The organism is Novosphingobium sp. BL-S-21 (assembly GCF_055521655.1).
The window spans coordinates 2372757-2597262 of the sequence record NZ_CM145496.1 but is presented as its reverse complement, the minus strand read 5'-3'; the positions used below and the strand labels follow the sequence as shown (position 1 = coordinate 2597262).

At 66.9% G+C, this 224506-nt stretch carries 218 protein-coding genes and 4 tRNA genes (2 of these 222 only partly in view); 106 read left to right on the top strand and 116 right to left on the bottom strand.

Annotation, left to right across the window (positions count from 1 at the left end; genetic code table 11):
* A protein-coding gene (locus ACZ1J6_RS20840) for an HAD-IIB family hydrolase (protein WP_132268405.1) crosses the window boundary here: on the bottom strand, positions 1–81 show its 5' end (the start). Its footprint begins 672 nt before the window's first position; the window shows 81 of its 753 coding nt (coding positions 1–81); the start codon lies at positions 79–81; its stop codon lies beyond the left edge, outside the window.
* A 62-nt stretch (positions 82–143) separates the two neighbouring features.
* On the opposite strand from ACZ1J6_RS20840, the gene otsB reads away from it, so the two are divergent.
* The 4 genes from otsB (at position 144) to ACZ1J6_RS20820 (ending at position 5075) form a co-directional block, all read left to right on the top strand.
* Complete coding sequence (gene otsB / locus ACZ1J6_RS20835) at positions 144–1274, top strand: trehalose-phosphatase (protein ID WP_465127964.1); 1131 nt, start codon at positions 144–146, stop codon at positions 1272–1274.
* Positions 1271–3085: a glycoside hydrolase family 15 protein gene (locus ACZ1J6_RS20830; protein WP_132268401.1), complete on the top strand. Its 1815-nt coding sequence runs from the start codon at positions 1271–1273 to the stop codon at positions 3083–3085. The genes otsB and ACZ1J6_RS20830 overlap by 4 nt, the downstream gene beginning before the upstream one ends.
* Before the next feature lie 101 nt (positions 3086–3186).
* A complete protein-coding gene (gene otsA, locus ACZ1J6_RS20825) occupies positions 3187–4605 on the top strand; it encodes an alpha,alpha-trehalose-phosphate synthase (UDP-forming) (RefSeq protein WP_132268399.1) in 1419 nt (472 codons plus the stop codon).
* Between the two features lie 215 nt (positions 4606–4820).
* Positions 4821–5075 carry a hypothetical protein gene (locus tag ACZ1J6_RS20820; protein WP_465127963.1) on the top strand — a complete coding sequence of 85 codons (255 nt, stop codon included), beginning with the start codon at positions 4821–4823 and terminating at the stop codon, positions 5073–5075.
* A gap of 91 nt (positions 5076–5166) precedes the next feature.
* On the opposite strand, the gene ACZ1J6_RS20815 is transcribed toward ACZ1J6_RS20820, so the two are convergent.
* The 7 genes from ACZ1J6_RS20815 to ACZ1J6_RS20785 form a co-directional block, all read right to left on the bottom strand.
* Positions 5167–6012, bottom strand: a complete 846-nt coding sequence (locus tag ACZ1J6_RS20815; protein WP_465127962.1) for a hypothetical protein — start codon at positions 6010–6012, stop codon at positions 5167–5169.
* A 224-nt stretch (positions 6013–6236) separates the two neighbouring features.
* Positions 6237–7607 (bottom strand): UDP-glucose dehydrogenase family protein, encoded by a 1371-nt coding sequence (locus ACZ1J6_RS20810; RefSeq protein WP_132268398.1) that lies wholly within the window; start codon positions 7605–7607, stop codon positions 6237–6239.
* A 193-nt stretch (positions 7608–7800) separates the two neighbouring features.
* Entirely contained in the window at positions 7801–8973 is a 1173-nt protein-coding gene (locus tag ACZ1J6_RS20805) for a hypothetical protein (RefSeq protein WP_132268396.1), read from the bottom strand.
* A 6-nt stretch (positions 8974–8979) separates the two neighbouring features.
* Positions 8980–11208, bottom strand: coding sequence for a GumC family protein (locus ACZ1J6_RS20800; protein ID WP_166675218.1), 2229 nt, complete (start codon positions 11206–11208; stop codon positions 8980–8982).
* A 64-nt stretch (positions 11209–11272) separates the two neighbouring features.
* Positions 11273–12706, bottom strand: a complete 1434-nt coding sequence (locus ACZ1J6_RS20795) for an O-antigen ligase family protein (RefSeq protein WP_465127961.1) — start codon at positions 12704–12706, stop codon at positions 11273–11275.
* A 743-nt stretch (positions 12707–13449) separates the two neighbouring features.
* A complete protein-coding gene (locus ACZ1J6_RS20790; protein ID WP_134093961.1) occupies positions 13450–14637 on the bottom strand; it encodes a glycosyltransferase in 1188 nt (395 codons plus the stop codon).
* A 60-nt stretch (positions 14638–14697) separates the two neighbouring features.
* Positions 14698–15864 (bottom strand): nucleotide sugar dehydrogenase, encoded by a 1167-nt coding sequence (locus ACZ1J6_RS20785; protein ID WP_465127960.1) that lies wholly within the window; start codon positions 15862–15864, stop codon positions 14698–14700.
* 744 nt (positions 15865–16608) lie between these two features.
* Between ACZ1J6_RS20785 and ACZ1J6_RS20780 the strand changes: the two genes are divergently transcribed.
* Entirely contained in the window at positions 16609–17652 is a 1044-nt protein-coding gene (locus tag ACZ1J6_RS20780; RefSeq protein WP_132268384.1) for an SDR family NAD(P)-dependent oxidoreductase, read from the top strand.
* Between the two features lie 96 nt (positions 17653–17748).
* On the opposite strand, the gene ACZ1J6_RS20775 is transcribed toward ACZ1J6_RS20780, so the two are convergent.
* The 9 genes from ACZ1J6_RS20775 to ACZ1J6_RS20735 form a co-directional block, all read right to left on the bottom strand.
* The gene (locus ACZ1J6_RS20775) at positions 17749–18786 is read right to left on the bottom strand and encodes an acyltransferase family protein (protein ID WP_465127959.1); all 1038 of its coding nucleotides are present in this window, start codon (positions 18784–18786) and stop codon (positions 17749–17751) included.
* Between the two features lie 18 nt (positions 18787–18804).
* Entirely contained in the window at positions 18805–20196 is a 1392-nt protein-coding gene (locus tag ACZ1J6_RS20770; RefSeq protein WP_465127958.1) for an O-antigen ligase family protein, read from the bottom strand.
* Positions 20193–21632, bottom strand: coding sequence for a lipopolysaccharide biosynthesis protein (locus ACZ1J6_RS20765; RefSeq protein ID WP_465127957.1), 1440 nt, complete (start codon positions 21630–21632; stop codon positions 20193–20195). The genes ACZ1J6_RS20770 and ACZ1J6_RS20765 overlap by 4 nt, the downstream gene beginning before the upstream one ends.
* 11 nt (positions 21633–21643) lie before the next feature.
* The gene (locus tag ACZ1J6_RS20760) at positions 21644–22114 is read right to left on the bottom strand and encodes a serine O-acetyltransferase (protein ID WP_132268377.1); all 471 of its coding nucleotides are present in this window, start codon (positions 22112–22114) and stop codon (positions 21644–21646) included.
* Complete coding sequence (locus ACZ1J6_RS20755; RefSeq protein WP_465127956.1) at positions 22111–22686, bottom strand: serine O-acetyltransferase; 576 nt, start codon at positions 22684–22686, stop codon at positions 22111–22113. Before ACZ1J6_RS20755 ends, ACZ1J6_RS20760 begins: the two co-directional genes overlap by 4 nt.
* A gap of 7 nt (positions 22687–22693) precedes the next feature.
* A complete protein-coding gene (locus tag ACZ1J6_RS20750; protein WP_465127955.1) occupies positions 22694–23941 on the bottom strand; it encodes a glycosyltransferase family 4 protein in 1248 nt (415 codons plus the stop codon).
* Positions 23942–23988: 47 nt separating this feature from the next.
* Positions 23989–25404, bottom strand: a complete 1416-nt coding sequence (locus ACZ1J6_RS20745; protein WP_465127954.1) for a hypothetical protein — start codon at positions 25402–25404, stop codon at positions 23989–23991.
* Positions 25401–26477 (bottom strand): glycosyltransferase family 4 protein, encoded by a 1077-nt coding sequence (locus ACZ1J6_RS20740; protein WP_465127953.1) that lies wholly within the window; start codon positions 26475–26477, stop codon positions 25401–25403. The genes ACZ1J6_RS20745 and ACZ1J6_RS20740 overlap by 4 nt, the downstream gene beginning before the upstream one ends.
* 351 nt (positions 26478–26828) lie before the next feature.
* On the bottom strand, positions 26829–27461 hold the full coding sequence (locus tag ACZ1J6_RS20735; RefSeq protein ID WP_132268367.1) for a polysaccharide biosynthesis/export family protein: 633 nt from the start codon (positions 27459–27461) through the stop codon (positions 26829–26831).
* Between the two features lie 633 nt (positions 27462–28094).
* On the opposite strand from ACZ1J6_RS20735, the gene galE reads away from it, so the two are divergent.
* Positions 28095–29099, top strand: a complete 1005-nt coding sequence (gene galE, locus ACZ1J6_RS20730) for a UDP-glucose 4-epimerase GalE (RefSeq protein ID WP_132268365.1) — start codon at positions 28095–28097, stop codon at positions 29097–29099.
* 133 nt (positions 29100–29232) lie between these two features.
* On the opposite strand, the gene ACZ1J6_RS20725 is transcribed toward galE, so the two are convergent.
* The 3 genes from ACZ1J6_RS20725 to ACZ1J6_RS20715 form a co-directional block, all read right to left on the bottom strand.
* Positions 29233–32409, bottom strand: a complete 3177-nt coding sequence (locus ACZ1J6_RS20725) for an autotransporter domain-containing protein (RefSeq protein ID WP_465127952.1) — start codon at positions 32407–32409, stop codon at positions 29233–29235.
* Between the two features lie 158 nt (positions 32410–32567).
* Positions 32568–33542 (bottom strand): intradiol ring-cleavage dioxygenase, encoded by a 975-nt coding sequence (locus tag ACZ1J6_RS20720; RefSeq protein WP_314464096.1) that lies wholly within the window; start codon positions 33540–33542, stop codon positions 32568–32570.
* Between the two features lie 154 nt (positions 33543–33696).
* A complete protein-coding gene (locus ACZ1J6_RS20715; RefSeq protein WP_243840969.1) occupies positions 33697–34512 on the bottom strand; it encodes a response regulator in 816 nt (271 codons plus the stop codon).
* A gap of 710 nt (positions 34513–35222) precedes the next feature.
* Between ACZ1J6_RS20715 and ACZ1J6_RS20710 the strand changes: the two genes are divergently transcribed.
* Together ACZ1J6_RS20710 and ACZ1J6_RS20705 are read left to right on the top strand one after the other, a co-directional pair.
* Positions 35223–37394, top strand: a complete 2172-nt coding sequence (locus ACZ1J6_RS20710) for an ATP-binding protein (RefSeq protein ID WP_465127951.1) — start codon at positions 35223–35225, stop codon at positions 37392–37394.
* The gene (locus ACZ1J6_RS20705) at positions 37394–38383 is read left to right on the top strand and encodes an autotransporter domain-containing protein (RefSeq protein WP_465127950.1); all 990 of its coding nucleotides are present in this window, start codon (positions 37394–37396) and stop codon (positions 38381–38383) included. The genes ACZ1J6_RS20710 and ACZ1J6_RS20705 overlap by 1 nt, the downstream gene beginning before the upstream one ends.
* Before the next feature lie 20 nt (positions 38384–38403).
* Here ACZ1J6_RS20705 and ACZ1J6_RS20700 read toward each other — a convergent pair whose 3' ends face one another.
* The 3 genes from ACZ1J6_RS20700 to ACZ1J6_RS20690 form a co-directional block, all read right to left on the bottom strand.
* Positions 38404–40650: an FdhF/YdeP family oxidoreductase gene (locus tag ACZ1J6_RS20700; protein WP_465127949.1), complete on the bottom strand. Its 2247-nt coding sequence runs from the start codon at positions 40648–40650 to the stop codon at positions 38404–38406.
* 151 nt (positions 40651–40801) lie between these two features.
* Positions 40802–42298 carry a lipopolysaccharide biosynthesis protein gene (locus ACZ1J6_RS20695; RefSeq protein WP_465127948.1) on the bottom strand — a complete coding sequence of 499 codons (1497 nt, stop codon included), beginning with the start codon at positions 42296–42298 and terminating at the stop codon, positions 40802–40804.
* 420 nt (positions 42299–42718) lie between these two features.
* Positions 42719–42805 (bottom strand) — tRNA-Leu (locus ACZ1J6_RS20690).
* A gap of 257 nt (positions 42806–43062) precedes the next feature.
* Between ACZ1J6_RS20690 and ACZ1J6_RS20685 the strand changes: the two genes are divergently transcribed.
* Positions 43063–44007: a complex I NDUFA9 subunit family protein gene (locus tag ACZ1J6_RS20685; RefSeq protein WP_132268353.1), complete on the top strand. Its 945-nt coding sequence runs from the start codon at positions 43063–43065 to the stop codon at positions 44005–44007.
* 94 nt (positions 44008–44101) lie between these two features.
* Here ACZ1J6_RS20685 and ACZ1J6_RS20680 read toward each other — a convergent pair whose 3' ends face one another.
* The 5 genes from ACZ1J6_RS20680 to tsaD all read right to left on the bottom strand — a co-directional run bounded on the left by ACZ1J6_RS20680 (position 44102) and on the right by tsaD (position 49297).
* Positions 44102–44719 carry a hypothetical protein gene (locus ACZ1J6_RS20680; protein ID WP_134094164.1) on the bottom strand — a complete coding sequence of 206 codons (618 nt, stop codon included), beginning with the start codon at positions 44717–44719 and terminating at the stop codon, positions 44102–44104.
* A gap of 201 nt (positions 44720–44920) precedes the next feature.
* Positions 44921–45643 (bottom strand): OmpA family protein, encoded by a 723-nt coding sequence (locus tag ACZ1J6_RS20675; protein WP_132268351.1) that lies wholly within the window; start codon positions 45641–45643, stop codon positions 44921–44923.
* A gap of 86 nt (positions 45644–45729) precedes the next feature.
* Complete coding sequence (locus ACZ1J6_RS20670; protein WP_243654366.1) at positions 45730–47253, bottom strand: lipopolysaccharide biosynthesis protein; 1524 nt, start codon at positions 47251–47253, stop codon at positions 45730–45732.
* Positions 47250–48266 (bottom strand): NAD(P)H-dependent glycerol-3-phosphate dehydrogenase, encoded by a 1017-nt coding sequence (locus ACZ1J6_RS20665; RefSeq protein ID WP_465127947.1) that lies wholly within the window; start codon positions 48264–48266, stop codon positions 47250–47252. The genes ACZ1J6_RS20670 and ACZ1J6_RS20665 overlap by 4 nt, the downstream gene beginning before the upstream one ends.
* Positions 48263–49297, bottom strand: a complete 1035-nt coding sequence (gene tsaD, locus ACZ1J6_RS20660) for a tRNA (adenosine(37)-N6)-threonylcarbamoyltransferase complex transferase subunit TsaD (RefSeq protein WP_465127946.1) — start codon at positions 49295–49297, stop codon at positions 48263–48265. The genes ACZ1J6_RS20665 and tsaD overlap by 4 nt, the downstream gene beginning before the upstream one ends.
* A gap of 126 nt (positions 49298–49423) precedes the next feature.
* On the opposite strand from tsaD, the gene hemC reads away from it, so the two are divergent.
* Genes hemC through ACZ1J6_RS20645 form a run of 3 tightly spaced genes read left to right on the top strand, consistent with a single transcriptional unit; the run spans position 49424 to position 51987 of the window.
* On the top strand, positions 49424–50302 hold the full coding sequence (gene hemC / locus ACZ1J6_RS20655) for a hydroxymethylbilane synthase (RefSeq protein ID WP_465128288.1): 879 nt from the start codon (positions 49424–49426) through the stop codon (positions 50300–50302).
* A gap of 7 nt (positions 50303–50309) precedes the next feature.
* Positions 50310–51017 carry a uroporphyrinogen-III synthase gene (locus ACZ1J6_RS20650; protein WP_465127945.1) on the top strand — a complete coding sequence of 236 codons (708 nt, stop codon included), beginning with the start codon at positions 50310–50312 and terminating at the stop codon, positions 51015–51017.
* A gap of 19 nt (positions 51018–51036) precedes the next feature.
* Entirely contained in the window at positions 51037–51987 is a 951-nt protein-coding gene (locus ACZ1J6_RS20645; protein WP_132268343.1) for a hypothetical protein, read from the top strand.
* A gap of 183 nt (positions 51988–52170) precedes the next feature.
* Here ACZ1J6_RS20645 and ACZ1J6_RS20640 read toward each other — a convergent pair whose 3' ends face one another.
* Together ACZ1J6_RS20640 and ACZ1J6_RS20635 are read right to left on the bottom strand one after the other, a co-directional pair.
* On the bottom strand, positions 52171–53415 hold the full coding sequence (locus ACZ1J6_RS20640) for an FAD-dependent monooxygenase (RefSeq protein WP_132268341.1): 1245 nt from the start codon (positions 53413–53415) through the stop codon (positions 52171–52173).
* A complete protein-coding gene (locus tag ACZ1J6_RS20635) occupies positions 53412–55115 on the bottom strand; it encodes an alkaline phosphatase family protein (RefSeq protein ID WP_465127944.1) in 1704 nt (567 codons plus the stop codon). The genes ACZ1J6_RS20640 and ACZ1J6_RS20635 overlap by 4 nt, the downstream gene beginning before the upstream one ends.
* Positions 55116–55212: 97 nt before the next feature.
* On the opposite strand from ACZ1J6_RS20635, the gene ACZ1J6_RS20630 reads away from it, so the two are divergent.
* Positions 55213–57303: a protein-disulfide reductase DsbD family protein gene (locus ACZ1J6_RS20630; RefSeq protein ID WP_465127943.1), complete on the top strand. Its 2091-nt coding sequence runs from the start codon at positions 55213–55215 to the stop codon at positions 57301–57303.
* A 21-nt stretch (positions 57304–57324) separates the two neighbouring features.
* Here ACZ1J6_RS20630 and ACZ1J6_RS20625 read toward each other — a convergent pair whose 3' ends face one another.
* The 11 genes from ACZ1J6_RS20625 to ACZ1J6_RS20575 form a co-directional block, all read right to left on the bottom strand.
* Complete coding sequence (locus ACZ1J6_RS20625) at positions 57325–57480, bottom strand: hypothetical protein (RefSeq protein ID WP_166675212.1); 156 nt, start codon at positions 57478–57480, stop codon at positions 57325–57327.
* 129 nt (positions 57481–57609) lie between these two features.
* Entirely contained in the window at positions 57610–59586 is a 1977-nt protein-coding gene (locus tag ACZ1J6_RS20620; RefSeq protein ID WP_465127942.1) for an MGH1-like glycoside hydrolase domain-containing protein, read from the bottom strand.
* A 279-nt stretch (positions 59587–59865) separates the two neighbouring features.
* Complete coding sequence (locus tag ACZ1J6_RS20615) at positions 59866–62694, bottom strand: TonB-dependent receptor (RefSeq protein ID WP_465127941.1); 2829 nt, start codon at positions 62692–62694, stop codon at positions 59866–59868.
* Between the two features lie 193 nt (positions 62695–62887).
* The gene (locus tag ACZ1J6_RS20610; protein ID WP_465127940.1) at positions 62888–64318 is read right to left on the bottom strand and encodes a glycoside hydrolase family 43 protein; all 1431 of its coding nucleotides are present in this window, start codon (positions 64316–64318) and stop codon (positions 62888–62890) included.
* Between the two features lie 102 nt (positions 64319–64420).
* Positions 64421–65446: an arabinan endo-1,5-alpha-L-arabinosidase gene (locus tag ACZ1J6_RS20605; RefSeq protein ID WP_465127939.1), complete on the bottom strand. Its 1026-nt coding sequence runs from the start codon at positions 65444–65446 to the stop codon at positions 64421–64423.
* A gap of 20 nt (positions 65447–65466) precedes the next feature.
* Entirely contained in the window at positions 65467–66099 is a 633-nt protein-coding gene (locus ACZ1J6_RS20600; RefSeq protein WP_442044904.1) for a 2-dehydro-3-deoxy-6-phosphogalactonate aldolase, read from the bottom strand.
* On the bottom strand, positions 66096–67007 hold the full coding sequence (locus ACZ1J6_RS20595; RefSeq protein WP_465127938.1) for a 2-dehydro-3-deoxygalactonokinase: 912 nt from the start codon (positions 67005–67007) through the stop codon (positions 66096–66098). The genes ACZ1J6_RS20600 and ACZ1J6_RS20595 overlap by 4 nt, the downstream gene beginning before the upstream one ends.
* Positions 67004–68569, bottom strand: coding sequence for an alpha-N-arabinofuranosidase (locus ACZ1J6_RS20590; RefSeq protein WP_465127937.1), 1566 nt, complete (start codon positions 68567–68569; stop codon positions 67004–67006). Before ACZ1J6_RS20590 ends, ACZ1J6_RS20595 begins: the two co-directional genes overlap by 4 nt.
* 23 nt (positions 68570–68592) lie before the next feature.
* A complete protein-coding gene (locus ACZ1J6_RS20585; RefSeq protein WP_134093933.1) occupies positions 68593–69519 on the bottom strand; it encodes a Gfo/Idh/MocA family protein in 927 nt (308 codons plus the stop codon).
* 3 nt (positions 69520–69522) lie between these two features.
* Positions 69523–70527 carry an AraD1 family protein gene (gene araD1 / locus ACZ1J6_RS20580; protein WP_465127936.1) on the bottom strand — a complete coding sequence of 335 codons (1005 nt, stop codon included), beginning with the start codon at positions 70525–70527 and terminating at the stop codon, positions 69523–69525.
* Between the two features lie 64 nt (positions 70528–70591).
* Positions 70592–72121: an aldehyde dehydrogenase (NADP(+)) gene (locus ACZ1J6_RS20575; RefSeq protein ID WP_465127935.1), complete on the bottom strand. Its 1530-nt coding sequence runs from the start codon at positions 72119–72121 to the stop codon at positions 70592–70594.
* Between the two features lie 130 nt (positions 72122–72251).
* On the opposite strand from ACZ1J6_RS20575, the gene ACZ1J6_RS20570 reads away from it, so the two are divergent.
* Positions 72252–72992 carry a FadR/GntR family transcriptional regulator gene (locus ACZ1J6_RS20570; protein WP_132268316.1) on the top strand — a complete coding sequence of 247 codons (741 nt, stop codon included), beginning with the start codon at positions 72252–72254 and terminating at the stop codon, positions 72990–72992.
* Positions 72993–73107: 115 nt separating this feature from the next.
* On the opposite strand, the gene ACZ1J6_RS20565 is transcribed toward ACZ1J6_RS20570, so the two are convergent.
* Positions 73108–74424, bottom strand: coding sequence for a sugar MFS transporter (locus ACZ1J6_RS20565; protein WP_132268314.1), 1317 nt, complete (start codon positions 74422–74424; stop codon positions 73108–73110).
* Between the two features lie 191 nt (positions 74425–74615).
* On the opposite strand from ACZ1J6_RS20565, the gene ACZ1J6_RS20560 reads away from it, so the two are divergent.
* The 3 genes from ACZ1J6_RS20560 (at position 74616) to ACZ1J6_RS20550 (ending at position 78529) form a co-directional block, all read left to right on the top strand.
* On the top strand, positions 74616–75740 hold the full coding sequence (locus ACZ1J6_RS20560; protein WP_431568538.1) for an aldose epimerase family protein: 1125 nt from the start codon (positions 74616–74618) through the stop codon (positions 75738–75740).
* Positions 75741–75762: 22 nt separating this feature from the next.
* Positions 75763–77562: an IlvD/Edd family dehydratase gene (locus ACZ1J6_RS20555; protein ID WP_132268310.1), complete on the top strand. Its 1800-nt coding sequence runs from the start codon at positions 75763–75765 to the stop codon at positions 77560–77562.
* A 112-nt stretch (positions 77563–77674) separates the two neighbouring features.
* Positions 77675–78529 (top strand): SMP-30/gluconolactonase/LRE family protein, encoded by an 855-nt coding sequence (locus ACZ1J6_RS20550; protein WP_465127934.1) that lies wholly within the window; start codon positions 77675–77677, stop codon positions 78527–78529.
* 228 nt (positions 78530–78757) lie between these two features.
* Here the strand turns inward: ACZ1J6_RS20550 and ACZ1J6_RS20545 are convergent, their stop codons facing one another.
* From ACZ1J6_RS20545 to ACZ1J6_RS20510, 8 genes are all read right to left on the bottom strand, one after another.
* Positions 78758–79516, bottom strand: coding sequence for a sigma-70 family RNA polymerase sigma factor (locus tag ACZ1J6_RS20545; protein ID WP_314464145.1), 759 nt, complete (start codon positions 79514–79516; stop codon positions 78758–78760).
* Positions 79513–81606: a flagellar biosynthesis protein FlhA gene (locus ACZ1J6_RS20540; protein WP_465128287.1), complete on the bottom strand. Its 2094-nt coding sequence runs from the start codon at positions 81604–81606 to the stop codon at positions 79513–79515. The genes ACZ1J6_RS20545 and ACZ1J6_RS20540 overlap by 4 nt, the downstream gene beginning before the upstream one ends.
* Positions 81607–81641: 35 nt before the next feature.
* Positions 81642–82568 (bottom strand): lysozyme family protein, encoded by a 927-nt coding sequence (locus tag ACZ1J6_RS20535; protein WP_243654364.1) that lies wholly within the window; start codon positions 82566–82568, stop codon positions 81642–81644.
* A 98-nt stretch (positions 82569–82666) separates the two neighbouring features.
* On the bottom strand, positions 82667–83092 hold the full coding sequence (locus ACZ1J6_RS20530; protein ID WP_465127933.1) for a flagellar protein FlgN: 426 nt from the start codon (positions 83090–83092) through the stop codon (positions 82667–82669).
* A gap of 8 nt (positions 83093–83100) precedes the next feature.
* Positions 83101–83400 (bottom strand): flagellar biosynthesis anti-sigma factor FlgM, encoded by a 300-nt coding sequence (locus ACZ1J6_RS20525; RefSeq protein WP_132268304.1) that lies wholly within the window; start codon positions 83398–83400, stop codon positions 83101–83103.
* Positions 83401–83511: 111 nt separating this feature from the next.
* Positions 83512–84078 (bottom strand): flagella basal body P-ring formation protein FlgA, encoded by a 567-nt coding sequence (locus ACZ1J6_RS20520; RefSeq protein WP_465127932.1) that lies wholly within the window; start codon positions 84076–84078, stop codon positions 83512–83514.
* On the bottom strand, positions 84075–84584 hold the full coding sequence (locus ACZ1J6_RS20515) for a hypothetical protein (protein ID WP_465127931.1): 510 nt from the start codon (positions 84582–84584) through the stop codon (positions 84075–84077). Before ACZ1J6_RS20515 ends, ACZ1J6_RS20520 begins: the two co-directional genes overlap by 4 nt.
* Positions 84581–85249: a MotA/TolQ/ExbB proton channel family protein gene (locus ACZ1J6_RS20510; RefSeq protein ID WP_132268301.1), complete on the bottom strand. Its 669-nt coding sequence runs from the start codon at positions 85247–85249 to the stop codon at positions 84581–84583. Before ACZ1J6_RS20510 ends, ACZ1J6_RS20515 begins: the two co-directional genes overlap by 4 nt.
* Positions 85250–85462: 213 nt before the next feature.
* Here ACZ1J6_RS20510 and flgB point away from each other — a divergent pair, with 213 nt between their 5' ends.
* The 13 genes from flgB (at position 85463) to ACZ1J6_RS20445 (ending at position 95316) form a co-directional block, all read left to right on the top strand.
* Positions 85463–85825 (top strand): flagellar basal body rod protein FlgB, encoded by a 363-nt coding sequence (flgB, locus tag ACZ1J6_RS20505; RefSeq protein ID WP_132268299.1) that lies wholly within the window; start codon positions 85463–85465, stop codon positions 85823–85825.
* 2 nt (positions 85826–85827) lie between these two features.
* On the top strand, positions 85828–86241 hold the full coding sequence (gene flgC / locus ACZ1J6_RS20500; protein WP_132268297.1) for a flagellar basal body rod protein FlgC: 414 nt from the start codon (positions 85828–85830) through the stop codon (positions 86239–86241).
* Entirely contained in the window at positions 86238–86615 is a 378-nt protein-coding gene (locus ACZ1J6_RS20495) for a flagellar hook assembly protein FlgD (protein WP_465127930.1), read from the top strand. The genes flgC and ACZ1J6_RS20495 overlap by 4 nt, the downstream gene beginning before the upstream one ends.
* A 22-nt stretch (positions 86616–86637) precedes the next feature.
* Entirely contained in the window at positions 86638–87450 is an 813-nt protein-coding gene (locus ACZ1J6_RS20490; protein ID WP_134093924.1) for a flagellar hook-basal body complex protein, read from the top strand.
* Positions 87451–87461: 11 nt separating this feature from the next.
* Entirely contained in the window at positions 87462–88220 is a 759-nt protein-coding gene (locus ACZ1J6_RS20485; RefSeq protein ID WP_465127929.1) for a flagellar basal body rod protein FlgF, read from the top strand.
* Between the two features lie 13 nt (positions 88221–88233).
* Positions 88234–89022, top strand: a complete 789-nt coding sequence (flgG, locus tag ACZ1J6_RS20480; RefSeq protein ID WP_132268291.1) for a flagellar basal-body rod protein FlgG — start codon at positions 88234–88236, stop codon at positions 89020–89022.
* 5 nt (positions 89023–89027) lie between these two features.
* Complete coding sequence (locus ACZ1J6_RS20475) at positions 89028–89699, top strand: flagellar basal body L-ring protein FlgH (protein WP_132268289.1); 672 nt, start codon at positions 89028–89030, stop codon at positions 89697–89699.
* Complete coding sequence (locus ACZ1J6_RS20470; RefSeq protein ID WP_134093921.1) at positions 89699–90853, top strand: flagellar basal body P-ring protein FlgI; 1155 nt, start codon at positions 89699–89701, stop codon at positions 90851–90853. Before ACZ1J6_RS20475 ends, ACZ1J6_RS20470 begins: the two co-directional genes overlap by 1 nt.
* Positions 90850–91269: a rod-binding protein gene (locus tag ACZ1J6_RS20465; RefSeq protein ID WP_465127928.1), complete on the top strand. Its 420-nt coding sequence runs from the start codon at positions 90850–90852 to the stop codon at positions 91267–91269. Before ACZ1J6_RS20470 ends, ACZ1J6_RS20465 begins: the two co-directional genes overlap by 4 nt.
* A gap of 3 nt (positions 91270–91272) precedes the next feature.
* Entirely contained in the window at positions 91273–92610 is a 1338-nt protein-coding gene (gene flgK / locus ACZ1J6_RS20460; RefSeq protein ID WP_465127927.1) for a flagellar hook-associated protein FlgK, read from the top strand.
* Positions 92611–92617: 7 nt separating this feature from the next.
* The gene (locus ACZ1J6_RS20455; protein WP_132268281.1) at positions 92618–93541 is read left to right on the top strand and encodes a flagellin N-terminal helical domain-containing protein; all 924 of its coding nucleotides are present in this window, start codon (positions 92618–92620) and stop codon (positions 93539–93541) included.
* Between the two features lie 79 nt (positions 93542–93620).
* Positions 93621–94484 carry a flagellar motor stator protein MotA gene (gene motA / locus ACZ1J6_RS20450; protein WP_134093918.1) on the top strand — a complete coding sequence of 288 codons (864 nt, stop codon included), beginning with the start codon at positions 93621–93623 and terminating at the stop codon, positions 94482–94484.
* 52 nt (positions 94485–94536) lie between these two features.
* Positions 94537–95316 (top strand): flagellar motor protein MotB, encoded by a 780-nt coding sequence (locus ACZ1J6_RS20445; protein ID WP_132268739.1) that lies wholly within the window; start codon positions 94537–94539, stop codon positions 95314–95316.
* A gap of 159 nt (positions 95317–95475) precedes the next feature.
* Here the strand turns inward: ACZ1J6_RS20445 and ACZ1J6_RS20440 are convergent, their stop codons facing one another.
* Positions 95476–95850, bottom strand: coding sequence for a hypothetical protein (locus tag ACZ1J6_RS20440; RefSeq protein WP_134093917.1), 375 nt, complete (start codon positions 95848–95850; stop codon positions 95476–95478).
* A 198-nt stretch (positions 95851–96048) separates the two neighbouring features.
* On the opposite strand from ACZ1J6_RS20440, the gene ahpC reads away from it, so the two are divergent.
* A complete protein-coding gene (gene ahpC, locus ACZ1J6_RS20435; protein WP_132268275.1) occupies positions 96049–96615 on the top strand; it encodes an alkyl hydroperoxide reductase subunit C in 567 nt (188 codons plus the stop codon).
* Positions 96616–96762: 147 nt separating this feature from the next.
* The gene (gene ahpF / locus ACZ1J6_RS20430; protein ID WP_465127926.1) at positions 96763–98361 is read left to right on the top strand and encodes an alkyl hydroperoxide reductase subunit F; all 1599 of its coding nucleotides are present in this window, start codon (positions 96763–96765) and stop codon (positions 98359–98361) included.
* A 129-nt stretch (positions 98362–98490) separates the two neighbouring features.
* On the opposite strand, the gene ACZ1J6_RS20425 is transcribed toward ahpF, so the two are convergent.
* The gene (locus ACZ1J6_RS20425; RefSeq protein WP_314464183.1) at positions 98491–99180 is read right to left on the bottom strand and encodes a DUF2490 domain-containing protein; all 690 of its coding nucleotides are present in this window, start codon (positions 99178–99180) and stop codon (positions 98491–98493) included.
* Positions 99181–99352: 172 nt separating this feature from the next.
* Positions 99353–100177, bottom strand: coding sequence for a flagellin N-terminal helical domain-containing protein (locus ACZ1J6_RS20420; protein WP_132268270.1), 825 nt, complete (start codon positions 100175–100177; stop codon positions 99353–99355).
* A 259-nt stretch (positions 100178–100436) separates the two neighbouring features.
* Here ACZ1J6_RS20420 and ACZ1J6_RS20415 point away from each other — a divergent pair, with 259 nt between their 5' ends.
* The 19 genes from ACZ1J6_RS20415 to ACZ1J6_RS20325 all read left to right on the top strand — a co-directional run bounded on the left by ACZ1J6_RS20415 (position 100437) and on the right by ACZ1J6_RS20325 (position 116803).
* Positions 100437–101765: a sigma-54 interaction domain-containing protein gene (locus ACZ1J6_RS20415; protein WP_465127925.1), complete on the top strand. Its 1329-nt coding sequence runs from the start codon at positions 100437–100439 to the stop codon at positions 101763–101765.
* On the top strand, positions 101762–102160 hold the full coding sequence (fliE, locus tag ACZ1J6_RS20410) for a flagellar hook-basal body complex protein FliE (protein WP_465127924.1): 399 nt from the start codon (positions 101762–101764) through the stop codon (positions 102158–102160). Before ACZ1J6_RS20415 ends, fliE begins: the two co-directional genes overlap by 4 nt.
* A gap of 6 nt (positions 102161–102166) precedes the next feature.
* Complete coding sequence (gene fliF, locus ACZ1J6_RS20405) at positions 102167–103948, top strand: flagellar basal-body MS-ring/collar protein FliF (protein WP_465127923.1); 1782 nt, start codon at positions 102167–102169, stop codon at positions 103946–103948.
* The gene (gene fliG, locus ACZ1J6_RS20400; RefSeq protein WP_465127922.1) at positions 103948–104955 is read left to right on the top strand and encodes a flagellar motor switch protein FliG; all 1008 of its coding nucleotides are present in this window, start codon (positions 103948–103950) and stop codon (positions 104953–104955) included. The genes fliF and fliG overlap by 1 nt, the downstream gene beginning before the upstream one ends.
* Positions 104948–105577 (top strand): FliH/SctL family protein, encoded by a 630-nt coding sequence (locus ACZ1J6_RS20395; RefSeq protein WP_465127921.1) that lies wholly within the window; start codon positions 104948–104950, stop codon positions 105575–105577. Before fliG ends, ACZ1J6_RS20395 begins: the two co-directional genes overlap by 8 nt.
* Before the next feature lie 16 nt (positions 105578–105593).
* The gene (locus tag ACZ1J6_RS20390; protein ID WP_465127920.1) at positions 105594–106919 is read left to right on the top strand and encodes a FliI/YscN family ATPase; all 1326 of its coding nucleotides are present in this window, start codon (positions 105594–105596) and stop codon (positions 106917–106919) included.
* 2 nt (positions 106920–106921) lie between these two features.
* A complete protein-coding gene (locus ACZ1J6_RS20385; protein WP_465127919.1) occupies positions 106922–107347 on the top strand; it encodes a hypothetical protein in 426 nt (141 codons plus the stop codon).
* Between the two features lie 48 nt (positions 107348–107395).
* The gene (locus tag ACZ1J6_RS20380; RefSeq protein WP_465127918.1) at positions 107396–108889 is read left to right on the top strand and encodes a hypothetical protein; all 1494 of its coding nucleotides are present in this window, start codon (positions 107396–107398) and stop codon (positions 108887–108889) included.
* Positions 108890–108916: 27 nt separating this feature from the next.
* On the top strand, positions 108917–109522 hold the full coding sequence (locus ACZ1J6_RS20375; RefSeq protein ID WP_132268255.1) for a flagellar basal body-associated FliL family protein: 606 nt from the start codon (positions 108917–108919) through the stop codon (positions 109520–109522).
* Between the two features lie 25 nt (positions 109523–109547).
* A complete protein-coding gene (locus ACZ1J6_RS20370) occupies positions 109548–110480 on the top strand; it encodes a FliM/FliN family flagellar motor switch protein (protein WP_465127917.1) in 933 nt (310 codons plus the stop codon).
* A gap of 43 nt (positions 110481–110523) precedes the next feature.
* Positions 110524–110844 (top strand): flagellar motor switch protein FliN, encoded by a 321-nt coding sequence (gene fliN / locus ACZ1J6_RS20365; protein WP_132268252.1) that lies wholly within the window; start codon positions 110524–110526, stop codon positions 110842–110844.
* Complete coding sequence (locus ACZ1J6_RS20360; RefSeq protein WP_132268250.1) at positions 110844–111140, top strand: FliO/MopB family protein; 297 nt, start codon at positions 110844–110846, stop codon at positions 111138–111140. The genes fliN and ACZ1J6_RS20360 overlap by 1 nt, the downstream gene beginning before the upstream one ends.
* Positions 111137–111922, top strand: a complete 786-nt coding sequence (gene fliP / locus ACZ1J6_RS20355) for a flagellar type III secretion system pore protein FliP (protein ID WP_442044932.1) — start codon at positions 111137–111139, stop codon at positions 111920–111922. Before ACZ1J6_RS20360 ends, fliP begins: the two co-directional genes overlap by 4 nt.
* Positions 111923–111925: 3 nt before the next feature.
* Positions 111926–112216, top strand: a complete 291-nt coding sequence (locus ACZ1J6_RS20350) for a flagellar biosynthetic protein FliQ (protein WP_132268246.1) — start codon at positions 111926–111928, stop codon at positions 112214–112216.
* Positions 112213–113013, top strand: coding sequence for a flagellar biosynthetic protein FliR (gene fliR / locus ACZ1J6_RS20345; protein WP_465127916.1), 801 nt, complete (start codon positions 112213–112215; stop codon positions 113011–113013). The genes ACZ1J6_RS20350 and fliR overlap by 4 nt, the downstream gene beginning before the upstream one ends.
* Positions 113010–114146, top strand: a complete 1137-nt coding sequence (locus ACZ1J6_RS20340; protein ID WP_465127915.1) for an EscU/YscU/HrcU family type III secretion system export apparatus switch protein — start codon at positions 113010–113012, stop codon at positions 114144–114146. The genes fliR and ACZ1J6_RS20340 overlap by 4 nt, the downstream gene beginning before the upstream one ends.
* Positions 114147–114201: 55 nt before the next feature.
* Positions 114202–115656, top strand: a complete 1455-nt coding sequence (fliD, locus tag ACZ1J6_RS20335) for a flagellar filament capping protein FliD (protein WP_465127914.1) — start codon at positions 114202–114204, stop codon at positions 115654–115656.
* A 1-nt stretch (position 115657) separates the two neighbouring features.
* The gene (locus ACZ1J6_RS20330) at positions 115658–116032 is read left to right on the top strand and encodes a flagellar export chaperone FliS (protein WP_132268239.1); all 375 of its coding nucleotides are present in this window, start codon (positions 115658–115660) and stop codon (positions 116030–116032) included.
* Positions 116033–116200: 168 nt separating this feature from the next.
* Entirely contained in the window at positions 116201–116803 is a 603-nt protein-coding gene (locus ACZ1J6_RS20325; protein WP_132268237.1) for a response regulator transcription factor, read from the top strand.
* Positions 116804–117076: 273 nt separating this feature from the next.
* Here the strand turns inward: ACZ1J6_RS20325 and ACZ1J6_RS20320 are convergent, their stop codons facing one another.
* Both ACZ1J6_RS20320 and ACZ1J6_RS20315 read right to left on the bottom strand, forming a co-directional pair.
* A complete protein-coding gene (locus ACZ1J6_RS20320) occupies positions 117077–117568 on the bottom strand; it encodes a hypothetical protein (protein ID WP_132268236.1) in 492 nt (163 codons plus the stop codon).
* A 209-nt stretch (positions 117569–117777) separates the two neighbouring features.
* Positions 117778–118497, bottom strand: a complete 720-nt coding sequence (locus ACZ1J6_RS20315; RefSeq protein ID WP_314464213.1) for an alpha/beta hydrolase — start codon at positions 118495–118497, stop codon at positions 117778–117780.
* Between the two features lie 203 nt (positions 118498–118700).
* Here ACZ1J6_RS20315 and ACZ1J6_RS20310 point away from each other — a divergent pair, with 203 nt between their 5' ends.
* Positions 118701–119435 carry a class I SAM-dependent methyltransferase gene (locus tag ACZ1J6_RS20310; RefSeq protein WP_465127913.1) on the top strand — a complete coding sequence of 245 codons (735 nt, stop codon included), beginning with the start codon at positions 118701–118703 and terminating at the stop codon, positions 119433–119435.
* A gap of 65 nt (positions 119436–119500) precedes the next feature.
* Positions 119501–120358: a DUF3617 domain-containing protein gene (locus ACZ1J6_RS20305; protein WP_465127912.1), complete on the top strand. Its 858-nt coding sequence runs from the start codon at positions 119501–119503 to the stop codon at positions 120356–120358.
* 6 nt (positions 120359–120364) lie between these two features.
* Here the strand turns inward: ACZ1J6_RS20305 and ACZ1J6_RS20300 are convergent, their stop codons facing one another.
* The 4 genes from ACZ1J6_RS20300 to ACZ1J6_RS20285 form a co-directional block, all read right to left on the bottom strand.
* The gene (locus ACZ1J6_RS20300; RefSeq protein ID WP_465127911.1) at positions 120365–121522 is read right to left on the bottom strand and encodes an aminotransferase class I/II-fold pyridoxal phosphate-dependent enzyme; all 1158 of its coding nucleotides are present in this window, start codon (positions 121520–121522) and stop codon (positions 120365–120367) included.
* 453 nt (positions 121523–121975) lie between these two features.
* On the bottom strand, positions 121976–122779 hold the full coding sequence (locus tag ACZ1J6_RS20295; protein WP_465127910.1) for an SDR family NAD(P)-dependent oxidoreductase: 804 nt from the start codon (positions 122777–122779) through the stop codon (positions 121976–121978).
* A gap of 12 nt (positions 122780–122791) precedes the next feature.
* Positions 122792–123544 (bottom strand): SDR family oxidoreductase, encoded by a 753-nt coding sequence (locus ACZ1J6_RS20290; protein ID WP_465127909.1) that lies wholly within the window; start codon positions 123542–123544, stop codon positions 122792–122794.
* A gap of 195 nt (positions 123545–123739) precedes the next feature.
* A complete protein-coding gene (locus tag ACZ1J6_RS20285) occupies positions 123740–124849 on the bottom strand; it encodes a helix-turn-helix transcriptional regulator (protein ID WP_465127908.1) in 1110 nt (369 codons plus the stop codon).
* 125 nt (positions 124850–124974) lie between these two features.
* On the opposite strand from ACZ1J6_RS20285, the gene ACZ1J6_RS20280 reads away from it, so the two are divergent.
* The 5 genes from ACZ1J6_RS20280 to ACZ1J6_RS20260 all read left to right on the top strand — a co-directional run bounded on the left by ACZ1J6_RS20280 (position 124975) and on the right by ACZ1J6_RS20260 (position 129504).
* Complete coding sequence (locus ACZ1J6_RS20280) at positions 124975–126093, top strand: LLM class flavin-dependent oxidoreductase (RefSeq protein WP_465127907.1); 1119 nt, start codon at positions 124975–124977, stop codon at positions 126091–126093.
* Between the two features lies 1 nt (position 126094).
* The gene (locus ACZ1J6_RS20275; protein ID WP_465127906.1) at positions 126095–127258 is read left to right on the top strand and encodes a sulfotransferase family protein; all 1164 of its coding nucleotides are present in this window, start codon (positions 126095–126097) and stop codon (positions 127256–127258) included.
* Positions 127258–128067 carry a sugar phosphate isomerase/epimerase family protein gene (locus ACZ1J6_RS20270; RefSeq protein ID WP_465127905.1) on the top strand — a complete coding sequence of 270 codons (810 nt, stop codon included), beginning with the start codon at positions 127258–127260 and terminating at the stop codon, positions 128065–128067. Before ACZ1J6_RS20275 ends, ACZ1J6_RS20270 begins: the two co-directional genes overlap by 1 nt.
* 4 nt (positions 128068–128071) lie before the next feature.
* Complete coding sequence (locus ACZ1J6_RS20265) at positions 128072–129307, top strand: DUF1214 domain-containing protein (protein WP_465127904.1); 1236 nt, start codon at positions 128072–128074, stop codon at positions 129305–129307.
* Positions 129308–129428: 121 nt separating this feature from the next.
* Positions 129429–129504, top strand: a tRNA-Thr gene (locus tag ACZ1J6_RS20260).
* A gap of 22 nt (positions 129505–129526) precedes the next feature.
* On the opposite strand, the gene ACZ1J6_RS20255 is transcribed toward ACZ1J6_RS20260, so the two are convergent.
* The 3 genes from ACZ1J6_RS20255 to ACZ1J6_RS20245 all read right to left on the bottom strand — a co-directional run bounded on the left by ACZ1J6_RS20255 (position 129527) and on the right by ACZ1J6_RS20245 (position 133248).
* Entirely contained in the window at positions 129527–130114 is a 588-nt protein-coding gene (locus ACZ1J6_RS20255; RefSeq protein WP_465127903.1) for a glutathione S-transferase, read from the bottom strand.
* Positions 130115–130151: 37 nt separating this feature from the next.
* Positions 130152–131198 carry an oxygen-dependent tRNA uridine(34) hydroxylase TrhO gene (gene trhO, locus ACZ1J6_RS20250; RefSeq protein ID WP_465127902.1) on the bottom strand — a complete coding sequence of 349 codons (1047 nt, stop codon included), beginning with the start codon at positions 131196–131198 and terminating at the stop codon, positions 130152–130154.
* 133 nt (positions 131199–131331) lie between these two features.
* Positions 131332–133248 carry a ribonucleoside-diphosphate reductase subunit alpha gene (locus ACZ1J6_RS20245; protein WP_243654389.1) on the bottom strand — a complete coding sequence of 639 codons (1917 nt, stop codon included), beginning with the start codon at positions 133246–133248 and terminating at the stop codon, positions 131332–131334.
* 1071 nt (positions 133249–134319) lie between these two features.
* Between ACZ1J6_RS20245 and ACZ1J6_RS20240 the strand changes: the two genes are divergently transcribed.
* From ACZ1J6_RS20240 to ACZ1J6_RS20230, 3 genes are all read left to right on the top strand, one after another.
* The gene (locus ACZ1J6_RS20240; RefSeq protein WP_132268210.1) at positions 134320–134565 is read left to right on the top strand and encodes a GlsB/YeaQ/YmgE family stress response membrane protein; all 246 of its coding nucleotides are present in this window, start codon (positions 134320–134322) and stop codon (positions 134563–134565) included.
* Positions 134566–134644: 79 nt separating this feature from the next.
* Complete coding sequence (locus ACZ1J6_RS20235) at positions 134645–134851, top strand: DUF4169 family protein (RefSeq protein ID WP_314464225.1); 207 nt, start codon at positions 134645–134647, stop codon at positions 134849–134851.
* On the top strand, positions 134851–135057 hold the full coding sequence (locus ACZ1J6_RS20230) for a hypothetical protein (protein ID WP_465127901.1): 207 nt from the start codon (positions 134851–134853) through the stop codon (positions 135055–135057). The genes ACZ1J6_RS20235 and ACZ1J6_RS20230 overlap by 1 nt, the downstream gene beginning before the upstream one ends.
* Before the next feature lie 97 nt (positions 135058–135154).
* Here the strand turns inward: ACZ1J6_RS20230 and ACZ1J6_RS20225 are convergent, their stop codons facing one another.
* A complete protein-coding gene (locus ACZ1J6_RS20225) occupies positions 135155–135667 on the bottom strand; it encodes a hypothetical protein (protein ID WP_243654361.1) in 513 nt (170 codons plus the stop codon).
* A 260-nt stretch (positions 135668–135927) separates the two neighbouring features.
* Here ACZ1J6_RS20225 and ACZ1J6_RS20220 point away from each other — a divergent pair, with 260 nt between their 5' ends.
* Positions 135928–136959, top strand: a complete 1032-nt coding sequence (locus ACZ1J6_RS20220; RefSeq protein ID WP_134093874.1) for an MBL fold metallo-hydrolase — start codon at positions 135928–135930, stop codon at positions 136957–136959.
* 39 nt (positions 136960–136998) lie between these two features.
* On the opposite strand, the gene ACZ1J6_RS20215 is transcribed toward ACZ1J6_RS20220, so the two are convergent.
* Positions 136999–138078: a L,D-transpeptidase family protein gene (locus ACZ1J6_RS20215; RefSeq protein ID WP_465127900.1), complete on the bottom strand. Its 1080-nt coding sequence runs from the start codon at positions 138076–138078 to the stop codon at positions 136999–137001.
* A 193-nt stretch (positions 138079–138271) separates the two neighbouring features.
* Between ACZ1J6_RS20215 and ACZ1J6_RS20210 the strand changes: the two genes are divergently transcribed.
* Genes ACZ1J6_RS20210 through ACZ1J6_RS20190 form a run of 5 tightly spaced genes read left to right on the top strand, consistent with a single transcriptional unit; the run spans position 138272 to position 142712 of the window.
* Entirely contained in the window at positions 138272–139435 is a 1164-nt protein-coding gene (locus ACZ1J6_RS20210; RefSeq protein WP_134093872.1) for an aminotransferase class I/II-fold pyridoxal phosphate-dependent enzyme, read from the top strand.
* Complete coding sequence (locus tag ACZ1J6_RS20205; protein WP_465127899.1) at positions 139432–140052, top strand: alpha/beta fold hydrolase; 621 nt, start codon at positions 139432–139434, stop codon at positions 140050–140052. The genes ACZ1J6_RS20210 and ACZ1J6_RS20205 overlap by 4 nt, the downstream gene beginning before the upstream one ends.
* On the top strand, positions 140049–140789 hold the full coding sequence (locus ACZ1J6_RS20200) for a methyltransferase domain-containing protein (RefSeq protein WP_465127898.1): 741 nt from the start codon (positions 140049–140051) through the stop codon (positions 140787–140789). The genes ACZ1J6_RS20205 and ACZ1J6_RS20200 overlap by 4 nt, the downstream gene beginning before the upstream one ends.
* 7 nt (positions 140790–140796) lie before the next feature.
* Positions 140797–141462, top strand: coding sequence for a dethiobiotin synthase (bioD, locus tag ACZ1J6_RS20195; RefSeq protein ID WP_465127897.1), 666 nt, complete (start codon positions 140797–140799; stop codon positions 141460–141462).
* Positions 141459–142712, top strand: a complete 1254-nt coding sequence (locus ACZ1J6_RS20190; RefSeq protein ID WP_465127896.1) for an adenosylmethionine--8-amino-7-oxononanoate transaminase — start codon at positions 141459–141461, stop codon at positions 142710–142712. Before bioD ends, ACZ1J6_RS20190 begins: the two co-directional genes overlap by 4 nt.
* A gap of 76 nt (positions 142713–142788) precedes the next feature.
* On the opposite strand, the gene ACZ1J6_RS20185 is transcribed toward ACZ1J6_RS20190, so the two are convergent.
* The 3 genes from ACZ1J6_RS20185 to ACZ1J6_RS20175 form a co-directional block, all read right to left on the bottom strand.
* The gene (locus tag ACZ1J6_RS20185) at positions 142789–145008 is read right to left on the bottom strand and encodes a tetratricopeptide repeat protein (RefSeq protein ID WP_465127895.1); all 2220 of its coding nucleotides are present in this window, start codon (positions 145006–145008) and stop codon (positions 142789–142791) included.
* 141 nt (positions 145009–145149) lie between these two features.
* A tRNA-Gly gene (locus ACZ1J6_RS20180) sits at positions 145150–145224 on the bottom strand.
* A gap of 46 nt (positions 145225–145270) precedes the next feature.
* Positions 145271–145345: transfer RNA gene (locus ACZ1J6_RS20175), tRNA-Gly, on the bottom strand.
* A gap of 213 nt (positions 145346–145558) precedes the next feature.
* Between ACZ1J6_RS20175 and ACZ1J6_RS20170 the strand changes: the two genes are divergently transcribed.
* Together ACZ1J6_RS20170 and ACZ1J6_RS20165 are read left to right on the top strand one after the other, a co-directional pair.
* Entirely contained in the window at positions 145559–146461 is a 903-nt protein-coding gene (locus ACZ1J6_RS20170) for a tetratricopeptide repeat protein (protein WP_465128286.1), read from the top strand.
* Positions 146462–146463: 2 nt separating this feature from the next.
* Positions 146464–147072 carry an LON peptidase substrate-binding domain-containing protein gene (locus tag ACZ1J6_RS20165; protein ID WP_132268192.1) on the top strand — a complete coding sequence of 203 codons (609 nt, stop codon included), beginning with the start codon at positions 146464–146466 and terminating at the stop codon, positions 147070–147072.
* A 70-nt stretch (positions 147073–147142) separates the two neighbouring features.
* On the opposite strand, the gene ACZ1J6_RS20160 is transcribed toward ACZ1J6_RS20165, so the two are convergent.
* The 8 genes from ACZ1J6_RS20160 to ACZ1J6_RS20125 all read right to left on the bottom strand — a co-directional run bounded on the left by ACZ1J6_RS20160 (position 147143) and on the right by ACZ1J6_RS20125 (position 152766).
* Positions 147143–147514: a hypothetical protein gene (locus ACZ1J6_RS20160; RefSeq protein ID WP_465127894.1), complete on the bottom strand. Its 372-nt coding sequence runs from the start codon at positions 147512–147514 to the stop codon at positions 147143–147145.
* 68 nt (positions 147515–147582) lie between these two features.
* Positions 147583–148218: a MarC family protein gene (locus ACZ1J6_RS20155; RefSeq protein ID WP_132268188.1), complete on the bottom strand. Its 636-nt coding sequence runs from the start codon at positions 148216–148218 to the stop codon at positions 147583–147585.
* A gap of 14 nt (positions 148219–148232) precedes the next feature.
* A complete protein-coding gene (locus ACZ1J6_RS20150) occupies positions 148233–148955 on the bottom strand; it encodes a hypothetical protein (protein WP_465127893.1) in 723 nt (240 codons plus the stop codon).
* Positions 148952–149863: a bifunctional methylenetetrahydrofolate dehydrogenase/methenyltetrahydrofolate cyclohydrolase FolD gene (gene folD / locus ACZ1J6_RS20145; protein WP_465127892.1), complete on the bottom strand. Its 912-nt coding sequence runs from the start codon at positions 149861–149863 to the stop codon at positions 148952–148954. The genes ACZ1J6_RS20150 and folD overlap by 4 nt, the downstream gene beginning before the upstream one ends.
* Before the next feature lies 1 nt (position 149864).
* On the bottom strand, positions 149865–150149 hold the full coding sequence (locus ACZ1J6_RS20140; RefSeq protein WP_132268184.1) for a YggT family protein: 285 nt from the start codon (positions 150147–150149) through the stop codon (positions 149865–149867).
* 186 nt (positions 150150–150335) lie between these two features.
* Positions 150336–150887 (bottom strand): hypothetical protein, encoded by a 552-nt coding sequence (locus tag ACZ1J6_RS20135; RefSeq protein WP_132268182.1) that lies wholly within the window; start codon positions 150885–150887, stop codon positions 150336–150338.
* A gap of 111 nt (positions 150888–150998) precedes the next feature.
* On the bottom strand, positions 150999–151898 hold the full coding sequence (gene argB / locus ACZ1J6_RS20130) for an acetylglutamate kinase (RefSeq protein WP_132268181.1): 900 nt from the start codon (positions 151896–151898) through the stop codon (positions 150999–151001).
* Positions 151899–152088: 190 nt separating this feature from the next.
* Positions 152089–152766, bottom strand: a complete 678-nt coding sequence (locus ACZ1J6_RS20125) for a queuosine precursor transporter (protein WP_132268179.1) — start codon at positions 152764–152766, stop codon at positions 152089–152091.
* 103 nt (positions 152767–152869) lie between these two features.
* On the opposite strand from ACZ1J6_RS20125, the gene ACZ1J6_RS20120 reads away from it, so the two are divergent.
* From ACZ1J6_RS20120 to ACZ1J6_RS20100, 5 genes are all read left to right on the top strand, one after another.
* On the top strand, positions 152870–154210 hold the full coding sequence (locus ACZ1J6_RS20120; RefSeq protein WP_132268177.1) for a NupC/NupG family nucleoside CNT transporter: 1341 nt from the start codon (positions 152870–152872) through the stop codon (positions 154208–154210).
* Between the two features lie 234 nt (positions 154211–154444).
* The gene (tldD, locus tag ACZ1J6_RS20115) at positions 154445–155863 is read left to right on the top strand and encodes a metalloprotease TldD (RefSeq protein ID WP_132268175.1); all 1419 of its coding nucleotides are present in this window, start codon (positions 154445–154447) and stop codon (positions 155861–155863) included.
* A gap of 121 nt (positions 155864–155984) precedes the next feature.
* Positions 155985–156401, top strand: coding sequence for a hypothetical protein (locus ACZ1J6_RS20110; RefSeq protein WP_431568491.1), 417 nt, complete (start codon positions 155985–155987; stop codon positions 156399–156401).
* Positions 156402–156476: 75 nt separating this feature from the next.
* Entirely contained in the window at positions 156477–156878 is a 402-nt protein-coding gene (locus tag ACZ1J6_RS20105) for a DoxX family protein (protein ID WP_465128285.1), read from the top strand.
* A 50-nt stretch (positions 156879–156928) separates the two neighbouring features.
* Positions 156929–157420: a methylated-DNA--[protein]-cysteine S-methyltransferase gene (locus ACZ1J6_RS20100; protein WP_465127891.1), complete on the top strand. Its 492-nt coding sequence runs from the start codon at positions 156929–156931 to the stop codon at positions 157418–157420.
* A gap of 61 nt (positions 157421–157481) precedes the next feature.
* Here ACZ1J6_RS20100 and guaA read toward each other — a convergent pair whose 3' ends face one another.
* Complete coding sequence (gene guaA, locus ACZ1J6_RS20095; RefSeq protein ID WP_465127890.1) at positions 157482–159062, bottom strand: glutamine-hydrolyzing GMP synthase; 1581 nt, start codon at positions 159060–159062, stop codon at positions 157482–157484.
* Between the two features lie 187 nt (positions 159063–159249).
* Here guaA and ACZ1J6_RS20090 point away from each other — a divergent pair, with 187 nt between their 5' ends.
* From ACZ1J6_RS20090 to ACZ1J6_RS20080, 3 genes are all read left to right on the top strand, one after another.
* Entirely contained in the window at positions 159250–159372 is a 123-nt protein-coding gene (locus ACZ1J6_RS20090) for a hypothetical protein (protein WP_465127889.1), read from the top strand.
* Between the two features lie 223 nt (positions 159373–159595).
* The gene (gyrB, locus tag ACZ1J6_RS20085) at positions 159596–162163 is read left to right on the top strand and encodes a DNA topoisomerase (ATP-hydrolyzing) subunit B (RefSeq protein WP_314468205.1); all 2568 of its coding nucleotides are present in this window, start codon (positions 159596–159598) and stop codon (positions 162161–162163) included.
* A gap of 130 nt (positions 162164–162293) precedes the next feature.
* The gene (locus ACZ1J6_RS20080) at positions 162294–162890 is read left to right on the top strand and encodes a lysozyme (protein WP_465127888.1); all 597 of its coding nucleotides are present in this window, start codon (positions 162294–162296) and stop codon (positions 162888–162890) included.
* Positions 162891–162955: 65 nt separating this feature from the next.
* Here the strand turns inward: ACZ1J6_RS20080 and ACZ1J6_RS20075 are convergent, their stop codons facing one another.
* Together ACZ1J6_RS20075 and ACZ1J6_RS20070 are read right to left on the bottom strand one after the other, a co-directional pair.
* Complete coding sequence (locus ACZ1J6_RS20075) at positions 162956–163795, bottom strand: arginyltransferase (protein ID WP_465127887.1); 840 nt, start codon at positions 163793–163795, stop codon at positions 162956–162958.
* Positions 163796–164250: 455 nt separating this feature from the next.
* Entirely contained in the window at positions 164251–165504 is a 1254-nt protein-coding gene (locus ACZ1J6_RS20070) for a threonine ammonia-lyase (protein ID WP_132268162.1), read from the bottom strand.
* Here ACZ1J6_RS20070 and ACZ1J6_RS20065 point away from each other — a divergent pair.
* From ACZ1J6_RS20065 to ACZ1J6_RS20055, 3 genes are read left to right on the top strand one after another with little or no spacing between them, the layout of a single operon-like run.
* Positions 165503–165718, top strand: a complete 216-nt coding sequence (locus ACZ1J6_RS20065) for a hypothetical protein (RefSeq protein WP_465127886.1) — start codon at positions 165503–165505, stop codon at positions 165716–165718. The two genes, ACZ1J6_RS20070 and ACZ1J6_RS20065, sit on opposite strands and share 2 nt — an antisense overlap.
* Positions 165715–166611, top strand: coding sequence for an NAD(P)-dependent oxidoreductase (locus tag ACZ1J6_RS20060; protein WP_132268160.1), 897 nt, complete (start codon positions 165715–165717; stop codon positions 166609–166611). The genes ACZ1J6_RS20065 and ACZ1J6_RS20060 overlap by 4 nt, the downstream gene beginning before the upstream one ends.
* Before the next feature lie 26 nt (positions 166612–166637).
* Positions 166638–168329: an amidohydrolase gene (locus ACZ1J6_RS20055; protein WP_465128284.1), complete on the top strand. Its 1692-nt coding sequence runs from the start codon at positions 166638–166640 to the stop codon at positions 168327–168329.
* Positions 168330–168514: 185 nt separating this feature from the next.
* Here ACZ1J6_RS20055 and tatC read toward each other — a convergent pair whose 3' ends face one another.
* The 8 genes from tatC to argS form a co-directional block, all read right to left on the bottom strand.
* The gene (tatC, locus tag ACZ1J6_RS20050; protein WP_465127885.1) at positions 168515–169336 is read right to left on the bottom strand and encodes a twin-arginine translocase subunit TatC; all 822 of its coding nucleotides are present in this window, start codon (positions 169334–169336) and stop codon (positions 168515–168517) included.
* Positions 169337–169348: 12 nt separating this feature from the next.
* The gene (gene tatB / locus ACZ1J6_RS20045; protein WP_465127884.1) at positions 169349–169810 is read right to left on the bottom strand and encodes a Sec-independent protein translocase protein TatB; all 462 of its coding nucleotides are present in this window, start codon (positions 169808–169810) and stop codon (positions 169349–169351) included.
* A 24-nt stretch (positions 169811–169834) separates the two neighbouring features.
* Entirely contained in the window at positions 169835–170086 is a 252-nt protein-coding gene (locus tag ACZ1J6_RS20040; protein ID WP_132268154.1) for a twin-arginine translocase TatA/TatE family subunit, read from the bottom strand.
* Between the two features lie 107 nt (positions 170087–170193).
* Positions 170194–170844, bottom strand: coding sequence for an SMC-Scp complex subunit ScpB (scpB, locus tag ACZ1J6_RS20035; protein ID WP_465127883.1), 651 nt, complete (start codon positions 170842–170844; stop codon positions 170194–170196).
* Entirely contained in the window at positions 170844–171656 is an 813-nt protein-coding gene (locus tag ACZ1J6_RS20030; RefSeq protein WP_465127882.1) for a segregation and condensation protein A, read from the bottom strand. The genes scpB and ACZ1J6_RS20030 overlap by 1 nt, the downstream gene beginning before the upstream one ends.
* A gap of 2 nt (positions 171657–171658) precedes the next feature.
* Positions 171659–172669, bottom strand: coding sequence for a beta-N-acetylhexosaminidase (gene nagZ, locus ACZ1J6_RS20025; RefSeq protein ID WP_465127881.1), 1011 nt, complete (start codon positions 172667–172669; stop codon positions 171659–171661).
* Positions 172670–172875: 206 nt separating this feature from the next.
* The gene (locus ACZ1J6_RS20020; protein ID WP_465127880.1) at positions 172876–173775 is read right to left on the bottom strand and encodes an SPOR domain-containing protein; all 900 of its coding nucleotides are present in this window, start codon (positions 173773–173775) and stop codon (positions 172876–172878) included.
* A 3-nt stretch (positions 173776–173778) separates the two neighbouring features.
* Positions 173779–175539: an arginine--tRNA ligase gene (gene argS, locus ACZ1J6_RS20015; protein WP_465127879.1), complete on the bottom strand. Its 1761-nt coding sequence runs from the start codon at positions 175537–175539 to the stop codon at positions 173779–173781.
* A gap of 140 nt (positions 175540–175679) precedes the next feature.
* Here argS and miaB point away from each other — a divergent pair, with 140 nt between their 5' ends.
* Both miaB and ACZ1J6_RS20005 read left to right on the top strand, forming a co-directional pair.
* The gene (gene miaB / locus ACZ1J6_RS20010) at positions 175680–177029 is read left to right on the top strand and encodes a tRNA (N6-isopentenyl adenosine(37)-C2)-methylthiotransferase MiaB (protein ID WP_132268144.1); all 1350 of its coding nucleotides are present in this window, start codon (positions 175680–175682) and stop codon (positions 177027–177029) included.
* Positions 177026–177745 (top strand): alpha/beta fold hydrolase, encoded by a 720-nt coding sequence (locus tag ACZ1J6_RS20005; protein WP_465127878.1) that lies wholly within the window; start codon positions 177026–177028, stop codon positions 177743–177745. The genes miaB and ACZ1J6_RS20005 overlap by 4 nt, the downstream gene beginning before the upstream one ends.
* A 31-nt stretch (positions 177746–177776) precedes the next feature.
* Here ACZ1J6_RS20005 and ACZ1J6_RS20000 read toward each other — a convergent pair whose 3' ends face one another.
* Complete coding sequence (locus ACZ1J6_RS20000; protein WP_431568500.1) at positions 177777–178367, bottom strand: hypothetical protein; 591 nt, start codon at positions 178365–178367, stop codon at positions 177777–177779.
* A 148-nt stretch (positions 178368–178515) separates the two neighbouring features.
* Positions 178516–179007, bottom strand: coding sequence for an RcnB family protein (locus ACZ1J6_RS19995; protein ID WP_134093849.1), 492 nt, complete (start codon positions 179005–179007; stop codon positions 178516–178518).
* 268 nt (positions 179008–179275) lie between these two features.
* On the opposite strand from ACZ1J6_RS19995, the gene ACZ1J6_RS19990 reads away from it, so the two are divergent.
* The 6 genes from ACZ1J6_RS19990 to ACZ1J6_RS19965 all read left to right on the top strand — a co-directional run bounded on the left by ACZ1J6_RS19990 (position 179276) and on the right by ACZ1J6_RS19965 (position 183859).
* The gene (locus ACZ1J6_RS19990; protein ID WP_243654359.1) at positions 179276–180349 is read left to right on the top strand and encodes a PhoH family protein; all 1074 of its coding nucleotides are present in this window, start codon (positions 179276–179278) and stop codon (positions 180347–180349) included.
* Positions 180350–180389: 40 nt separating this feature from the next.
* Positions 180390–180569, top strand: coding sequence for a hypothetical protein (locus ACZ1J6_RS19985; protein ID WP_465127877.1), 180 nt, complete (start codon positions 180390–180392; stop codon positions 180567–180569).
* 9 nt (positions 180570–180578) lie between these two features.
* A complete protein-coding gene (gene ybeY, locus ACZ1J6_RS19980) occupies positions 180579–181070 on the top strand; it encodes an rRNA maturation RNase YbeY (protein WP_132268137.1) in 492 nt (163 codons plus the stop codon).
* 22 nt (positions 181071–181092) lie between these two features.
* Entirely contained in the window at positions 181093–182016 is a 924-nt protein-coding gene (locus ACZ1J6_RS19975; protein ID WP_132268135.1) for a hemolysin family protein, read from the top strand.
* A gap of 56 nt (positions 182017–182072) precedes the next feature.
* Positions 182073–182957 carry a LysR substrate-binding domain-containing protein gene (locus tag ACZ1J6_RS19970; RefSeq protein WP_132268133.1) on the top strand — a complete coding sequence of 295 codons (885 nt, stop codon included), beginning with the start codon at positions 182073–182075 and terminating at the stop codon, positions 182955–182957.
* A gap of 131 nt (positions 182958–183088) precedes the next feature.
* The gene (locus tag ACZ1J6_RS19965; RefSeq protein WP_465127876.1) at positions 183089–183859 is read left to right on the top strand and encodes a DUF2059 domain-containing protein; all 771 of its coding nucleotides are present in this window, start codon (positions 183089–183091) and stop codon (positions 183857–183859) included.
* A gap of 134 nt (positions 183860–183993) precedes the next feature.
* Here the strand turns inward: ACZ1J6_RS19965 and ACZ1J6_RS19960 are convergent, their stop codons facing one another.
* Positions 183994–184464, bottom strand: coding sequence for a peptidylprolyl isomerase (locus ACZ1J6_RS19960; protein ID WP_132268130.1), 471 nt, complete (start codon positions 184462–184464; stop codon positions 183994–183996).
* Between the two features lie 269 nt (positions 184465–184733).
* Between ACZ1J6_RS19960 and mgtE the strand changes: the two genes are divergently transcribed.
* The 3 genes from mgtE to ACZ1J6_RS19945 are packed head-to-tail and all read left to right on the top strand — an operon-like array spanning position 184734 to position 186841.
* The gene (gene mgtE / locus ACZ1J6_RS19955; protein ID WP_132268128.1) at positions 184734–186170 is read left to right on the top strand and encodes a magnesium transporter; all 1437 of its coding nucleotides are present in this window, start codon (positions 184734–184736) and stop codon (positions 186168–186170) included.
* A gap of 24 nt (positions 186171–186194) precedes the next feature.
* Complete coding sequence (locus ACZ1J6_RS19950) at positions 186195–186596, top strand: DUF1489 family protein (RefSeq protein ID WP_132268127.1); 402 nt, start codon at positions 186195–186197, stop codon at positions 186594–186596.
* On the top strand, positions 186593–186841 hold the full coding sequence (locus ACZ1J6_RS19945) for a helix-hairpin-helix domain-containing protein (RefSeq protein ID WP_465127875.1): 249 nt from the start codon (positions 186593–186595) through the stop codon (positions 186839–186841). The genes ACZ1J6_RS19950 and ACZ1J6_RS19945 overlap by 4 nt, the downstream gene beginning before the upstream one ends.
* A gap of 35 nt (positions 186842–186876) precedes the next feature.
* Here ACZ1J6_RS19945 and nudC read toward each other — a convergent pair whose 3' ends face one another.
* From nudC to ACZ1J6_RS19930, 3 genes are read right to left on the bottom strand one after another with little or no spacing between them, the layout of a single operon-like run.
* Positions 186877–187791: an NAD(+) diphosphatase gene (gene nudC, locus ACZ1J6_RS19940; RefSeq protein ID WP_465127874.1), complete on the bottom strand. Its 915-nt coding sequence runs from the start codon at positions 187789–187791 to the stop codon at positions 186877–186879.
* Entirely contained in the window at positions 187788–189113 is a 1326-nt protein-coding gene (locus ACZ1J6_RS19935) for a serine hydrolase domain-containing protein (RefSeq protein ID WP_465127873.1), read from the bottom strand. The genes nudC and ACZ1J6_RS19935 overlap by 4 nt, the downstream gene beginning before the upstream one ends.
* On the bottom strand, positions 189110–190156 hold the full coding sequence (locus ACZ1J6_RS19930; RefSeq protein WP_465127872.1) for an A/G-specific adenine glycosylase: 1047 nt from the start codon (positions 190154–190156) through the stop codon (positions 189110–189112). The genes ACZ1J6_RS19935 and ACZ1J6_RS19930 overlap by 4 nt, the downstream gene beginning before the upstream one ends.
* Positions 190157–190185: 29 nt before the next feature.
* Here ACZ1J6_RS19930 and ACZ1J6_RS19925 point away from each other — a divergent pair, with 29 nt between their 5' ends.
* From ACZ1J6_RS19925 to ACZ1J6_RS19905, 5 genes are all read left to right on the top strand, one after another.
* Positions 190186–190818 (top strand): DUF721 domain-containing protein, encoded by a 633-nt coding sequence (locus ACZ1J6_RS19925; protein ID WP_465127871.1) that lies wholly within the window; start codon positions 190186–190188, stop codon positions 190816–190818.
* Positions 190818–191567 carry a thioredoxin domain-containing protein gene (locus tag ACZ1J6_RS19920; RefSeq protein ID WP_132268118.1) on the top strand — a complete coding sequence of 250 codons (750 nt, stop codon included), beginning with the start codon at positions 190818–190820 and terminating at the stop codon, positions 191565–191567. The genes ACZ1J6_RS19925 and ACZ1J6_RS19920 overlap by 1 nt, the downstream gene beginning before the upstream one ends.
* Positions 191568–191682: 115 nt before the next feature.
* Positions 191683–192453 carry a thioredoxin domain-containing protein gene (locus ACZ1J6_RS19915; RefSeq protein ID WP_132268117.1) on the top strand — a complete coding sequence of 257 codons (771 nt, stop codon included), beginning with the start codon at positions 191683–191685 and terminating at the stop codon, positions 192451–192453.
* Between the two features lie 33 nt (positions 192454–192486).
* Positions 192487–195924 (top strand): chromosome segregation protein SMC, encoded by a 3438-nt coding sequence (gene smc / locus ACZ1J6_RS19910; protein WP_465127870.1) that lies wholly within the window; start codon positions 192487–192489, stop codon positions 195922–195924.
* A 13-nt stretch (positions 195925–195937) separates the two neighbouring features.
* Positions 195938–196471: a hypothetical protein gene (locus ACZ1J6_RS19905; protein ID WP_465127869.1), complete on the top strand. Its 534-nt coding sequence runs from the start codon at positions 195938–195940 to the stop codon at positions 196469–196471.
* Here ACZ1J6_RS19905 and soxR read toward each other — a convergent pair.
* Entirely contained in the window at positions 196464–196919 is a 456-nt protein-coding gene (gene soxR / locus ACZ1J6_RS19900) for a redox-sensitive transcriptional activator SoxR (protein ID WP_132268112.1), read from the bottom strand. The genes ACZ1J6_RS19905 and soxR overlap by 8 nt on opposite strands.
* Positions 196920–197020: 101 nt before the next feature.
* On the opposite strand from soxR, the gene ACZ1J6_RS19895 reads away from it, so the two are divergent.
* A complete protein-coding gene (locus ACZ1J6_RS19895; RefSeq protein WP_132268111.1) occupies positions 197021–197392 on the top strand; it encodes a VOC family protein in 372 nt (123 codons plus the stop codon).
* Here the strand turns inward: ACZ1J6_RS19895 and ACZ1J6_RS19890 are convergent.
* Both ACZ1J6_RS19890 and ubiA read right to left on the bottom strand, forming a co-directional pair.
* Positions 197379–197999 carry an SOS response-associated peptidase gene (locus ACZ1J6_RS19890; protein ID WP_465127868.1) on the bottom strand — a complete coding sequence of 207 codons (621 nt, stop codon included), beginning with the start codon at positions 197997–197999 and terminating at the stop codon, positions 197379–197381. The two genes, ACZ1J6_RS19895 and ACZ1J6_RS19890, sit on opposite strands and share 14 nt — an antisense overlap.
* Before the next feature lie 15 nt (positions 198000–198014).
* Complete coding sequence (gene ubiA / locus ACZ1J6_RS19885; protein WP_465127867.1) at positions 198015–198929, bottom strand: 4-hydroxybenzoate octaprenyltransferase; 915 nt, start codon at positions 198927–198929, stop codon at positions 198015–198017.
* Positions 198930–199070: 141 nt separating this feature from the next.
* Between ubiA and ACZ1J6_RS19880 the strand changes: the two genes are divergently transcribed.
* Both ACZ1J6_RS19880 and ACZ1J6_RS19875 read left to right on the top strand, forming a co-directional pair.
* Positions 199071–199823 carry a 16S rRNA (uracil(1498)-N(3))-methyltransferase gene (locus tag ACZ1J6_RS19880; RefSeq protein ID WP_465127866.1) on the top strand — a complete coding sequence of 251 codons (753 nt, stop codon included), beginning with the start codon at positions 199071–199073 and terminating at the stop codon, positions 199821–199823.
* A gap of 102 nt (positions 199824–199925) precedes the next feature.
* On the top strand, positions 199926–201299 hold the full coding sequence (locus ACZ1J6_RS19875; protein ID WP_132268104.1) for a glutamate--cysteine ligase: 1374 nt from the start codon (positions 199926–199928) through the stop codon (positions 201297–201299).
* Between the two features lie 116 nt (positions 201300–201415).
* Here the strand turns inward: ACZ1J6_RS19875 and ACZ1J6_RS19870 are convergent, their stop codons facing one another.
* From ACZ1J6_RS19870 to ACZ1J6_RS19850, 5 genes are all read right to left on the bottom strand, one after another.
* Entirely contained in the window at positions 201416–202768 is a 1353-nt protein-coding gene (locus ACZ1J6_RS19870; protein WP_465127865.1) for a methyltransferase family protein, read from the bottom strand.
* Positions 202769–202858: 90 nt separating this feature from the next.
* Positions 202859–204223 (bottom strand): outer membrane protein assembly factor BamB family protein, encoded by a 1365-nt coding sequence (locus ACZ1J6_RS19865; protein WP_134093834.1) that lies wholly within the window; start codon positions 204221–204223, stop codon positions 202859–202861.
* Between the two features lie 2 nt (positions 204224–204225).
* Positions 204226–205029 carry a tetratricopeptide repeat protein gene (locus ACZ1J6_RS19860; RefSeq protein ID WP_132268100.1) on the bottom strand — a complete coding sequence of 268 codons (804 nt, stop codon included), beginning with the start codon at positions 205027–205029 and terminating at the stop codon, positions 204226–204228.
* A gap of 126 nt (positions 205030–205155) precedes the next feature.
* On the bottom strand, positions 205156–206283 hold the full coding sequence (locus ACZ1J6_RS19855) for a glycosyltransferase family 4 protein (RefSeq protein ID WP_442046414.1): 1128 nt from the start codon (positions 206281–206283) through the stop codon (positions 205156–205158).
* A gap of 20 nt (positions 206284–206303) precedes the next feature.
* On the bottom strand, positions 206304–207188 hold the full coding sequence (locus ACZ1J6_RS19850) for an alpha/beta hydrolase (RefSeq protein ID WP_314468262.1): 885 nt from the start codon (positions 207186–207188) through the stop codon (positions 206304–206306).
* Positions 207189–207255: 67 nt separating this feature from the next.
* Here ACZ1J6_RS19850 and ACZ1J6_RS19845 point away from each other — a divergent pair, with 67 nt between their 5' ends.
* Both ACZ1J6_RS19845 and ACZ1J6_RS19840 read left to right on the top strand, forming a co-directional pair.
* Positions 207256–208671, top strand: a complete 1416-nt coding sequence (locus ACZ1J6_RS19845) for a protein adenylyltransferase SelO family protein (protein WP_465127864.1) — start codon at positions 207256–207258, stop codon at positions 208669–208671.
* A 184-nt stretch (positions 208672–208855) separates the two neighbouring features.
* The gene (locus ACZ1J6_RS19840; protein WP_465127863.1) at positions 208856–210259 is read left to right on the top strand and encodes a succinylglutamate-semialdehyde dehydrogenase; all 1404 of its coding nucleotides are present in this window, start codon (positions 208856–208858) and stop codon (positions 210257–210259) included.
* A gap of 41 nt (positions 210260–210300) precedes the next feature.
* Here the strand turns inward: ACZ1J6_RS19840 and ACZ1J6_RS19835 are convergent, their stop codons facing one another.
* Complete coding sequence (locus tag ACZ1J6_RS19835) at positions 210301–211044, bottom strand: hypothetical protein (RefSeq protein ID WP_465127862.1); 744 nt, start codon at positions 211042–211044, stop codon at positions 210301–210303.
* Between the two features lie 352 nt (positions 211045–211396).
* Positions 211397–211807, bottom strand: coding sequence for a glycine zipper 2TM domain-containing protein (locus ACZ1J6_RS19830; protein WP_132268093.1), 411 nt, complete (start codon positions 211805–211807; stop codon positions 211397–211399).
* Positions 211808–212014: 207 nt separating this feature from the next.
* Between ACZ1J6_RS19830 and rarD the strand changes: the two genes are divergently transcribed.
* The gene (gene rarD, locus ACZ1J6_RS19825; RefSeq protein ID WP_132268092.1) at positions 212015–212911 is read left to right on the top strand and encodes an EamA family transporter RarD; all 897 of its coding nucleotides are present in this window, start codon (positions 212015–212017) and stop codon (positions 212909–212911) included.
* A gap of 16 nt (positions 212912–212927) precedes the next feature.
* Here the strand turns inward: rarD and ACZ1J6_RS19820 are convergent, their stop codons facing one another.
* On the bottom strand, positions 212928–213641 hold the full coding sequence (locus ACZ1J6_RS19820; RefSeq protein WP_243654354.1) for an HPP family protein: 714 nt from the start codon (positions 213639–213641) through the stop codon (positions 212928–212930).
* A 202-nt stretch (positions 213642–213843) separates the two neighbouring features.
* Here ACZ1J6_RS19820 and ACZ1J6_RS19815 point away from each other — a divergent pair, with 202 nt between their 5' ends.
* Entirely contained in the window at positions 213844–214185 is a 342-nt protein-coding gene (locus tag ACZ1J6_RS19815; RefSeq protein WP_442046418.1) for a hypothetical protein, read from the top strand.
* Between the two features lie 119 nt (positions 214186–214304).
* Here the strand turns inward: ACZ1J6_RS19815 and ACZ1J6_RS19810 are convergent, their stop codons facing one another.
* Together ACZ1J6_RS19810 and ACZ1J6_RS19805 are read right to left on the bottom strand one after the other, a co-directional pair.
* On the bottom strand, positions 214305–214883 hold the full coding sequence (locus tag ACZ1J6_RS19810) for a nitroreductase family protein (RefSeq protein WP_132268088.1): 579 nt from the start codon (positions 214881–214883) through the stop codon (positions 214305–214307).
* Positions 214884–214920: 37 nt separating this feature from the next.
* On the bottom strand, positions 214921–215619 hold the full coding sequence (locus ACZ1J6_RS19805) for a pirin family protein (protein WP_465127861.1): 699 nt from the start codon (positions 215617–215619) through the stop codon (positions 214921–214923).
* A 132-nt stretch (positions 215620–215751) separates the two neighbouring features.
* Here ACZ1J6_RS19805 and ACZ1J6_RS19800 point away from each other — a divergent pair, with 132 nt between their 5' ends.
* Both ACZ1J6_RS19800 and ygfZ read left to right on the top strand, forming a co-directional pair.
* Complete coding sequence (locus ACZ1J6_RS19800) at positions 215752–216657, top strand: LysR family transcriptional regulator (RefSeq protein WP_465127860.1); 906 nt, start codon at positions 215752–215754, stop codon at positions 216655–216657.
* A 90-nt stretch (positions 216658–216747) separates the two neighbouring features.
* The gene (ygfZ, locus tag ACZ1J6_RS19795) at positions 216748–217494 is read left to right on the top strand and encodes a CAF17-like 4Fe-4S cluster assembly/insertion protein YgfZ (protein WP_465127859.1); all 747 of its coding nucleotides are present in this window, start codon (positions 216748–216750) and stop codon (positions 217492–217494) included.
* 36 nt (positions 217495–217530) lie between these two features.
* On the opposite strand, the gene ACZ1J6_RS19790 is transcribed toward ygfZ, so the two are convergent.
* The 4 genes from ACZ1J6_RS19790 to rplU form a co-directional block, all read right to left on the bottom strand.
* Positions 217531–218088, bottom strand: coding sequence for a GNAT family N-acetyltransferase (locus ACZ1J6_RS19790; protein WP_465127858.1), 558 nt, complete (start codon positions 218086–218088; stop codon positions 217531–217533).
* A 203-nt stretch (positions 218089–218291) separates the two neighbouring features.
* The gene (locus ACZ1J6_RS19785; protein WP_465127857.1) at positions 218292–218879 is read right to left on the bottom strand and encodes a GNAT family N-acetyltransferase; all 588 of its coding nucleotides are present in this window, start codon (positions 218877–218879) and stop codon (positions 218292–218294) included.
* Between the two features lie 262 nt (positions 218880–219141).
* Complete coding sequence (rpmA, locus tag ACZ1J6_RS19780; protein WP_021233962.1) at positions 219142–219411, bottom strand: 50S ribosomal protein L27; 270 nt, start codon at positions 219409–219411, stop codon at positions 219142–219144.
* A gap of 24 nt (positions 219412–219435) precedes the next feature.
* Positions 219436–219732 carry a 50S ribosomal protein L21 gene (rplU, locus tag ACZ1J6_RS19775; protein ID WP_132268078.1) on the bottom strand — a complete coding sequence of 99 codons (297 nt, stop codon included), beginning with the start codon at positions 219730–219732 and terminating at the stop codon, positions 219436–219438.
* 363 nt (positions 219733–220095) lie between these two features.
* On the opposite strand from rplU, the gene ACZ1J6_RS19770 reads away from it, so the two are divergent.
* On the top strand, positions 220096–220626 hold the full coding sequence (locus tag ACZ1J6_RS19770) for a hypothetical protein (RefSeq protein WP_465127856.1): 531 nt from the start codon (positions 220096–220098) through the stop codon (positions 220624–220626).
* 126 nt (positions 220627–220752) lie between these two features.
* Here ACZ1J6_RS19770 and ACZ1J6_RS19765 read toward each other — a convergent pair whose 3' ends face one another.
* From ACZ1J6_RS19765 to ACZ1J6_RS19735, 7 genes are all read right to left on the bottom strand, one after another.
* Positions 220753–221187 (bottom strand): hypothetical protein, encoded by a 435-nt coding sequence (locus tag ACZ1J6_RS19765; protein WP_465127855.1) that lies wholly within the window; start codon positions 221185–221187, stop codon positions 220753–220755.
* A gap of 118 nt (positions 221188–221305) precedes the next feature.
* Positions 221306–221752, bottom strand: a complete 447-nt coding sequence (locus tag ACZ1J6_RS19760) for a molybdenum cofactor biosynthesis protein MoaE (protein WP_465127854.1) — start codon at positions 221750–221752, stop codon at positions 221306–221308.
* Between the two features lies 1 nt (position 221753).
* A complete protein-coding gene (locus ACZ1J6_RS19755) occupies positions 221754–221990 on the bottom strand; it encodes a MoaD/ThiS family protein (protein WP_314468288.1) in 237 nt (78 codons plus the stop codon).
* A gap of 1 nt (position 221991) precedes the next feature.
* Positions 221992–222996: a GTP 3',8-cyclase MoaA gene (gene moaA, locus ACZ1J6_RS19750; RefSeq protein ID WP_465127853.1), complete on the bottom strand. Its 1005-nt coding sequence runs from the start codon at positions 222994–222996 to the stop codon at positions 221992–221994.
* A gap of 36 nt (positions 222997–223032) precedes the next feature.
* Positions 223033–223353: a Rossmann fold domain-containing protein gene (locus ACZ1J6_RS19745; protein ID WP_134093822.1), complete on the bottom strand. Its 321-nt coding sequence runs from the start codon at positions 223351–223353 to the stop codon at positions 223033–223035.
* A gap of 3 nt (positions 223354–223356) precedes the next feature.
* Positions 223357–223728, bottom strand: coding sequence for a dihydroneopterin aldolase (locus tag ACZ1J6_RS19740; RefSeq protein ID WP_134094150.1), 372 nt, complete (start codon positions 223726–223728; stop codon positions 223357–223359).
* A 26-nt stretch (positions 223729–223754) separates the two neighbouring features.
* A protein-coding gene (locus tag ACZ1J6_RS19735; RefSeq protein ID WP_431568534.1) for a class I SAM-dependent methyltransferase crosses the window boundary here: on the bottom strand, positions 223755–224506 show its 3' portion. The gene runs 151 nt beyond the window's last position; only the last 752 of its 903 coding nucleotides appear in the window; its start codon lies beyond the right edge, outside the window; the stop codon is at positions 223755–223757.

The following is a 224506-nucleotide window of genomic DNA, read 5'->3' as shown; positions in this document are numbered from 1 at the left end:
GAGCTGCGCCATCTCTTCGGTCAGCGGCTGCTTGCTCAGCGCCAGGGTTCCGTCGAGATCGAATGCGATGATCTGCTTCATTCCATGCCTTTTCGCATTTGCGTGTGGGAGCGCCCTGCCATCAACGGCGGGAGAAGGAAATCGTGTTCCTGCGCCAATACGATGACAATTTCTGCGACTTGTGCGGAAAATTCCATGAACCGCAGCCTCTTGGCGCCAAAATGCACCTGATTTCGCCCGTCATTAGGACGCGCTCTCGGGCCGGTTTGGAACCCTGGAGACGACCGTTCGTTGCACTGCGACATTCGGCCGATCCGGCGCAAGTTTCGCCGCAAGAGGGGTGGCCATCCTCCTTCGAAGGTGCAAGACTGAACGTAATGACCGATCCACGCGAAAGTCCATCGCTGGCGGAACATGGCGCAATTCCGCGCGATCTGCCGCCTCCTCCTCCTCTGACGCCCGGATTTCGCCCGGAATTCGACACGGAAGCCTTCGACACGGAAGCCAAGGTCGTCCCCGCTCTCCTGGACGCGGATGAACCGATTGCGCTGTTCCTCGACTTCGACGGCACGCTCGTCGAGATTGCCGACCATCCTGACGGGGTGATCGTCCCCCCCGACCTGCCGGAACGGATCGCGCGCCTGTCGCAGCGCCTGGACGGACGCTTCGCGATCGTGACCGGGCGTTCCCTCGATGCGCTGGAAGCCATGCTCGGGCCGCTCGACGTGGCGGTCGCCGGATCGCATGGCGGCGAGTTTCGGGCCGCGGGCACCCGCGATGTCGTCCCGCTCGCCCAGCCCCTGCCCCCCGTGGTCGCGCAGCGCCTTTCGGACTTTGCCCGGGCCAACGGCGACCTGCTGGTGGAGCCGAAGCCGTTCAGCATCGCCGTCCATTACCGCCGCCGGCCCGAAGCCATGCCCGCCCTGCTCGCCTGCGCGGCCGAGACCGGTGAGGCGTTCGGCCTGAAACTGAAGCACGGCAAGCAGGTGATCGAACTGTCGATGCCCGGTTCCGACAAGGGCAGCGCGGTCGCTCGTTTCATGCAAATGGCGCCGTTCGCCGGTGCCAGGCCGCTCTTCGCAGGCGATGACGTGACCGACGAAGACGCTTTCGCGGCCGTGACCCGGCTCGGCGGCGCGGGAATTCTTGTCGGGCCGATGCGCCGGACTCTCGCCCGCTGGCGGTTGGACGGTGTACCCGCCGTGCACGACTGGCTCGCGGGCGCCACGCCAGACCACGCTTCACATTCGAATAGGGAGAACAGCCCGGCATGAGCTCGCTCGAACTCTGGCCCATCGGCAATTGCCAGGTCTCCGGCCTGATCGACACCAGCGGCGCGCTCGTCTGGGGCTGCGTTCCCCGGGTCGATGGAGACCCCACGTTCTGCGCCTTGCTCCGCGGCGCGGAAGGGCAGGACGCCGGCACCTGGCGCTTCGAACTGGAAAACCAGGTCTCGGTCACCCAGCGCTATTCGCGCAACACACCGATCCTGATCACCCGGCTCGAAGACGCGGGCGGCGGGGTGGTGGAAGTCATCGACTTCTGCCCTCGGTTCGAACGCTCGAGCCGGACCTACCGCCCTGTCGCCTATGCGCGCATCGTTCGCCCGGTCAGCGGATCGCCGCGCATCCGCACGGTGCTGACGCCGATGAGCGGTTACGGCGCGCAGCTCGCGCCCGTCACGCGCGGCTCCAACCACATCCGCTACCTGGTGGAGCGCAACACCCTGCGGCTCACCACCAATGCCCCGGTGGGCTACGTCTTGGACGAGCGTTACTACCGGCTCGAAACCACCCAGCACTTCTTCCTCGGCCCCGACGAGCCCTTCACCGGCGATATCGAGCACGAACTGGAATCGATGCTCCGCCACACCGGCGACTACTGGCGGCTCTGGGTGCGCGGGCTGGCCACCCCGCTGGACTGGCAGGACGCGGTGATCCGCGCCGCGATCACGCTCAAGCTCTGCCAGCATGAGGAGACCGGCGCGATCGTCGCCGCGCTCACCACCTCGATTCCCGAAGCGCCGGGCAGCCAGCGCAACTGGGACTACCGCTATTGCTGGATCCGCGACGCCTATTACACGGTCCAGGCCCTCAACCACCTGGGCGCGCTGGACGTGCTGGAGAAATACCTCTCCTACTTGCGCAACATCATCGACGATGCCGAGGGCGGCGCGATCCAGCCGCTCTATGCGGTGAGCGGCGGACGCGAGATCATCGAATGGGAAGCGCCGGACCTGGCAGGCTACCGCGGCATGGGTCCGGTGCGCATCGGCAATGCGGCATATTACCAGGTCCAGAACGACTGCTACGGGCAGATCGTCCTGCCCGCGATCCAGGCGTTTTCCGATCAGCGCCTGCTGCGCATCGCCACGCACGAGGATTTCGCCAGCCTGGAACAAGTGGGCGAAATGGCCTGGAAGACTCACGACCAGCCCGACGCCGGACTTTGGGAACTGCGCACCCGCACGGCCGTGCATACTTATAGCAGCGTCATGAGCTGGGCCGCCTGCGACCGCCTGGCCAATGCCGCCGAGTTCCTGGAGCTGCACGACCGCGCCGCGATCTGGCGCGAGCGTGCGGCCACCGTGCGCAAGAACATCGACGAACATGCCTGGCACGCGGTTGAGGGCGCCGACTTCGACGATGGCGGTGCCGGGGGCCACTATGCCGCCAGCTTCGGCGGATCCCAGCTCGACGCCAGCCTGCTGCAGATGGTCGAGCTGCGCTACGTCGATGCCGACGATCCGCGGTTCCAGGCCACGCTCCAGGCGGTGCAGAAGGCCCTGCGCCGCGGCGAACACATGCTGCGCTATGATAGCGAGGACGACTTCGGCCTGCCCGAAACCGCCTTCAACATCTGCACCTTCTGGCTGATCGAGGCGCTGCACCGCAGCGGCCAGGACGAAGAGGCGCGCCGCCTGTTCGAGGCCATGCTCAACCACCGCACCCGCTCCGGCCTGCTTTCCGAGGACATGGATTTCGAGACCGGCGAGCTGTGGGGGAACTTTCCGCAGACCTATTCGCTAGTAGGTATCATCAATTGTGCCGGGCAACTGTCCCGGTCTTGGCGGGACTGGCGCTGAGTCCGTTTCGAGATTTGCCTCAGGCGAATTTCGCGGAATGCTCGCCGGTCCCGCAAAACGCGTCCGCTCTGTGCTCGCGGACGCGTCACAGGGGAATGTAAATGGGTAGACTGATCGTCATCTCGAACCGGGTCTCGGTTCCCAAGGCGGCTGGGGCCGCCGGGGCGCAGGGAGGGCTCGCGGTGGCGCTCAACTCCGCACTTCGCGAACATGGCGGCATATGGTTCGGCTGGTCCGGGCAGGAGACCGAGGACTTCACCGGCCACCTCGACATGCAGCGCAACGACGGCATCACCACCGCCACGATCGACCTCGAACCGCAGGATATCGAGGAATACTACAACGGTTATGCCAATCGCACGCTCTGGCCCTTGTTCCACTACCGCATCGACCTGACCGAATACGACCGCAATTTCGGCGAAGGCTATGAACGGGTGAATGCCCGCTTCGCCGATTCGGTGCTGCCGCTGATCGAGAACGAGGACCTGGTCTGGGTCCACGACTATCACTTGCTCCCGCTCGGCTCGCAGCTGCGCGAAAAGGGCGTGAAGAACCGCATGGGCCTGTTCCTCCACACGCCCTGGCCGCCCACGCGCCTGCTGGTTTCGCTGCCGTTCCACGAACGCCTCGTGGCCTCGATGCTGGAATACGATGTGATCGGTTTCCAGAACACCGAATGGCTGGAAAGCTTCCTGCACTATGTGCAGAAGGAAATGGGCCTGAAGGTCAATCTCGACAATTCCGTCGAGTACCAGGGCCGCAAGATCATCGCCCGCGCCTTCCCGATCGGCATCGACTTCGCGGAATTCACCGAATCCGCCGCCGGTCCGGGGGCCAAGGAAGCGCATGACCGGCTGAAGTCCAGCGTGCGCGGCCGCAAGATCCTGATCGGCGTCGACCGACTCGACTATTCGAAGGGCCTTGGCGAGCGCTTCGAGGCTTTCGGCCGGTTCCTGGCCGACAATCCCGACGATGCGGGCAAGGCCGTGCTGCTCCAGATCGCGCCCCCCTCGCGCGGGGACGTCGCCAGCTATCAGCAGATCCGCGAGGACCTGGAGCGCAAGACCGGGCACATCAACGGCGCTTATGCCGATGTCGCCTTCGTGCCGATCCGCTACGTCAACCGCGGCTATCCGCGCGACCAGCTCGCCGGGTTCTACCGCGCGGCGGACATCGGCCTCGTCACGCCTCTGCGCGACGGGATGAACCTCGTCGCCAAGGAATATATCGCGGCGCAGGATCCCGAGAACCCCGGCGTGCTGATCCTTTCGCAGTTCGCGGGCGCCGCGCATCAGCTGAAGGACGCACTCCAGGTCAATCCCCATTCGATCGAGCACGTTGCGGAAACAATTCGCAAGGCGCTCGACATGCCGCTGGCCGAACGCCGCAAACGCCACGCCAAGCTGCTCGCTTCCGTGCGCGACAATGACGTCCAGCGCTGGCGCGAGGACTTCGTGAAAGCGCTGGAAGGCAAGCCCCCACAGCGGACCAGTACGACCAGGCAGGACGAAGTGGCCTGACGTTTCAGTTCGACCCGGAAGAACGGTCATCCATCATGAAATCGCCTGTCATTTGCGAAACGTAACTCGCCTGCCACCAATCTGACCTCTAAACTCGCTAGAAAGGGAAATGCGGAGGCGACTCCGCAAGGTCACGCGGCAAAGCCGCGGGCTGCAGGATGACCAGAAAGGGATCCGGGAAACCGGACCCAAGAAGAACAGGCACTAGAATGAATATGAATACGACTCTCTATGGCGAGTGCGTCAGCGCTGGCGGTTCCACCGCGGTGCGCATTTCCGATCTCGCCAGCCTTGGCTGCGCCGTGGAGACCGATGCCCCGGCCGCCAGCATCGAGGGCGATCTCACGCTCTGGATCGGCGCCATAGGCCCGTTCGCGGCCACGGCCACGCGGCGCGATTCACGCAGCCTTTCCGTCCGCTTCGCCGAGCCGCTGGATCGGCAGATCGTGCAGCACTTCGCCCTGATCTGATGGGGCGGACGAGACGCCCGCAAGACTGAAAGCCGCCAGGATCGGCGCGGTTCATCGCCGCGCCAAACCCTCCCGGAATTACCGCAGGGCTTCAGAAGCGGCGGTGATCGCTGCCATCCACCAGATCGCAGATACCGCTGAAAGCATAAGGCGCAGTGCCCTGCACGCTGATCCGGCCGCTGCGGCGGTCGATGGTGACCTGCGGCTTGTTCAGCCCGTTGAGCCGATACCTGGCGCGGATCATGTCCGGCCCCTGCTCCACATCGTAGAGGTCCCACCAGCCGTCCTGCCCCCGGCTGTTGATCGGCGGGACCAGCTTCTTCCGCAGGCGGATGCGCCCACCGCCGGACCAGAGCTGCACCATCAGCGATGCGTCGAACTGCTGCCCCGTCATCTCCGTGCGATTGCCGTAGTCGTATCGCTCGGTGCGGCTGTTCCACGTCCAGCCGTAGCTCGTGGCCATGCCGGGACGGGTGCCGTCCCCGAAGCAGACCAGCCCGAAGTCCACGTTCTGGCCCTCCACCTGATAGCGGTCGCGGTCCTGGACGTAGCTGGGCGACTGGCGCTGCGATGAAGGGGCGGCGGCGTTGTAGCCGATATCGGGGTGATAGGCCGAGCGGTCGCGGTCAATCCCGCTGCCGGCGCTGCGTCCGCAGTCCGGCGCCGGGGTGGCGACGATCGAATCGTAACGCCCCTCCTTCGTCGCGACCGAGAGGCACTGCGACCGGGAAGCGCTCCACCAGTAAGTGTAGCTGCGGTCGTCGCTTTTCTCGGCCTTGACGCGTTCGTAGCCGCGGGCGCGCAGCTCTGTTTCGCCGCCCGCGGCGCGGGCACCGACGAGGTCGGCCAGGCCTTGCGGCGCCTGCGCCCCGGCCGCTTGTGCCGAAAGGGCAAGAACCAGCGCCAGCATGGGCATGGATATCCTGACGTGCGACATCGGACAGGCTCCCCTTCGAACGACGACAGATTCCGCATGGTGCAAGGCATCACGACGCCTTGAAGAACATGGTCCATGGCCCGCCCCGGAGGCTGTCCAATGGCAAGGGATGTGTTCTGCCGAAAGAATGCCGGCCCGGATGACAGACATCGGGGCCGAACCTGGCCCGGACCCGAGACTGGCTCGGATCCGGGTTCGGCCGGTGGCAACTCAGGCGAAACGCATCAGGCCGGCACGGGGCTGGGTGCCTGTTCCCCGTCGTTCCGGATCTTTTCCTTGGGACGCGTGCCGCGTCCTACCGAGAGGTAAGTGAAGCCCGCTTCCTGGACATGCTCGGGCTTGTAGACATTGCGCAAGTCGACCAGCACCGGCGCCTTGGCGATGGCCTTGATGCGGACAAGGTCGAGCGCGCGGAACGCGTCCCATTCGGTCACCAGGACGACAGCGTCGGCGCCTTCGATCGCGGCGTAGGGATCTTCCTTCATCTCCACTTCGGGCATCAGCGGGCGGGCCTGCTCCATGCCTTCGGGATCGTAGGCGGCCACCGTCACCCCGGCATCGGCCAGCGTCTGGGCAATGGCGATCGACGGCGAATCGCGCATGTCGTCGGTATTGGGCTTGAAGGTCAGGCCGAGCATGGCCACGCGCTTGCCGCGCGCTTCGTCCACGCCGCCCAGGGCATCCACCACCTTGCGTCCCATGGCGCGCTTGCGGGCATCGTTGACCTTGACCACCGCCTCGACGATGCGGACCGGGCTGTCGTAGTCCTCCGCCGTCTTGAGCAGGGCCAGGGTATCCTTGGGGAAGCAGGAGCCGCCATAGCCGGGTCCGGCGTGGAGGAACTTGCCGCCGATGCGGTTGTCGAGGCCGATGCCCCGCGCCACGTCTTGCACGTTGCCGCCCACTTTCTCGCAAAGATCGGCCATCTCGTTGATGAAAGTGATCTTCACGGCCAGGAAGGCGTTGGCGGCATATTTGGTCAGTTCCGACGAGCGGCGACTGACGAACAGGATCGGCGATTCGTTGAGGAACAGCGGGCGGTAGACCTCGCGCATGACATCGCGGCCGAAATCGTCCTCGGCGCCGATGACGATGCGGTCGGGCCGCTTGAAGTCGCCGATGGCAGCGCCTTCGCGCAGGAATTCGGGGTTGGAGACCACGGCAACGCGGTGCGGCGGATTGCATGCGCGGATGATGCGTTCCACTTCGTCGCCAGTGCCCACCGGCACGGTCGACTTGGTGACGATCACGGCATCGCCGGAAAGGTGCTCGCCCACTTCCTGCGCCACGGCGTAGACGTAGGAGAGGTCGGCATGGCCGTCACCGCGCCGCGAAGGCGTGCCCACGGCGATGAAGATCGCCTGCGCGCCGGCAATGCCTTCGGCCAGGTCGGTGGTGAACGAAAGGCGCTTGGCGGCCACATTGGATTCCACCAGCTCGGCAAGGCCCGGCTCGTAGATCGGCATCATGCCGTGGAGCAGCCGCTGGATCTTGGTCTCGTCCTTGTCGATGCAGACCACTTCATGGCCGAAATCGGCAAAACAGGCACCCGAGACAAGGCCGACGTAGCCCGAACCTACCATCGCAATCTTCATGGCGCTTCCATTTCCTTATGAACTTTGGGGAAGTTATCCTTGTCCCCCGCCCGGTCGGCAAGTCAGCCATTCGGGCAGGTACTTAACCGAATTCTCTCTCGACTTGGCGGTTTCGCCCCATCAGGGTCGTTCCTTTCCGAAGCGGAAAACCGGGCAAGACGCCGAGCCGGGACCATCACATCGAAAAGGCGCTCTAGGCCGGGTCGATCTCCAGCCTGCCGATCTCGCCTTCGCCCCGGCCGGAGAGGATCACGAGTTCCTGGCTCGCGCAGAACGTGTCCGGAATGAAGAAATCGGTAGAGCCTGAGGTCATTTCCGCATCGCCGAGACGCCGCGCCGTGCCATCCTCGGCATAGCAGACGATCTGGAGGACGATGGGCCGGAAGCCCGCTTCCGCATGAGCAGCCCCGTCCATCCGGGCGCGGTAGTTGCCCGGTGCCAGCAGCGCATTGCGCTTGGCGATCACGCTGCGCAGCGGCTCGCGGTTGCGGTAATGCAAAACGGTGCCCGCCTTGCTGCCGGTGAAGCTGCGATCCAGCCCGGATTCCTCGGGATATTGCCAGTCGAACGGTCCGATCGGCGCGCCGTCTCCCAGGTCTTCGCGGAAGGCGAAATCGGCGGCCCGTGTGAAGTGTCCATTCGCGCAGAGGTTCTGCCACAGGATAGACGCCGCTTCGGCGCGGCCGGAGCGGACCAGCATCAGCGTGCGCGGGGAAAGCGCGGCGCAGTCCACCCTGGCGCCCTTGCGGGCCATGGTGGAGGCCACCGTTTTCAGCGCCTCGGGCCTGATCGCGGTACCGGCCCAGGGCAGGAAGGCGTTGGCCCAGTACTTCTCCTGGCCCACTTGCGCGGCGAAGGCATCCACCCCCTGAGGGCGCGAAAGCAGGTCGGCGGTCATGTCCTTGAGGCGATCGTCGTTGAGCCCGATCCGCCAGAGCGCCACGGTGCGCTGGGCGGCGATGCTCCATTCCTCGGCCTGGAGCGCCAGCATCACCAGCGTCTCCTGCGTGAAGCGGTCGCGCCAGCCCCGATCGCCCGCCAGGACCACCGAACGCAGCGCGGCGTCCTGCTCACCCTTTTGAAGCTGCCCGTAAGCGAGCAGCGCCAGCCCTTCCGAAGGAACCGGACGGCGGCGCACGAAGGCTTGCGACAGTGCCACACCCCTTGCCGCATCGCCGCTGTCGTAAGCCTCGTGAGCCAGCGATTCCAGCGAGGAAGACTGGAGCGAGGCCGGCACGAAGCGGGCTACAAGCTGGGCCACGGCGAAATTGCGCCGCCCTTCCCGGTCCATCTCCACGCCCACCGCCACGATGGCGGCCAGGGCCAGGATGGCGATCCACGCCGTGCGACCGATCAGCGAGGTCATCCCGCGTCAGTCCTTTTCGCCGTAGCTGTAGTAGCTTGCGGCATAGTAGTTGTAGTCCTCTCCGCCCACCTTGGGGTCGAAGCGGTTGAGCACCACGCCCAGCATGTTGGCCTTGATCAGGGCCAGGCGGCGCAGCGCGGATTTCACCGCGCCGCGATGGAAACTGGAGGCATCGACCATGAACAGCACGCCGTCCGCATGGTTGGCCAGCAGCGCCGCATCGGAAAGGCCCAGCAGCGGCGGGGAGTCGATCACCACCACATCGAACTTGCGGCGCGCTTCCTCCATGAAGTGCGGCAGCCCCTCGCCCGAGAGGATCAGCGCGGGATCCGGCGGCGCGGGCAGTGCCGACATGTAGCTGAGGCTGGCCACCTCAGTGGGCTGCAGGGCCGCATCGAAGGTCTTTTCGCCGGTCAGCACGTCGGTCAGGCCTGTTGCCTTCCGGTCGCTCATGAAGTTGTGCAGCGTCGGGCGCCGCAAGTCGGCGTCCACCAGCAGCACCCGCTTGCCGAGCACGGCGATGTCGTGCGCCACCGCGCGGGCAGTCGTGGACTTGCCCTCGGATTCGCGCGAACTGGTGACCATGAGCACTTCCGGCAGGCCGGTCGCGGTGGAATAGCGCAAGTTGGTGACCAGCGAGCGATAGGCCTCGCTCACCCGCGAGCGGCGGTCGTCGAAGTGGCTGGCGACATCGCCCCCCTTTTCCAGCGGGATCAGGCCCAGCAGCGGCATGCCCAGCTTGCGCTCGACATCCTCGGGCGAGCGGATCGCATCGTCGAAGATCTCGCGCAGCAGCACCGCACCGGCGGCCAGCACCAGGCCCAGCACCAGCGAGGCAACGATATTGACCAGCAGACGCGGCGAGTAGGGCTTGGCGGGCACTTCCGCGCCGTCGACCAGCGTCAGGTTGTTGGACGAGGCCCCGGCCGTGGCGTTGAGCTGATTGTAGCGCGAGAGCAGGGTGTCGTAGAGCGTCTTGTTGGTATCGGCGATGCGCTTCAGCACGGCCAGCTGAACGCCGCGGTCCTGCTCCTTGAGCGCTTCGCCGCGCAGCGATTCGACCTGGCCCGAGAACGACTTCTCGCGCTCCTGCGACGACTTGTATTCGAGATAGGCCGACTTCTTGATGGAATCCGAGATGGCGCCGATGCGGCTCTCGTATTCGGCGATTTCCGCCTGCTTCGACTTCACCGTGGTGAAATCGTCGAGGTGGCGGGTGCGTTCCTCGGCAAGGTCCGCCTCGACCTTGGCCTTCTCGGCCAGGAGCGTGGAGACGGCCGGATTGGCGTTGACTTCGGGAATAGCCAGCGGCGCGGCCTTGGCCAGCGTCAGCCAGCGATCCTGCGCAGCGATGCGGTCCGCCGTGGCCTTGGCCGCCGCATCGTTGAGCTGGACCAGCGTGTTGTTGGTGACGGAAAGCACCGATTCCTGGTTGCCGTCCTGCCCCTGGCTGGTCACGCGGATCAGGCCCGCAGCGCTGGCATACTGGTTGAGATCGCGCTCGGACTGAGTGACCTTGGCGCGCGCCTCGTCCAGCTGGTCGGCCAGGAAACGCCGGGCGTAGGAGGAACTGTCGTACTTCTGGTTGAGATTCCGCTCCATGTAGCGCTCGCCATAGAGCTGCGCCAGCTTGGCGGAATAACCGGGGCTGCGGCTGCTGACGCTGATGCTGACGATGCGGCTGTCGGGCGGCAGCGTCACGGTCAGGCTGCCGAGCAGCGAATCGATGGCGCTTTCCTTGCGAAGCTGGTCCAGCTTCTTGGTCCCGCCCGATTTCAGCACGTCTTCCTGCGTCGGCATGTCGGTGCCCATCGCTTCGTAGAAGGCGGGATCACGATCGAGCCGGCCGCTTTCGACCACGCTTTCGGCCAGCGAGCGGCTCTGGATGATGCCGAGCTGGGTCTGCAGGAAGCGCTCGGCGTCCTGGACGTTGGTGACCTTCTGAAGCTCGCTGCCCTCGATGATCTGGTCGGCCTGGTCCTCGATCAGCACGCGCACGCCTGCGCTGTAGCGCGGCGCGATCAGCAGCGTGACGATCACGCCCAGCACCAGCGTTGCCGCCACGATGGCCGCGATCAGCGCGATGTTGCGGCGGACCATCCCCATGATGGTCTTGAGCAGCGCGGTCAGGTCCGGCCCGGATTCCTCGCCGTAAAGCTCGCCATGGGAAGCCCCTTGGGGAAATCCGTGAGAGGGGCCTTCGAGACCGACCCGATCGAGAAAAGCATCGTTCAAGATATGTCCCGCCATCCTATTGTTTCCACGCGAGCGGTTATTGACCCGAAGTTCGTTCATAGGTTCAGGAAACCCGTTCTGATGAGGCGAAGGCGGTCAAGCCGTCCTCCTGCCCGGACCGGCCCCCACGCCCGCCTGTGCCCCTGCTTCCGGACCTGCCGGCCGGCCGGCTTCTGGCGCCCTTGTTACCCCCCTGTTCAGGCGCGCCGCGGCGACTTTCGGCCTCGTCCCGCTCCGCGCCGATCAGCAGCGCGGCCATCAGCGCGAAAAGGCAGAGCAGGGTCTGGCTGCGCAGCGGGTAGTCGGTGATCGACTGAAGCGCGACCAGCGCGAACGTGCCCACGCCTGCCAGCCCGATGCCGCCACGGCGCAGCGCCGCCACGCCGAGCCGTCCGAGCACGAAGGCCCAGCCCAGCACCAGCGCAATGCCCACCAGGCCGGATTCCAGCGTGGCCTCCAGGAAGTCGTCATGCGCACGCTGGGCGCGGCCATAGCTGAGGTTTTCCAGGGCCTCGTCGGCCTGGAACACATCGTCGAAGGAGCCGATCCCGCTGCCGACCGGCCAGTAACGGCGCGATGCAGCCACGGTGTCCTTCCAGATCAGCGGGCGCTGCTCGTCCTCCACCGCGTCGAAGCGTCCGAACGCGCTCTGCACGCGCTGGTTGTTCGCCAGGAGGCTGGCTGCGCCTGCCAGGACCAGCACCACGGCGCCCACGGCGATCGCGGTTCGGCGGGTCAGGGTCGGCCGGCGCCAGCGCACCCAGCGCCAGGCGGCCAGCGCGGCGGGCACCAGCAGAAGCAGCATGCTCGTGCGCGAACGGGTGAGCACGACGCCCACGATCAGCAGCACCGCGGTCGCCATGCCGCCCAGCGTCCAGATCGCGCGGATCTGCCGCAGCGGGAACACCGCCACCAGCGCCACCAATGCGATGTCGAGCATGAGCCCGCCGGTGTTGCGGTTGGCGAAAGTGCCCTGGAGATCGGGCGAGCCGATGGTCTCGGCGTAGAAGACGAGGTGGCGATTGCCGGTCGCCAGTTGCTGGGCGCCGAGCAGCACGACGATCAGCCCGCAAGCGACCACCAGCATGAGCAACTGGCGCTTGTCTTCGCGCCCCAGCTGCCAGGCGACGACGAGGATCGCGAGCGCCGGCAAGAGCGCGAAGAAGGCGATGGCCGTGCGATTGGGGTCGAGCGAGAACGGCATCCAGACATCGCTGCCGCCGGTGAGGTCGAGCGATTGCCCCACGAATTCCCGGCCCGGCAGCGCCTGCCAGATCGCGGGCGGCAGCGGCACCAGCTGAAGCAGCGGCAGAAGCAGCGTCAGCGCCACCAGCACGACGAGCCCGCGCGGAGCAGTGCGGAAGAAAGCGGCCACGGCCGGACCGTTGATGGCCAGGATCGCCAGGCCTGCAAGCTGGACGACCAGGTTGGCCAGGCCCGCGCCGGACCCGCCGCCGCCGAACAGCAGTCCGACAAGAACGAGGATTCCGGCCTGCACCGTGCGGCTTCCCGGACGGGCTTTCGGCACGAAGACCGTGCGTTTCTCAGCTAACGACCCAGACAGAGCTTCTTCCTTATGATTGCAGATCGGGATGCGAAAATGTCTGCTTTCGCAAGTCTCGCCCAATCGAAAGGGCTTCCATGGAGCATTCCGTCGGCATCGGTCTGCGACCCGGCTGACGTTACTATCAACAACTCGACTGGTAAGAATTACAATGACAGAACTTATACTGAGATATTTCAGAAGAACCGCATCACATGCAGTCCTGAAAGAGCCCGTTCCTTAACTGCAGCTCCCAGGCGAAGTAGCGGCCAGCAATCGGCTGGCGATGGCGAAGGGCTGCACGTCTCTCTGCGTCATGAGTCCTCCTGGAACTGCGCTATACAGGTCAATCGTCTTCTTCGACCATACCGCGCTGCACAATGGAGGGCAAATTGCGAACCGGGAATTTGCCCTCGATCCGGCCCCTCTCGTCGCACTTTCAAGCCTTTCCATCGCAGTAGCCGGAAAGACGCCGGATCGCGTCGACAGTAAAACCGATTGCAGCCCCTCGCTCCCTGTCGATCCGGTGGATTCGCAATGCGCTATCCAACCTCTCGCCGACGCTTTTCAGCGCCTTAACGCCGACCGCCTGCGCAGATGCGAAAAACCGGGAGCCGCCACGAAGACCGCTCCCGGTTCAAATTTGCGCGCGTCCGGGATCTGTCGACTGGTAGCGAAGACAGATCCCGTAAAGTCGATCAGCTAATGAGACTATTGACGCAGTCCGAATACTGCTGGCGGAACCGTTCCTCACCGAAGCTGGCGGCATTGGCGATACAATCCTCGGCGCGGATATCGCCCTCGCCCTCGACGAACATGTCGATTGCGCCGACCAGGCTTTCCACCGTCTGATCCTCGAACCACACGCCCGTCGCCCCGCTGCTGCCCAGGGGCCGCACGGTCTCGGCCGTGCCGCCCTTGCCCAGGCACACGACCGGGGTTCCGCAGGCCTGTGCCTCGACCGGAACGATCCCGAAATCCTCCAGCGCCGCAAAGACCAAGGCCCGCGCCGTCTGGAATTCGGCGATCAACTGCTCGAATGGGACGTGCCCCAGGATCTCGATATTGGAGCCGGCAATCTGGCGGATCTTCTTCATGTCCGGCCCGTCGCCGATCACTCTCAGGCGCAGGTCCGGGCGGCGATTGAAGGCCTCCACGATCATCTCGACGCGCTTGTAGGGCACCAGACGCGAAGCAGTGACGAAATGATCGCCGCGCGATGCCGTACCGGGCACGAAGTTGCCGGTATTGACGGGCGGATAGATCACTTGCGCCTCGCGGCGGTAGATCTTCCAGATGCGCCGGGCAATGAACTGCGAATTTGCCAGGTAATGGTCCACGCTCTGCGCGGTGCGCATGTCCCAGAGCCGGAAGCGATGCATCATCTCGCGCGCAACCGCCCGTTTCAGCCCGCCGAGCGTGCCGCCGACCGTGGCGATATACTCATGAGTAAGATCCCAGGCATAACGGGCAGGACTGTGGACGTAACTGACGTGCAACTGACCCGGGCCGGTTATCACGCCCTTGGCCAGGGCCGCGGAGGAACTGAGCACGACATCGTGCTCGGTCAGGTCGAACGCCTCGATCGCGCGGGTCGATTGCAGCAGGAGGAAGCGGTAATACTGCTCCACCAGCGGCAGATCGTTAAGACCGGACGTCTGTATCCTGTGATCGGCGCCGAAGAACTCCCGCGTGACTTCCTCGGGAAGGAAGTTGAACAGCGTGAAGATGTCGCTGCCCGGCGTGCAGTGCGCCATTTGCTGAAGCACGCGCTCCGCCCCGGCAATCAGGGGAATCCAGTCATGGACGAGCGCGATACGCTCGCCGCGGATCAGCGCCGGGCTCCCTGTCAGGGGTGCTTCGGCGACAGGAACACTATGTTTCATGGGCGTAAGTGGTCCTTCGAGGATGGGGCGGGACGCCGCCGGGCGAAGCCCGGCCTTGCGCTAGTCGGACCCGAACAGATCGCGCGAGAAGACCTTGTCCCTCACGTCGTCGAGTTCGGGCAGTATCCGGTTGGTGACGATCACGTCGGCGCGCCGCTTGAACGTCTCCAGATCGGCTTCGACCGGGGTGTTGAAGAAGCTGTCATCGGGATAGCTCGGCTCGTAGAGCACCGTCTCGATGCCCTTGGCCTTGATGCGCTTCATGATCCCCTGGATCGAGCTTTGGCGGAAATTGTCGGAACCGGCTTTCATGACCAGGCGGTAGAAACCCACCACCCTGGGCCTGCGCGACAGGACCATGTCGGAAATGAAGTCCTTGCGCGTCCGATTCGCCTCCACGATCGCACCGATGATGGTCTGCGGGACATCGTGGTAATTGGCCAGCAACTGCTTCGTGTCCTTCGGCAGGCAGTATCCGCCATAGCCGAACGAAGGGTTGTTGTAGTGCGAGCCGATGCGCGGATCGAGGCCGATGCCTTCGATGATCTGGCGCGCCTCCAGCCCGCGCGAAAGCGCATAGCTGTCCAGCTCGTTGAAATAGGCCACACGCATCGCGAGGTAGGTATTCGCAAATAGCTTGATGGCTTCGGCTTCGGACGGATCCGTAAACAGGACCGGTACATCCTTCTTGATCGCGCCTTCCAGCAGCAGTTCCGCAAAGACTTTTGCCCGCTCCGACTGCTCCCCCACCACGATTCGACTGGGATGGAGATTGTCGTGAAGCGCCCTGCCCTCGCGCAGGAACTCGGGGCTGAAGATCAGGTTGCGCGTGCCCATCGCCTCGGAAGTCGCGGCGGTGAAGCCCACGGGGATGGTGGACTTGATCACCATGACCGCATCGGGCGCATGGTCCATGACCTCGCGGATGACGGCTTCGACCAGGCTGGTGTCGAAGCGGTTGGTCACTTCGTCATAATTGGTGGGCGCGGCGATGATCACGTAGTCGGCGCCGCGATAGGCTTCCGCGGCATCCAGCGTGGCGCGCAGATTCAGGTCATCGCGGCGGAGGAAAGCCTCGCACTCGGCATCGACGATCGGCGAGCGACCGGCATTGATCATGTCCACCTTGGCGGCCACGACATCCTTGGCCACGACTTCGTGGTTCTGCGCCAGCAACAGCGCATTCGACAGACCGACATAGCCAACGCCTGCAACAGCGATCTTCATTTCTGCTCCTCTGACCGCCCCGGACGGGGCAGGTTCGACAAGTGCGCCCCGGCCGCTTGAACCGGGGCTTCCGATGCGGGGAAATATCGGAAACTTCCAGCAGGTCAAACTGCTACCGATGGGCACGAGTGCTCTGCCGAGGATCGCGAGCCTGTTCAAGCGCCTGCGCAGAATATGGGATAATCGGGTGCAGTAACGCGACGGAATCCATTCTTGTCCGCAAATTGACGATGAAAGACATCGAACCGCCATGCTGCGGCGCAGCTAAAAGAAGCCCGACGAGGCATGTCGCACGCACCGTCAGGCACTGTTCCGGGTCTCGACAAGCGAATCGATTCGCGGCGATGACGGCGCCCTAGCCTTGCCACCGGGCTTGTTCATCTTGCAGTCATCTTGTTGAATAAGAATAATAGTTTCAGCACGATTTACCAATTTCCGGTACCGATGCGGGACATGCGGCCCCCAGTGCAGGGGCAACCTCGGCTTCTGAATGGCGCACCGAATGCGCGCTTTGCCGCGCTGCAAAATCGATTGTCGTTCCGCGCCCACCTCCTGCAATCGAATTTGTAGGATGGGATCGCCGGACGCGCCTCGTTGCCCAAATCCGCTCGACTGAGAACAACCGCTCGTAAAACTGTCGGCCACCCGTTCCCTCAGTCGGACGCCTGCCCTTTCGGGCGACTTGCCAAGTGCGTCTCGGGCCTCCAGAAAGTACGGACATCTCCACAAAATCTGGACTTTAGCATGACTGATGACGTCGTCGGCAAGGCTGCCCCCCGTACGGCTTTGATTACGGGTGCCGCGGGTTTTATTGGGTACTACCTTTGCCGCAGACTGCTGGATGACGGTTTCCGGGTGATCGGCCTGGACAGCCTGAACGATTATTACGAAGTCGCGCTGAAGGAGCGGCGGGTGGCGATGCTCAGCCAGTCCGAGCATTTCCACTTCATCAAGGGCAAGCTCGAAGACCCCGAGCGGCTGATGCAGATCTTCGCCGATGAACGGCCCGAGATCGTGGTCAATCTCGCGGCCCAGGCGGGCGTGCGCTATTCGATCGACAATCCGCGCGCCTATGTGGAAGCGAACCTGATCGGCGTGTTCGAGATGCTGGAAGCCGCGCGGGCCTATCCGCCGCAGCACATGCTGATGGCATCGACCTCCTCGGTCTACGGCGCCAATACCGAGATGCCTTATGCGGAGACTCACAAGGTCGATACGCAGATGTCGTTCTACGCGGCGACGAAGAAGGCCAATGAAGCGATGGCGCATTCCTATGCGCATCTCTACGATCTGCCGATAACGATGTTCCGCTTCTTCACGGTCTACGGGCCGTGGGGCCGCCCGGACATGGCGCTGTTCAAGTTCACCAAGAACATCCTCGCCGGCAAGCCGATCGACGTCTACAACCATGGCGACATGAAGCGGGACTTCACGTATGTCGAAGATCTCGTCCAGGGCATCCGTCTCCTCATCGACAGCGCGCCGGTACGCCCGGAAAGCGCCGAGGACATCGCCGGGCACGATAGTCTTTCGCCGGTCGCGCCCTGGCGTGCCGTGAACATCGGCAATTCGGATTCGGTGCAGCTCATGGACTTCGTGCGCGCCATCGAAACGGCAACGGGCGTGAAGGCCGAGATCAACATGATGCCGATGCAGCCGGGCGACGTGCCCGCAACCTGGGCCGACGCCTCGCTGCTGCAGGAACTGACGGGCTACCGCCCCACCACTTCGGTTACCGAAGGCGTGGCGAAGTTCGTGGATTGGTACCGGGACTATTACCAGGTCTGAGCGGCCGATCCTTGCAGGAAACGGGGGGGCTGCGTCACTGACGCGGCCCCTTTTTTCATGGCCGCCTTTGCCGGGACCGGGCCTGCTCGTCCGGTATCAGGCCCCGCTGCCAACGGAAGGGCCATCGGCGAACTCGGGCCGGGCAGACGCTTGGACGAAAGGTTCTTCCCGGCCCCGGCGTTTTCGCAGCGGCTCGAAGCCCAGCACGCCGGCAAGGCCGCAGCGGCGCGAAAGGTCGAACAGGACCAGCGGCAGCAGCACGCCCGCCGCCGTCGATACCAGCACGACCACGGCGACATTGCCGAGCCCCAGCCGCGTCAGCACCACGCGCATGCCGGCAGCGAAGATGATGTGCGTGAGGTAGATCGGCATGGTCCGCTCGCCGAGCTTCCGGGCGCCCAGCTTGTCCAGCAGCGCCCCGCCGTTCAGGCAGAGGCCGAGGAAAGCGACGCAGGCCGCGCCGCCGCACAGATAGGCGGGCACAGTGTCGAAGGGCGAGACGGCGAGCAGGAAGGCCGACGCCTCGGCCGCGAGGAAGGCTGCGAGGCAGGGCACGAGCGGCAGGCCCCTCTCCAGCCAGCGCGTACCCGCCAGCAGGCCCACGAAGAAGAAGGGGGCGTGCTGGAGGATCTGCCCGGTCAGGCCCTGCGGCTGCAGCACCACGACGGCGGCCAGGCAGGCCGCCGCGATCGCGGCCGCCGCGGCCCTTCCCCGCAGCACCATGGCCACCGCCTGGAACAGGAACAGCGCGAGCAGGAACCAGAACACGCTCTTGGGCGGGAACGGATAAGTCAGCACTTCGAAGGGCGAGATGCGCCCCTTGTTGCCCGCTCCGGTCACGAGATGGACGCAGCCTTCCACCCAGGCCCAGAGGCACATCGGCCAGAGCAGGTTGATCGAGATCCGCGACAGCCCGTTCCGCAGCGCGCCGCCGCCCAGCCTCTCCGGCGCCTTGAACAGCATGCCGGAAATCAGGAAGAACACCGGCATGTGGAACAAGTAGACGGCGCGGTCGATGGTCTGGAACACGTGTGGATCGACCAGGCCCTGTCCGTCCAGTCCGCGCCAGACATGGCCGAACACGACGAAGAGGATGGCGACGCCGCGTGCGGCGTCCAGGCCCTTAATGCGCATGGGGTCCTCGGTGCATGGTCATGACGTTCCCGGCGTCCAGGGCCCCCGCGCCCAGTGGCGGTTTTCGGGGTCTCGGCGGGGGTTGGGGTAAGGGTTGGGAGCGGGGCGGGGCAGCGCGCGGATCGCTTTCTGAATCCGGCCGCGCGCGCCGCTCGCCAGCGCCGGATAGGCGCCGAGCGAGGCGGCAAGGCCGATCAGCACGAGCGGCGCCGCACCCTGGCAGTTGATCGTGGCGGAGAGGATGGCGATCACGAAGCCGATGTGCCGGTCCGGCCGCGGCACCCGCACCAGGCGGCGGATCAGTTCCACGCCCATCAGCACGCCGAACAGGCCGAACTGGTAGAAGATGTAGAGGAACAGGTTGTCCACCGCGCTGAACGGCGAGACATAGACGCCCGTGTAGAAAGCCGATGGCCCCACCGATCCGAAACCGTGGCCCAGCAGGGCCGTCGCCGGGCCGCCATCGACGATCATGTCCCAGATCCCCGGCCAGGTGACGTGAACGCGCACGACCATGCTGCTCATGCCCACCGAGATCTCTCCCACGCCGTCGATGGCAAGGAACCAGAGCCCAGCCAGAGCCGGCAGGAAGAAGCACACCGAAAGCAGGGCGCCCAGCGCCATGCGGCCCGGCCCAAGCCCCTGGAACCAGCGCCAGGGCCAGAAGTCGATCACCATGGCCACGGCCAGCGCGATCAGGTTGGTGCGCGAGGTCGTGACGTTGAGCGCCCAGAGCGTCGCCACATAGATCATCAGGCGCACATGCCAGGTGCGGGCCTGCCGCAGCACGATCAGCGCCAGCAGCAGCAGGATGCTGGCCGAGGCGCTGCTCGCCGCACCCAGCCCGGCGATGCGCTCCTGCCCGTGGATCCACCATTCGCGCCCGGCCTCGCGCTCGACGCCGAATTGCGAGACCGAGTAGCCCGTCCAGGGCATCGTCGCGCGGGTGTCTATCGCCACGCCGGCGATCCCCAACACCAACAGCGCCAGGCAGGCCCATCGCCAGACTTTGGCGTTGAGATACGTGGGGGGCAGCATGAGCACCGCGATCAGCGGGCAGAGCAGCTTGAAGCCGGAGAACACGGCCACGGCATTCTGGTAGACCACGATGCCGACAGCCATCTGCACCGCCGTCGCCGCGAAAAGCCAGATCAGGGGCGTCGGCAGCCGCAGCGTCACGGCCGCCAGCAGCAGGCGTGCCAGCACCACCGCGATCACGGCAAGATCGGGAATGAACCAGAGCGGCCCCAGGCCGAAGCGGTCGAAATAGTAGCGCGCCGCGCCGCCGAAGACTTCGCGCGCCATGATGAGCAGCACCGCCGCGCCGGTCAGCGTGGTCAGCAGGGCGGCGAAGTTCTGGCTCCGCTTCCTTGCGGGGCGCGGGCCGTAAGGAAGCGCGCCGGCACTCATGCCGCGCTCCAGCTCTGGCTGTTGCGCATGATCCAGCCGTGCCCGCGCCAGACCACCAGGCAATAGAAGGCACCCGCCGCGCCAAGCAAGGCCAGGCAGGCGACCGGCTCGCTGAAGCCGCGCAGCGGCACCAGTGCAGCGCCGAGTGCCAGCGAGAGCACGACCACGAAGGCGGAGGCGCGCGTCAGCAGCGGTGTGCGAACATGGCGGCTCACCACCGCGTAGAACAGTGCGAAACTGCCGATCTGCGAGACCGCTATGCCGATCGCCATGCCGGTGAGGCCCGCCAGCTTCACCCCTATGATGCCGCTGGGAACCAGCAATGCCAGGTTGACCGCCGGCGAGATGATCAGCAGCCGCGTCTTCTTCACCAGTTGCAGCGCCACCGAAAGGTGGAACGTGGTCAGCGCCTTGAGGATGGCGGCGATCGCCACATAAGGCAGCAGCATGGCCACGGTGTCGCGGAACGAGGGACCGACGAAAAGATGCGCCACCCCCGGCGAAAGCGCCGCCAGCACGGCCGCGGCCGGGGCGCCGATCATCAGGTAGACGATGAAGTTCTCCGCCAGGATCTTCTCGCCCGCCTCGCGTCCCTCGTTCTCGAACGCGCGGACGATGGCCGGATAGGCCGAGAGATTGACCGCCAGCATCAGGAAGATCACGGTCTTCTGCATGAGGTCCACGGAGACCGAATACTGGCCGACCGCCGCCTTCCCCAGCGTGGAGGAAACGATGTAGCGATCCGCCACGGCGCTGGCATAGCCGAGCCCCGAACTGACGATCAGCGGCGCGCCGTAGCGCAGGATTTCCTTCAGGTCCGCCGCCCGCGCCTGCAGCGGCCGCAAATTGCGCCAGGCCGCGTCCGTGACGTTGGCAAGCACCGCGCAGCCGATCTGGGCGCCGAGAATGCCGATGGCCACGCCCAGCGCGCCCATGTCGAAGAACCAGACCAGCACCGCACCCACCGCCAGGGAGAGCGAGGAGCGCAGCGTCATCATCGCGAAGAAGCGCCAGCTGAGCAGGCGAAGGCGCGCGCCGACAGTGCTGATCGCAAAGAGCATCTCGGAAAAGAGCCAGAGCCACATCGCCGGCCACCAGTCGGGCGCAACACCCATGAAATGAACCTGGAAGCCGCGCAGCGACAGCGCCACCGGAAGCAGCAGCAGGATCAGGCCCAGCCCGACGGTGGCGAGGGCATTGGCGATGTCCGGGTTGAGCTGATGCTCGGCCGCGGGGTCGTAAAGCAGGCGCGAGGCGGTAAGGCGCAGCCACTCGAAGATCGTGGCGTTGAGGAACAGCACCGTCGCCGAGACGAGCGCATAAGTGCCGAACTCGGCCGGGCTGAGCAGGTGAGTCCAGACGATCAGCGAGAGGAAGTTGAGTCCGCTCGATATGCCCAGTGCCGCGGTGGTGATCGCGCCCTTGGAGAGTTTCATGCGCCCGAGCTTCATACGGCCAGGAGGTCCTTGCGCTTCTGCGTGACGATCCGGGCCGGGGCGCCGACCGAGGTGGCGCCGTCCGGCACGTCCTGGAGGACCACGGAATTCGCGCCGATCCGCGCCTCGCGGCCGATGCGGACCGGGCCGACGACGACCGCGCCGGCGTAGATCACCGCACCCGGTCCCACGACGGGGTAGCCTTCCTCCCGGCCCGACTGGCCGATGGTGACGTGCTGGTAGATCGTGGCGTTCTCACCGATCTCGACATCGTGGCCCACCACGATGCCCACCGGATGCGGCAGGTTGATCCACCCCGCCGGGCGCGAAAGCGGGGAGATGTGGCAGGCATAGCGCCAGTGGATGTAGCGCCGGATCACCGTCGCCATGGCGCGCCCCATGCGACCGCGCGGGTAGAGCCGGCACATGCGCCGCCAGAGCGAGACGAGGCCCGCGCCTTCCATGGCCCGCGCCCCGCTCATCGCCGGGCCTCCGTGCGCAAAGCCTCCGTTTGCAGGGCTTCATGGCCAAACGGACGCGGCGGCAGGATCCGCGCCGGTACGCCGACGGCGATGTGCCCCGCAGGAACCGATGTCTTGACCACGGCATTGGCGCCGATCACTGCACCCGCGCCGATCTCGATGCCGCCGATCACCGTCGCGCCCGCGAAGATCGTGGCCCCGGCGCCGATGCGCGGGCAGCGCCCGGCGGCGCCGTCCTGGCCGATGGTGACGTGCTGGTAGATCGTCACCCCGTCTCCGATCACGGCATTGTCACCGATCACCACGCCCACCGGATGCGGCAGGTAGACGCCCTCGCCGACATGAGTGGTCGGCGCGATGTAGCAGCCATAGGCGCGGCGGATGTGCCCCCGGATCACCCGCGCGAGCACCCGCCCCGCCGGTCCCGAGGCCCAGAGCCCGCTCATGCGCTGCCAAGCGCGCAGAATGCCGCTGCTCGGGCTGAACCGTCCCACCGGCAGGCCGCGCGCCGGCAGAGTGCCAGGGGCGGCGTGGAGGTCGGCCGGGGCGAAAGTGCCGTCGGTCACAGCCATTTCGCGCTCAGGCCGCATCGAACAGCCGGTCCAGATGGCTCTCGTAGCGATCGATCACCGCACCCGATGTGAACACCGCACCCATGTCGAGCGCGCCGGCACTGTAGCGGGCATAGCTGTCGGCGGAGAGCGTGCGGAAATGCTGGATCTTATCGGCCAGCTCGCCGGCATCCTCGCCGTCGTAAAGCTCGCCGGTCTCGGCGGGAGTGACGACTTCCGGATTGCCGCCCACGCGTGAGGCGACGACCGGCAGCGCGAAGCCGTAAGCCTCGTAGATCACGCGGGGCAGCGGCTCGTTGTAGACCGAGGGGCAGACCACCACGTCGACCGCGCCATAGAAGTCTTCCGCGGCCTGCCAGCCGAGGAACTGCACGCGCGGATCGCCCGCAGCCTGCGCCTTCAGCCCGGCCACATATTCGGGCTCCCCGTCACCGGCGATCACCAGCGACCACGGCCGGCCGCCCTGCGGCAGGCGGCGCACGGCCTCGATCAGCTTCTCCACGCCCTTGGTGGGAGCGAGCCGGCCGATATAGCCGAAGACCATCGGCGCGCCATCGGCCAGCCGCTTCGCCTCAGGCACCAGCGGGCGGTCGTTGACGTTCCACTGCACCGCACACGGCTTGTCTTCCCCGAACGCGCCGTGGCGGCGGTGGGTATCCGCCACGAAGGCACTGTTGGACAGGAACATGTCGACATTGCGGGTCTGGCGGCGGTTGACCCCCCGCACCACCTTGCAGCCCGAACAGAGCGACGTGCAGTTCTCGCCCGCGCGGTACATGCCCGAGCGGCTGCAGATCAGATAGTAGTCGCGCATGGTGTGGATCAGCCGCGCGCCGCTGCGCTTGGCCTCGCGCAGGATCGCGGTGGAAAAGCCGTCGATGATGCTGGTGTTGACCACGTCGGGGCGGATGATGTCCAGCATCTGGCGCACGTCCCGCGCGGCGCGGAAGTTCCAGAGGTCCAGCGCGTGCCACACCGCCTTCATCGCCGGGGAGCGGCGGCGCTTGTCGTAAGGCCAGTAGATGTTGCGGATCGGCAGGACGTGCAGCGTCGGCTTGCCCGGCCCGGTCACTCCGGCCTCCATGCCGGCGCGCAAGGTGGCGGCTTCCTCCCCGCGCGGGGCCAGGCGCAGGATGTGCACGTCGTGCCCCCGCTCGACCAGGCCCTCGGCCAGGGTCTGCACGGACTTGGCGCCGCCGCCGACCTGGTCGGGCCGGTAGGAGCGGATGATGAAGAGAATTCGTCGGGACGTCATGGACGTACTGTCTCCGTTGCGGCCAGTCATGTTCATATCGCTCGCGCTCATGTGCGTTCGGGGCAGTTCAGGGTGGGTTGCGCGCCGGTCTTTTCCGGCACGAGCCGCAAGTAGACGGGCGCATTGCCAAGCTTCTGCTCGCCGCCTTCGAGGGGCTTTCCGGTCATGTCGGCCAGGCCGGAGACCTTCCAGCCGGTCGGCGCGATCTTGCCGGGCTCCAGCCGCGCCACGCCGGTCTTGGCCCAGACCAGCGCCTTCACGCTGCTGCCGCCGGCTTGCGGGTCGGCCGCGAAGATCGCACCTTCCACGCCGGCACGCTGGACCGGGCAGGCATAGCGCAGGGCACCGACCTGCCGGAGCATGGTCTGCAACGCCAGGAACGCCGGCTTGGGCGAACCGTCGGGCAGGAGCAGGCCGAAATGATGCTGGTCGTTGGCCGGATCGGTGCCGGCGTCCTTCCAGGAATACCAGATGTTGGGCGCAACGCCCGCCGCCAGCGCCGAAACCAGCGTGCGGACCAGGTAGCGCGCCTGGGCCTGATCGTCGACGCGGCCGACGACGGGGCGGCCCCATTCGGAATTGGCGATCCGGGGCGTCTTCACCTGCCCCCCCGCCGCAATGCGGTGCCACAGCCCGTCCCACAATGCGCCATCGCGCGCGGCATCGCCGGTCATCTGATAGGGATGGACGCTGATCCGGTCGAAGCAGGTGATGGCCCTGGACCCTGCCAGCGCCGTCAGGAACGGACCGTCCACCCACTTGGAGGCGGCGGGACCGTAGACTTCGGCCCGGCCCGCCGAATGGATGGCCTGGCAGGCCGCCAGTGCCATGCGGCCATAAGCGGCGGCATCGGGCTTGGGCGGCCAGAAGCGAGGGTGATCGGGCTCGTTCCAGACCTCCCAGATCGGGTCGTAGGCCGCGAAGGCCTTGGCGGCGGCGGCGGCCCACTTGCTGTAGGCCGCGATCTGGTCCGGCGCGACCGGCGGCGAGGTGCGCCGCTCGTCGCGGCCACGCCACTGGATCCTGGTGAAAGGCGTATGGACCGGGTTGCCGTAGTCCAGGATGAACAGCGGGCGCATGCCGCGCGCATGAACTTCGCGTGCGAACTCCAGATAGGGGCCGAAGTCGTAGACGCCCGGCTTGCGCTCGGTGCGGGCCCAGCTGAAATCGCTGCGCACGAAATGGAGCCCCAGCCCGGAAACGCGGTCGAGATCGGCGGGGGTCAGGTCGTTGCCGGCAATGCCCACCACTTGCGCCACGGGCGCGGAGACGTGCCGGTCGGACCGGACGGTGCCGGGCTGCAGCAACAAAGCCGCTGCCAGCAGCGCCCCCGGGCAGAGCAGGAGCGCGGCGCCGAACAGACCGGTGCGCAGGCGGGCGCGCCGCGCACGGCGGCGTCCCGCACCAAGCGCGCGCCCCAGCCCTTCTCCGGGCCGGTTCGGGCCTTGGCCCCAGCGGATCACCGGCCGAGCACCGTCGAATAGACCTGGTTCACCTGCCGGTGCATGCGCTCCATGCCGAACCGTTCCGCCACCGTGCGCGCGGCGGATTTCTGCAATTCGACGAGCATGGGACCGAGGCTGGAGATCTCCTCCATGGCCGCGCAGAAGGCTTCCGCATCGCCGGCCAGCCAGCCGTTCTCGCGGTGGTCGATCATTTCGACGATGCCGCCGGCCGGGTAGCCGACCACGGGCAGCCCCATCGACATCGCCTCCATCACCGAACGCGGCAGCGGATCGGGCGTCTCGGAAGGCACGAGCACGGCATCGAGGCCGTTGTAGATCGCCGCCAGCCCTTCGAAGCGGCCTTCGAAGCGAACCGAATCGGCGAGGCCCAGGGCTTCGGCCTGGCGCTTCAGGCTTTCGAGGTAGGGACGATCCTCCGCTTCCGCTTCACCGCGCACCAGCAGGGTGATGTCGATCCCGCGGCGACGGGCGGCGCCCATCCAGTCGATGGCGACGTGGTGCCCCTTGAAGGGATGGATGCGCCCACAAATGCCCACGACCAGCGGGGCATGGGCGCGCGGCGCCTGCAGCGCGGCGGCAGAGGGAGCCTGGACGGACTGGAGCGGTTGGGCTGCCCCGTCCTGCTTCACGCCGTTGAACACCACCGAGACATTGCCCGGCAGCATCTCGCCCGGCCAGCAGGCGCGGCTGACGAGCACGGTATGGTCGGAACTGCGGGCGAGGCCCTTCCAGATCAGGCGCTCCGAACCGCGCACGGCGATGTCGCGAACGTGGAACACGCAGGCTTCTCCGCCCAGCTTGCGCGCCAGGCCGGCAATGCAGTGGGCCTTCAGTCCGTTGCTATGGACGATGTCGGCACCGTGGCGCTTCGTCACGGCCATGAGCTTGCGCGCGGCGCCGAACCAGTCCCCGAAGGCCGCGCCCACGCTGGAGGGGCGCACCGGGCGGCGGATCGCGGCGACCTGGCCGAAATCGACGACTTCCACGGGGATGCCCCGGCTCGCCGCCTGCTCGGACACCGGCCCTTCGGCAGGCACCACCAGCAGCGGGTCGACATGCGGGTTTGCCATCAGGTCGAACAGCGATCGCTCCGCTCCTCCTTTAAAAAAGGAGACAGGGGACAAGAAGGCCACGCGATAATTCATAGGATCGGTCCCGCCGCTTTCAGGATTCAACATAGCTTATCCTTTCACTGGGCGTTGTGTTCACAGTACCGGAGGCACTGAATTCAGGTCGGAGCGACCTTCCAGCCCGACAAGCCGCAGCCGCAGCCGCGGCCCGGCCTGTCTGGCTCGCACCGGCGCAATGGTCGCTGCGAGGATGGCAGGAGGATCGCATTCGAAAGGCTCTGCGAGGGCCGTTGGACCGGCCCTGCGCTCGAAATCACTGTCCTTGGCCGCCACGGCCCGCTGCCGGAACGGTCAGCGGGCGAAGACTGCGAAGGCATTGAATATTGGCGCGGTTCTCAGGAAGTCCTGCCAAAGCCCCTTAATTTTCGAGAAACCAACCACCACCACATCGCCGTCCATGACGATCGGATCGGGGCTGACGCCGCCGCGAATGTCCTTCAGGTCGAAGCGCGCGGCCATGCGCTGTCCGTTGATCGTGCGGAAGATCACCACCTGGTCCAGCTTGGCGGTGACCAGCGGGCTCTGCGCCCGCGCCAGCGCGCCCAGGAGGGTGGTATTGCTGGTCAGTTCATAGACGCCGGGAACCTTCACTTCGCCTTCCACCGATACGAAGCGCGGCGCGGCTTCGTCTACCGAGATGGCGACTTGCGGGTTTTTCAGATACTTGCGCCCAAGCACGGCCGTCACATCGCTCGACACTTCGGGCGCGCTGCGGCCGGCGGCCTTGATCTGCCCGGCCAGGGGAAGCTGGATGAAGCCCGCCTCGTCCACGCGCGCCTTCTCCACGGAGAGATCGGGCTCTCCGAAGACCCGCACCTGAAGGACGTCCTTCGGCGAGATCGCATAGACAGTGGGCGCCGGAACCGTGGCGGGAATCGTCTGATAGGCAGCTTCGCCGACCGGAACATCCGGGTTCGACGTCATGGTGGAGGTACATCCTGTCAGGATGGTACCTGAAATTAGGACAGCGAGCCCAACAAGAAGCGTCTTTGTGCAGCGCACTTACGGTTTTCTCCATAAGGCTTAAGTCAATGCCCCCGATGGGGTGACCGGGTGCCTATTCGGGTAATCAGGAGCGCATTGGGGTGCAAGTGCCTGGACGGCGCTCGAAAACGGCAAAGCCCACTCCTAAAACGGCACGTCGCAAATCTCTTCCGCAAGTGCGAAATCAAACGGCCGGCAGACCTGCGTTCGAACCGATCCGGCAGCGAATCCCGGATAACTATGCAATGGATAGCAATCGGCATGACAGATGTCGGAATCGCCCTGAACTGCACTTTATAGGGCGTGTTCAGTTCAGGTACAGTATTCGCCGGGACCTGCAGACTGCTCCGGATTGGTTACCGGAGGTGCAAGGATGGTGCGGCTTTGGACGCAGTTGGCTTTGACGCACCGCAGCGCAGCGCATAATCCTGGGGTCGTCCTTGAACCCGGTTCGCGCGCGCTGCTTTCATGCCCACTTGCGCAGCGCGAATGGGCCGTTCAACAAAGCCGCCGTAGCAACCCGTTCCAATCGATTTCTCCATCCCACTTCCTGCCGTCCATCAGAGCGAGACCATGACCTCCAAGATCCCCGTTCTTGTCACCGGCGGCGCCGGCTATATCGGCAGCCACGCCGTTCTCGCCCTCAAGGACGCCGGTTGGCCGGTGGTCGTGATCGACAACCTCACCACGGGCTTTCGCTTCGCCCTGCCGGAAGGCGTCCCGCTCTACGAAGGCGACATCGAGGATGCCGCACTGCTCGCCCGGATCTTCCGGGAAGAGGGTATCCAGGCGGTGATGCACTTCGCCGGCTCGATCATCGTGCCGGAATCGGTCGAGAACCCGCTGAAGTACTACCACAACAACACCGCCAAGAGCCGCGCCCTGATCGACGCGGCAGTGAAGGCGGGCGTGCCGCACTTCATCTTCAGCTCCACGGCCGCCACTTACGGCATCCCGGAAGTCTCCCCGGTCACCGAGGACAGCCCGAAGCTGCCGATCAACCCTTACGGCATGTCCAAGCTGATGACGGAGACCATGCTGGCCGACGTCTCCCGCGCGCATGACTTCAATTACTGCGCGCTGCGCTATTTCAATGTCGCCGGTGCCGATCCGCAAGCCCGCACCGGACAGTCGACGGCGGGTGCCACCCATCTCATCAAGGTCGCGGTGGAAGCGGCCCTGGGCAAGCGGGAGCATGTCGCCGTGTTCGGCACGGACTTCGACACGCCGGACGGCACCGGCGTGCGCGACTACATCCACGTCTCCGACCTCGCCAATGCGCACGTCCTCGCGCTCGAACAGCTGATCGCGGCGCCGGGAGAATCGCTGACGATGAACTGCGGTTACGGCCAGGGCTTCTCGGTGCTGGAAGTGCTCGACGCGGTCGACCGCGTCACCAACCGCACGATCGACCGCCGCATGCAGGGCCGGCGCGCGGGCGATCCCGATTCGCTCATCTCGGACAACCGTCGGATCAAGGCCACCCTGCCCTGGCAGCCGAAATATGCCGACCTGGGCACGATCGTCGAACACGCACTCGCCTGGGAGCGCCGCCTGACCGAGCTGCGCGGAGCGTAGAGCCGCCGGCAGAACGGCGGCGTCCCGGAGCAAGTCCGGGACGACGTGCGGCCGAGGATCCACGATCCCCGGCCTTAAGCGCGTCGCTGCGCGTTAAAACGCTACGCACCGGCCTTTAGCGGGTCGCTACGCGTTAAAACGCTACACTCAATGAAGCGCGGGCGGAGAGATCGGTGGCGTCCTGGGTCCGTTCGGCGCGGGCGGACAGCTTCCAGGTGAAGTCGTAGCCACCGGCCAGCATCGAGACTTCGCTGACCCAGGCACCCTTCAGGCTTTCGGGCGTGATGGTGAAGGCCTCCCCGGCATCGTAAGTGTCTCCGCCGTTGAAATAGGCCGTGGTGCTGCCGAGCTTGCCCGACACCACTTCGCGGCGACCGCCTTCGAACTGGAACGTCAGCGGGCGCCAGTCGGGCGATATGGTCCCGAGCGAATAGGACGCCGTCACGGTCGGCGTCACCGTGGTCATCTTGCTGGTGCGGTCTGCCACGGTCAGCGCCACCGCATCGCTGTCGGCCGTTTCGCTGTAGCCGTTCTCCTTCAGCCAGAACTGCTCCAGCTCCAGCTTGGGCTTGAGGTTGAAGCGGCGTGACATCTGGAAGCGATAGGACGCACCGGCCAGGCCCGAGATCAGCCAGCCGTTCCACTTGCCATCGGCGGAATACGTGAAGTCGGTATCGTCGATGGTGCCGGTGAAGGTGCGGGTGGAATCGACCGAGATCTTTGAGGCCCCGATGCGTGCCCAGGCCATGAACGGCCCCTTCCCGGTGCGCCAGAACAGGCCGAAGTCGTGCTGGCCCACGCCGAGATCGCCCGTGCCGCCATTATCCTTCACCGTGCCGTGGAGCCAGGCATAGGAAACGCCGAAGTAGCCCAGGTTCGTCCGGCGCTCGGCACCGGCGGAGAGGCCCCAGCCGCTCGCCTTGTAACCCGCTGTCGAACCGGCATCCTTGGCGGTGCGCCAGTAGACCGGTTCGAACCAGCCGCCGACGTCGGAGATCGTGAAGAGCGAGGTTTCGTCCGAAAGGTGGCGAGAAGCCATGCGGTCGCCATGAGTCACGGCATCGAAGACGCCGCCCGAATGGTCCGGCAGAAGCCCGGCGACCTGGCTCTGGAGCGTGGCCGAATCCTCGACCTGGAGCAGACTGGAGGTCAGGCTGTCGTCGTTCTGGGCAGTGGCGTAGATCGCATCCCAAGCCGAAGCCTCGCTGCGGGTGAGGCCCAGTTCGTCGGTCGTCTTGCGCGCGATGGTGAGATAGATGCTGTTCGCGTCGGTCGTGACATCGCCGTTGTAGATGAAGGGCAGGTCGGTGTCGGTCGAATTGAGCGTGCCCTGCACGTCGAGGCTGCTGGCGGTGAGCACCGTGTAGGTCCCTTCTGCATCGCCAAGATCGGTGACTGTCGCCGTGATCTTGGCCCCGTCCTCCAGCGTGGCATTGGCCACGGTGTAAAGCGAACTGCTGCCTTCCGAAGTGTCGATATAGACACCCAGCGAGCCGCCCGATTTCACGATCAGGCTGCCGAAGCCGATGGTGTCCGAATCGCTGGCGGTCAGCTTTGCCCCGCTGCCCACGGTGACCGTCAGGTTGTCGGCATTGCTGAAGTTGCCCGAATAGACCGCGCTGTCGGACAAAGTGAGGGTGCCGCTCTCACCGTCGAAGTCCATCGTGCCGACGAAGCTGGAGGTTCCGGCCATGGTGGCCGTGCCGGTACCGCTGCCGAAATAGACGTCGCCGGTGTAGACCGTGTTGCCGGACAGGTTCAGCGTATCGTCGCCGTCGCCGAAAGTGGTGTTGCCGGTGATCGTGCCCGACGAGGCATTGATGGTGTCATTGCCCGATCCCAGCAGGATATTGCCGGTGATCGCGGTGTAGATGGTGGGATCGGTGTCCGTATCGTTGTCGTCCAGGTAGTCGGCGCTGGTCTCGATATCGGCGGCGTTGAGGTACTGGTTGATCGTGACGCCGGTGGTGTTGGCGGAGAGGTCGATCGCGGTGCGGGTGTCGGTGCTCGATCCGCTGGCCGCGATGAAGCCGGTGTTGTCGATCGTGGTCAGGGTGCCCGAGAGATCCCGGATCGCCGTTGTGGAGCCTTCGCCCTGCGAAGTGATGGAGGCCGTGATCGAACCGCTGTTATAGAGGCTGGTCACTGTGCTTCCGGCATTGATGAGCAGCGCCGTCGCGGCCGAATCGTAAGTCGTGGCGTTCAGCGAGCCGGTCACCCCGATCCCGTCGGTCAGGGTGACGTTGCCGCCCTGCCCGCCGATCACCAGGCCATAGGCATCGGTATTGCTGTAATAGGCGTTGGCGCTGACCGAGCCGTCGATGGCGATCGAGTACGTGCCGGAATTGCTAGACACGCCGCCCACGGTGATGTCGCTGGTGCCGCCGACCTGGATCGCCGGGCCGTTGCCGTAGGCGATGACCGCTCCGGTGCCTTCATCGTCATCGTCGACACCGTCGCCGTCCTCGTCGTCGTTCGAACTGTCGTTGTCGACCGGGGGCGCCGCCACGTAGATGCCGCCAGCGACATTGCCGGTGATCTCCACCGCCGCCGCGCCCGAGCGGAGGGCGGCACGCGAAAGCACGATCGTGTCGCTGTCGTCGTCCGTGTAGGAGGCGCGCTGCGAGACGGTGCCCTGGATGGTCACGGTGCCGCTGACGTCGCCGTCCACCACCAGGGCCTGGGCGCCCGCGCCGGTGGCGTAGACAGTGCCTTCCACCGTCACGTCCCCGTCCACGCTCCTGGTGGAGATGCCGACCGAGTTGTCGCCGATCACGTTGATGGTGCCGGTATTGGTCACGCTGCCGACATAGTCCGAATCGACGACGATGCCGCCGGAGTTCAGGCCCTCCACCTTGATCGTGCCTTCGTTGAGGATCGATCCGCTGGTGGTGGCGCCGGACAGGACGTGGATGCCGTAGCGATTGCTGGCCGAAGCGATCGAGCCGTCGGCAATGCCGTTCGAATCGGTGTCCGCCGGCACGAAGTCCTCGGTGACGGTGAGGGTGGCATCCTCGCCCACGGTGATCGTCGCGGTGGTGCCGGCATTGACGGTGATGCCGCTGGCGCCATCGGCATCGTCAAGAACCAGAGCGCCTTCGAGATCGACGGCATTGTTGCTGTCCACCGTGATCGCGCTGCCGCTGGGCAGGGTGATGGTGCCGTCCTCGGTCACGGTCACGTCACCCGCGCTGGAGGTGACGAGCGCCTTGGTGGTGGAGGTGGAAACGGTCGTGGCGGCGAGCGAAGGCGCGGCGCAAAGTGCGAGAACGAGCGCGCCGATGCTGGAAGACGTGTGCAGCGAGGTCATGATGTTCGGATCTCTTCGTGAGCGTAAGGCTGCCGGCGCGGCGCAGGAACGATCCTGCGCCGCATCGCCATCGCCCTCAGGCAGGTTGTCGCTCGCCAGGCGGCGAGGAGTCTCGATGAGCCGCCCCTTTCGGGGCGGCGATTACGATGGAGCGCCGGTCAGGTGGCGATGCCGATGAGCGCGGTGCCGGTATATCCGGCCGTGGCGCTGCCACTCAGCGTGGGGGTCATCTGGGCGATCTGTGCCGAACTGTTGTCGCCGAAGACATTGTCCGAGGAGATCGAGATCGCGTTGTAATTGGCGATGCTGGCGGTGTAGCGCGTGTCGCCGGTGAAGACGGCGGTGTTGGTGGCCGCCGGCATGGCCAGCTGCGAGATCAGGCTGGCCGTGCGGCCCGTGCTGGCCGAAGTCAGGCCGCCCGTGAAGATCTCGAAGTGGATATGCGGCCAGCGCCCGGAATAGCAGGCCGGGTAGATCGTCGTGAAAGTCACCTTGCCCTCGGCATCGGTCACCTGCACGCCGCGCAAGTAGCTCTCCGTGGTGACCCCGCTCGAATAGAGCGAGTACTTGCCCGCAGCATCGCAGTGCCAGACGTAGATCGCCGCGCCCTCGATGGCGGCGCAGCCGTTGTTCACGTCCACCAGTTGCAAGGTCAGCTCCAGCTTGACCCCGTCTGCCGTGGTCGTGGAGTTGATGAAGCTGGAGCGGATGTCCGAACGCACCACGCCGCTGACGGTCAGTACGTTGGAGGTCGAACCGCTCGCGCTGTTGGTGCCGTCCGCGGGGTAAGGCCCGTTGGTCTCGGTGGGATCGGCGATGCAGCTGCTGGAGGAGGTGCCGCCGGAGCTGGTGGAAGAAGTGCTGGTCGACGATGTGCTGGTCGAACTCGTGCTCGACGTGCTGGTGGAACTCGTCGTGGCGGTCGATCCGCTGCTGGTCGACGTGGAACCGTCGTCACCCCCGCAGGCGGTAACGGCAGTGAAGCCCCCCGCACTGGCCAGGATGGCCAGCGCGCGGCGCCGACCCATGATATTCTCACCGATCGTCTTCAGGTCGTGAAGCAGGCCGCCGTGATGCCCCTGGTCGCAGTCCAGGTCCCCGCCCGAATGGTGGTCTTGATGGTAGTCTTCCATTGCAATCTCCCCGCGTGTCGCAAGTCGCGCGACGGGGCCGGGAGACCGGCGTCGCGGATCAGGTCACGACGAGGATTGAAAGCCGGCGTTTGCGATCGGATTTCAGGTGCATTTCACCTCCATGGCGAAACGCCCTGCCGCAGCGGCCGGGCTGTCATGCAGGTGAAATGTCTCCGGACACGGAGGGCACGAAAAGATAGCCCTCGTTGCGCACGGTGCGGATGATGTCGCCGCCGCCCTCGCCTTCCGCCAGCTTGCGGCGCAGGCGCGAAAGCTGCACGTCGATGGCGCGGTCGTAGTGATCGCTGTCCTCCCCGCGCGACCAGTCGAGAAGCTGGTCGCGGGTGAGCACGCGGCGCGGATGCTCGGCAAAGGCGCGGAGCAACCGGAATTCGCCATCCGAAAGCGAGATCAGGCGATTGGCCGGGTCGAACAGCAGGCGCAGGCCCACGTCCATGCGCCAGCCGGAGAAATAGAGACATTCGCCTGAATGGATGTCGTTGACCGGCCGCGGTTCCGGGGCGCCGGAACGGGCGGTGGCGGCCGAGACGACGCGGTCCACCGCGGCGCTGCCGCCAGCCCCGGCGCGCCGGCGCAGCACGGTGCGGATGCGGGCCAGCAGCTCGCGGGGATTGCAGGGCTTCGCCAGGTAGTCGTCGGCACCCATTTCCAGCCCGACGATGCGGTCGACATCGCTGCCCACGGCGGAAAGCATGATGACCGGCGGCGCATCGGGGCCAAGCCCGCGCAGCGCCGTCAGCCCGTCCTCGCGCGGCATCATCACGTCCAGCACGATGAGATCGAAGTGCTCCCGCGCCAGATGCTCGCGCATGGCGCTGGGGTCGGCGGCCGTCTCGGTGGCGTAACCGTGTTTTCCCAGGAACTCGCTGATGAGCGAGCGGATGCCGTCATCGTCGTCGACGATGAGGATGCGGGTTTCGAGGTCCATCGGGGCACGTTCTAGGATCATTGTGCGCCGATAGGAACCCCGTGTTCCACGCGGATTTCAGCGGCGATACAGCTTGCGACAGCCCGGTAACGCCATTGCAATCTGCGTGAAATCCGCAGGCAAACTCGAACCGCAAAATCCAGCGACATGAACATTCGAGTTCGTCAGGTTCCGTCCTGGATGGACTGCGGCGCGTCTTCGGCGACATCCCCCGTTGCCTTCGCGGCGATGCTGCATTCCTCCGGAACGGCCGGAACCGCCGTCCGGTTAGCCACCGCCAAGGCGCCGGACGGCGCCGGGTCCGTCGCAGCGACAGGTCACGTAGTCGCACCCGCCCTGTCCTGCGACGGCCCCGGAATTATATCGCTCCGAGGATGGCCGGAAACCCTACCCGATAGTGACACAAATCGGTGGTACCCGGCGCTTCGTGCCAGCGGCTCCAGGCGGGCTGGCCAACAGAGAGATTGCCCTCCGGCACGATCGCCGGACAGGCCACGAGGTGACCGTCCCCGCCAGGCAGCGTCCCGCTGCATGATGGGGGCGCGGAGCGGGTTCGGAAGAGCGGTGTCCCTCTCTTCCGAGCCCGCGCCGCAATATCCGCCGGCAAGCCCCACGTCCTCCGGCCCATCCTTCGCCCCGACCCTGGCGACAATCCGCAGGTTCGGCGCTGAAGCCGCCGCTCGAAATGCCACGGCTCGAAATAGCGGGCGATTCGTGGCAATGGCGCAGCCATGACCCCGCCCCGCCTGACCAACCGACTCGGACTGCCCCTGGCGATGCAGATGATCGTCATCCTCGTCTGCGCGCTGATCGGTGCGCAGCTGGTGACGCTCGGCCTCACGGTGATCCTGCCTCCCAGCCCGACGGCCCGGTGGAACATCGACGAAGTCGCCAGCGCGCTGACCACCGGCGATCTGTCCGATCGGCTGGAGCGCAAGCCCATGGTCGGCCCGCCCGACGTGAGCGGACAGGGCTGGCTGGTCTCGGAATCCTCGCGCGATGCCCTGGCCCAGCGACTCGGGCGGCACCGCAAGGACGTGGTCCTGGCCTTCTACACCCAGCTGCCGGTCGGCGGCGTCGCGGTGCCGAGCAATGCCCGGTCCCCGCTGGCGATGGTGGAAAGCAAGGGCGCGGCGATCAGCCCCGGCGCCAGGGTTTCCGCGCTGCTGGTGGGATCGGCCGATGCCCAGTCGATTCCCGGCGGCCCCCCGCCGGGCGGCGCTCCCGGTCCCAGCGGCATGCCCGGCGGGCACTTCCCCGGCGGCATGCCCCCGGGCGGATCGATGCCCCACGTTCCGTCCATGCCCCGCCCCGCGATGCCGGGCGGCGGCGCGAGGCCGGGCGGCCACGTTCCGGGCGGCGCCATGCCCGGTGGCAAGGTTCCCGGTGGCAAGGTTCCCGGCGCCGCGCCGGGCGGCCAGCGCCCTGGCGGAGGCCAGCCCGGTGCGCCATCCGGCGGCCAAAACCCCGGCAATGCCACGCCCGGCGCCGGCACGGGCGGCCAGACCGCGGCGCCCGGAAATCCCTCAGGCGGCGTGGCGAACCAGGACGGTCATCCCGGCCAGTTCGTCTCCCCCGGCGCGCGGCCGGGCGGCATGACCGGACCCATGGCCGGCCCCATGGGCAATGGCGCGATCGGCGGGGGGCTTCCGGCCCCGGTCATGCCGAGCATGAACGACATCCCGCGCGCCACCCTGCCTATCGCCACACCCGATCCGATCGCCAGTCCCACGCTGGCCAGCCGCCCGGTCGCGGTCTCGATCCCGCTGCCTCCGGTCACGCTGGCTTCGCCCTCGGCCAGCGCCTCCGCCGTGCCCACGCCGCTGGCAACGTCCGCGGCCGAGACTGCCACGCCCCTGCCCGCAGTGCCGGGTGCGCCGCAGCCGATCCCGTTCCGCCACGCGGAAGGCAGCTTCTTCGCCCTCACCTCGCCTCCATTCATCGAAGGTGACTTCGTAGCCGCCACCCGTCAGCCGGACGGCCAGTGGCTGGCCGTCGCCCCCCGCGCCGAGCCCTTCCCGAATGCCTGGCAGAAGCGCGTGATGCTGTGGTTCGCGCTGTCCCTGGCGATCATCAGCCCGCTAGCCTGGCTGTTCGCGCGCCGCATCGTCGTGCCGCTCAAGGACTTCGCGCAGGCCGCCGAGCAACTCGGCCGCGATCCTTCGGCCACGATCCTACCGCTCTCCGGCCCGGCCGAGATCGGCCGCGCGGCCAATGCCTTCAACCAGATGCGCTATCGGCTGCGCGCCTTCGTGGACGACCGCACGGCGATGGTCGGCGCCATCAGCCACGACTTGCGTACCCCGCTCACCCGCCTGCGCTTCCGCATCGAGGACGTGCCGGACGACCAGCGCGAAGGGCTGCTCAAGGAAGTGACCGAGATGGAAGCGATGATCAGCCAGGTCATCGCCTTCATTCGCGATGCCTCCACCCCCGGCCCGCGCAAACGCGTGGATTTTGCCGATCTCATCGCCGGCAGCGTTGCCGATGCGCAATTGGTGGGCGGCAAGGTGACGATCGAGCACAATCTCCATATTCCCGTCGAAGTCGACCCGGTGGGCATTCGCCGCCTGCTCGGCAACCTGCTGGAAAACGCCATCAAGTACGGAGACAGCGCCAAGGTCCGCGTCAGCCTCCTCGACGGTGAGGCCGTGGCGGAGATCGTCGATGCCGGGCCGGGTATCCCCGAGGACGAGTTCGACCGCGCCTTCGAGCCGTTCTACCGCTCGGAAACGGCCCGCAAGTCGGGGCAGAACGGCACCGGCCTGGGCCTGGCGGTGTGCCGCTCGATCGCCCGCGCCCATGGCGGCGACGTCCATTTCGTGCACGGCGGCGACGGCTTCGCCGCCCGCGTGACCGTGCCGGCCGCGGCCTTCGATCCGACCCTGCGAAAGGCCGCCTGATGCTGCATTCCTTGCCGGCCTGCCTGCTGCTGGCAGGCGCGGCCGCCCTGTCGTCACCGGCACTGGCGCAAGATACGGCGCCTCTACCCGAAGCGAGCGCCACGCAGGAAGGCGCAACCCTTTCGACCGAGGCTGCTCCGGCCGCTACCGACTCAAGTGCCGAAGATCCGGCGAATGCCGATCAGCCCCCGCTCCGCGCCGCGCCCTGGACGGTTACCGCCTCTGCCGGGGTCAGCAACCGCGACGATGGCCCGGATGGGTCCTGGCAATCGCTTTCGCTGACCCGGCAGGTCGGCCGGGGCTATGTGCGGGGCGGGCTGATGCGCTATCACGGCACGCTGATCCAGGCCTATACGGCGCTGCCCTCGGACTATTACGTTGCCACTCTCGGCGCCGGCGGCAACTTCGACAACTGGGTGGTCGATGGCTGGGCCAGCTACGGCCGGCAGGACTACGGCCGGATCACCACCGAGCGCGGCAGCCGCGAGAGCACCGGCGCGAAAAGCAGCGGCTACTACGCGCTGGGCGGCGATTTCGGGCGCATCTTCCCCCTCTCGCCGCGCTGGTTCGTGACCCCCACGGTCGTCGGCTCCTATGCCGAAGGCCGCCTGCTGCGCCCCGCGCCGGAATTCGCCGATCTCGTCGATCTCGAAACCCGCGAACCGACCTGGACGCTCGGCAGCACCGTGCGCATCGACCATGCTTTCGGCAAGAACGCGGACCATTACATCGGCGCTTCCGTCTCGCGCAACTGGACCAGCAATGCCGTGTCCGAAGTGACGCGCGGCCAGTTCGAAGGGCTTGAGAACGTCCCCCGCTCCGGCCTGCTCGATTCGCAGCACACCGCGGATGGGTGGTGGGAGGTGGGCGTCAGCGCCAACATGAAGCTGACCGACCGCCTCCACCTGGACCTCTACGCCTCGCGCAGCTTCGACGCTCTGGCGGGAAACACCACCGCCGGCGGCATCTCGCTGCGCCAGTCCTTCTGATCCGGCCCGGTCAGCGGCTTTCAGGCAGCGCGGACGATCTCCACCGGGATCGATTTGTAGGCCGGCGTGCCGCTTACCGGATCGTAGTCGTCCAGCGGCACCAGGCAATTCGCCTCGGGGTAATAGGCCGCCAGCGAGCCGCGCGCGATGGCGTGCTTGACCACCGTGAAGCCCTTGAGCGCGCGCCCGGCCGGCGTGGTGACATCGACGATGTCGCCATGGGCCAGCCCCAGCATGTCCAGATCGACTTCGTTGGCGAAGATCACGTCACGGCGCCCCGTCACGCCGCGATAGCGATCGTCGAGGCTGTAGATCGTGGTGTTGTACTGGTCGTGGCTGCGGATGGTGGTGAGCAGCATCGACCTTGCGCCGTCTTCGCGCGCGGAGGGGTGGGCGATGAACTGCGCCTTGCCGCTGGGTGTCTTCCAGATCCGGTCGCTGGGCGGGATCGTCAGGCGGAAACCGCCCGGCTCGCGAACGCGCCGGTTGAAGGCGTGGAAATCGGGATAGACCTGCTCGATCCCTTCGCGAATGCGGTCGTAGTCGGCGACCAGGCCGTCCCAGTCCACCCGGGTGTGCGGCATGGCGGCCTTGGCCAGGCCCGCGACGATCGCCGGCTCGGAGCGGACATGCGGCCCCGGCGCCTTCAGCTTCCCGCGTGAGGCATGGACCATGGACATGCTGTCCTCGACCGTGACGAACTGCGCGCCGGCTTCCTGCTCGTCCAGCTCGGTACGGCCGAGGCAGGGGAGCACCAGCGTCTCGCCCGCGGTGAGCAGGCAGGTGCGGTTGAACTTGGTGAGCACGTTGACCGAAAGATCCAGCCCCCGCACGGCGGCGAAGCAGGCTTCGGGGTCCGGCATGGCCACCGCCAGGTTGCCGCCCAGCCCGATCAGTGCCCGGGAGCGGCCCTCGCGCATGGCCTCCAGCGCTTCCACGGCATTGTGCCCATGCGCGCGGGGAGAGGCGATGCCGTAAGCGGCGTCGAGCCGTTCCAGCATGTCCTCGGTCGGGATCTCGGTGATGCCGACGGTGCGGTCGCCCTGCACGTTGCTGTGGCCCCGCAGCGGGCAGATCCCCGCGCCTTCCTTGCCGAAGTTGCCGCGCAGCAGCAGCAGGTTGGCGATGGACTGCACGTTCTGGGTGCCGTGGCGGTGCTGGGTGATGCCCATGCCGTAGCAGACGATCACCCGCTCGGCATCGATATAGACTTTGGCCATCGTCTCGATGGCGTCGCGGGTCAGGCCGGACTCGGTCTCGATCCAGTCCCACGAGGTCGCGTCGAGGTCGGCCTTGAGCGCCTCGATACCTTCGGTGTGCTCGGCGATGAAGGCGTGATCGAGCGCATCGGCCGCAATCACCAGCTTCATCATGCCCTTGAGCATCGCCATGTCGCCGCCGATCCGCACCTGATGATAGGCCGAGGCCAGCGGCGTGGCGTGAGCGGAGAGCATCTCGGTGGGATGCTGGGGCGACTTGAAGCGCTCCAGGCCACGTTCGCGCATGGGGTTGGCGACCACGATCGGCACGCCCCGCTTGGAAGCGGCGGCCAGGGTCGAGAGCATGCGCGGGTGGTTGGTGCCGGGATTGTGACCGATGCAGAAGATCGCATCGGCATGGTCGAAGTCTTCCAGCGTCACCGTGCCCTTGCCGATGCCGATCGACTTGGGCAGCCCCACGCTCGTCGCTTCATGGCACATGTTGGAGCAGTCGGGGAAATTGTTGGTCCCGAACTCGCGCGCGAAAAGCTGGTAGAGGAACGCCGCCTCGTTCGAGGCGCGGCCCGAGCAATAGAATTCGCAGGCATGAGGATCGTCCAGCGCGCGCAGCACCGCGCCGGCACGCGCGAAGGCCTCGTCCCAGCTGATCGGCACGAAATGATCGGTGTCGGGGTCATAGCGCAGCGGCTCGGTGAGGCGCCCGGCGTCCTCCAGCCGGTGGTCGCTCCAGGTCCACAGCTCGCTTACGCTGTGCTGCGCGAAGAAATCGGGATCGACGCGCTTGACGGTCGCTTCCCAGGTCACCGCCTTGGCGCCGTTCTCGCAGAATTCGAAGGAGGAGGTATGCTTCGGGTCGGGCCAGGCGCAGCCGGGGCAATCGAAACCGTCGGGCTGGTTCATCTGCAGCAGCGCGCGCGTGTCCGGGCTCGCCTTCATCTGCTCGCGCACCGTCCGCGCCACAGCCCCCAGCGCACCCCAGCCGCCGGCGGGGCCCTTGTAGTCGCTGATGCCTTCGAGATTGTCGTCCGCGGTGTGCGTTTCGGCCATGACCCAGGTTCCTTTCAAGACCTTGGCATAGACGACGATGTCGCGGAGGAACAGGGTGCCGGCGGCGGGGATCGCTCGCTTCGCCGCGGGTTTGCCCTGGCGGACGAGTTGTCCTGGCGGGGCTGGGCTGGCGGGGCTGGGCGGGGCTGGCCTAGCCGAGCTGGCCCTTGCCGCGCCGAAAGCGATCCGGCAGGAGGTTCCCGGCCAGCCGCAGCATTTCCGCCATCGCCTGCCGCCCGCCCGGCGTGCAGGCCTGCGCCGCCACCGCGCCGAAGTAGCTGGCGACGACCGCCAGGGCCAGCAGCAGCACCGTTGGCAGTCCCCGCCCGACCAGAGCCTCGCGCGCCATCGCCACGATCCCCCAGGCGAACAGCCCGCCCGCCAGCGAGGGAAGCTGGACGAGGTACATGAACCGCTGGGACACCGGCGTGCGCCTCGTCGCATAGTGATATTGCAGCGGCAGGGTCGCCAGCTGGCCGGTGAAATAAGCGCAGGCCACCCCCACCGCGCCCCACCGGACGCCGATGAAGAAGCTGATGATACTGATCGTGCTGGAAAACATGCCCCAGTACATCATGTTCCGGGTGTTGCCGGTGCTGATATAGAGCCAGCCCGTGGTGCTGGGCACGCATTGCACGATCGCGGTGAGGCTGAGCCAGAAGAAGATCGGGCTCGCCGCCGCCCAGCGCTCGCCCAGCAGGAAGGGCACGAGCTGCTCGCTGCACATCGCCGCCGCCAGGATCCCCGGCATGGACACGAGCGCCAGCGCCCTCAGAACCAGTTCGTAGACTCGCCGATAGCGCGCCGGATCGCCGCGCACCCGGCCCAGCACGGGCAGCATGACGCGGCTCAGCGGCTGGTTGAAGTTCTGCAGCGGGAACAGCATCAGCTTGTAGCTGCGGTCGTAGAGGCCCACTGCCTCGGCGCCCTCGGCCTTGGCGACGATCACGTTGTCGAGATTGCGAGCGAAGAAGTTGATGAGGTTGAAGCCGGTCAGGTTCGCGCCGAAGACCACCAGCTTGCGCACGCCCCGGAACGAGGCGCCGAGACGCGGCCGCCAGGGGTAGGCGCGCCACATCATCACCGTGCTCACCACTGCGTTCAGGAAGATGCCCAGCCAAATCGCCCAGTAGTTCTTCAGGATCAGTGCCGCGAGCGCGGTGAGCACGAAAGTCGCGATGGCGACGACGATGTCGTTGATGCTGAGGGCATGGAAACGCATCTCGCGGTTGAGCAGGGCCTGGTGCTGGAGCTTGAGACCGGTGACGAGAATGGTCAGCCCGGTCGCGGCAGTGACATAACCGGCGCGCACATCGCCATAGAAGCTGCTCACCAGCGGGGCCAGGGCGGCCATGACCAGGGCGGCGAAGATGGAAATGAGGACGCTCAGCCAGAACAGCGCATTCGAATGCTCCTGATCCAGCTCGCGCGCCTGCACCACGGCCTGGGTAAAGCCCAGGTTCTGGAACGTCATGATCAGTCCCATCAGCGGCGCGACCATGGCCGATACGCCGTAGTCGGACGGAGACAGGGTGCGGGCGACGACGATCGTGGTCGCCGTGGTGGTGAAGACCTTCACGATCTGCGCCACCCCCGTCGCGGCCATGCCCCGCGTCGCCTTGCGCCCGATCTCGTCGGTTTTCGCCATGGCCTAGGCCGCGGAGACGGTGAGGACGCCGGAGATGACGGCGATGATAACGGCAGGGATCGACTGCTGTGCCGGCGCCTTCAAGCCTGCGACCTTTCGAAGCTGCAGTGGATGCGGCAGCACTGCCGCCGTTCACAGACTAATCCCGCCGCCGGGAAGGCGCCATCACCCGAAAGGTCCGGATCCAGGCTATCGCTTCGATGGGTGGAAACGATCTTGGTTCCCGCAGCCCTTCCAAAGAACCGGGAATTGTCCGCATGGGTTACGCCGAAAGCGGTAACAGTGCCGCTACGCCAGCGAACCCGTCCGGAATCCGGATGCTTGCAGGCGGCCGATCGCGGGCCATGGAATGTGGGGGAGGCAGATACGACTAGGGGCCGTCTTTCGACGGCCCCCGACGCTTCTCAATTGCTTGAGAAATGGTGCCCAGAAGAGGACTCGAACCTCCACGCCCTTGCGAGCGCCAGCACCTGAAGCTGGTGCGTCTACCAATTCCGCCATCTGGGCACGGAAGCGAGGGGGCTGATCTGCCGTCCTCGCCGGGTAGGAGGGCGCCTCTAAGCGGCGGCCGGATTGTTGTCAACGCTCGTTCTCGAACTTTTTTCAAATCGCGTGAAAAAAGGCGAAATCTCCTTCCGGAGCCTCCGCCCGGTTGCTCGGGAACCGGCCTTGTGCCAAGGGCGCTTATCGTGCGCGAAACCGGCGCAGGCGGCTTACTCTTCCTTCAGCCGCGCCTGCGCCACGCTGAAGGACCCGTTCTTATCATGAGCCAAGCTACCGACCCTCTTTACGGCAAGATCGTCACGCTGCTGGGCGGCAGCGGCTTCGTCGGCAAGCATGTCGCCCAGGAACTGCTCGCACGCGGTGCGCGTCTGCGTATCGCCAGCCGCAGCCCCAAGAAGTCCTACGCCCTCAAGCTGCTTGGCAACCTTGGCCAGGTGCAGTTCGCGGGTGTCGACGTGACCAAGCCCGAATCGCTGGCCGCCGTCCTGGCCGGATCGGACGCGGTGGTGAACCTGGTGGGCGCCTTCACCGGCAATCTCGACGCCGTCCAGGGTGAAGGCGCAGGCCGCATCGCCGCCGCCGCCAAGGCCGCCGGCGCCGCTGCCTTCGTTCACATCTCGGCCATTGGCGCCGACGCTTCTTCGAGCGTCGCTTATGCCCGCACCAAGGCCGAAGGCGAAAAGGCCGTGCTCGCCGCCTTCCCTGCCGCCACGATCCTGCGTCCCTCGGTCATGTTCGGCCCGGACGACAATTTCGTGATGATGTTCGGCAATCTCGTCTCGCGCCTGCCGGTCCTGCCGGTCTTCGCGCCGCAGGCCCAGCTCCAGCCGGTCTTCGTGGACGACGTGGCCCTGGCCGTCGCGGAAACGCTGGGTGCGCCGCAAGTGCACGGCGGCAAGACCTTCGAGATCGCCGGCCCCGAGGTGATCTCGATGATCGACCTCAACAAGCGCATCGCCCAGGCCGCCTGCCGCAACCGCAGCTTCGCGGAGCTGCCTGACGGCGTTTCCGGCCTGATCGCCGCCCTGCCGGGCACCCCGATCAGCGGCGACCAGCTCAAGCTGCTCAAGGCGGGCAATGTCGCAAGCGGCACCCTCCCGGGCTTCGCCCAGCTCGGCATCACGCCGCGCCCGCTGGAGCTGTTCCTCGACCGCTGGATGATGCCGTTCCGCAACCACGGCCGCTTCGGCGTCAAGGCCGCCTGATCGGCCAAAGGCCGAACGGCACACGCCGGCCGGACAGAAAAAAGGGGGCGGGAAGTCTGACTTCCCGCCCCCTTTTTCGTGGCGTTCGACAAGCTCAGAGCTTGCCGAACTTCTCCTCGTAAGCGCCGGTATCGCCGGCCGAGAGCATGCGGGCCTGTTCCACCCAGCTGTCGCGGCGGGGGCGGCCGGCAAAGGCGCCCAGCTTGCCGTCCAGTTCGTCCAGGTCGGCATCGGTCCAGGCGGCGATCTGCGCGAAGCGAGTGATGCCCAGGGCATGGAGCAGCGTAAGCATCTTGGGTCCGAGACCCTTGATCTTGCGCAAGTCATCGCCTTCGGCAGGTGCGTCCTGGGCGGCAACAGGAGCGGGAGCTGCGGGAGCAGGGACCGCCTCCGGCTCGGCCGCGATCGTCTGCGGCGGCGTTTTCGCCGCATCGACTTCCTCTTGCGCGGCCACGGCGATCACTTCGCCGATGCCGGCCATCGTCCCTGCCATGGCGGGCGGATCGATGTGGACAGGCGCGGTGAACTGCGCGGCGGGCGGCGCATCGTCTATCAGGGCCTGGTTACGCTGCGCGGGCGCAGCGCCTTCGTCCAGCACGTCGGGCCGATGCTGGCGCGGCGCGGGCTTGGAGGCGCGCGCAAACAGCCAGTAGGCAATCGCGATGCCGACCAGCAACGCGACGACGAATATCAGCCAATTGGCCGAAATCATTTCCACCACAACTTATCCCTTCCGGTTCCACACCAGCCAGCCGATGCCGAAACCTGCCATGTAGGTCAGCAGCACCGAAACGGCCATTTCAAGCCATAGCGGCATCGGCGGCTCCTTTCATCGTAATTTGCACCCTGGCGGCGGCCCGGCCTACGCCGGTGGCGATGCCTGTCACGCCGGACCTCATCATTCCGGGCGTCCTCATTCCGGTCCCGGCGTGTCGATCGGCGTCGGCTTGACCGGCGCGGAGGCGATGACCGAGAACTCGATGCGGCGATTGGCGGGGTCGAGGGGATCCAGCCCCTCGATCGGAGTCTTCGATCCCACGCCCGAGGCGCGCAAACCGTCGGCGGGAATCCCCCGGCCGACCAGCCCCCAGCGCACCGATTCCGCCCGCGCCAGCGAGAGCGCCCGGTTCGCCGCGGGATTGCCGGAAGCATCGGTATGGCCGGTCACGGCGATGATGCTGCCCACGCAGGGGCGCAGGGCTTTCGCCACTTCGTCCAGCAGACGCTCGCTGACCGGGTCGATCCGCGCGCTGGCCTCGGTGAAGCGGATGGAGCGACTGGCCAGGATCGCCTCGACATCGTCCTGGCAGCGCAGCTTGGTGGCATCGCCGTCGCCCTCGCTCGACCAGGATATGCCGCCGATCCCGGGCACGCCGGCCACGGCGGCGGCCACGCGCTTGCGGGTTTCGGAATTGAGGCTTTCGCCGCCCGACAGCACCGGGTGCCGGGTCAGCCAGCCATAGCGGTCGCGAAAGGCGAGATCGACGCCGGGACCGCCGGCCTGGTCGCGCACGGCTTCCGCCTCGCGTTCGAGCTGGCCGATGAAGACCGGCCCCCGCACCCGGGTAGCGACAAAGGACAGCGCCAGGCAAAACACGGCACCGGCGGCAACGATGGAGGCGCGACGGGGATTCATGGCTTTAGCCTAGAGCAATTTCGAACGCGGCGGAAACGCCTCTCGGGCCGAAAAGACACGAAAATCCAGGAAAATGCCGCAGACCGTCACGCCGTCTTGGTTTTCTGGAACAGCTTTCGGTCTTCCGGGCCGAATGCCTTCTTCCAGATCACCAGGAAGTAGGAGCCCAGGATGGCCGGAATGCCGAAGGCCAGTTCCGCCCACTCCGGCAGGAACTGCGTGGCCAGATAGCCCAGCACCACCGCCGGCGCCGCCGCCCAGACCAGCGCCCAGCGCCAGTTGTTGATCGGTTCCTTCAGGAAATCCGCCAGCATCTTCGACTTGACCAGCGACGCGAAGCCCAGCGCCAGCATCAGCGCCGCCGCGGCCGTGGCCGCCTGGAACAGCGAGTTGTAGCCCAGCTTCTGCATGGCCAGAATGCCGCCCAGGGTCAGCACCGCCTGAAGGGCGATGGTCAGGACCGAGACGACGAGGTTGCGCATGCGGGCGACGTAGACGAGTGCGGCCTCGCTCACCACTGCGGTCGCCGCCACCACTTCGGCAGCGAGCAGGAACACCAGCGCGCCCGTGCCGCCCACGAATTCGCGGCCGACCAGGCCCATCACGCCCTCTCCCGGTATGCCCAGCGCCAGGGCAATACCCGCCTGCGCCGCCGTGATCCAGAAGCCGACCTGGCAGACCTGCCGCGCGATCGCGGCGTAGTCCTTTTCCTTCAGGTTGCGGGTGATGACCGGTCCCAGCACCGGCTCGAAGCTGGTCTTCAGCTTCTGCGGCAGGCTGGCGACCTGCTGCGCGGCATAGTAGACGCCCACCGCCGCGGCGGGAGCCAGGAAGCCGAGCAGGAAGAGGTCCACGCGGCGCGTGCCCCATTCGATCGTGTCGGCAAGCGCGATCGGCAGCGATCGCACGGCCAGCTTCTGCATCTGGCGCGGGCGCGGGCGCCAGCCCTGCGGCAGGCCATATTCGCGGAAGAAGGGAATGAAGGCCATCACTGCCGCCGCGAAGATCGAGCCGATATAGGCGATGGACAGGCCGCTTTCCGGCGCGATCCAGATCATCGCGCCTGCCAGGATCGAGATGACCCAGGGCTCGACGATGGCGCGCGACCACACGGTGGGCGTCACTCGCAGGCGGTAGGCCAGCGCCGCCAGCCAGATCTCGGTCATGGTCAGCGGCAGGATGGCGATCACCATCAGCCGGTCGATCTGGGTATAGTGCCCGCCCGGGAACATCGGCGCCGGCACCAGCCAGAAGAACAGCGATGCCGCGCAAGAGGCGATCACCGCGATGATCATGCCGTCCGCGATCACATTGGCCGGATGGACCTGCCCCTCGGTATCGGAAAGGCGCTGCGCCAGGCCGCGCTTCTCGCCCATGGTGCAGATCATCGAGGTCAGCTCGATCACCACCAGCGCCGAGGCGAAACGTCCCAGCGCCGCCGGACCGTAGACCGAGGCGCGACCGGCGATGAACAGGAAGGGGATGCGCGCGGCAAGGCGCAGGAAGAACCCGAAGAGATTGGTCCGGCCGCCCTTGGCGAGCGCGGCAATATCGTCGTGTTCCTTGCTTGCCTGTTCCGCCGCGGTGCGGGTCACGATACCGTCGGTCAAGAAAGCGGCTCCTGCTCGGCGCGAAGCGGACGGGCGAGGATCTGCACCACCACGTCGCTGGCCGGGGCCTTGCCTTCCAGCAGGCGGCACACGGCTTCGGCGATCGGCATCTCGATACCGTCGCGCCGGGCGATGTCGGCCAGCACGGGGGCAGTCGCGGCGCCTTCGGCCACCGAATTCTTGCCGGAAAGCGCCTCGGCCGCGGTCAGCCCCTGTCCGAGCGCAAGGCCCAGCGAGAAATTGCGACTGGAGGTAGAGGAACAAGTCAGCACGAGATCTCCAAGGCCGCAGAGACCCGACAGCGTTTCCGCCCGGGCCCCGCGCGCAAGGCCGAAGCGCAGCATTTCCGCGTAGCCGCGCGCGATCAGCGCGGCACGGGCGTTCTGGCCGAGCTTCAGGCCTTCGACGACGCCGCAGGCAATCGCCAGCACGTTCTTCACCGCGCCGCCGATTTCGGCGCCGATGACATCGTCGGAATAATAAGGACGCAGCGCCGGCCGCGCGATGACGGGCGAAAGGCGCTGCCACTGCGCCTGCCCGCCCGAACAGGCGAGCGTGACCGCGGTGGGCAGGCCGGCCGCCACTTCATGCGCGAAAGTCGGGCCGGACAGCACGGCGATGGGGGAGCCGGGCACTGCCTGCGCGGCCACCTCGGCCATGAGGCGGCCGCTGCCTGCCTCGATGCCCTTGGCACAAAGCACGAGATCACCGGAAAAGCCCAGGGCGGGAAGCTGCGAGAGCACGCCGCCCAGGAACTGCGCCGGCACGACCGCCAGCAGCACCGGCAGCGCCGCCAGTTCGGCAAGGTCCGAAGTGGCCCGGACGCTGTCGGCCAATGCCGCGCCGGGCAGATAGAGGTCGTTGAGCCGCTCCGCATTGATGCGCGCGGTCAGTTCCGGCTCGCGCGCCCAGAGCAGCACCTCGCTGCCGTCCCCAGCCAGCGACTGCGCCAGCGCCGTACCCCAGGCGCCCGCGCCGATCACGCCGACGCGCGTCTTTTCGAAACTGCTCATGCCTTCACTCCGGCGCCGCGCACGGTTTCCGCATCCGGGTCGAGCGGCCAGCGCGGGCGCGCGGCAACATCAAGCGGGTCGGACTGGCCCATGGCGAAGCGCTCGACGCCCGCCCAGGCGATCATCGCCGCATTGTCAGTGCAGAGGCCGAGCGGCGGGGCCACGAAATCGAGATCGTGCTCGGCCGCCAGCGCTTCGAGCGCCCCGCGAATCGCCTTGTTCGCCGCGACGCCGCCGGCAACGACCAGCGCGTTGAGCGGGCCGACCGAGGCCAGCGCCCGGCGCGTCCGGTCGATCAGGCAATCGATGGCCGCCTGCTGGAAGGAAGCGGCGATATCGGCATCGGCATATTGGCCGGACTGCTTGGCGCGCATCACCGCGCTCTTGAGCCCGGCAAAGGAGAAGTGCGGTTCCTCCGACCCCTTGAGCGGACGCGGCAGCGGCACCTTCTTCGCGTTTCCCTCCAGCGCCAGTCGTTCCATCGCCGGACCGCCCGGATAGCCGAGACCGAGCAACTTGGCAGACTTGTCGAAAGCCTCGCCCAGCGCGTCGTCGATGGTGGTGGCGAGGCGGCGGAACCTGCCTACGCCTTCGACCAGCAGGATCTGGCAGTGCCCGCCGGACACCAGCAGCAGGAGGTAGGGATATTCGAGCGCACCGTCGGCCAGGCGCGGCGAAAGTGCGTGGCCTTCCAGGTGGTTGACCGCGATCAGCGGCTTGCCGGTGGCCATCGCCAGGGCCTTGGCCGTGACGAGCCCGACCATCACCCCGCCGATCAGGCCGGGGCCTGCGGTGGCGGCGATCGCGTCCACGTCGTCAAGCGTCATGCCGGCATCGGCCAGGGTCGCCTCGATCAAGGGCGCGATCCGCTCCGAGTGCGCGCGCGCGGCGATTTCGGGCACGACGCCGCCATAGGGCCGGTGTGCCTCATCCTGCGAGGCGATGCGCTGGGCGAGGATCGTGCGGTCGCTGGCTACCAGTGCCGCCGCCGTCTCGTCGCACGAGCTTTCGATGCCCAGTACCGTACGCATTTCAACTTTCCCTGAACGACCCTTCCACTGGACGACATTGACGGGTAGCACAACCCGCCGATGACGACGCAAACAGACACGCAAAAACATGGCTTCCGCCTCGGTACCCGTCGGTCGCCGCTGGCGATGGCTCAGGCTGAGGAAGCGCGCGACCGGTTGGCCGCGGCACACGGAATCGATCCTGCGCATATAGAGATCGTTGCCGTCACCGCCAGCGGGGATCGCATCCAGGACCGCGCTTTGGCGGAAATAGGCGGCAAGGCCCTGTGGACGAAGGAGCTGGACGCCTGGCTCGCCGCCGGAGAGATCGATTTCGCGGTCCATTCGGCCAAGGATGTCGAGACGATTCGCCCCGCAGCCTTCACCATCGGCGCCATCCTCCCGCGAGAGGATGTACGCGACGTGCTGGTGGGCGCCGAGAGCATCCGCGCGCTGCCGCAAGGCGCCGTGGTGGGCACGAGCGCGCCGCGCCGCGCCGCCCAGCTGCTCCACGCCCGGCCCGACTGCACGGTGGTGACGTTCCGCGGCAATGTCGCCACCCGGCTGGCCAAGCTGGCGGCGGGAGAGGCCGATGCCACCTTCCTGGCCGCCGCCGGGCTCAAGCGCCTGGGCGAAACCGGCACCGGCCATCCCCTTGACGAGGAAGACTGGCTCCCTGCCCCCGCGCAGGCCGCGATCATGATCGAGTGCCGCGCAGACGATGCGCGCACGCTCGGCTTTCTTGCGGCGGTCGACCACGGCGAGAGCCGCGCCTCCGTCCTCGCCGAACGCGCCTTGCTGGCCGGTCTCGGCGGCAATTGCCACAGCCCCATCGCCGTGCTCACCCGGCTTGACGGCGATGGCCTGGCGATGCGGGCGGCGCTCTACAGCCCCGACGGCGCGGAACGGGTGGAGGGTGCGGCCCGATTTGCCATGAACGATCCCGAAGGCCCCGCACGCCTGGCGGCAGACCTGCTGGCCCGCGCGGTTCCCGCCATCGCCGTCCACTTCGCCGGACCGGCCTGACTCCCTCATGAGCGCCCCGCGCCTGCCCGTCATCGTCATCCGCCCCGAGCCGGGCGGGGCGGCGACGGTCGCGGCGGCAGACCGGCAGGGTCTGGATGCCCGCGGATTTCCGCTGTTCGAGATCGTCCCGCTGAACTGGCATCCGGTCCCGCGCGAAGAGGTCGATGCGATACTGATCGGCAGCGCCAATGCCATGCGGCAGGCCGGACCGGCGCTGGCGGACTATCGCGGCCTGCCCGCCTATGCCGTGGGCGAAACGACGGCCGCAGCCGCGCGGCAGGCCGGATTGGACGTGGTGCGGGTCGCGCGCGGCGGATTGCAGTCGGTCATGGCGCAGCTGGATCCCGGTCACCGCAGGTTGCTGCGCCTGGCCGGGCGCGAGCGGGTGGACCTCGCGCTTCCCGCGCCCTGCACCATGGCCACGCGCGAGGTCTACGCCAGCGAGGCGCTGCCCATGCCCGCCGAACTGGCGCGCCTGCTGCAGGACCCGGCGCTCGTCCTGCTGCATTCGGGCGAAGCCGCCGCGCATTTCGCCTCCGAATGCCGCCGGCTTTCACTCCCGCGGACGCGGATCGCGCTTGCCATCATAGGTCCGCGCCTCATCGCGCGGACCGGCGAGGGCTGGGCTGCCGTGCGCTGCGCCGCCGCCGCCAATGACGCCGCGCTGCTGGCCTTGGCCGAAGAGATGTGCCAAGGCTTCCCCTCGGGATCGTAAACTGACAGAACCACACTTGATGCAGGACTTCACCTCGCCGCAGCCTTCTCCAATCTCGCGTCCGCGTTCGCGCGGGGGCCTGTTCTTCGTGGCATTCATCGCCTTCCTGCTGGGCGGGGCGCTCGTCGTCTGGGCCGCGCAGGACGGGCTGCTGGACAAGATCCTGCCGCAGCGCGCCGCAGACCCGGCCGCGCCGCAGCCCGAAACGCAGCCGACGGCCGCTCCGGTGCCTGCCCTGCCGGCCGCCACCGCACCTGCCTCGCCAGAGCAGCTTTCCTCGCTCAGCTCGGTGGAAGGCCGCCTTGCGCTGATCGAGGACCGCATTTCGCGGATCGATTTCCAGACCGACGCCGCTTCCGGCAATGCCGCCCGCGCCGAAGGGCTGCTGATCGCTTTTGCCGCGCGCCGCATGGTCGATCGCGGGGAACCGCTCAGCTACGTGGCCGACCAGCTCCGCCTGCGCTTCACCAATGCCCAGCCCCGCGCCGTCCAGACGGTGATCGAGTTCTCGAAGAATCCGGTCACCATCGATGAGCTTTCCGCTCGCCTCGAAGCGCTCTCGCCCGAATTGAGCGAAAGCCAGAGCGACGAAAGCCTGTGGCAGAAGGCCCGCCGCGAGCTGTCCAGCCTCTTCGTGGTGCGCCGCGAATCCTCCACCCTGCTGACGCCCACGGCCCGCATCGACCGCGCCCGCCTGATGCTCTCGGCCCGCCGCATCGCCAATGCCATCAGCGAAGTCGAGCGCCTGCCCAATGCCCAGGCCGCGCAGACCTGGACCGCCGACGCCCGCCGCTATCAGGACGTGCAGGACGCGCTCAACCTGCTGGAAACCACCGCCATGCTCGAACCGCGCCGCCTCACCGACGCGGAAGGCCAGGCCGTCGACCAGCCCAGCCCGCTGGCGACGCCCGGCGTTCTGCCCACCGACCTGCCCTCGGCAGATGCCTCGGAAGCGGTTCCTTCGGAATAAGGTCTGGATGCGAGGGCGAAAGCTCTCGTGCATCCGGCGCCGGCAAGACCCGCACGGCAAGGACGGCTGACGCCTCTGCACGCCCGTCATCCCGAACCTGTTTCAGGATGACGTGGTTTTTTCGGCCTCGAACCTCTCGCTGCACCCTTCGTCCAAGCGACAGTGCAAGCGGAGGTCCGCTTTCTATGCCTGCAGAAGCTCGGGCAGCTTGCCCGACATGCCCCGCGCCTCGTCCATGAAGAAGCGCTTGAGGCTGGGCAGGCGCTGTACCGCGCCCATGCCGAGACGGCGCGCGGCGCTGGGCAGGCGGCCGGGAATGCCGAACAGGCGGGTCAGCCCATCGGTAACCGACATGACCATGAACGTATCGAGGCTGCGCCACTTCTCATAGCGGGCCAGCAGCTGGGCGTCGCCCGGCTCCAACCCGAGGCGCATGCCCTCGGTGAGCACTTCCACCAGGGCGCCCACATCGCGCAGGCCGAGGTTGAGGCCCTGCCCGGCGATCGGGTGCATGCCGTGGGCCGCGTCGCCGATCACCGCAAGCCGCTCGTCGATGACGTGACCGGCGTGATGGAAACGCAAGGGATAGCTCATGCGCGGCGCGGACAAGGTGATCTTGCCGAGCACGCCGTGCATGCGGCTTTCCACCTCGTTGAGGAACATGGCATCGGGCATCGCGATGATCCCCGCGGCATCCTTCTCCGCGACCGTCCAGACGAGCGCGCTGCGGTGGCGGCCCTGGTCGTCGTCGAGCAGCGGCAGCAGGGCGAAAGGCCCGGCCGGATAGAAGATTTCCCAGGCCGTGTTGGCGTGGGACTTTTCGTGGAACAGCCCGGTCACCATGGCGCGGTGCTTGTAGTCCCACTTGGCAAGGGCGAAGCGGGCCTCGTCGCGGGTGGGCGACTGGCGGCCCTCGGCGGCGACCAGCAGGCTGGACTTCAGCACGCGGCCGTCTGACAGTTCCACTTCCACCCCGTGCGGGCCGCGATCCCGGCGTACCGCTTCGGTGCGGACGTGCCAGGCGATGTTCTTTTCCTCGCGCGCGGCGGCGAAGAGGGCGAGGCGCAAGTCGCGGTTGGCGAACATGCGGCCCAGCGAACCTTCCTCGGGCTTGGGCGTGAAGTCGATCCGGCCAGGCTTCATCGAATCGGTGACCGCGATCGAATCGATCGGGCAGCCGAGATTCTTCAGCGCGGGCGCAAGGCCGATATTCGTGAAGAGGTTCCAGCTCGCCGTCGAGATGGCCGAGGCGCGGCCATCCGCGCCCTCGGCGGTCAGGTCGGCCGGGTCAGCCCGGTCGATGACGTGGCTGGTGATACCCGCCCGGGCCGCGGCAAGCGCCAGCGTCATGCCGACGAGGCCGCCGCCCAGGATGATCAGGTCGCGGTATTCCGCCTTTTGGTCTTGCGTCGCTGCAGAGTCGTTCATCGACGGCAGCTATCGGCCTCTCCGGCGTCGATGTCGAGACACCTTCCGTCCCAAGTGCCGGCGGGCGCGGTCAGGCCCACGGTTGCGGCCAGGGTCGGCGCGATGTCTACGGTCTCGACCGGGGTGGGCTGTTCGAAGCCGACCATGCCCTTGCGCCAGAACAGCATCGGCACCCGGCGGTCGTAATCCCAGGGGCTGCCGTGCGAGGCGACCTTGAAGGGCGCGGGCTTGCCCGGCACCACGCCGCGCACGGTCAGCATCTGCACTTCGCCCGAGCGGCCGGGCACGAAGGAGGCGCGGACTTTCTGCTCCATGGTCCAGTCCTGCGGGTTACCCTTGGGCTCGGGCCACTGCATGATCTGGTCCTGCGTGTAGACCGCGGCGATCTGCGGGTTGGTCTTCAGGCGTGCGACGAGCGCGGCCATGACCTTCTGCTTCTGATCGGGCGTCAGTTCGGCCGAGAACCAGACGCTGCCCGCCTCGCCCGCACCGTAGAACAGCGGTCCGTTCTTCACGGTAATGCCGGTTTCCTGCGCAACGGCAGCGGCCAGTTCCTTGGCCGAGAGCGCCGGATCGATGCGGGCGGCATCGGGATTGCCGCGCAGCTTCTGCCGCTCGGGCGCATCGAAGCCGCCATGGTCGGCGCTGAGCACGACTTCGTAGTCGATCCCGCGCGCGTCGAGGGCATCGAACAGGGTGGCCAGCGCTTCGTCCAGCACGTTCATCTGGATGCACATTTCCACGCCCTCGGTACCGAAGGCATGGCCGACCTTGTCAGTGGCCGAGAAGCTGACCGACAGCACGTCGGGCACGGCATCCTTGCCCATGCCCAGTTCGTCGACCATGCGCACGGCCATTTCGGCAGTGGCGGTATCGATGCGCGGGCCGTTGGAATAGGCATTGAAGTCGCCCGCAGCCAGCGGGAAGCGATAGGTGCCGATGGTGAAGTCCTTGATCGGCGTCGCGCGGTCAACATTGCCGCACCAGCCCGGCACCGGCAGAGCGCCGTCACCTGCGGCAACGCGCCTGGCCATGACCGCGTTCTCGGCTTCGACAGCCTTGGTGATCTTGCGATTCTCGAACGTGGTGAAACCCTTGGGACCGATCCAGTAGACGGCATCGGTGTCATGCCCGCTCATCATCACGGCGGCACGATCCTTGGCGGAAACGGCCGCGTTGATGGTCTTCGGGTTGCGCTTCTTCATGAGGTCGCCCAGCGTCGGCGCCTTGAGGTGCGCGGCGCTGACCACCGGCTTGTCCGGCGTCGATTTCGGGTTGGTCTCGTCCTCGACGCAGTAGACTTCCTTCTCGGCGCGGCCGATGCCCGGCATGAACCAGGAATTCGCAGTGATGCCCGTGCGCGAGGGGTGCACGCCGGTCAGTAGTGTGGAGTGGCCGGGGCAGGTCTCGGTGGCGGCATGCGACTGGAAGCCCGAGGCGAAGACAGCGCCTTGCAGCAGCCGGGTGAAGCCCTTGGTGAAGTGCTCGCGGTACTGGGCGAAGAGGTCTGCCGAGAACTGGTCCACCGAAACCGCAACGATCAGCTTCGGCTGACCCTGCGGCGAGACGGCCGAAGGGGCGGCCGAAGTGGCGGCGGAAGGCGCGGGAGCGGCCGGTGCTTCCTGCGCCGTGGCGGGGGCCGAAACGGCCAGAGCCGCGATCAGGGCCAGCGGGGCAAGCGACGAGGAGAGCAGGCGCATCGGGGGTCTTCCTTGAAATGTCGGCACAATCGGCGCAGATGCAGCGATGTCTGGAATGCGCGAATGACGCAAGCGCCGCCCAACGCACGGGAGTTTCATGGAAAAGCGCCGCTATAGCCTGTTTGTGGCACTCATGTGTCAGATGCTGGCGCTCGTACTCATGCCGCTCGCCGCGCGGGCCGCTGCACCGCACATCGCCGCCGAACTGGTGGCGGGTCCTGCCGCCGCGCCCGGCGGCGAAACGACCATCGCCATTCACATGACGCCCGAGAAAGGTTGGCATGGCTACTGGTCCAACCCGGGCGACGCCGGGCTGGGCATGCAGCTTGACTGGACATTGCCGGACGGCGCCCGGACGGGCGCGCCGCGCTATCCGGTGCCGCAGACGCTGGTGGTCTCCGGCCTGATGAACCACGTCTATGAAAGCGACTATGCAGTCCTGGTGCCGTTCACGGTACCGGCCGGGGCAGCGCCGGGAAGCCGGATTCCCGTGCATGTCCGCGCACAGTGGCTGGCCTGCACCGAGCAGATCTGCGTGCCCGAACAGGCCGATCTCGCCGTGGAAGTGCCGGTTGCGACAGGGCCTTCCGCCCCGGCCGACCCGCGCTTCGCCGAATGGCAGCGCCGCCTTCCCGCGCCGCTCGATGCTGCCGGAACCTTCAGCCTCGATGACCGCGCGGTGCGCCTGGCCATTCCGCTGCCCGCCGCGACTCCGCTGGAAGGGCCGCATGTCTTCGTGGGCGAGGACAAGCTGATCGATTATGCCGGCGCGCAGCAATTCGCCTGGAAGGGCGACATGCTGATCGTCACCCTGCCCCGCGCCAAGCTCGATGCGCGCGGAACGGACCGGCTGACCGGAGTGCTGCGCCTCAATGCAGCCGGCGACGGCATCGCCTTCTCCGCCGCCCCGGGCACGGTTCCTGTCGGCGGCGTGCCGCTGGCCAGCGACGACGCAGCCCCTGAGCTGCCGTCCCTGCCGCTGCTGCTGCTGGCCGCGCTGGCGGGCGGACTGCTGCTGAACGTCATGCCCTGCGTCTTCCCGATTCTCAGCCTGAAGGCGCTCAGTCTCGCCCGTGCCGGCGAGAGCGAACAGCATGCCCGGATCGAAGGGCTTGCCTATGCCGCGGGCGTCATCCTCGCCTGCCTGGGTCTCGGCGCCGTGCTGCTGGCCTTGCGCGCAGGGGGCGAACAGGTCGGCTGGGCCTTCCAGCTGCAGGAGCCGCTGGTCGTCGTCGGCCTGCTGTTCCTCTCCGCCGTCATCACGGCCAATCTGCTGGGCCTATTCGAGTTCACCGTGCCCGGCTTCGCCTCGGGCGGCCCGTCTTCCAGCGGTTCCTCCTCCGGCTCCGCGCGCCCCGGCCATTTCAGGGGCGCTTTCGCGACCGGACTTCTGGCAGCCTTCGTCGCGACGCCCTGCACCGGCCCCTTCATGGCCAGCGCCATGGGCGCAGCGCTGCTGCTGCCGGTGCTGCCCGCGATGACCCTGTTCGCCGCGCTCGGCCTCGGCATCGCCCTGCCCTTCCTGGCGGTCGCCTTCATTCCGGCGCTGCGCAGGCGCATGCCCAGGCCGGGCCGCTGGATGGTGACATTCCGCTACTGGATGGCGCTGCCCATGGGCCTGACCGCCTTGGCGCTGGCCTGGCTGACATGGAAAGTCGGCGGAACCGGCTTTGCTCTGGCCGCCCTGGCCGGCCTGCTCTTCGTCCTGGCCGCGCTCTTCGTCGCCGGCCGGGCGCAGCACCGCGGCAAGTCCGCCAGGGCCGCAGCCCTGATCGCCGCGGCCCTCGCGGTGCTGGCGCTCGTCGTGCTGCCGCGCCCTGCCCCGCCCGCGGCGACGTCGGACTCTTTGCTCGCAGCCCGGCCCTTCAGCGAAAAGGCCCTTGCCGAAGCACGCGCCGCCGGCAAACCGGTGTTCGTGTGGATGACCGCCGACTGGTGCCTCACTTGCAAGGTCAACGAGCAGGTCGCCATCGAGCGTGAAGACACCCGCGCCGCTTTCGAAAAAGCGGGCGTGGTGGTGCTGCGCGGTGACTGGACCCGGCGCGATCCGGAAATCACGCGCTATCTGACGGCGCAAGGCGCAGCCGGGGTTCCGCTTTACGTCTGGTATGCAGGCAGCGCCGGAAAGGCCGAGCAACTGCCGCAAGTGCTCACGCCCGAACTCCTGGCGGGCAAGGCCGGAGCCTGATTACCGGCACGGGAACGGCCTTCAGCCGGTCTCGTGCTTGAACAGGCCCATGAACAGCACCGCGCAGGCAATGTGCGCGGCGGCGATCCCGGCCAGCCAGCCCGGCATCATCAGGGAAAAGTCGACGAAGCACGAAGCGGCGGCGACGAGCGAAGCGAAGGGATAGCCGTGAGACATGCCCCAAAGGGACGCTCCGACGGTTAATTCCGGCTTGCGCAGGGCAGTTTCTTCCGGGTTAACGAAAGAAATTCCCGGCGGGCTTTCCGGGACTTGCCGTCCTCGTCGGAAACCCCGCCGGAAACGAAATCAGCGCGCGAAAGCCTTGAGTTCCGCAAGCCGGATCGCTTTCCCGCCCGCCGGCGTCATGGCCACGCGAATCCGCTCCGCCGGCACCGGCGTCCAGCTCAGCCGCGTCACGCCATTCGCCAGCGGCGCGGCAGCGGGCGCCGCCACGACCTGCCAGCGCCCGTCGCGCCACGCCTCGACCCGGACCTTGCGCGGCGCCGCGAACTTCCCGCCGTCCGCAAAGAACGCCAGTTCGGTGGCACCCAGCGTGACCGACTTGCCGAAGTCCACGGCATACCACTGCTCGCTCGCGCCGGCCGCGGAATCCCAGCCATTGGGCAGTTCGGGATAGAACCAGGCGCGGCCGTCGATGCCGTCGTGGAGCTTCTCCGCCTCGGTTCCGGAAGACGCGCTGGCCTTGGGGAAGTTGCCCCGCACAAGCTGCACCGCCAGGTTCGTCTCACGCAGGACCGGCGCGTTGGCCTTGCGCGTGAGCGGCACCTCGATCCGGCCGAGGTCGCCCCGATGTGCGACTTCGGCGCCGTCCACGGCGATGGTCAGACCCTTGCGGCCATAACGCCTGCCATCCGCGTCCCAGGTCACCGAGACCTCGTGCCCGTGATAGGGCACGCGCTCGATGTGGAACCAGCCCAGCGCCTGGGCGTCGTTCGCCGCCGGAAGGAGCGGGTTCACTTCCAGCACGTCGTCCGCGCGCGGACGGATGCCGACCAGGCCGGTCATCACCAGATCGAGATAGCCGGAATGGAAGTAATGATGGCTGCGGTCCAGCCCGACGATCGGCTTGCCGGTCTCGGGGTGATAGTCCTCTTCGAGGTCGAGGCGCGCGCTCCGGCCCTCTCCCTGATAGTGCATCTGCGTATATTGGCGCAGCAGGCGCATGTAGTCGCTGCGCGTCACCGGACCATGCTCGTCGTAGTGATCGAGCAGATTGGCCATGCCGGTCAGCACTTGCGTCGTCTGATAGGGCCAGGTCGGGCCGTTCCACTGGCACTCGGGCGCGGTGCCGAGATAGCGGTACTGCCGCATGTAGTATTCGTAATTCTGTTCGACGGTCCGCATCCCGGCCTTGCCCCCCAGGGACGCGGGATCGAGCAGATGCGCCCAGGCCTGGGAATACTTCGCATCGTCCGGCACCAGGTCGAACATCCAGGGCAGATAGCCCACCAGCTCGCGATTGCGGATCTGGTCCCAGTACTTCACATGCTCGTTATCGACCTGATAGCGATCGACGAAGTGGCCCAGCTTCGGGCTCCACAAGTCTGCCAGCACGCGCGTGCGCAAGGCCTGGGCGCGGTCGGCATATTCCCTGGCCATGGCCGTGTCGCCCGCCATTTCCGCCATGCGCGACAAGGCGCGGGCATTGGCGAACATGTAACTGTTGACCGAGGGCCGGAAGGAATCGCCGCCCCGGAAGCCGTCCTTGCCGCCCGAGGCGTCGATCGAGGAAACGGTGTACTCGGTGGCATCGAGCAGCGGCTCGACGAAATAGAGGCCCTTGGTAAAGTCGAACTTCTCGTCCCACAGGCGGTAGATGTGGCGCATCGTCTTGAGGTGGGCCAACACCGCCGCGCGGTCACCGTCCACCAGATAGCGGCCCCAGACCGAGTCCGCCATGTGGTCGGTGAAGTGGCGGTCGTTGCCGCCCTCGTACATGAAATTCACGTAGTCGTCGGTGAACCGGCGGTCGTTCAGCCAGCGTCCCTCGGCGATGTGGAAGCCGCTGGCATCGTTGAGGCTGGCATAGGGCTCGCGCTGCCAATCCACGTCGTCGGCGAATTCAGTGGTGACGTAGCCCTGCGCGCCAAGGTCGCGCTGGTGGGCCCGGAACAGGCCCCAGCGATAGTAATAGACCGCGTCGATCTTGGGATCGGCGCTTTCGAAGAAGGGAATGCGCTGCTCGTACCAGGCGGCATCGTTGCCGAAGCGGGCCTTGGCGATGGCGGCGGCGTCGAGCTTCGGGGAAGCCGCCGGAGCCACGGAAGCGCCGAGACCGGAATTACCGGCAGCAGCAGCAGAAGGTTGGGAAGATGCGGCGGGCGGCGGGCTGGCCCCGCACGCAAGAAATGCCGCGGTGGCGAGGATCGTCCGGAAGTTTCCGCGCATCGTTACCCCTTCATGGTCTGGCGAGCGTCAGCAGGTGCCGAAAATAATAAGGCGGCCGTCCTCCGGGCCTGGTTGGGAGAGGAGCCCGGAGGAACGGCCGCCCATGGCGGACCGCGACGCGGAATGGCGTGCGCCGCGGCCTGCCTTGTCAGGTTAGAACTTGAAGCGAACGCCCGCTGCGAACGTACGGTCGATCAGCAGCGTGCTCGAGTTCATCGTCGTCGGACCGCCGGCATCTTCGAACTTGTAGTAGTTCTGCTGCTTCGCCTTGGTGATGTTCACCGCGTCGAAGGTCAGGCCGATGTCCTTGGTGATGTTGTAGGTGAGCTGGAAGTCCAGGCTCTTCTCAGGCTTGCGCCAGAACCCGATCGGGTTGGCGAAGGCACGCGCCTCGTTGCTCTGGAGGAAGCCCTTGCGCCACACGTACGACAGACGTGCACCGATCGGACCGCGCTCGTATGCCAGCGTTGCGTTATACGAGAACTTCGAAACCGCGAAGAATGCCGACTTGGTCAGGACAGTGTTGCCCGCTGCGTCGGTTTCGGGGATCGTCTGTTCCGAGTCCAGGATGGTCGCGCTGCCCTGGAAGCCCAAACCGTCGAGGATGCTGGGCAGGTACGTCGGGAAATAGGTCAGCCCGATTTCCACGCCCTTCAGCACGCCGTCGGAAGCATTCGTCGGTCGGGTGACCTGGAAGTAATCCGTGGCGGTGCTGCCAACGATCGTATTGTTCGGAATGTATTCAAGCGTGGTGAGCGGAACGACGAGGCCCTGGATTTCGCGGCGGAAACCGGTCACGTAGATCGCGCTGTTGCGTTCGAAGTACCATTCCAGCGCAAGGTCGTAGTTCTTCGAGCTCGTGGCCCTGAGAGCCGCGTTGCCGGCCGAACCCGTGCCGAAGCCCAGGCCCGACAGGTCACCCGTGAGGCTGACGTTCGGATTGAGATCACCGAATGCCGGACGACGCAGGGTTTCACCGTAGTTGAAGCGCAGACGCAGGGTAGGCGTGATCTCGTAGCGGGCAGTGAAGCTCGGCAGGAACTTCGTCTGTCCGGTCGAAACGCCGGTACGCGCAAAGCCATTGTAGCGATCGAAGTAATTATAGTCGGTATCGACCGTAACCAGACGGACACCGCCTTCGACCAGCAGCGGGCGACCGAAGATCTCCACCTCGCCGTCCGCCAGCAGGTATGCTGACAGCGTGACTTCGTTGATGTCGAAGACGCGACCGAAGGTCATCTGGTCGGACAGCAGCAGGTTCGGGTTCACCGCCTGGTACATCGAGCGAATGGCATCGGCGTTCTTGTAGAGCGCAGCGCCATTGCCCAGCACCCAGCTGGTGGGAACATCGGCGCGGCCGTCGAAGAATCCGCTGTTCGTGAAGATGTAATCGTCGCCCAGCGAAGCCAGCGTACCGCCCAGGGCGCCGGCGCTCTGTTCGCGCACGAAAGTGCTGGCCTTGCGGTTATCGTAACGGAAGCCCGCCTTGACGCGCCGGAGGAAGCCCTCATCCCAGTCGTAGTGACCGTCGAGCAGGAAGGTCCAGGAGTTGCCGGTGCTCTTGTTGCCGTTGTCGAAGAGATCCCCAACGGTCCAAGCGTTCGGATCGGTCAGAACTTCCGGCGTACCGAAGCTGTAGGACGGGATACCGCCGCCGGCGTTGAAGTCCACGTCGAGATCCAGAGGACCGCGATTGGTGCGCATGGCAAAGAACGAGGTTTCGTTCTTGCTGTCCTGGTAGGTCAGGTCAGCCGTGATCTTGCCGCGATCGCCGACATCCCAATCGGCATTCAACGAATAGACGTAGCTGTCGGTCTTGTTGGTGGCGTAGTCGGCGCTGTTGAAGCCCGCGACGCTGCCAACCCGGCGCGACTTGACGATGTTGGTGCCATCGTAAAGTTCGAAGGTCGAACCCGGATTGTCGCCAAGGTCACCCCACCAGTCAGCATAGCTGAACATCAGCGAGTTGGAAGTGTTACCCCGGAATCCGGAGTAATAGAATTCCGCAGTATAGACCGACCGATCATTGGGCGCCCACTGCAGTGCCGCGTTGATCGACGGACGCTCGCGCTTGCCGTAAAGATCGGAGCTGATGACAGCGTCGCGCGACAGATAGTAGGGCACGTCGACGCCATCGATGTTCAGCGTCGAACCCGGCGTGGTGGGCAGGCCGGCGTTGAGGCCCGGCGTCCAGTAGGGGTTTGCCGGATCCGTATTCGGGAAAATCCGCTGAAGCGGCGTAAGGAACGTGCCCGAAGGCGGATTCTCGGTCGCGAACGGCACCAGCGCACCGGCCTGCACGTTCATGTTGCGATACTTGGAGCGCGTATAGCTGCCGTTTATAAGGAAGCCGATTTCGCCGATGCCGGTTTCCCAACGATCGCTGACGAGCAGAGCCACGTTCGGATTGAACTCGTCCGCCAGCTCGCTGTAGATGCCGCGCGCAAGGCCGGAGACAGTGAAGCCGTCGAAATCGAACGGACGACGCGTTGCCACGTCGATCTGGCCGGCAAGGCCGAACTCCAGCTGATCTGCCGAGCGGGTCTTGTAGACGTCGATCTTCTTGACGAGGTTCGCGGAGACGTCCTGAAGCGCAAACGAAGTGCCTGCGGCAGTGAAGATGTTGCGGCCGTTCCAGGTGGTAACCGGATCGGACAGACCACGAATGGTGATCGTGGCGGTTTCGCCGCCGGCACGGTCGGTGACCTGAATGCCGGTGACGCGCTGGAGCGCTTCGACCACGTTGTTGTCGGGCAGCTTGCCGACGTCTTCAGCCACGATCGAGTCAACGATCTGGATGTTGTCCTTGCGGCTGTTGATGGCGCCGACGATCGATGCGCGGACGCCGGTGACGATGATGTCTTCGGCGGTGGCATCGGAATTGTCAGCCGACTGCGGCGCGACATCCTGGGCCTGGGCGACGGTGGCGAGGCTCAGAGCGAAAACGGATGCTGTGCAGAAAGCGAATGGCTTCAAGGCCATGGATCAACCCTCCCATTGGGGCTGGCCCATACCATGCCCCTTCAATTACTCGGACTAATTATTAGTCTGACTAATGCGTTGCAAGCGGAAAAGCGGGAGGCTTGTCAAAAAGCTCGGGGAGGTGTGGCAGAATGGTCGCAGACCCGCCCGGAACCTGCTGTTTCCGGGCGGGATTGTGTGTTTTCTTGTCTGATTAACCGGCAATCCAGCTCGTTGCCGGGTCTTTCTTGTCGGTCAGCTTCACGGTGTCGCCGGCGAAGGCGAGCGCCTTTGACGAATCGGACTTGGACACGAAGCGAACGGTGCCCTTCGCTTCGCCCGCCTCGCGCAGGAACAGGTCCGCGCTGCCGAGCGGGGCAAGGGTAACCGTGCCGTCCTGGCCGGCCTTGAAGCCGTGGTCGCGCAGGAGGATCGGCGAGAGCTGGACGGCGCCGTCGGCACCGGCGATCTCGCGGAACTGGGTCTGCGGCAGCGGCGCATTGGCGGCGAGGGCCAGCTTCGTGCCGTCATGGCTGAGCATCACGTCGCGGCGCACCGCAGGCGTGAAGCGTTCGGGCAGAGCGCCGTTGCCGACCGGGACGCCGAAGTCCGGCGCACCCTTGGCATCGTAGTAGATGCGCTGGACGCGGGTGTGGCGATCGGGGTTGAGCAGCGGGTCGCCTTCGATCTTCTCGTAGTCGCGGCCGTGGTAGACGAGGATGTCGTTGCCGTGCTCGTCCACCGTGAAGCTGTTGTGGCCGGGGCCGTAGACCGAGGTTTCCAGGTTGGTCGCGAAGACCGGCTTCTGCGACTTGGTCCAGGCCTTGGGGTCCATGAGGTTCGCGTTCTCGTCGATCGTCAGCATGCCGAGGCAATAGACGGCGCCGGTGCCGCTGGCCGAATAAGTCATGAACAGGCGGCCGTTCTTGACCAGCACCGCCGGGGCCTCTGCCACCTTGTAGGCGCGGGTTTCCCAGTCGAGCGTCGGCACGGTGAGGCGCACGGGCTCGGCCGAGAGGGTCAGCGCGTCCTTCATCGGCGCGAGGTAGAGGTTCGAATTGGTGTCGATGCCCTCTTCGCGCTGGGCCCATGCGAAGTAGCGCTGACCCTTGTGCACGAAGCTGGTGGAATCGAGGTTGAAGCTGTCCCACGGCATCTTGAATTCGCCCAGGACCGACCACTTGCCGGTCATCGGGTCGGACCCGTCGCAGACGATGGCGTAAGTGCGGATGCGGAACACGTCCTCGCCGCCGCCGCTAGGGCCGGCCGCGAAGTACATGACCCACTTGCCGTCGACGAGGTGCAGTTCGGGCGCCCAGAGGAAGCCGGACATCGGGCCGGTCTTTTCATGGCGCCAGAGCACGCGCTCCTCGGCGGTGGCGAGGCCTGCCAGCGTCTTCGAGCGGCGCAGGATCAGGCGGTCGTACTCGGGGACCGAGCCGGTGAGGTAGTAGTTGCCGTCATCGTGGCGGAAGACCTGCGAATCCGCGCGGTTCTTCACCAGCGGATTGATCGGGCCCTTGAGCGGATCGGTCACGGCCGCCTTGTCATCACCGCCGAGGGCGCTGTCGCCAGCCTTGGAACAGGCGATGGGCAGAAGGGCGGCGCTGGCCGCGAAAGTGCGGCGCGAAAGGGAAAAGTTCATGTCATCCTCTCCGAGATTCTTGATTCGTGGCGCCGGTCACTCTGTCCGGCGATAGGAAAAAAGGGCACCCCGGTCGGGGGACCGGGGTGCCGTCAGGTGGGTTCAGTATTGGGCGACGGGCCACCCGTCCGCATCCCAGTGGAGCGGCGCGATGCGCAAGGTGGGGGCCCCGTTCGCCTGCTTGTCGTAGGCGTGGTATACGACGTAAGTGGTGCCGTCCTTGTCAGTGAAGGCGCCGGCATGGCCGGGGCCGCGGAAACGCTGCTGTTCTTCCAGGTCGGCGCGCAGGAAGATGGTACCGCGGCCTTCCATCATCGAACTGCCGTCCTTGCCGAGGTAAGGCCCGGTGATCTTCTTCGAGCGGCCGACCACGGTGTAATAGGTGCTGTTCACGCCCTTGCAGCAGTAATCGTAGCTGGCGAGCAGGTAGTAGAAGCCGCCGTGCGGGATGATGAACGGCGCTTCCACCGGCGCCGGGCCGCCGGCAGGGGCAAGCCGGCGCGCGATCGAATAAGGCTCGGTGCCGGGCGCGACCTTGCCGGTCTTCGGATCGAGCGGGAAGAGCTTCAGCCCGGTCCAGAAGCTACCCAGCGAGAGCCACTGGCGGCCCTGCGCATCCTCGACGAAGTTGGGATCGATGGCATTGAAGTCGTCCTCATGCGTGGACATGACGACGAGGCCCTGGTCCTTCCAGCCGTAGCCCTTGGCCTTGGGATCGAGCGTCTTGCTCGTGGCGAGGCCGATGGCGGAGCGGTTGGAGCCGAAGGTCGAGACCGAATAGTAGAGCCGGTATTCGCCGTTCACATAGGAGATGTCCGGCGCCCAGATGCCTTCGGTGCCGGGGATCGCCTGCTTCGCCCAGGCCGGGATCTCAGCGAAGACCGAACCGGCGTCCTTCCAGGTCTTGAGATCCTTCGAAGTCTTGATGCCGACGTAGCGGCCCACGGTGCTGAAGACGTAGTAAGTATCGCCTTCCCGGATGATGACCGGATCGTGCACCGTGAGATCGCCGGTAAGCTGGGAATTGAGCGTGCCCGCTCCCTTCTCGCCGACCTGCACTTGCGCATCGGCCGCACCGGAGGCGGCCAGCACGGCAAGACTGGCGGCAGCGAGGAATTTCCTGAACACGTTAACTCTCCAAATCTGTCTTATGCTGCGCAGGCGTTCCATGCGGCGACGATCTCGGCGGCCTTGGCCCCGACGGTCGCGGCATCGAAGCCGGGCTTGTAGAGGCTGCCGCCGACGCCGATGCCGAAGACGCCCGCCGCGCGGTATTCCGCGACATTGGCGGCACCGACGCCGCCCACGGCCCAGACGCGGCTGGTCTTGGGCAGCACTTCGCGGATTGCCTTGATGTAGCTGCTGCCCAGCACCGAGCCGGGGAACAGCTTGAGATCGCTGGCGCCGGCCGCGACAGCGGCGAAAGCCTCGGTCGGGGTCAGGAAGCCGGGGAGCACGTCCATGCCGAGTTCGATCGCGCGCTTGATGACCGCAGGATCGACATTGGGCGAAACCATGAAAGTGCCGCCGACGCCCGCGAGCGTCTCGGCCAGATCGGTGCCGATCACGGTGCCGCCGCCGATCGCGGCGCGGTCTCCCAGAGCCTCGGCCATGGCGCCGATCGAACCGGCCGGGTCGGGCGAGTTGAACGGCACTTCGATGATGCGCACGCCGGCTTCGACCAGCGCGGTGCCGATCTCGACCGCTTCGTGAGTCTGGATGCCGCGCAGGATCGCGACGACCGGGGCAGCGCCTTCTGCCAGAACCTGTTCGATCTTCATGCTCTCAATTCCTTTGCGATACGCAGGCCGGCGAGAACCGCCGCGTCGCCGTCGATGCGGCGGGCGGTGCAGCCGATCCCTTCCAGCGCACGGTCATAGAGCGCCGACAGCGCCGGGTCGCCTATCACGATCACCGAAGTGCCCGGCTGCACACGCGCTGCAACTTCGCCGCCGATCAGCAGGCCGGAAATGTACCCGCGCGACCAGTCTTTCGAGCGGCCGTCGAGCATCCGCGCGCCGCGTGCTTCGAACAGCGCGCCGGTCAGCGGCTCTCCGCAGCGTTCCAGACCGCGCGCGAAGCCTTCGTCGACAGTGCCCTCGCCCGGAGTATCCGGCCCGGTCAGCGTCGACTTGCCCGCCAGCAGGGCGAACAGCTCTCCGGTGGGGTGCGTGCGGAAGCCGGTGATCGTGCCGTCCTTGACCGTGACCCATTTGCAGTGCGTGCCCGGCAGCGCGATCAGGTGCTCGCCCTCGGCCAGTTCCGGGTGAAGCGCGAGGGCGCCGAAGACTTGCGCTTCCTCGCCCCGCATGACTTCCGGCACGCCGTCCGCATGGCAGCTCAGCCCGGGCAGCACCGAAACCGGAACGCCTGCCACTTCAAGCTCCGTGCGCGAGGACAGCCACTTGGCGGCGTCCGCCGGACAGGCCGCATAGCCTGCCGCGACGAGCGCGCCGGGTGCCCCGGCCATGCCGCAAAGGACGACTTCGGCCAGCACAACACTGGACTGCACGACACCGGACTGCTCATTGGCAGCCTTCCAGAGTTCCAGCCTCTCGGCCAGCGCCTCTTGCGCATTGCCTTCTAGCGCGCCCGGCCCATCGAGCCGGGCAACTACGTCCTCGCCGTCAAGGCGGAACAGCCGCAGGCGGGTCGTACCCCAATCGCCGAGGACGTAGTTCACGCTCATTGCAGTTCGAGCACCACGACCGACTTGGCCGGCAGGGTGACGACGAGGTTGCCGCCCTGCACGGTCGCGCCGGAGAAGGCCTCGGGCTTGACCGCGTTCGGAGTGTCGAAGGTGTTGTGCGAATTGATCGCCGGTGCCGTCAGGATACGGCCCGTGACCGCCGAGGCGCTCACACCGTCGAGCTTGATCGTCACCATGTTCGACTGGTTCGGATCGAGGTTCGACAGGCCGACATGGATCTTGCCGTCCTTCGCCTTCACGGCCGAACCGCTGACGGCGGGCATCGAGAACTCGTCCTTGTGATACCAGGGCGACTTGATCTGGATCGGCAGCACGGTGGCGTCCTGCCACGGCTTGTACATCTCGAAGACGTGGTAGGTGGGCGTGAGCACCATCTTGTTGCCGTCAGTGAAGATCATCGCCTGGAGCACATTCACCATCTGGGCGATGGCGGTCATGCGCACGCGGTCGGCGTGCTTGGCGAAGATATCCAGGTGGACGGAGGCGATCAGCGCGTCACGCAGGGTGTTCTGCTGGCGCAGGAAGCCCGGATGCGTGCCCGGATCCTGAGCGTACCACGAACCCCATTCGTCCACGGCCAGGAAGACCCGCTTTTCAGGGTCGTACTTGTCCATGATCGCCGAGTGCTTGGTGATCAGCTCGTCCATGTGGCGCGCGCCGTTCAGCGCATCGGCCCAGCCATGCTCGTCGAAGTCGACGGCAGGCGCACGCGGCGGCCAGCCACCGGCGGGGTGGACGTAGTAGTGCAGCGAAACGCCGTCGAGCTGCGGGGCCGCGACGCGCATCATCGTCTCGGTCCAGTTGTAGTCGTCGACATTGGCGCCGGCGGCAACCTTGAGGATCTTGGTGCCGGCGGGGGCCTTCACGAAAGTGGCGTAGCGACGGGTCTCGTCGGCCGCGAATTCGGGCCGCATGTTGCCGCCGCAGCCCCAAAGTTCATTGCCGACGCCGAAGTAGGCGACCTTCCAGGGTTCCTTGTGGCCGTTTTTGGCGCGTTCGTCCGCCAGCGAACCTGCGGGAGAGGTCATGTATTCGACCCACTCTGCCATTTCGCGCGGGGTGCCGTCACCGACGTTGCCGGCGATGTAGGCCTCGGCGCCGACCTGGCGGATCAGTTCGAAGAACTCGTGCGTGCCCACGGTGTTGGGTTCGGTCACGCCGCCCCAATGGGTGTTGATCTTGACCGGGCGCTTGTTCTGCGGGCCGATGCCTTCACGCCAGTTGTACTCGTCGGCGAAGCAGCCGCCGGGCCAGCGGATCACCGGGACCGAAAGGTCCTTGAGCGCGCTGACGACGTCGTTGCGGAAGCCGTTGGTGTTGGGAATCTTGCTGTTCTTGCCGACCCACAGGCCGCCGTAGATCCCGTTGCCGAGGTGCTCGGCGAACTGGGTGAAGACTTCCTTGTGATAGACCGGGCCGGGCTTGGCGGCGTCGATCGTCGCGGTGGTGGCCTGTCCGTCGGTATCGGCGTGAGCCGTGCCTGCGAGCGCGGTGGCGCTCAGCAGGACGGCAGCAGTGGTAAGGCGAAGCGCCTTCAGCATTGTCAGTCCCCTCCCTGGGAAATTCAGTCGTGGAATTCTTCGACCATATCGCGCTTGCCGCGCAGGAAAGCGTCGGCGACGAGGCGCAGCGGCGCGATGTCCACATCGCTGCGACCGCCGCGGATCAGGTTCGCGAAGCGCGAATAGAGACCCGGATATTCGAGGTCTTCATTGTGCTCGGTGCCGCTGGGCAGCGTGAGCACGGCACCGCCGTGCGAGAGCTTCAGCGTTCCCGCATCGGTCTCGACGATGATGTCCCAGGACTGCGGGCCGGTCTGGCGCCAGTCCAGGTCCATGTGGATCTCGGCCCCGGCCGTGTCGCGGAACTCGATGTCGGCGGCGATCGGCGCGGCGCGGTTGGCGGGCAGGCTGAGCGTCGCTTCCTTCAGGAAGAACGGACGCGGCAGGATGTGCGTGGCGATCGACAGGGCATTGATGCCCGGATCGAACACGCCGAGGCCGCCCGGCTCCCAGATCCAGGCCTGGCCCGGATGCCAGACGCGCACATCCTCGCGCCAGATGATCTTTGCGCTCAGAATCTTGCGCTCGGCCAGCCAGGCCCGAGCCGGGGCGACGCCCGCGGCGTAGCGGGAGTGCCACGATGCGAAGAGCGTCACGCCCACCTTGTCGGCGCGGCTTTCCAGCGCGGCGACTTCGGCCAGGGTCGCGCCCGGCGGCTTTTCGAGGAAGACGTGCATGCCCTTGGCCAGCGCCTGCGCGGCCAGGTCGTAGCGGACCTGCGGCGGGGTGCAGAGCGCCACGGCGTCGATCGCCGGGCCGTTCTCGATCAGGTCGTCGAGGCTGGAGAAGTGCGGGATGCCTTCAGGGCCGCGATGGTGCGGGCTGACGGTGGCGCCGAGGCTGAAGTTCGGGTTGCCCTCGATCGCGGGGATGTGCTGGTCCCGCGCGATCTTGCCCACGCCGACGATGGCGATGCGGATCGGATCCATGGCTCAGAGCGCCTTCACGGTCGTGGTCGCTTCGGCCGAAGCGGCGGCGCGGGCGAGCGGGTTCGAAACCGGCAGGGTGAAGGGCGCGGCGTCGATCTCGAACACATCGCCTTCCTGCGTGGTCACGCCGTCCGCGAACGACAGGGTGGCGGTGCCGAAGAAGTGGACGTGCACGTCGCCGGCGCGGCGGAACAGGTCGTACTTGAAGTGGTGGTGCTCAAGGTTCGCGAACGTGTGCGACATGTTGCCTTCGCCCGAGAGGAAGGGCTTTTCCCAGATCGTTTCGCCGCCGCGCACGATCTTGCTGGTGCCTTCGATCTTCTCCGGCGGGGTGCCGAGCAGCAGTTCCGGGCCGAGGGCGGCCTGGCGCAGCTTCGAGTGGGCGAGCCACAGGTAGTTGTGACGCTCGGTCACGTGGTCCGAGAACTCGTTGGCGAGCGCGAGGCCGAGGCGGTAGACGTTACCGTCTTCACCGACCAGGTAGATGCCGGCCAGTTCGGGCTCTTCGCCGCCGTCCTTGGCGAAAGCAGGCATGGTCAGCGCTTCGCCGGGGCCGACGAGCAGCTGGCCGTCGCCCTTGTAGAACCATTCCGGCTGCTGGCCTTCGGTGCCGGCGGCGGGCTTGCCGCCTTCGAGGCCTTCCAGGAACATGCGCATGGAATCGGTGACGTGCTCACCCGAGGCGGCAGCCTGGTGCATCTTGTTGCGGCCTTCGGCCGAACCGAGGTGCGTCAGGCCCGTGCCGGTCATCAGCAGGTGGGCAGTATCGTCGTGGTCGATCGGGGCAAGCAGGTTGCCCGCCGCGAATTCGGCCTTGATGTCGACCGCTTCGCCCTGTCCGGCAGCCTTGGCGGCATCGGCCAGCGTCACGCCTTCGGCGATGGCGCGCGACGCGAGTTCGCGCGTGGTGGTGACGCCCTGAAGGAAGTGGGCGGCATCGCCCTCGGCCAGGATGACGGAGCGCACGCCGTCGGGCGCGCGATGCTGGAGCAGGCGAAGGTAGGTCATGGAGGTCTCTCCCAGGTCCGCAGCGCGCCTTCTTGAGGGGGCGCGCTGCGGGGATTGAGTGGGGTTAGTTGAGGGTAAGCGTGCCGTCGATCAGGCGGGGAGCGCCGTCACCGAAGGCTGCGTCGCGCAGTTCGGCCGGAAGCACGTCCTGAGCGAGGTTCTGGTAGCTGACCGGACGCAGGAAGCGGTCGATCGCCATGCTGCCGACCGACGTGGTGCGCGGGTCGGAGGTCGAGGGGAACGGGCCGCCGTGCACCATCGCGTGGCACACTTCGACGCCGGTGGGCCAGCCGTTGGCGAGGATGCGGCCGACCTTGCGCTCCAGCACGGGCAGCAGGCGCGAAGCAGCGCCTTCGTCGGCGGCGTCCATGTGCAGGGTGGCGGTCAGCTGGCCTTCCAGGCCTTCGAGCAGGCTGGCGAGTTCGGCTTCGTCCTTGCAGCGCACGACGATCGACGCGGCGCCGAACACTTCGTGGCCGATCGCCTTGTCGGCGAGGAACTGCTCGGCCGTGGTCTGGAACAGGATCGCACCGCCGGTGGTCTTGCTGCCTTCTTCGCCCTTGGCGATGGTCTCGACGCCGGCATTGCCTTCAAGCGCTTCCACGCCCTTGGCATAAGCGGCGGCGATGCCGGTGGTCAGCATGGTCTGCGGCTTGGCTTCCGACACACCGCCGGTGGCGGCGGCAACGAAAGCGTCCAGGCCTTCACCGTCCACGGCCAGGATCAGGCCGGGGTTGGTGCAGAACTGGCCGGCGCCCATCGTCAGCGAACCGACGAAAGCGGTGCCAAGGGCAGCGCCGCGGGCCTTGAGCGCTTCGGGAAGCAGCAGGACCGGGTTGATGCTCGACATTTCGGCATAGACCGGGATCGGCACTTCGCGGGCCTGGGCCAGCTTGGCGAGGGCGAGACCGCCACCGCGCGAGCCGGTGAAGCCGACCGCCATGATGCGCGGATCCTGCACGAGCGCGGCGCCGAGTTCGTTCGACGGACCGACCAGGTGCTGGAACACGCCTTCGGGAAGACCGGCGTCCTTGACGGCCTTGGTGATCGCGGCGGCAATCAGCCCGCCGGTGATCGGGTGGGCCGGGTGGCCCTTGACCACGACCGGGCAACCGGCGGCCAGCGCCGAGGCGGTGTCACCACCGGCGGTCGAGAAGGCGAGCGGGAAGTTCGAGGCGCCGAACACGGCGACCGGGCCGACCGGGATCATGCGCAGGCGCAGGTCGGGGCGGGGCAGAGGAGCGCGGTCCGGCAGGGCCGGATCGATGCGCAGCTGCTGCCACTGGCCCTTGCGGACGACATCGGCGAACATGCGCAGCTGGCCCATGGTACGGCCACGCTCACCTTCGCCGCGGCCGCGCGGCAGGCCGCTCTCGGCAACATAGGCGTCGATCAGCGAATCGCCGATGGCCAGGATCTCGTCTGCGATTCGCTCAAGGAACGCAGCGCGGGTTTCACGGTCGGTGGCACGGTAGGTATCGAATGCGGCAGCCGCTGCGGCGCAGGCGGCGGCGACATCGGCAGGGCCGTTCACGGCCAGCGGTTCGCCCTGGGGCTCGCCGGTTTCGGCCACGATGGAACGGAATTCGGTCATTTGGGATCTCCCTATTTACTCCGACATATTCCCAGCGCATCAGAAACGCAATGTTTGTCGTTCCTTCGCGTGAGAAGGACTGTTAGGTTCCATCGGAGAGGTGCCAATAACAGTGTCAGAAGCCAATTTCGTGAACGATGAAGAAAGTGCAAGGCCGGCCGACGAAGCCCGTGGTCCGGGCCGCCGCCTGCACGGCGCTATCGCCCATAAACTGGGAACGGCCATCTTGTCCGGCAAATATGCACCGGGAGACATACTTTCTGGTGAAGTCGCCTTTGCCGAGGAACTCCAGGTCTCGCGCAGCGCCTATCGGGAAGCCATCCAGGTCCTGAGCGCGAAGGGTCTGGTCGCCAGCCGCCCCAAGGCAGGAACGCGGGTTCTTCCTCGCGATCGCTGGAACCTGCTCGATCCCGAAGTGCTGGGCTGGGCCTTTGCCGGAGAGCCGGACATCGAATTCGTGCGCAGCCTGTTCGAACTGCGCGCCATCGTCGAGCCGGCCGCCGCGCGCCTGGCCGCGCAGCGCCGGGAGAAGCACGATCTCAAGGCGATGAAGGACGCGCTGACGGCGATGCGTCGGCATACGCTCACCACCGAGGCCGGCCGCGCAGCGGACCGCGATTTCCACAATGCGATTCTCCAGGCGACGCGCAATGACGCCTTGCTGGTGCTCAGCGCCTCGATCGGCGCGGCAGTGAACTGGACCACCCAGTTCAAGCAGCGCGCCCGTGCCCTGCCCCGCAACCCGATCCCCGACCATGTCCGCGTCTACGACGCCATTGCCGCCGGCGATGCCGCCGCGGCAGCCGAGGCGATGAACGTGCTGGTAGACCTGGCGCTGGAGGATACCCGCAGCGCGATGGAGAAAAAATAGGGCAACCGTCGCCCCGGACTTGATCCGGGACGACGGCTTTCCTTAACGCTCCAAAAAGAAAAAGGCCCCGGAGAGCGATCGCCGGGGCCTTTTTCGTTGATGCTGGATCGTCCGGTTACTCGGCGGGTTCCGGCACGAGGTCCGGCTCCGCGTTGGTCACCTTGCTGCCCCACAAGGCGTAGAACAGCACGTAGAGTTCGCATACAGCCGTCAGGATGAAGGAGTTCTGGAGGCCGAAGTTGTCGGCCAGCCAGCCCTGCACGATCACCAGCGCGCCGCCGGCGATCGCCATGACGAGCAGGCCCGAGCCTTCTTCGGTCAGCGGGCCGAGGCCTTTGATGCCGAGCGTGAAGATGGTCGGGAACATGATCGAGTGGAACAGGCCGACGAGGATCAGCGACCACATGGCGACGGGGCCATGCGCGAAGATCGTCACGACCATCACCGCGAAGGCGCCGACCGAGAAGAACGCCAGGACCTTGCCCGCATCGAAGCGCTGCATGATCGCGGAACCGGCGAAGCGGCCGACCATCATGCCGCCCCAGAGGAAGGTCAGGTACTTGCCTGCCTGCTCATGCGTCAGGTTGGCGATGTCCGGCTGGCTGACGAAGTTCACGAAGAGGTTCGCCACGCCGATCTCGGCGATCAGGTAGATGAAGATCGCGGGAATGCCGAACACGAGGTTGCGGTGGTTCCACAAGGACAAGTGCTTGCGCTGGTCCTTGGCAAGGCGCGAGTTCGCCGAACCCATCGAGGGCAGCGGGAACTTGGCGATCACCACGGCCAAGATCACCAGCACCACTGCGACGAGCGCGTAAGGCAGGATCACCGAGTGCGCGTCCGCCAGGCGTTCGGCATCGGTCAGCACGGTACCGGCGGCGGAAGTGCCGCTCTTGGAACGGCCGAGGATCAGGTAGGCGCCGAAGAGCGGGGCCAGCATGGTACCGGCCGAGTTGAGCGCCTGCACCAGGTTGAGGCGCGAGGACGCGGTCTCGGGCTTGCCGACGACAGCGACATAGGGGTTGGCCGCAACCTGCAGCAGGGTGATGCCGCTGGCGATGACGAAGAGCATGACCAGCGTCACGCCGTAGGACGGGATGCTGGCGGCCAGCATCATGCCCAGCGCGCCCGCCGCCATGATCAGCAGGCCGACGACGAGCGACTTCTGGTAGCCGACACGCTCGATCAGCTTGGCCGAGGGGATCGAAGCCACGAAATAGGCGATGAACCACACCGATTCGATCAGTGTCGTCTGGGTGTAGCTAAGATCGAACACACTGCGCAGATGCGGCAGCAGCGTGTTGTTGATGACGGTGATGAAGCCCCACATGAAAAACAGGCTGGCAAGCAGCGTCAGCGCAGGGCCGTAGCGGACGCCCGCTGGCTGCGCGTGAAGCACTGGGGCATCTCCAGATGAAACCACTGGGGGCATGACTATCCTCTCTTTACCAGAGAACCGCGCCGTGCCCTGCGGCAAACCGGCTTGCGCTCTTTCTATTTGTCGGACTATATGCGCGACACGGCGTCGTCAATGGGCCGCGTCGGAAACCAATATGCAGAATCGACTTACACTAAGAAATGGGAGCTAGGGCAATGAGGAAACTGCGCAAGGCGTTTGTAGCGATGGCGGTATCCGCCTCATCCTTTGCCCTTTCGGCCAATCCGGCGCTGGCCGCCGATGCCTCGCAGGCTCCGGCCGGTGCGCTGGCGGACGGCACGCAAGTCTCGGCCGTGACGCTGAAGGCCGCCAATGGCGTCTCCGCCACGATCCTGACCTACGGCGCCACGCTGTGGAAGATGATGGCCCCCGACCGGGACGGCAAGCTGGCCGACATCCTGCTCGGCTATGACGACGTTGCCAGCTACGAGAAGCGCCCGAACTACTGGGGCGCCACCATCGGCCGCTACGGCAACCGCATCGCGGACGGCAAGTTCACGCTCGACGGCAAGAGCTACCAGCTCCCCCAGAACGACCACGGCCAGTCGCTGCACGGCGGCGGCAAGGGCTTCGACGTCCAGAACTGGAAGGTCGAATCGGTCAAGTCCGGCGCCGTGGCGACGGCGGTGTTCTCGCTCGTCAGCCCCGACGGCGATTCGGGCTACCCCGGCACGGTGAAGACCAAGGTCACTTACTCGCTGGACGAGAAGGGCAACCTGCAGATCGTGTTCGAAGCGACGACCGACAAGCCGACCGTGCTCAACATGACCAACCACGCCATCTTCAACATGGCCGGTGAAGGCAGCCCGCGCGACGCCATGCAGGAAGTGCTGACGATCCCGGCCGGTCACTACACCCCGGTCAACGACAAGCTGATCCCCACCGGCGAACTGCGCGACGTTTCCGGCACCGTGTTCGACTTCCGCAAGGGCCGCCTGGTCGGTGAAGGCATTCGCGACGGCAAGGACGAGCAGATCGTCATGGGCCGCGGCTACGACCACAACTTCGCGCTCGACAAGGGCGTGACCAAGACCCCCGAACTGGCCGCGCGCCTGGAAGACCCGGCCTCGGGCCGCGTGCTGGAACTGCTGACGACCGAACCCGGCGTGCAGTTCTATGCGGGCAACTTCCTCGACGGTACGTTCATCGGCAAGAACGGCCACCTCTACCGCATGGGCGACGGCATCGCACTGGAACCGCAGAAGTTCCCGGACTCGCCGAACCACGCGAACTTCCCGTCCACCCGCGTCGATCCCGGCAAGCCCTACAAGCATGTCATGATCTACCGCGTTTCCACTTCTTCGCGCTGACCTCGAAAAGAAACGATCGCCCATGACCGACAACAAGACTGCACCGAAGCTGCGCTCGCGCGCCTGGTTCGACAATCCCGACAACATCGACATGACCTCGCTCTACCTGGAGCGCTACCTGAACTTCGGCATCAGCCTTGAAGAGCTTCGCTCGGGCAAGCCGATCATCGGTATCGCCCAGACCGGCAGCGACCTGTCGCCCTGCAACCGCCACCACATCGTGCTGGCCGAGCGCATTCGCGAAGGCATTCGCGAAGCCGGCGGCATCGCGCTGGAATTCCCGGTCCACCCGATCCAGGAAACCGGCAAGCGCCCGACCGCCGGTCTCGACCGCAACCTGGCCTACCTCGGCCTGGTCGAAGCGATCTACGGCTACCCGCTCGACGGCGTGGTGCTGACCACCGGCTGCGACAAGACCACCCCGGCGCTGCTGATGGCCGCCGCCACCGTGAACATCCCGGCGATCGCGCTTTCGGTCGGCCCGATGCTCAATGGCTGGCACAAGGGCGAGCGCACCGGTTCGGGCACGATCGTGTGGAAGGGCCGCGAGATGATGGCTGCCGGCGAACTCGACGCCGACGGCTTCATCAAGCTCGTCGCCTCGTCGGCACCGTCCACCGGCTACTGCAACACCATGGGCACGGCGACGACGATGAACTCGCTCGCCGAAGCCCTGGGCATGATGCTGCCCGGCTCGGCCGCGATCCCCGCGCCTTACCGCGACCGCCAGGAATGCGCATGGCGCACCGGCAAGCGCATCGTCGACATGGTGCACGAGGACCTCAAGCCCTCGGACATCATGACGCTGGACGCCTTCCATAACGCCATCGCCGTCAACGCCGCCATCGGCGGTTCGACCAACGCCCCGATCCACCTTGCCGCCATCGCCCGCCACATCGGCGTCGACCTGCCGCTGAAGGACTGGGAGCGCATCGGCCACAAGATCCCGCTGCTGGTGAACCTCCAGCCCGCCGGCGAATACCTGGGCGAAGACTACTACCGTGCCGGCGGCGTCCCCGCCGTGGTCGCACAGCTCATCAAGCAGGGCCTCATTCACGAGGGCGCGATGACGGTGAACGGCCAGACCATGGGCGACAACTGCCGCGACGCCACGATCGAGGACGAGAAGGTCATCAAGCCCTTCGACCAGCCGCTGGTCGAGGAAGCCGGCTTCCTGGTCCTGTCGGGCAACCTGTTCGACGCCGCGATCATGAAGACCAGCGTGATCTCCAAGGAATTCCGCGACCGCTATCTCTCGAACCCCGACGACCTCGACGCCTTCGAAGGCCAGGCCGTGGTGTTCGACGGTCCGGAAGACTACCATCACCGCATCGACGATCCGGCCACCGGCATCACCCCCCAGACCCTGCTGTTCATGCGCGGCGCCGGCCCGATCGGCTACCCGGGTGCCGCCGAAGTGGTGAACATGCGTCCGCCTTCGTACCTCATCACCGAAGGCGTGCACTCGCTGCCGTGCATCGGCGACGGCCGCCAGTCGGGCACCTCGGGCAGCCCCTCGATCCTCAACGCTTCGCCTGAAGCCGCGGCCATGGGCGGCCTCGCCCTGCTCGAATCGGGTGACCGCGTGCGCATGGACCTCAAGAAGGGCCGCGTGGACGTGCTGATCTCCGACGAGGAACTGGCCGCGCGCCGTGCCGCTCTGGAAGCCAAGGGCGGATACCCCTTCCCGGCCTCGCAGACGCCTTGGCAGGAAATCCAGCGCTCGGTCGTCGGCCAGATGGACACCGGCGCGATCCTCGAAGGCGCCGAGAAGTACCAGCGCATCGCCCAGACCATGGGCCTGCCCAGGGACAACCACTAAGATCGACATCCTGTCCGATCTAGCCGTCGGATGACCTTTCGGCCCTCGTCCCTGCCTGTCCCCCCAAGGGAAAGGACGGGGCGGGGGCCGATTTACTTTTAGGGAGAGTTTCATGACGCTTTGGCGCAAGATCGATCGCGACGTGCGCGATACCCTCGGCGAAGGCGCGCTCTGGTGCGCGCACGACAATGCCTTCTACTGGGTCGATATCCTCGCCCCTGCCCTCAACCGTCTCAGCCTGGACGATAACACCGTGACTCGCTGGGACATGCCCGCCCGCCTCGGCTGGGTCGCCCCGCGCGCCGAAGGCGGCCTGATCGGCGGCTTCCAGGACGGCGTCGCCAATATCACGCTCGACCCGCTGACCATCTCGGAGCGCAACGACCCCGAACCGCACCTGCCCGGCAACCGCATGAACGACGGCAAGGCCGACCGCCACGGCGCGATCTGGTGCGGCACGATGGACATGGCCGAGGAGAACGTCTCCGGCTCGCTCTACCGCCTCTCGCCCGCGGGCGAATGGCAGGTGATCGACAGCGACTACACCGTGCCCAACGGTCCGGCCTTCTCGCCCTGCGGCCAGTGGCTCTACCACGCGGACTCGGCGCTGCGCGTGATCTACCGCTTCGCCCTGGATGAAACCGGCGCTCACGCGCGCGAGGAATTCATCCGCTTTTCCGAGGAAGACGGCTATCCCGACGGCATGACCACTGACGCCGAGGGCTATCTCTGGACCGCCCATTGGGACGGCGGCAAGATCAGCCGCTTCGCCCCCGACGGCACCCGCGAGCGCTCGATCGAACTGCCCGCAAAGCGCATCACCAACATCGCTTTCGCGGGCGAGAAGCTGGACCGCATGTTCGTGACTTCGGCATCCAAGGGCCTGCCGGAATCCGAATTCGACGGGGCGCTGTTCGAGGTGGAATCCGGCGTTACCGGCAATCCCTCGGGCATCTATCTCGGATAACCGACGGGGGCGGATTGCCCCCATACGTTCGTCATTGCGAGCGCAGCGAAGCGATCCAGAGCCGCGCAGAGCCGCTCTGGATTGCTTCGGCGGCTTCGCCTCCTCGCAATGACGAAGGGAAGGAGGTTCGCCTCCTCACGGGCGGCGAACAGAGGGAAGTTTCGCCTCCTCGCGGGCGACGAACGGAAAGAGCATGCCTGGAGCGGAACCAGCGCATCCGGCGCCTCGTCACACGATATCCGCCACACCCTTCAGGCTTTCGCGCAGCTTCGCCAGCGCCTGCGCCTTCAGCTGGTGTACGCGCGGGATCGAGACTTGCAGCACTTGCGCGATCTCGGCCAGGTTCAGCTCCTCCACGAAATAGAGCTGCACCACCAGTTTCAGCCGGTCCGGCAGGTCGGTGAGCGCTTCCACCACCGCGCCGCGCAGTTCCTCGTCGGCCAGGAGCGCGTGACTGTCGGGCCGCTCGTCGGCGAAAGCCATGTTCTGGTCCGAATAGACCTCGTCGATGGCCTCGAAGCGAAGCGGTTGGCTGGATCCACGCAGGACGGCAAGGTCGCCCTCGTCGATACCCATGGCCGCGGCCAGCTCGTGCGGGCGGGGATCGCGGCCCAGCGTGCCGCGCAGCTCGGTTTCCTTGGCGGCAAGCTGGCGCCGCCGCTCGCTCGCCCCGCGCGACATCGGCACGGCGCGGCGGATCAGGTCCACCATGGCCCCCCGCACCCGCATCTTGGCATAAGCCGCGAAGCCGTCCTCGGTCGGTCCCTGATGCTTCTGCGCGCATTCGGTGAGCGCCACGAGGCCGGCCTGTATCAGGTCCTCCAGCTCGATGCCCGGCCGCCCGGCGCCGTGCCCGCTGCCATGGACATGCCAGGCAAGGCGGCGGACCATCGGCAGGAACCGGCGGACCCGGTCGCCAACGTCCCCCTGGTAGGCCCCGGCGATACGGCTGGACGTCTTGTGGAAGGAAGTCTGGTCCTGCTTCATGCGGCCATGCTTTCAGCTTGATCGTGATGGGAATCGGGGTGGGGAAGGCCGGGGACCGTGCGCTCGGGCTGGGCGGCGCCGACCACGTCCACCACTTCTATGGGCTGGGTCTGGGGCAGTTCGGCGATGGAGAGCACCAGGCAGGTCGGCGCGCGCAGGCGCAGCAGCGCGGAGAGCGCACGGCGGGCGCGGGGCTGGACCACCAGCGCCAGCGGCACTTCGCCCGGCCCGCGTTCCTCGCAGAGCATGGCGATCCGCTCGCCGATCATGCGGGCAAGGTCCGGCTCGATCACCGGCTGGCCGGTGACGGGATCGATCATGCCCTGTACGATCGCCGCCTCCAGCCCGGCATCGAGCGTGATTACCGGCAGGCGCTCATGCGGCGGGCAGACGCGGCCGACGATCAGCGCTCCCAGATCGGCCCGCATCAGTTCCACCAGCCGTTCGTGATCGACCGTCTGCTGCACCGCGCGGCTCAGGCTGGCGAGGATCGGCAGGGGATGGGCGATGGGGATGCCGTCTTCCAGCAGCGCGCGCAGGAGCCGGGTGATCGCGGCGAGCGAGAGCGGCTGGGGATGGATAGTCTCGACCAGCCCCGCCGAATGCGCCCTGATGCCTTCGAGCAGCGCCTTCACCTCGTCCGGGCCGAGCAGGTCGTGCGCCCGCTCGGAAAGGAGCTGGTTGAGGTGAGTGGCGATCACCGTACCGGCATCGACGGTCAGGAAGCCTTCGGCCGTGGCATGGTCGCGCGCGGCGGGGTCGATCCAGAGCGCCGGGCAGCCGAAGCTGGGATCGCGCGTCGCTTCTCCGCGCAGGCCATGGTTGGCGCGCGCCTCGCCCGCGTCGATCGCCAGCACCCGGTCGGCGCGGATCGTGGCGCTGCCCAGCGTCACTCCGCCAAGGGCGATGCGATAGTCGTGCGGCGGCATGTCCAGCGCGTCGCGCACGCGGAACTGCGGGACGATGAAGCCGAACGACTGGCTGAGCTGCTTGCGCACGCCGGTGACACGGCTGACCAGCGGCGCGCCGCGGCGTTCGTCCACCAGCTGGACCAAGCCGTAGCCCAGCTCGATGGTGACGAGGGTATGATCGGAGACGTCCTCCAGGGCGATCCGCGAGGGGTCCGCCATGGGTGGGGCTTCGAGGACCGGCTCGGGCATGGCCTGCCGCTTGCGCAGCGCGTGCCAGAGCCAGAAGGCCAGCGCCGCCGCCGGGAGGAAGACGGTCTGCGGCATGGCGGGGATCAGGCCGATCGCCGCCAGCACCACGCCGACCGGCAGCCATGTGCGCGGATTGGCGAACTGGCCGCCGATCTGCCCGGCCAGGTCCCTGCTGTCGGAAACGCGGGTGACGATGACGGCGGCGGCGATCGACAGCAGCAGCGAGGGCACTTGCGCCACCAGCGCATCGCCGATGGCCAGGGTGATGTAGGTCTGCGCGGCCTCGGTGGCGGACAGGCCGTGGCTGATCATGCCGAGGCAGAAGCCCGCGACGATATTGACGCCCAGGATCAGCAGCGCGGCGATGGCATCGCCTTTCACGAACTTGCTGGAGCCATCCATCGAACCGTAGAAGTCCGCCTCGGTGGCCACTTCGCGGCGCCGGGCCTTGGCTTCGTCAGCGGTCATCAGCCCGGCCGCGAGGTCGGCATCGATCGCCATCTGCTTGCCCGGCAGCGCATCGAGCGTGAAGCGCGCAGACACTTCCGAAACGCGTCCCGCGCCCTTGGTCACGACCACCAGGTTGATGATCATCAGGATCAGGAACACGAAGATGCCGACGGCGAAGTTGCCGCCGATCAGGAACTTGCCGAAGGATTCGATGACCACGCCCGCCGCAGCCTCGCCTTCGTGGCCGTGGACCAGCACCACGCGGGTCGAGGCGACGTTGAGCGCCAGGCGCAGCAGCGTGGCGAAGAGCAGGACCGAGGGGAAGGACGAGAAGTCGAGCGGCTTTTCCGCATTCATCGCCGCCATGAGGATCGCCAGCGAGAGCGCGATGTTGAGCACGAAGGACACGTCGAGCACGAAAGCCGGAACCGGCACGATCATCAGCACGATGAGCGTGAGTATGCCCGCCGGCAGCGCCATCGTGCCGAGATCGCCGAAGCGGCGCAGAAGCTGGTTCACAGGCCCAGCCCCGCCAGCCGGGCATAGGCCGCGCGGACATGAGCGGGCGCGCTGGTGCCTGCCGCGCCGAACATGCCTTGCAGCGTGTCGGCCATCGACGTGCGCGGCGGGGATGGCGGGATGGCGGGGGCGCGGCCTCCATGCGCGGCAGGGGCTTCCGCTGCCGCCGCGCGAAATTCGCGGGCGATCGGGCCCATCGGCATGTCCTCGGCCACGGCTTCGTAAGCGATCTGCGGCGAAGTCGGCCAGCCGGCGCTCCCGGCATCGTAGCGGTTCTCCAATGCCCCCTCCATCGCGCCGGCCATCTTGCCGCGCATGAGGTCCATCACCCCGCCCAGGCTGCGGGCTGCGCCGCCCTGGTAGAAGATCCCGCGGTTGGCCGCCGCCGCGCTGGGCAGGATGGCCGCCGCGCTCTGCGAAGGATCGGCCGCAAGCGCGCTGAGGAACTGCCCGGCCCCTGCCGAACCAAGGAAGTGCGCCAGGTAAAGCTCGGTGGAGTCCGGCTCGCGGCCCAGCCGCGCCGTCAGGTCGGCCTTGTTGTCATTGGCCAGTTCGGCCGCCATGAGCGCGGAAGCATCGGCATCGTAGCGCAGGCCCATGATCTGGGCGCGCGTGCCGGGGTTGGAGAGACCGCCGCCGCTGATCGCCTGCTGGACCCAGGCCATGCCGTGGTCCGCCGCGTGGCGGCCCAGCGTGTTCAGCCAGGTGCCGTTGGTGAACTGAAACAGCCCCGCCGCGCTGGAGGTGGAGGCATGGGCGCCGGGATCGAGGCTCGATTCCAGCCGGGCCTGCGCCATGAGGTACTGGAAATCGACGCCCGTGGCCTGCGCGGCGCGCGCGATCGCGGCACGCACCCCGGCTCCATTACCCTGGCCGCCGACATGGACGCCCGCGCCGATATCCGTACTCCGTGCCTCGCTCAAACTGATGCTCCCGATCCGGTTGGTTCGGGAGAATGTTCAGCAAGCACCGTGCCAGATGGCTCCGATCCGGGTAGACCGGACAGACGGGGGCAGACGGCTCAGACCCGGCCGACAGCGCTTTCGGCTCTCCGGCCGGCACCGGTGCGGGCGACCAGCGCATAGTTGCCACCCGCGCGGTAGAGCTGCGGCGCGCCGGTCAAGGTATTGAGACGGCGCGCGACATTGGCCGCGATGATGTTGCGGACCTGCCGGTTCACTTCGTTGAGGCGCCGTGCCGTTTCCAGCATGCCCCGGCATTCCTCGTCGAGATCGCCAAGCGGATCGATCTGGCCGGCCACGTCGAGCGCGGCGCAAAGCCGGTCCTTGTCGCGCGTGGTACCGACGATGGCGTCGAGGTCGAGCCCGGCAAGCGCTTGCCGCTCCGCTTCGAGAACGGCAAGCATCTGCCGCAAGCTATCGTGCAGGTCGACTTCTTCGGCGCCGCCCGTTCCCGGTCCCGACCCCGGCACCGTTTCCGCTGTCATCCGGGGGGTCATTCGCCGTGGCTCCGCAGCAGGACGCCGGCCGCGATCATGGCATCGGCGATCTGGGTGGGGATTACCGGGTAAGTGCCGTTCTCCACCGCCTTGCGGATCATGGCGACGCGCTCGGCATCGACGGGGGCGGTGCCGGGGTCGAGCGCCGCAGACGCTTCCACGGTCGGGCTCTCCGCCCAGGCCGAAAGGCTCGTCACCCCGGCATTCGCAGCGCTTTCCGGCTTGCCGACGGCGCGCGCGAGCCGGGCGTTGATGGCGCCCAGGGCGCTGGTGGATCCCATTTCGATGGGGGGCATGGTCTGGCTCCTTGCGATGTCCTTTCCCTCAAGGACGGCGCCGACCGGAAAGCGTTAAGGGTCTCGGGCGGGATTTTACCGAAAGCCCGGCTGAAAGGCCGGGCAGTTCGGTTAAGGCAGCGGTAGGGAAACGAGGCCAGGCCGCACGATCAGGGCGCGCATCTCCTCCCCCCGCGCCCCGCCGAAACCCTTGCCGACCGCCGCGGTGCGCACCCGTATCCAGGCGCCGACCGCACCGCCTTCCAGTGCCTCTCCGGGCTGGGAGACCGAGAAGCCCTCACCCTCGACCGAGATCGCCACCGCATCCCCGCGCCGCACCGCCCAGCTCGACGGAGCGGAAGCCACCGGCCCGGCGCGCCGCACCGGCACGAAGAGACGCCAGCCTCCGGCATCGCCGCAATGGACCACCACGCTGTCCTGCGTGGCCGTACGCCAGGCCAGAGAAACGACCGACCGGCAGGGCTGGAGACGCAGACGCCGATCGACCGGCGTCGCCGCGCCGCCTTCCTCGCCCGCGGCAGCGCCGGTGAAAGCGGCCACCTGGCGGTCGATCGCATCGAGATCGGCAAAGGCGCCCGCCGCGCCGGGATCCGCCGCGGCACTGGCAGCGGCACTGGCACAGACAACGGCAGCGGCGGCCATCAACAGGAGACGGGACAGCGCTGGGGTCGGATTCATGGCGCGGAGATTCCTTCAGAAGATACAGGCCTGCCTTCCAGCAAGCTCCGTGCCACCGGCTCGGGCAGGGCCGGATCGTCGAAAGCGAGCGCCACCCGCGCCGGTCCCCGCCCCGGCTCCGCCACCACCCTTGCCCGCAGGCCCATCGCGCCCGCTGCCCGCGCGAGGCGCGCGGCTTCGGCCAGCGCGGCAGGAAGCGCGGTGGGCGTGGGGCCGTAGAATGTCGTCACCGTCAGCCGCTGGCGGGGGTCCGCCGCCTGCCGGGCCAGCCACGCGCCCAGCGGCGGGGCATCGGGCGTCGCCAGATAGACGGCAAGCGGCGCGGCCGGAGCAGGTGCGTCGGCAGGCTGGGCCAGTTCCTGTCTGCGGTCACTGTCGTGCCTGCGATCGATGTCCTGCCGGCGGTCGTTCTCCTGACGGCTGAGCGCCGCAGCCGCGATCATGAACAGGATCAGCGAAAGGTCCGCCAGCGAGGTCTGCCAGCTTGCCGCAACCCGCGCGCTCAAGACCTAGCGCCCGACGTCTCGCGCACGGGGTGCTCCATGCGCGGCATGGCATCGGCCACTTGCGCCTCCAGCCAGTCGATCACCGTCTGCCGGTCCCGCTCCTCATCGGCGGCGCGCCGCGCCACCACGCGTGCCAGGGGCGTGAAGAACAGGTTCCCCAGCAGCAACCCGTAAAGCGTCGTCAGCACCGCCATGGAGATGGCCACGGAAAAGTCTCCGCCCGGCTGGTCGAGCGGCGGCAGCTGGTTGAGCGCGACCAGCGTTCCCGCAAGGCCGAAGACCGGCGCGAGGTCGCCTGCCTGGATGAACGTCCGGACCGCGGACTGGCTGCGCTCCACGCGGCGGCGCTTGTGCGCGGCATGGGCCAGCTGGAGCGCGCCGAGCGAGCGGCTGCCGATCAGCAACGCGGTGGCCTCGTCGAATTCGGCATCGCCGGTGGGCGCGGGGCGGGAGCGGATCACGCCGTCCTGCCGGATTTCCTGCACTTGCACGGCCAGTTCCGCACGGGCGTGCTCCGGGTCGAAGGGGCGGTGGAGCAGCAACGCACCCACCGCCGTCAAGGCCGTGAGGCAATCGCCGCTGCCGCAGCGCAGGACAGTGGCAAGACAAGTCCCGCCGAGCACGATGAGCGCGCTGGCGGGGTCCAGTAGATGTTCGGGCTGCATGACGGGCGCTTCTCCTTTGCACCCGGAGAACGGCAGCCGGCGGCAAGTTTCAGCCCCGGACCCGGTTTGCCGCCCAAACGGCAAGCATTTGCCGCCCGCCCGGCTGCGATGGGGGCGGCCCGGATGCTCGAAACGAGAGAAATCCGCCGGTTACATCGATTGGCACACCCCTTGCGATGAAGGCGGCGAACCACTCGCCGGAGCCAGATCACCATGTCACAAGACCTGTTCGGGATTCACGCCGCGGCGCTGGAGCTACGCTCGCAGCGCATGGGCCTGATCGCCTCGAACATCGCCAATGCCGCGACGCCCGGATACAAGGCCCGCGACATCGACTTCACCGCCGCCCTGCGCAACGCTGCCCGGAACGGCGGCGAGCATGGCACCGGCGTGGAAGAGGCCGCCAATGGCGCCATGCTCTACCGCGTGCCGGTGATGCCCTCGCTCGATGGCAATACGGTGGAGCTGCAGAACGAGCAGCTCGCCTTTTCCGAGAACGCGGTGGGCTATTCGGCCACGCTGCAATTCATCCGCGGCCGGGTCGATACCGTCACCCGCGCCCTGAAGGGCGAGTGACGATGCCCGGCGCCCACGAACCGATGACCATGTTCACCCTCGCCCAGCGCGGTATGTCCGCGCAGCTCGTAAGGATGAACGCGGCGGCCTCCAACCTGGCCAATGCAGGCTCCGTCTCGGGCAGCGAGGACGGGGCCTACAAGCCGATCCGCACCGTCTTCGCCGAAGACCTCGACCAGGCCAGCGGCCTGGCCTCGGTTTCGGTCCAGGGGGTGATGCGCGAGCAGGGCGCCGCCGTGCGCCGGCATGAACCCGATCATCCGCTGGCCGATGCCAACGGCGATGTCTGGACCGCTCCCGTCGATGAGAACGCGGAGATGGTCGAAATGCTCGAAGCCTCGCGCCAGTACCAGAACCTGGTCGAGGCCCTCTCCACCGCGAAGCAGCTGATGCTCGATACGATGAGGCTGAAATGACCGTTATCAACACCGCGGCCGCCACTTCGGCCAACAAGACCACCGGCGCCAGCGGCAAGACCTCGCTGGGCGATCTCGATCAGGGCGATTTCCTGAAGCTGATGATGGCCCAGATGAAGCAGCAGGACCCCTTCAGCCCGGTCGACCAGACGCAGATGCTTGCGCAGATGGCGCAGTTCTCGTCGCTCGCCGGGACGACCGAGATGGCGGACACGCTCAAGACCATCTCGTCCAAGCTCGACACGCTCGTGAGCGCGCAGACCGCCACGCAAGAGGCGATCGCGGCCCTGGGAACCGGCGGCACGGCCAGGACGGCCTCCGCAGGCACCACGGATACCGAAACCCCCACAGGCACCGGCCAGAACGCCGCCTGATCCCCCTTTCCAGGAGAATACGATGTCCTTCTACACTTCGCTTACCGGGCTCAAGAACGCCCAGACCGACCTCAACGTCATCTCGAACAATATCGCCAATGCCGAGACCTCGGGCTTCAAGAAGAGCAACACCGCCTTCGCCGACATCGTCTCGTCGTCGATCCTGACCGATCCTTCGCTGACCACCGGGATCGGCGCGCGCGTCGCCTCGATCAAGCAGGACTTCGGCCTGGGCGCGATGGAGCAGACCGGCTCGGCGCTCGACGTGGCGATCAATGGCGAGGGGTTCTTCACCGTCACTTCGCCGGTTTCGGGCGCGGTCCAGTATACCCGCGCGGGGTCCTTCGCGGTGGATGGAGACGGCTTCATCCATAACGCGCAGGGTGCGCGGCTGCAGATCTTCCCGGTCGATGCCGGCGGCACGATCTCCGGCACCACGCCGCAGTCGGCCCAGATCCCGCCGACCAACGCGGCCGGTTCGGAATTCGCCGGCGTCACCATCGAAAGCACCGGCCAGGTCGTCGCGACTTATGCCGACGGCTCGAACGGCGTGGTCGGCGTGGTCGCCCTCGCCTCCTTCATGGCCCCGACCGGGCTCAAGCAGCTGGGCGACGCCTCGTGGTCGGCCACCGGCCGCTCAGGCGACGCGACGTACGGCCAGCCGGGCGCCGGCCTCTACGGCAGCCTGCTCTCGGGCTCGATAGAGCGGTCCAACGTCGATATTTCCGAGGAGCTGGTCAGCCTGATCACCGCCCAGCGCAATTTCCAGGCCAATGCCAAGGCCGTGGATACCGCCTCGCAGATCTCGCAGACCATCATCAACCTGCGGACCTGATCGCAGCCGCCATGGACCGTCTGATCTACACCGCCGTCTCGGGGATGAACGCCTCGCTCAACCGCGAGCGCGTCATCGCCAGCAACATGGCCAATTCCCAGACCATCGGCTTCCGCGCCGAGATCCTGCAGGCCACGCCGAACACGCTGGAAGGGCCGCAGCTCGAAGTGCGCGCGCTTTCGGGCACCGAAGTGAGCGGCGCCTCGATGAAGGCCGGGACGGTGACCCGCACCGGCCAGCCGCTCGATGTCGCCATGCAGGGCGATGCCATGCTGGCGGTCCAGGCGGACGATGGCGCGGAGGCCTATACCCGGCGCGGCGACTTGTCGGTGACGGTGACGGGCCTGCTTCAGAACGGGGAAGGCCAGCCGGTGCTGGGCGAGAACGGCCCGATCACGCTGCCGCCGGGCGCTGCCGTCACCATCGCGCAGGACGGCGGCATTCTCGTCACCGATCCCGCCGCGCCGGGCGAACCGCCGCAGCGGGTGGACCGGCTCAAGCTGGTCGATCCCACCGGCTCGCGGATCGCCAAGGATCTCACCGGCCTGTTCCGCGTGACGGGAACCGGCGCGCAGCCTGGCGGCGTGCTGCCGGACGACGAGAATGCGCAAGTGATCCCCGGCGCGCTGGAGGGATCGAACGTCAGTCCGTCGGAAGTGCTGACCGAGATGATCTCGGCCCAGCGCCTTTTCGACATGCGAACCAAGCTCGTCGAGACCGCCCGCCAGCTCGACGAGGGCAGCGTGCGCCTGATGCGCATCGATAGCTGAGGAAACCCCGACAATGCCCACTTCCGCTTTGCAGGTCGCCCGTACCGGGCTGGAGGCGCAGGACACGCGCATGCGCGTGATCGCCAACAACCTGGCCAACGTCAGCACCACCGCCTTCAAGAAGGACCGCGCCAACTTCGCGACGCTCGCCTACCAGGACGCGCGCGTGGCCGGCGCCCAGTCCTCCAGCGAGACCACTTACGCCACCGGGCTCAACCTCGGCACCGGCGTGGCCGTGCAGTCCACCACCCGGATGGAGACCCAAGGCTCGCTCCAGGCCACCGGCAACAGCTTCGACCTTGCGCTGGACGGCGACGGCTACTTCCAGGTTTCCCTGCCCGGCGGCGAGCTGGCCTATACCCGCGCAGGCAACTTCACGCGCTCCCCGCAGGGCGAACTGGTGACGTCGCAGGGCTATCCCGTGCAGCCCTCGATCACGGTGCCCGAAGGTGCGACGACCATCACCGTCTCGGAGGACGGCACCGTTTCGGCGCAAGTGCCCGGCCAGTCGGACCCCAGCCAGCTCGGCCAGCTCACGATCGCCAGCTTCACCAACCCCACCGCGCTCCAGGCCACTTCGGACAACTTCCTCAAGGAAACCGCCGCCAGCGGTCCGGTCCAGCTCGGCATCGCGGGTGAGGAAGGCCGCGGGCATATCCGGCAAGGCATGCTCGAAGGCTCGAACGTCAATATCGTCGAGGAGCTGGTCGACATGATCGAGACCCAGCGCGCCTACGAGATCAATTCGAAGATGGTCTCCGCCGTGGACGAGATGCTGCGCAACGCGAACCAGACGCTCTGACGGCCATGATCCGCAAGATCCTCCTGGCCGGAACGGCGCTCATGGCTCTCGCCGCGCCGGCAGCGCTGGCAAAGAAGCCGCCGAAGCCCTCGGGCTTCGAGCCGACCCTGCCCGCGCCGCCCGCTGCCCTGCCGGGGCCGGCGACCGGCGGGATCTTCAGCGTTTCCGCCGGTTACGCACCGCTCTACGGCGGGACCCGCGCCGCGCGCGTGGGCGATCCCCTGACGATCCTGCTCGTCGAATCGACCAGCGCCGCCAAGACCGCCGGCTCCAAGAGCCAGAAGGGCGGCGGGGCATCGATCACCCCGCCCGCATCGGGGCCGCTGTCGTTCCTCAACCCCAATGCCCTTAATGCCAGCTCGTCCTCGACGTTCAATGGTCAAGGCAGCGCGTCGCAGACCAGTTCCCTGAGCGCGACCCTGTCCGTGACCATTGCCGAACTGCGCCCCAACGGGACCGCGCTCGTAAGAGGAGAAAAGAAGATGCTCGTCAGCCAGGGAGACGAATGGGTCCGGTTCTCGGGCATCGTGCGCCTTGCCGACATCGACGAGGACAACCAGGTCGCCTCGACCCGCGTCGCCGACGCCAGGATCGAATATACCGGCAAGGGCGCGATCATGCGCAGCGGCCGCCAGGGCTGGCTCGGCCAGTTCTTCAACATGATCTCGCCGTTCTGATGCCTCGTCCGCCCGCCTCCCGTTCGGCCCCGGCCTCACCTGCCGCGCGCTGGCTGCCCACGCTGCTCGCCGCAGCGCTGGGGGCACTGATCCTGTTCCTGGCGCCGATCCATGCCCATGCCGAGCGCGTGCGCGATCTGGGCCAGTTCCAGGGCGTGCGCAGCAACCAGCTGACCGGCTACGGCGTCGTCGTGGGCCTGCCGGGCACGGGCGACGACAATCTGGAATATACGACCCAGGCGATGAAGGGCGTTTCCGGCCGCATGGGCCTGACCCTGCCCCCGGGCATCTCGCCGGGGCTCAAGAACGCCGCCGCCGTCATGGTCACTGCAGACCTGCCCGCCTTCTCCAAGCCGGGCCAGCGCATCGACGTGACCGTCTCAACCATCGGCAAGGCCAAGAGCCTGCGCGGCGGGGCGCTGATCCTCACCCCGCTCTACGGGGCGGACGGGCAGATCTATGCGATGGCGCAGGGCAACCTGGCGGTCGGCGGGCTGGGCGTCTCGGCACGCGACGGCTCCAACGTCACCATCAACATCCCGACGGTGGGCCGCATCGCCGAGGGGGCCAGCGTCGAACGCGCGGTCGCCACCGGCTTCGACAGCGGCGACACGCTGCGCTGGAACCTCTTCACTTCCGACTTCCTGACCGCCGCCCGCGTGCGCGACGCCATCAACGGGCGCCTTCCGGGCACGGCGACCGTGGAAGACGGCGTCACCGTCGCGCTGCGCCTGCCGGCCGATCCGGATACCCGCGCCTCGATGATGGCCGCGATCGAGATGATCGACGTGGACCCGGCCGAAACCCCGGCGCGCGTCATCGTCAACAGCCGCACCGGCACCGTCGTCATCAACTCGGCGGTACGCCTCTCACCCGCGGCGATCAGCCACGGCAAGCTGACCGTGCGCATCCAGGAAAACCCCAGCGTGGTCCAGCCCGCGCCTTTCAGCCGGGGCCGGACCGAAGTGGAGCAGCACTCCTCGATCAGCACGGACGAGGAAAAACGCTCGGTCGCGCTGTTCAAGGGCGGCGCCTCGCTCTCGCGGGTGGTCGATGCCCTCAACATGCTCGGCGTCACGCCATCGGACCTCGTGGCGATCCTGGAGGCCCTGAAGCAGGCCGGCGCCCTCAAAGCGGAAATGGTAGTGATATGAGCACGATCCTCAGCAACCTGCCCGGCATGGCCATCAAGCCCGGCGCCACCGACCGCGAGAAGCTGGCCGTCACCGCCAGGCAGTTCGAGGCCGTCTTCGTGCGGCAGATGCTGGCCGAGGCCCGCAAGACCCACTTCGGCGGCGAACAATTGCTGGGCGGGCAGGCGCTCGACACCTTCAACCAGATGCAGGACGAGCACTTCGCCGACATCACCGCGCAAAGCGGCGTGCTGGGCCTGGCCAGGATCATCGAGCAGCAGATGGCGCAGTTCGTGCCGCCCGAAACCACCGGGGCGGCCACGGGCGAGAGTTCCGAAACGACCGGCAAGACCGCCAGTCAAGCGGCCAGTCAAACGACCAGTCAAACGGCCAGTCATAGCCCCCGGGGCAACGGGACCGGAAAGGACACGAAGTAAGCCATGGCCGCCGATCTCATCACCATTGCCCGCTCCGGCACGCGCGCCGCCCGCGCCGCGCTGGACGTGACGGCGCAGAACATCGCCAATGCTTCGTCCGAAGGCTACGTCCGGCGCAGCGTCTCATTGTCGGAACTGGCGGTCAATTCGGTCGCCTCCTCGCCCGGCGCGATCAACCTTGCGGGCGTGCGCGTCAGCGGGATCGTGCGCAATGCGGACATGTTCCGCCAGTCGGAAGTGCGCCGCACCGGTTCCGACGCGGCGCGGGCCGGCGCCGAAGTGCAGGGCCTGGAGAACATCGAAAGCGCCGTGGAGCAGACCGGCGTCTACGATGCCATCGTCGGCTTCGAAGCCTCCCTCAAGCAGCTCCTGTCGGATCCCACCGACGGGTCGCTGCGCGCCGCGGCGCTGGAGCAGGGCCGCACGCTGGCGCAGACCTTCAACACCGCCGCCTCCAGCCTGGACGCGGTGGGCGATGGGCTTCGTTTCGAGGCGCAGGACGGTGTCGATTCGGTCAACACCACTGCCCGGGAACTCGCCCGCGTCAACTTGCGGCTCGCCCGCGCGTCCGACGCGTCGAGCGACCGGACCAGCCTGCTCGACCAGCGCGATTCGCTGCTGGAGACGCTGAGCGGACAAGTCGACATCGCCACCAGCTTCGCCTCGGACGGCACTGTGCAAGTGCGGATCGGAGGATCCGGCGGCCCCAGCCTGGTGAGCGGCGGCAACGCCGCGGCCATGACGATGGCCACCGCGGGCGACGGCACGATGTCCTTCATGCTCGGCAGCGCCGCCGCGACGCTGTCCTCGGGCGCGCTGGCGGGCAAGGGACAGGCGCTCACCGAACTTTCGGGCGTGCGCCAGCAGCTTGACGCCATCGCCTCGGGGGTGATCGCGACGATGAACGCGGCGCAGGCCGGCGGGGCCGATCTCGCCGGCGCGAACGGGCAGCCGCTCTTCACGGGCAGCGGCGCCGCCGACATGAAAGTCGCCCTCGCCAGCGGCAGCCAGATCGCCACCGCTCCCGCCGGATCGGGTGCGAACAGCCGCGACGCCGCCAATCTCGTCGCCATGCGCGGCGCGCTGGACAGTGCCGATCCGGCCGGGGCGATGGACACCCTGCTGTTCGGCATCTCCAGCGCCGTGGCCGGACGCACCGTCACCCGCGACGCGCTCGAATCCATCGCCGGCACCGCCAAAGTCGCGCTCCAGGCCCAGGCCGGCGTCGACCTCGACGAGGAAGCGATCAACCTCACCCGTTTCCAGCAGGCCTACCAGGCTTCGGGCCGGGTCATGCAGGTCGCCGCCGATATCTTCGATTCCATCCTCGCCATCAGGTAATCACGCAATGTCGATCGTATCCACCAGCACCAGCGCCTTCTTCGAACGCGCCCGCCGCGACATGAAGGACTTGCGCACGCAGGCCGAGACCTACCAGTCGCAGATGTCGAGCGGCAGCAAGCTGGAGCGCTCCTCGGACAATCCCGTAGCCGCCTCCCGCCTGCGCGCCCTGGCGCGGCAGGAGAAGCTCTCGGGCATCGACCAGACCAATGCCAACCGCGCCAACGCCGATCTCTCGCTGGCCGATTCGGCAATGACCGACATGGCGGACGCCCTGATACGCGCGCAGGAACTGGCCACCGAGGCATCGAACGCCACGCTCACCGATACCCAGCGCGCCTCGATCGGGCAGGAGCTGGACCAGATCTTCGGCAACCTCGTTTCCCTGGCGAATGCACGGGATTCGAACGGCCATGCCCTGTTCGGCGGCGAAAGCGCGGGAGACGCCTATTCGCTCGATGCCACGGGCAAGGCCGTCTACGTCGGCACGCCCGGCTCGGCCGAACTACCGCTGGGCAACGGGCAGAGCGTCACCCGCTCGATGACCGGCCCCGCCTTCCTGTCGTTCAATGCGGCCGACGGCAGCGCCACCGACCTAATGGCGGTGGTCAAAACGCTCGCGGAAGCACTGCAGGGCGCCTCCACCGATCCGGCCGGTGCGGCGGGCAGTGCCCTGGCAGACCTCAAGACCGGGCTGGATACCCTTTCCACCGGCCAGACCGTGATCGGCACCCGGCTGGCGTGGATCGAGGTGACTGACGACCGCCGCGTGAACCTGTCGGAACTGCGCGCCTCGGAAGAGACCGATCTGGGCGGCACGGACCTGGCGACCACCCTCGCCCAGCTGCAGGAAACGATGACCGTGCTGGAGGCCAGCCAGGCCAGCTTCACCCGGCTCGCGTCGCTGAACCTCTTCGACCAGCTCGGCTGAGAACGCCTGGCACGCAAGGTTCCCGGGCCGCGTCACCCGCGCGCCGCGGGGACCGCCTGACATACGGGGGACTATCCAGATGTTCGTGATCATCGGCGTCGTCATTCTGCTGGTGATGGTCTTCGGCGGCTTCGCGATCACCGGCGGCGCACTCGGTCCGGTGATGGAGGCCATTCCGCACGAGATGCTCATCATCGGCGGCGCGGCGGTCGGGGCGATCGTCACCGGCAATTCGATGCACGAGATCAAGGGCCTCGGCGGCGGGTTGAAGAAAGTGTTCAAGGGCCCGCGCCATAACCGGCAGGACCATATCGACGCTATCATCCTCACCACCCGGCTGATGAAGATCCTGCGTTCCGAAGGCCCCGTGGCGCTGGAAAGCCATGTCAACGACCCCAAGGCCTCCTCCCTCTTCGCCGAATTTCCGCGCCTTCTGGCAAACGATCCGCTCGTCCACCTGATCTGCGACACGCTGACACTGATCGTCGTTTCGTCCGGCACGCTGGAAGTGCACGCGGTGGAGGACGTGATGGACAATGCCATGAAGACTCATTTCCACGAGATTCACGAGCCGCAACACGCGCTTCAGGGCCTTGCCGATGCACTGCCGGCGCTGGGTATCGTCGCGGCCGTGCTCGGCGTGGTGAAGACCATGGGCTCGATCGACAAGCCGCCCTCGATCCTGGGCGCGATGATCGGTTCCGCGCTGGTCGGGACTTTCATGGGCGTGCTCCTGGCCTATGGCATCGTCGCACCGCTGGCCGGGCGGCTGAAGCAGGTGCTGGAGCAGGACGAGCAGATCTTCCAGGCGGTTAAGCAGGTGATCATCGCCTCGCTTCACGGCTGGCCGCAGCCGCTGGTGGTGGAATCGGCCCGCTCCGGCCTGGGCCATGCCTTCCGCCCCGGGCTTGCCGAACTGCTCGATGCGATGAGGGGGCGCTGACGTGGCCAAGAAGCCCGAGCCGCCCCGCCCGATCATCGTCAAGAAGATCACGATGGTCGCGGCCGGCCACCACGGCGGCGCCTGGAAGGTCGCCTATGCCGATTTCGTGACGGCGATGATGGCGTTCTTCCTGCTGCTCTGGATCCTGGGCGCCACCACCGAGAAGCAGCGGCGCGGCATTGCCGACTATTTCACGCCCACGCTCGTCAAGACCAAGCAGGGCAGCGCCGGTTCGGGCCGCGGGGTGCTGGGCGGCGGGTCGCTCACCGAAGTCGACAACTATCCCTTCAAGTCGGGGCAGACCGGCACCAAGACCCTCACCATCCCGCGCGACGCGACCGGCGGCCCCAAGGAGGGCGGCTCCAAGGTCAAGCGCACCGCGCGGGCGAAGGAGGCGCTGCAGAAGAAGCTCGCCTCCTCCGAGCGCCTGCGCCGTCTCGCCCGGCAAGTCCGCATGGTGGACACCACCCAGGGCGTGCGGATCGACATGGTGGACGATGCCGATTTCTCGATGTTCCGGCTGGGCACCACGATCCTGACGCCCCAGGCCGGCGAGCTGCTGTCGGCCATTGCCGAGGCCATCGGGCCGGATCGGGGCGCGCTGACGATCCGGGGCCATACTGACGCCTTGCCCTACAGGCAGGGCATTCCGGGCAACAACTGGTCGCTCTCGGCCGGCCGCGCCGAGACCACCCGCCAGCAACTGATCCGCGACGGCGTGGAAAGCGCGCGGTTCAAACGGATCGAGGGCGTGGCCGATACCGAACTGCTGATCCCCGCCGACCCGCACGACCCTAGAAACCGGCGCATTTCCATCACGCTGGCGGATTGACGGGTTCGGAACCGGGCCGCGAGGACCACGCCTCTCCGGCATGGACCCTGTTACGGTTTCAGGATGACGCTGGTTCTGCCGCCCGCCTGTTCTCTTGCCGGATGGAGGTCGGAGCCTGCCGAAGCGAGGGCCGAAGCGAGGGCTGAAGCGCAGAGCGCCTTAGCGCATCTGCGCGTCGGGTAGCGGCGCGGTGCGCGCCTCCAGCCGGCCGGCGCCGCGATAGACCAGCGCGCAGCTCGAACTTCCGGCGCAGAGGCCGTGCACCGGCGCAAGGGCACGGCTGCCGTAGCGATAGGTCAGCCCGCCCTGAGTGATCTCCAGCCCGGAAATGTCGCGCATGCGGTGCTCGCGGGCGAGCAGCACGGCATTTCCCCGAAGCACCGGCGCCCAGCCCGACCACTGGTCGTAAAGGCGGTGATGATAGCGGAACGTCAGGTTGCCGGAGGCGCGATTGTCCAGCGAGGTCGGCCAGCCGTCACATCCCGCGAGCGACGCGCAGGCCGCCAGCAGCAGCGCAAGTCGTATCGTTTTCATGGGCCGCTGTTGCCCGATCTGCCGCCCGGTCGCACGAGATTTCGGCACCTTCCGCGTTTTATCGACAGAAACGTTCAGTCCACCGCCACTGATCGGTCAATCCGATCAAGCCAATCGGATCAACGCCCTACACATCGTCACACGAGGGCCCTATCTCCCTCCTCGAACTTCAACACCCAATCGAGGGAGATCATATCCATGGGTATCGTCGGCAGCCAGATCAAGCCGTTCAAGAACACCGCTTTCCAGGCAGGCAAGGACTTCTTCGACGTCACCGAAGCAGACATCGCCGGCAAGTGGGCCGTGTTCTTCTTCTACCCCGCTGACTTCACCTTCGTCTGCCCCACCGAGCTGGAAGACCTCGGCGAGCAGTACGAAACCCTTCAGGGCCTCGGCGTCGAAGTCTTCGGCGTTTCGACCGACACGCACTTCAGCCACAAGGCCTGGCACGACACCTCGGACAAGATCGGCAAGATCAAGTACGCGTTCCTCGGTGACCAGAACCACGCCCTGACCAACAACTTCGGCGTGCTGCGCGAAGGCGTTGGCCTGGCCGACCGTGCCACCTTCGTGGTCGATCCGGACGGCGTGATCCAGCTGGTCGAAATCACTCCCGAGGGCGTGGGCCGCAACGCGGTCGAACTCGTCCGCAAGATCAAGGCCGCCAAGTACTGGCGCGAGCACCCCGGCCAGGTCTGCCCGGCCAAGTGGGAAGAAGGCGCTGAAACGCTTGCTCCCTCGCTCGACCTCGTCGGCAAGCTCTAAGACTATCCGCGACACCCTTAGGGTCGCGTGAAGGTACGCGGCCCGGGGCTTCCCTCTCCCGGTGCCGCGCCCTCACGGCGCGGCCACGCGGAACCGAAGCCCCGGCCGCCCCTTTTTCCCAACGCATTTCCAAAGGACGCAAAGACCATGCTCGACGCCAACCTGAAGCAACAGCTCTCGCAATATCTCGGCATGCTGCGCGAGCCGATCGAGCTCGTCGCCTCCCTTGGCGATGACGCAAAGTCCACCGATACCCGCGAGCTGCTGACCGTGATCGCCTCGCTCTCGGACAAGGTCACCGCCACGTTCGACGGCGACGACAAGCGCCGCCCCAGTTTCATCATCCGCCGCGCGAGCGACGCAGGCGCCTGGGTGCGCTTCGCAGGTCTGCCGCTGGGCCATGAATTCACCTCGCTGGTCCTCGCCCTGCTCTGGGCCGGCGGCCATCCGCCCAAGGTTTCCGACGAGGCACTCGAAATCGCCCGCGCCATCGAAGGCGAGCACGAGTTCGAGATGTATTTCTCGCTCTCCTGCCACAACTGCCCCGACGTGGTGCAGGCGCTGACCCTGCTCGCGCTCAACAACCCGCATGTGAACGCCACCCTGATCGAGGGCGGCACGTTCCAGGCGGAAGTCGAGGAGCGCGGCGTCATGGCTGTCCCCGCCGTCTTCCTGAACGGCAAGATGTGGGGTTCGGGCAAGATGAGCATCGAGGAAATCCTCGCCAAGCTCGACACCGGCGCCGATGCCAAGGCCGCCGCCATGCTGGCGGGCAAGAAGCCTTTCGAAGTGCTCGTGGTCGGCGGCGGCCCCGCCGGGGCCTCGGCCGCGATCTACACCGCGCGCAAGGGTTTCTCGACCGGCGTGGTCGCCGAACGCTTCGGCGGCCAGGTGCAGGACACCATGGGTATCGAGAACTTCATCTCGGTTCCTTATACCGAAGGCCCCAAGCTGGCCGCCGCGCTTGAATCGCATGTCGCTGAATACGACATCGACGTGATGAATCTCCAGCGCGCCGAAAAGCTGATCCCGGCCAAGGAACTCGGCGGCTATCACGAAGTGGTCTTCGCCAACGGCGCTTCGCTAAAAGCGCGCAGCCTGGTGCTGACCACTGGTGCCCGCTGGCGCAACCTGGGCGTGCCCGGCGAAGCCGAGTACAAGAACAAGGGCGTGGCCTATTGCCCGCACTGCGACGGCCCACTGTTCAAGGGCAAGCGCGTGGCGGTGATCGGCGGCGGCAACTCCGGCGTGGAAGCGGCGATCGACCTGGCCAATATCGTCGGCCATGTCACCCTGATCGAATTCGACTCGCAACTGCGCGCCGACCAGGTCCTGGTCGACAAGCTGAAGTCGATGAAGAACGTGGTGATCCTCACCAGCGCCCAGACCACCGAGGTCGAAGGCGACGGCGATAAGGTCAATGCCCTGGTCTACAAGGATCGCGAAACCGGCCAGGAGCACAAGGTCGAACTGGAAGGCGTGTTCGTCCAGATCGGACTGGTGCCCAATACCGAATGGCTCAAGGACTCCGGCGTGGAACTGACGGGTCGCGGTGAAATCGTGATCGACGACAAGGCGGCCACCAACCTGCCCGGCATTTTCGCGGCGGGCGACGTGACCACGGTGCCTTACAAGCAGATCATCATCGCCATGGGCGAAGGTTCGAAGGCGGCCCTCTCGGCCTTCGACTACCTGATCCGCAACGAAGCGCCGGAAGAGATCGCGCAAGCGGCGCAGGCCGCCTGAGCGAAACACCGCGAAGAACTAAAAAACGGGCGGGGGTCGCGAGACTCCCGCCCGTTTTGTCATGCGCTTATGCCAGGGCGATGGGGCTGGGACATAGGCAAGCCGTCCGCTGTCCCGGCGAAAGCCCGATCAATGCCGGAAGAACAGCGAGACCGAAGCGACGTGGTTCACCCGCGTCCGTCCGCGAGTCTGGTCGATCACCTGGTTGAGATAGCCCAGCTCCACGGTCGTTGCGTCTTTCACGCCGAGTTCCACGCCGACGAAGGAGCGCAACTGGTCGAACCCGCCGCGCGCGCCCCAGTCGGTGTCGTTTAGCGCCAGGAACCCTTCGGCATAGACCAGCGCGTTCACGGTGTTGGTGCCCGGCTTCAGCGGCTTTTCGTAACGCAGCATCTCGCGCAGGCGCCAGCCCGTGTCGCCGCCGTCCGAACGCCAGCGCTGTTCGAAACGGGTGCGCGACGAGAGTTCGCCGCCCCAGGGCTTGCCCATGAGCCAGCCCAACTGCTGGAAGCTGCGCTCCTCGTTCACGTCGCGGCCGCCATCCACCGGCACGACGATATGGGCATAACCCTGGTAGAGCGTGACCGCCGGGGACAGTTTCAGCCCTATCGCGCCGCGCAGGAGAAGCTGGTCCAGTCGTGAAGCGCCGTCGCCCATGCGCGGCTGAACTTCGGCAAAATAGACCACGTCGCCGGCAATCGGCCCCATTGCCGTGAGGTTGACCCAGACCTGTTCGTCCTCGCGCGTTTCAGCCGCGGCAGGGGCGGCAAGCGCCGGGAACACAGCGACGGCAAGGGAGCAGGCAAGAAAGCGGCGCATGATCGGTCCGGGTTTCGGGAACGGGAACCAGGGTCTTTATGAACCGCCTGTTTCCGCGCCGTTTCCCTGCCATGTTCGCTGATGGCTCACGCACGCAAACGGGCCCGGCGCGTGGGGGTTGCGCCGGGCCCTGCAGCGAGCCCGCTGAGGGCCGCCGGCTTGTCCTGCGTGCTTAGCGCAGCAGCGACAGCACGTTCTGCTGGCTCTGGTTGGCCTGCGCGATCATTGCGGTCGAGGCTTGGCTGAGGATCTGCGCCTTGGCCATCTGCGTGGTTTCCGTCGAATAGTCGGCATCCTCGATGCGCGACTTGGCGTCGGACAGGTTGGTGACGTTGTTGGTCAGGTTGTTGACCGCCGATTCGAGGCGGTTCTGCCCGGCGCCGAGCGAGGCACGCGTCTTGTTCACGTCCGCAAGGGCAAGGTCGACGTTATCGATCGTGTCCGAAGCGGCCGAGTCGCTCGATACGTCCAGCGCCGAGGCATTGATATTGGTGCCGTTGATCGCGGAAGAAGTCAGCGTGATCGTCTCGCCCGAATTGGCGCCGGTCTGGATGTCGAACGTGACATCGGTGCCCGACGTGGTCGAGAACAGCGTGTTGCCGTTGAAAGTGGTGTCGGAAAGGATGTCGCCGATCTGGCTGGTCAGCGCCGTCACTTCCGACTGCATGGCATCGCGGTCGCTGTCCTGGTACGTGCCCGAGGACGACTGGATCGCCAGTTCCCGCACGCGCTGAAGCATGTTCGACACTTCCGACAGCGCGCCTTCGGCGGTCTGCGCCAGCGAGATGCCGTCGTTGGCGTTGCGGATGCCCTGGCTCATGCCGCGGACTTGCGCGGTCATCGAAGTGGAGATGGCGAGGCCGGCGGCATCGTCCTTGGCCGAGTTGATGCGCTTGCCGGTCGACAGGCGCTCCATGGCGGTGCCGAGCATCTTGTTGGCGGAGGTCGAGGCATTCGAAGCGCGAATCGCGCTGATGTTGGTGTTGATGACAGACATGGTTGTGGCTCCCGTTGAGTGTCCCGATGAGGAAACAGCCTCTGCCGGCCCATCCGGCGCGGCTGTCGAGACAAAGACCGGCAGGTCGGGGGCGAATTTAAGCCCGCATCCGGCACGGCTCGTCCCTGCAAACCCACGGAGCTGCGCCGAAATTTACCTTCACTAGGGGTCGCTACGGGGCCTTAAATTTCCCAAAGATTCGCCGTTACGCACGCATATCGATCCCCGCCAATGCATTAATCCCACGGGGACGAGAAACATGGTCGAACTGGTTTTCGACACGGAATTCAACCGGCGCCACGGGCCGCTTGCCCATCGCGCTGCCGCCATTGCCGGATCGCTGTCCGACTGTTCGGCGATCGCCCTGCGCGATGCGGCCGACGAGACGATTGGGTCCGGCCCGGTCGCCGCTCCCGCCCGCGAACGCGTGGTGCGGCTCTCGCGCGGTATCCAGCCGGCCCTGTCCCGCAAGACCGCAGCCCTCACCGATGTCGTCTATGCCGACCCCATCGGCGAGGCATCGCTGGCGATGCTGCTGGCAGCCATGGCCGGCCCGGACGATCCGATCGCGGCCGATCCCGAAAGCCTTTCGGTCTTCGCCCTGGCCGACCGCCTGGCGAACAGCGACATTCCCGTGCTCGTCAACGGACCGACCGGCACCGGCAAGGAAGTGCTCAGCCGCTTCATCCATGCCCGCAGCCCGCGCCGCGACGGCCACTTCATCGCCGTCAACTGCGCCGCCATGCCGGAAACCATGCTGGAGGCCATGCTGTTCGGCCACCAGAAGGGCGCCTTCACCGGCGCCACCCAGGCCAGCGAAGGCTTCATGCGCGCGGCCGACGGCGGCACGCTGCTGCTCGACGAAATCGCCGAACTGCCGCTGTCGCTCCAGGCCAAGCTGCTGCGCGCGCTGCAGGAGCAGGAAGTCGTGCCGATCGGCGCGACCCGGCCGATCAAGGTGGACTTGCGCGTGATCGCCTGCGCCAACCGCGACCTGCCCACCGAAGTCGCCGAAGGCCGCTTCCGCGCCGACCTCTACTACCGGCTCAACGTTTTCCCCCTCACCTTGCGGCCCTTGCGGGAGCGCCCGGATGACATCGCCCCGCTGGCCTTCGCCATGGCCCTGCGCCACGCCCCGGACCCGGCGCGCGTGCCCTGCCTGAACGATGCGGCGCTCGCGATGCTCAAGCTCCACTCCTGGCCCGGCAATGTGCGCGAACTGGAAAACGTCATCCGCCGCGCGATGCTCCTTGCCCACGGAAAGACCATGATCGCCCCCGAACACATCGCTTTCGACAGCCCCGCCCGGCTGCTGCCTTCCGCCATGCCCGCGCTGCATCATGGCGCCCTGCCCGGTGCCGAACCCTTCGACATCGACGGCAACCGCAAGCTCGCCAGCATCGTCCAGAACTCCGAGGCCCGCGCCATCGTGGAAACGCTGGAAGCCTGCGGCGGCAACCGGGTACGCGCCGCCCGTGAACTCGGCATTTCCGAGCGGACCTTGCGCTACCGCCTCGCCTCGCTGCGCGAAGCCGGGATCGACCTTGGCCCCAACACCCCGCGCGGCGCGGTGGGAGGCCTGCGATGAGCACGGTCCCCGGGCTTTCCGGCGCTGCGCTGCCCGGCAGCGGGGGCGGCATCCAGCAGATCATGGCGATGCGCCAGCAGATCATCCAGCGCAGCGATCTGCTCCAGCAGATCCACGCCGCACAAGGCAGCGGAACGGCGAATGCCGTGGGCGGCTCGCAAATCCAGCCCGCCGGACAGGGTTTTGCCGACACGCTCAAGTCCGCGCTGGACGGCGTCAACGCCGTGCAGGCCCGCGCCGAAGGCGTGACCGACGCCTATCAGAAAGGCGAAGTGACCGACGTGGCGAAAGTCATGCTCGCGCGGCAGGAAGCCGGCGTCGCCTTCGAGGCGACCATGCAGGTCCGCAACAAGCTGCTGTCCGCGTACCAGGACATCATGCGGATGGGAGTCTGATCCGAAATGGCCGACCTCGTTCCCGCCCCCGCGGCTTATGCCGGCACCGCACAGCTTCCCGCGACCGGCTCCCTCTTCGCGCCCTTCACCGATCGGTCCGGTGGATCGGTGCTGACCCGCCTCGGCACCTTCACCGCGCAGCCGGGCGTGAAGAAAATGCTGCCCGCCTTCATCGGCCTGGCCGCGATAGGCGGCGCCTTGCTGGCCTGGGCGACTCTCGCCCCCTCGCCGCAGCGCGTGCTCTATGCACAGCTGGACGATTCCGACCGGGCGGGCGTTGCCGCCGCGCTCGAACAGGCCGGGATCGGCTACCGCATCGACAACCAGACCGGCGCGCTCACCGTGGGCGAGGGCGATTTCTACAAGGCCCGCATGCTGGTCGCTTCGGACGGCGCCCTGGCCGCTCCCGAAAGCGGCGACCAGATGCTGGACAAACTGCCGATGGGCGCCAGTCGCACGCTGGAGGGCGAGCGCCTGCGCTCCGCCCGCGAGCACGACCTGCAATTGACTATCGGCGAGATCGACGGAGTGGAATCGGTCCGCGTCCATGTGGCCGCGGGTGAAAAGTCGGTCTTCGTGCGCGACAACGTGGCGCCGACCGCCTCGGTCATGGTGCGGCTGAAGGCGGGCCGCCAGCTTTCCGCAAGCCAGGTCTCCGCGATCGTGAACCTCGTCGCCAGTTCGGTGCCGGGGCTTTCGCCGGACGCGGTGAAAGTGGTGGACCAGCACGGACAGTTGCTCTCGCAGGGCGGCGGCGCGGAAGCGGACCGGATCGACCTGCAATCGCGGCTGGAATCGAAGATCCGCGAACAGGTCTCGGGCCTGCTGGCGCCAGTGCTCGGCCCTGACAACTTCACCACCGAGGCACAAGTCGCGCTCGACATGGACGACGTGACTTCCGCGCGCGAAAGCTACGACAAGGACGGCGCCGTGCGCAGCGAAACGCAGGAACAGTCGCAATCGACCGGCTCCAGCCCTGCCGCGGGCGTTCCCGGCGTGCTCTCCAACACCCCCCCGCCCGCCACGCAGGCGCGCCCCGGCCCGCCGCAGGGCACCCAGCCCAGCCCTACGGCCACCCCACCGACCAACGGCGAGACCTCGTCCAGCCGGACATACGAACTGGGGCGGCAGGTCTCGGTGGCCAATACCCGGCCCGGCGGCATCAAGCGCATCTCCGTGGCCGTGGCGATCAAGGCCGACGCCATGAAAGGCGCGCGGGCGCAGGACGTGCAGGATATCCAGTCGCTGGTCAGCGCCGCCGTCGGCGCCGACCCGCAGCGCGGCGACCAGGTGAAAGTGGTCATGCGCAAGTTCGAGCCGGTGGGCGAAAGCGCCACACCGTTCTACGAGGCGCCGTGGTTCGCGATGGTGGTGCGCAACGGCGCGGCCTTGCTGGCGGTGCTGATGGTCCTGCTGCTGGGCGTGCGCCCCCTGATCCGCGCCATGCGGGGCGACAAGCCGGCGCCTAAGAAGCGCAAGGGCCGCAAGAACAGCAGGCCTGGCGAAGACGGCGAGGCGGAGGACGGGTCCGACGCCCTCGGCCCCATCGCGGAACGCAGCCTCGAAGCGCTGGTACCGGCCGGCAGCCTGCCGCTCCGCCCCGAGATTCCCGGCGCGGACGGCCTCGACATCGACTTGCGCCGCGCCGACCTGCTCTCCCGTCAGGTCAATCTGGCCCAGCGCCTGGTGACTGAAAGGCCGGACAATGCCGTGGCCGCGCTCCGCCAGATGATCAACGAGCCCGCCTCGGAAGCCGCCTCCGACAAGGCACGGGCCAAGGCCGCCTGATGAGCGAGACCGCCCCCCTGCGCGCGCCTGACAGCGCAGCGATCATGATGATGCTGCTCGACGAGGACCAGACGAGCCGCATCCTTTCCGAACTCGAACCGGACGAACTTCGCCGCCTTGGCGAAAAGATGTGCGCGCTGGGGGAAATCGGCCCCGAGGTGATCGCCGAGGCCATCGCCGGCTTCGTCGCCAAGACCGAGGCGCTCGGTCTCGTCGCGCAGGACCGGGTCGGCCAGGTGCGCGGCATGATCACGCGCGCGGTGGGCGAAGTGAAGGCGGACAACGTGATGCGCCGCATCCTGCCCGCCGCGCCTCTGCACTCCACGCTCGAACTGGCGCGCTGGCTGACCCCGGATTCGCTGGTGCCGCTGGTGCGCGGCGAACATCCGCAGGCGATCGCCGTGCTGCTGGTGCAGCTCGATCCCGAGGTGGCCGCTGCCGTGCTCCATGCGCTGCCGGCCCCGGAACAGCCGGAGATCGTCCACCGCATCGCCACCCTGGGACCGGTATCCCCGCAGGCGATCCTGATGCTGGAGGAACTGCTGGCCCGCCGCATCGCCGAGTGCCACGGCCAGCGCCCGCTCGCCATCGGCGGCGCGCGCGAGGCGGCGGAAATCATCAACGGCGTCGGCAAAGTCGTCGAAAAGCGCGTGCTGGGCGAACTCACCCGCCGCGACAAGGTCCTCGCCCGCCGCATCGAGGAGGAGATGTTCAAGTTCGAGCACCTCTTCGTGCTCGATGCCAAGTCGATGGGCACATTGCTGCGCGACGTCCCCAACGACACGCTGATCGACGCGCTCAAGGGCGTGAGCGAGGAGGAGCGCGAGCTGTTCTTCCGGGCCATGTCCAGCCGCGCCGCCGACGGCGTGAAGGACGAGATCGTCGCGCGCGGGCGCACCCGCCTGGCCGATGTCGTCGCCGCGCAGAAGGAAGTCGTGGCCATAGCCCGCCGCCTGGCGGCCGACGGCGCCATAGCCTTCGGTTCGGGGGACGACGACTATGTCTGACCTCGGCTTCTTCGTCCGCCGCCCCGGCAGGCGGCTGATCGACGCGCTTGCGCAGCCGGCCGGCTTCCAGCCCGACTTGCGCTTCGGCGGCACCTTGCACCTCGGCCCTTCCGAGCCGGAGCCGCCGCCCACGGTGGTCCCGGTCGAGGCGGCGGATCCTGTCGGAGAGGCCTTCAGCCACGGCTTTTCCATGGGTCACGAGCAGGCCGCCCGGGAAGCGCAGCAGCGCGCGGAGGCCGAAGATGCCGCGCGGGATGGCCTTTCGCTCGCCTTTGCGCGCCTGAACGAAGTGCTGGAGGAGGAACTCCGCCTGCGCCTGCGCGATACCGTGGCCGCGCTCTGCGAAGCGGCCGTCGCGCCCCTTGCGATCGAGCCGGAAGCGCTGCTGCGGCGCGTCGGCGTGGCAGTCTCGATGCTTTCCCGCGCCGAGGACGAGCGGCTGATCCGCCTCCATCCCGAAGACCTCAAACTGGTTTCGCCGCGGCTTTCCGCCGAGTGGCAGGTCCAGCCCGACACCTCGCTCGAACGCGGCACTGTCCGCATCGAGACGGCGACCGGCGGGGTCGAGGACGGTCCCGCCAACTGGCGCCGCGCGATTGCCGAGGCCTTGCACCGCTGCTGAAAGGGTCCGCCGGCCGATGCTGAAGCTCTGGGAACCGATCCTTGCCGATCTTGCCGCCGGGCCGCTCGATCTCGGCCCGCGCCGCTTCGGGCTGGTGGCCGCCTGCGACGGCGGGCTGCTGGAAGTCAGCGGGCTTTCCGTGCCGGTCGGCGCGATGTGCCGCGTGTCGCATGCGCCGGGCCAGTCGCTGGCAGCCGAAGTGATCGGCTTCCGCAACGGCAGGACGATGATGATGCTTCTGGGCGACATGATCCTGCTGCGCCCCGGCGCGCGGGTCTGGGCGGAAGGACGGCCCGGCCTGCTCCCGGTCGGAGAGGCCTTCCTCGGCCGCGCCGTCGATGGCGAGGGTCTGCCGATCGACGGGGGCTTCGCGATCCACAGCCGCATGGAATGGCCCTCGGGCGGAGTGCGGACGTCCGCGCTCGATCGCAGCCCGGTGCGCCTGCCCTTCGACACCGGCGTGCGCGCCCTCAATGCCCTCACCACCTTCGGCGTCGGCCAGCGCATCGGCGTGATGGCCGGATCGGGCGTCGGCAAATCCGTGCTGATCGACATGATCGCGCGCGGCGCCTCGGCCGATATCGTCATCGTCGGCCTGATCGGCGAGCGCGCGCGCGAAGTGTCGGACTTCGTGGAGCGGCACATGAACGCCGCGAAGAAGGACAAGACGGTGGTGGTGGCCGTGCCCGCCGATCACGCGCCCAATCTTCGCCTGCGCGGGGCCATGCTTGCCACGTCGATGGCCGAGCACTTCCGTGCGCGCGGCCGCCGCGTGCTGCTCATCATGGACAGCCTCACCCGCGTCGCCCATGCCGCGCGCGAGATCGGCCTTCTGCTTGGCGAGCCCGGAGCGGCGCGCGGATACCCGCCCTCCGCCCTCGCCACGATCACCAAGCTGGTGGAGCGGGCGGGCAATTCGGCAGCTTCGGGCGGATCGGTCACGGGGCTCTACACCGTGCTCGCGGATGGCGACAACCAGGACGACCCGGTGGTCGACACCGCCCGCTCGATCCTTGATGGGCACATCGTCCTCTCGCGCGATCTGGCGCAGCGCGGGCAATATCCCGCGGTGGACATCGCCGCCTCGCTCAGCCGGGTCATGAACGACATCGTGCCGCCCGAACACCAGCAGCTTGCCCGCCAGTTCCGCGCACTGACCGCGAGCTACGAGGCCAATCGCGACCTCGTGCTGATGGGAGCCTACCGCGCGGGCGCCGACCCGCAGCTCGATCGCGCCATCGCCATGCACGAGCGGCTGGCCGCCTTCCTCGGCCAGCCCCAGGGCGACATCGTCGAGCTGGGGCGCAGCGCCGCGCAGCTCGCGGCCCTGCTGGGAGGCTGACCATGAAGGAAGAACGCAAGCGCCTCGTCCGAATGCGCCGCCTCGAAAAGATCCGCGCCATTGCCAAGCAGACCGCCGCCATCGAAGCGGCGCAGGCCGAAAGCACCCTTTCGAAACTGCGCGACTTGTCCGAGCGTACCCGCCGCATGGCGGACGATTATGGCGGCCGCCGTGAAATGACCGATGGGGCGGCGCTGCACCAGGTCGGGCGCTTCGTCGGCGGGCTTCAGGCCATCCGCCGCACGACCGAGGGCGACGCCTTGCGGGCGCAGTCGATCGCCGATGCCAAGCAGTTGCTCCTGGCCGAAGCCGAGCGCCGCCGCGCCGCCATCGAGGACCGCGCAGCCCATCAGGAACGAACCATCGCCAAGGCCGGCGAAACCCCGGTCCTGGGCGGCCGCAAGCCATCTGGCACGGCTCTTGAATAGCAATTCCCGCCATCTTTTCGAACGCTCGACACGAGGAACCTGCAAGGCATGATCCAGTTTTCCGGCCCGGTATCTGGCCCGGCACCAGTCGGCGCCCCGGCATCGGCACCGACAGTCGCCCCGGCCCTATCCGGAAGCGCGCCAAGTTCCGCCAAGGCCGCCGAAACGGGGGGCTTCGCCGCCCTGCTCGGCGCGGCGGGCGGCCTCGTGGCTACGGTGGAACCGGCGTCGGGGATGGTTGCCAGCATCGCGGCCGGGGTCGAAGCGGCCGTGAAGCGGGTGGCCGGGACCGTCCTGCCGGGCGGCAATGTCGGCAAACCGGGCGGCAAGATCCTGCCGGACGGCGAAGCAGAGCCCCCTGCCACCGAACCCGGCGCAAAGGATGGCACCACCGCCGAGAGCGAGGATCGGGTCGCGCCGCCGCTGCTCCCCGCAACCCTCACCGAACTGACCGCAGCGCTTGTCACGCCGCCGATGCCGCCGACGATGGTTCCGGCTTCGACTGCCGCTGGTTCCGCCGCCACCGCACCGCGCGGCGAGGCGACGATCATCGCGGCGAGGCTTCCGCAGCCCCGCATGCCCCTGCCCTCGGCTGTCGCCCCGGCTCCCTCCCCGGCCGCCGCAACGCCGCCTGCCGCTCTCGATACCGCCAGCATTACCCTGTCGCCGATCGCCGTCGTCGCAGCGGAAGTGCTGGAGGTTGCTCCGGGGCAGAGACCCGTGACAACAAGCCCGACACCGTCCGCTCACGCTCAACCCCTGGCCATCTCCGCAACCCGGGAAGCGCAGCCCCCCGCAACGCCGACACCCCAGCCTTTCGCCGGAGTGGCGGGCCCCCCCTCGCGCGGGACCGAGGCACCGGTGTTGCCGGCGGTATCGACCGAGATCGCATCCGGTCCGAGCGATTCCGCGCCGGAAGCCCCCCGCCCTGCGCTAGCTGCAGCGGTGCAGGATGCCGCGTTCCCATCGTCGCAAGTGCCCGCGCCCGTCCTGCAATCACCCCTTGTCCCCGCCCCGATCGACAGCCCAGGTCCGTCGCGACCCGCGGAAGCGCCTCAGGACTTTGCCACGCTTGTCGGCCGCCTGTCCGAAGCGCGCGAGGCGGCCAGCCCGCATCTCGTCCGCACCGCTCTCAACCATGCGCAGTTCGGGCCGGTCTCGCTGGAGTTCCGCCACGAGGACAGAGGGCTCTCCGTGACCATGGCCAGCGCTTCGCCCGGCTTCAACGGCTCGGTTCAGGCCGCCCTGGCCGCCTCGCTTGCCGCCCCCCTTGCCGGTGCCGCGCAGAACGGAACGTCCGGAGACCCGGCACGCGATAGCGGCCAACCGGCCGGGCAACACCAGCCCGCAACTTCGAGCAATGCAGCCAGTGGCGGCGGCGGCGATCTGCGTCAGCAGGCGTCCGGCGCCGATCGCGGCGGTGCAGGGGAGCGTCAGGGCGCGGGTGGCCAGCAGGGCTCCTCGCGCGAACGGCAGGCACACCACCATCGATCGTCCCGGCCCGAGCCGCGCGATGGCGACCGCAGCGGCATCTATGCCTGATCCGGCACCAAGGGGGGATTGCGTACAGTGAGCGAAAAGGCAGCGCAGGACGGCACCGCCGAGGCCAGCGGCAAGGCAGGAACCAGGCGCAGGGGCAAGTTGACTCTCGTGCTCATCGCCGCGGGCATGCTGGTGGTGGGCGGCGGCGGCGTGGCGGCGCTCATGATGAGCGGGATGATCGGCGGCCATGCCTCCAGCCGCGAGGACAACCAGCCCAAGCTGGTCCGCAAGGGCGAGGACGATCCCTATATGCCCAAGGCCGAGGGTGAAGAGGGCGCTGCGCCGCCCGAGGTCGAAGGCGACGGCGGCGATCCCTATCGCACTGCCTACTTCACCTTCAGCGAGGATTTCACCTCCAACCTCAAGGATTCGGACGCCCTCGTCCAGCTGAGCCTGGCCTGCTCCACGCGGCGGGATGGCCGAGTGGTGATCTGGCTGAAGAAGCACGAACTGGCGATCCGCTCCGCCCTGCTCGAAATCCTGGCCGATACGCCCGAGAACGACGTCTACACGATGCCGGGCAAGGACCGGCTGGAGAAACGGCTGACCGCCGCGATCAACAACGTGCTGATCCGCAAGGAAGGGTTCGGCGGCGTCGACGGCGTCTACTTCCGCACTTTCATCATCCAGTGAGACATCATCCAGGAAGGCAGCGGTAATGGCGGCTCCAGACTCGTCCCGCGGGCATGCAGCCCGCTCCCCGGCCCGTCCCCCGGGCCATCCCCCGGCACGTCACTGCAGCGAACTGCTGGGAACGGGTCCCTCGACCGCGGATCTGGTTCCGGCGTTCTCCCTGATCGGGGAAAGGCTGACGCGTGCGCTTGCCGTGGGCCTTGCCCGGCTTTCGGGCGGCGAGGCGCCGCTGGTGCGCGCCGCCATGCCGGTGGCTGCCACGCTGGCGACGGTCGAGGCCGGGATCGCGGGGCTGGCGGCGCATACGCTGATGGGCATGGGCGTCTCCGGCCTGCCGCTCCTGGCGATCTTCGAGGCCGCGCCGGTCTTCCGGCTGGTGGACCGAGCCTTCGGCGGCCCCGGTGAAGTGCCCGATCCCCTGCCCGAAGGCTTCCCGCTTTCCGCAGAACTCCTGCTCGCCCACATCGAGACTTGCGTGGCCGAAGCGCTCAGTTTCGCGCTCGACGGCCAAGGCGGCGAGGAGCACCGCGTCCGTCCGCTGCGCCGCGATGTCAGCCTGCGCCAGCTCGACCCTTTCCCCGCCCATGCCGACCTGCTGACACTGTCGCTGGACATCGAGGAGCCGGGCCTTTCGGCCTGGTCGCTCACTCTCGCTCTGCCGACCACCACGCTGGCCGCCGCCACCACGACGCCTCGCCACGGACCCCCGCGGCGGCGGCGCTTCGTGCATCCCGAACCGGCCGAGGAGCCCTTCGCCTCCATGCCGCTCGAAGTGACGGCGGTGCTTGTAGACATGCGGCTCGGCATGGCGCGCCTGTCCAACTTGCGCCCGGGCGAGATCCTGCCGGTGGCGGTGGCGCGCAGCGTTCCGCTCCAGATCGGTGGCCGCACGCTGGCCAGCGGCACGATCGGGGAAATCGACGACCGGGTCGCGGTCCAGGTCACGCACGCGTTCTGACGCCTTCACCCCGCCTTCCAGACAACAGGGACAACGACCGACGATGAGCATCCATCCCCGCGGCCTCGATTTTCTTCGCGACGTCGACGTGCGCCTGACCGTGGAACTGGGCCGGACCCAGATGAAGCTGAAGGACGTGCTCTCGCTCGGCCCCGAAAGCCTGGTCGTGCTGGACCGGCTGACCGACGAGCTGCTCGACGTGCTGGTCAACGGCAAGCCGATCGCGCGCGGCGAAGTGGTGTCTCACAACGGCCGCTTCGGCCTGAGGATCGTGGAGATCGCGGGGCTGGAGGGCGCCGAGGGCGGGTCGGCGGAAGATGCCCTGTCCCCGGCCCTGCCCGACGGCGAGGAAGGCGCGGCCTGATGCTCTGGTATCTGGCCAAGCTGGTCGTCCTGCTGCCGCTTATCGGGCTGCTGGCCTGGGGCTGCCTGATCCTGGCCCGCAAGATGCAGGAGCGGGCGGGGCTGAACGCCGGCAGCCGGTCCTTGCGGATCGTGGAGACGCTGATGCTCTCGCCCACCCAGCGCCTGGCGGTGATTGCCTTCCACGACCGGGAAATCCTGGTGGCAGCCACACGCCACGGCCTCACGCGCCTGGCGGAAGCCCCCGCGCGTCCGGATTTCGACGCCATCGTTGCCGCCGGGACCGCGGAGCCATGAAGCGCCTGTTCGCCACCTGCCTGCTCGCGGCTCTTTTCGTGCCGCTCGCCGCCCATGCGCAGGAGGCGATACCCGGCGCACTGGACCGCGCTTTGGGTTCCTTGGGAGGCAGTGGAGCGGGCGGCGCCGGAAGTTCGGGGGGACTGAGCATGTCCCTGCAGCTCCTGCTGGTCATGGGGCTGCTGACGATCCTGCCCAGCCTGATCCTGATGATGACCAGCTTCACCCGCATCCTGGTGGTGCTGGCCATCCTGCGGCAGGCGCTGGGTCTGCAGCAGTCCCCGCCCAACCAGGTGCTGATCGGACTGGCCCTGTTTCTCTCGCTTTTCGTCATGGCGCCCACGCTCGAAAGGGTGAACGCCGATGCCGTTGCGCCTTACGCCGCCGGCCGGATCAATGCCGAGCAGGGAATCGCGGCGGGGGGACGCGCCTTCCATGCCTTCATGATCCGCCAGACCCGCGAGCGGGACCTCATGATGTTCGCCGACATGGCCGCCCGGAACGGCAACGGACCGGCCCGCTTCGGCAGGAGCGAAGACGTGCCCTTCTCGATCCTGCTTCCCGCCTTCGTCACCAGCGAACTCAAGACGGCCTTCCAGATCGGCTTCATGCTGTTCCTGCCGTTCCTGGTGATCGATCTGGTGGTGTCTTCGGTGCTGATGAGCCTGGGCATGATGATGATGAGCCCCATGGTGGTCTCCCTGCCGTTCAAGCTGCTGCTCTTCGTGATGATCGACGGCTGGGCCCTGCTGATGGGTTCGCTGGCGGCGAGCTTCGGCTAGGCGATGGAAGACATCACCGCCCTGCTCTCGCTGGCCGACCGCATGCTCTGGGTGACGGCACTCGTCGCCGCGCCGGTCCTGCTGGCGTCCTTGGCGGTGGGGCTGGCGGTGGGCGTGGTCCAGGCCGCGACTTCGGTGAACGAGCAGACGCTGACGTTCGTGCCGAAACTGGCCGTCACCGCCGTGGTGCTGGTGGTTTTCGGCGGTTCGATGATGACCCTCGTCGGCGAGTTCGCACAGGAAGTCTTCGCGCAGATCGCCCGCACCGGACTGGCCGAGCAGGCCGCGCCGTGATCCAGCTGGACTTCGGGTTCGGGCCGCTGGAGACCGAATTCTGGCGGCTGGTCTTCGTGATGACGCGCATCGGGGCGGCCCTGGTCGCGGCCCCGCTCTTCGGCATCGCCGGCGTACCGCCGCAAGTCCGCGTGATCGGCGCGGGATCGCTGGCCGTGCTGGTCTGCGCCTGGACGAACGTCGCCGCACCGGCCGCGCTGTTCTCGGCCGCCGGGGTGCTTTGCGTCCTCGGCGAAGTGCTTGTCGGCCTGGCGCTGGGCTTCGTGCTCCAGCTTTCCTTCGCCGCGCCGATCCTGGCGGCAGAGCTGATCGGCGGCGCGATGGGCATGAACGTCGCCACCGCGGTAGACCCCAATTCCGGCGCGCAGTCTCCCGCACTCGGGCAGTATTTCGCGGTGGTGCTCTCGCTGGTCTTCCTCGCGCTGGGCGCCCATCTGCAATGGTTCGCACTGATCGTCGACAGCTACCGTGCCTTCCCGCCGGGGCACACCTGGCTCGGGGCCGAGCGCCTCGCCGCGGTTGCCGGGTTCGCGGGCCGCATGTTCGCCACGGGCGTGACCATCGCGCTGCCCGCCTGCCTGATCCTGCTGGTCGTGCAGATCGTCACCGGCGTGCTCGGCCGCTCGGCGCCTTCGCTCAACTTGTTCTCGCTGGGGCTTCCGGCAGGCGTGCTTGGCGGTATCGCCGCGCTGCTGGTGGGCGCCCCGGTGCTGACCGACCTCGTGGTGCGTCTTTCGGCCGACGCCGTCGAACAGACGGCCGAACTCCTGCAATCCGGCGGTGGCAGCGCGCCATGAGCGAACAGGAAGGCGAAAAGAGCTTCGCGCCCTCCGAGAAGCGCAAGCGCGAGGCGGCAAAACGCGGCGACGTGATCCGCTCGCGTGAACTGGCGACGGCAGCCTCGGTGGCGATCGGCGCGGCATGGCTGTCGCTGGCGGGCCCCTGGGTGCTGAACATGCTGGCGGAAGTGCTTCGCGCCGGCTTCAGCTGGGACAAGTCCGCGCTGGACGACTTCACCCCCGGCCGCCTGCTGATGGGTGCGCTCCTGGCCGGGCTTCCGCCGATCCTGGTGCTGGGCCTGGCGGTCGTCCTCGCCTCGCTGGTCTCTCAGCTCGGGTTCGGCGAAGGGCGCTGGCTCGGGGGCAACCTGGCGCCGAAGGGCTCGCGGATCAACCCGATGTCCGGCCTCAAGCGCATGTTCGGCCTGACCGGCCTGATCGAGATGGCGAAAGGCATCGCCAAGGTCGCCCTGCTCGGAACGATCGCCTGGACCTGGGCCGAAGGGCGGCTGGAAGCTTTCGCGCGGCTCGGGCGGGGCAACCTTTTCGCAGAGCTGGCCTATGCCTGGGACGCACTGGTCCAGCTTCTCTTCTGGCTCTCCGCCGGGCTGTTCGTGATCGCCCTCGTCGACCTGCCGGTGCAGCTCGTGCGCCGGATGATGCGCCTGCGGATGACCCTCCAGGACGTGCGAGACGAGCAGAAGGAAAGCGAAGGCTCGCCCGAAAAGAAGGCGGCCATAAAGGAGCGGCAACGCAAGATCGCCATGGGCGGGCTGGTCCCGGCGATGAAGGATGCGCAGTTCATCATCACCAATCCGGCGCATTTCGCCGTCGCCCTTGCCTACGACCCCGCCATGGCGCCTGCCCCGCTGGTCATCGCCAAGGGTCGCGGCGATCGGGCGCAGGCGATGCGGCAGATGGCGCCGGAGTTCTCCCTGCCGGTGCTCTCCTACCCCGCGCTCGCCCGCTCGGTCTATTTCACCACGCGCGAAAGGCAGATGATCCGCGAAGACCACTATGTGGCGATTGCCGCGATCCTCGCCTTCGTGCTGGCCCTTCGGCGCGGGGAGCATCGCCACCCGCCGCAAGTCTCCGTTCCTGTCACCGTCCGCTTCGATGCCGAAGGGCGCCCCGATCCCCGCCAGGGCTGAGAAATTCTCCCGAGCCGCCCCTTAACGAATGCCTACCCCTGCCGTTCTCCGACCCATGGCTACCACCACCGCATCGACCGCCGCGACTTCGTCACTGACCAGTTCCTCGCTGGTGACCGCACTTGGCGGCGGCAGCGGCGTGGACATGGCAGCCCTGGCCAACAATCTGGCCAATGCCCAGTTCGCCAGCCGGAACGACCGCCTGACAGCCCGCTCGGACAAGCTGGGCACCCAGATTTCCACGGCCTCCAACATCAAGTCCATGCTGCTTTCGCTCGATACCTCGCTAGGGACGCTGGTGCGCTCGGGAGACCTGGCGCGCACGCCCAGCCTTGCCAATGCCGCGGTCGGCGCGGCCAGCCTCACCGGCACCTCGACACCCAAAGGCACCTATTCGCTGGAAGTCACCCAACTCGCCCGGGGCCAGCAACTGGCGAGCAAGGCTTATCCGGCCGCCACGGACAAAGTCGGCGCGGGCACGCTCACCTTGCGCTTCGGCACCGTCTCCGGCAGCGCGTTCACGGCGGATAGCAGCCATGCGGCGGTCGATGTGACGATCGCGGCGGGCGCCTCGCTTGCCGACGTGGCCAAGGCCATCAACGCCGCGAACGCCGGCGTCAGCGCCTATGTCGCCCAGACCGTGGACGGCGCGCAACTTGTGCTGAAGGGACAGGAAGGCGCCGCCAACGGCTTCATGCTGGAAGCGAGCGAAGACCCCGCCAATCCCGGCCTCTCGAAGCTGGCCTGGAGCCCCGCCACGGGCTCCGCTTCGGGCCAGGCCCAGCTTCTCGCTGCCGCGCAGGATGCTGCCTTCAAGGTCGACGGCCTGGCGATGACGGCCAGATCCAACACCGTCAGCGACGCCGTTCCGGGCGTGAAGCTCCTGCTTGCCGCCACCAATATCGGCGCGCCGACCACGGTGAGCTTCGCCAATCCCGCCACCTCGATCGCGGGCGCCATGCAGGACTTCACCGACGCGCTGAACGAGGTGATGTCCGCGCTCAATACGGCCACCGCGATCGGCGGCGATCTCGCCAACGACGGCGGTGCGCGCGCCCTGAAGCGCGCGCTTTCGGGCCTGGCCGGATCGACCATCATGCCGAATGCCACCGGCACGGCGAAGACCCTGGCCGACATCGGCCTCAAGACCCAGCGCGACGGCACTTTCGCGCTCGATACCGATCGGCTGAACACGGCCATCGCCGCCGATCCCGAAGGCGTGACGGCCATGTTCACCAACGGCCTCCACGGGGTCTACGCCAGCTATGACAAGATCTATCGCGCCGCGACGTCCAGCACCGATACCAGCTCTCTGGGCGGCTCGATCTCGCGCTATACCAAGTTGCTCGCGCAGATTTCCGATGACCGGAGCAGTCTGGCGGAACAGCAGGAGAAGCTCCGCGCCCGCCTCTCCTCGCAATTCTCCGTCTCCGAAGCGCGGATCGGCGTGTCGAAATCGACATTGACGATGCTGCAGAACCAGATCGCCCAGTGGAACAAGAGCAGTTGAGATGCGGCGCCAGCTTTCCCCGGTCGAAGCCTATCGCCGGGTAGACTTCGATGCGCGCGTCAGCGGGGCCGGGCCGGCGGAACTGGTCCATTTGTGCTACGAACACCTCGTGGCCGCGCTGGGCACCGCCATCCATGCCGACCGCAACGGCGACAACGGGCTCAAGAGCCGCTCGCTGACGCGCGCCCTTACGGCGATCACCGCCCTGCATCTCGGCGTCTCGGGCGAGAGCGAGGTGGCCGCTGCGCTCAACCAGCTTTACGATGCCGCGCGCCGCACCGTGCTGGACAGCGCCATCGCTTTCGACGCCCGCAGCCTTGCGGCCCTGCGCGCCGACTTCGCCGAGATCGGACAGGCCCTGCTCGCCCAGCGCTGACGGTTCACGGCACGGGAAATGTTGCCGTTTCGGTTGCCGAAACCCGCAGTGCCCCGCGCGTCTCGTTGCCGGGAGGCGGGTCATAGGTCGATTTTGGAGCAGGTCCAGCGCGCATGAAAGCGATCATGCGATATCCCCCTAGGCACAAGCCGAAAAGGGAGAATACGCATGGAGCGGATTTCCAATCTCATCCTGATCGACAACGATCTGCGAAGACGCGCCGCCATCAGTCATGCCCTCTCAACCGGGCAGATACATGTCGAACCCTTCGAGAATATTTCCGAGATCGCCAGCGCCTGGCCCCGCTCCGGGGTCATCCTCATCCACGACGAGCCCGGCGTGATCGACGACCTGATCGACAACATGGCCCGTCATGGCGAGTGGTTCCCGATCATCGCCTTCAGCGAACATCCCCACGCCAACCGCATAGTCCAGGCCGTGCTTGACGGCGCGATCGACTATATCGCCTGGCCCATCGCCGCGGAGGAACTCAACGCCACGCTGGCGCGCGCGATCGACCGCGCCGAGCATGTCGGCAATGCCAAGCTGCGCGAAGTCATGGCCCGCGCCCGGATCGATCGCCTGACCCGGCGGGAGCGCGAAGTGCTGGGCGGCGTCGCCAGCGGCCTTTCGAACCGGCTGATCGGCGAACGGCTCTCGATCAGTCCGCGCACCGTGGAAATCCACCGCGCCAACATGCTGAACAAGCTGGGCGCCAACCACACGTCCGACGCGATCCGCATCGCCATAGAGGCTTCGCTGGTGAACTGACGGGCGAGCGGACACGGACATGACCCTAAGGGCCGCCCTACCAATGCTTAAGCGATCCCGTGTCACAACGCTCGCGCCGGCACGCCACTCCAACAGCGCCGGCCCCGGGCGCTTCGGCAAACCCGGCCGTATTCCCCTCCCGGCCCGAAGCGTTCGCGGGAACGCGAATGAACCCGAACTGGCGGCGCCTCGCTCGACGTGCGACCGTGCGGAGCGCCGCCCCGTTCGCACATCTGCGCCGCCTGTTCCGGAAAAATCGGCCCTTGGCCCGGCCTAGTGGAGGCGTACCCCCGAAGGCAGCGTCACGGGCGCCGCTTCCGTGTCGCGGCGCTCCATTCCGGTCAGCAGCTTGGAGACATAGGCCGCCAGAAGCGCCAGCGACAGCGTCGCCGCCTCGCAGATCATCTCTTCGGAGCCATCCGCCATCACCAGGGTGGCGAGGCAGGTTCCGTTCAGCCCGCGCGAAAGCATGAAAGTATCGTTGGGACCGATCAGCGCCAGGACTGCACTCTCGGTGGCGCCGCAAGCCAGCATGGCCTCGATCGCGGCGGGGTCCAGCTTGTGCGCCGACTTCGGCTCGGGCTTCTGGCCAGGCTTCTGACCCGCGCCAAGCCGTTTCTCCCCTCGCGCAGGATCGTGGAGGAACAGCAACAGACCCTCGCGAATACGGTCGTGTTCCTCGGAGGGCGCACTGCCCGCACAATCGTGCAGGAAGTCGCGCAGGCGCGCGATCCACACTTCCGTACTGCATACGTGCTGGGTCAAGGGACTCGCCACCGTGTTGTTGCTTGGTACGCCAAAGTCCCCAACCGGCGCGGACTGTCAATCCGCGCGCCGGGTCGGATCAAGGGCGCGTGCCATCCTGCTACAGGGGCGGGGCCATTCCTGAAACGCTAATCGCGGTTAAATCTTCTGCACGTGCGACCAGCAGATTCAAGGGCTTGCTTTCGGAAGCCTGCCCAAGAGCATTCGAGTCAGGTGCCCTGGGCGATGGCATCAAGGCGTTCTGCAACCCATTTCGGTTCGGTCAGCATGAGGTCATGCCCGGTGTCGATATCCCAAACGCGCCCGTGGGAGCGCGCATCGAGCAGCCTCATGTCGCGGCCGGGAATGGTCGATGTGCAGATCAGGTGGCTTTCCGGGATCGCCCGCATGGCCGCCTCGTTGCGGAAGACGATCTTCTGCTCGAAGCACTTCCAGGGCTGCGCCGTCAGCCTGGCATCGGTCCAGGCGCCGAGTTCGGGATCGGTCACCCCAAAGAACGCCGCGAAGCCCGGCATCGGCGCCATGACCATCGGCACACCGCCCACGTCGTGCAGACCCTGCCGGGCCATGTGGATCTGCTCATGGGCATGTTCGTAAAGCGATTCGCCATCGCGCGGATAAGCGGCATCGAGATAGACCCGGTGCCCGACCCGCTCCGGCTTGCGGTCCGCTGCCCCGGTAATGACCATGCCGCCATAACTGTGCCCCACGAGAATGGCCTGCGTCAGATCCTCGAACTCCAGCAAGCCGGCCACGTCATCGATGTGCGTATCTAGGTCGATCGCCTGGCTGAGAACATGCGCACGATCCGCCAGACCGCTCAAGGAGGGTGCATGCACCTCATGCCCCATGGCCCGCAGCCGCTGGGCGACCAGCTTGTAACACCACCCACCATGGCCGCCGCCATGAACCAGCACGAATGTGGCCATCGTTCCCCTCCACCCTTCTTTTCACAGCAAGAAAAGCGCCGAGGCGCGTCCGCGGTCAATCGCAGCGCGTTCGCAGGGGCGATGCCTGACAGCGCCCCGAAAAGACTTCCGGATCTGGCGGATCTCGCCGGATCTCCACATTAAAACTTTGAAATCACGCCTTCCCGTTTGGCAGTGAAGACCAGCGATACTAAAGAGATACGATGGCTGACAGCGATCACAATTGGCGTCTATGGGGTGAACGCGACCCTTATTATGCAGTTCTCACCGATGCGCGTTTTCGCAGCGACCGCATCGAGGATCATCGGCAGAATTTCTTCGAAAGCGGCCAGGCCTTCGTGGCGCATTGGCTCACCCAGTTCGAAGCGCATTTCGGCCCGCTGCCGCGCCAGCGCGCGCTGGATTTCGGGTGCGGGGTGGGACGGCTGACAATTCCGCTGTCCGATCACTTCGAAACCGTGACGGGGCTCGATATCGCACCCGCCATGCTGGAGGAAGCGCGTCGCAACAGCGCCGGGCGGCAGATCGACTACGTCCTTTCCGACGATGCGCTCTCACGGGTTGAGGGCACGTACGATTTCGTCAACAGCTGTATCGTGCTTCAGCATATCCCCGTGGACCGCGGCATGAACCTGCTCAGCCAGTTGCTCGGCCGAGTACGACCGGGCGGGGGGTGCCTCATCCAGCTTTCCACGAAACGCAATCACGGCAAGTGGCGCGAACTGCGCTACCGTATTCGCCATGCGGTTCCCGGTGGGCAAGCGGTGATGAACCTGATCGACGGCCGAGCTGCCGATACGCCGGTCATGCAGATGAACGAGTATCCGCTGGATGCAGTGCTGCGTCTGTTTCACGAGAATGGGTTCGAGAAAATGGTGGTTCGCTACGAGGACCACGGCGGTACGGACACTGCGATGATCTTCGCCCGGCGGGACTAACGCCGCGCACGGAATTCGAGTGCCGAAGCGGGGCATGACCTCGCAGGGATGGAGGAAGGATCGACGTGCGCCGCGCTCTGGCCTGTCTTGCCGCTGCGGGGCTCGCATGTGCGGCACTGTTCGCCCATTCGCACGCACAGACGCCCGAGCCTGCCGCCACCGCGATTCCTTCGGGCGAAGACATCGTCGTGATTGGCCGGAAGATACGCCGCGTAAAACTGAACTACGCGCTATGGGGCGCGCACATGAAGCGCTGCGATGTCATGATCTCCAGCGGCGATGCCGACATCGATCGCTTCGTCTGCACCGTGCTCAATGCCTGCATCAAGGACGGCTTCCGTGACGTGGTCCCGGCCAAGGCCTGCCTGGCCGAGCGGATCGCCTCGGTCGCCTATCGGCCGCCGCGCTGGGATCCTGCCGAGAGCGAGCCGGTCGATCTCGCCGCGACCGTTCCGCGCCTGCCGCCATCGACGCCGATCGCCGTGCCCAGGGAAGCGCCGGCTGCGGAGATCGTCGTCATCGGCGGGCGGCCGCAAGTCACGCCGGGCTTGTGGCAGATCAAGGAGTCCGCGACATTCAACGAAAAGCCCACACGGGAATTTCAGCTGAGGCCTGGAAAGACCTACACCGTCTGCATTGCTCCGGGCAAGCATGACGATGCGCTGGAGCGACTTCTGGCCGCCGCCACCGGCCTTGCCGAAGACGGATTGTGCACGCGTTCGACCGTGAAGATCAAAAGCGGCAAAGTGACCGGCGGCAAGACTTGCGCGGCCGGCATGTATTCCCTGAGCTACGACGTGCACGGCAAGGTAGGCGCCGATACGATGGACACGGCCGTCTCGATCTTGGGCGAGGGTTCGAATTTCAAGCAACGGTATCGCAGGCGGGTGACGGGATCGCGGATCGGCGATTGCCCCGCCTGAAAGGCCTCAGGCCGAACGCGCTTTTGCCCTGCTCGCGAACCACGGCACCATGCGCGCGATTGCCTCTTGCACCAGGGCGGTCGAGACCGCGAAGCTGAAGCGGATGAAGCGGTGCCCATCGACCGGGTCGAAGTCGATCCCCGGAGCCGTGGCGACTCCGGTGTCGCGCAGCAATTGCTGGCAGAAGGCCAGGCTGTCCTCGGTCAGATGGCCGATGTCGGCGTAGATGTAGAACGCGCCATCGGGCGGGGCGATCCGGTCGAGGCCGAGGCTGGGCAGCGCGGCCAGCAGCAGTTCGCGATTACGGGCGTAGCCCTCGACATGGCCTTCCAGTTCGGCGGTCTCGTCCATGGCGATCAGGCCCGCGTGCTGGGCCAGGACCGAGGGCGTGAGGAACAGGTTGTTCATCCGCGCGCGCGCCGGGGCGACGACTTCGGGCGGCACCACCAGCCAGCCAAGGCGCCAGCCCGCCATCGAGTAATACTTGGAGAAACTGTTCACCACCACCGCTTCCGGCAGATGCTGCAGCGTCGACTGCGCCGGCGCGCCATAGGCCAGGCCATGGTAGATTTCATCGGAGACGACGCGGATGTTCTTACGGCGGCAGACCTCCGCAATGGCCGCGAGTTCCTCGGGCGCGATCACGGTTCCCGTGGGGTTGGCCGGGCTGGCCAGGATCAGCCCGTCCGGCGCGGGATCCAGCGCATCCAGCGCCGCGGCCGTCACTTGATAGCGCTCGGCCGGACCGCAGGCCATCTCCACCGGTTCGAGGTAAAGCGTCTTCAGTGTATTGCGGTAAGCGACATAGCCGGGCCGGGCCAGGGCGACCCGCGCGCCGGGCACGAAGAGACTGGAAAGCGCCAGCACGAATGCGGGCGAGGCGCCGCAAGTCAGGATCACCTGCTCGCGGTCGATCTCGACGTCATAAGCCTCGCGGTAGTGCCGGGCGATGCGCTCCAGCAGAGCCGTGCTTTCCCAATAGCCGCCGGGGTCGCTGTCCAGCACGCGGTGGGCTGCGGCAATGGCGGCCGCCGGCGCTCCGGTGGAAGGCTGGCCATATTCCATGTGGATCACGTCCCGCCCTTCGCCCGCCAGTTCGTAAGCAAGGCGGCCGATGGCCATGGCGTGGAAAGGGTCTACCCGGGCGATCTCTGAAACGGTCATGGCCGCGTTGCTAGGCGGCTTGCCATCGGCAGGCAATCCTGTTGCCGGCTGGCGTGACGGCCGGGACGAAAACGGAGCGTGATCTGCCTCACGGCGCGGCTGGCGAGAAGCTGCCATAACCATCTTGTTCGAATCGGAAGTGGCAACGCATCTGGCCCGGACACTGCCGCGAACCGGCCGACCCGTGATGCGACCCCACGGCAAGGCTCTACCGGCAGGCAAATTTCATAACTCGGCGGCAGCCTGACCACTATCGGCTGAATTCAGCCCATGGCGGCTGCCGCCGGCTTTGTACGGTTTCCAATCCGGCCCCGACCGGATCGCGGCGCCGGCCCACATTCGCCCAGAGCGATAATCCCGGGGGGGAAGTTATCGCAAGGGGGTGACCTCCTCGCCGAGGTCTGGCGGATCGAGTGGCCGGCGCCGCGCCTCTGGGGCGTCCCGTTTTCGCACTCAGCCCGGATTGGCGCTGGCGATGCCGGGGCGCTCTGCCCCCATGCCCGAAAAGCCGATGCAATATCCGCCGTCCACCGGCAGGACCACGCCGGTCACGTAAGCCGATTCGTCGCTGGCGAGGTAGAGCGCAGCCTGGGCGATGTCCTTCGCCAGGCCCCAGCGCCCCATCGGAATGCCCGCGAGCACCGGAAACTCGGCCGGCGGCTCGGCATGGGTGCGCGATGCCTGCACCAGCCCGGTCCACATCGTGCCCGGCGCTATGGCGTTTATCCGGATGCCCTGGTCCGAATAATCCAGCGCCGCTGTTTTCGTGAGCTGGTTCACGCCCGCCTTGGCCGCGCCGTAGACCGAATGATGCTTCCATCCGACCACGCCCGAGGCCGATGTCGTATTGACGATCGCCCCGCCGCCCGTCTTGAGCATGGACGTGATCCCGTACTTCATGCCCAGAAACGCGCCGCGCAAGTTGGTGGCGTGGACCCGGTCCCAGGTCTCCAGCGACTGGGTGTGCAGCGGCGCCATCGGCCCGCCGAATCCGGCATTGTTGCAGAGCACGTCGAGCCGCCCGAAGCGGTCCTCGGCCGCGGCGATCATCGCCTGCACTTGCGCCTCGTCGGAGACGTCGCACTGGACGCCCACGGTTTCGCCGCCCAGCGCGGCCGCCACTTCGTCCTGCTTGCCCGAAATGTCCGCGAGCACCAGCCTGGCGCCTTGCGCGTGGAACAGCTCGGCCATCGCCTTGCCCATGCCCGAACCGGCACCGGTGACGATGCAGACTTTATCCTGAAGCCTTCCAGCCATGTTCATTCTCCCTCAGGCGCTGGTGTCGATGGTCGGGCGGATCGAGATCTCGGAGATGTTCGTCCGGCGCGGCATGGCCAGGATGAAGACCAGCGCCTCGCCGATATCGCGCGGCTTCACGGCGCCTTCCTTGCTGACATGGGCCTTAATCGCGGTGCGCCACTGCGGGTCGGAGATCGAATCCGCCACTTCGGTCTCGGTCGCGCCCGGCATCAGCGTGGTGACGCGGATGTTCTTGCTGCCCAGTTCCTGCCGCATGCCATCGGTCATCATGTTCACCGCGTGCTTGCTGGCCGAATAGGCGCTGGTCATCGGGCCGCCCTTGCGCCCGGCGAGCGAGGAGATGGTGATGATGTCGCCCACGCCCTGCGCCAGCATGTGCGGCACGGCGGCGGCGCTGGTGTAGACGGTGCCCATCAGGTTGATGTCGATCACCCGGCGGTAGTTCGCGGTATCGCAGTTCTCGATCCCGCCCGCTTCCATGATCCCCGCCGAGTTGATCAGAATGTCGATCCGGCCGAACGCTTCGACGGTCTTCTCCACCGCCCCGCGCGCGTCGTCTTCCAGGGTCATGTCACCGGGGATCGCCAGCGCCTTGCCGCCCGCCGCCTCGATCTGGGCGACCAGCCCCGAGAGCCGCTCCACCCGGCGCGCACAGACGGCGACCGTCGCCCCTGCCTCGGCCAGGCAAAGCGCCGCGGCCTCCCCGATCCCCGACGACGCGCCGGTAACGAGCGCGACCTTTCCTGCAAGCTGGCCCGACATGCCTTCTCCACTCGTTCGCGCGGCACCTTGCGGCCGCTTCGTATCCATTTGCTGGCAAGGGCTCCGGGCGAAGTCAACGAAAAATGCTGAACAACTGTTCAAATCGCTGCTGCGAGGTGCGGGGAATGTATCCAAGTTGAGAAGGGGCATGGAACGAAGCAGGGGACCATGCCCCAAGGCTTCCCTCTGCTTCCTTCAAGCAATCGCCAGCACACTGCGATGGATGAACCGCACCAGATCCGCCTGCCCCCGCGCCCCGGTTTTCGCGTAGATACGCTTGGAGTAGGTCCGCGCCGACTCCACCGTAAGCCCCACTTCCGGCCCGGCCTCGGCGATCGACAGCCCCCGGCTCAAAGCCAGGGCCAGCCGCGCCTCGCTGGCGGTGAGGTCGAACAATTGTGCAAGCTGCCCGCAACGGTCGGCCGAAGACCAGTGATCCGCATGTAGGTAGCAAAGCACTGCCGGCGCCGCCCGCGTCGTGCCCATGCGCCGGCCGGAGGGCACGAGCAGCAGGTCGAGCCAAGGCTCCCGGCAGAGCACCAGCGCACGCGGCCGGGCGTCTGGGTCACGTGCCAGTTCGCCGACCGCTTCGGAGAGTTGCCGCCGCAGCCTGGCGTCATGCGCGCTGAGCCGCCCATCGCGCGTCTGCGTCAGGCCGTTCGAGCCCGCCAGCATCCGCGCGCCCAGCGGATCGGCATCCAGCACCCGCCCCTCCCCGTCGAGCGTCACCCAGCCGAAGTTCATCCGCCGCACCGCCTCGCGCTCGATCTCGGCACCCATGCGCTCGCGCTCCAGCGCCACAAAGCTGCCCAGCGCGGCGCGCAGATGCGGGGCCAGGTCTTCGAGCAGGCCGTCGATATCCGCCGCGAACTCCCCGTCGCGCCGGGTAATCGTGATCCAGCCGTTCACGCCGCCCGCCTCGGCAAAGCGGATCATCCGCATGTGGTTCATGCCCGAAGGTGCGAGCAACTGGTCGAGATAGGCATCGTGCTTGGGGTCGCCGAAACGCAGCAATTCGTGCAGCGCATGAGTCCGCCCCTCCTGCATGGCGTGATAGGGCATCGGGTCGCGCAGATAGAGGCTCTCCCGATAGAGCCGCGAGATCGGCGGGGGAGAAGGCTGGCCGGAGTAGAGGTGGATCACCCGCGCCTCGGGCGTGCCCATCGGCAGAGGCCGGAACACGAGGCTGGCATAGTCCGCTGCAACGCGCGCCCGCAAGGCATCGAGGAAGCGCCGCCAGGGCGGGTCTTCCACCAGTCCCTCGATCAGCGGCACCAGCAGCGCCGCGTCCTCTCCTTGCAGCATGTCCGTGATCCCCAAATGGGAATGTGCCTGAGCCGAGGGCTAACCCACAAGCGGCCATGGAGACAACGAGCGGCGCCGAACCATCACCCCAACGATTGACGGACGCGGCCTGAGAGGATCACATCATGAAAGTGCAGCCCGCAGCCTTCCTGCGAACCACCCTGCCGCTGGGCATCGACATGGCGCAGGACTACGATTCGGGTCGCTATCATTCGATCTGGCTGCCCGATCACATGGTCAGCTTCTGGCCCGATTCGATCTGGACGCCGGAGTTCACCGATCTCGCCAAGGCATCGCCCAGTCCGCACCGCCATCTCGACGGGCTGGCCGTCGCCGCTGCCACCGCCGTGTTGACGAAGAATACGCCGCTGGCGACCACCGTGGTCGATACCGTGCGCCGCCACCCCTCGTTGCTGGCGCAGACGGCGCTGACGATCAGCCACTTGTCCAAGGGCCGCTTCATCCTCGGCCTCGGTTCGGGCGAGCTGGAAAACACCGTCCCTTACGGCTTCGATTTCGACAAACCAGTGGGCCGGCTGGAAGAGGCGATCAAGGTCATCAAGCTGCTCTGGCATGCGGACGGCCCGGTCGATTTCGAAGGACAGTTCTTCCACCTCCACCACGCGCGGATGGATACGGAGTTCTACGAGGGCAACGCCCCGCCGATCTGGCTGGGGGCCGCAGGTCCGCGCATGCTTGCGATCACCGGACGCGAGGCGGATGGCTGGTGGCCGGCGGGATCGTGGACGCCGGAAGACTATGCGGCGAAGCTCAAGGTCATCCTCGACGCGGGCGACGCGGCGGGGCGCGACATGAGCCACTTCACCCCCGCGATCACCCAGATGTGCCTGATCGGCGAGCCTGACGAAATCGACGAAATGCTGCGCGCGCCGATGGTGAAGTCGATCATCCTGATGATGACCGCGAAGGACCTTGCCCAATTCGGCTACGAACACCCGATGGGCGCGGACTGGCGCGGGATCATGGATTTCGATCCCGTACGTCTCAGCCGTGAGAAGATGGTGAAATTCTGCGAAGAGATGAACCCGCAGGCGATCCGTGACGTGCTCCCCACCGGCACGCCCAAGGACGTGGCACGGAAGATCAAGGGCTTCGCCGACGCTGGGATGCGCGTCTACAAGCTGATGGAATATGGCGCGATGGGCGGCATGAAGTTCTCCGCCAGTAGCGCCGCCAAAGTCCGCGAGACCGAAGACGAAATCGCGCGTCTGGTGGAGGGCTGACATGAGCCACCTCAACGCGCAGCAATTGCTGCGAGAAGCGCAGCAGCGCACCGGCCTGTCCGACTGGGCGGATGATGGCTTTCCCGAACGCTTCGCCCTCGCCGTGGACCACATCCACGGCATCGCCATGGACGCGGCAGGACGCGCAGCAGCAGCGGAGAACGTGCTCTGGCTGCTGACAGACCGTTTGCGCTTCTTCGAAGACCGCAAGCGCTTCCCGCTGGCCGAGGAAGTGATCGACCGCCCCATGTTCGTCAGCGGCGAACCGCGTTCGGGCACGACCTTGATGCACGCCCTGCTTGCGGTCGATCCCGGCGCACGGGCGCTGCGGTTCTGGGAGGTGATGCACCCCTCGCCACCGCCGGGCACCGTCGAGGGCACCGATCCCCGCATCGCACAGGCCGATGCCGAATGGCGCGAGATCAACGCCAAGATGCCGCGCTGGCTGCACTGCCACCCGTACAACGACATGCTGGGCAATGGTCTGCCCGAAGACGAGCGCACCTGGGCCTTCGACTTCCGGGTGATGACCCCCACCGCCTGGTGGCGCGTGCCGATGCAGAACCTGTCGTTCGGCCTGCCCACTGATCCGCCCGCGCAATACCGTATCCACAAGGCCATGCTGCAAGCGCTGCAATACCGGCGCCCGCCGCGCCACTGGGTGCTGAAGGGCTTTCACACCACCCGGCTGGACGCCTTCTTCGGCAGCTACCCCGATGCCTCGCTGGTCTGGCTGCACCGCGACCCGGTGATGGTCGCCGCCAGTTCGACGATGATGATGGCGGACATCATGGATGGGATCGTCGGCAAGATCGATCTGGTGAAGGAAGCCCGCGCCCATCTGGAACGCGTACGCTGGTCGATCGGCAATACGATGGCCCACCCGCTGGCGAGCGATCCGCGCATCCATCACGTGCGCTACCGCGATTTCGTCACCGATCCGATTGGCGTGATCCGCGATTACTACGCCTTCGCCGGCCGCCCCTTCACGCCCGAAGCGGAAGATGCGATGCGGCGCTACCTTGCCGAGAACAAGGGCGATCGCCACGGCAAGTTCCACTACTCGACGCAAGTGCTGGTCGATGCCGGCTATGACATCGGCGCGCTGAACGCAGAGTTCTCCCCCTTCCGCGCCCGCTTCGGCGTAGAGATCGAGCAGCGCTGATGCACCCCCGCGTCAGCCTGCATCAGGTGGCGATGATGGACCGGGAGACCGGCCCCTTCCTCGACTTCTGCTGTGAGATCGGGGTGCAGCATGCCACGCTCGTTTCGCCGCGACTTTTACAGGCAAGCGAGCTTCGTGCTGCGCGCGAGGCGGTGCAGCATGGCACAGTCCGGATCGGCTGCATCAACCATCCCTTCGCGCTCCAGCCCGACCTAGCAAGCCATACCGAAGGCGCTGCCGATGGGCTGATGAAAGTGATCGACATGGCCGCTGAACTCGGCGCGCCGTCGATCTATCTCATCACCGGCGGACGCGGCACGCTGCTCTGGGAACAGGCGGCCGAGCGCTTCGCCGATCTGCTCGCCCCCTGCCGCGAACACGCCGCAATGCAGGGCGTGGCGCTACTGGTCGAGAACGCCTCGCCGCTGACAGTGGACATCCACATCGCCCACACCCTGCCCGACGCCCTGCGCCTCGCGCGGCTCGCGCAGATCGGCCTCTGCGTCGACCTCCATGCCTGCTGGTTCGAGGCGGACTTGCATGAGAAGCTGGCCGAAGCCTTGCCGCACACCGGCCTCGTGCAAGTCAGCGACCATGTCCCCGGCGACCGCACCACGCCCTGCCGCGCCGTGCCCGGAGACGGCGCGGTGCCACTGGAAGCGATCCTGCGCGACGTGCTGGACCTCGGCTACACCGGCCTGTTCGACCTCGAACTGCTCGGACCGCGCATAGAGGCGGAGGGCCCCGCCCAAGCCTGCACCCGCGCGGCCCACACCCTTTCCGACCTCCTCACCAAGCTGGGAGCCTGACACGATGGCCTATGGCGACGGAACCGACGACGCTGCGCTCAAGACCGCGTGGGGCACCTTCTGCGAACAGCTGAAGCAGGCGGGCCTATCCGCGTTCAAGGACGCCAACCCGGCAAACCCGCTCCAACGCGCCGATGCCTTCCGCTTCCTCACCCAGAACCTCGGCCAAGCCTTCGGCCTCGCGCTGGAAACGCGCGATCCGGCCTTCCCGCAGATCCACCCGTTCACCACGCCGACGATGAAACTGGGCGGCGACCTGGCGGACTTCACCTACCGGCAGGCGTGGATCTCCGGCGACCACGTCTACCGCCTCAGCGGCAAACGCGGCACCGCCCGCTGGCTCAACGTCACGGTGCAAGGCGCCCGCCCGGACAAGATCCCCGGCACCGACTGGCCCAGCCTGCACGAACCCTTCGGCGACATTCCCGAGGCGAACCTGTTCGGCCACCAGATCGAAACCGACGCCGATGGCCGCTTCGAAGTGACCATCGGCGGCCCGCAGCAGGACAGGAACTGGCTCCCCACCACGCCCGGCACGCGCAAGCTGTTCATCCGCGAAGCCTTCGACGCCTGGGGTGAAACGCCGACCACGCTCACCATCGAACGGATCGGCATGAACTCCCCCCGCCCCCTGCCCACTCCCGCGCAGATGGCCGAGGCAATGGACTGGGCGGGCCAGTTCGTCACCGGCCTGATGCGCGACTGGCCCGAACACGCCTGGCTCACCTCACGCGGAGTCTGCGATCCGGCCAGCCTCAACACGTTCCCCGCAGACAAGGCCGCCAATGACGCCAACGACGCCAAGCGCGGACGCATGGCCGCGCACATGGTCTGGCACCTCGAACCCGATGAGGCGCTGATCGTCGAGATGGACTGGCATCAGGGCTTCTGGCTGTTCGGCATGGGCGGCGCGCTGATGGGCTCCATGGACTTCCTCCACCGCCCGGTCAGCTACACCCCGGCGCGCACGGAAGTCGACGAAGACGGCGTCGTCCGCCTGATTCTCGCGCATCGGGACCCCGGCCTCCATAACTGGCTCGACACCCAGGGGTTTTCGGACGGCAACCTCACTTACCGCAACCTGATGAGCCAGCAGCCCGCCACCTTCCGCACGCATCTGGTAAAGGCTGCGGAGCTTGCGAACCACCTGCCGAAATCCACGGCAAAAGCCGATCCCGCAGCCCGCGCCGTCATGCTGCTGGAGCGATATCGAGCCATCAAGCTGCGCTACGGCCTGTGACCGGAAAGAAATCGAAAAAGTTGATCGCCTTTGGCCGCAAAGCCCCTTGCGCGATCTTGCGCCGCTCGGTAAAGGCGCCCCCTGCCCCGGTACGGTTTTCAACCCGAACCCACCAAGGCAAGCCGCTTTAGCTCAGTTGGTAGAGCACATCATTCGTAATGATGGGGTCACAGGTTCGAATCCTGTAAGCGGCACCACTCTCCTGATATTTCCGAAATTTCAGCCCGCGCTGGCGAAGCGTATGGGATCGTCGCCTGTTTGCCACGGTGACAGGCGGAGCATCGCCGCCGTGAACAGGGGCGAGTGCAGGTGGTCGGCCAACCAGGCTTGAAGGTGCTTCAGCGGCTGCGCTTCGAACCACTCCGGCTCGACGGCGGCGAACTGGCGGACGAAGGGCATGATGGCGGCATCGGCGATCCCGCGCGCCGGGCCGCAGAGATGGCGGCTTCCTGCCAGCCGGGCGTCGAGTTGGCGCAGGAACGCCATCCCGCTTTCGCGGTGTGCGAGCGCGTCGCTGTCGTGGCGGTGCGGGTATTTGTAACGGTCGAGGTCGTGCTTGAAGCCGCCGTCATTGGCCGCGATCAGCGCGGTATCGTCTCGGGTGAGCCAGTCTTCGGGATCGTGCCGGGACAGCGCCCAGCGCATGATGTCCAGGCTCTGGTCGATCACCATGCCGCCGGGCAGCACCATCACCGGCACCGTTCCCTTGGGGGAGGCCGCCAGCATTTCGGCGGGCTTTGCCGACAGCTTCACTTCGCGCAGTTCGCAGGCGGTGCCGCTCACCAGCAGCGCCAGACGCGCCCTCATCGCGTAAGGGCAGCGGCGGAAGCTGTAGAGGATCGGATCAGCCAGCGTCCTGCTCCGTTTCGCTCTCTCCCGCCCTCGCCGCGTCTGCGTGCGGGTCCTGGCGCATGGCGCCGACGTGAAGCTCCCCGCGCTCGGCCGCCAGCGCTTCCTGGCGGTGGCGCTCGCGATAGGATGCGCGCTGTTCGTCGCTGCGCTCGTGGTGGCAGGCGGGGCAGCTGACCCCTTCCTCGAAGAGCGGCGAGGCCTGGTCCGCCGCGTTCACCGGGCGGCGGCAGGCATGGCACAGCGCATGGCTGCCCTGGACCAGTCCGTGGCCGATGGTGACGCGCTGATCGAACACGAAGCATTCGCCCTGCCAGAGGCTCTCCTCTTCGGGAACGGTCTCCAGATACTTGAGGATACCGCCCTTGAGGTGGAACACGTCCTCCACCCCTTCCTGCTTGAGGAAGGCTGTCGACTTCTCGCAGCGGATGCCGCCCGTGCAGAACATCGCGACTTTCGGAGGTTTGCCCCCGGCGCCGGTCGCCGCCATCAGCTTCTCGCGCTCGGCGCGAAACCATTCGGGAAAATCGCGGAAGGTCGCCGTCTGGGGATCGATGGCGCCCTGGAACGTGCCCACCGCGACTTCATAGTCGTTGCGGGTATCGATCACGATCGTGTCCGGATCGGCGATCAGCGCGTTCCAGTCTTGCGGCTCGACATACGTGCCGACGATGGCCAGCGGATCGATGTCGGGCTGCCCCATCGTCACGATCTCGCGCTTGAGGCGCACTTTCATGCGGTGAAACGGCATGTCCTGCGCGCCCGAGAGCTTCACGTCCACGCCTTCGCAGCCCGGCAGCGCCCGGACATGATCGAGCACGCGCGCGATGCCATCGTGAGGACCGGCGATCGTGCCGTTAATGCCTTCCGCCGCCAGGAGCAGCGTTCCCTTGATGCCCTGCTCCTCGCAAAGGCGCAGCAACGGTTCGCGCAGCGCCGCGTGATCCGCGAAGCGGGTAAACTGGTAGAGCGCCGCAACGCACACGGGCGCGCGGCCAACCGCCTCGGCGGAATCGTTCATCTGGGCACAGCCATCTTGCATGACGCGGCCCTTAGCGCGGAATCGCGCGGAAATGAATGCCGCGCGCACAGCAAGACGCCCCAGGCAGCCTGGCTACCCGGGGCGTCTCGAATTTCGTGCGCGTCGTCAGGCCGTTATCGAGCCCGACCTGCGCTTACTGGCAAGCCAGACATTCGTCGTAATCGGTCGTTTCGCCGATCTGGAACTTGGGCGCCTCGGGCGTATTGTCCGCCTCGACGCCGCCGCCCGCACCGGCGAAGCCCGCGCGCTGCAACGACTTCGAGCGCAGGTAATAGAGCGACTTGATGCCCTTCTCCCAGGCCTGGAAGTGCAGCATCATCAGGTCCCACTTGTCGACGTCGGCCGGGATGAACAGGTTCAGCGACTGGGCCTGGTCGATATAGGGCGTACGGTCGGCCGCGAATTCGAGCAGCCAGCGCTGGTCGATCTCGAAGCTGGTCTTGTAGACCCCCTTCTCGTCCGGCGTCAGGAAATCGAGGTGCTGGACCGAACCGCCGTGTTCGAGGATCGAATTCCACACATTGTTGGAATCCTTGCTCTTCGAAGCGAGCAGCTTCTGGAGGTACGGGTTCTTCACCACGAACGAGCCCGAGAGCGTCTTGTGCGTGTAGATGTTGGCCGGGATCGGCTCGATGCAGGCCGAGGTGCCGCCGCAGATGATCGAGATCGACGCGGTGGGCGCGATCGCCATCTTGCAGCTGAAGCGCTGCATCACGCCCATTTCGGCCGCGTCCGGGCACGGGCCGCGCTCGTTGGCGAGCAGCAGCGAGGCCTCGTCCGCCTTGGCGGCGATGTGCTGGAACATCTGCATGTTCAGTGCCTTGGCCATCGCGCTTTCGAAGGCGATGCCGCGCTTCTGGAGGTACGAGTGGTAACCCATGACGCCCATGCCCACCGAACGCTCACGCGCGGCGGAGTAGCGCGCGCGGGCCATCTCGTCCGGCGCGCGGTCGATGTAGTCCTGCAGCACGTTGTCGAGGAAGCGCAGAACGTCTTCCACGAAGCTCTTCTCGCCCTTCCACTCTTCCCAGGTTTCCAGGTTGAGCGAGGAGAGGCAGCACACGGCCGTACGGTCGTTGCCCAGGTGGTCGCGGCCGGTGGGCAGCGTGATTTCCGAGCAGAGGTTCGAGGTCGAGACCTTGAGGCCCAGATCGCGGTGATGCTTGGGCATCATGCGGTTCACGGTGTCGGAGAACACCAGGTAGGGCTCACCGGTGGCGAGACGCACTTCGACCAGCTTCTGGAACAGCGAGCGGGCGTGGACTGTGCTGCGCACCGAACCGTCCTTGGGGCTGCGCAGCGCGAAGTCGGTGCCATCGCGCACGGCTTCCATGAACTCGTCGGTCAGCAGCACGCCGTGGTGCAGGTTCAGCGCCTTGCGGTTGAAGTCGCCGGAGGTCTTGCGGATCTCCAGGAACTCCTCGATCTCGGGGTGCGAGACGTCGAGGTAGCAGGCGGCCGAGCCGCGGCGCAGCGAACCCTGCGAAATCGCCAGGGTCAGCGAATCCATCACGCGCACGAAGGGGATGATGCCGCTGGTCTTGCCGTTGAGGCCCACCGGCTCGCCGATGCCGCGCACGTTGCCCCAGTAGGTGCCGATGCCGCCGCCGCGCGAGGCGAGCCAGACGTTCTCGTTCCAGGTTGAAACGATGCCTTCCAGGCTGTCGTCCACCGAGTTGAGGTAGCACGAGATGGGCAGGCCGCGGCCGGTGCCGCCGTTCGAGAGAACGGGGGTGGCGGGCATGAACCACAGCTTCGAGATGTAGTCATAGAGCCGCTGCGCATGGTCCTGATCGTCCGCATAGGCGTCGGCCACGCGGGCGAAGAGGTCCTGGTACTTCTCGCCCGGCAGCAGGTAGCGATCGTCCAGCGTTTCCTTGCCGAAATCGGTCAGCAGCGCGTCACGCGAATCGTCGGTGACGACGGTGAAGCGGCGTGCATTGATCGTCTTCGAATCGGGACGCGCCTTCGGGGCTTCCGGAGCGGCGGCAGCGGCCGCAAGCAGGGCGTCGGCCACAAGAGCGGCCGTAGCGGTATCGGTCTTGTCCATCGCTATTGCCGGGCTCTCGCCCGCCTCCTTTTCCGTTTTCGCCGGCTTTTTCACGGGCTTGGCCAATTCGGACTTGATCCGTTCCAGCTTCACCGGCGCGGCCTGCACTTCTTCCACCTTGGGGGCCGGGGCCCGGGGCGAAAGCTCGAAACCGGGCATTTCCACCTGGCCATCATTCTGATTCATATCTGCCTGCATAGCGTCGGAGCTGTTCACGTCAGCGTCGCTTCCGTTTCTGAAATCCAATTTTCGCCCCCGTTAGCTCAACTGTTCAAACTCTGGCCGTTCAACCTGCGGCCCACCCCGATCAGGCCACCCTGATCCGGCCACTTGGCGCTCGGCCGCCCGGTCCCTGGTTTCCCATTTTCCGAGCCACGTCATCGAAGCGCCAAAAAGCGCGTTCAGCATTGCACCCGGACCGGCCCGAACATCCTTTGCCTGTCCGCGATTCGTCGGAGCGAAGAACCGACCGACATACCACTGACAGGCACAAAAAGAGAACGAAATCTCTGACCGACCCTGGCGCGAGCCCTTCGCAAGAAGCACCGGACACCGGAAAACCGCCTTTAGGGACACCTGACGGCCCAAGGACGATTTCTCTAGGTTTAGATGCCCCGCGATCGACGCGCCACAACCCATAGTGCCTGTTCTGGATTTTGACGCAAGGGGGCTGCCCTTCACCGCGGCCCCGGCAAGTCTTGCCCCTTTACAGCCGAGGGGGTCTCGCGACGCGTGGGAACTCCTTCACCGGCCCCATGCGCAAGTGCCTATTTCGAAGGTCGTACTAAAAATTTTTCCACATAAAACGGCGGTGAAGCGAATCTGTTTTGCGACGAAACGAGTCGCCGTTTTCCGGACATTTCGCCTCTGTCGAGACACTTGCCCCGGCATTTCCCCATCTCATTGGAGGGAGGCCGGGAACGAACCACGCCGCGAATCCCACCGAGCGCCTCGACGGACCGGGTCTGCATCCTGCAGAACCGCGATTGAAACCGTCCTGTCGTTCGCGGCTTCTAGGGCATGATCCCCGGGGCGGCAGGTCCCGGATTTATAACGAGGGTTTTCCAGGTCATGATCAATATCATCGGCGCCATCATCAGCGGCCTCATCATCGGGGTGCTGGCGCGATTCTTCTATCCCGGCTCGGTCGACATGGGCTGGATCGCGACGATCCTGCTCGGCATCGGCGGCTCGCTCGTGGCGGGTCTCGTGACCACCCGCGGCCAGGCGGACTTCCAGCGCGCCGGCTGCCTCGCCTCGATTGTCGGCGCCGTGGTGCTGATCTTCCTGGGCCGCCTGCTGGGCATCTCGTTCTGAGCCCGGCCCAAGCCGCCTGAAAGAGCCCGCGCACATCGCCGCTCTTTCGCCGCGCGGATCCGCGCGGTAGAAGGCGGCCATGGCCGACATCATCAATCTCCGCATGGCCCGCAAGGCCAAGACGCGCGACGCCGCAAGGCATGAGGCCGACGCCAGCCGCGCGCGCCATGGCAGAACCCGGGCCGAGCGCGGCGCCGCCGAAGCGGAAGCCGCGCGCCTGGTCCGGGTGGTGGACGGCGCCAAGCGCGAGCGCAGCGAAGAAGCGGGCGAAAAGGGAACGGACTGATGCGCAGCACTTATCTCGAATCCAGCGTGCGCCTCTATCATCTCGACGGCGGCTCCGAAGGCGGCGCGGCCAACACCCTGTTCTACGGCCCGCTGTCCGAGGCGATGAACGTCGCCGCGCTCCAGAGCGAGGACGTGCAGGACGGCCTCTTCATCGCCACGGACAATGACGTGGTGGCTTACCTCGACCTTGTGGAAGACTGGTAGGCGCGCCGTCGAAAACGAAAACGGCCCCGGCCTCCTCCTGGAGCCCGGGGCCGTTTTTCGTTCAGGGCTGCCCTTCAGCGAACCCGGACAAACGTCCTCAGAACCGCGCTTGCAGGCCCGCCGCCAGATAGTGGTCGCCGAAATTGCCCTTCACGTCGATGCGCGGGAGGATCGGCATGGCCACGGTGCCATAGGCCCGCAAATCGTCACCGATCAGGCGCGCGCCGACGCCGAAGCCCAGCGACATCGGCAGGCGGTACATCGCCTCGACCTTGCCGAAGATCTTGGTGCCGGAATTGTCACACTTGCCGTCGGAGACCTGGTTACCGCTGTCCTTGTTGAAGCACTGCGAATCCTGGTTGACGTAGCCGGGGTGGTCGCGGTGGTGGAAGAACACGCCGGCGGCAGGGGTAATGCTGAAACCGCCGTCCGAGATCACCGGCACGCCGAGCGCCAGTTCGCCGCCCCAGTCCCCTTCCGAGCGCGCCACATTGGCCTCGGCCGTCACTTGCGCAGCGGCAGGCGTGGCGGCGACGACGGCGCCGATCGCCAGTGCGGCGGAAAGGACAGCCTTGCTGGCGGCACCGGGGACGGAGGGACGGAATTTCATGGTAGGTCCTTGATTTGAGACATCTGCTTCTGATCCCAGAGGCCTAGGATTCCAGCGGGTCGAAACGCAAGACGGCCGGATTCGGTCCATCCCGGCCCAGGCTCTGTCCGTCCCGCCAGCCTCTACGGCACGTTTACCAATCCATCGCCGGCCGCACGCCGCACTATCCAAAAGAGACGCGCCCGAAACGGATCGGCGCTCTTGTCCGCCGAGGCTCCAGGGCGCAAAACCGCAGCCCGCTACACCCGCGGGAGGCAGGCATGATCTTCGAGCAGATCGCGACGGGCGGCTGTCAATCCTATCTGGTGGGCTGCGAAAGCAGCCGTTCGGCGATCCTCATCGACCCCGAACAATCGCAGGTCGATCGCTATCTCGGCCTTGCCGGCCAGCTCGGGGTCCATGTTCGCTACGTGCTGGACACCCATACTCACGCCGATCATTTCTCCGCCAGCCGCGAACTGGGCAAGGCGTTCCAGGCGCCGGTGGTGATGAACCGCCTGAGCCCGGCGCCCTATGCCGAGATGCGGCTGGACGACGGGGACATGCTGATCGTGGGCAACCTGCGGCTTCGGGCCATGCATACGCCGGGCCACACCCGCGATTCGATGTGCATGGTCATGGAGGACCGGGTCTTCACCGGCGACACCCTGCTGATCGGCGGCACCGGGCGAACCGACCTGCCCACCGGCGATCCCGAGGCGCTTCACGGCAGCCTCTTCGGCAAGTTGCTGGCCCTGCCGCTCGAAACCCGGGTCTATCCCGCCCACGACTACAAGGGCCGCAGCCATTCGACCATCGGCGCCGAGATCGCTGAAAATCCGCGCCTCAAGAACAGCGAGCGCGCGGAATTCGTGGCGATGATGCAGCACCTGGACCTTGCCGCGCCGACGCACCTGACCGAGGCCCTGCGCACCAACATGAACGGCGGCAGGACCGTGGCGCAGCTCCTGGCCGATGCCGCCACGCGGGTGCCGTTCGTCTCGCTGGCGGAACTGCGTGCGCGGATCGGCCGGCAGGACGGCCTGATCGTGCTCGACGTGCGCGAAAGGGACGCTTTCGAAGCCGGCCATGTTCCCGGCGCCATCCATCTGCCGCGCGGGCAACTGGAACTGAGGGTCAATGCCATGCTCACCGATCCGACGGCCCGGCTGGTCACCTGCTGCGAATTCGGCAAGATCTCCACCCTGGCTGCAGCGACCTTGCGGGAACTCGGCTTCCCGCGCGCTGCGGCTCTGGATGGCGGCATGAAGGCCTGGATCGAGGCCGGCTACGAGGTCGAACTGCCCGACTGACCCGCACCCTCGGCGCCGGCCCGATCCTCTGCACCGGCATCAGGCCTGGAACACGACCTTGGTGCCCGCCGAGACCATCTGCGCCAGGCGCGCCGCATCCCAGTTGGTCAGGCGCACGCAGCCATGGCTTTCGGTCTTGCCGATGTTCTTCGGTTCAGGCGTGCCGTGGATGCCGTAGTGCTCCTTGGACAAGTCCAGCCAGACGACGCCGACCGGCCCGTTCGGACCTGGCGGGAGCAGCTTGTCCTTGGCATTCTTCTTGGCATCCCAGAACAGGTCCGGGTTGAAATGATAGTCCGGATTGCGGGCCTCGCCCACGATCTTCCAGGTGCCGAGCGGCAGCGGATCGTGGCCGCTGCCGGTGGTCACCGGGAACTGCGCGATCAGCTTGTTGCCCTGATCGTAGACCCGCAGCGCCCCGTCGGACTTGTCGACCACGATGTGATCGGCCTTGGGCTGCTCGGCAGGAACGCCCAGGCTCTGCAGCGTCCTGGCCCAGCCAGTCTTGTCATCGGGGATGTCCGCCAGCGCGGCGTCGGGGATGTCCGGCACCCGGATCGTGCGTCCCGCACCCAGCACCGTGCCCGGCCCATTCAGGGCCAGCAGCGTCTCGGGCGTGGTGTGGAAGCGTTCGGCCAGCGCCTCGGACATGCTGCGATAGCCGAGATGGTCGAACTCGGCCTGTCCGGCCATGTTCTGCGGAAGGTCCGGGAAGAACGGCCCACGCGCGAAGGCCTTGGGAATGACGACATTGCGCGTGGCGCCCTGCCTGTCGGAAATGAGCGCCTGCTGCGTCGCGGGATCGAGCTTGCCGCTTACCGGCAGGCCCTGCGCTTCCTGGAACCCGCGCAAGGCCAGGCCGTAGGACCCGCCTTCGCGGCCATCGATCACGCCCGAAGAGAAGCCCTTTCGATCGAGCGCCACCTGGGCGCGCATGACGAGGCTGTCGGCCGCCTCGGTCGCGCCGCCGCCGGGGGCCGAGGCGAAGGCCATGGGATCGCCGGACTGCGCGGCACTCTTGTTGTCGCCATTACCACCATCGCCTCCGGCGTTGCGGTCGCCCGAGTGGCAGGCGGAGAGCAGGAGAATGGCGGCGAACGTCAGCGGCAGGGATCGCATCAAGCGGGCATCCTTCGATTTTTCGTTTCCCTGCATAACGCGCGAGGGGCCTTGCGGCTTCCTGCGCCGCGCGATTTCGTGCGCCATGCCGCCCGGCCTGCCCTCGCCCGATGCAGCAAGGGCACGGCGGCGATCTCTTTCCGCAACCGCCGCCCATTGTGCCGAAGGCCCGCTTGCCATACCGGCTGGCGCCATGAGCAGGCTCGATTCCTTCTTCGCGGCGGCGCTCGGCCGCATCGAGAGCGCCGGCCAGCGCCGCATCCTGCGCGCCGCGTCGCTCGAAAACGGCGGTCGCGTCATGCGCGACGGGCGGGCGTTGCTCGACTTTTCCAGCAACGACTACCTCGGCCTCGCCCGGCACCCCCGCCTCGTCGAACGGGCACGGGAATGGACGCAGGCCCATGGCACCGGCTCCGGAGCCTCGCGGCTGGTCACCGGCACCAGCGAGGCGCACCTCGCGCTCGAAAGGCGGATCGCCGGCTTCAAGCATGCCGAAGCCGCCCTGCTGTTCGCCAGCGGCTGGCAGGCCAATGCCGCCGTGATCCCGGCGCTGCTGGCCGCCGTCCCGGGCGCGGCGGTCTTCACCGACCGCCTGATTCACGCCAGCATGCACGCCGGCCTCGCCATATCCGGCACGCGCCAGCACCGTTTCCGCCACAACGACCTCGATCACCTGGAAGAGCTGCTGGCAGGCAAAGGCGCCGACACGCCGGCGCGGCTGATCCTCACCGAGAGCGTCTTCTCGATGGACGGCGACCGCGCCGACATCGCCCGCCTTGCCGCCATCGCCGCCCGGCACGACGCCTTCCTCTTCGTGGACGAGGCCCATGCCACCGGCGTGCTCGGACCGGGCGGGGCCGGTCTCTCGGCCGAGGCGCCCGGCGGGATCGACCTGATCATGGGCACTTTCAGCAAGGCCCTGGGCGGCTTCGGCGCCTATGTCGCCGGATCGCGCGTGATGATCGACTACCTCGTCAATGCGGCGAGCGGCTTCATCTTCACGACGGCGCCGCCGCCGGCCGTGCTCGGCGCCATCGACGCCGCGCTCGACCTGGTGCCCGGCATGAACGCAGAGCGCGCCCATCTCGCGGCGCTGGGCGAGCGGCTGCGCAGCGGTCTCGCCGCGCTCGGCATCGACCATGGCGCGTCCAGCACGCAGATCGTGCCGGCCATGATCGGCGGCGAACAGGCTGCTCTCGACCTTTCCCGCGCGTTGGAAGAGCGCGGGGTTCTGGCTTCCGCGATCCGCCCGCCCACTGTGCCCCCCGGCACCAGCCGCCTGCGCCTGGCGCTGCGGGCGACTCATGCGGAAAGCGACGTCGACACCCTGCTCAACCTGATCGAGGGCTGCCGGTGAACCTGCTCTTCGTCCATGGCTGGGGCTTTGACCGCAGCTTCTGGCAACCGCTTGCCGCGCTTCTGGCGGACCTGCCGCAGGCGATCGACGATCGCGGCTATTTCGGAACGCCCGAGGCCGTCTCCTCAGGCGGGCCTTGCATCGCCGTGACTCATTCCTTCGGCACCATGCGCGTGCTCGCCGCGCCGCCTGCGGGCCTCGTCGGCGTGCTGGCGATCAACGGATTCGCCCGCTTTGCCGCCAGCCCGGACTATCCCGGCGTGCCCCCGCGCGTGATCGACCGCATGCTGCGCCGCTTCGACGAGGCCCCCCGCGCGGTGCTCTCCGAATTCCGCCGCCAGTGCGGCGGGGATGCCGACTTCGGCGAGATCGACGCCGCCCTGCTGCACGAAGACCTCTCCCGCCTGCGCCACGACGAAGCGCCATTGCCGCCGGTTCCAGTGGTCTCGCTGCAAGGCACCCGCGACCCCCTTCTGCCCCAGGCGATGCGCGCGCAAGTGTTCGAGGGCGCGGCGGTGCGCCGGGTGGACTGTGCGGACGGCGGCCATCTGCTCCCGCGCGAGGCGCCGGAATTCTGCGCGGCGGTCCTTCGCGACATGATCGGAACGCCGGCATGACCGCGCCGCGCGAACGCGTCGGCCGCGCCTTTGCCGCCGCGCCCGACTACGACGGCCATGCCCGCGTGCAGCGCGAGGTGGCGCAGGCCCTGGCCGCCCGCATCACCGCGCTGGACCTGCCCGAACGCCCCCGCATCCTGGAAATCGGCTGCGGCACCGGCTTCCTGACCCAGGCTCTCGCCGGGCTTGGCGGCGACTGGCTCGTCACCGATCTTGCCCCTGAAATGCTGCAACGCTGCCGCGCGCGACTGGGCGAGGCCGTCCGCCACCGCTTCGCCGTGCTCGACGGCGAATACGGAACTCCGGAGGGCGGCCCCTTCGACCTGATCTGCTCCAGCCTGGCCGTGCAGTGGTTCGACGATGCCCCGGCTGCCCTTTTCCGCATCGCGGGCTGGCTGGCGCCCGGCGGGCATCTCATGGTCTCCACGCTCGGCCCCGGCAGCTTCGCCGAGTGGCGCGCGGCGCACGATCCCGAGGGGCTGGCGCCAGGAACACCGCGCTTCGCGCCCATCGCGGATTTCGGCGCCGGCGTTGCGGCCGTGGAACGCCGCGCCGAACATCACGAGAGCCCGCTCGCCTTCCTCCATGCCCTCAAGGCCATCGGCGCGCAGACGCCCGAGGCCGGTCACCGGCCGCTGTCGCCGGGCCAGCTCCGCCGCGTCATGGCGCGTTTCGCCCAGAATGGATGCAACGTGACTTACGAAGTCGTGACCTGCCACCTAAAGTCCCGGAATTGAGCACTTCATGATCGTAGAGCCCCTGATTTCCCGCCCCCTCACTTCCCGCCCCCTGATCGTCACCGGCACCGATACGGAGATCGGCAAGACCGTCTTCGCCGCGGCCCTGGCGGGTGCGCTCGGCGCCCATTACTGGAAGCCGGTGCAGGCCGGGCTTGAGGAAGACGGCGGCGATGGAGACCGTGTCGGGCGGCTTTCCGGCCTGCCCGCCGATCGCATCCTGCCCGAGGCCTATCGCCTTGCCACGCCCTGCTCGCCCCATCTCGCCGCCGAGATCGACGGGGTGGACATCGCCGCCGAACGTCTCGCCCTGCCGCAAGTGGAAGGCCCGCTGGTGGTCGAGGGTGCAGGCGGGGTGATGGTCCCCCTCACCCGCTCGACGACATATGCCGACCAGTTCGCGCGCTGGAATGCGCCTGTCGTGCTGGTGGCGCGCACGGTGCTGGGCACGATCAACCATTCGCTGCTCTCTATCGAGGCGCTGCGCAGCCGCGGTGTCGAAGTGCACGGCGTGGCCTTCGTCGGCGATGCCGTGGAAGACAGTGAGGCCGCCATCTGCGCCATGGGCCGGGTCCGCCGTCTGGGCCGCCTGCCCCGCCTCGACCCGCTGACGCCGGAGGCCCTCGCCCGCGCCTTCGCTGAAAACTTCAACATCGAGGATTTCACCGCATGACGTCATCGGTCTGGCATCCCTTCACTCAGCACGGCCTTCAGGAGCCGGTTCCGCTGGTCACCCATGCCGAGGGAGCGCTGCTCCACACGGCGGATGGCCGGGCGGTGGTGGATGCCGTGTCCTCGTGGTGGGTGACGACGCACGGTCATTCCCATCCGCGCATCAAGGCCGCCATCGCGGAGCAGGCGCAGAAACTCGACCAGATCATCTTCGCAGGATGGACTCACGACCCGGCCGAACAGGTCGCGGCGGGACTGCGCGCCATCATGCCCGAGAGCCTGACGCGGGTGTTCTTCTCCGATTCGGGATCGACCAGCGTGGAAGTGGCGCTGAAAATGGCGCTCGGTTACTGGCACTGGCGCGGCGAGGGCCGCCACCGCATCGTCGTGATGGAGAATTCCTACCACGGCGACACGATCGGCGCGATGTCGGTGGGCGAACGCGGGGTGTTCAACCAGCCTTACGCCCCGCTGCTGTTCGACGTCGGCCGTATTCCCTTCCCCGCTGCCGGCGCGGAACAGGCGACGCTCGACGCGCTCGAAGCGCTCTGCCGCCAGCCGGATACCGCCGCGCTGATCGTGGAGCCGCTGATCCTCGGCGCGGGCGGCATGCTGGTCTATTCGCCGGCGGTCCTCGCGGCGATGCACGAAATCTGCGCCCACCAGGGCGTACTGTTCATCGCCGACGAAGTGATGACCGCCTGGGGCCGCACCGGCACTCTTCTCGCGTGCGAGCAGGCGGGGATCGTCCCCGACATTCTCTGCCTCTCCAAGGGCCTGACCGGCGGGGCGGTGCCGCTGGCCGTCACCATGGCGAGCGAGGCCATCTACGAAGCGCACTATTCCACCGACCGCGCGCGGATGTTCTTCCATTCCTCCAGCTATACCGCGAACCCGATCGCCTGCGCCGCCGCCGCCGCCAATCTGGCGGTCTGGCGCGAGGAGCCGGTTCTCGAACGGATTGCCGCGCTGGCCGGCAAGCAGGCGGGCTGGATCGAAAAGCTCGGCCAGTTCTGCCACTTCGACAATCCCCGTAGCCTGGGCACTATCGCCGCGCTGGACCTCAGGACCAGCGGTGCCAGCGGCTACATGAGCGACCTTGCCCCGCGCCTCATGGCCTTCTTCCGCGAACGCGACGTGCTGCTGAGGCCGCTCGGGAACACTGTCTATGTCATGCCGCCCTACTGCATCACCGACGATCAGCTTGCGCAAGTGTGGGATGCCATCGGCGAAGCGGTGATTTCGTTCTAAGCGCCGGCCACGCTTTAAGAGCTGCCACAAGGCCGATATGCCAAGGGTCCGGGGAAGCATCCCCGGGCCTTTTCCTTTACTCGTCGACGTCGAAGTGATCCGGCAAAAGTCCGGCCAGGCGGCGCCGGTGCATTTCCTCGAAAGCCGCCTCCACCCGGCGTGTATAGACCGCGGTGCGAAACAGCGGCGCCGTCAGCCGGTTGGCGGCGAGGCGATCACGCAATGTCCCAAGCGCGTCCGGGTCTCGCGCCAAGGCCAGCGCCGCCGCCTCGTAGGCGTCCCGGTCCGGCACCGCCAGTTCCGGAAGGCCGACGGCATGGACGAGGCTGGCCGCCACCCGTGCGGCGAACTGGCGTCCGGCCATGGTGAGGACGGGCAGGCCGCCCCAAAGCGCGTCACTGGCCGTTGTATGGGCATTGACCGCGAAGGTATCGAGAAACAGATCGGCCAGCGCCAGGCGCCCGAGGTGCTCGCCATGCGGAACGCTCTCGGCAAAGACCAGCCGCGCCGGATCGATGCCGCGCGCCGCCGCCTCTCGGCGCAGGTTCTGCTCCGCCCAGGGATTGGAGCGCAGCAACCAGAGCACGCTGCCCTCCACGGCGCCGAGCAGCCGCATCCAGATCGTGAATGCGTCCGGCCCGATCTTGTAGGTGTGGTTGAAGCAGCAGAACACGAATCCGTGCTCGGGCAGGCCCCAGGCCCTGCGCCCGCGCCGGTCCGGCACGATGATGCGGCGATCGTCGTTCGCCTGATAGCTATGCGGCAGCCGCACGATCTTCTCGGTGAACCAGACCTCCTGCCCGGGCGGCAGCGAAACGGCGTCGGCGATGAAGTAGTCCATGCAGGGATGGCCCAGGGTACCCGGATAGCCCATGTAGCTCACCTGCACCGGCGCCAGCCTGCGGCCGAACAGCGCCGTGCGCGTGCCGCGCCTATAGCCCTTGAGATCGACCGCGATGTCCAGCCCGTCCGCCCTCGCCCTGTCGACGACAGCGGCATCGGCCAGGTGCCCGATCTCGATGAAGGCATCGACCTGCCCCCGCAAGGCTGCGCGCGCCGCATCGCCTTCGCGGCGCGGGCCATAGCTGTAGAGGCGAATATCGAAGCGGCTGCGATCGTGCTCGCGAAACAGGCCGCTCATCAGGTACATCGTCGCGTGATCGTGAAAGTCCGCCGAGAAGTATCCGATACGGATGCGTCCATCGCAGGAAGGCGGCGGATCGGGAAAGCTCTGCGGCCCCTCCGTAAACTTCACCGCCGCGCAGGCCAGCGAGCGGCGATACTGGTAGCCGGGGTCGTCCACGAAAGGCAGCGCCGCGAACGGCTGCACCGCCGCGGCCGAAGGACTGTCCGTCAGGGCGAACTCGGACCGGCGCCGCCAGTCGCAGATGTGCGCTTCCTCGAACAAGGCCTGGAGAAGCGCCGAGCGGTCGTCGGGAACGAGCGTCCAGGCCTTGCGGAAAGCCGCGATGGCGTCCGGCAACGCGCCCTTCAGCACCAGCGCCTTGCCGCGATTGACCATCGCCTGCGTACCGGCAGGCTCGGCCTCCAAGGCGCGGTCGTAGGCAGCGAGAGCCTCGTCCAGGCGGTCCAGCAGCAGCAGTTCCCCGCCCATGTTGTTCCAGGCCAGGGCATGACCCGGCCGCAGCGCGACCGCACGGCGATAGGCGGCGACCGCCTCTTCCCGCGCCCCGCGCTTCGCAAGCAGGTTGCCCAGATTGTAATGTGCCTCGGTATAGCCGGGATCGAGCGCCACCGTCCGCGCCAGTTCCTCTTCGGCCTCGTCCCACCGCGCCTGCGCGTCGAGCAGATTCGCCAGGTTGAAGCGCGCATCGGCATAGTCCGGGTGGCGCGCGATCACCGCGCGGTAGATTTCTTCCGCCTCGGCCGACCGATTCTGGCGGCGCAGCGTCACGGCCAGGTTGTTGCGGCAGGCGGCGGCATCCGGGTCCAGCGCTATGGCGCGGCGGAAAGCGGCTTCGGCCTCGGGCAGGATACCCAGCGCCAGCAGCGCCGCGCCTTGCAGGTTGTGGACGGTGAAGCTCTGCGGAAAGACGCCGGCCAGTCGGGCGCCCTCCCTGGCGGCTTCGTCCATGCGGTCGGAACGATAGGCGGAAACCATCGCCGCGAGTTCGCCGGGGGCCGGGTCGGCCTGCGCCGCATCCAGCGCCTGAAGCGCCGCGCGTGCCCGACCGTTGCGTGGAAACCGATCCAGCGCCTCGCGGTAGAGCGCGCGGGCGGTCTCGGTCTCGCCCCGCTTGGCCGCGCCTTTGGCCTTGATCAGCAGTGCTTCCAATCCGCCCACATTTCCCTCCGCCGATTGCAGCGGACGGGGTTAGGCGAACAGGGTTCACGCCGGATAAGCGCGCGATTAGGGGCATCCACCTGGTGTGGATGTTCGCGATCTGGAATGTCTGGATTTCCACCGAAGGAAAACTGGAGCGGGCGAAGGGATTCGAACCCTCGACCCCAACCTTGGCAAGGTTGTGCTCTACCCCTGAGCTACGCCCGCTCTGGCGTTTGGAGACTTCCGGCTAACCGGAAATCCCTATGTGAACTGGAGCGGGCGAAGGGATTCGAACCCTCGACCCCAACCTTGGCAAGGTTGTGCTCTACCCCTGAGCTACGCCCGCTCTGACGTTCAAGACCTGCTGGCGTAACCGGCAGGTCCGGGGTGGAGGCGCGCCACTAGCAGTGCCTTTTGAGGGCCGCAAGAGGAAAATCGAAAGAATTTTCAGAAGCCCCGCAGAACCACACCTAACTGGACATGAACCCTTCACAAATCCGTCCCGAAGGACGATCTAGGGTGCCATTCGTTTTTCACGGGAGCACGTATCTTGGCCAGCATGGGTCTCAACCTCGACGAACAGAAAGCGGTCGACCGGTTCCGCAAGACGGTAGCCGAACCGTCGATGACGCAGCTGGTGATCCTCGATTTCTGGGCCGAATGGTGCGGCCCCTGCAAGGCGCTGACGCCGGTGCTGGAGAAGGTCGCCGCGGAATATGCCGACAAGGGCGTGATCCTTGCCAAAGTGAACGTCGATGAAGAGCAGTTCATCGCCTCGCAGTTCCAGGTGCGCTCGATCCCCACGGTCTACGCGATTTTCCAGGGGCAGCCGGTGGCGGACCTCACCAATGCCCGCACCGAATCGCAGCTCAAGCAGACGCTGGACCAGCTTCTGACCCAGCTTCCCATCCAGCCGGGCGGCGCGGAGCCGCAGCAGGATCTCGCGCCGCTGATCGCCATGGGCGAGGAAGCCCTGGCCGTAGGCGACGGCGAACGCGCCGCCGCCATATTCATGCAGATCCTCGAAATGGCGCCGGACAATGGCGAAGTGCTCGCCGGGTTCGTGCGGGCACTGGTGCTCGCCGGTCGCCTTGACGAGGCCGAGCAGGTTCTCGCCAGCCTCGAACCGGAACTGGCGGCCGACCCGCAAGTCGAACGCGCCCGCACTGCGCTTGCCCTTGCCAAGGACAAGCCCGAGGACAGCGAACTCGCCGCCCTGCGCGCTGCCGCCGCCGAGCGCCCGGCCGACATGGAAGCGCAGCTTGCTTTCGCCAACGCCGCCTTCGCCGCGGGTGAGCGCGACGCGGCCGCCGACACGCTGCTGCGCATGGTTGCTGCCGACCGCGAATGGAACGAAGGTGCCGCGCGTGCCAAGCTGCTCCAGATCTTCGATGTCACCGGACTTGAAGATCCCTGGGTGTCCGCCACCCGCCGCAAGCTCTCCACTGTCCTGTTCGGCTGACGGTGGCGCGAATCACCATCTTTCCGCTCCCGGGAGCGGTGCTCTATCCGGGGCTGCAATTGCCGCTCCATATCTTCGAGCCCCGCTACCGGGCGATGGTGAGCGACGCCCTGGCGCGAGATCGCCGCATCGGCATGATCCAGCCGCAGCGCCCGGCCGAAGGCGCCCCGCTGTTTTCAGTGGGCTGCCTTGGCCGCATCGGCGATGTCGAGGCCCTGGAAGACGGCCGCTTCAATATCGTGCTCACCGGCGAATCGCGGTTTCGCCTGCTGCGCGAACTGGATGTGCCGACCCCGTTCCGCCAGGTCGAAGCCGAACTCCTTGCGGAACGCGACGACGAAGTGCTCGCCCCGATCGAGCGCGCCAGCTTCGAACGGGAAGCCAAGCGCTTCGCGGATGCCCAGGGCTATGCGGTGGACTGGGACCAGGTCGGGCGGCTCGACGATCAGTCGCTGATCAACGGCGTCTCGCAGATCGCGCCTTTCGATGCCGCGGCCAAGCAGGCCCTGCTGGAGGCGGAAACCCTGCCGCTCCGCTGCGAACTGCTGGTGCAACTGATGCAGTTCTTCGGCCGCCACTCGGACGACGATGACGCCGTGACCCTGCAGTAGGGGTTAAAGCAGCGCCCACGCGTCCCGGTTCTGCCTGCCCCCGGCGATCGGCGCCGCTCGAAAGCGTGTCCTAGCGCTTGTCTTTACCGGGTAACCTGGCCTGACTCTCCAGCACGCGGGAGCGCATGTAGAGTTCGTCCGCTTCGCGCGCCGACATGCCGTCGCTGCCGTAGCGTTCCGCCAGGGAGCCGATCTGCCGCTGTTCCTTGCGCAGACCCCTGGCTTCCTGCTTCGAGAGACGACCCGACTCCCGCCCCTCGCGAATGGCCTGATCCGCCTTGCGCAAGTCTATGCGGTAATTGGCCTCGTCGGCGGTCTGCCGGGCCGCGTCAGGGAAGGCGTCGCCGGGCCTCGGCGCCGGGGGACCGACGATCTGCGCCTCGGCAATGGACGCGGCCAGAAGCAGCGCTCCAGCGAAACCGGCAGACAGCAAGCGGAGCATCGCACCCTCCTTTTGCGGCAGAGAAGGGCAAGACTGCCCCCAGGCGCTGAACCCGCGATGAATTCGCCTTATTGCAGAAGGACCGTCTTCACCCCGTCGATCACATATTGCGCCGCCAGCGCCGCCAGCAGCACACCCAGCAGCCGCGTGATGACGGCTTCGACTTTGTCTCCCAGCACCCGCATGAGCGGTCCGGCAGCGGCCAGGGCGGCGAAGCTCAACAGCATGACCGCCACCATGGCGGCCAGGATCGCCATGGTCTGCTCCGCCCCGTGCGCGCGGGACGTGAGCAGCATGATCGTCGCGATCGATCCCGGCCCGGCCAGCATCGGCATGGCCATCGGGAAGACCGAGACGTCGTCGATCTCAGGCGTCTCGGCATTGTGAGCGATGATCTTCTCGGCCCGCTCCTCGCGGCGCTGGGTGCGCTTTTCGAAGACCATGTCGATGGCGATCATGAACAGCATGATGCCGCCGGCGATGCGGAAAGCGTTCAGCTCGATGTGGAGCGCGCCGAGCAGGCGGGCGCCGAACAGCGCGAAGACCACCAGGATGGCGCTGGCGATCATGCAGGCGCGTGCCGCCATGGAGATCGCCTGCGAACGGCTGGCATCGGCCGAAAGTCCCGCATAGATCGGCGCGCAGCCGGGGGGATCGATCACCACGAAGAGCGTGACGAAGGCACTGAGGAAGACTTCATACATGCCGTTCGTTGCCCCTAGTTCCGGTCTTTCGGCGCGGCAACTTCGCTGCGCAGCACTTCGGTCATCGCCCCGTTCTTCTTCATCGATACGGCCAGCCAGCGCGAGTGATCGGCTTCGACATGGTAACGCCACGTCAAAGTGCCGTCCTTCGAGCGCCCCCGGCCGTCCATGCCGGGCGCGGTCTTTTCGCGGTCCCGCTCGACCAGCAGCTCGTCGCCCGGTCCGCCGGCGCAATCGGCAACGGATGCCGAAAGCATGTCCGGTTCCTTGAGCGGCTGCGCAAGCGCATCCCCCTGATCGAGAACCCAGCGATAGTCGCCTTTCTTGCGCTGCTGCCAGATCGTCGTGAAATAGCCCACCGTGCCATCGGGCTGCTGCCAGGCACCCTTGGTCACCCCCATGGTGCCGTCGCAACTCATCCAGACCTGATGGGCCTGCCACTGCACCGGCGCCGCCGGCTCCTTGCGGCCGCTGAGCCATTCCTTGGCGCGGACCGGTTCTGGCACGAACATCACCGCTTCATCGTCCGCGAATTCGTCGAAGGCCTTCCATTGGCCCTTCTCGCGCGCCGTTCGCGCGAAAGCGATTTCGGCGGCGACAAGCGCGCTGGGATTGGCCGTGCCGTTACCCGGCGCATATTCCGGTCGGCGCCGGGCATCGGCCGGGCCGGCGGCCAGCGCGAAGAGCGCCAGCCCGCCGGCGACAGCGGCCAGGACCCGGGCCGGCGGCCGGTTCAAAGGGCGCTCTCGTCCAGCGCCAGGCCCGCGCTGCGGTGCGCGGCGACGATCGTATTGCGCAGCAGGACGGCAATGGTCATCGGGCCGACCCCGCCGGGGACCGGGGTGATCGCCCCGGCAACCTCGGCCGCCGAAGCGAAGTCCACATCGCCCACCAGGCGGGTCTTGCCTTCCTCGGCACCCTGGTCGGTACGGGGAACGCGGTTGATACCCACGTCGATCACGGTGGCGCCGGGCTTGATCCAGTCGCCCTTGACCATCTCGGGACGGCCGACGGCCGCCACCACGATGTCGGCGCGGCGCACCACGTCGGCCAGATCCTTCGTGCGGCTATGCGCCACGGTGACGGTGCAGCTTTCCGCGATCAGCAACTGCGCCATCGGCTTGCCGACGATGTTGGAGCGACCGATCACCACGGCATCCAGGCCCGAAAGCGAGCCGAGCCGGTCCTTCAACAGCATCACGCAGCCCAGCGGCGTGCAAGGCACGAAGCCCGGCAGGCCGGTGGCGAGACGCCCGACATTGACGACGTGGAAACCGTCCACGTCCTTGTCGGGATTGATCGTGGCAATGACCTTTTGCTCGTTCATGTGCGCGGGCAGCGGCAGCTGGACGAGGATGCCGTCCACCGCCGGGTCGGCATTGAGCTGCTCGACCACGGCCAGCAGGTCGGCCTCGGACGCGTCTGCAGACAGCTTGTGCTCGAAGCTTTCCATGCCCGCCGCCACGGTCTGCTTGCCCTTGTTGCGGACATAGACCTGGCTGGCCGGGTCTTCGCCCACCAGCACGACCGCGAGGCCCGCCTTGCGGCCGGCCTTCGCCTCGAAATCGGCCGCGACGGCGGCGATGCGGGTGCGCAGGCCCTCGGCGAAAGCCTTGCCGTCGATGATTCTGGTGTCTGCGCTCATATCAGGCGTACGCCATCGGCTGGAGGATCATGATGAGGACGTTGAGGCCGATGATCAGCACCATCGGCGAAAAGTCGATCCCGCCGGTATTGGGCATGATGCGCCGGATCGGGCTGAGGATCGGATCGAGCAGCGCATTGAGCGCGCGCCAGATCGCCTCGACGAACCGATTGTGCAGGTTGACCACGTTGAAGGCGATCAGCAGGCCCAGCACGAACTGCACGAGCACGAGGGTCGTCAGGATCTGGACGAGGTAGATAAGGGCGTTGATCACACCGCCGAGCATGGGCGTGGGGCCTTTCTGAGGAATGGAGCGTCCGCCTGATAGCCGAGGCGGGGGGCGGGGAGCAAGCGCAGGAGAGGACCGGAAGGTCCGAGCAATGCTCGGTTACAGAGCAAGGGGCCGAAAGCCCGGCGAACCCCGCCTGCCGCGGCCTCTGGGCCGGGCGCCTGCGGGATTTGCTGCGAGAGATTACCGGGTGACGGTCGACATCCGTTCGATGCGCCAGTTGAGCTGTTGCTCGCTGGCGCCGGGCAAGTCGTTGATACGGCGCAGCACGATGCTGCCGCGGCGCGAGGGGCGGCCATCGGCGAAGTCCAGCACCACCGGCGCCTCGTAATAGAGCGTACCGGCCGCATTGCTGCTGTCGCCGCGGCCCAGCGCGATGCGCGGGCCGGCATCGCCGCCGAATTCCTCGGCCAGGCGGCTGGGCGTCATCTGCGCGTCGAGCGTCCAGGCCTTGGCGGCATCGTCCCAGTCGCCGATGCGCAGGGCATTGACGTAGTAGCGCAGGAGACGTTCGGGATCGCGGCGTTCGCCCAGCGCGGTCTGGTCGAGCTGGGCTGCAAGGCCATTGGTGGCCGCTGCGGTGGCATCGCCGGAAGGTTCTTCGCTGGCAGCGATCGCCTCGCTCGCAGCGCTGGTCGGATCGCTGCTGGATTCGGCCACCGGCTCGCCATTACAGGCCGCAAGCAGGAGGGTGATGGCCGAAACGGCGCCGGCGATGACGAGGGTATTACGCATGTGGCTCGAAGTGCCTTTCAGCCCGATAGTTCCTCTTTGCAGTTCTGGCCCAACCTGAACAGACCGAACCTGAACAGTTTTGGGCCTGAACAGATTTGAGCCGGAACGAAATCAGCCTGCGCGGATCAGCGTTCCGGCGCCTTCCTGCGTGAATATTTCCAGCAGCATGGCATGCGAAACCCGCCCGTCAAGCACGACAGCCGCCTCGCAGCCGGCCTCGACCGCGTGGATGCAGGTTTCCAGCTTGGGGATCATGCCGCCGGAAATGGTGCCGTTGCGCTGCAGGTGGACAATGTCGGCCGGGGTCAGGTCGGTCAGCAGTTCGCCCTGCTTGTCGAGCACGCCGCGCACGTCGGTGAGCAGGAACAGGCGCGAGGCGCCCAGCGCCGCGGCCACGGCACCGGCCATGGTGTCGGCATTGATATTGTAGGTCTGCCCGTCTTCGCCCGGGGCGATCGGCGCGATCACCGGGATCATGCCGGCCGAGGAAATCGTCTCGATCACGCTGATGTCGATATGGGCCGGTTCGCCCACGAAGCCGAGGTCGACGACACGCTCGATATTGCTGTCGGGGTCCTTGGCGGTGCGCTGCACCTTGCTGGCGGTGACGAGGCCGCCGTCCTTGCCGGAAATGCCCATGGCCTTGCCGCCGGCCTGCGCGATCCAGCCGACGATTTCCTTGTTGATCACACCCGAGAGGACCATTTCGGCCACTTGCGCGGTCTGCTTGTCCGTGACGCGAAGCCCGTCGACGAAGCGCGATTCCACGCCCATGGTCTTGAGCATGGCGCCGATCTGCGGGCCGCCGCCGTGGACGACCACCGGGTTGATCCCCACCGCCTTGAGCAGGACCACGTCTTCCGCGAAATCGCGCGCCAGTTCGGGGTCGCCCATGGCATGGCCGCCGTACTTCACGACGAACGTGCGACCGGCATAACGCTGCAGGTAGGGCAGCGCATCGACGAGCGTCTCGGCTTTCGAGAGCATGGCGGGATCGTGCGGAATCGGCATGGGCCGCTATTAGACCCCTGCGTCAGGAATTAAACCCCAATTTCGGGGAAAAACGACCGATTATTTCGCTCCCGCCCCGTCGGTTGCTTGCGCGATCTTGCGGCTGTGCAAAACGGGCATTCGCCCGCCTCGTTCACCCAACAACGACTTGCGCCGCTGCCGACAGAATGCGCTCTAAGCGGAGTTCAGGTCAGACGCCGTCCAGCTTGCGGCCCAGCTTCACGAAGAGCCAGATGAACGGCGGCACCATGATTGTCGAGAGCACCAGCTTGGCGATGATCTGCCCGCCCATGATGTCCCAGATCGGCAGGACCCCGGCGAAGGAGATGGTGATGAAGATCAGCGTGTCGACCACTTGCGACAGCAAGCTCGCGATCCAGGCGCGCATCATCAGCATACGCCCTTCGCGACCGGCCGAAAGGCGCGAGAACACGGTGACGTTCAGCGTTTGCGAGACGCCATAGGACACCAGCCCGGCAAACTGCATGCGGGCGCCCTGCCCCAGGAGGCGGGCATAGGCTTCCTGATCGTCCCAGAACGGGGCAGCCGGGACGACGTGGATCACCAGCGTAAGCAGCGTCATCGACACGATCAGCGGGATGAAGCCGAACCGGACCAGCCGGTTGGCGACTGCCGTGCCGTGCAATTCGGCCACCGCACTCGACAGCACCACCAGCAGCAGAAACGCGAAAATCCCCGATTCGACGGCCAGGTCGCCGAAGACCGGCCAATGTCCGAGATAGGCGATCTTGATGCCCAGAACGCCCGCCAGGACGACCAGTCCGCCATAGAGCGTGGAGAACACGAACATCGAGCGGGGAATGGCGATGGCGCGGGATTGCGCGCTTGCAGGGGCTTGCGGTTCCATGACGATGCTCTAACGGGCGCGGAACAATTGCACTAGCCGTCATGGATGCGCGCCTCTAGGTTTGCGCACAGATTCAGCACGTATTTTCGGAGAAACGGGGACGATGCACGTCGCCTACAGTCTGCTCGGCATCGTTCTCATCATGGCCGTCGCCTTTCTGCTCTCCACCAACCGCCGGGCGATCCGTCTGCGCGTGGTGGGCGCGGCCTTCGCGCTGCAGGCGGGCCTGGCGGCGCTCGTGCTCTACGTTCCTTTCGGCAAGGACCTGCTTGGCGGCGCGGCAGCCGGCGTGGAAAGCCTGCTCGGCTATGCCCACGCAGGCGTCGACTTCCTGTTCGGCCCGCTCGCCAGCCCCGAGATCGGCGGCCACAGCTTCGCCATCTCGGCCCTGCCGGTAATCATCTTCTTCGCCTCGCTGATCTCGATCCTCTACTATCTCAAGATCATGCCGCTGGTGGTGCGCTGGATCGGCGGCGGGCTGGAGAAGCTGACCGGCATCAGCAAGGTGGAGAGCCTCTGCGCGGCCTCGAACATCTTCGTCGGGCAGAGCGAAGCTCCCTTGGTGATCCGCCCCTACCTGGCCAATCTCAATCCCTCGCAGCTGTTCTGCGTGATGAGCGTCGGGCTGGCCGGCGTGGCCGGCACGATCCTGGCCGCCTATGCCTCGATGGGCATCCGTATCGACTATCTGGTCGCCGCCGCCTTCATGTCGGCGCCGGGCGGCATCTTCATGGCCAAGATGATCATGCCCGATCCGCGCCCCGGACAGGTCCAGACCATCGCGGGCGAAGAGCTTGCCGTTCACGAGAGCACCCTGCCCCCCGCCGGTGCCGCAGCCGCCGCGCTCAACCGCGCCGACGTGACCCACTTGCCCGGCGTCCACGTCGATGAGCCGGAAGCGCTCGAGCACGAGGAAGAAAAGCCCGCCAACATCATCATGGCCGCCTCGCAAGGCGCCCAGACCGGCGTGAAGCTGGCCGTGGCCGTCGGCGCCATGGTGCTGGCCTTCGTGGCGCTGATCGCGCTGGCCAACGGCCTTGTCGGCTGGATCGGCGGGCTGTTCGGCTTCAGCGGCGTGACCTTCCAGGGCCTGCTCGGCTACATCTTCGCGCCGGTATTCTACCTGCTCGCCGTGCCGGACTGGAACGAGGCCATGCAGGCCGGCAGCCTGTTCGGCAGCAAGATCGTGCTCAACGAATTCGTCGCCTTCATCGACCTCGGCCAGATGACGGCGCTCAGCCCCCGCACCGTGGCCGTCGTTACGTTCGCGCTTTGCGGCTTCGCGAACTTCTCGTCGATCGCCATCCAGATGGCCGTCACCGGCAGCCTCGCCCCCAACCAGCGCCCGATCATCGCCCGGCTTGGCGTGCGCGCGCTCTGCGCCGGCAGCCTCTCGAACCTGATGAGCGCGGCACTGGCTGGCCTGTTCCTCGGCCTGAGCTGAGATTTTTGTCCGGGCTCACGCCCGGAAAGCGGCACCGGCCCACGCTCCCACCCGACCTCCCATCAGGATATACTAGTGGGAGGTCGGGTGGGGGCGTGGGCCGGTGCCGCAAGCCTTCGACGGATGTCGAAGGCGCATCCAACAAAGACTCGGGCCGGTGCCGCGAGCCATTCGCGGAGGCGAATGGCGTACCAAACAATTGCCTCCCGCCGCGCGGCGCCTATATCGGGGGGCATGACCATGACCGATCCGCGCTCGCTCCTCTATCGCCAGCTTTCGCCCGAGGACGCCCAGGCGCTCGCCGCCGAGACCTTGCGCAATTGCGAGGACGGCGAACTCTACATGCAGTTCATGGCCACCGAGGCCTTCGGCTTCGATGACGGCCGCCTGAAAACGGCCGACTATTCGCGCGACGCCGGTTTCGGCCTGCGCGGTGTCACCGGCGAGATGACCGGCTTCGCGCACGCCAACGAGATTTCCCCCGCCGCCATCCGCCGCGCGGGCGAGACGCTGCAATTGCTGGACCCGGCAGGCGCCGTGCGCGCCGCGCCGCCGCAGAAGAGCAACCGCCACCTCTATACCCATGTCTCGCCGCTCGACCTTGTGCCGTTCGAGGAAAAGGTGAAGCTGCTGGAGACGATCGACGCCGCCGCGCGCGCCCGCGATCCCCGCGTCTCGCAAGTCAGCGCCAGTCTCACCGGCCAGTGGTCGGTCATCGAGATCGTCCGTCCCGACGGCTTCATCGCCACCGACGTGCGCCCGCTGGTACGCCTCAGCGTCTCGATCGTCGCCGAAAGCAACGGCCGCCGCGAAACCGGCTCGTTCGGCATGGGCGGCCGCCATCTCTACGACGCGCTGTTCGACCCGGCCAACTGGAACCGCGCCATCGACACCGCGCTGAACCAGGCGCTGGTCAACCTTGAAAGCGTGGACGCCCCGGCGGGCGAGATGACCGTGCTGCTCGCACCCGGCTGGCCCGGCGTGATCCTGCACGAAGCCGTCGGCCACGGCCTGGAGGGCGACTTCAACCGCAAGGGCACATCGGCCTTCGCCGGCCGCATCGGCGAGCGCGTGGCCGCGCCCGGCGTCACCATCGTCGATGACGGTTCGATCGCCGACCGCCGTGGTTCGCTCTCGATCGATGACGAAGGCACGCCCACGCAGGAGACGGTGCTGATCGAGGACGGCATCCTCAAGGGCTACATGCAGGACCGCATGAACGCGCGCCTGATGGGCGTCGATCCCACCGGCAACGGCCGCCGCGAGAACTACGCCCACGCCCCGCAAGTCCGCATGACCAATACTTTCATGAAGGCGGGCAACGACGATCCGGCCGAACTGCTGTCGCGCATGAAGAACGGCATCTTCGTGAAATCGATGGGCGGCGGCCAGGTCGACATCGTCTCGGGCAAGTTCGTGTTCTCGTGCAACGAGGCCTACAAAGTGGAGAACGGCAAGCTCGGCGCGCCGATCAAGGGCGCCACGCTGATCGGCGACGGCCCCTCGGTGCTGACCCGTGTCACTGGCATCGGCAACGACCTCGAACTCGATCGCGGCGTCGGCGTCTGCGGCAAGGGCGGCCAGAGCGTGCCGGCAGGCGTCGGCCAGCCCACCCTGCTCATCGAGGGCATCACCGTGGGCGGTACGGCGTAACCGCCTTACATACCTGTCGTCCTAAGGAAATCCCCGGGTTTACGCCTGCCAGGCTTCAGCCCATGTTCAGACGAAACGTGGCATAAGCGCGATCTAGGGTTGGGAAAGTGAGGTAGAGACCATGTCACTGAAGCATGTCGTCGGCGCCACGCTGATCGCGGCCAGCCTTTTGGCCGCGCCCACCGTGTTCGCACGAGAAAAACTGACCGGCGAACAGCAACTCGCCAAGATCCTCGATGGCCGTGTCGCCGGAAAGCCGGTGACGTGCATTCCGCTGAACCAGGCGCAAAGCACGCAGATCATCGACAAGACCGCGATCGTCTACCGCGTGGGCAGCACCTATTACGTGAACCGCCCCACCAACGCCGATCGGCTCGATTCGGACAATATCCTGGTGACGAAGCTCTATTCGAGCCAGCTTTGCCGTCTCGACACCGTGCAATTGCGCGATCGGACCACGCCCAGCATGTGGAACGGTTTCGTCGGCCTTCAGGACTTCGTGCCTTATACGAAGCCGAAAACCACGTCTGCCAAGTAACCGAAAAGAGAAGTTCCGCGAAAAGGGCGGCTGCGGAAACGTCCGTGGCCGCCTGATGCGTTTTGGAGCGGGCACCTGACGCGCCGGGCCATCTCGCTCTGGATACTCGGCCTGCTCTATGGCGCGGCGGGTATTCTGCACCTCGCGCTGCCCGGACCGTTCGTCGCCATCGTTCCGCCTTGGGTGCCCGCCCCGGCCCCGGTAGTCGCCCTCACCGGAATTGCCGAGATCCTGGGTGCAATCGGCATGCTGCAACCGATTTCGCCCGCGCTGCGCCAGGGTGCAGGCTGGGGCCTTGCCGCCTATGCCCTCTGCGTATGGCCCGCCAACTTGCAGCATATGCTGATCGACCTTGCCCACCCCGGTCGCGGCCTGCCCCTTGCTTACCATGTCCCGCGCCTTGCCCTGCAGCCGGTGCTGATCTGGTGGCCACTGTGGGCCAGCGGCGTGACGGACTGGCCCTGGCGGCGACGCTGACCTAGTCTTCCGCTCCCGCCTTGCCGCGCCCATCCCAGGAGACCCGCTTCATGGCGCTCGCCCGAAGCACAATGCCCTCACCCATCGGCGAACTCACCCTGATCGCCAGCGACGCCGGCCTCGTCGCCGTGCTCTGGGAGAACGACAACCCGGCCCGCGTCCGCCTGGAAGCGACCGAGGATGCCCACGACCATCCCGTCATCACGGCGGCCAAGGCCCAACTCGGCGACTATTTTGCGGGCAAACGGGAAGTGTTCGACCTCCCGCTCGATTTCCGCGGCACGGATTTCCAGAAAAGCGTCTGGGCTCAACTGCTCGCGATACCATTCGGCGAGACGCGCAGTTACGGCCAGATCGCATCCGCGCTTGGAAATCCCGGCGGCAGCCGGGCGGTAGGCGCGGCGAACGGCCGCAACCCGATCTCGATCATCGCCCCGTGCCACCGCGTCGTTGGCGCGAACGGCACCCTCACCGGCTTCGCCGGCGGCCTTGAGGCCAAAGCCTTCCTGCTGAGACTGGAAGGCCCCCGCACCCTGCTCTGAAACGAGAAGAGCCGGCACCCCGCAGGATACCGGCCCTTCGAACCTCAGCGCTTTCGCGCGATCATTCCCACTCGATCGTGCCGGGCGGCTTCGAGGTGTAGTCGTAGACGACGCGGTTGATGCCCTTCACCTCGTTGATGATGCGGGTGGCCACGCGCGAGAGGAAGGCGGAGTCGAACGGGTAGATGTCCGCGGTCATGCCGTCGGTCGAGGTGACCGCGCGCAGGGCGCAGACATTGTCGTACGTGCGGCCGTCACCCATCACACCCACGGTCTTGACCGGCAGCAGCACCGCGAAGGCCTGCCAGATCGCGTCGTAGAGACCCGCGTTGCGGATTTCCTCAAGGTAGATCGCATCGGCCTTGCGCAGGATGTCGCAGCGTTCGCGCGTCACTTCGCCGGGAATGCGGATCGCCAGGCCCGGCCCGGGGAACGGATGGCGACCGACGAAGATGTCGGGCAGGCCCAGTTCGCGGCCCAGCACGCGGACTTCGTCCTTGAACAGTTCGCGCAGCGGCTCGACGAGCTTCATGTTCATGCGCTCGGGCAGGCCGCCGACGTTGTGGTGGCTCTTGATCGTCACCGAAGGGCCGCCGGTGAACGAGACCGACTCGATCACGTCCGGATAGAGCGTGCCCTGTGCCAGGAACTCGGCGCCGCCGATCTTCTTCGCTTCGTCCTCGAAGACGTCGATGAAGGTCTTGCCGATGAACTTGCGCTTGGCCTCGGGGTCGGTCACGCCGGCCAGGCCGTTCAGGAACAGCGTCGAGGCATCGACGTGGACCAGCGGGATATTGTAGTGGCCGCGGAACAGGCTGACGACCTGCTCGGCCTCGCCCATGCGCAGGATGCCGCCGTCAACGAAGACGCAGGTCAGCTGGTCGCCGATCGCCTCATGGATCAGCAGCGCCGCAACCGCCGAATCGACGCCGCCCGAAAGGCCGCAGATCACGCGCTTGTTACCGACCTGGGCGCGGATTTCGTCGATCTTGGTCTTGCGGAATTCCGCCATGGTCCAGTCGCCGGCAAGGCCGCAGACGTGGCGCACGAAGTTCTTCAGCAGCTTGCCACCATCGGGCGTGTGCACGACTTCGGGGTGGAACTGCATCGCGTAGATGCGCTTCTCGTCGTTGGCGATCACCGCGAAAGGCGCGCCTTCGCTGGAGGCGACCGGGCGGAAGCCGGGGGCAAGGCTGGTCACCTTGTCGCCGTGGCTCATCCACACCTGGTGCTTTTCGCCCTTGGACCACAGCCCATCGAACAGCGCGCAGTCGTCACCGATCTCGATGAAGGCGCGGCCGAATTCGCCCGAATCGCCGGAAAGCACTTCGCCGCCAAGCTGGTGCATCAGCGACTGCTGGCCATAGCAGATGCCCAGCATCGGCAGGCCGCTTTCGAGAATCTCGTCCGGGATGCGCGGCCCGCTGTCATCGAGCACCGAGGCCGGCGAGCCCGAGAGAATGACGCCGGCCGGTTTCATGCGGGCGAAAGCCTCCTTCGCGGCATTGAAAGGGGCGATCTCGGAATAGACGCCGGCTTCGCGCACGCGGCGGGCGATAAGCTGGGTCACCTGACTGCCGAAGTCGACGATCAGGATGGAATCGGACGGCTGTGAAGTCTGGCCAGAAGTCTGATTAGTCATGGGCGGCCACTATAGCGGGATAGTGCAGGTGTCCAGTATCCGCGGGCGCCCCCGCGCCATTTTGACCCATCGGCACGCCGCCGCACGCAATTGCAAAACATGCAAGCAATATTGTTACTTTCGACGTTGTGAAAATTCCAAGAGCGCCTATCTCGCACTTGCAGCATGACGACGAGAAGCGCCATGCATGCGACAAAAAACAGAACAAGAAGTTTGCAGGAGCAATTCCATGACCATCGTCGAAAAGACGTTCGGTTTCGCTGCAGCGCTGGGTGTGAGCGCTCTGGCATTTGCCGTCACCCTCATCTGAGGCCGGCATTTCCGACAAGACAGAAGGGCGGCCCGCGTGGCCGCCTTTTTTGTTGCCTGCCCGGCAGGGGCGCCTTCCATTTCTGGTGAGCGGGGTGCAACTTTTCGCAACTCGGCGCTGTCTGGCGGCGGAGCGGCGCAAGCGGCTCCGTCTCTTGTGGAAAAGCCCCGAGGCGGACCCGGTTTTGCTTGGGTTTGCGCCCGTCAAACCCTATATGCTCGCCATGGCAAGCACCGAAGATAACACGCCCGCGACCGCAGCCGCCGATGCCAACGTTTCCGACAGCGGCAAGAACCAGAACAGCTACGGCGCGGATTCGATCAAGGTCCTCAAGGGACTCGACGCGGTCCGTAAGCGTCCGGGCATGTACATCGGCGATACCGACGATGGCTCGGGCCTGCACCACATGGTCTTCGAAGTTTCGGACAATGCCATCGACGAGGCACTGGCAGGTCATTGCGACCTCGTGCTGATCGAACTCAACGCCGACGGATCGGTTTCGGTGGAAGATAACGGCCGCGGCATTCCCACCGGCATCCATGCCGAGGAAGGCGTCTCGGCCGCCGAAGTCATCATGACCCAGCTTCACGCGGGCGGTAAATTCGAGAACACCTCGGACGACAACGCCTACAAGGTCTCCGGCGGCCTGCACGGCGTCGGCGTCTCGGTGGTCAACGCCCTGTCCGAATGGCTGGAACTCACGATCTGGCGCGAGGGCCAGGAACACTGGATGAAGTTCGCCCATGGCGACGCCGTAGCCCCGCTGGAAGTGCGCGGCGTGGCCCCCAAGGTCAGCGACAATCCGGACGACAACGGCTTCAAGAAGGGCACGCGCGTGACCTTCCTGGCCTCGACCGACACGTTCAAGAATGTCACCGAATTCGATTTCGACAAGCTGGAGCACCGCTACCGCGAGCTGGCCTTCCTCAATTCCGGCGTGCGCATCAAGCTGCGCGACAACCGCCATGAGGAAGCGATCGAGCACGACCTCTATTACGAGGGCGGCATCGGCGCTTTCGTGAAGTATCTCGATCGCAACAAGCAGGCGCTGATGCCCGAACCGATCGCCATCGGCGCGGACAAGGACGGCATCGGCATGGAAGTCGCTCTGGAATGGAACGATTCCTATTACGAGAACGTGCTCTGCTTCACCAACAACATCCCGCAGCGTGACGGCGGCACCCATCTTGCCGCGTTCCGCGCGGCACTGACGCGCACGCTCAACGGCTACGCAGAGCGTTCGGGCCTGCTCAAGAAGGAAAAGGTCTCGCTATCGGGCGAGGATATGCGCGAAGGCCTGACCGCGATCGTTTCGGTCAAGCTGCCCGATCCCAAGTTCTCGTCGCAGACCAAGGACAAGCTGGTCAGCTCGGAAGTGCGCCAGCCGCTCGAAGCGCTCATGGCCGACAAGATGAGCGAATGGCTGGAGGAAAACCCAGGCCACGCCAAGACCATCATCCAGAAGGTAGTAGACGCCGCCGCCGCGCGCGAAGCCGCCAAGCGCGCCCGCGAACTCACGCGCCGCAAGGGCGCGATGGACATCGCCTCCCTGCCGGGCAAGCTGGCCGACTGCCAGGAGCGCGATCCCAGCAAGTGCGAACTGTTCCTGGTCGAGGGTGACTCCGCAGGCGGCTCCGCAAAGCAGGGGCGCGATCGCAAGATCCAGGCGATCCTGCCGCTGAAGGGCAAGATCCTCAACGTCGAGCGCGCACGGTTCGACCGCATCATTTCCTCGAAGGAAGTCGGCACGCTGATCCAGGCCATGGGCACGGGCATCCGCGACGACTTCAACCTGGAAAAGCTGCGCTACCACAAGATCGTCATCATGACTGACGCCGACGTCGACGGCGCGCATATCCGTACCCTGCTGCTGACGTTCTTCCACCGCCAGATGCCCGACATCATCCGCGCCGGTCACCTCTTCATCGCCCAGCCGCCGCTCTACAAGGTCGCCAAGGGCCGCAGCGAAGTCTACCTGAAGGACAACGCCGCGCTCGACCGCTATCTGGTCGAAGCCGGGCTGGCCGGCCGCGTGCTGGAAAGCAGCGGCGGCGCGCGCATGGGTTCGGACCTCGAAGCCCTGGTCGAACATGCGATCCGCATGCGCAACATCATGGCCTTCGTTCCCCGCCGCTTCGATCCGGTCATCATCGAGGCCCTGGCGATCGCCGGTGCGCTCGCACCCGATCTTTCGGCGGCCGATCGCACGGCCGCATTGAGCCGTGCCGCCGGCTGGCTCGATCGCGGCGACCCGGAAGCGCGCTGGACCGCGCGCCTCACCGAAGCCGGCAACCTGGAGATCGAGCGTCTCTGGCGCGGCGTCACCGATCATCACAAGATCGAGGCCGGCTTCATCGCCAGTGCCGAAGCCCGCAAGCTTGCCCGCATCGCCGCTGAAAATGCCGAAGTCTACGCGGCCACCGCGCGCCTGGTGCGCGCGGGCACCGAGACGGTGGAAGTGGAAGCCGTCGAAGGCGACGAGGACGCACCCGCGACTCGCCCGGTCGCTGGCGGCGATACGATCAGCCGTCCTTCGCAGCTGCTCGACGCCGTGCTGGCCACCGGCCGCAAGGGCCTGTCCATCCAGCGCTACAAGGGCCTTGGCGAGATGAACGCCGATCAGCTTTGGGAAACCACGCTGGATCCGGAAAACCGCGCCCTGCTGCAGGTGAAGGTCGAGGACGCCGACGTCACCGACGAAATCTTCACTCGCCTGATGGGCGACGTGGTGGAACCGCGCCGCGACTTCATTCAGGAAAACGCGCTGAACGTTGCCAATCTCGACGTTTGAGCAGGCCGAAAAACGAGCCTGAAATCAGGGGCATCGGGTAGGGAAACGGTTCTCTCAAAAAGAAACCGTTTTCCTACAGCCCTGCATCCGCCTTACTTGATCGGCCTTTCCCTCAAACAAGGAGAGGCCGATGTTTCATCGCAAGCCGATTTTCGACGAAGTGCGCCTTCTGCTCGGGCGCGGATTCACCGCCGGCGAAGTCGCCGCGCTCGATCGCGCCATCGACACGGCGCCCGCTCAGGACAGCGAGTCCCTGCCGGCCGGCCACACGCTCGGGTCTGCCGGTCGAACCCTGATCCAAAACTGGGAAGGCTGCGCCAAACGCCGCGCCGACGGCCTGTTCGAAGCCTATCCCGATCCCGGCAGCCAGGACGGCAGGCCCTGGACGATCGGCTGGGGCTCCACCGGCGCGGACATCGGGCCGGACACGGTCTGGACCCAGGCCCAGTGCGATGCCCGCTTCGACCGCGAAATCACCCGATACGTCCAGGAAGTCGTCGCCGCCATCGGCGATGCGGCAACTTCGCCGCATCAGTTCGATGCTCTGACGTCCTTTCACTACAACACCGGCGCCATCGCCGATGCCACGCTGACGAAGCTGCACCGCGAGGGCCGCTTTGCCGAAGCGGCGGTGCAGTTCGGGAAATGGATCTACAATGACGGTAAAGTGCTGGAAGGCCTGAAGCGGCGGCGCGCCGAAGAAGCGGCGCTCTATCTGACGCCGTGACGGGAAGACGGCCGGCCCCGGCGCCGGCCGTCAATTCGGCTGGCGCGGTGTACGAAACCGGCGGCTTACCGTGTGATGGAGGGCACGCCGTCCTTGCGCGCGCCTTCGTTCACGGCGTCGCGGCTGCGGGGATTGGCGACGGCGGCGGCGATCAGGCGATCGTGCTCCACCGGCGCGATACGCTCCCACCCTGCACGGCCGAGTTTCTCCATGGGACGGAAGCGGACCTTGTATTGCATGCGCGGCGCGCCTTCGACCCAGTAGCCCAGGTAGACATAGGCCAGCCCCATCTCCGTCGCGCGCTGGATGTGGTCGAGGATGATGTAAGTGCCCAGCCCCTGACGTTCTTCGTGATGCGGATCGTAGAAGCTGTAGATCATCGAAAGACCGTCGCACTGGCGGTCCGTCAGGCAGGCGCCCACCAGGCGGCCGGGTGTGACGCCGTCATCCGAGGGCTCGCGATATTCGATCACGTAGCTGGTGACCGGGGTATGCTCCACCATGTCCGCGAAATCGACTTCATCCATCGCCGTCATGCCGCCTTCCGGATGGCGGACGGCGAGATAGCGCTGAAGCAGGTCGAACTGCTCGCTGGTGGACCAGGGGCGGCACACGGTGGCGACAAGGTCTGCATTGCGCTTGACCAGGCGCTTCTGCGTGCCGGAGGGCGCGAATTCCTCTGCCACGACACGCACCGAGACGCATGCATTGCAATCCAGGCAGGAGGGGCGATAGGCCACCGTCTGGCTGCGCCGGAACCCGATGCGGCCCAGCGCATCGTTGAGGGAATCGGCGTGCGGCCCCTTGAGTTCGGTAAAGACCTTCCGCTCGCTGCGACCCGGCAGATAGGGGCATGGCGCCGGGCTGGTCACGAAGAACCGGGGAAAACGAACGGGTGCCGTCACGGACGAAACTTATCCTCTAGCCTGCTGGAAGCCCACCGCGACGCCGGCGAAGTTTCCGTGTTAGCCTTGAATATGCATAGGGCTTGCGCCGGTTGAAAGCGTTTTAACCACGAAAGGAGCCCGACCCGTATCGGAATCGGGACCAACTGGGTGGCGATTTCGTCCGGTTGTCCCGGATTGGTTCTTTCTTCCGGATGAAGGTTAGCAGATTTGACGCGCGCCGTTAACGCCTGACCTGCGGCGATTCAGGCGTGTGCCCCCTACTCCTTTCAGCCCTGCACGCAAGGCCGCGCCTTATTCCCTTATAGAGGAACGGGAAGCCTTGCGGTGCAGACCCGAATCGGCCCCCCGAATCCGGCCCGAGCGGGAGGCCGGTCGAAACCGCCCGCTCGCTGCCGGTCCGCGTCCCTGCCGATCTGCATTCCTGCCGAGTCGCCCCGGCGGCAGAGTACGGTCTATTCGGTTTCGACCTGCTTCACTTCGTAGCCTTCGCGCCGCAGCGCGGCCACGAGGGCATCGAGTTGGTCCTTGTCGCGCGCCTCGCACTCGATCTCGGTGACAAGGCCCTTGGCCGGCAAGTGCGTGAAGATGCGCTGGTGGAAGACTTCGATGATGTTCACGTTGTGCTCGTGGAACACCTTGGCGACCTTGAACAGCGCGCCGGCGCGGTCCTGCAGGCCGATGCGCAGGCGGGCAAGGCGGCCGGAACGGGCAAGATCGCGCAAGAGCACGTTAGCCAGCAGACGCGTGTCGATATTGCCGCCCGAAAGCACGATGCCGACCTTGCGGCCCGCGAACAGCTCGCGATTCGCCATGACCGCGGCCAGGCCGGTGGCGCCCGCGCCCTCGACAAGGGTCTTTTCGATCTGCAGCAGCAGCGCGAGCGCGCTTTCGATGCCCGATTCGCTGACGAGCAGGAACTCGTCCAGCAAGTCGCGCAGGACCGAGGACGTGAACTGCCCCGGCGAGAATACGGCGATACCCTCTGCCAGCGTATCCCCGCCGATCGGCAGGCTGGTACCCTTCAGCAGGTTGTACATCGAGGGATAGAGCTGCGCTTCCACGCCGACGAGGCGGATGTCCGGGTTGATCGCCCGCGCTGCCGTGCCCATGCCGGTGGCCAGCCCGCCGCCGCCGATCGGCAGGACAAGCGTGTCCAGGTCCGGCACGTCCTCCAGCATCTCCAGCGCCACGGTGCCCTGCCCCGCCGCGACGTGCGGATGGTCGAAGGGGTGGATGAAGGTCAGGCCCAGTTCCGTTTCCAGCTTGCGGGCATGAGCATAGGCCTCGTCGAAGCTTTCGCCTTCCAGCACGACCTTGCCGCCCACGCTCTCCGTCTGCATGACTTTCACGGTCGGCGTCGTGCGCGGCATGACGATGGTGACGGGCACGCCGAGCCGGGTGCCGTGATACGACAGGCCCTGCGCATGGTTGCCGGCCGAAGCGGCGATCACGCCGCGCGACTTGCGCGCCTCATCCAGGAGGAGAAGGGCATTGAGAGCGCCGCGTTCCTTGTAGGCGGCAGTGAACTGGAGGTTTTCGAACTTAAGCCAGATCTCGGCGCCCGTGATCGCGCTGAGCGTCGTGGAATAGAGCGTCGGCGTGCGGACGATCTTGCCCATAATGCGCTCCGCGGCCGCACGAATGTCTTCGGCAGTCAGCGTGGCCACTTCGGGCTCCGCAGCGATCTTGAGCAATGGCTGTTCCATGGTGGCCGCGGGTAAAGGAAAGCGTGCCGAATGGAAAGCCGCGCGACAGGAAAAATTCTCGCTTTCGATGGACGCTGTAATATTGTTGTCCAAAATCCCTTTGCCGCCGAAGCCTTCCCCCGCCGCGCTGCCCGAAGACTGCGCCGGAACGAACAGATTTCCCTGCCGCTTGCGGTTTGCTTTCGTGCAAAAAGCGCTAGAACGCTTGCCATGAGCGAAAAACGCAAGGTTTCCTTCATCGGCCTGGGTGTCATGGGCGGCGCAATCGCGCGGCATATCGCCCTGGCCGGTCACGAACTCACCATCTTCAACCGCTCTCCCGAGCGGGCACACAAGTGGTCGCAGGACAACCCCGGCCTTGCCCACCGCATCGCCGCCAACCCGGCCCACGCCGCGCAGGATGCCGATGTGGTCATTACCTGCGTCGGCAATGACGACGATCTTTCCGAAGTCGTACTCGGTCCCAACGGCGTGTTCCGCATGCTGAAAAAGGGCGGCGTCTTCATCGACCACACCACCGTGTCTGCCCGTATCGCCCGCCAGATTTCGGTCGAGGCGCGGGACCTTCGCATCCACTGCGTCGATGCGCCGATGACGGGATCGCAGATCGGTGCCGAGAAAGGCACGCTCACCCTGATGTGCGGCGGCCGCGATGAGGCGATAGAGGCGGCTCATCCGGTGATGGAGGCCTATTCCACCCGCATCGTCCATGTCGGCAAGGCCGGCTCCGGCCAGATCGCCAAGATGGCCAACCAGATCTGCATCGCCGGCAATGTCGCCGCGCTGGCGGAAGCGGTGCGCTTCGCCCAGGCCTCGCACCTCGACATGGACAAGGTCTACGAGGCCATCTCGGGCGGCGCTGCCCAGTCCTGGCAGATGGACAACCGCTGGCAGACGATGAACGAGGACAAGTTCGACTTCGGCTTCGCGATCGACTGGATGCGCAAGGATCTGGGCCTCAGCCTCGACGAAGGGCGCGGCCTTGGCGTCTCGCTGCCCGTGGCCGCGCTGATCGACCAGTTCTTCGCGGACATCCAGGCGCAAGGCGGCGGCCGCCTCGACACCAGCGCCATCATCAAGCGCCTCCCCAAGAAGGGTATCAAGTGAATTCCAAAACCGGCGCAGCCCTGGCGCTGCTGCTTGCTTCCACCGCCATCGCGGCAAGTCCCGCGCTGGCGCCCGCCGCTCTGGCCGATGTGCTGGTCGACAATGTCGAGGGCGTGACGGGTGACGGCAAGGGCGGCGTCGAACGCTTCGAAGGCTTCCTGATCGACCGGGACGGCCGGATCGCCGAAGTCTATCGCCATGGCGACAAGCGCCCGAAGAAGGTCGACTACCAGGTGGACGGCAAGGGCCGCCACGTCGTGCCCGGCATGATCGACGCCCATGGGCATGTCATGGCCACCGGCTTTGCGAAGATGACGCTGGACCTGACGATGGCCAAGTCGCTTGACGAGGCCCTCGCGCGCATCACCGCCTGGGCCGCCGCCCATCCCGACGCGCCCTGGATCCTGGGCAGCGGCTGGAACCAGGCGCAGTGGGGGCTCGACCGCATGCCCACCGCCGCCGAACTGGACCGGGCGACGGGCGGCAAGCCCGCCTGGCTGGTCCGCGTCGACGGCCATGCCGGCTGGGCGAATTCGGCCGCCATCTCCGCTGCCGGGATCACTGCCGCCACCGCCGTGCCGCAAGGCGGCGAGATTCTGCGCCTGAGCGGCGGCAAGCAGCCCGCCGGCGTCTTCGTGGACGGCGCCATGGCGCTGATCGAATCGAAGATGCCCAGGCCCCGTCCGGAAGATCGCGACACCGCGCTCGGCGAAGCGCAGCTCGCGCTGCTGGCGCAAGGCGTCACCGCCATTGCCGACATGGGCACCTCGATCGACGACTGGCAGGCCATGCGCCGCGCCGCCGACGCCAGCCGCCTGCGTATCCGCATCGTCACGTATGCCGACGGCGTGGACAACATGGCGCTGATCGGCGGCCCTCGCCCTACGCCGTGGCTCTATGACGATCATCTCAAGATGAACGGCGTGAAGCTCTATCTCGACGGCGCGCTGGGATCGCGCGGCGCCTGGCTTAAGGCGCCTTACGCCGATGCGCCGGAGAGCAAGGGCCTGCCGCGCATGAACGAGACGCAGCTGGGCAACCTGATGAGCCGCGCGGCCATGGATAATTTCCAGGTCGCCGTCCACGCCATCGGCGATCAGGCGAATGCCACCGTGCTTGCCTCGATCGAGGACCTTTCGGCCACTTACAAGGGCGATCGGCGCTGGCGCGTCGAGCATGCGCAGATCGTGGATCCGGCAGACATCCCCCGCTTCGGCAAGTTCGGCACGATCGCCTCGATGCAGCCGCAGCACGAAGCGTCGGACCGCACCATGGCCGAAGCGCGGCTGGGCCCGGCGCGTCTGGCCGGGGCCTATGCCTGGAAGTCGATCGCGGCCACCGGCGCGACGCTCGCCTTCGGGTCGGACACTCCCGTCGAACCGTCCCAGCCTTTCGTCGGCCTTGCGGTCGCCATCTCCCGCCAGGGTGCGGACGGCCAGCCGTTCAACGGATGGCAGCCGCAGGAGGCCGTGAGCCGCGAACTCGCGCTCAATGCCTACACCACGGGCGCCGCCTATGCGATGTTCGCGGAAGACCGTCTCGGGCGGATCGCCAAGGGCTACCGGGCGGACTTCCTCTTCGTGGATGCCGATCCCATGCTGGCAACGCCGGAACAACTGCGCGCCACCAAAGTCATGGAGACCTGGATCGGCGGCCAGATGGCGTGGTCCGCGGCAAAGGACCGGGTGATTCCGGCCAAGGACACACCCGGCCGCTGAGAAGTCGGCCGCTGGAGGTTTGAGAGTTGGAGTTTTGGGGGGCGAGACCGGCGCGAGCCGGCTCGTCCCTTGGCACGCCTGAGCACCTTACCGTCCGACAGCGCGCGCTGCGCGGAACGACGCCCGATCAGCCGCGAAGCCGGAGCGGCATCCCAGATGTCAGGGCGCCTGAAGCACCCGTCCGCTCAGACGGCGGGGGTGCTGCCTTCGACCGGGGCAGGAACATCATCCGCTGCAGCCTTGTCGCGCGCGTCGCGCTTCTCGGTGAACCACATGAACACCAGCGTACCTTCGTAGAGCGCCAGAAGCGGCACGGCGAGAAGGAGCTGCGAAACGACGTCGGGCGGGGTGGCAACGGCAGCGATGATGAAGATGCCGACGATGGCATAGCGACGCGCGCCAACGCACTGCGCGCGGGTGATGATGCCGGCGCGGTTGAGCAGCATCAGCAGCACCGGCAGCAGGAAGCTGATGCCGAAAGCCAGGATGAACTGCATGACCAGCGCGAGATAGTCGCCGGTGCCGGGCAGCGCTTCCAGCTTGAGCCCGCCCTTCTGACCCTCGAAACCGAGGAAGAAGTGGAACGCCGTAGGCATGACGACGTAGTAGGCCAGGGCCGCGCCCATGGTGAAGAGGATCGGCGTCGCCACCAGGAACGGCAGGAACGCCTTCTTTTCCTTTGCGTAGAGGCCCGGCGCCACGAAAGCCCAGATCTGGTTGGCGATCACCGGGAAGCTGACGAAGAACGCCGCGAACAGCGCGATCTTCACTTCCACGAAGAAGGCTTCATAGAGCTTGGTATAGATCAACCGGCCCTGGCCGGGCGGGAAAGCCTCGGTCAGCGGGCGGACCAGAAACGAAAAGATGTCGCCCGAGAAGTAGAAGCAGATGCCAAATGCCACCGCAAAGGCCAGGAAGGCCCGAAGCAGGCGGGCGCGCAGCTCGACAAGGTGTTCGAGCAGCGGGGCCTGCGAATCGTCGATATCGGATATGCGGAATGGCTGCATGGCGCGCTTCTATCAGGGGGGCGGCGGGGGGAGGTGGAATTCGGCCTGCCCGCCGGGAGCGGCTGCCTCGGGCTTGCCCGCGTTGTCCGGCTTGCCGGGACTTTGGGCCGTGGCATTGCCGGTCGCTTGCCCCGCTTCAGCGCCCGCCTCTCCGCCCGCGACCGGCGCGTCTTCGGCCAGCTGCGGGATAGAGGGAGACGTGCCGGTGGGGGCCTGCATCTGGTTCATGTCCGGCAGAACGGGATTGGCCTTCATGATGGCCTCGTTCTGCTCCCGCCATTTGCGCTCCATCTCCTCCAGCTCGGCTTCGCGCACCATGGCGTCGATGCCCGAGCGGAAATGACCGGAGATCTTGCGCATCTTGCCGATCCATCGCCCAGCCGTGCGCATCGCCATCGGCATGTCCTTGGGACCGATGACGACGACCGCCACGATGACGATCATCAACAGTTCGGAAGCACCTACGTCGAACATAGCGCGCGCGGGTCCGTCAGGCGCTTAGGACTGCTCGGTCTTGTTCTCGGCCTTGGCCGGAGTGACCGAGGGGGCTACCGGGGCATCGCCCTGCTGGGCGGTGATCTGCGGGGCGGGCGCGGGAGTGGACTTGTTCTCCTCCTCGTTCATGCCCTGCTTGAAGCTCTTGATGCCCTTGCCGAAGTCACCCATGATTTCCGACACGCGGCCGCGTCCGAACAGCACGAGCACGATCACCAGGACGATCATCCAGTGCCAGATCGAGAAGCTACCCATAACCTCAACTCCAAAAACCGTGCGATCGATTCCGACCGCATAGAGCCCATCTAGGCACTTTCCCGCCAAGTTGCCAGCCTGTCATTATTCTGACCGGCGCCGGTAGCCTAACCGTCATCTTCTCCGAAAAGGTCGCGCTCGTCGAGGTCTTCCGCCGTGTCATCGGCCGTTTCCTCGTCTTCGCCGGGAACCTTGCCGGGCCGCAGGCCGGTCTGGATCATGTCGTCATCCACAGGATCGAGCAGGCCGGCCGCGCGAAGTTCTTCCAGTCCCGGCAATTCCTTCAGGGAGCCAAGCCCGAAATGCTCCAGGAAATCGGGCGTGGTGGCGTAGATCACCGGGCGCCCGGGCACCTCGCGGCGGCCCGCGACACGCACCCAGCCCGCCTCCATCAGCACGTCGAGCGTGCCCTTGGCGGTCTGCACCCCGCGGATCGCCTCGATTTCGGCGCGGCTGACCGGCTCGTGATACGCAACGATCGCCAGGACTTCGGTGGCCGCGCGCGAGAGGCGGCGCAAGTCCTCCTTCTCGCGGCGCAGCAGATGCGCAAGGTCGGGCGCCGTCTCGAAGTGCCAGCGCTTGCCGCGCTCCACCAGCAGCACCCCGCGCGCGCGGTAATGCCGCTCCAGCTCGGCAAGCGCCGGGCGCACGTCGGCCTGTCCGAGGTGGTTCGAGATCTGCTCGACCGTCATCGGCTGCTCGGCAGCGAAAAGCGTCGCCTCCACGGCGCGGACGAGGTCGTCGGTCGGTTCGGTCATCATTTGCATGCCTTGAGGCGAAGCGGCCCGAAAGTCTGCTCCTGCGCGATCTCGGCCCGGCCGGTGCGCGCCAGTTCCAGCGCGGCGACGAAGCTGGATGCCAAGGCGGAGCGGCGCAATTGCGGATTGGCCCAGGTGTCGCTGGCGGGCGGCAGGAAATCGCGCAAGTCCATCCAGTCCAGCGAGACGCCGAGCATCGAGGAGACCCGGGCGATGGCGCTGTCGAGCGTCATGACCATGCGTTCGCGGACCATATGGACCACTGGCTGGCTGCGGACTTTCACGTCCCCATAAGCGCGCACGAGATCGTACCACGAGCACTGCCAGGCCGACTTGCGCTCGACCCGCAGGCCCTCTGGCGCGCCGCGCAGGAACACGTCGCGGCCCAGCCGGTTTCGGCCCATCAGCCGCGCCGCGGCCTCACGCATGGCGCCAAGGCGCTGCAGGCGCAGTTGCAGGCGCAAGGCCAGTTCTTCGGGGCTGGGGTCGGCCTGCTCGTCCTTCGGCAGTAGCAACGCGGACTTCAGGTAGGCGAGCCAGGCCGCCATCACCAGGTAGTCCGCCGCGAGTTCGAGACGCAGCGCCTCGGCCTGATCGATATAATCGAGATAGGCCGCGACCAGCTCCAGGATGGATATCCGCCGAAGGTCCACCTTCTGCCGCCGCGCGAGGTCCAGCAGGAGGTCCAGCGGGCCTTCCCAGCCATCGATTTCCAGATAGAGCGCTTCCTTGCGGGCCTCGGCCCGGTCCTCGCCGTCCCAGCCGGCATCGGCGCCGGGCAGGCCGAAAGGAAGCTCGGCAGGCGCTTTCATCGTCAGGCCGCCAGCGCCAGCAGGGCGTCGCGCCGGGCGATCAGCTCGGCATGGGTACCGGTTGCGGCGATGCCCTCCACTGACGCCAGTGCCCGCGCCAGCTTTTCCGCAGTCTCGCGCGGCATGGACGGCAACCGCGCGGCGATGCCGGTCATGTCGTCCATCTTCGCCCAGCAGTTGAGCGCCAGGTCGCAGCCCGCCGCGATCGCCTGCGCCGCAAGTTCAGGCACGCTGCCCGAGAGCGCCTGCATGTCGAGGTCGTCGCTCATCAGCAGCCCCGTGAAACCGATGCGCTCGCGGATGATCTCGCGGATCACGAAGGGTGAGAGCGTGGCCGGATTCTCCGCGTCCCAGGCGGTGTAGCGGACATGGGCGGTCATGCCGAAAGGGGCATCGCGAAGCGTTCGGAACGGCTCGATGTCGCGCTCCAGTTCCTCTTCGCCAACCTCCACCGTGGGCAGTTCCTTGTGACTGTCCGCCATGGCGCGGCCGTGGCCGGGGATATGCTTGACGCAGCCGACGATGCCGGCGCGCGCCAGCCCCTGCAGCGTCGCGCGGCCCAGCGCGGCCACACGCATCGGGTCCGCGCCGAAGGAACGGTCGCCGACGATGTCGTGCGCGCCGGGGTGGCGCACGTCGAGCGGGGGATGGCAGTCGGCCGTCAGGCCCACTTCGGCAAGGTCGAGGCCCAAAGCCTCGGCATTGTCGCGCGCCGCCTCGATGCCGCTGGCGGGCGCGAGATCATAGAGCCTGTCGAACGCCTCGCCCGGCGGATAGGCGCCCCAGACTGGCGGCTTCATCCGCGCGACACGGCCGCCTTCCTGGTCGATGGTGATGTAGAGCCGGTCGCGGCCGTGGATGGCGCGCAGATCCTCGGTGAGTGCCCGCACCTGTTCGCGGTCCTGCACATTGCGGCCGAACAGGATGTAGCCGGCAGGGTCGGCATCGCGAAAGAACGCGCGCTCGTCGGCGCTGAGAGTCAGCCCGGAAAGGCCGAAAATGGCGGGTGTCATAATCGCGCTTGGTCGCAGAATTCCGCGGCTTTCGCAAGGAAGCCCCGGTTTGCAGATGTGGAAAGCAAGGGCGCGGGCGGCGCGGTCACGTCATGCGGAAAGAACGGAACTTCGGCGCGGCCCGAAGGGTCTGCCGAAGTTCCGATTCGTCCCTGATGCCAGTCCGAGAAAAGCCCGAGCCGACATCTCCTGGCCGTGCCGGTCCGTTACTGCTTCACCTGGCAGCTCAATCCGGCGGAACGCATCCCGCTGCAGAGCGCGCGCGCCGCAGCAAGGTCTCCGGGAACGGCCTGGAGGCGATAGACCTTGCCGATATCGGCCTGCCCCTCGACGATGCGATGGTTCACCCCGGAAAGTCCCGGATACTGCACCTTGAGCGCGTTCCAGCCTGCCTCGGCGGTCGGCTTCGAGGTATAGGCGCCCACTTGCACGCCGACGCCGCTGACAACCGGTTCCGGTTTGCCCGGGGCACTGGCGGCAGAAGCGGCACTGGCCGGCGCGCTGGGCCCGGCAGCGGGCTTGCCGGAAGGCGCAGGCGGGGCGGCCGGAACGGCGGACTGGCCGCCGAAGCCCGGACCCGGCGCTTCGCCCCGTCCGATCTGCGGCAGGCGGCTCTGCCCTTCGGCAACCGCATAGCTGGTGTCTCCGGTGCCCGCCACGACGTCTCCGCCCGGATTTTCCGGCCGCGTCTTGTAAGGCTCCTTCGGGGCCTCGATCACGCCGCCGCTGGCGACAAGCGGCTGTTCCGACTTCTGGCGCGTGGCCCACCAGATTCCGCCGACGATGACCAGTATGGCGATGACGGCCAGGACGACGAGCAGCAAGGTCTGCCCCGAGGCACCGCCCTGCTGGTCCTCGAACTCCTCGTCCTCGCCTTCCAGCCAGGGCAGGCGCACGTCGTCGTCGCCGAGTTCCAGCTTGCCGGATTCGGCCTCAGGCTGGCCCGAATTCGAATGAGCGGCATCCTCGAAAGCCGGGGCTCCGGCGGAACGGCCCGCGTTCAGGTCGTCATGGAAGGTCCCCCGACGGCTTTCGCGGCCCTGGTCGACACCCCGATCGCCTTCGTCCCGATTGCCTTCGTCCCGATTCTGGCCCCAGTTCGCCATGACTTACATTTCCTCCACCGCCTCGACGCCCAGGAGCGCGAGGCCATTGCGGACAAGCTGCCCGATCTGCGCAGCAAGGAACAGCCGTGCGCCGGTCAGGTTACCGTCGGCAGCGTTAACAAAGCGCTTTTCGACGCGGTCATTGCCGAGATTCCAGTAGCCATGGAAGGCCGCGGCAACGTCGCCAAGGAAGAAGGCGATGCGGTGCGGCTCGCGCGCGGCCGCAGCGGCCTCGACGATGCGAGGGAACTGCGCGGCCAGCTTGACCAGTTCCAGTTCTTCCGCGCCAAGCAGTTCGAGGTTTTCGCCCGAGGGCTTGAACCCGCCTTCGGCCTCGCCCTTGCGCAGCGTCGAGTGGACGCGGGCATTGGCGTATTGCACGTAGAACACCGGGTTGTCCTTCGAGGCTTCCACCACTTTGGCGAAGTCGAAGTCCATCTGCGCTTCCGGCTTGCGGGTGAGCATGGTGAAGCGCACCACATCCTTGCCCACTTCAGTGACGACTTCGGCCAGCGTGACGAAGTTGCCCGAACGCTTGGACATCTTCACCGGCTCGCCATCGCGCAGCAGCTGGACCATCTGCACCAGCTTGATCTCGAACGGCGTCGGCTCTCCATCGGCGCCGGTCATGGCGGCGACGGCCGCCTTGATGCGCTTGACGGTGCCCGCATGGTCGGCGCCCCAGATGTCGACCAGCGCGTCGGCGGTCTGGGCCTTCTGGAAATGGTAGGCAAGGTCGGCGCCGAAGTAGGTCCAGGTGCCGTCCGACTTCTTGATCGGGCGGTCCTGATCGTCGCCGAACTGGGTCGAGCGGAACAGCGGCAGTTCCACGGCTTCCCAGTCCTCCAGCGTCTTGCCCTTGGGCGCTTCGAGCACGCCGTCGTAGACGAGGCCCTTGGCGCGCAGCCACGCTTCCGCCTCGTCCGGCTTGCCCGAAGCCTGAAGCTCGGCTTCCGAGGAGAACAGGTCATGATGGATGCCCAGCAGCGCGAGGTCCTGCTTGATCATCACCAGCATCGCGGCAACGGCCTTTTCCCGGAACAGCGTCAGCCATTCCGATTCGGGCGCCTCGGCAAACTTGTCGCCGAATTCGGCGGCGAGCTGCTGACCCACGGGAATGAGGTATTCGCCCGGATAGAGGCCCTCGGGAATGGCGCCCACGTCATGGCCCAGCGCCTCGCGGTAGCGGACATGGGCCGAACGGGCGAGCACCTGCACCTGGGCGCCGGCATCGTTGACGTAATATTCCTTGATGACCTTGTGGCCGGCATATTCGAGCAGCGTCGCCAGTGCATCGCCCACCACTGCGCCGCGGCAGTGGCCCATGTGCATCGGACCGGTCGGGTTGGCGGAGACATATTCGATATTGACGGTGGTGCCGCCGCCCATGGCCGAACGGCCGTAGTCCGCGCCGAGCGCGGCGATCGCGCGCAGCTCGGCGATCCAGGTGGCGTCCGAAAGGCGCAAGTTGATGAATCCGGGTCCGGCGATTTCCGCCGAAGTGACCGCGTCGAGCTTCGACAGCTCCGCCACCAGCGCATCGGCCAGGTCGCGCGGCTTCATGCCGGCGGGCTTGGACAGGACCATCGCGGCATTGGTCGAAAGGTCGCCATGCGAGGTGTCGCGCGGCGGCTCGACCGTGATCGCGCTTCGCTTCAGACCGCCGGGCAGCGTGCCGGCCGCTTCGAGCGCATCGAGCGCGGCGTTGAGGTGGCCCGCAAAGGCGGCGTAAAGGGTCTGGTGATCGCTGTTTGTAATGGTCATGGCGCGCGCGAATACCCCAAGTGCAGCGAAAGGGGAACAGGCTGCGAGGCCGGCGTGCCGGCCGGCGATGCCAGCCTCGCGCGGAGCACCCCTAACGCAGCCGCTTCAAAATCGCCCGAAACGCGTGTATCGGCCCGCGCATGCCATCAACCCAGAATCCCAGGACCTACCGGGTCAAGAGCTTCGGCTGTCAGATGAACGTATACGACGGCGAGCGCATGGCCGAATTGCTCACGGACCAGGGCATCGCGGCCGCGCCGGAAGGCGAAGAGGCCGACCTGGTCGTGTTCAACACCTGCCATATCCGTGAAAAGGCGGCGGAAAAGGTCTATTCCGACATCGGCCGCCTGCGCCGCGAGGATGGCTCATCGCCCCTCATCGCGGTGGCCGGCTGCGTGGCCCAGGCCGAGGGCGACGAGATCATGCGGCGCTCTCCCGCGGTGAAGATGGTGGTCGGCCCGCAAGCCTATCACCGCCTGCCCGACATGATCCGCGAGGCCACCGCCGGCCGCCGCGTGACCGATACCGACATGCCGGCCGAAACCAAGTTCGACGCCCTGCCCGCCCGGAATCAGGGTGGCCGCAGGCGGTCCGGCCCAACGGCATTCCTCACCGTTCAGGAAGGCTGCGACAAGTTCTGCACGTATTGCGTCGTGCCCTATACGCGCGGCGCCGAGGTCTCCCGCCCCCACGCCGCCCTGATGGACGAGGCGCGCCGCCTGATCGACGCCGGCGCGCGCGAGATCATGCTGCTCGGCCAGAACGTGAACGCCTGGTACGGCGAGGATGCACGCGGACGGCGCATCGGCCTCGACGGGCTGATTCGCGAGCTGGCGGACATTCCCGAGCTTGCCCGCATCCGCTACACCACCAGCCACCCCAACGACATGACCGAGGCGCTGATCGCCGCCCATGGCGATGTCGAGAAGTTGATGCCGTTCCTCCACCTGCCCGTGCAGGCCGGCAGCGACCGGGTGCTGAGAGCGATGAATCGCAGCCACACGGCCGAAAGCTATCTCAAGGTCCTCGACCGCGTGCGCGCCGTCCGGCCCGACATCGCACTTTCGGGCGACTTCATCGTCGGTTTCCCCGGCGAGACCGATGCCGATTTCGAGGATACGCTCAGGCTGGTCGATGCGGTCGGCTATGCGCAGTGCTTCAGTTTCAAGTATTCGCCCCGTGCCGGCACGCCCGCCGCGACGATGGAAGACCAGATCCCCGCCGAAGTGATGACCGAGCGTATCGTCCGCCTCCAGGCCGCGCTCGGCCGCGACCAGACCGCCTTCAACGTGGCCTCGGTCGGCAAGACCTGCCAGGTGCTGGTCGAACGCAAGGGCAAGCTGCCCGGGCAGTGGCTCGGCAAGTCGCCCTGGCTGCAATCGGTCTATTTCGACGGCGACGTCGCCGTGGGCGACATGGTCACGGTGGAACTGACCGAAGGCGGCTACAATGCCGTTTCCGCCAGGCTGCTGAGCCCGGTCCCCGCGTGAGCGAGAGGCAAGCGCTGGTCCTCGTTCCCGGGCTTTCCTGCGACCGTCACGTCTGGCAGGCGCAGATCGCGGGGCTTTCGGACATTGCCGACATCTCCATCGGCGATACCCTGAAGGACGATTCGATTCCCCTCATGGCCAGCCGCGTGCTCGATGCCGCGCCGGAGCGGTTCGCAATCGCGGGATTCTCGATGGGCGGTTACGTCGCCATGGAGATCTGGCGCCGCGCCCCGGAGCGGGTGACGCGGCTTGCCCTCGTGGACACCAATGCGCGGGCCGATACCCCCGCCCAGGCGGAACTGCGCCGCGCGGCGATCCGCACCGCCCAGGCGCGCGGCTTCGAACATGTCCTGCGCGGATCGCTGCGCCAACTCGTCGCGCCGGACTGCCCCGAGGCGCTGTTCGAGGAAGTCGTGCAGATGGCCCTGCGCGTCGGTTTCGGGACGTACATGGACCAGCAGGCCGCGATCATCGACCGCGCCGATTCGCTGGCGACGCTCGGCACGATCACCGTCCCGGCCATGGTCATGGTCGGCGCGGCCGACGCCCTCACCCCGCCCTACCTTGCCGAGGAAATGGCGCAGGCCATGGCCTCAGTCGATGTTGGGACCGATTCGGGCGCGGCCTACGAGGTCATCGCCGATGCCGGGCACATGACGCCGATGGAGCAGCCCGACGCGGTCAATGCCGCCTTCCGCCGATGGCTGATGCGCTGATCCCGGCGCGTTTCAGCGCCATGAGGCGGCTCTAGTCGAGCGGTTTGAGCGCGTCTTCCGCGATGAGCGGCTTGCTGATCGCCGCCGCGCCCGCGCTCACTTCCACGCTGGCATTGGTGGGATAGCCCCTGCCGCTGAAGCGCAGGCGAGAGATGCCTTCCGCCATGCCGCCGCCCGACACGGTGACGGCCAGATCGCGCCAGCCGTGCGACTTGCTGTCCAGCACGCCCACCGGAAGCTGGACCACGCTCGTCTCGCTCACTTGGACCAGATCGCCATCCTGCCGCTTCAGCACTGCGAGGTTGCACCCGCCGGTGCCGCAGAACATCGGGCCGCCCAGATAGACCAGCACTTCAGGCGTGCCGTCACCGTCAAGGTCGGTCTCCGCCGTGGCATATTGCAGCTTGCCGAGATCGCTGGTGAGCGCGTCGCGGTGATTCGCGCGAATCCAGTCCTCGGCACGCATGGGCGCGGTCTCGGTCGCCTCCTCGCTCGCTTCGGCGCCGGCCGTGGCGGTGGCTTCGGGCTGGGCCGCGTCCTTCTTGCAGCCTGCGAGCGAAAGTCCCAGCGCGAACAGGGGGGCGAGCGCCAGGATCCTGGCGGCGGAGGTCGTCCTTGTCATGACCGAAGGCTAGCCGCTCGACCGCCGCCCCGGCAAGATCGGTCTGCCGCACGGGAAGCACGAGAAAGGGCCCCCGGTTCGCACCGAGGGCCCTCGCGACCCGCCTGGGACTCGTCCGGCGCCCTTCCCGGCGCCGGTGGCGGTTTTATTAGAAGAAGAAGCTGTTGTGGACGGTCACGACGCGGCCCGAACGCATGTTCACCATGGCCACGTCATTGCCGTAGCGAACCCAGCGGTGGCCGGCGCGCGGCGCAGGCAGGCGATAGCGGCCATAGTCGTTTACCCAGTAGCGGCTGCCGTAATAGGCCGGCTGGAAGCGGTAGCCCACGGCGACCGGGCGATAGCGATAGCCGCGCGGACCGGCATAGGCAGGGCGGCGGAATTCGCCGCGGTGGGCCTGGCGATAGTCGCGCCAATCCTCGCGCAGTTCGCGGCGGTCGTGGTTGAGCTGGCGCTGCGAACGGTCGGCGGCGCGGTAGTCGCCGCGGCGGACGTTGCGATCGACCTCGCGCTGGCTCTGGCGAACGTCGCGGGCGCTCTCGCGCACTTCCCGGGCACTCTGCGCGGAAGCCATGGTGGGCACGGCGACGGTCGGAACGATGACGCTGGCGGCAAGGGCGGCCATAATGATCTTGCGCATGTTTTCTTCTCCTTGACCCGAAACGATTATCCGTTCGATCTGGTCTGTGAGTTCATGTTTGAACCCCTCAAGCTGAACGAACTTGAAATGCAGGTTGCAGTGAAATTTCAGGAGTGTCGCAAGGTTGCGACAAAATTCGGGAAGCGCGCCGAAACGCCATGTTATCCCCGGTGAAGCGAGCAATTTTTCGATAGATGCGGCTTGCGGGACGCGATGCGCAGAGCCATCTTCGGGATGGAACGAAGGCATCCTCACCTGAAAGGAGCACATGGCCCGCAAAGCAGCACGCGCCGGTGAAACGGCGCAGTTCAGGCCCGAAGCGCACCGCCGGGCACGTGTCGAAGTCGAGTTCGACGAACAGACTTTGCTGGGGGCCCTGTTCGGCCAGTTCGATTCAAACCTCGTGCAAGTGGAGAACCGGCTCGGGGTCTACATTGCCGCGCGCGGCAACAAGATCCAGATCGAAGGGCCGGAAGACGCCGTTGCCCGCGCCCGCGATACACTCAAAGGCATGTACCACCGACTGGAGCAGGGCCAGGCGCTTGACGCCGGCGCGGTGGAATCGCTGATCGCGATGTCGGCCGAACCAACGCTGGAAGGCATCATCTCGGGCGATACCGGCGCGCCGCCGATCATGATTCGCACCCGCCGCAAGACGATCGTGCCGCGCTCGGCGATGCAGATCGAATATATGCGCGCGCTCGCCCGCTCCGACGTGATCTTCGCGCTCGGCCCGGCAGGCACGGGCAAGACCTACCTCGCGGTGGCCCAGGCGGTGTCGCAGCTGATGACCGGTTCGGTCCAGCGCCTGATCCTTTCGCGCCCCGCCGTGGAAGCGGGCGAGAAGCTGGGCTTCCTGCCCGGCGACATGAAGGACAAGGTCGATCCCTACCTACGTCCGCTCTACGACGCGCTCTATGACTGCATGCCGCCCGAACAGGTGGAGCGCCGCCTCGCTTCGGGAGAGATCGAGATCGCGCCGATCGCCTTCATGCGCGGCCGCACGCTGGCCGATGCCTTCGTCATCCTCGACGAAGCGCAGAACACCACGCGCGAGCAGATGAAGATGTTCCTTACCCGCTTCGGCCAGAACAGCCGCATGGTCGTCTGCGGCGACCCCCGGCAGGTCGACATCCCGGGCGGCGACCGCATGAGCGGCCTGGCCGATGCGGTGAACCGGCTGGAAGGCGTGGACGGCATCGATGTCACGCGCTTCACCGTGCAGGACGTCGTGCGCCACCCGATCGTCGGTCGCATCGTCGAGGCTTACGAAGGCCCTTACGTCGATCCCTCGGCACCGAAGACGGAACAACCGGCGGCCGAGCAGCTCCGGGCGGAGTGACTTTCCCCCGGGGAATGACAAGGTCTGGCGCAGGACGAGCTTGAGCATCGGGGACGGCGGTTCGCCGTCCTCGATTTCCCGCCGGTTCCTGTCCGAGCAGGCCACCCCGCACCTTCTCCTCACGCTACCGCTCGACCTCTTCACGCTTCCGCACCTTCTCCTCACGCTATCGCTCGATCTCCTCACGCTATCGCTCGACCGCGCGCGTGACTGCGCGTAAAGCCCCCGCATGGATCTCGAAATCGATATCGAAGCCCCCTGGCCCGCCGAGACGGACTGGGCCGATCTGGCCGAAGCGGCGCTCGAAGCGCTGGTGCAAGTCGCACCGGAACTCGACAATCCCCGCCTCCTGGCCAGCCTGCTGTTCACCACGGACGAGGAAGTGCACGTCCTCAACCGCGAATGGCGGGCCAAGGACAAGCCCACCAACGTCCTGTCCTTCCCGATGCTGGAACGCGCCGACCTGCTCGCCCTCGCACCGGACGGACCGCCGGAAATGCTGGGCGATCTTGCCCTCGCCTTCGAGACCTGCGCCCGCGAGGCCGCGGAAAAAGGCGTGCCGGTGGAGCATCACGCCAGCCACCTCATCGTCCACGGCCTGCTCCACCTGGCCGGCCTCGACCACGAGATTTCGGACGCCGATGCCGAGGCAATGGAGGCCCTTGAAACAAAGGCTCTTGCCCTCATCGGCATTGCCGACCCATATGGCGACAGATCTTAAGCTGTAGGGGTAATTTAAAACGATGGCCGACAATGGCCGCCACACCGAGTCCGGCTCGGGAGATGGGGACAGTACCGGCACGCTCTGGCGTGTTTTCCGGCGACTTTTCCAGAACGACGGCGATCAGTCGCTTCGCGCGCAGATCGAAGGCGTCATCAACGAACATGAAGGCGATGCCGAAGACGAGGCCCGCGCCCGCGGAGACCTTTCCTCGATCGAGCGGCAGATGCTGCGCAACCTTCTCCATTTCAGCGAGCACGATGCCGACGATATCGCCGTGCCGCGCAGCGAGATCGTGGCGATTCCGGCCTCTGCAAGCTGGGCCGAAGTGGTCGAGGCCTTCGCCGAGCACGGCCACAGCCGCATGCCCGTCTACGGAGACTCGCTCGACGCGATCAAGGGCATGATCCATATCAAGGACGTGTTCCCCATCCTCGCGCGCGGCGAACAGCCGCCGGAGGACTGGTCCACCCTGCTGCGCCAGCCGCTCTACGTGCCCCAGGCGCGCGGCGCGCTGGACGTTCTGGCCGACATGCGCGCCCAGCGCACCCATCTGGCCGTGGTGATCGACGAATATAGCGGCACCGATGGCATCATCACCATCGAGGACCTCGTCGAGGAAATCGTGGGCAACATCGAGGACGAGCACGACGACGCCCCCGAAGAGTTGCTAATTTCGCAAGAGAACGGTATCTGGGACGCAGACGCCCGTGTCGAGCTTGACGATGTGGCGGAACGGATCGACCCGCGCCTCGCCGAAGTCGAGGAAGCGGTGGATACCCTGGGCGGCCTCGCCTTCGTACTGGCCGGCCAGGTCCCGGCCGTCGGCACCGTGCTGGAGCATGACAGCGGCTGGCGCATCGAAGTTACCGATGGCGACGAGCGCCGCGTCACGCGGCTTCGCCTTCATCCGCCGGCCACGGAAGCGGTCGCAGAGCCCGATTGAACCTCGCTGCCGCCATTTCCAGGCGGCATCGATACTCCGAGTGAAAAGACGAGACATTGCCAGTACGCCGACTACCCCCCCTGCGCGCGCTTGAAGCCTTCGTTCGCGTCGTCCGCCTCGGTTCGGCCAAGGCGGCCGCCAACGAACTGGCGCTCAGCCCCTCGGCGCTCTCGCGCCGGGTCGCCGCGCTGGAAGACTTCACCGGCAAGCGCCTCTTCACCCGCCAGCACCAGTCGATGAAGCTGACCGACGAGGGCCAGGCCTTCTACAACGTGGTCGGCCCCAAGCTGGAAGAACTGGCCGAAGCGGTGGAATCGCAGATCGACCGCGGCCAGGTGCTGCGCCTGCACCTCGGCGTGCCGTCGCTGTTCGGCGGCCAACGCCTGTTCCCGCGGCTGCCGGAGCTGCGCAAGCTGCACCCGCGCCTGCACATCGACATCGACACCGGCGCGCACCTGGAAGACCGGGTGGGCGACACGCTGGACGCGGCGATCATCCTCTCGCCCGAACCGGACCCGGCCTATTATCGGATCCAGCTTGACCACAACAAGGTCTACGCCATCACCTCCAAGGAAATGGCGCAGGAGATCGGCACCGTCCCCGACGAAGCCATCCTGTCCAAGCAGACCTTCCTGATCCATCAGGACCTGCCGCAGAGCCTGGACGCGTGGAAGTCCGCCATCGGCCTTGAAAAGCTGGAACCGGCCTCGGTCGACCGTTTCGATTCCGGCCAGCTCGTGCTCGAAGCCGCGGCCCAGGGCCTCGGCATCGCGATCATGCACGACGACCACTTCCGCCGCAGCCACGACAACCGCCTGGCCCGGCTCTTCGACATCGACGTCGAAAGCCCCTATCGCTACTGGTTCGTCTGCAAGCCCAAGGCCCTGGAATCCCGTCCCGTGCGCATCTTCCACGAGTGGCTGCTGCAAGCCGGACTGTAACGCCCTGCAAGCGCCGTCCCCGGTAGAGACGGGACCGGCGTTTTTGCGACATGACGGGCGATTTCATTCCCCTGCGCGGCACTTCACGGTTATGATCCCCGGGACTTTTTCGACTGTCCGGGGGCTCCGTCATGCGTTTCACTATGTTCACCGCCGTTGCTGCGGCTTCCATCGCTTCGGCCGCGCCGAGCTTCGCCGCCGAGCCCGCTCAAGCGGCGCCGACTGCGGCAACAGCAGCGGCGGCGGCGGCAGCGCCCATCACCGACCCCGCGCGCATCGCCGCGGCGCGCGTCACGGTGGATCACGTATTTCCCCTTGGGACTTACGCGCGCCTGATGAACGGCACCCTCGACAAGATGATGGATTCCATCATGGATTCCACGATGAAGCTGCCGCTCAAGCAGCTTGCCGGTCTCAGCGGCGTCAACACCGAGGAACTGGGCGAGGCCTCGATGGCAGAAATCATGCAGATCTACGACCCGGCCTTCAAGCAGCGCATGCAGATCTCCACGCGCACGATGATGAACGAGATGATCCCGCTGATGACCCAGGTCGAGCCCGACATTCGCGACGGCCTGACGCAGGCCTATGCCGGCAGGTATACGACCACCCAGCTGGGCGAACTGAATGCCTTCTTCGCGACGCCTACCGGCAAGGCCTACGCGGCCGATTCCTATCTCGTCATGATGTCGCCGGAAGTCATGGCGAAGATGCAGGGCTTCGTTCCCAAGCTGATGGAGCAGATGCCCGCCATCGTGGAAAAGGTGAAGACCGCCAGCGCGAGCCTTCCCGAGCCGCGCGCCTATGGGGATCTTTCGAAGGACGAGAAGGCTCGTCTCGCCAAGCTGCTCGGCGTTTCCGAGGCCCAGCTCGAAAAGGACGAGAAGGCCAAGGCACATTGAGCTGATCGACCGGGGCGGGAAGCGCCGGGAACTTGCGCCGCGATGGGTACAGCTTCGTCTGGCCCAGCACGCAACGAAAAAGGGCGGCCCCTCGCGGAGCCGCCCTTTTCTCTATCGGTAGACCGAAGGAAGGATCAGCCTTCCGAGATGGTCGCCTTGACGATCTTGCCCGGCTCGCGCGGCGGCTCGCCCTTGGGCAGCGCGTCGACGAGTTCCATGCCTTCGACCACCTGGCCCCAGACGGTGTACTGCTTGTCGAGGAAGCGTGCATCGTCGAAGCAGATGAAGAACTGGCTGTTGGCCGAGTGCGGATAGCTGGTGCGCGCCATCGAGCAGACGCCGCGGACATGCGGCTCGGCGTTGAATTCGGCCTGGAGGTCGGGCTTGTCCGAACCGCCCATGCCGGTGCCGTTGGGGCAACCGCCCTGCGCCATGAAGCCGGGGATCACGCGGTGGAACTTGATGCCGTCGTAGAAGCCTTCGCCGGTCAGTTCCTTGATACGCTCGACGTGACCGGGGGCCAGGTCGGAACGCAGCTTGATCTTCACGTCGCCGCCTTCACCATTGCCGGTGTCGAGCGTGAGCGTCAGGTATTCGTCAGCCATTGCAGTCTCCTTCTGCCGGCGCAGGTCCGCGCCGGTGGGGCATCGGCGCCCGATATAGGCACTGGCGCGGCAATGTCACGAGGGGAGCGCTCGTTCGTGCCTCCGTCCCGGTCATCCCCTGCCCGTCACGCTCCTCTCTCCGCCGCGAGGCCGTTTCGGGGTCCATTCGGTGCATCGTCCCGTGGCTCTGCAGCCACCGGCCGAGGAAACTTCCCGAATGCCGCCGCCCCCCTGTTGCAATCGCGAAATAGCTGCGTAGACCGGCCCGGATGAGCGAAACGGACCTTCAGGACGAGCGCATGGAAAACGCGGAAGACACCGCGCGTCTCGATATGCCCGAATCCGAATCCCTCGACGACGACAACCGCTTGAAGGCCGAATTCGTCCGCAGCGTGAAGGATGCGCTGGACGAGGAAGACTTCGAGCGCGTCTACGACCTGGTGGAGCCGCTCCACCCCGCCGATATCGCCGACTTGTTCGAACTCATGAACGAGAACGAGCGCCTCGGCCTGGCCCGCGCCATCCGCGACCTGATGGGCGTGGAAGTCATCGCCGAGATGAACGACTGGGTGCGCGAGGCGCTGATGGAGGCGCTGCCCGCCGAAGTCGTCGCCGAGATCGCCGAGCAGCTCGACACCGACGATGCCGTCGCCATGCTGGAAGACCTCGACGAGGAAGACCAGCAGGCCGTCCTCGCCGAGATGGAGCCGGAAGACCGCGCGGCCATCGAATCGGCGCTGTCCTACCCCGAGGAATCCGCCGGCCGCCTGATGAGCCGCGATTTCGTGGCCGTCCACGAATCGATGACCGTCGGCGACCTGATCGATTTCCTGCGCGAACATCGCGAGCTGCCGACCGAGTTCTGGGAAGTGTTCATCGTCGATCCGATGCACCGCCCGATCGGCACTTGCGCGCTCTCGTGGATCCTGCGCACCCCGCGCAACATCCCGCTCTACGATGTCATGGCGCGCGACCAGACGCTGATCCCGGTCGACATGGACCAGGAGGAAGTCGCGCTGCGCTTCCAGAAGTACGCGCTGATTTCGGCGGCCGTGGTCGACGATGCCGGCCGGCTGATCGGCCAGGTCACCGTCGACGACATCGTCCACATCATTCAGGAAGAAGCGGGCGAAGATACCCTGCTGCTGTCCGGCGCGGGTGACGGCGACATCAACGAGCCGATTCGCGACGCCTATTCGGCCCGCGTGCGCTGGCTGATCGCCAACCTGCTCACCGCCACGCTCGCTTCCTCGGTCATCGCCCTGTTCGAAGGCACGATCGCGAAGATGGTGGCGCTGGCCACGCTGATGCCGATCGTCGCCGGGCTTGGCGGCAATGCCGGCACGCAGACCCTGGCCGTGACCGTCCGCGCGCTTGCCACCAACCAGCTTACCGCGTCCAACGCCTGGCGCGCGGTACGCCGCGAAATGTCCATCGCGCTGCTCAACGGCTGCACGATCGCGGTAATCATCGGCATCGTCGTCAGCCTGATCTTCGGCAATGTCACGCTGGGCCTGGTCATAGCCCTGGCGATGATGACCAATATCCTGATCGCGGGCATGGCGGGCGTATTCGTGCCGCTGACGCTGGAACGGCTCAAGGCGGACCCGGCCATCGCCTCGTCCATTTTCGTGACGATGACCACGGATTCGATGGGCTTCCTCGTCTTCCTCGGCCTTGCCACGGTATCCGGTCTGGTGCGCTAGGGGCGCGCCTCCTATCTAGTCATCATGCCGCTGCACATGACCAAGATCGCGTTTTCCGCCGAGAGCCCGGCGGCCCTGCGCGCCTGGCTGGAAAGCCACGACACCCTGGGCGAAGCCCGCCTCACCACGCGCTATCTGCCCAAGCGGCATGAGGAAATGGTCGGCGGCTCGCTATACTGGATCTACGAACATGCCCTGGTCGGCCGCTCGCCGATCCTGGGCTTCGAACAGCGCGAGGACGGGCGCTGGCATATTCGCCTGGAACCGATGCTGATCCCGGTGGTCACGCACCCCAAGCGCGCGCACCAGGGCTGGCGCTACCTTGCCGAAAAGGACGCCCCCCGCGATCTGGGCGAAGGCGAGACGGCGGGCGACGCTATGCCGCCCAAGCTGGCGCGCGAACTGGCCAAGCTGGGGCTGGTGTGACCGGTTTCGCCGGCGACGAGCGCGAAGCACTGCTTGCGGTGAAAGGCGTCGGCCCCGCGGTGATCGCACGGCTGGAGGAACTGGGCATCCGGAACTTCGCCGATCTTGCCGGGCGCGATCCCGATGCGGTCTGCGCGGAAATCTCGGCGGCAATGGGGTCGACCTGCTGGCGCAACTCCCCCCAGGCGCGCGGCGCCATCGTCGCCGCCGTGGCGCGGGCAGGCGCGGGTCTGCCCGATCGGTAGCCCTTTCCCGGACCGATCCGGGACGGCGCCTTCCGTTACCCCCGATCGACCCACCAGCGCATCAGCACATGGGCGATCGCATGGGCCGGCGGCGCCCCGAAAGCCTTGCCGTTTTCGCCCCGGCCGATGGCTTCGAGCGCCTCCACCACCTCGTCGCGGGTGAACCACCGCACGTCTTCCAGTTCGGTCTCGTCGATGGTGATGGCATCGTCGTCCGCATGGGCGTGGCAGCCGATCATCAACGAGGATGGGAACGGCCAGGGCTGGCTGGCGACATAGGTCACATCGCGCACGCGGATCCCCGCTTCCTCGTGGATTTCGCGCGCGACGGCCTCCTCCACCGATTCGCCCGGCTCCACGAAGCCCGCGAGCGTCGAATAGCGTCCTTCGGGAAAGCGCGGCTGGCGGCCGAGCAATGCGCGGCCTTCGTGCTCGACGAGCATGATGGTCACCGGGTCGACGCGCGGGAAGTGCTCTGCGCCGCAGTCGATATTGGTGCAGGAGCGCTGCCAGCCGCCCTTGGCAAGAACCGTGGGGTGGCCGCAGACGGCGCAGTGCCGGTGCCGGCAATGCCAGCTCACCAGCGAGCGCGCGCCGCCATAAGCCGCAAGTTCGGCGGGATCGAGCACGGCCATGGCGTGCCAGTTGACGGGCGTGGCATGGGGCCCTTGCAGCGGCGTGGTGCCGGGCACTTCCGCGAAGCAGGGCACGGCGCCGTCAAGGCCGAGGAAGATCATCTCGCTGCCCGGTTCCGCATCCGCCAGCGTGCCCCAGGTCAAGGCGCCGTCGTCGACCAGCACCGCATCCAGTCCGTCTAGCCGCAGCAGCCGCGCCTCGCTGCTCTGCAGGGCCAGGAGCGCTGCCGGGTCGTTGCGGATATGGTCCGCACGGTCGAGATGCGAACCGGAAAAGGCGATGGGCAGCAGCTTCGGCAGGAGGGTGGTGGTCAAAGGGGCGTCTCCAACAGGGCCATGACATCGGCCTTCAGCGCATTCTGGAACTGGGGAATAAGCTCGTAGGCATTCGGCGGCATGAACTGCGCGAAGAGCTGCGAGCGCAGGCCGCGCACCATGTCGACCATGCCCACCGTTCCCGCCGCGCCCGACCAGCCGAACAGGCCGCTCTCCGCTCCCTTGCCGACGCGCCCGCCGGCACCGAAGCCGCTCCCCGCCGGAAGCATGGCGGAAAGCGCCACGCCGGGTGGCAGCAAGTCCGACGTGCCGGTGACGACCGCGCTTTCGGCCAGGACGCGCTTGCCGTCGATCATGCCGCGCTGGGCCAGGAGGCGCAGGAAACGGTCATAGTCGCGCGGCGTGCTGACGAGGCCCGCGCCGCCGAAGGGGAAGGCCGGCTTTTCCAGGAAGACCGAGTTGCCCGGCTCGTCGATCGGCACCAGCACGCTGCCCAGCGCGGCATAATTGGTGGTGAGGCGGCCGGCCTGGGCAGCGGGCACCTGGAAGGCCGTGCTGGTCATTCCCGCCGGTTCGAACAGTGTTTCGCGCAGATAGGCGTCGAAGGGCCGGCCGGTGACCACTTCGATCACCCGGCCCATCAGGTCCAGACCGAGGGAATAGCTCCAGTGGGTGGCAGGATCGTAGACCAGCGGCACTTCGGCCAGCCGGTCGGCGAACAGCGCGAGGCTGGGCGCGGGGGGCGCATCGGTGAGGCCCGGCACCTTGATTCGGCTGATCTGCCCGGCAGCGAGGCCCCTGGACTGCATCAGCGCGCGGATCGGCCCGGTCTGGATGATCGAATAGCCCAGCCCCGATGTATGCGTGAGCAGATGCCGCATGGTGATCGCGCGCGGCGCCGGATGAAGGGCCGTGAGCGATCCGTCATAGCGGTCCTGCACCCGCATCTGCGCGAAACGCGGCAGGATTTCATGGACCGGCTGGTCAAGGCCGAGCCGGCCCTCCGCCACCAGCTGCATGGCCATGATGCCGGTGATCGGCTTGGTCATGGAATAGATGCGGAACAGGCTGTCCGGCGAGATCGGCGTGCCGTCGGTGAACCCCTGCGACCCGCGGGCGACGAATTCCGGTTCGCGGCCCGGCAGCGCCAGCGAGGCGACGAGGCCCGGCAGCGTGCCCGGCGCATCGCCGCTCCCCGTCCAGCGCTCCACCAGCGCACGCACGCGCGGCATCGTCTCCACCTGCGCCGCCGCCCAGGCAAGCCGAGGCATGAACGCGGCGCCGACACCCGCGATCCCCGCCATGCGCAGCAGCATCCGGCGATCGACCGCCGCTTCCAGCCGTTCGCGCGCAGGGCTCATGCCATCTCCGCCCTGGCGAGGCCCGCCGCCTTGGCGAAGAGTGTGGGCAGCCCCGCCTCGGCGATACGGTCGACCGGCCACCATTCCCCCGGGCCGGGGGGATCGCCGTCAAGGTCGTGCTCCAGAATGCGAAGCCCCAGTTCGAGCGAGAAATGCGTGAAGACGTGGCCGACCCGGCCGCCGTTTTCCCAGCGCCCCGCCAGTGGCGGCGCGCCGTGGCCGTTCGCGCGGGCGGACCAGCCGTCGTCGGGAAGCGCTCTCATGCCGCCGAGCATGCCTTTGTCCGCGCGGCGCACCAGCCAGACATTTCCGTCCCGCTCGATCCAGAAGGCGAGGCCCTGCCGCGCGGGCTTGGCCTTCTTCGGCGCCTTGACCGGAAAGCGCTCCGGCTCGCCCGTGGTCCTTGCCCGGCAATCGGCCGCAAGCGGGCAGAGCAGGCAGCGCGGCATGCGCGTGGTGCAGACGGTGGCGCCCATGTCCATCAGCGCCTGCGCGAAGTCGCCCGTCCGCAGGTCGGGGGTGATCCCGTCGGTCAGCGCCCGTATCGCTGGCCGCGCACTCGGCAGCGGGTCTTCCAGCGCGAAAAGCCGCGTCACCACGCGCTCGACATTGGCGTCCACCACCACGGCCCGCTGCCCGAAGGCGATCGCCGCCACCGCGGCGGCCGTATAGGCGCCCAGCCCCGGCAGGGCGCGCAGGCCTTCCTCGCTCTCGGGGAAGACCCCGCCCCGCGCCGCGACTTCGCGCGCGCAGGCCAGGAGGTTGCGGGCGCGCGCATAATAGCCAAGCCCTGCCCAGGCCGCCATGACGTCCGCGTCGGCTGCGGCGGCAAGGTCCGTCACGGTCGGCCAGCGCGCGGTGAATTTCGCGAAATAGTCCTTCACCGCGGCCACGGTCGTCTGCTGGAGCATGACTTCCGAAAGCCAGACGCGATAAGGGTTGGGTGCCGGCGTTCCCGGCGGCGCGCGCCACGGCAGTGCGCGGGCATGAGCGTCGTACCAGTCGAGAACCTTGCGGGAGATCGTATCGCGGCTGGCGTCCATCAGCGCCCTATGGCATTGGAGCGGCAACAATGGAACGGCATCCAAGCAAAGGAACGGAAAAGGCGGCGAAGTCCGCCAAAGGCGCGGCGAAAGGCGTGGTCAAAGCCGCGGGCAAAGCCCCGGCCGGCGGCGAGTCCAAGGCCGGCGCCCCGAAGCGGTTCGAGCGCGCGCGGGGCGGCCAGGCCCGCCAGATTTCCGACCTCATGCCCGAAGTGGGCCGCACCGCTTTCCGCCGCTTCGGTTTCGTACAGTCCAGCGTGGTGACGCGCTGGCCCGAGATCGTCGGCCTGCGCCACGCCCGCGTCTGCGCCCCCGAATCGATCCGCTTCCCGCCCGGCGAAAAGTGCGACGGCATTCTCCAGCTCGTGGTGCTGGCCGCCCATGCCCCGATGATCCAGCACGTCGTGCCCGAGATCATGGACCGGGTGAACCGCTTCTTCGGCTACAAGGCTGTAGCCAAAGTGAAAATCCGGCAAGGTGAGGTTAAGGCACCGGCTGCCACGCGGCCCAAGGCGGCTCCGCCCTCTCTCAAGCCCGTACCGCTCGAACTGGGCGAATCGCTGCGCGACATCGGCGATCCCGAACTTCGCGCGGTGCTAGAATCGCTGGCCCGAAGCCTCGGTGCCCAGGATGATCCCATGCAAGATCAGGAAAAGCAGTGATGAAGTCCACGTTGCGTCTTGCCGCCCCCCGTCTCGTCTTCCTTGCCGCAGCGGCCCTGCTGAGCGTCGCCGCCACGAAGCCCGCTCACAAGCCACTGGCGCCCAGCTCCAACCCCGCCTCGAACTGGGCGAACCAGATCGTGGTGACGGGCGACGGCAGCCACATGTACGGCAACCCCAAGGCCGAGATGCAGCTCACAGAATTCGTCAGCTACACGTGCCCGCACTGCGCGCATTTCAACCGCGAGGCGGATCCCACGCTGCGCCTCACCATGGTGCCCAAGGGCCAGATCGGCGTGACCGTGACCACTTTGCTGCGCAACCCGATCGACCTGACGATCTCGATGCTGACGACTTGCGGCGATCCCAAGCGCTTCTTCGTGCGCCACAACGCCTTCCTCGCCAGCCAGGACACCTGGATGGCCAAGCTGGAAAAGATCGGCGAGGAGCAGCAGAAGCGCTGGTACCAGGGCGCCCTGCCCGAACGCATGAAGGCCATCGCCAGCGACCTCGATTTCTACTCCAGGGTCGCCGCCTGGGGCATGACCCGTACCCAGGCCGATGCCTGCTTCGCCAACGAGGCGGTGTTCGATACCATCAAGCAACAGCAGGCCACCGTGGCCAAGAACGGCGTGAATTCCACGCCCAGCTTCATTCTCAACGGCAAGCTGCTCGACGCACACGACTGGCCGACTCTCTCCAAGGAGATCACCGACCAGATGGCCGCGAAGCGCAAGGGTTCGGTCTGAAGTACCGGAAAAGGGCGGTTTCCTGTGGGAAAGCGCCTGTCCTTCCGCCCCCCGCCGCTGTTATCCGCCCCGACTGTGGGCTAGTTTCCCCGCCTTCTCACAAGGATTCGCCGACATGATCCGCAAGACCGCCCTGCGCACCATCGCCCTTGGAATGATCGCCGCGCCGCTCGCGCTCGGCCTTGCCGCCTGCGGCAAGAAGGACGCCGGCACGCCGGGCGAAGCGCCCAAGTCGGCGCAGGCCCTGCCCACGGTCGCCGCCCCCGCCGGCAAGGCCTGGGCGGAAAACGTCGTGAAGACCGCAGAGGGCGGCTATCGCATCGGCAATCCCGACGCCCCGATCAAGCTGGTGGAATATGGCGCGCTGTCGTGCTCGCACTGCGCCGAATTCGCGCATGAAAGCTACGACAAGCTGCGCGAGGATTACGTCGCCAGCGGCCGGGTCAGTTACGAACTGCGCTACTTCATGCTCAACGCCTTCGACATCCCGGCATCGCTGCTCGCCACTTGCGGCGCGACCGAGGCGGTCCTGCCGCTCAGCGAGCAGTTCTGGGCCTGGCAGCCCAACATGTTCCAGAACCTTCAGTCGGCCGGCGACGCCCGCATGAAGGAAATCCAGAACCTGCCGAAGGACCAGCAGATGGCGGCCATCGCCGAAGTCGGCGGCATGACCGAATTCTTCGCGTCGCGCGGGATTTCGCGCGACCAGGGCAAGGTCTGCCTGGCCGATGCCGCCAAGGCCAAGGCCTTCGCCGACCAGACCCAGAAGGCGACGACCGAATTCAACGTCAACGGCACGCCCACTTTCATCATCAACGGCAGCAATGTCGGTTCGATGGGCTGGAAGGAACTGGAAGCCAAGCTGCAGGAGGCCGGCGCGCGCTGATGCGCCCGCCCGTCTGAATCGAACGATACGAAGATGCGCATAAAACGGCTCAAGCTCAGCGGTTTCAAGAGTTTCGTAGAGCCGGCGGAATTGCGCATCGAGCCAGGGCTGACCGGCGTGGTCGGCCCTAACGGCTGCGGCAAGTCCAACCTGCTCGAAGCGATCCGCTGGGTCATGGGCGAAAGCTCGGCCAAGTCGATGCGCGGCGGCGGCATGGAGGACGTGATCTTCGCGGGCACGGCCACCCGCCCGCCCCGCGCCTTCGCCGAAGTGGTGCTCCAGGCCGATGCCGCGCCTGACGGAAACGGGGTGCGCGAGGAACTCGAAGTGGTCCGCCGCATCGAGCGCGGCGCCGGCAGCGCCTACCGCATCAATGGCCGCGACGTGCGCGCCAAGGACGTCTCGCTGGTCTTTGCCGATGCCGCCACCGGCGCGCATAGCCCCGCGCTCGTCAGCCAGGGCCGCATCGCCGCCGTCATCGCCGCCAAGCCGGCCGAACGCCGCGCCATGCTGGAAGAAGCGGCCGGCATTGCCGGGCTTCACGTCCGCCGCAAGGACGCCGAGCAGAAACTGCGCGCCACCGAAGCCAATCTCTCGCGCCTCGAAGACCTCATGGCCGGGCTCGACAAGCAGGTCGCCGGCCTGCGCCGCCAGGCCAAGGCGGCCGAGCGCTATACCGCCCTGTCGGACCAGATCAGGCTGGCCGAAGCGCGGCTGGTCTTCGCCCGCTGGCGCGACGCGGCAGAGGCCGCCGATGCCGCCCGCAAGGAAGCGCAAGGCGCCGAAGCAGGCGTGAGCGCCGCGCAGGACGCGGCGAAACAGGCGCAGGACGCGCAGGCCAAGGCGGCCGAGGCCCTCGTGGAAGCCCGCGACGAACTGGCCGACCGCCGTGACGATGCCAGCGCGCAGGGTCACCGCATGGCGACGCTCACCAGCCAGCTCGAAGCTGCCGAACAGCGGCTCAAGGATCTCGACCGCCAGAAGACGCGCCTCGACGAGGACCGCGGCGATGCCGACCGCATGACCCGCGACGCGGCCGAGGCCCTCGCCCGTCTGGAGCGCGATCTGGCCGAAGGCGCGAAGCAGCTGGAGCAGGACGAAGCCCAGCGTCCGCGCCTGGCCAATGCCCTCGAAGGCGCGGAACGCTCGGCTCGCGCCGCCGAACTCGACCTGGCGCAGGCCACTGCAGCGCAGGCCGGGGTCGAGGCCGAATGGCGCATTGCCGAAGCCGAACTCTCGCAGGCCCGCGCCCGTCTGGGCCGGCTGGCCGCCGAAGAAGCCCGCCTCGCAGCCCAGGTCGAAGCGCTGGCCGCTGCCGGGGATCTCGAAGCGGCGGTTACCGAAGCCAAGGCCAGGGCCGAAGCCGGTACCGCCGCTCTGGCCGCCGCCCGCGCCGGGCTGGAGGCGCAGCAGGCCCGCAAGGCCGAACTCCAGGCCGAGCGCGACGCCGCGGCCTCGGCCCTCGCCGCCGCCCGCGCCGACCTTACCGGCATCGAGCGCGAGCACACTGCCCTCACCCGCGACCGCGAGGCCCGCGCCAAAGGGGCGAAGGCCGCGCATGGCCTGCCCGTCGCGATCGACGCCGTGCGCGCCGCTCCGGGATACGAACGCGCCGTCGCTGCCGTGCTCGGCCGCGATGCCAAGGCCCCCCTGGGCGAAGTCGCCAGGGCCGACGGCCGGTTCTGGACCGGCTCCCAGGCCCCTGCTCCGGTAGCCGACAGCCTGGCCGCCCATGTCACCCAATGTCCGCCGGAACTCGCGGCCCGCCTGGCGCTCGTCCATGTGGTCGAGGAAGACGATGCCCGGCCGCTCGGCAAAGGCGAATGGCTGGTCACGCGCACCGGCGCGCTGCGCCGCTGGGACGGCTTCGTCGCGCGCGGCGAAGGCGCCGCCGAAGCCGCTCGGCTTGAGGCCGAGAACCGCTTCGCCCAGCTCGATGCCCAGCTTCCACCGCTGCGCGCGGCCGTCTCCGCCGCCGAAGCAAGCCAGAACGCGGTGCAGCAGGAACTCTCCGCCCATGCCGCCGCTGTGGTCGCCGCCGAGCGGACCATTGCCGATGCCGCCAATGCCGAACGTGCCGCCCTGCGCGCGGTGGACCAGGCCGAGGATGCCCGCATCCGCGACGAAACGCGCCGCGCCGAAATAGGCCGCGCCCAGGCCGATCTGGCCGAGCAGCGCCAGGTCGCGGAACGGGACATCGCCGGCGCCGAAGGCAAACGGTCCGTCCTGCCCGATCCGGAAAAGGGCCGGGCCGGGCTCGTCGTCGCGCGCGAAAAGAACGAGGCCACGCGCGCCACGCTCCAGATTTCCACCGCCACGCTCGCCTCGCACGACCAGGCTCTGGCCGTCGCGCGCGAGCGTACCGCCTCGCAGCGCGGCGACATCCGCAATTGGCAATCGCGCGCCGGCGATGCCGCCAACCGCCTTGCCCAGATGGCCGGCCGGCTCGATGAAATCGAGACCGAGCGCGCCGTCGTCGCCGCCAAGCCCGCGTCGCTCATGGCCCAGATCGAACAGGGCGAGACGGTGCGCAACCGCATTGCCGAGGAACTGGGCAAGGCCGAAGCCGCCGTCGCCTTCGTCACCGATGCCGCGCGCAAGGCCGACGCCGCGCTGGCCGCCGCGCAGGAAGCGCTGGCCAGTGCCCGCGAGAACCGCGCCGGTGCCGCCGCCCGCGCCGAGAACGAGGATGCCCGCCGCGTCGAGATGACCCGCGTCTCGGGCGAACGCTTCCAGTGCCCGCCGCCGGTCCTGCCCGAACGCTTCGCTTTCGCCCCGGGCGACGTGCGGGAGGCGCAGGACGAAGTGGTCGCCATGGAGCGGCTCGTCTCCGAGCGCGAACGGATCGGGCCGGTCAACCTCGTCGCCGCAACCGAACTCGCCGAGGCCGAAGCCCAGCTCGGCACCAGCATCAACGAAAAGACCGAACTGGCCGAAGCCGTCAACCGCCTGCGCGGCTCGATCGGCAACCTCAACCGCGAGGGCCGCGAACGCCTGCGTGCCGCCTTCGAGGCCGTCGACGGCCATTTCCGCCGCCTTTTCACGCGCCTGTTCCAGGGCGGGCAGGCCCATCTCGCGCTCGTCGATTCGGACGATCCGCTGGAGGCCGGGCTGGAGATCTTCGCCCAGCCGCCGGGCAAGCGCCTCCAGTCGCTCACCCTGCTTTCGGGCGGCGAGCAGGCCCTCACCGCCGTCGCCCTGATCTTCGCGCTGTTCCTGACCAATCCCGCGCCGATCTGCGTGCTGGACGAAGTCGACGCGCCGCTCGACGATGCCAATATCGAGCGTTTCTGCGATCTTCTCGAAGCGATGACGCAGGAAACCGACACGCGCTACCTGATCGTCACGCACAATGCCGTGACGATGAGCCGCATGCACCGCCTGTTCGGCGTGACCATGGTGGAAAAGGGCATCTCCCGCCTCGTCAGCGTCGATCTGGTCGGCGCCGAGGAACTGCTGGCGGCGGAATAGCCCGGCAGCGCCCATGCCCTTGATTGACAGTTACCTGCCGCTTTATCAGTTCTCGGAAACCCATTCCTGCCGGATCGCGGCCGATGCGGCGCCGATCCTGGACGCGGCAGGGCGCTACAAGCCCGAGGACGATCTTTTCTTTCGCGCCATGATCGGCTTGCGCGAAATGCCGGCTCGCCTGCTTGGGCGGCGAGGCAGCAAGCCGTTCGGGATGCAGAACTTCACGCTGCTGGAGCGGACCGACCGGGCCTTGGTCTACGGTCTCGCCGGGCAGTTCTGGCGCCCCGATTATGGGCTTCGCCCGATCACGGACGGTTCCGCCTTTCGGGACTTCCAGGAGCCAGGCGTTCCGCGCCTCGCCCTGAGCTTCGAAGTCGCATCCCAGGCGGGCGGCGCACACCGCCTCACCACCGAGACCCGCGTGTTCTGCCCCGACGCGGTCTCACGCCGAAAGTTTCGCTTCTACTGGTTGCTGATCCGGCCGGTGAGCGGCCTCATTCGCAGCCGCATCCTCGCTTCCATCCGCAAGACCGCAGAGACTACTTGAGCACGAAGCGCGGCCCCGGTCCCAGCGCGGCGGCCTCGTCTTCGCGGTTGTAGAGGCGGCATTTCGCCAGGCTGAGACAGCCGCAACCGATGCACTCGTCCAGCTTGCGTCGTGTCAGTTCCAGCAGGGCGATCCTGGCGTCGATCGCCTGCCGCATCGACAGGCTGATCGTTTCCCAGTCCGCCAGGGTGGGCGTGCGGCCTTGCGGCAGGGCCGAAAGTTCGCGCTCGATCTCGGCAAGGGCCAGTCCCAGCTTCTGGGCGATCAGTACGAAGCTGACCCGCCGGATATCCGAGCGCAGGAAGCGGCGCTGGTTCCCCGCCGTCCGCAGCGAGGTCAGCAGGCCCCGCTCCTCGTAGAAACGAATGGCCGAAACCGCGACGCCCGTGCGCCGCGCCAGATAGCCGATGGTGATGAATCGGTCCTCGACCCTCCCGTCCTTCTGCAAATCACGCCGTCCTTCTGCAAAAAGCGCTTGATCTCAAGTTAACTTGAGGATGCATCAAAGCCAAGCCGGCAAGTTGCCCGGCGACGCACAGGAGATGCCAGATGGCCCAGGGCCGCCTCGAACACGCCAATATCACCGTCAGCGACATCGATCGCAGCTCCGCCCTGCTCCAGAACCTGCTGGGCTGGCACGAACGCTGGCGCGGGCCCGCGCTGAACGGCGGGGAGACGATCCATGTCGGCGGGGATTTCAGCTACATCGCCGTCTATACCGACCGGAAGCAGCACGATCGCTTTCCCAAGGGCAGTCCGCTCAACCATGTCGGACTGGTGGTGAGCGATCTGGACGCCGCGGAACGGGCCGTGGTGGCCGCCGGGCTGGAGCCGTTCAACCATGCCGACTACGAACCGGGCCGGCGGTTCTACTTCTTCGATTGGGACGGGATCGAATTCGAACTGGTCAGCTACGACTGACCGCGATCCGGCCCGCGTTCCAGGGCGCATCGGTGCGGTCGATCACCAGCCGATGCGTGTCGGGGCGGCACAATCCAAGCGCTGCATCCGCGTCGCCCCCGGCCCATAGCGCCCAGTCTTCACGGGCGAGGATGAGGGGCACCCGTCCGTGGTTGGCCACGATGGGTTCGGGTCGGTCGACCATGACCACGGCGAAAGCCTTGCCCCATTCCACGGTCGGCCGCCAGATTCCCGCGACGGCGAAGGGATCTTCCTGCTCCAGCGAACACCAGGTGCGCGTCATCGCGCCTTTGTCGCCTTCCGGCTCGGCCCAGGCGCTGAAGGGCACGAGGCAGCGGCGCATCTGGAAGCTGGAGCGCCAGAACGCGGTACCGAGCTTGTCGCCCCGCGCCTGGTTGATCGGTTTCGGCTTGATGGCCTGCCCGCGCTTGCCGGTCTGGGCGAGCGGGAAGCCCCAGGTCATGGCCTCGACCCGTTCTTCCGCAACGACCAGCCCCGGATAGCCCGGATAGACTTCCTCGCCCAGGTTCGCGGCCGGTTCCGCCGAGGCCCGGAACAGTCCTGCAATCTCGTCCGTGGCCTTGCGCATGCGGTAGAGGTTGCACATGGCCCGCCCGGTCGATCAGATGATCCCGGCGTTGCCGACGACCCAGCAGGCTAGCGCCATCACCAGCCCGAGATCGCGATTCGAACGGAACCGCGTCAGGGCGTTCTCACCATCCTCGGTATCGAGCGTCACGATCTGGAAGCCGAGATGGAGCGCCACCGGCACGAGCGCGACCAGCGCCACCCAGTCATGCCGCAGGGTCCAGAACCCCAGCGCCCAGAATGCCGTCGCCAGCGCGTAGAAACCGGCCACGCCGCCGCGGACGTGGCTGCCGAGGCGCAGCGCCGAGGAGCGGATCCCGACGACGGCGTCGTCCTCGCGGTCCTGCAGCGCGTAGATCGTGTCGTAGCCGATGCACCAGAAGATCGAGCCGGCATAGAGCGCGGCCATCACCGCCAGCTGGTCGCCCCGGATCTCGACCCAGCCGACCAGCACGCCCCAGGTGAAGACCAGGCCCAGCCAGGCCTGCGGCCACCAGGTGATCCGCTTCATGAAAGGATAGGCGGCAACCAGCGCCACGCTGCCCAGCGCCACGAGCTGCGCCTGCCAGCGCAGCTGGAACAGCACCACGAGGCCCACCGCGCAGAGCGAAAGCAGCCAGATCGCCGCTGCCTTGCGGCTGACCTGGCCGCTGGCCACGGGGCGGGAGGCCGTGCGGGCCACCTTGCGGTCGAGATCGGCATCGACGATGTCGTTGAGCACGCAGCCAGCGCCGCGCATCGCGATCGAGCCGAGCAGCAGCCAGAGGATCAGGCCCCAGCGCGCTTCTCCGCCCGCCAGCAGCACGCCCCAGGCACAAGGCCAGAACAGCAGCCACCAGCCGATCGGGCGATCGAAACGGGCCAGCATGGCATAGGCGCGCGGCGTCCTCGGCAGGGCAGCGACAAGCCCGCGATGCTGCGTATCGGGGACGAGTAGAGAGTCGTTCACGCCAGGACGAGTAGCCTATCATGGCGAAACTGTCATGCCCCAAGGTTCCTGGTGCACACGTCCCGCCTGCACGCCAGTTGCATGCAGGCGGGCTTCGCGCGAAAAGGCGGCCGCAACTTTCCCCGGAGATTCATCCAGATCATGGCCGCCACCCCCGCCTGGCCGCCGCGCAGCGCGCCGCGTCTTTTCGTCACCGGGCCGCTAAGCCTGGGCGGCACCCTCGTCATCGAAGGCGGGCAGGCACACTACCTCTCCAAGGTCATGCGAGTCGCCCCGGGCGACGCCGTCATCCTCTGCGACGACGAGACCGGCGAATGGGCCTGCACCGTGACATCCGCGGGCAAGCGGGATGTCTCCCTGGAAGTGCGCGAGCAACTGCGCCCGCGCGAGGCGGTGCCCGATTTCTGGCTTTGCGCGGCCCTGCTCAAGAAACCGAATTTCGACCTCGTCCTGGAAAAGGCAACCGAGCTGGGCGTCGCGCGCATCCAGCCGCTCGTCACCCGCCGCTGCGTGGCCGACAAGCTCAATGCCGAGCGCGCGGCGACGATCGTTACCGAGGCGGCCGAACAATGCGCGCGCACCGCGCTTCCCGATGTCGCCGAGCCGGTGAAGCTGGACGCCCTGCTCCGCGATTGGCCGGAGGGGCGAATGCTCTATTTCGCGGACGAAACCGGGGGAGCGCCGGCAGCGGCCGCCTTCGCCGCGCATGACGGGCCTGCGGCACTGCTGGTGGGGCCGGAAGGCGGTTTCGACGAAGAGGAGCGCGCCCTCGTCCGCGCGCATCCGATGGCGCGGGCGATTACCCTGGGTCCGCGAATCCTGCGCGGCGAGACCGCGAGCATTGGTGCGACGGCCTTGTGGATGGCGGTTTCCGGGGATTGGCGCGGCGCCTGACCTGTCCTGAAATCCGACAAAAACCTCCCGGAAAAAACGAAACAAACCGCTCGGTACAAAAAGTTCTAGCGTCCGGGCGCGGGCCGCACTACCTCCCGCCGCATGAGCACCCGTGAGGTTTCGGATCGCGAAGATCCGGTGATCGAAAGCCTGGACCAACTCGCCGCGCCGATGGCTGCGGGCGAAAAGCCGCGCGAGGCGTGGCGGATCGGTACCGAGCACGAAAAGTTCGTCTACGACACGGGCGATCACCACGCGCCGTCCTATGCCGAACCCGGCGGCATCCGCGACTTGCTGATGGCCCTGACCGAGTTCGGCTGGGAGCCGATCATCGAGGGCGGCAACGTCATCGCCATGAAGGGTGACGACGGCACCGTCAGCCTGGAGCCGGCCGGCCAACTCGAACTGTCCGGCGCGCCGCTGGAAAACCTGCACCAGACTTGCGCCGAGACCGGGCGCCACCTCAGCCAGGTGAAGGCCATCGGCGACCGCATCGGCAAGGCCTTCCTCGGCCTTGGCATGTGGCCCGACAAGACCCGCGCCGAACTGCCGATCATGCCCAAGGGCCGCTACGACATCATGCTGCGGCACATGCCGCGCGTGGGCACGATGGGCCTCGACATGATGCTGCGGACCTGCACCATCCAGGTCAACCTCGACTATTCGAGCGAGGCGGACATGGTGAAGAAGTTCCGCACCTCGCTGGCGCTGCAACCGCTGGCCACGGCGCTCTTCGCCAATTCTCCGTTCACCGAGGGCAAGCCCAACGGCTTCCTCTCGTACCGCAGCCACATCTGGTCGGACACCGACCCGGCACGCACCGGCATGCTGCCCTTCGTGTTCGAAGACGGCTTCGGCTACGAACGCTATGTCGACTACATGCTCGACGTGCCGATGTATTTCGTGTTCCGCGACGGCAAGTACATCGATGCGGCCGGCCATTCCTTCCGCGACTTCCTCAAGGGCGAGCTTTCGGTGCTTCCCGGCGAGCGGCCGCGCCTGTCGGACTGGACGGACCATCTCTCCACCGCCTTCCCCGAAGTGCGCCTCAAGTCCTTCCTCGAAATGCGCGGCGCCGACGGCGGCCCGTGGAGCCGGATCTGCGCGCTCCCGGCGCTCTGGGTCGGCCTCCTCTACGACCAGGGCGCGCTCGATGCGGCCTGGGACCTGGTCAAGGACTGGGACATGGAAGGCCGCGAAGCGCTGCGCACCGCGGTGCCGAAGCTGGGCCTCGACGCGCCGCTGCCCGGCGGCGGGACCCTGCGCAAGATCGCCGCGGAAGTGATCGACATCTCCCGCTCGGGACTTGCGGCGCGCAATTGCCTCAACGCGGGCGGCGACAACGAGACCGGCTACCTGGAACCGCTCGCGCAGATCGTCGCCAGCGGCAAGGTTCCGGCCGAACGCCTGCTCGACCTCTACAACGGCGAATGGGGCGGCGACCTGTCGAAGGTCTACGCGGTAAAGAGCTTCTGACGGCAAACGAGTGACAGGCAGGGTGAGCATCGCTCCCCTGCCGTCAAGGTGGCGCCCAATGCCCAGCGGTGCCACTGGCCGCCAGCCATGGGATCATCCCCGGGAAATGCCTTCTGCTATTCCGCGGCCTGCAGCGCGCCGTTCCGCGGCCGCAACCAGGCGCCCAGCCGCGCGAGCGAGCGGGTGATCGGCGCGTTCTGCGCCATCCAGGCATGGTATTCCCGGTACTTGGCGTCCTCGGCCAGGAGATGCGCTTCCTCGGTCCGCGCGCGCCAGTAGTAGATGCCGCTGACGACGCCCAGCAGCACCGTATTGCGCACCATGTCGGTCAGCGCGTGGCTGGTGACGAGGAAGGGCAGCGTCGAAGTCCACCAGAACAGGTTCTTCGACAGGTAGGCCGGGTGCCGCGTGAAGCGGTAAGGGCCGTTCGTCAGCACACCGCGGTAAGTGAGGTTGGAGAAACGCAGCCCGAAGGCGAACGTCGCCCAGGCATAGACGGCCGTGAGCGTGACCATGAGCGCTGCCCAGAGCCAGAGCAGCGCCGTGTGTCCCGCCAGCCAGTAGGACCAGCCGCCGGTGTTGACCTCATAGCCCATCACGTCGGCCCGCCCCATCGTGCCCCAGACGAAGGGCGGATAGCACATGAGCGCGGCCACCCAGCCGGCCAGCAGGGGATTGCCGCTGCGGATATGGGCGTCGAGCGGGCGGAACGTGAAGATATAGCCCACGGTGCCGATCTGTACGTCGATCAGGAAAAGCAGCGCGATCACGGTAGAGGCCAGCGGCACCGGATCATGGGCCATGGCTGCGAAGTTCGCCTCCACCACTTGCGCGAAACCGCCGGGCAGGATCGAGATCATGAAGGCGCCGAAGAACGCCTTGATGGCCCAGGCGCGGCCGTGCTTCTTCACCGCGTCCGCGTCCCAGGCCTCGCGGCCGATTAGCAGGGCACCGAAGTGCCAGGCCTGGTCGCGCGGCTCGATCAGCTTGCGGTCCAGCCAGAGCACGTAAGGGACCGACAGCAGGAAGACCGGCAGCGCCGCCGCGCCGATCACTTCCATGGCGAAGAGATATTGCCCGTCCCAGTACCACCGGCCGATGCAGTAGAACGCTCCGATCAGCGCCCATGTGGCCCAGAGCCCCGCGAGCTTGGTGATCGACAGCTCCGCCGATTCGGACAAAGGCCGCCGCAGGTTCCAGTCGATGCCGGTGGACGGGCGGCGGTGCACCTTGTCGACCAGCACCGACCACAGCGCCATGGCGGAGCCGGTGACGAAGAGCGTCGCGACCGAGGCGTAAGGGCCGCTCATCGGCGCATGGGGACCGGGCAGTGCAAGGGCGTCGGCTATCGCGGCCCAGTTGCGGCAGACCAGCAGCCAGACGAGCAGCGCCGCCAGTCCCGACAGGCCCACGCCGGCCGAGACGTCGCTGGCGGGCGGGCTTTTCGCGGGATTCGGGGCGCTGATCATGGCGCCCGGACTAGCGCGAATTGGTTAAGAGGTGCGAAATGCCGAACAGCCGCGTCGCCCCGGGCGCGGCCCGGAGCGACGGCGACATGATCAACGGTAGGCCGTGATACGGCCCGAATCGTCGAGAAGGTAGAGCGTCTGGTTGGCCACGACCGGGGCCAGCGAGATCGGATCGCCCAGCTCGACGAAGGGCGTGAGCTTGCCCGTGGTCGGATCCACGGTGCCGAGCTGGCCGCGGGAATTGGCCACCCACAGCTTGTTGCCGGCCAGGACCGGGCCGACCCAGAAGATCGGACCCTTGCGCTTCTTCTCGTTGTCGTAGCGCGCCAGCTGGGTCAGCCAGCGGACTTTGCCGGTGCCGCGCGCGATGGCGAGGATTTCGGCGTGGTCGTCCAGCGTGAAGACCCAGTCGCCCACCACCATCGGCGTCGAGATGCCGGCAAGGTTGAGTTCCCAGATGCGCTGGCCGGTCACCAGTTCGTAAGCGGCCATGCGCCCGCCCTGGCCCAGCGCGTAGACGCGGCCCTGGTCGATGATCGGATCGGCGTCGACGTCGGTGAGGCTGCCCACTTCGGTGGAGATCGAAGTGCGGGCGAGCGCGTCGGACCAGACCTGGCGGCCGTTCTCATAGCGATAGGCCACGAGTTCGCCCGAGGAATAGCCCGCGATCACGGTGCCCTGGCCGGCCGCCGGAGCGGCCACGCCGAAGACGCCGGCTTGCGAGAGCGAGGCCGATTCGTTCCACAGGACATTGCCGTCCGCCGCGTTGAGCGCGAAGATCTGGTTGTCCTGCGTCATCACGTAGACGGCGTTGAAGCTGATCGTGGGCGAGCCGCGCAGCGGGCCGCCGGGCTTCTTCGTCCAGAGCTGGCTGCCATCGGCCGCCTTGAGCGCCGCCACTTCGCCGAGGCCGGTGGTGACGTAGAGGTTGCCCGCGTCGTAGCTGACGCCGCCGCCGAAGATCGAGCTTTCGTTCTTGCCCGAAACCGAGAAGTTCTTGGTCCAGAGCGAGCTGCCGGTCTTCGCGTCGAACGCATGGACGACGCCTTCGGTGTCCATGACGAAGAGCTTGTCCTCGGCCACGACAGGCGCGGCGGCCAGGCGGGCGCGGTTGGTGGAACCGGCGATCTGGGCGGTCCACACGCGGCTGGGATTGTCGGCCAGGGCCAGGTGCCCGTAGGACTTGGCGGCATTGCCGCCCGCCTGCGACCAGGCCTCGTTCGCCTGCTGCGGCGGCAGGATCACCGAGATCGCTTCCATCGAGGGATCGACCTTGGCGCCGCTTTCGATGCGCGACAGGATCGGCACGCGTTCGCCCACGGTGGGGGTCTTCGGGCCCTTGCTGTTGGACTTGCAGCCCGACAGACCGGCGACGAGCGCCAGGGCGATCAGCGATACGACCCCCGCGCGGCCCATTTTGGAAGGCTTGGCCTTCATGCGCGTCATCTCAACCATGTTCATTCTCCGGCGGCAGGCGCGGTCTGCGCGCTGGCCCCTTGGTCTCGCGCTTTGCCCAGCGGCTCTCCGCGTTCGTCCACCACATCGTCGATCGCGTCGACGCCGAGCACGGCCGCAAGCTGGCGTGCGCGGCTGCGCAGGCCGGATTCGACCTGCTCGTCCTTGGCGATGGCGGCGAACAGCGGGCCTGCCTGGTCCTGCTTGTTCATCTTGATATAGGCCATGCCGACCATCTCGCCGGCAACGCCGAACCACGGATTGCCCGGGGCAGCGTAAGGCTTGAGGCGGGCGACCACGTCTTCGGGCTTCATGGCATCGAAATTGGCGGCCACGCTGCGCACGGCGGCAAGGTCGCGCAGCGGCTGCGGTGCCTTGGCATCGGCGGCCACTTCGTCATAGAGCTTCACGGCGTCGGGCAGGCGCTTCTGCTCGGCAGCGATGCCCGCAAGCATCAGCTTGGCCGATGTCGGGCTGCCGCCCGAACCCTTGGCGATGGCCTCCAGCTTGCCCTTGGCGGCATCGAGATTGCCGGACTTCATGCTGTCGATCGCCTGGACGTAAGCCTCGGCATTGGCGTCGCGCTGCTCATTCTGGCGGTGGTTCCAGTAGAGCCAGCCGCCGAACGCCGCGAGCGCCAGGACCACGGCCGCGATCACAGGCTTTCCGTAGCGGGTGAAGAAGCCTTCCATCTGGTCCTGCCGCAGGGCATCGTCGACCTCGCGCAGGAAAACGTCCTGCTGCGCGGCGAGTCGCTCGGCAGACTTGGGGTTGGTCGGGGTGCTGTTGGAAGGAGGCAGGGCCAAGTTTCGGGCGCTTTCTGCGGAAAAATCAGGATGGTTGCCGGGCTGTTTAGCGAATGACCACGGCTTTTCAACGGTGATGATCGCTGCACCGTTCGCGGTGAAGCCTTGCTGAATGATGTCGGCGTGTCAAATCAGGCGGTCTTGCCCCAGCGCTTCGCCATATGTGCGGCTATAGGCGGCCAGCATGGTGGCTTCGTCGTAGTGGCTGCGGGCATGGACGCGGTTTGCGGCGCCGAGGCGGGCCCGCAAGGCATCGTCACCCGCCAGCAGCGCAAGGGTGGCGGCCAGCGCGGCCTCGTCTCCGGGCGGCGTTATCAGGGCGCGGTTTTCCCCGGATACCATCTGCGCCACGTCCCCCACGGCGGGCGAGGCCACCGGCAGTCCCGCGGCCATTGCCTCCACCACCGAGATCGGAAACTGCTCGCTGTCGGACGAGAGCGCGAAGATATCGAAAAGACCGACCGCGTGGGACGGATCGGCGACGAAGCCCGGCATGTGCACCCGGTCAGCCGCGCCGCTGCGCGCCGCCGCCTCCGCGATCGCGCCGCGCTCGGGCCCTTCGCCCAGGATCACGAGGCGCCACGAGGGGGGCAGTCCGGCGAAGGCGCGGACCAGCCGGGGCAGATTCTTCACCGGCCTGAGGCCCGCGAGCGTGCCGACCCAGCGCTCCCCGGGCTGCTTGATCAGGCCGGGCAGCATGTCGGGCCGGGGCCTGTCGAGATAGGCGGCGCAATCGATGCCATTACCGATCAGCCGCACCCGCTCGCGCGGCTGGCGCCATGCCGTGAGCGCGATCTCCTCCAGCCGCCGCGACGGCACCACCAGCGCCGAGGCACGGCGCAGTGCGAAGCGCCGGAACCGGTTGCGCGCGGGCTTGAGGCCGCCGGCCTCGTCCTCGTTGAAGCCGTCCTCATGATGGACGAGCGGAGGCAGCGACAGCAGGCCGCCGAACAGGCCATGGGCCATCACCCCGTCCATCGCGCCCCAGTTGTAAGTGAGCACGAGGTCGTAGTCTGCCATGGCCTGGGCGATCCGCCAGAGACGCCGCGGGGTGGGGCGGCCTTGAAGGGCGGGAAAGTCCTGGGGAAATGCCACCGGCACCGCCGGATCGAGCAGCGCAGCGGCGCCGTAGGCCTCAGGCTGGGCCGAGACCACGGCGTGAGCGATGCCCGGCCCGAACAGGTTCATCAGCCGCACGGCGCGCAGTTCCTTGCCGCCGGCCGCGAAGCTGGAATGAAGGTGGAGAATGCGCAAGGCGGTTCCGGCCCGGCCGATCAGGCGACTTGCGCCAGCAGCCGCTCGATGGCGGCGACGGATTCGGGCTCATCCAGAGTGGGGGCGTGGCCGACATTGTCCAGCGTCACCGCCTCGGCGCCCGGCAGGCGGCGCAGCATCTTCTCCAGCGTGGCGGCGGACAGCAGGTCGGACAACGCGCCGCGCAGCACCAGCACCGGCCGGCCGGCCAGCGCTTCCCAGGCGGGCCAGAGATCGGGCTGGTCGTCCACGTCATAGCCCAGGAAGGGCTCGGCGATCTTCATGTCGTAGTCGAAGACCACCCGCCCGGCGTTGGATACGGTCATCAGGCGTTTGGCCCGCCCGATCCAGAAGTCCAGCGGCTGGCCGGGATGGGCATCGCCCTGCGACGATTCGATCGCGCGCGCGGCGTGAACCCAGGTGGGATAGCTGCGCCCCTGGCCGACATAGTCCTTGATCCGCTCCACCCCTTCCGGTTCGAGGAACGGCCCCACGTCGTTGATGACGGCCGCGGCGATCCGGTCTGGCATCATCGTTGCCAGTCCCATGGTCATCAGCCCGCCCAGCGAGGTGCCGATGGCCACGAAGCGGTCGATCTTCTCCTGCGCCAGCAGCTCCAGCAGGTCCTCGCCATACTGGACCGGATTGTAGCTGGCCGAATCGCGCGCATATTCGCTGTCTCCGCGCCCGCGCATGTCGGGGCAGATGACGCGCCAGCGCGGCGAGAGGCGCTCGGCCAGGACGTCGAAATCGCGGGCATTGCGGGTCAGTCCATGGAGGCAGACGATGGGGGGAAGCTGCGCCCCATCCGGCCCCGCCCGATCGGGCAAGGAGCCCGGGTAATCGCGAAAGTGCAGCTTCAGTCCATCCCGGCTCGACCAGAACCGATCTTCGAATACCGTCATGCCGAAGCTGCGACCTCATCTTGCCGCCCGGCTTGATCGACGGGCATCGGATCGCCACTATCGCCTGATGCGAAGCGAACCGCAAGCAAGTGCCTATCGTCCTGCCCCGCGTATCGAGGCCATTGCCGACTGGATCGCCAGTCCGGTGACGGCTGCCGATTTTCCGAAACATATCCTGCGCTTCCGCAACGACCGCTGGGCCCGCACCGTGGGGCTGGACGGGCTCGACGATGCCGGCTGGATCGCCCATTTCGGACGCTTCGAGCCGCTGCCGGACAACCTGCCCCAGCCGCTGGCGCTGCGCTATCACGGGCACCAGTTCCGCGTTTACAACCCCAACATCGGCGACGGACGCGGCTTCCTCCAGGCGCAGATGCTGGATGGCCAGGACCGCGTGCTCGACCTTGGCACGAAAGGGTCCGGCCAGACGCCCTATAGCCGCGACGGCGACGGCAGGCTGACACTGAAGGGCGCGGTTCGCGAGATCCTCGCCACGGAAATGCTGGAGGCGCTGGGCGTCAACACCAGCAAGACCTTCTCCGTGATCGAAACCGGAGAGGCGCTCTGGCGCGGCGACGAGCCTTCGCCCACGCGCTCGGCGGCCATGGTCCGCCTCAGCCACGGCCATATCCGCATCGGCACCTTCCAGCGCCTGCTCGCGCTGGAGGAAAGCGCGCACATGGAACAGCTCGTGGCCTATTGCCTCGCAACGTATCCCGGCAATCTCCCGCCCGAGGATGCGCCCGGCCGGGACGAACCTGCGGTGATCCTGCTCCATCAGGTGGTGGAACGCATGGCCGATCTCGCCGCGAGCTGGATGGTGGCCGGCTTCGTCCACGGCGTTCTCAATACCGATAACATGAACATCTCGGGCGAGAGCTTCGACTATGGTCCCTGGCGCTGGCTGCCGCAGTGGGACCCGCGCTTCACCGCCGCCTATTTCGACCATTCGGGCCTCTACGCCTTCGGCCGGCAGCCCGAGGCGGTGCTGTGGAACTGCGGCCAGCTTGCCGTTGCCTTGCGCCAGTTGACCGAAACCACGCCGCTGGTGGCCGCGCTGGACCGCTTCGCCCCGCTCTACCAGCAGGCGATGAGCCGGCGCTTCGCCTGGCGCCTTGGCGTGACCCCGCAGGGCCTGGAGCGCGACAATGCGCTGATCCAGGCCGCGGAACAGGCCATGCTGGCAAGCGGGGAAGCGCCGGAGCAATTCTTCTTCCATCATCGCGGCGGAAGAAATGCAGGCGCCGATCGCTTCGGCGAAGTCCTGGGCACTTATGCTCCGGCGGCGGAAACGTCCGATCCCTTCTGGCAGCAATCCGCCCCGCCCGGCCTGCACATCGACGAGGTCGAGCGCATCTGGGATGGGATCGACCGGCATGACGACTGGTCGGCGCTCCATGCCCGGGTCGCGGAAATCCGCGAACTCGGTCGGCAACTCGGCGCGGCGCCGGCGCCCGCCGGGCAAGTCTCCGGGGCATCCTGATACAAAGGATTAAAGGCCGCGTTAGCTTCCCGGTAGGGATCGCTGTGCAACAGCATGTCCTACAGCGAGTTATCCAGCCAACGGACCATCAATCTTCATGGGCGCGACAGCGAGCGCATACAGCACCCCGCCAGCAACGGTCGCCAGCGATCGGGGATCTGCCGGACAGGAACGGGCAAGGAACGTGACGGACATCATCTCCTACGAACCCGCCACGGGTGCGGAGATCTGGCGCGGCAAGCCTTGCGATGTCGACGATGTGGTGAGCCGTGCCCGGCGCGCCTGGCCGACCTGGGCCGCCCACCCGCTGGCCACGCGCATCGAATTGCTGCGCCGCTTCGCCAACGAAGTGCGCAAGGAAGCCGACCGCCTGGCTACGACCATCGCCCGCGAAGTCGGCAAACCCTTGTGGGAAGCGCGCGCCGAAGTCGAAACCGTCGTCGCCAAGGTCGAAGTCTCGATCCGCGCCTATGCCGAGCGCACCAGCCAGCGGAAGTTCGATTCGGCACTGCAGGGCACGATGGCGGTGCGCCACAAGCCGCACGGCGTCCTGGTCGTGCTCGGCCCCTTCAACTTCCCTGCGCACTTGCCGAACGCCCACATCGTTCCCGCCCTGCTCGCAGGCAATGCGGTGATCTTCAAGCCGAGCGAAAAGGCCCCCGCCACGGGCGAGATGCTGGCGCGCTGCTTCCACCGCGCGGGCATTTCCGCCGCCGTCATGCAGCTTGCCGTGGGCGGGCCGCTGGAGGGCCAGGATTTCGTGGCGCACGAGGGGATCGACGGCGTTCTCTTCACCGGATCGGCCAATACCGGGATCTCGATCAACCGCCGCCTCGCCGCCCGGCCCGACCGGCTGGTGGCGCTGGAGATGGGCGGAAACAACCCCATCGTCCTCTGGGACACGCCCAAGCTGACTGACGCCGCAGCGCTGATCGTCCAGTCCGCCTTCTCCTCCGCCGGACAGCGCTGCACCGCGGCGCGCCGGCTAATCGTGAAGAGCGCGCTCTATGACGAGGCCATCGCGGAAGTGAAGGCGCTGGCAGACCGGGTGATCGTGGGCGCGCCGTTCGACGAACCCGCGCCGTTCATGGGCCCGGTGATCGACAATCCGGCGGCCGACGGCCTGACCGAGAGCTTCCTCTACCTGCTGAGCAACGGCGGACGGGCGATCAAGCACCTGGTGCGGACCGACGACGCCCTGCCGTTCCTCAGCCCGGCGATCATCGACACCACGGCGATGAAGGACCGGCCCGATGTCGAACTGTTCGGCCCGATCCTGCAGGTGATTCGCGTCGACGATTTCGATGAGGCGATTGCCGAGGCCAACAATACCCGGTTCGGCCTGGCTGCCTCGCTGGTGGGCGGCAGTCCCCAGGACTACAACCGTTTCTGGGCCAATATCCGCGCCGGCATCGTCAACTGGAACCGGACCACCACGGGGCCGAGCCATGCCGCGCCGATGGGCGGCATCGGCCTTTCCGGCAACCACCACCCCACCGGCTACTACGCGGCGGACTACTGCGCCTATCCCGTGGCGTCCGGGGAGATGGAGCAGCCCCGCGCGGCGATCGGGGTGGGACTGCGGTAACGCCCCGGGGCGTCAGCCCTGTCGTTACGAACCCGGGGCCGTCACTTCCCGCTGGTGACCAGATCGACCTCGGTCACGCCGCCTTCCAGTTTGCGCACGAAAGCCACGTAGGCTTGCCCTGCCTTGCGGCCGCCGATCACATGATCGCCGCCGTCGATGCGATATTCGGCGGTATAGCCGCCGCGCTGCGCCATCGAATAGTAGAAGCTGACGACATCCTCGGGCGAGACCGCCGTGCCGTAATTGACGACACGGAGCGCGCAGCCGTCAGCGTCAGTGCCCGCCGCTTCCTTCACGGCGCCGCGCGGATAGACGGGGATGGCGGCGGGCAGCTTGGCGGCCCAGGCAGCGGAATACTGGACTTTGGCGGAGCAATCGGTCTTGGCCGCGCGTGCGCTGTCGCTGACTTGCGCGGCAGTCGCGGCGCTCTGGGCGAGCGCCGAGGCGCTGGCTTTCTGCGGGACCGGCGCGGGCAGGAGCTTGCCGCCCGCGGCATCCGCGGCCGATTTCCGGGCGGCCGAGATAGCCGCCGGCGTGCGATCGGCCGCCTTCAGCGTGACCGGGCCGTCCTTGCCCGCGGCGGCTTCGCCGCTCTCTCCGGACATTTCGGGATCGACCACGATCTGATCGCCCAGGGCACCGGAGGCCGCGGCCTCGCTCCCGGCCGCATCGGGCTTCTTCGTCTTGGCGTTACAGCCCGCCAGCGCCAGCGATCCGGCCAGAGCCAGGAGCATGAAGTGCGGGGCGGCGGAGTGCTGCGCCGGAACCTTCGTCATAATGGCCATCCTCGTCGCGTCCTTGTCCCCCGGAAGATCGCATGCGTCTTCCCGACATCCAGTTCATCGGCCGAGAATTCCCGGTAAATGGCGGAAATTCAAGGCCTCTCCGCTGGGAATCCCGCGCACGTCCCAATTCGGGAAGGGCCGCAGGCAAAGGTTTGCGGTCAGGGAATGGAGGATCGGCATACAGCGCCTGTGTGCGCGAAGCCCCGAAACAGGTCGAGGGCGCCCGCAGCCGAAGCCACGAGCGCCCTCTCCCACCCGCCCCCATCAGATGGAGTTCGGGAGGTCTCCCCCGTAAGTCGCCGTCCTCACGGGGAAGCCAGTTCCTGTCAGGCGCAAGTCGCGCCCGGATTTATCAGCGGCAGCGCGAACCGCCGCGGTCGACTTCGCGGCCGAGCAGGGCGCCGGCGGCGGCGCCGAGGACGGTGCCGGTGGCACGGTCACCGCGGGTGTCGATGGCACGACCGGCCAGGGCGCCCGCCGCACCGCCGACCAGCAGGCCGGTGGTGCCGCTCGAACGGCGGCAGTCGTAGCGGCGGTCGTTGCCGCGGTAGTGGCGGTCGCCGCGATAGTAGCGGTCGCGGTTGCCGTAGCCGCGGCGATAGTCTTCGCGCGAATAGCGCTCACGGCCGTGGCCGTATTCCTGTTCGCCGGGGGCCTGGAATTCGTGGGTCGGCGCGTAGCTGACGGCAGCCGAAGCGGGAAGAGCGGTCGCCAGGCTGGCCGTTGCGGCAGCGAGGGCGGTTGCCTTGAAAAATGCGTTCATCTCAAAATCTCCTCGTCATTGCCGGGGAGGGGGCCTTTCGAGGCTCGATCCGCGGTACGCATTCAGCTTTAGGGCATCGAACCTGAACGATCCGCAACGCGGCTGTCAGAATTGGCGATATCGACGAGGCGAGGAACGTCTTGCGACGAACTGCTTGCGGACGGACCTTTCGGCACTTATCGCACCGGACGATCCACGGGGTTTTCGATGCAGCACCAAACCACTCGCCGTAGCGGCGGCCTTGCGCAGGCTTTCGGCGCCTATCTGATCTGGTGCCTGTTCCCGCTCTATTTCGCGATGCTCCACGCGGTTTCCCCGTTCGAGGTCGTGGCCTGGCGGCTGCTGTTCACCCTGCCCTTCTGCCTCATCATGGTCGCCGTGCTGCGCCAGGGCGCGCAGCTTCGGGCCGCGCTCGGCAATCCGCGCCTGCTCGGCACGCTGGCCGTCAGCGGCCTGCTGATCGGCACCAACTGGCTGATCTACGTCCTGGCGGTGATGGAAGGCCACGTCATCGCGGCGAGCCTGGGCTACTACATCAATCCGCTGGTCAACGTGCTGGCAGGCACCATCTTCCTGCGCGAGCGGCTATCGCGCCTGCAATGGACCGCGGTCGGCCTCGCTGCCATCGGCGTGGCCATGCTGGCGGGCGGCGCGCTGGACACGCTGTGGATCAGCATGGGCATCGCCCTCAGCTTTGCCGGCTATGGCCTGGTGCGAAAGCTGGCCCCCGTCGAATCGCTGCCGGGGCTGACGGTGGAGACGCTGGTGCTGCTGATTCCCGCGCTGGGCCTGCTGGGCTGGCAGGCTTCCGGCCCGGCGGGGCTGGCCATGGGGCAGTCGCTGAACATCAGCCTCCTGCTCGCCTGCGCCGGGATCGTCACCGGGATTCCGCTGCTGCTTTTCGCCGGCGCGGCTCGCAAGCTGGACTTCTCGGTGCTGGGCTTCATCCAGTTCGTGACGCCGACGGGCATATTCCTGCTCGGCCTCTTCGTGTTCGGAGAGCCGCTGCGGCCGGTCCAGATTTTCTGCTTCCTGTTCATCTGGACGGCCATCGCGGTGTTCTGCTGGGACCTGCTGTCCCGCAAGCGCAAGGCCGCCGCCTGAGCGCAGGCCTGCCAGGTCAGGCCTGCTTTCCTTTGCGCAGCAGCGCCTGGACGAAGGCGTCGAGATCGTCGACTTCGACATCGAGCACTTCGTCCCATTCCGCCAGCAAGGCCTCGATATCCGCGCGCGTATAAGGCTCGGGTGTCTTGTGCTGCACTTTGGGCGCGCGGTGCGGCCAGGGGTGGCCGGTCAGGTTGTTGTAGAGCCAGCCGAACTGGAACAGGAATATCAGGTTCAGCGCCAGCGGCACGAGATGGCCGATGCCCCAGGACTGGTCGCCCGTGGCCCCCAGCGCATAGAGCAGCGCGCAGGCGCCACCGGGCGGATGCAGGCTGCGCGTCAGCGACATGGCCACGATCGCCAGTCCCACGCCCACAGACGCCGCGAGCCAGGGCGTCCCCAGCAAGTGCCCCGCGGTCAGCCCGACGATGGCCGAGACCATGTTTCCGCCAACCACTGACCAGGGCTGCGCCAGCGGGCTGGCAGGCACGCAGAACACCAGGACCGCCGAAGCGCCGAGCGGCGCCAGAAGGAACGGCAGCGCGGCAAGCCCCGCCTGTTCCAGTCCCTTCATTTCGAGCAGGAGCGTCACGCCGCCGGCAATGGCAATGCCCAGCATGCCGCCAAGGGCCCCGCGCACCCAGCCGAGATGGCCGATCGCGCCTGCAACCAGGCCGCCGATCCGGCTGTTGCCCCATCCGTCCCGCCACCGTGCTGTCGTTCGAGCCACCACCCGGCCCTTCTCCTGAACTTGGTTTCCGTCGCGGCGCCCTATGAACCATGTCCACCATCGTGGCGAGGCGACTCGTGCTTGGGGCCCGGATAGACGAATTGTAACGGGTCTGGTCATCGCCGGGTGCCCGGAAACCGCTGGCCTGCCGCAAATCGGCCATCTTCGAATGTTTGCCTGCGTGTTCCCTCCGGAGCTTCCCATGCCAGCGATCGACGCCGCACCTTCCGCTCCCACCGTTACCGAGCAGACCGTCGATGCATTCGACCTTAGGCAGATGCGCGCGCCGCCCTCCGCGGGTTTCAGCGTTATTCGCCCCCGCTGCCCCGAGGGCAAGCCCGGCGAGATCGTCGTCTGCGCGCCCGATCCCGAACAGGAACGGCTGCCGCCGCTCTCGACGGACTACAGCATTCCCGATGGACCGCCCCGCGCCCGACTGGACATCGGCGGCGGCACCTCGATCGACGTTCACCTCGATTCCGCCTCGATGCCGGACGGCAGCAAGAGCCAGCGAGTCATGGTCGGCGTGAAGCGGAAGTTCTGAACGAAAAAGCCCGATCCGCCCAAGGGAGTGGCGGATCGGGCCTCGAGGCCGGCAGGGGGAGGGCCGGCAGAGGAAGCGCCGGCTAAAGGGAGAGGAAAGCGCCGGAACGCCCGGTTGGATCAGGCGAAAGTGCCGGCCTTGGCGATTTCCGCCACCGGCTTGCGGCCGGAGGCGACTTCGCGCTCCTGCAGGAACTCGGGAAGCTGGCTCTTGTCGCCCATCTTGCCGATGGCGAAAGCGGCTTCGAGGCGGTGGTCGGCGGGAATGCCCAGCGCCTTTTCGGCCTCACCGAACTTCAGGCCGGTCATGCCATGCGTGTGATAGCCCAGGGCCTGCGCCTGAAGGGCAGCCAGCGCCCAGGCCGCACCGGCATCGAAGCTGTGGCTGTGGTTATCCGAATTGCCCTTGTCCGAACGCATCTGGCTGTCGGACACGACGTAGACGATCGCCGAAGCGTCCTTGGCCCAGCCCTGGTTGAACTCGATCAGCTGCGAGAGCAGCAGGTCCCAGTTGGCGTCGCCCTTGCGGGCATAGAGAAAGGTCCAGGGCTGCACGTTATAGGCCGAAGGCGCCCAGCCGGCGGCTTCGAAGATCACGTCGAGGTCTTCCTGCGGGATCTCGCTGCCATCGAACGCGCGGGGCGACCAGCGATTGACGATCAGCTTTTCAACCTTGGGATGGGCAATACGTCCGGTCATGTCGATTTCCTTGGTGTTGAGAGTGTCGGGAGAGAGTTCAGGCCGCGTCGACAAGGACGAGTTCGGCGTCCTCGATCGCGGTCACGGTGATGGAGTCGAGACCGGTGATCGCCACGCCGTCGCGCGGCTGCGCTTCGATGTCGTCCACCAGGATCCGGCCTCTTGCAGAGACGAGATAGAGATGGCGGCCCGGTTCGGTCGGGTAAGTCACGCTGTCACCCGCCTTGACGGTGGCGCCCAGAACCCGGGCATCGGCGCGGATCGGCAGGGCATCCCCGTCTCCGGCGATGCCGCTGGCGAGCGTGACGAAGTGGCCGGCACGATCGCCGCGGGGGAAAGGACGCGCGCCCCAGCCCGGAGCCTCGCCGCGTTCGTCGGGCAGGATCCAGATCTGGAACAGGGTGGTGGCTTCATCCTCGAGATTGAACTCGGAGTGGACGATGCCGGTGCCCGCGCTCATCACCTGGACGTCGCCGGCGCCCGTGCGGCCTTCGTTGCCCAGGCTGTCCTTGTGCGTGATCGCGCCGGTGCGGACATAGGTGATGATCTCCATGTCGCGGTGTGGATGCGGCGGAAATCCGGCGCGCGGACCGATGGTGTCGTCGTTCCAGACCCGCAGACGGCCCCAATTGGTGCGCGCAGGATCGTGATAGTCGGCGAAGGAGAAGTGGTGGTGGGCATCGAGCCAGCCGTGGTCGGCGGCGCCGAGGCTTGCGAAGGGACGGACTTCGATCATGTGGCCCTCCTGAAGGGGGTTAGTCTGCCGCGGATATGCGGTCTGCCTGCTGATCAAGTAGCCCTTGCAGGGTCATCGGATAATTGGGATAAAATCGATCGAGATGTTCAACTAAGCTGAAGGCTTCGCATCGTGGTCGACATTGTCCCGCCCAGTCTGGATCACTTGCGCACATTCCTGCTCGTCGTCGAGGAGGGCAGCTTCGGCGGTGCCGCCCGCAAGCTGGGCCGGGCGATCTCGGTGGTGAGCTATGCCATCGCCCAGCTCGAGGCCCAGCTCGATGTCCGCCTGTTCGAGCGCGAAGGGTCGCGAAAGCCCCGGCTCACCGAATCGGGTCGGGCGCTGCTGAGCGAGGCCCATGCCATTGCCGACGACGTCGATGCCCTGCTCGCCAAAGTCCGCAGCCTGCGACAGGGGCTGGAGGCCGAACTTTCGCTGGCGGTGGACGTGATGGTGCCCGGCAATGTCCTCGCCAAGCTGCTGCGCGACTTTCAGGTGATGTTCCCCAGCGTGCCGCTGCGCCTTCATGTCGAGGCTCTGGGCGCCGTCGCCGCGCTGGTGATGGATCGGCGCGCCACCCTGGCCATCGCCGGACCCGATATTCTCGACCTGCCGGAAATCCAGCGCGAGACGGTGGGCGCCGTGGAAATGGTGCCGGTCGCCGCGCCCGGTCACCCCTTGGCAAACCCCGGCCCAATTCCGCCCGGCGCGGCGCGCAAGCACCTCCAGCTGGTGCTGACAGACCGCTCCCCGCTGACGGAGGGCCGCGATTTCTCGGTATTCAGCCCGCGTTCGTGGCGGCTGGCCGATCTCGGCGCCAAGCATGCGCTGCTCAAGGAGGGAATCGGCTGGGGCTCCATGCCGCGCCACCGCATCGCCGCGGACCTGGCGAGCGGCGAGCTGGTCGAACTTCACCTGCCCGAGCGGCCGACGATGGACTATGCCCTTGTCGCCCTCTGGCGCAAGGACAGCCCACCGGGCCCCGCCGCCGTCTGGGTTCTCGACGAAATCCGCGAACGCCTTGCTGGCTGTCCCTGACCACACCTCCCGGCCACGCCGTCACCCAAGCTTTTCCGGCCTGTCATTCGGACACTTGCGCAGTCCGCCGCCCTGCCCCACTTATCGGCCATGACCGCCAGCCGCCTGTTCGACCGCGCCGTTATCCGGCTCTCCCCCCGCCCCGATTCGAATGAAGACGTTGCCGAGTTCCTGCAAGGGCTCGTCACCGCTGACGTGAAGGGCGGGCTGCCCACCTGGGCCGCGCTGCTTTCCCCGCAAGGCAAGGCGCTGTTCGACTTCCTGGTCTGGCCGGGCGGGCACGGCCTGCTGATCGATTGCGAGGCGGAAGCGGCCGAGGCTCTGGTCAAGCGCTTGTCGATGTACCGCCTGCGCCGGGCCATCGACATCGCCCGCGACGATACCCTTGCCGTCCACTGGCGCCCGCATACGGGTGACGGCGCCGCCCCGGACCCCCGCCACCATGGCCTGGGCGAACGCTGGATCGCTCCGGTCGACCCCACCGATCCCTCGGAATTCGAAGGCGCCGATGCGGCATGGCGCGCCCACCGGCTCGCCATGGGCGTACCCGAAGGCCGCGCCGAACTCGGCGACGGTGAGACGCTCTGGCTGGAATGCAACGCGGTCGAACTGCACGGCGTCAGCTTCACCAAGGGCTGCTACGTGGGCCAGGAGAACACCGCACGGATGAACTGGCGGCAGAAGGTCAACCGCCGGCTGATCGTGGTGCCGCTGGCCCGCTCGGACGAGAAGCGCCGCCGCGCCGCCTATCCCGAACTGGGGCTGGCGGTGGACCACTTGCGCGTGGAGGACATCGATCCGCTGATCGCGCCGAAATGGCTCGAACTGCAGGCCTGATTTTCGGGGCATGAGCCTGCGGCCTGACCGGAACGATCAGGCCGAAAGCACGTTCGTCGGCATCGGCGCCCGCAGGAACGGCCGCTCCCCAAGGTTGGCAACATAGATCCGCGCGCGGATCGGCATGGCCCTGCCTTGGGCGAAACGCTCCCGCTCCTGCCCGGAATCCGCGAAACCGGCCTCCTGCAGCACATCCAGCGTAGCCGGATTGTCTGCAAAATGGCTGGCGACCACGCGCCGATGCCCCAGCGTTCGCGCCTGGGCGAGCACCGCGCGCACGGCTTCCCGCGCGAAGCCCCGCCCGCGATGGGACGGTGCGATCCAGTAGCCCAGTTCCACTTCGTTCTCGATCCGGCCGAGACCGATGCCGCCCACGAGCTTGGGGCCGCCGGGCGCGCGCAGATACATGACGAGGTGAGGCAGGCGCGGATCGCGCGGCTTGGCCAGATAGTCGCGCATGGCGCGCGTCGAGCGCGGCAATTCGCCTACGCCGGGATTGCGCTGAGCCGTCTCCTCCGAAATGGCATTCACCAGTTCGTCGAAGTCTTCCGGCCAGCCGGGCCTCAGGAACAATCTCTCCGTGCGGATGAACATGTGACGGTTCTCCGTTTTTCTATTTTGTCCGCAGGACACACTATGCACAAAGCCAGTTGCAATGCACGGCTTTTGCTGCGGCCGGACGCGAGAAGTCGACCGGCGATCACGCGCCGGTAAGCCGCGATCCGGCAGTCCTGTCTTTTCAGGGATTTGGAGGAATCGTCGTCCCCGGCCGGGCAGGGCCGGGGACGCGACAAAGGTCAGGCGGCGCGCTTGGGCGCCATGGCCTGGGCGCTGCCTAGGCCGGAATTGTCGCAATCGTCGCCGCAATCGCTGGGCGAATCGAACTCGACGGCATATTCGCGCGAGAGGCAGCTTGCAGCGCGCCCTTCGCTGTAGCGTTCGAGCACGCGCCCGGTGGGCCGGAATCCCACCTTTTCAAGCACGCGGCCCGAGGCCGGGTTGTCGACGAAGTGGCTGCCGACGATACGCTTGTGGCCGATGGCGCGGGCCAGCGAGAGCACCGCGCGCGCGGCTTCGCTCGCAAATCCCTGCCCCCAATGGTCGCGGGCGATCCAATAGCCCAGGTTCGCTTCGCCATCGAGCAGGGACAAGCCGATGCAGCCGATGATGCGCGTGCCGTGCGAGCCGGGCTGGGTGATCAGGAAACGCGGCAGCAGCATGTCCGGCGCGGCATCCAGAAAGCGCCGGGCGTCTTCGCCGGTATAGGGCCAGGGCGCGCGCGTCAGATTGCGCACGACGCTTTCGTCGTCGATCAAGGCCAGGAACTCGTCCTGGTCCTCGGGCCAGCCGGGCCGCAGAAACAGCCGTTCGCTGCGAACGAACATAGAGTATCTCCACTCATCCGCCCCGCGCCTTTCCTAAGGTTTGCGCGTGACATTGCGATTACGCACAACGTCCGGAGAGCCTGAAATATCCGTGCAAATTCGTAAGAAAATGTACGACTTAGTCGCTCTGTAAGACAGTTGCGCCGTGCGAGAGGGAGACACGAAAAGAGGGAGACGGGCAGGCCCCTCTCCCTCGTTCAGCCGATCTCAAGAAGATCGGCGGGGCCATCCCGTCAGGATGGCCCTTTGATCGACCATCCGATTATTCGGCGGCTTCTGCCATAGCGTCTACCGAGACGTACTTACGGCCGAGTTTACCGTCGTGGAAACGCACGCGACCTTCGGCGAGTGCGAACAGGGTGTGATCCTTGCCCATGCCGACGTTCACGCCCGGGTACACGCGGGTGCCGCGCTGACGGATGATGATGTTGCCGCCGATCACTTCCTGACCGCCGAACTTCTTAACGCCAAGGCGGCGGCCCGCAGAGTCACGACCGTTGCGCGACGAACCGCCTGCTTTCTTATGTGCCATTGCTCAGTCCTTCCGATCTTTGGCTCAGGCGACGGACACGATGCGCAGCAGGGTCATCTGCTGGCGGTGGCCGTTCTTGCGACGATAGTTGTGGCGGCGGCGCTTCTTGAACACCACGACCTTTTCGCTCTTGGCCTGAGCGATGATCTCGGCCGAAACCGTGATCTTCGAGGCGTCAGCGACTTCGCCGTCGTTGCCGGCGAGCAGAACGTCGCCCAGCGTGATGGTCTCACCGGCTTCACCAGCCAGCTTTTCAACCGCGATCTTGTCTCCGGCGGCAACCCGATACTGCTTGCCGCCCGTGCGCACAACTGCGAACATGGTGCCCTTACCTAATATCAATGAGCCCTAAACAGGCCGAAACAACTCTGCCCCGGCCGCTCTGGTCCAGGAAGGAACCGTGGAGCCTTGCGGGCGACGCACCGGCGTCCCCATTTGCACGGGGTACCGGAAAGAAGGGTGCCGTTAGTCCACCACCCGATTCGTGTCAACCAAGGAGTCGCCCGGCACAGGCCGCGAAACGCGATTCAACCCGGACATCCGCTTGGATGGCCATGGATTGGCCCTCGCGATCGGCCATGACCATGCTATGGCAGCACCATGACCCGCGTACCAGCCCGTTTCCAGCCGCTGATCCCGCCCTGCCCCGCGAATCGGAAGGCTTCCCCCATAGCCGCGCGAACGTTGGCGCCCACGCAGCCCCTGGGGGCTCTGGCCCTCGGCATGCTGGCCCTTGGCCTGAGCGCCTGCTCGACGGCGGGGAGCTATCCCTCCCTGTCCTATCGCGCAGTGGAACGCTCCGCCATGCCCGCCGCGGCCGAGCCCACGCCGCCGCCCGTGCAGTTGCCCCCGCCCACGGCCGACCTCACCACCCGAATCGACGGGCTGGTTGCCGCCGCGCGCGACGCGGACAAGCAGTTCGCGGCCAAGCGCCCCGCCGCCGATCGCGCCGTGGCGGCCGCGGCCCGGTCCTCGCGCACGAGCGATGCGTGGATTTCGGCGCAAGTGGCCGTGGCGGCCCTTCAGTCCAGCCGCGACAGCGCCGTTGCCGCCCTGGCGGATCTCGATTCGCTCTATGCCGATGCCCGGCAGGCCGAGCCGGTGGACGAATCGCCCAGCGCCCTCGCCATCGATACCGCGCGCAGCCAGGTCCAGGGCCTCGTGAACACGCAGAACGACGTCATCACCGGCCTCGACGCGCGCCTCAAGACCTGAACCTCGCCCCGCATTCCAAGGCGTCGAGACACGAAAAACCCCTCCCCCTTGCGAGGGAGGGGTCGTCCGAACGGACCGTTCCCGACCGGAAGCCCCCCGGCTCAGGTCGGAAAACGGGAGGCAGGATCACCTCAGGGCGACTATGACCGCGACGGCCAGTCCCCAGCCCAGGATCAGCACGGGAAGCAGGAGGACCTGAACGGTCGCCTCGCCCGCAGTCAGCCTTCCGCTCGAAGTTTCGATGCCGCGCGCGCGGAACTGCGCCCAATCGGGCGGCGCGGTATCGTTTGCGGGCTTCATGCGCGTCCAGTAGCCGGCCAGGGCGAAGGCGAAGACGACGAAGCCCGCAAAGATCACCATCGGGATCGCCAGTTCCGGATTGAGGAACGAGGCGGCCATGACGCCGATGAAGCCGAGATAGAGCGCGACGGTCGCGAGGTAGAGGCCCGTCGGCAGGCCGAAACCGCGATCGACGGTCGCAGGCGACGGGTCGGCGCCTGCGGGCAAGCTGACCGCGATGGCCAGTTCGCGAAGTTGTTGCTTGTCGAGACGTTGCGTCATGGCGTGATCTCCTTGTGGAGCACCCATGGGCCGTTTACGCGCCGGAGGAATTGATGCCGGTCAAACCGCGGAAAAGTTACGAAACGGGATCCGCCTCAGGCTATCGGACGCCCCGCGATCAAGCCCAGCGCGCGAGGTCTTCGATGTCCTGCGGGCGCGGTTCGATCCAGCGCCATTCGCCCGCCACTTTCTCGCGCTTCCAGAACCACGATTCGCTCTTGAGATGGTCCATCGCGAAGTCGGCCGCAGCGAAAGCATCGCGGCGGTGGCGCGCGGCAGCGGCGACCAGGACGATCGGTTCACCCGGCTGCATGGTACCGCTGCGATGGATGACCAGCAGGCCGTCCAGCGACCAGCGCCCACGCACTCGCGCGGCAAGCGCTTCCATCGCGGGCAGGGTCAGCGGCGCATAGTGCCGGAGTTCAAGCGCTTCCACGCCGCCGCCCTCGCGAACCTGCCCCAGAAAGCTGACGATACCGCCCGCCTGCGGCACCCCCGCGGCGAACTGGCGCAGCGCTTCGGCAGGATCGAAGGGATCGGTGGACAGGCGAACGGTGCTGCTCACCTCAGCCGCCGGAAACCGGGGGAAGGAAAGCCACTTCGTCCCCCTCGCGCAGTTCCACGTCGCCTTGCACGAGCGTGCCGTTCACGGCGTAGCGGATGCGCGGTTCCTTGACGGCGGCGGAAAGGTCCGGCTCCAAGGCTGCGATCACCGCCGCCAGCGAAGGTGCGAAGGGTACCACGCGGCCGGAGCTGCCGGCCAGATCTTCCAGCCGGCCGAGAAACACGAGTTCAAGCGCCATGTCAGCCGCCTGTCATCGACATGTGCCGGGCCAGCGCCGGCGCCGCGCCGCGCCGGTCGATGGCGAAATGGTGACGCTCCGGCTTGATCCGCATCGCCGTGTCGAGAGCGGCGTCCAGCCCGGCCTGCGGATCGGCGCTGCGCAGCGCCGCACGCAAGTCCACCTGCTCGTTACCACCGAGGCAGGCATATAGCTGCCCGGTCGCCGTGACGCGCAGGCGGTTGCAGCCCTCGCAGAAATTCTGGGTAAGCGGCGTGATGAGGCCGATGCGGCCGCCGGTTTCCGCCACGTCGAAGTAGCGGGCGGGGCCGCCGGTGCGGTGGAGACTGGGATGCAGCGTCCAGCGCTCCTCGAGATCGGCGCGAACTTCCGACAAAGGCAGGTAGTGGTCGAAGCGGTCTTCCTCCACTTCGCCCAGCGGCATGACCTCGATCAGCGTGGATTCGAATCCCTGCTCGTGAGCCCAAGCGACGATCCGGGGAATTTCCCGCTCGTTCACGGCCTTGAGCGCGACCGTGTTGATCTTCACCCGCAAGCCAGCCGCCTTGGCAGCCTTCAGGCCTTCCAGCACTTGCGGCAGCGAATCGCGCCGGGTCAGCTTCTCGAACGCCGCGCGGTCCAGCGTGTCGAGCGAGACGTTGATTCGCCGCACGCCCGCCGCGAACAGGTCGTCCGCGAATTCGGGCAGGCGCGTGCCGTTGGTGGTGAGCGTCAGTTCTTCCAGGCCGTGGCCCAGCTTGCGGCCGAGCGCGCGGACCAGTTCGATCATGTCCCGCCGCACCAGCGGCTCACCGCCGGTCAGCCGCAGCTTGGTGACGCCGCGCGCAATGAACCCCAGCGACAGCTCGTGCAGTTCGTCCAGCGTGAGCACGTCCTTCCTGGGCAGGAAGGTCATGCGATCCGGCATGCAATAAGCGCAGCGCAAGTCGCACCGATCCGTCACCGAAAGCCGCAGATAGGTGATTCGGCGCTGGAACTGGTCAATGAGAGGCGCAGCAGTGCTCATGGAAGCCCATATAGTAGGCCCCGTGCGCCATTCCCATCAAGCGAAAGAATGGGAGCCGTCGAGGGGGAGGTATTGCCCGGTCACGCCCGGAGCCTCGGCCAGCCAGGCAGCGGCGGCGGCAATGGCCGCCTCGCCGTCTCCGGTCAGGGCGTTTACCCGCCGCGGCGCGTGGCTGCGGGCCAGCGCCTGGATCACGGACAGCCGCCAGCCGCGATGCTCGTGCCCAGCCGGGGCGAAGACCAGCGTGAGGTCAGCCTCCGCCGCCAGCGCGGCGCGGACCTGCGGCAGGATATCGGCATGGAACTGCGCGGCGGCATCGAGCGGGTCTTCCGCCAGAGGTCCGACGCGCAGGATCACGGCTCAGCGGCGATGCCGGGTGAGCGTCATGCCGATCTTCTCGCCCGCTTCGGCGATGGCGAGCTTGACGATCTTCACCGTCACGGCCTCGACCCGCTCGTCCTGGAGGAACAGCGTTTCGCAGACGTGATCGGCCACGGCTTCGATCAGCTTGAAGTGGACGCCCTGCGGCAGCGCTTCGCTGGCCGCGAACTTGAGGTCCATGTAGTTCTTGCTGGCCGTGAGCGGGGTATCGGGCGCGTAGCGATCGATGGGCTTCAGCTGCACGGAGATCGTGAAGCGCAGCGGCTGCGGCTTGCCGGTCTCTTCCGAATAGATGCCGGTAAGGACATCGTGTTCGAAATCGGCGACTTCCAGAATGAGCGAATCGGTCATGGCGGTGAGGTGCATGGCGGGGGCCTTTAGCCGTTATTGCGCCAGCGCGCGAAGATTGCCGTCGGCAGCAGGCGGCCCCCGTCCTTTTCGGAGACGCCGTCCTCGCGAACGGAAAGGTCGCCGTGCTCGATGGTGCCCGGCAGGTCGCGGAACAGTTCTTCCATCAGCCCGGCCAACGCCAGCGAGGACATGCGCACGGCATAGACGGTGAGGAACAGGAACTTGCTGTCCGCGTCGAGCAATTGGCGGCAATCGGCGAGCAGGCCGGGGAGGTTCTCCTCCAGGCGCCACGTCTCGCCGGTCGGGCCGCGGCCGAACTTCGGCGGATCGAGAATGATGCCGTCGTACCGCTTGCCCCGGCGCACTTCGCGCGCCGCGAATTTGGCGGCATCGTCGATCATCCAGCGAACCGGACGATCCTGAAGCCCGGCCAGCGCCGCATTCTCGCGTGCCTGACCGACCGACTTCTTCGACGCATCGACATGGGTGACAGGGCCGTGGGCGGAAAGCGCCAGGGTGCCGACGCCCGTGTAGCCGAACAGGTTCAGCGTATTGGCATCGTCGCGACCGGCCAGCATCTCGCGCATCCAGTCCCACACCGGCGCCATGTCCGGGAAGAAGCCGAGATGGCGGAACGGCGTGCACTGCGCGGTGAAGCTCACTTCGTTCCAGGCAAGCGGCCAACCGTCACGCGGCACGGCCTTGTCGAACTGCCAGCGGCCGCCGCCGTCCTCGTCCGATCCGGGCACGAATTCGCCGTGCGCATCCCAGTTTTCAA

Bases quoted from the DNA above. Each gene is read 5' to 3' on its own strand.
- ACZ1J6_RS20495 (WP_465127930.1), top strand. From the start codon at position 86,238: ATGACCGTTATCAACACCGCGGCCGCCACTTCGGCCAACAAGACCACC.
- ACZ1J6_RS19975 (WP_132268135.1), top strand. From the start codon at position 181,093: ATGGCCGACAATGGCCGCCACACCGAGTCCGGCTCGGGAGATGGGGAC.
- tldD (WP_132268175.1), top strand. From the start codon at position 154,445: ATGACCATGACCGATCCGCGCTCGCTCCTCTATCGCCAGCTTTCGCCC.
- ACZ1J6_RS20715 (WP_243840969.1), bottom strand. From the start codon at position 34,512: ATGATCCTAGAACGTGCCCCGATGGACCTCGAAACCCGCATCCTCATC.
- ACZ1J6_RS20665 (WP_465127947.1), bottom strand. From the start codon at position 48,266: ATGAGCAGTTTCGAAAAGACGCGCGTCGGCGTGATCGGCGCGGGCGCC.
- ACZ1J6_RS20415 (WP_465127925.1), top strand. From the start codon at position 100,437: ATGGTCGAACTGGTTTTCGACACGGAATTCAACCGGCGCCACGGGCCG.
- ACZ1J6_RS20650 (WP_465127945.1), top strand. From the start codon at position 50,310: ATGAGCGCCCCGCGCCTGCCCGTCATCGTCATCCGCCCCGAGCCGGGC.
- ACZ1J6_RS20540 (WP_465128287.1), bottom strand. From the start codon at position 81,606: ATGGCGCTGCCGGCGGGCATACTCACGCTCATCGTGCTGATGATCGTG.
- ACZ1J6_RS20265 (WP_465127904.1), top strand. From the start codon at position 128,072: ATGGCCTATGGCGACGGAACCGACGACGCTGCGCTCAAGACCGCGTGG.
- ACZ1J6_RS20385 (WP_465127919.1), top strand. From the start codon at position 106,922: ATGAAGGAAGAACGCAAGCGCCTCGTCCGAATGCGCCGCCTCGAAAAG.
- ACZ1J6_RS20350 (WP_132268246.1), top strand. From the start codon at position 111,926: ATGGAAGACATCACCGCCCTGCTCTCGCTGGCCGACCGCATGCTCTGG.
- ACZ1J6_RS20215 (WP_465127900.1), bottom strand. From the start codon at position 138,078: ATGCGATCCCTGCCGCTGACGTTCGCCGCCATTCTCCTGCTCTCCGCC.
- ACZ1J6_RS20380 (WP_465127918.1), top strand. From the start codon at position 107,396: ATGATCCAGTTTTCCGGCCCGGTATCTGGCCCGGCACCAGTCGGCGCC.
- ACZ1J6_RS20000 (WP_431568500.1), bottom strand. From the start codon at position 178,367: ATGACAAGGACGACCTCCGCCGCCAGGATCCTGGCGCTCGCCCCCCTG.
- ACZ1J6_RS20590 (WP_465127937.1), bottom strand. From the start codon at position 68,569: ATGCTGAAGGCGCTTCGCCTTACCACTGCTGCCGTCCTGCTGAGCGCC.
- ACZ1J6_RS19810 (WP_132268088.1), bottom strand. From the start codon at position 214,883: ATGACCGGACGTATTGCCCATCCCAAGGTTGAAAAGCTGATCGTCAAT.
- ACZ1J6_RS19895 (WP_132268111.1), top strand. From the start codon at position 197,021: ATGGCCCAGGGCCGCCTCGAACACGCCAATATCACCGTCAGCGACATC.
- ACZ1J6_RS19845 (WP_465127864.1), top strand. From the start codon at position 207,256: ATGCGAAGCGAACCGCAAGCAAGTGCCTATCGTCCTGCCCCGCGTATC.
- ACZ1J6_RS20710 (WP_465127951.1), top strand. From the start codon at position 35,223: ATGACCCCGCCCCGCCTGACCAACCGACTCGGACTGCCCCTGGCGATG.
- ACZ1J6_RS20110 (WP_431568491.1), top strand. From the start codon at position 155,985: ATGTCACTGAAGCATGTCGTCGGCGCCACGCTGATCGCGGCCAGCCTT.
- ACZ1J6_RS20245 (WP_243654389.1), bottom strand. From the start codon at position 133,248: ATGGACAAGACCGATACCGCTACGGCCGCTCTTGTGGCCGACGCCCTG.
- ACZ1J6_RS19890 (WP_465127868.1), bottom strand. From the start codon at position 197,999: ATGTGCAACCTCTACCGCATGCGCAAGGCCACGGACGAGATTGCAGGA.
- ACZ1J6_RS20220 (WP_134093874.1), top strand. From the start codon at position 135,928: ATGATCTTCGAGCAGATCGCGACGGGCGGCTGTCAATCCTATCTGGTG.
- ACZ1J6_RS20465 (WP_465127928.1), top strand. From the start codon at position 90,850: ATGAGCACGATCCTCAGCAACCTGCCCGGCATGGCCATCAAGCCCGGC.
- gyrB (WP_314468205.1), top strand. From the start codon at position 159,596: ATGGCAAGCACCGAAGATAACACGCCCGCGACCGCAGCCGCCGATGCC.
- ybeY (WP_132268137.1), top strand. From the start codon at position 180,579: ATGGATCTCGAAATCGATATCGAAGCCCCCTGGCCCGCCGAGACGGAC.
- ACZ1J6_RS20190 (WP_465127896.1), top strand. From the start codon at position 141,459: ATGACGTCATCGGTCTGGCATCCCTTCACTCAGCACGGCCTTCAGGAG.
- ACZ1J6_RS20370 (WP_465127917.1), top strand. From the start codon at position 109,548: ATGGCGGCTCCAGACTCGTCCCGCGGGCATGCAGCCCGCTCCCCGGCC.
- ACZ1J6_RS20770 (WP_465127958.1), bottom strand. From the start codon at position 20,196: ATGAGTGCCGGCGCGCTTCCTTACGGCCCGCGCCCCGCAAGGAAGCGG.
- fliP (WP_442044932.1), top strand. From the start codon at position 111,137: ATGAAGCGCCTGTTCGCCACCTGCCTGCTCGCGGCTCTTTTCGTGCCG.
- ACZ1J6_RS20815 (WP_465127962.1), bottom strand. From the start codon at position 6,012: ATGTCGCACGTCAGGATATCCATGCCCATGCTGGCGCTGGTTCTTGCC.
- ACZ1J6_RS20330 (WP_132268239.1), top strand. From the start codon at position 115,658: ATGCGGCGCCAGCTTTCCCCGGTCGAAGCCTATCGCCGGGTAGACTTC.
- hemC (WP_465128288.1), top strand. From the start codon at position 49,424: ATGGCTCAGGCTGAGGAAGCGCGCGACCGGTTGGCCGCGGCACACGGA.
- ACZ1J6_RS20780 (WP_132268384.1), top strand. From the start codon at position 16,609: ATGACTGATGACGTCGTCGGCAAGGCTGCCCCCCGTACGGCTTTGATT.
- ACZ1J6_RS19930 (WP_465127872.1), bottom strand. From the start codon at position 190,156: ATGGACGCCAGCCGCGATACGATCTCCCGCAAGGTTCTCGACTGGTAC.
- ACZ1J6_RS20740 (WP_465127953.1), bottom strand. From the start codon at position 26,477: ATGGCAAACCCGCATGTCGACCCGCTGCTGGTGGTGCCTGCCGAAGGG.
- fliD (WP_465127914.1), top strand. From the start codon at position 114,202: ATGGCTACCACCACCGCATCGACCGCCGCGACTTCGTCACTGACCAGT.
- ACZ1J6_RS20530 (WP_465127933.1), bottom strand. From the start codon at position 83,092: ATGACAGCGGAAACGGTGCCGGGGTCGGGACCGGGAACGGGCGGCGCC.
- ACZ1J6_RS19965 (WP_465127876.1), top strand. From the start codon at position 183,089: ATGCGTTTCACTATGTTCACCGCCGTTGCTGCGGCTTCCATCGCTTCG.
- tsaD (WP_465127946.1), bottom strand. From the start codon at position 49,297: ATGCGTACGGTACTGGGCATCGAAAGCTCGTGCGACGAGACGGCGGCG.
- ACZ1J6_RS20125 (WP_132268179.1), bottom strand. From the start codon at position 152,766: ATGGAACCGCAAGCCCCTGCAAGCGCGCAATCCCGCGCCATCGCCATT.
- rplU (WP_132268078.1), bottom strand. From the start codon at position 219,732: ATGTTCGCAGTTGTGCGCACGGGCGGCAAGCAGTATCGGGTTGCCGCC.
- ACZ1J6_RS20810 (WP_132268398.1), bottom strand. From the start codon at position 7,607: ATGAAGATTGCGATGGTAGGTTCGGGCTACGTCGGCCTTGTCTCGGGT.
- ACZ1J6_RS20030 (WP_465127882.1), bottom strand. From the start codon at position 171,656: ATGAAAGCGCCTGCCGAGCTTCCTTTCGGCCTGCCCGGCGCCGATGCC.
- ACZ1J6_RS19950 (WP_132268127.1), top strand. From the start codon at position 186,195: ATGCCGCTGCACATGACCAAGATCGCGTTTTCCGCCGAGAGCCCGGCG.
- ACZ1J6_RS20155 (WP_132268188.1), bottom strand. From the start codon at position 148,218: ATGTATGAAGTCTTCCTCAGTGCCTTCGTCACGCTCTTCGTGGTGATC.
- ACZ1J6_RS20720 (WP_314464096.1), bottom strand. From the start codon at position 33,542: ATGGAAGACTACCATCAAGACCACCATTCGGGCGGGGACCTGGACTGC.
- ACZ1J6_RS20440 (WP_134093917.1), bottom strand. From the start codon at position 95,850: ATGAAAACGATACGACTTGCGCTGCTGCTGGCGGCCTGCGCGTCGCTC.
- flgC (WP_132268297.1), top strand. From the start codon at position 85,828: ATGCCCGGCGCCCACGAACCGATGACCATGTTCACCCTCGCCCAGCGC.
- ACZ1J6_RS19870 (WP_465127865.1), bottom strand. From the start codon at position 202,768: ATGATCAGCGCCCCGAATCCCGCGAAAAGCCCGCCCGCCAGCGACGTC.
- ACZ1J6_RS20600 (WP_442044904.1), bottom strand. From the start codon at position 66,099: ATGAAGATCGAACAGGTTCTGGCAGAAGGCGCTGCCCCGGTCGTCGCG.
- ACZ1J6_RS19875 (WP_132268104.1), top strand. From the start codon at position 199,926: ATGAGCACCCGTGAGGTTTCGGATCGCGAAGATCCGGTGATCGAAAGC.
- tatB (WP_465127884.1), bottom strand. From the start codon at position 169,810: ATGTTCGACGTAGGTGCTTCCGAACTGTTGATGATCGTCATCGTGGCG.
- ACZ1J6_RS19755 (WP_314468288.1), bottom strand. From the start codon at position 221,990: ATGGCGCTTGAACTCGTGTTTCTCGGCCGGCTGGAAGATCTGGCCGGC.
- ACZ1J6_RS20280 (WP_465127907.1), top strand. From the start codon at position 124,975: ATGAAAGTGCAGCCCGCAGCCTTCCTGCGAACCACCCTGCCGCTGGGC.
- ACZ1J6_RS20785 (WP_465127960.1), bottom strand. From the start codon at position 15,864: ATGAAGATCGCTGTTGCAGGCGTTGGCTATGTCGGTCTGTCGAATGCG.
- scpB (WP_465127883.1), bottom strand. From the start codon at position 170,844: ATGACCGAACCGACCGACGACCTCGTCCGCGCCGTGGAGGCGACGCTT.
- ACZ1J6_RS20270 (WP_465127905.1), top strand. From the start codon at position 127,258: ATGCACCCCCGCGTCAGCCTGCATCAGGTGGCGATGATGGACCGGGAG.
- fliF (WP_465127923.1), top strand. From the start codon at position 102,167: ATGGCCGACCTCGTTCCCGCCCCCGCGGCTTATGCCGGCACCGCACAG.
- ACZ1J6_RS19995 (WP_134093849.1), bottom strand. From the start codon at position 179,007: ATGCGCAAGATCATTATGGCCGCCCTTGCCGCCAGCGTCATCGTTCCG.
- ACZ1J6_RS20135 (WP_132268182.1), bottom strand. From the start codon at position 150,887: ATGCGTAATACCCTCGTCATCGCCGGCGCCGTTTCGGCCATCACCCTC.
- ACZ1J6_RS19815 (WP_442046418.1), top strand. From the start codon at position 213,844: ATGCCAGCGATCGACGCCGCACCTTCCGCTCCCACCGTTACCGAGCAG.
- ACZ1J6_RS20230 (WP_465127901.1), top strand. From the start codon at position 134,851: ATGCGCAGCACTTATCTCGAATCCAGCGTGCGCCTCTATCATCTCGAC.
- flgB (WP_132268299.1), top strand. From the start codon at position 85,463: ATGTCACAAGACCTGTTCGGGATTCACGCCGCGGCGCTGGAGCTACGC.
- ACZ1J6_RS20340 (WP_465127915.1), top strand. From the start codon at position 113,010: ATGAGCGAACAGGAAGGCGAAAAGAGCTTCGCGCCCTCCGAGAAGCGC.
- ACZ1J6_RS20475 (WP_132268289.1), top strand. From the start codon at position 89,028: ATGATCCGCAAGATCCTCCTGGCCGGAACGGCGCTCATGGCTCTCGCC.
- ACZ1J6_RS20760 (WP_132268377.1), bottom strand. From the start codon at position 22,114: ATGAGCGGGGCGCGGGCCATGGAAGGCGCGGGCCTCGTCTCGCTCTGG.
- flgG (WP_132268291.1), top strand. From the start codon at position 88,234: ATGCCCACTTCCGCTTTGCAGGTCGCCCGTACCGGGCTGGAGGCGCAG.
- ACZ1J6_RS19835 (WP_465127862.1), bottom strand. From the start codon at position 211,044: ATGGCCATTATGACGAAGGTTCCGGCGCAGCACTCCGCCGCCCCGCAC.
- ACZ1J6_RS20595 (WP_465127938.1), bottom strand. From the start codon at position 67,007: ATGAGCGTGAACTACGTCCTCGGCGATTGGGGTACGACCCGCCTGCGG.
- folD (WP_465127892.1), bottom strand. From the start codon at position 149,863: ATGAGCGCAGACACCAGAATCATCGACGGCAAGGCTTTCGCCGAGGGC.
- smc (WP_465127870.1), top strand. From the start codon at position 192,487: ATGCGCATAAAACGGCTCAAGCTCAGCGGTTTCAAGAGTTTCGTAGAG.
- ygfZ (WP_465127859.1), top strand. From the start codon at position 216,748: ATGACCGCCAGCCGCCTGTTCGACCGCGCCGTTATCCGGCTCTCCCCC.
- ACZ1J6_RS19920 (WP_132268118.1), top strand. From the start codon at position 190,818: ATGAAGTCCACGTTGCGTCTTGCCGCCCCCCGTCTCGTCTTCCTTGCC.
- ACZ1J6_RS20360 (WP_132268250.1), top strand. From the start codon at position 110,844: ATGCTCTGGTATCTGGCCAAGCTGGTCGTCCTGCTGCCGCTTATCGGG.
- ACZ1J6_RS19915 (WP_132268117.1), top strand. From the start codon at position 191,683: ATGATCCGCAAGACCGCCCTGCGCACCATCGCCCTTGGAATGATCGCC.
- argB (WP_132268181.1), bottom strand. From the start codon at position 151,898: ATGCCGATTCCGCACGATCCCGCCATGCTCTCGAAAGCCGAGACGCTC.
- ACZ1J6_RS20805 (WP_132268396.1), bottom strand. From the start codon at position 8,973: ATGACCTCGCTGATCGGTCGCACGGCGTGGATCGCCATCCTGGCCCTG.
- ACZ1J6_RS20610 (WP_465127940.1), bottom strand. From the start codon at position 64,318: ATGAACTTTTCCCTTTCGCGCCGCACTTTCGCGGCCAGCGCCGCCCTT.
- ACZ1J6_RS20675 (WP_132268351.1), bottom strand. From the start codon at position 45,643: ATGAATCCCCGTCGCGCCTCCATCGTTGCCGCCGGTGCCGTGTTTTGC.
- ACZ1J6_RS20630 (WP_465127943.1), top strand. From the start codon at position 55,213: ATGGAAAAGCGCCGCTATAGCCTGTTTGTGGCACTCATGTGTCAGATG.
- ACZ1J6_RS20545 (WP_314464145.1), bottom strand. From the start codon at position 79,516: ATGAAGCAGGACCAGACTTCCTTCCACAAGACGTCCAGCCGTATCGCC.
- ACZ1J6_RS20445 (WP_132268739.1), top strand. From the start codon at position 94,537: ATGGTCGCGGCCGGCCACCACGGCGGCGCCTGGAAGGTCGCCTATGCC.
- ACZ1J6_RS20520 (WP_465127932.1), bottom strand. From the start codon at position 84,078: ATGAATCCGACCCCAGCGCTGTCCCGTCTCCTGTTGATGGCCGCCGCT.
- rpmA (WP_021233962.1), bottom strand. From the start codon at position 219,411: ATGGCACATAAGAAAGCAGGCGGTTCGTCGCGCAACGGTCGTGACTCT.
- ACZ1J6_RS20065 (WP_465127886.1), top strand. From the start codon at position 165,503: ATGGTGGCCGCGGGTAAAGGAAAGCGTGCCGAATGGAAAGCCGCGCGA.
- ACZ1J6_RS20390 (WP_465127920.1), top strand. From the start codon at position 105,594: ATGCTGAAGCTCTGGGAACCGATCCTTGCCGATCTTGCCGCCGGGCCG.
- motA (WP_134093918.1), top strand. From the start codon at position 93,621: ATGTTCGTGATCATCGGCGTCGTCATTCTGCTGGTGATGGTCTTCGGC.
- ACZ1J6_RS19830 (WP_132268093.1), bottom strand. From the start codon at position 211,807: ATGAACGCATTTTTCAAGGCAACCGCCCTCGCTGCCGCAACGGCCAGC.
- ACZ1J6_RS19960 (WP_132268130.1), bottom strand. From the start codon at position 184,464: ATGGCTGACGAATACCTGACGCTCACGCTCGACACCGGCAATGGTGAA.
- ACZ1J6_RS20235 (WP_314464225.1), top strand. From the start codon at position 134,645: ATGGCCGACATCATCAATCTCCGCATGGCCCGCAAGGCCAAGACGCGC.
- ACZ1J6_RS20310 (WP_465127913.1), top strand. From the start codon at position 118,701: ATGGCTGACAGCGATCACAATTGGCGTCTATGGGGTGAACGCGACCCT.
- ACZ1J6_RS19935 (WP_465127873.1), bottom strand. From the start codon at position 189,113: ATGAGCCCTGCGCGCGAACGGCTGGAAGCGGCGGTCGATCGCCGGATG.
- ACZ1J6_RS19865 (WP_134093834.1), bottom strand. From the start codon at position 204,223: ATGGTTGAGATGACGCGCATGAAGGCCAAGCCTTCCAAAATGGGCCGC.
- ACZ1J6_RS19925 (WP_465127871.1), top strand. From the start codon at position 190,186: ATGGAACGGCATCCAAGCAAAGGAACGGAAAAGGCGGCGAAGTCCGCC.
- ACZ1J6_RS20290 (WP_465127909.1), bottom strand. From the start codon at position 123,544: ATGTCGGGCCAGCTTGCAGGAAAGGTCGCGCTCGTTACCGGCGCGTCG.
- fliN (WP_132268252.1), top strand. From the start codon at position 110,524: ATGAGCATCCATCCCCGCGGCCTCGATTTTCTTCGCGACGTCGACGTG.
- ACZ1J6_RS20470 (WP_134093921.1), top strand. From the start codon at position 89,699: ATGCCTCGTCCGCCCGCCTCCCGTTCGGCCCCGGCCTCACCTGCCGCG.
- ACZ1J6_RS20685 (WP_132268353.1), top strand. From the start codon at position 43,063: ATGAGCCAAGCTACCGACCCTCTTTACGGCAAGATCGTCACGCTGCTG.
- trhO (WP_465127902.1), bottom strand. From the start codon at position 131,198: ATGCAAGATGGCTGTGCCCAGATGAACGATTCCGCCGAGGCGGTTGGC.
- ACZ1J6_RS20300 (WP_465127911.1), bottom strand. From the start codon at position 121,522: ATGACCGTTTCAGAGATCGCCCGGGTAGACCCTTTCCACGCCATGGCC.
- ACZ1J6_RS20255 (WP_465127903.1), bottom strand. From the start codon at position 130,114: ATGAGGGCGCGTCTGGCGCTGCTGGTGAGCGGCACCGCCTGCGAACTG.
- ACZ1J6_RS19990 (WP_243654359.1), top strand. From the start codon at position 179,276: ATGGCCCGCAAAGCAGCACGCGCCGGTGAAACGGCGCAGTTCAGGCCC.
- ACZ1J6_RS20070 (WP_132268162.1), bottom strand. From the start codon at position 165,504: ATGGAACAGCCATTGCTCAAGATCGCTGCGGAGCCCGAAGTGGCCACG.
- ACZ1J6_RS20680 (WP_134094164.1), bottom strand. From the start codon at position 44,719: ATGATTTCGGCCAATTGGCTGATATTCGTCGTCGCGTTGCTGGTCGGC.
- ACZ1J6_RS19850 (WP_314468262.1), bottom strand. From the start codon at position 207,188: ATGACGGTATTCGAAGATCGGTTCTGGTCGAGCCGGGATGGACTGAAG.
- mgtE (WP_132268128.1), top strand. From the start codon at position 184,734: ATGAGCGAAACGGACCTTCAGGACGAGCGCATGGAAAACGCGGAAGAC.
- ahpF (WP_465127926.1), top strand. From the start codon at position 96,763: ATGCTCGACGCCAACCTGAAGCAACAGCTCTCGCAATATCTCGGCATG.
- ACZ1J6_RS20775 (WP_465127959.1), bottom strand. From the start codon at position 18,786: ATGCGCATTAAGGGCCTGGACGCCGCACGCGGCGTCGCCATCCTCTTC.
- ACZ1J6_RS20425 (WP_314464183.1), bottom strand. From the start codon at position 99,180: ATGCGCCGCTTTCTTGCCTGCTCCCTTGCCGTCGCTGTGTTCCCGGCG.
- miaB (WP_132268144.1), top strand. From the start codon at position 175,680: ATGCCATCAACCCAGAATCCCAGGACCTACCGGGTCAAGAGCTTCGGC.
- ACZ1J6_RS20090 (WP_465127889.1), top strand. From the start codon at position 159,250: ATGCGACAAAAAACAGAACAAGAAGTTTGCAGGAGCAATTCCATGACC.
- ACZ1J6_RS20765 (WP_465127957.1), bottom strand. From the start codon at position 21,632: ATGAAACTCTCCAAGGGCGCGATCACCACCGCGGCACTGGGCATATCG.
- ACZ1J6_RS20200 (WP_465127898.1), top strand. From the start codon at position 140,049: ATGACCGCGCCGCGCGAACGCGTCGGCCGCGCCTTTGCCGCCGCGCCC.
- ACZ1J6_RS20555 (WP_132268310.1), top strand. From the start codon at position 75,763: ATGACCGACAACAAGACTGCACCGAAGCTGCGCTCGCGCGCCTGGTTC.
- flgK (WP_465127927.1), top strand. From the start codon at position 91,273: ATGGCCGCCGATCTCATCACCATTGCCCGCTCCGGCACGCGCGCCGCC.
- ACZ1J6_RS20525 (WP_132268304.1), bottom strand. From the start codon at position 83,400: ATGCCCCCCATCGAAATGGGATCCACCAGCGCCCTGGGCGCCATCAAC.
- ACZ1J6_RS19785 (WP_465127857.1), bottom strand. From the start codon at position 218,879: ATGTTCGTTCGCAGCGAACGGCTGTTTCTGCGGCCCGGCTGGCCCGAG.
- ACZ1J6_RS20510 (WP_132268301.1), bottom strand. From the start codon at position 85,249: ATGCAGCCCGAACATCTACTGGACCCCGCCAGCGCGCTCATCGTGCTC.
- ACZ1J6_RS20645 (WP_132268343.1), top strand. From the start codon at position 51,037: ATGCAGGACTTCACCTCGCCGCAGCCTTCTCCAATCTCGCGTCCGCGT.
- ACZ1J6_RS20210 (WP_134093872.1), top strand. From the start codon at position 138,272: ATGAGCAGGCTCGATTCCTTCTTCGCGGCGGCGCTCGGCCGCATCGAG.
- fliG (WP_465127922.1), top strand. From the start codon at position 103,948: ATGAGCGAGACCGCCCCCCTGCGCGCGCCTGACAGCGCAGCGATCATG.
- ACZ1J6_RS20820 (WP_465127963.1), top strand. From the start codon at position 4,821: ATGAATACGACTCTCTATGGCGAGTGCGTCAGCGCTGGCGGTTCCACC.
- ACZ1J6_RS20275 (WP_465127906.1), top strand. From the start codon at position 126,095: ATGAGCCACCTCAACGCGCAGCAATTGCTGCGAGAAGCGCAGCAGCGC.
- ACZ1J6_RS19905 (WP_465127869.1), top strand. From the start codon at position 195,938: ATGCCCTTGATTGACAGTTACCTGCCGCTTTATCAGTTCTCGGAAACC.
- galE (WP_132268365.1), top strand. From the start codon at position 28,095: ATGACCTCCAAGATCCCCGTTCTTGTCACCGGCGGCGCCGGCTATATC.
- ACZ1J6_RS20160 (WP_465127894.1), bottom strand. From the start codon at position 147,514: ATGCTCCGCTTGCTGTCTGCCGGTTTCGCTGGAGCGCTGCTTCTGGCC.
- ACZ1J6_RS19805 (WP_465127861.1), bottom strand. From the start codon at position 215,619: ATGATCGAAGTCCGTCCCTTCGCAAGCCTCGGCGCCGCCGACCACGGC.
- ACZ1J6_RS20455 (WP_132268281.1), top strand. From the start codon at position 92,618: ATGTCGATCGTATCCACCAGCACCAGCGCCTTCTTCGAACGCGCCCGC.
- ACZ1J6_RS20635 (WP_465127944.1), bottom strand. From the start codon at position 55,115: ATGCGCCTGCTCTCCTCGTCGCTTGCCCCGCTGGCCCTGATCGCGGCT.
- rarD (WP_132268092.1), top strand. From the start codon at position 212,015: ATGCAGCACCAAACCACTCGCCGTAGCGGCGGCCTTGCGCAGGCTTTC.
- ACZ1J6_RS20790 (WP_134093961.1), bottom strand. From the start codon at position 14,637: ATGAAACATAGTGTTCCTGTCGCCGAAGCACCCCTGACAGGGAGCCCG.
- ACZ1J6_RS20565 (WP_132268314.1), bottom strand. From the start codon at position 74,424: ATGCCCCCAGTGGTTTCATCTGGAGATGCCCCAGTGCTTCACGCGCAG.
- ACZ1J6_RS20550 (WP_465127934.1), top strand. From the start codon at position 77,675: ATGACGCTTTGGCGCAAGATCGATCGCGACGTGCGCGATACCCTCGGC.
- nagZ (WP_465127881.1), bottom strand. From the start codon at position 172,669: ATGACACCCGCCATTTTCGGCCTTTCCGGGCTGACTCTCAGCGCCGAC.
- ACZ1J6_RS20100 (WP_465127891.1), top strand. From the start codon at position 156,929: ATGGCGCTCGCCCGAAGCACAATGCCCTCACCCATCGGCGAACTCACC.
- ACZ1J6_RS20585 (WP_134093933.1), bottom strand. From the start codon at position 69,519: ATGGATCCGATCCGCATCGCCATCGTCGGCGTGGGCAAGATCGCGCGG.
- ACZ1J6_RS20625 (WP_166675212.1), bottom strand. From the start codon at position 57,480: ATGTCTCACGGCTATCCCTTCGCTTCGCTCGTCGCCGCCGCTTCGTGC.
- guaA (WP_465127890.1), bottom strand. From the start codon at position 159,062: ATGACTAATCAGACTTCTGGCCAGACTTCACAGCCGTCCGATTCCATC.
- ACZ1J6_RS19740 (WP_134094150.1), bottom strand. From the start codon at position 223,728: ATGACCGATTCGCTCATTCTGGAAGTCGCCGATTTCGAACACGATGTC.
- tatC (WP_465127885.1), bottom strand. From the start codon at position 169,336: ATGCAGCCATTCCGCATATCCGATATCGACGATTCGCAGGCCCCGCTG.
- ACZ1J6_RS20395 (WP_465127921.1), top strand. From the start codon at position 104,948: ATGTCTGACCTCGGCTTCTTCGTCCGCCGCCCCGGCAGGCGGCTGATC.
- ACZ1J6_RS20080 (WP_465127888.1), top strand. From the start codon at position 162,294: ATGTTTCATCGCAAGCCGATTTTCGACGAAGTGCGCCTTCTGCTCGGG.
- ACZ1J6_RS20830 (WP_132268401.1), top strand. From the start codon at position 1,271: ATGAGCTCGCTCGAACTCTGGCCCATCGGCAATTGCCAGGTCTCCGGC.
- ACZ1J6_RS20140 (WP_132268184.1), bottom strand. From the start codon at position 150,149: ATGCTCGGCGGTGTGATCAACGCCCTTATCTACCTCGTCCAGATCCTG.
- otsA (WP_132268399.1), top strand. From the start codon at position 3,187: ATGGGTAGACTGATCGTCATCTCGAACCGGGTCTCGGTTCCCAAGGCG.
- ACZ1J6_RS20490 (WP_134093924.1), top strand. From the start codon at position 86,638: ATGTCCTTCTACACTTCGCTTACCGGGCTCAAGAACGCCCAGACCGAC.
- ACZ1J6_RS20640 (WP_132268341.1), bottom strand. From the start codon at position 53,415: ATGAACGACTCTGCAGCGACGCAAGACCAAAAGGCGGAATACCGCGAC.
- ACZ1J6_RS20295 (WP_465127910.1), bottom strand. From the start codon at position 122,779: ATGGCTGGAAGGCTTCAGGATAAAGTCTGCATCGTCACCGGTGCCGGT.
- ACZ1J6_RS19880 (WP_465127866.1), top strand. From the start codon at position 199,071: ATGGCCGCCACCCCCGCCTGGCCGCCGCGCAGCGCGCCGCGTCTTTTC.
- moaA (WP_465127853.1), bottom strand. From the start codon at position 222,996: ATGAGCACTGCTGCGCCTCTCATTGACCAGTTCCAGCGCCGAATCACC.
- ahpC (WP_132268275.1), top strand. From the start codon at position 96,049: ATGGGTATCGTCGGCAGCCAGATCAAGCCGTTCAAGAACACCGCTTTC.
- bioD (WP_465127897.1), top strand. From the start codon at position 140,797: ATGATCGTAGAGCCCCTGATTTCCCGCCCCCTCACTTCCCGCCCCCTG.
- ACZ1J6_RS20240 (WP_132268210.1), top strand. From the start codon at position 134,320: ATGATCAATATCATCGGCGCCATCATCAGCGGCCTCATCATCGGGGTG.
- ACZ1J6_RS20225 (WP_243654361.1), bottom strand. From the start codon at position 135,667: ATGAAATTCCGTCCCTCCGTCCCCGGTGCCGCCAGCAAGGCTGTCCTT.
- ACZ1J6_RS20705 (WP_465127950.1), top strand. From the start codon at position 37,394: ATGCTGCATTCCTTGCCGGCCTGCCTGCTGCTGGCAGGCGCGGCCGCC.
- argS (WP_465127879.1), bottom strand. From the start codon at position 175,539: ATGACCATTACAAACAGCGATCACCAGACCCTTTACGCCGCCTTTGCG.
- ACZ1J6_RS20325 (WP_132268237.1), top strand. From the start codon at position 116,201: ATGGAGCGGATTTCCAATCTCATCCTGATCGACAACGATCTGCGAAGA.
- fliE (WP_465127924.1), top strand. From the start codon at position 101,762: ATGAGCACGGTCCCCGGGCTTTCCGGCGCTGCGCTGCCCGGCAGCGGG.
- ACZ1J6_RS20485 (WP_465127929.1), top strand. From the start codon at position 87,462: ATGGACCGTCTGATCTACACCGCCGTCTCGGGGATGAACGCCTCGCTC.
- ACZ1J6_RS20040 (WP_132268154.1), bottom strand. From the start codon at position 170,086: ATGGGTAGCTTCTCGATCTGGCACTGGATGATCGTCCTGGTGATCGTG.
- ACZ1J6_RS20615 (WP_465127941.1), bottom strand. From the start codon at position 62,694: ATGGCCTTGAAGCCATTCGCTTTCTGCACAGCATCCGTTTTCGCTCTG.
- ACZ1J6_RS20420 (WP_132268270.1), bottom strand. From the start codon at position 100,177: ATGTCTGTCATCAACACCAACATCAGCGCGATTCGCGCTTCGAATGCC.
- ACZ1J6_RS20315 (WP_314464213.1), bottom strand. From the start codon at position 118,497: ATGGCCACATTCGTGCTGGTTCATGGCGGCGGCCATGGTGGGTGGTGT.
- ACZ1J6_RS19790 (WP_465127858.1), bottom strand. From the start codon at position 218,088: ATGTTCATCCGCACGGAGAGATTGTTCCTGAGGCCCGGCTGGCCGGAA.
- ACZ1J6_RS20060 (WP_132268160.1), top strand. From the start codon at position 165,715: ATGAGCGAAAAACGCAAGGTTTCCTTCATCGGCCTGGGTGTCATGGGC.
- ACZ1J6_RS20700 (WP_465127949.1), bottom strand. From the start codon at position 40,650: ATGGCCGAAACGCACACCGCGGACGACAATCTCGAAGGCATCAGCGAC.
- ACZ1J6_RS20285 (WP_465127908.1), bottom strand. From the start codon at position 124,849: ATGCTGCAAGGAGAGGACGCGGCGCTGCTGGTGCCGCTGATCGAGGGA.
- ACZ1J6_RS20725 (WP_465127952.1), bottom strand. From the start codon at position 32,409: ATGACCTCGCTGCACACGTCTTCCAGCATCGGCGCGCTCGTTCTCGCA.
- ACZ1J6_RS20120 (WP_132268177.1), top strand. From the start codon at position 152,870: ATGCACGTCGCCTACAGTCTGCTCGGCATCGTTCTCATCATGGCCGTC.
- ACZ1J6_RS19765 (WP_465127855.1), bottom strand. From the start codon at position 221,187: ATGACGCAACGTCTCGACAAGCAACAACTTCGCGAACTGGCCATCGCG.
- ACZ1J6_RS20750 (WP_465127955.1), bottom strand. From the start codon at position 23,941: ATGACGTCCCGACGAATTCTCTTCATCATCCGCTCCTACCGGCCCGAC.
- ACZ1J6_RS20575 (WP_465127935.1), bottom strand. From the start codon at position 72,121: ATGACCGAATTCCGTTCCATCGTGGCCGAAACCGGCGAGCCCCAGGGC.
- ACZ1J6_RS20695 (WP_465127948.1), bottom strand. From the start codon at position 42,298: ATGGCGAAAACCGACGAGATCGGGCGCAAGGCGACGCGGGGCATGGCC.
- ACZ1J6_RS20560 (WP_431568538.1), top strand. From the start codon at position 74,616: ATGGCGGTATCCGCCTCATCCTTTGCCCTTTCGGCCAATCCGGCGCTG.
- ACZ1J6_RS20020 (WP_465127880.1), bottom strand. From the start codon at position 173,775: ATGGCGAACTGGGGCCAGAATCGGGACGAAGGCAATCGGGACGAAGGC.
- ACZ1J6_RS20755 (WP_465127956.1), bottom strand. From the start codon at position 22,686: ATGGCTGTGACCGACGGCACTTTCGCCCCGGCCGACCTCCACGCCGCC.
- araD1 (WP_465127936.1), bottom strand. From the start codon at position 70,527: ATGACCTACCTTCGCCTGCTCCAGCATCGCGCGCCCGACGGCGTGCGC.
- ACZ1J6_RS20170 (WP_465128286.1), top strand. From the start codon at position 145,559: ATGGGTCTCAACCTCGACGAACAGAAAGCGGTCGACCGGTTCCGCAAG.
- ACZ1J6_RS20735 (WP_132268367.1), bottom strand. From the start codon at position 27,461: ATGACGTCGAACCCGGATGTTCCGGTCGGCGAAGCTGCCTATCAGACG.